The 225,689-nt window shown below is 66.8% G+C and carries 221 protein-coding genes, 5 pseudogenes and 1 CRISPR repeat array (1 of these 227 only partly in view); of the genes and pseudogenes, 139 read left to right on the top strand and 87 right to left on the bottom strand.

Going from position 1 to position 225,689, the window contains the following annotated elements; all coding sequences use genetic code 11:
* From HT579_16995 to HT579_16985, 3 genes are all read left to right on the top strand, one after another.
* Positions 1–920 carry the 3' portion of a LysR family transcriptional regulator gene (locus HT579_16995; GenBank protein QKS30462.1) on the top strand. The gene continues 127 nt to the left of window position 1, outside the view, so the window shows 920 of its 1,047 coding nt (coding positions 128–1,047); its start codon lies off the left edge, out of view; it ends in the stop codon at positions 918–920.
* A 100-nt stretch (positions 921–1,020) separates the two neighbouring features.
* Positions 1,021–1,443, top strand: coding sequence for a tripartite tricarboxylate transporter TctB family protein (locus tag HT579_16990; GenBank protein QKS30461.1), 423 nt, complete (start codon positions 1,021–1,023; stop codon positions 1,441–1,443).
* A 128-nt stretch (positions 1,444–1,571) separates the two neighbouring features.
* A complete protein-coding gene (locus HT579_16985; GenBank protein QKS30460.1) occupies positions 1,572–3,083 on the top strand; it encodes a tripartite tricarboxylate transporter permease in 1,512 nt (503 codons plus the stop codon).
* 40 nt (positions 3,084–3,123) lie between these two features.
* Here HT579_16985 and HT579_16980 read toward each other — a convergent pair whose 3' ends face one another.
* From HT579_16980 to HT579_16970, 3 genes are all read right to left on the bottom strand, one after another.
* Positions 3,124–5,286 carry a hypothetical protein gene (locus HT579_16980; GenBank protein QKS30459.1) on the bottom strand — a complete coding sequence of 721 codons (2,163 nt, stop codon included), beginning with the start codon at positions 5,284–5,286 and terminating at the stop codon, positions 3,124–3,126.
* Positions 5,283–6,299 carry a hypothetical protein gene (locus HT579_16975; protein ID QKS30458.1) on the bottom strand — a complete coding sequence of 339 codons (1,017 nt, stop codon included), beginning with the start codon at positions 6,297–6,299 and terminating at the stop codon, positions 5,283–5,285. Before HT579_16975 ends, HT579_16980 begins: the two co-directional genes overlap by 4 nt.
* 425 nt (positions 6,300–6,724) lie before the next feature.
* Positions 6,725–9,502, bottom strand: coding sequence for a hsp70 family protein (locus HT579_16970; protein QKS30457.1), 2,778 nt, complete (start codon positions 9,500–9,502; stop codon positions 6,725–6,727).
* 204 nt (positions 9,503–9,706) lie between these two features.
* Here HT579_16970 and fumC point away from each other — a divergent pair, with 204 nt between their 5' ends.
* Positions 9,707–11,110: a class II fumarate hydratase gene (gene fumC, locus HT579_16965; GenBank protein ID QKS30456.1), complete on the top strand. Its 1,404-nt coding sequence runs from the start codon at positions 9,707–9,709 to the stop codon at positions 11,108–11,110.
* A 97-nt stretch (positions 11,111–11,207) separates the two neighbouring features.
* Positions 11,208–12,524 (top strand): 30S ribosomal protein S12 methylthiotransferase RimO, encoded by a 1,317-nt coding sequence (gene rimO, locus HT579_16960; GenBank protein QKS30455.1) that lies wholly within the window; start codon positions 11,208–11,210, stop codon positions 12,522–12,524.
* 64 nt (positions 12,525–12,588) lie between these two features.
* Here rimO and HT579_16955 read toward each other — a convergent pair whose 3' ends face one another.
* Positions 12,589–15,711 carry an error-prone DNA polymerase gene (locus tag HT579_16955; GenBank protein QKS30454.1) on the bottom strand — a complete coding sequence of 1,041 codons (3,123 nt, stop codon included), beginning with the start codon at positions 15,709–15,711 and terminating at the stop codon, positions 12,589–12,591.
* Positions 15,712–16,578: 867 nt separating this feature from the next.
* Entirely contained in the window at positions 16,579–17,259 is a 681-nt protein-coding gene (locus tag HT579_16950; protein ID QKS30453.1) for a hypothetical protein, read from the bottom strand.
* Positions 17,260–18,013: 754 nt separating this feature from the next.
* Between HT579_16950 and HT579_16945 the strand changes: the two genes are divergently transcribed.
* Complete coding sequence (locus HT579_16945; protein ID QKS30452.1) at positions 18,014–18,739, top strand: hypothetical protein; 726 nt, start codon at positions 18,014–18,016, stop codon at positions 18,737–18,739.
* A gap of 173 nt (positions 18,740–18,912) precedes the next feature.
* Here the strand turns inward: HT579_16945 and HT579_16940 are convergent, their stop codons facing one another.
* The gene (locus tag HT579_16940) at positions 18,913–20,253 is read right to left on the bottom strand and encodes an IS110 family transposase (GenBank protein ID QKS31686.1); all 1,341 of its coding nucleotides are present in this window, start codon (positions 20,251–20,253) and stop codon (positions 18,913–18,915) included.
* A gap of 470 nt (positions 20,254–20,723) precedes the next feature.
* Here HT579_16940 and HT579_16935 point away from each other — a divergent pair, with 470 nt between their 5' ends.
* From HT579_16935 to HT579_16865, 15 genes and pseudogenes are all read left to right on the top strand, one after another.
* Positions 20,724–21,467 (top strand): hypothetical protein, encoded by a 744-nt coding sequence (locus tag HT579_16935; GenBank protein ID QKS30451.1) that lies wholly within the window; start codon positions 20,724–20,726, stop codon positions 21,465–21,467.
* A gap of 248 nt (positions 21,468–21,715) precedes the next feature.
* A complete protein-coding gene (locus HT579_16930; GenBank protein QKS30450.1) occupies positions 21,716–21,952 on the top strand; it encodes a DUF4160 domain-containing protein in 237 nt (78 codons plus the stop codon).
* Complete coding sequence (locus HT579_16925; GenBank protein ID QKS30449.1) at positions 21,933–22,247, top strand: DUF2442 domain-containing protein; 315 nt, start codon at positions 21,933–21,935, stop codon at positions 22,245–22,247. Before HT579_16930 ends, HT579_16925 begins: the two co-directional genes overlap by 20 nt.
* A gap of 674 nt (positions 22,248–22,921) precedes the next feature.
* Positions 22,922–23,305, top strand: a pseudogene (locus HT579_16920) (maturase).
* Between the two features lie 170 nt (positions 23,306–23,475).
* Entirely contained in the window at positions 23,476–24,183 is a 708-nt protein-coding gene (locus tag HT579_16915) for a hypothetical protein (GenBank protein QKS30448.1), read from the top strand.
* Positions 24,180–24,791, top strand: a complete 612-nt coding sequence (locus HT579_16910; GenBank protein ID QKS30447.1) for a DUF488 domain-containing protein — start codon at positions 24,180–24,182, stop codon at positions 24,789–24,791. Before HT579_16915 ends, HT579_16910 begins: the two co-directional genes overlap by 4 nt.
* Before the next feature lie 2 nt (positions 24,792–24,793).
* Positions 24,794–25,225, top strand: coding sequence for a DUF488 domain-containing protein (locus HT579_16905; GenBank protein ID QKS31685.1), 432 nt, complete (start codon positions 24,794–24,796; stop codon positions 25,223–25,225).
* A gap of 358 nt (positions 25,226–25,583) precedes the next feature.
* Positions 25,584–25,910 (top strand): maturase, encoded by a 327-nt coding sequence (locus HT579_16900; GenBank protein QKS31684.1) that lies wholly within the window; start codon positions 25,584–25,586, stop codon positions 25,908–25,910.
* 136 nt (positions 25,911–26,046) lie between these two features.
* Positions 26,047–26,664, top strand: a complete 618-nt coding sequence (locus HT579_16895; GenBank protein QKS30446.1) for a DUF1294 domain-containing protein — start codon at positions 26,047–26,049, stop codon at positions 26,662–26,664.
* A 182-nt stretch (positions 26,665–26,846) separates the two neighbouring features.
* Positions 26,847–27,053: an addiction module protein gene (locus HT579_16890; protein ID QKS31683.1), complete on the top strand. Its 207-nt coding sequence runs from the start codon at positions 26,847–26,849 to the stop codon at positions 27,051–27,053.
* Positions 27,050–27,343 carry a type II toxin-antitoxin system RelE/ParE family toxin gene (locus tag HT579_16885; protein QKS30445.1) on the top strand — a complete coding sequence of 98 codons (294 nt, stop codon included), beginning with the start codon at positions 27,050–27,052 and terminating at the stop codon, positions 27,341–27,343. The genes HT579_16890 and HT579_16885 overlap by 4 nt, the downstream gene beginning before the upstream one ends.
* 277 nt (positions 27,344–27,620) lie before the next feature.
* Positions 27,621–28,115, top strand: coding sequence for a hypothetical protein (locus HT579_16880; GenBank protein ID QKS30444.1), 495 nt, complete (start codon positions 27,621–27,623; stop codon positions 28,113–28,115).
* Positions 28,116–28,248: 133 nt separating this feature from the next.
* Complete coding sequence (locus HT579_16875; protein QKS30443.1) at positions 28,249–28,878, top strand: hypothetical protein; 630 nt, start codon at positions 28,249–28,251, stop codon at positions 28,876–28,878.
* On the top strand, positions 28,875–30,011 hold the full coding sequence (locus HT579_16870) for an META domain-containing protein (GenBank protein ID QKS30442.1): 1,137 nt from the start codon (positions 28,875–28,877) through the stop codon (positions 30,009–30,011). The genes HT579_16875 and HT579_16870 overlap by 4 nt, the downstream gene beginning before the upstream one ends.
* Positions 30,001–30,408, top strand: a complete 408-nt coding sequence (locus tag HT579_16865; GenBank protein ID QKS30441.1) for a hypothetical protein — start codon at positions 30,001–30,003, stop codon at positions 30,406–30,408. The genes HT579_16870 and HT579_16865 overlap by 11 nt, the downstream gene beginning before the upstream one ends.
* A gap of 150 nt (positions 30,409–30,558) precedes the next feature.
* On the opposite strand, the gene HT579_16860 is transcribed toward HT579_16865, so the two are convergent.
* The 4 genes from HT579_16860 to HT579_16845 form a co-directional block, all read right to left on the bottom strand.
* Complete coding sequence (locus HT579_16860; protein QKS30440.1) at positions 30,559–30,990, bottom strand: type II toxin-antitoxin system VapC family toxin; 432 nt, start codon at positions 30,988–30,990, stop codon at positions 30,559–30,561.
* On the bottom strand, positions 30,990–31,229 hold the full coding sequence (locus HT579_16855; protein QKS30439.1) for a type II toxin-antitoxin system prevent-host-death family antitoxin: 240 nt from the start codon (positions 31,227–31,229) through the stop codon (positions 30,990–30,992). Before HT579_16855 ends, HT579_16860 begins: the two co-directional genes overlap by 1 nt.
* 90 nt (positions 31,230–31,319) lie before the next feature.
* Complete coding sequence (locus tag HT579_16850; GenBank protein QKS30438.1) at positions 31,320–31,823, bottom strand: ankyrin repeat domain-containing protein; 504 nt, start codon at positions 31,821–31,823, stop codon at positions 31,320–31,322.
* Between the two features lie 66 nt (positions 31,824–31,889).
* Positions 31,890–32,771: a hypothetical protein gene (locus tag HT579_16845; GenBank protein QKS30437.1), complete on the bottom strand. Its 882-nt coding sequence runs from the start codon at positions 32,769–32,771 to the stop codon at positions 31,890–31,892.
* A gap of 230 nt (positions 32,772–33,001) precedes the next feature.
* Here HT579_16845 and HT579_16840 point away from each other — a divergent pair, with 230 nt between their 5' ends.
* Positions 33,002–33,907, top strand: a complete 906-nt coding sequence (locus HT579_16840) for a DUF3828 domain-containing protein (protein QKS30436.1) — start codon at positions 33,002–33,004, stop codon at positions 33,905–33,907.
* Between the two features lie 557 nt (positions 33,908–34,464).
* Positions 34,465–34,899, top strand: coding sequence for a hypothetical protein (locus tag HT579_16835; protein QKS30435.1), 435 nt, complete (start codon positions 34,465–34,467; stop codon positions 34,897–34,899).
* A 242-nt stretch (positions 34,900–35,141) separates the two neighbouring features.
* On the opposite strand, the gene HT579_16830 is transcribed toward HT579_16835, so the two are convergent.
* From HT579_16830 to map, 6 genes are all read right to left on the bottom strand, one after another.
* Positions 35,142–36,248, bottom strand: a complete 1,107-nt coding sequence (locus HT579_16830; protein ID QKS30434.1) for a nucleotidyltransferase family protein — start codon at positions 36,246–36,248, stop codon at positions 35,142–35,144.
* Positions 36,245–37,189 carry an HprK-related kinase A gene (locus HT579_16825; GenBank protein QKS30433.1) on the bottom strand — a complete coding sequence of 315 codons (945 nt, stop codon included), beginning with the start codon at positions 37,187–37,189 and terminating at the stop codon, positions 36,245–36,247. Before HT579_16825 ends, HT579_16830 begins: the two co-directional genes overlap by 4 nt.
* On the bottom strand, positions 37,186–37,437 hold the full coding sequence (locus HT579_16820; GenBank protein QKS30432.1) for an HPr-rel-A system PqqD family peptide chaperone: 252 nt from the start codon (positions 37,435–37,437) through the stop codon (positions 37,186–37,188). Before HT579_16820 ends, HT579_16825 begins: the two co-directional genes overlap by 4 nt.
* A gap of 45 nt (positions 37,438–37,482) precedes the next feature.
* The gene (locus tag HT579_16815) at positions 37,483–37,863 is read right to left on the bottom strand and encodes a hypothetical protein (protein QKS30431.1); all 381 of its coding nucleotides are present in this window, start codon (positions 37,861–37,863) and stop codon (positions 37,483–37,485) included.
* A 507-nt stretch (positions 37,864–38,370) separates the two neighbouring features.
* Positions 38,371–40,953 carry a [protein-PII] uridylyltransferase gene (locus tag HT579_16810; GenBank protein QKS30430.1) on the bottom strand — a complete coding sequence of 861 codons (2,583 nt, stop codon included), beginning with the start codon at positions 40,951–40,953 and terminating at the stop codon, positions 38,371–38,373.
* Positions 40,950–41,759: a type I methionyl aminopeptidase gene (gene map, locus HT579_16805; protein ID QKS30429.1), complete on the bottom strand. Its 810-nt coding sequence runs from the start codon at positions 41,757–41,759 to the stop codon at positions 40,950–40,952. The genes HT579_16810 and map overlap by 4 nt, the downstream gene beginning before the upstream one ends.
* A 348-nt stretch (positions 41,760–42,107) precedes the next feature.
* Between map and rpsB the strand changes: the two genes are divergently transcribed.
* From rpsB to HT579_16725, 16 genes are all read left to right on the top strand, one after another.
* Entirely contained in the window at positions 42,108–42,851 is a 744-nt protein-coding gene (gene rpsB / locus HT579_16800) for a 30S ribosomal protein S2 (protein ID QKS30428.1), read from the top strand.
* 145 nt (positions 42,852–42,996) lie between these two features.
* The gene (locus HT579_16795) at positions 42,997–43,893 is read left to right on the top strand and encodes an elongation factor Ts (GenBank protein ID QKS30427.1); all 897 of its coding nucleotides are present in this window, start codon (positions 42,997–42,999) and stop codon (positions 43,891–43,893) included.
* A gap of 27 nt (positions 43,894–43,920) precedes the next feature.
* Positions 43,921–44,643, top strand: a complete 723-nt coding sequence (locus HT579_16790; GenBank protein QKS30426.1) for a UMP kinase — start codon at positions 43,921–43,923, stop codon at positions 44,641–44,643.
* Positions 44,644–44,655: 12 nt separating this feature from the next.
* Positions 44,656–45,216 (top strand): ribosome recycling factor, encoded by a 561-nt coding sequence (frr, locus tag HT579_16785; GenBank protein QKS30425.1) that lies wholly within the window; start codon positions 44,656–44,658, stop codon positions 45,214–45,216.
* Between the two features lie 23 nt (positions 45,217–45,239).
* Entirely contained in the window at positions 45,240–46,034 is a 795-nt protein-coding gene (gene uppS, locus HT579_16780; protein ID QKS30424.1) for a di-trans,poly-cis-decaprenylcistransferase, read from the top strand.
* On the top strand, positions 46,027–46,863 hold the full coding sequence (locus HT579_16775; GenBank protein ID QKS30423.1) for a phosphatidate cytidylyltransferase: 837 nt from the start codon (positions 46,027–46,029) through the stop codon (positions 46,861–46,863). Before uppS ends, HT579_16775 begins: the two co-directional genes overlap by 8 nt.
* A gap of 14 nt (positions 46,864–46,877) precedes the next feature.
* On the top strand, positions 46,878–48,068 hold the full coding sequence (locus tag HT579_16770; protein ID QKS31682.1) for a 1-deoxy-D-xylulose-5-phosphate reductoisomerase: 1,191 nt from the start codon (positions 46,878–46,880) through the stop codon (positions 48,066–48,068).
* The gene (gene rseP, locus HT579_16765) at positions 48,065–49,432 is read left to right on the top strand and encodes an RIP metalloprotease RseP (GenBank protein ID QKS30422.1); all 1,368 of its coding nucleotides are present in this window, start codon (positions 48,065–48,067) and stop codon (positions 49,430–49,432) included. The genes HT579_16770 and rseP overlap by 4 nt, the downstream gene beginning before the upstream one ends.
* 4 nt (positions 49,433–49,436) lie before the next feature.
* On the top strand, positions 49,437–51,722 hold the full coding sequence (bamA, locus tag HT579_16760; protein QKS30421.1) for an outer membrane protein assembly factor BamA: 2,286 nt from the start codon (positions 49,437–49,439) through the stop codon (positions 51,720–51,722).
* 15 nt (positions 51,723–51,737) lie between these two features.
* Positions 51,738–52,256, top strand: a complete 519-nt coding sequence (locus HT579_16755) for an OmpH family outer membrane protein (protein ID QKS30420.1) — start codon at positions 51,738–51,740, stop codon at positions 52,254–52,256.
* Positions 52,257–52,274: 18 nt separating this feature from the next.
* Entirely contained in the window at positions 52,275–53,306 is a 1,032-nt protein-coding gene (gene lpxD / locus HT579_16750; protein QKS30419.1) for a UDP-3-O-(3-hydroxymyristoyl)glucosamine N-acyltransferase, read from the top strand.
* Positions 53,307–53,311: 5 nt separating this feature from the next.
* The gene (fabZ, locus tag HT579_16745) at positions 53,312–53,749 is read left to right on the top strand and encodes a 3-hydroxyacyl-ACP dehydratase FabZ (protein QKS31681.1); all 438 of its coding nucleotides are present in this window, start codon (positions 53,312–53,314) and stop codon (positions 53,747–53,749) included.
* A gap of 19 nt (positions 53,750–53,768) precedes the next feature.
* Positions 53,769–54,539, top strand: a complete 771-nt coding sequence (lpxA, locus tag HT579_16740; protein QKS30418.1) for an acyl-ACP--UDP-N-acetylglucosamine O-acyltransferase — start codon at positions 53,769–53,771, stop codon at positions 54,537–54,539.
* Positions 54,536–55,723, top strand: coding sequence for a lipid-A-disaccharide synthase (gene lpxB, locus HT579_16735; protein ID QKS30417.1), 1,188 nt, complete (start codon positions 54,536–54,538; stop codon positions 55,721–55,723). The genes lpxA and lpxB overlap by 4 nt, the downstream gene beginning before the upstream one ends.
* A complete protein-coding gene (gene rnhB, locus HT579_16730) occupies positions 55,701–56,300 on the top strand; it encodes a ribonuclease HII (protein ID QKS30416.1) in 600 nt (199 codons plus the stop codon). The genes lpxB and rnhB overlap by 23 nt, the downstream gene beginning before the upstream one ends.
* On the top strand, positions 56,297–57,097 hold the full coding sequence (locus tag HT579_16725) for an RNA methyltransferase (protein QKS30415.1): 801 nt from the start codon (positions 56,297–56,299) through the stop codon (positions 57,095–57,097). Before rnhB ends, HT579_16725 begins: the two co-directional genes overlap by 4 nt.
* Before the next feature lie 99 nt (positions 57,098–57,196).
* Here HT579_16725 and nifS read toward each other — a convergent pair whose 3' ends face one another.
* The 10 genes from nifS to nifE form a co-directional block, all read right to left on the bottom strand.
* A complete protein-coding gene (nifS, locus tag HT579_16720) occupies positions 57,197–58,405 on the bottom strand; it encodes a cysteine desulfurase NifS (protein QKS30414.1) in 1,209 nt (402 codons plus the stop codon).
* A gap of 24 nt (positions 58,406–58,429) precedes the next feature.
* Positions 58,430–59,314: a Fe-S cluster assembly protein NifU gene (gene nifU / locus HT579_16715; GenBank protein ID QKS30413.1), complete on the bottom strand. Its 885-nt coding sequence runs from the start codon at positions 59,312–59,314 to the stop codon at positions 58,430–58,432.
* Between the two features lie 10 nt (positions 59,315–59,324).
* On the bottom strand, positions 59,325–59,651 hold the full coding sequence (locus HT579_16710) for an iron-sulfur cluster assembly accessory protein (GenBank protein QKS30412.1): 327 nt from the start codon (positions 59,649–59,651) through the stop codon (positions 59,325–59,327).
* A gap of 195 nt (positions 59,652–59,846) precedes the next feature.
* A complete protein-coding gene (gene fdxB, locus HT579_16705; GenBank protein QKS30411.1) occupies positions 59,847–60,143 on the bottom strand; it encodes a ferredoxin III, nif-specific in 297 nt (98 codons plus the stop codon).
* Positions 60,144–60,147: 4 nt separating this feature from the next.
* Positions 60,148–60,357: a hypothetical protein gene (locus HT579_16700; protein ID QKS30410.1), complete on the bottom strand. Its 210-nt coding sequence runs from the start codon at positions 60,355–60,357 to the stop codon at positions 60,148–60,150.
* Positions 60,358–60,367: 10 nt separating this feature from the next.
* Complete coding sequence (locus HT579_16695; protein ID QKS30409.1) at positions 60,368–60,853, bottom strand: NifX-associated nitrogen fixation protein; 486 nt, start codon at positions 60,851–60,853, stop codon at positions 60,368–60,370.
* Positions 60,850–61,287, bottom strand: coding sequence for a SoxR reducing system RseC family protein (locus HT579_16690; protein QKS30408.1), 438 nt, complete (start codon positions 61,285–61,287; stop codon positions 60,850–60,852). Before HT579_16690 ends, HT579_16695 begins: the two co-directional genes overlap by 4 nt.
* A complete protein-coding gene (locus tag HT579_16685; GenBank protein QKS30407.1) occupies positions 61,284–61,703 on the bottom strand; it encodes a nitrogen fixation protein NifX in 420 nt (139 codons plus the stop codon). Before HT579_16685 ends, HT579_16690 begins: the two co-directional genes overlap by 4 nt.
* Before the next feature lie 13 nt (positions 61,704–61,716).
* Positions 61,717–63,120 carry a nitrogenase iron-molybdenum cofactor biosynthesis protein NifN gene (gene nifN / locus HT579_16680; protein ID QKS30406.1) on the bottom strand — a complete coding sequence of 468 codons (1,404 nt, stop codon included), beginning with the start codon at positions 63,118–63,120 and terminating at the stop codon, positions 61,717–61,719.
* A complete protein-coding gene (gene nifE / locus HT579_16675; protein ID QKS30405.1) occupies positions 63,113–64,537 on the bottom strand; it encodes a nitrogenase iron-molybdenum cofactor biosynthesis protein NifE in 1,425 nt (474 codons plus the stop codon). Before nifE ends, nifN begins: the two co-directional genes overlap by 8 nt.
* Positions 64,538–64,796: 259 nt before the next feature.
* On the opposite strand from nifE, the gene HT579_16670 reads away from it, so the two are divergent.
* From HT579_16670 to HT579_16595, 16 genes are all read left to right on the top strand, one after another.
* Positions 64,797–65,345: a nitrogen fixation protein NifQ gene (locus tag HT579_16670; GenBank protein QKS30404.1), complete on the top strand. Its 549-nt coding sequence runs from the start codon at positions 64,797–64,799 to the stop codon at positions 65,343–65,345.
* A gap of 77 nt (positions 65,346–65,422) precedes the next feature.
* On the top strand, positions 65,423–66,166 hold the full coding sequence (modA, locus tag HT579_16665; GenBank protein QKS30403.1) for a molybdate ABC transporter substrate-binding protein: 744 nt from the start codon (positions 65,423–65,425) through the stop codon (positions 66,164–66,166).
* 91 nt (positions 66,167–66,257) lie between these two features.
* Positions 66,258–66,929 carry a molybdate ABC transporter permease subunit gene (gene modB, locus HT579_16660; GenBank protein QKS30402.1) on the top strand — a complete coding sequence of 224 codons (672 nt, stop codon included), beginning with the start codon at positions 66,258–66,260 and terminating at the stop codon, positions 66,927–66,929.
* Entirely contained in the window at positions 66,926–67,996 is a 1,071-nt protein-coding gene (gene modC / locus HT579_16655; GenBank protein ID QKS30401.1) for a molybdenum ABC transporter ATP-binding protein, read from the top strand. Before modB ends, modC begins: the two co-directional genes overlap by 4 nt.
* 143 nt (positions 67,997–68,139) lie before the next feature.
* Positions 68,140–69,264: a homocitrate synthase gene (gene nifV / locus HT579_16650; protein QKS30400.1), complete on the top strand. Its 1,125-nt coding sequence runs from the start codon at positions 68,140–68,142 to the stop codon at positions 69,262–69,264.
* A gap of 23 nt (positions 69,265–69,287) precedes the next feature.
* Positions 69,288–69,815, top strand: coding sequence for a hypothetical protein (locus HT579_16645; GenBank protein ID QKS30399.1), 528 nt, complete (start codon positions 69,288–69,290; stop codon positions 69,813–69,815).
* A 15-nt stretch (positions 69,816–69,830) separates the two neighbouring features.
* Positions 69,831–70,145 carry a nitrogenase-stabilizing/protective protein NifW gene (locus HT579_16640; protein ID QKS30398.1) on the top strand — a complete coding sequence of 105 codons (315 nt, stop codon included), beginning with the start codon at positions 69,831–69,833 and terminating at the stop codon, positions 70,143–70,145.
* A 4-nt stretch (positions 70,146–70,149) separates the two neighbouring features.
* The gene (locus tag HT579_16635; protein ID QKS30397.1) at positions 70,150–70,611 is read left to right on the top strand and encodes a nitrogen fixation protein NifZ; all 462 of its coding nucleotides are present in this window, start codon (positions 70,150–70,152) and stop codon (positions 70,609–70,611) included.
* On the top strand, positions 70,604–71,473 hold the full coding sequence (gene nifM, locus HT579_16630) for a nitrogen fixation protein NifM (GenBank protein QKS30396.1): 870 nt from the start codon (positions 70,604–70,606) through the stop codon (positions 71,471–71,473). Before HT579_16635 ends, nifM begins: the two co-directional genes overlap by 8 nt.
* Positions 71,474–71,661: 188 nt before the next feature.
* On the top strand, positions 71,662–71,841 hold the full coding sequence (locus HT579_16625; protein ID QKS31680.1) for a hypothetical protein: 180 nt from the start codon (positions 71,662–71,664) through the stop codon (positions 71,839–71,841).
* Positions 71,842–73,420: 1,579 nt separating this feature from the next.
* Positions 73,421–74,788 carry a DUF4062 domain-containing protein gene (locus HT579_16620; protein QKS30395.1) on the top strand — a complete coding sequence of 456 codons (1,368 nt, stop codon included), beginning with the start codon at positions 73,421–73,423 and terminating at the stop codon, positions 74,786–74,788.
* Between the two features lie 104 nt (positions 74,789–74,892).
* Positions 74,893–75,957, top strand: a complete 1,065-nt coding sequence (locus tag HT579_16615; protein QKS30394.1) for a MoxR family ATPase — start codon at positions 74,893–74,895, stop codon at positions 75,955–75,957.
* A gap of 879 nt (positions 75,958–76,836) precedes the next feature.
* Positions 76,837–78,840 carry a formylglycine-generating enzyme family protein gene (locus tag HT579_16610; protein QKS31679.1) on the top strand — a complete coding sequence of 668 codons (2,004 nt, stop codon included), beginning with the start codon at positions 76,837–76,839 and terminating at the stop codon, positions 78,838–78,840.
* Positions 78,841–78,859: 19 nt separating this feature from the next.
* Positions 78,860–79,330, top strand: coding sequence for an HRDC domain-containing protein (locus HT579_16605; protein ID QKS30393.1), 471 nt, complete (start codon positions 78,860–78,862; stop codon positions 79,328–79,330).
* 9 nt (positions 79,331–79,339) lie between these two features.
* Positions 79,340–79,825: a hypothetical protein gene (locus HT579_16600; GenBank protein QKS30392.1), complete on the top strand. Its 486-nt coding sequence runs from the start codon at positions 79,340–79,342 to the stop codon at positions 79,823–79,825.
* Positions 79,826–80,167: 342 nt separating this feature from the next.
* Positions 80,168–81,085 carry a formylglycine-generating enzyme family protein gene (locus tag HT579_16595; protein ID QKS30391.1) on the top strand — a complete coding sequence of 306 codons (918 nt, stop codon included), beginning with the start codon at positions 80,168–80,170 and terminating at the stop codon, positions 81,083–81,085.
* 218 nt (positions 81,086–81,303) lie between these two features.
* On the opposite strand, the gene HT579_16590 is transcribed toward HT579_16595, so the two are convergent.
* The 4 genes from HT579_16590 to HT579_16575 form a co-directional block, all read right to left on the bottom strand.
* On the bottom strand, positions 81,304–81,528 hold the full coding sequence (locus HT579_16590) for a hypothetical protein (protein QKS30390.1): 225 nt from the start codon (positions 81,526–81,528) through the stop codon (positions 81,304–81,306).
* On the bottom strand, positions 81,525–81,731 hold the full coding sequence (locus HT579_16585; GenBank protein ID QKS30389.1) for a hypothetical protein: 207 nt from the start codon (positions 81,729–81,731) through the stop codon (positions 81,525–81,527). The genes HT579_16590 and HT579_16585 overlap by 4 nt, the downstream gene beginning before the upstream one ends.
* Positions 81,732–81,929: 198 nt before the next feature.
* Positions 81,930–82,073: a hypothetical protein gene (locus tag HT579_16580; GenBank protein QKS30388.1), complete on the bottom strand. Its 144-nt coding sequence runs from the start codon at positions 82,071–82,073 to the stop codon at positions 81,930–81,932.
* On the bottom strand, positions 82,066–82,677 hold the full coding sequence (locus HT579_16575; protein QKS30387.1) for a DUF2062 domain-containing protein: 612 nt from the start codon (positions 82,675–82,677) through the stop codon (positions 82,066–82,068). The genes HT579_16580 and HT579_16575 overlap by 8 nt, the downstream gene beginning before the upstream one ends.
* A gap of 204 nt (positions 82,678–82,881) precedes the next feature.
* Here HT579_16575 and HT579_16570 point away from each other — a divergent pair, with 204 nt between their 5' ends.
* On the top strand, positions 82,882–83,691 hold the full coding sequence (locus HT579_16570) for an SDR family NAD(P)-dependent oxidoreductase (protein ID QKS30386.1): 810 nt from the start codon (positions 82,882–82,884) through the stop codon (positions 83,689–83,691).
* Between the two features lie 1,708 nt (positions 83,692–85,399).
* Here HT579_16570 and HT579_16565 read toward each other — a convergent pair.
* From HT579_16565 to HT579_16545, 5 genes and pseudogenes are all read right to left on the bottom strand, one after another.
* Positions 85,400–85,984, bottom strand: a pseudogene (locus HT579_16565) (SAM-dependent DNA methyltransferase).
* Between the two features lie 130 nt (positions 85,985–86,114).
* Positions 86,115–86,759: a DUF4276 family protein gene (locus tag HT579_16560; GenBank protein ID QKS30385.1), complete on the bottom strand. Its 645-nt coding sequence runs from the start codon at positions 86,757–86,759 to the stop codon at positions 86,115–86,117.
* Positions 86,760–86,761: 2 nt separating this feature from the next.
* Positions 86,762–88,153: an AAA family ATPase gene (locus HT579_16555; protein ID QKS30384.1), complete on the bottom strand. Its 1,392-nt coding sequence runs from the start codon at positions 88,151–88,153 to the stop codon at positions 86,762–86,764.
* Positions 88,154–88,536: 383 nt separating this feature from the next.
* Positions 88,537–88,626 (bottom strand): annotated as a pseudogene (locus HT579_16550) (type III restriction endonuclease subunit R).
* A 285-nt stretch (positions 88,627–88,911) separates the two neighbouring features.
* Entirely contained in the window at positions 88,912–91,062 is a 2,151-nt protein-coding gene (locus HT579_16545; protein ID QKS30383.1) for an FAD-dependent oxidoreductase, read from the bottom strand.
* 266 nt (positions 91,063–91,328) lie between these two features.
* Between HT579_16545 and HT579_16540 the strand changes: the two genes are divergently transcribed.
* A complete protein-coding gene (locus HT579_16540; GenBank protein QKS30382.1) occupies positions 91,329–91,745 on the top strand; it encodes a hypothetical protein in 417 nt (138 codons plus the stop codon).
* 47 nt (positions 91,746–91,792) lie between these two features.
* Here HT579_16540 and HT579_16535 read toward each other — a convergent pair whose 3' ends face one another.
* Both HT579_16535 and HT579_16530 read right to left on the bottom strand, forming a co-directional pair.
* On the bottom strand, positions 91,793–92,485 hold the full coding sequence (locus HT579_16535; GenBank protein ID QKS30381.1) for an amino acid racemase: 693 nt from the start codon (positions 92,483–92,485) through the stop codon (positions 91,793–91,795).
* Positions 92,486–92,525: 40 nt separating this feature from the next.
* A complete protein-coding gene (locus HT579_16530) occupies positions 92,526–93,728 on the bottom strand; it encodes an FAD-dependent oxidoreductase (protein ID QKS30380.1) in 1,203 nt (400 codons plus the stop codon).
* Between the two features lie 214 nt (positions 93,729–93,942).
* Between HT579_16530 and msrB the strand changes: the two genes are divergently transcribed.
* Together msrB and HT579_16520 are read left to right on the top strand one after the other, a co-directional pair.
* A complete protein-coding gene (msrB, locus tag HT579_16525) occupies positions 93,943–94,446 on the top strand; it encodes a peptide-methionine (R)-S-oxide reductase MsrB (protein QKS30379.1) in 504 nt (167 codons plus the stop codon).
* 130 nt (positions 94,447–94,576) lie between these two features.
* Positions 94,577–95,170 carry a VTT domain-containing protein gene (locus tag HT579_16520; GenBank protein ID QKS30378.1) on the top strand — a complete coding sequence of 198 codons (594 nt, stop codon included), beginning with the start codon at positions 94,577–94,579 and terminating at the stop codon, positions 95,168–95,170.
* Positions 95,171–95,548: 378 nt separating this feature from the next.
* On the opposite strand, the gene HT579_16515 is transcribed toward HT579_16520, so the two are convergent.
* Together HT579_16515 and HT579_16510 are read right to left on the bottom strand one after the other, a co-directional pair.
* Complete coding sequence (locus HT579_16515; protein ID QKS30377.1) at positions 95,549–96,505, bottom strand: hypothetical protein; 957 nt, start codon at positions 96,503–96,505, stop codon at positions 95,549–95,551.
* A 47-nt stretch (positions 96,506–96,552) separates the two neighbouring features.
* Entirely contained in the window at positions 96,553–96,747 is a 195-nt protein-coding gene (locus HT579_16510) for a hypothetical protein (protein QKS30376.1), read from the bottom strand.
* 441 nt (positions 96,748–97,188) lie between these two features.
* On the opposite strand from HT579_16510, the gene HT579_16505 reads away from it, so the two are divergent.
* On the top strand, positions 97,189–97,869 hold the full coding sequence (locus HT579_16505) for a PEP-CTERM sorting domain-containing protein (GenBank protein QKS30375.1): 681 nt from the start codon (positions 97,189–97,191) through the stop codon (positions 97,867–97,869).
* 160 nt (positions 97,870–98,029) lie between these two features.
* Here the strand turns inward: HT579_16505 and HT579_16500 are convergent, their stop codons facing one another.
* From HT579_16500 to HT579_16490, 3 genes are read right to left on the bottom strand one after another with little or no spacing between them, the layout of a single operon-like run.
* A complete protein-coding gene (locus HT579_16500) occupies positions 98,030–98,863 on the bottom strand; it encodes an ATP-binding cassette domain-containing protein (GenBank protein QKS31678.1) in 834 nt (277 codons plus the stop codon).
* A 26-nt stretch (positions 98,864–98,889) separates the two neighbouring features.
* Complete coding sequence (gene phnE / locus HT579_16495) at positions 98,890–99,768, bottom strand: phosphonate ABC transporter, permease protein PhnE (protein ID QKS31677.1); 879 nt, start codon at positions 99,766–99,768, stop codon at positions 98,890–98,892.
* Between the two features lie 14 nt (positions 99,769–99,782).
* Complete coding sequence (locus HT579_16490) at positions 99,783–100,661, bottom strand: phosphate/phosphite/phosphonate ABC transporter substrate-binding protein (protein ID QKS30374.1); 879 nt, start codon at positions 100,659–100,661, stop codon at positions 99,783–99,785.
* A gap of 317 nt (positions 100,662–100,978) precedes the next feature.
* Here HT579_16490 and HT579_16485 point away from each other — a divergent pair, with 317 nt between their 5' ends.
* The 7 genes from HT579_16485 to HT579_16455 all read left to right on the top strand — a co-directional run bounded on the left by HT579_16485 (position 100,979) and on the right by HT579_16455 (position 108,228).
* Positions 100,979–101,722, top strand: coding sequence for a hypothetical protein (locus tag HT579_16485; protein ID QKS30373.1), 744 nt, complete (start codon positions 100,979–100,981; stop codon positions 101,720–101,722).
* A gap of 22 nt (positions 101,723–101,744) precedes the next feature.
* Entirely contained in the window at positions 101,745–102,443 is a 699-nt protein-coding gene (locus HT579_16480; GenBank protein QKS30372.1) for a paraquat-inducible protein A, read from the top strand.
* Positions 102,440–103,084 (top strand): paraquat-inducible protein A, encoded by a 645-nt coding sequence (locus tag HT579_16475; GenBank protein QKS30371.1) that lies wholly within the window; start codon positions 102,440–102,442, stop codon positions 103,082–103,084. Before HT579_16480 ends, HT579_16475 begins: the two co-directional genes overlap by 4 nt.
* Positions 103,077–104,762: an MCE family protein gene (locus HT579_16470; GenBank protein QKS30370.1), complete on the top strand. Its 1,686-nt coding sequence runs from the start codon at positions 103,077–103,079 to the stop codon at positions 104,760–104,762. The genes HT579_16475 and HT579_16470 overlap by 8 nt, the downstream gene beginning before the upstream one ends.
* Positions 104,759–105,367, top strand: coding sequence for a membrane integrity-associated transporter subunit PqiC (locus HT579_16465; GenBank protein QKS30369.1), 609 nt, complete (start codon positions 104,759–104,761; stop codon positions 105,365–105,367). The genes HT579_16470 and HT579_16465 overlap by 4 nt, the downstream gene beginning before the upstream one ends.
* 139 nt (positions 105,368–105,506) lie before the next feature.
* Positions 105,507–107,705, top strand: coding sequence for a YgiQ family radical SAM protein (locus HT579_16460; protein ID QKS30368.1), 2,199 nt, complete (start codon positions 105,507–105,509; stop codon positions 107,703–107,705).
* 199 nt (positions 107,706–107,904) lie between these two features.
* A complete protein-coding gene (locus HT579_16455; GenBank protein ID QKS30367.1) occupies positions 107,905–108,228 on the top strand; it encodes a hypothetical protein in 324 nt (107 codons plus the stop codon).
* A gap of 184 nt (positions 108,229–108,412) precedes the next feature.
* Here the strand turns inward: HT579_16455 and HT579_16450 are convergent, their stop codons facing one another.
* The 6 genes from HT579_16450 to HT579_16425 all read right to left on the bottom strand — a co-directional run bounded on the left by HT579_16450 (position 108,413) and on the right by HT579_16425 (position 114,354).
* The gene (locus tag HT579_16450) at positions 108,413–109,111 is read right to left on the bottom strand and encodes an NAD(P)H-binding protein (protein ID QKS30366.1); all 699 of its coding nucleotides are present in this window, start codon (positions 109,109–109,111) and stop codon (positions 108,413–108,415) included.
* Between the two features lie 141 nt (positions 109,112–109,252).
* Complete coding sequence (locus tag HT579_16445) at positions 109,253–110,851, bottom strand: HAMP domain-containing protein (GenBank protein QKS30365.1); 1,599 nt, start codon at positions 110,849–110,851, stop codon at positions 109,253–109,255.
* A 640-nt stretch (positions 110,852–111,491) separates the two neighbouring features.
* Positions 111,492–111,800, bottom strand: coding sequence for a DUF1330 domain-containing protein (locus tag HT579_16440; GenBank protein QKS30364.1), 309 nt, complete (start codon positions 111,798–111,800; stop codon positions 111,492–111,494).
* Positions 111,801–112,009: 209 nt separating this feature from the next.
* Positions 112,010–112,528: a dephospho-CoA kinase gene (locus HT579_16435; GenBank protein QKS30363.1), complete on the bottom strand. Its 519-nt coding sequence runs from the start codon at positions 112,526–112,528 to the stop codon at positions 112,010–112,012.
* A gap of 488 nt (positions 112,529–113,016) precedes the next feature.
* Positions 113,017–113,463 carry an SRPBCC family protein gene (locus HT579_16430; GenBank protein QKS30362.1) on the bottom strand — a complete coding sequence of 149 codons (447 nt, stop codon included), beginning with the start codon at positions 113,461–113,463 and terminating at the stop codon, positions 113,017–113,019.
* A 252-nt stretch (positions 113,464–113,715) separates the two neighbouring features.
* Positions 113,716–114,354 (bottom strand): LysE family translocator, encoded by a 639-nt coding sequence (locus HT579_16425; protein ID QKS30361.1) that lies wholly within the window; start codon positions 114,352–114,354, stop codon positions 113,716–113,718.
* Positions 114,355–114,368: 14 nt separating this feature from the next.
* On the opposite strand from HT579_16425, the pseudogene HT579_16420 reads away from it, so the two are divergent.
* A pseudogene (locus HT579_16420) lies at positions 114,369–115,288 on the top strand (integron integrase).
* 78 nt (positions 115,289–115,366) lie between these two features.
* Here HT579_16420 and HT579_16415 read toward each other — a convergent pair.
* From HT579_16415 to HT579_16395, 5 genes are all read right to left on the bottom strand, one after another.
* A complete protein-coding gene (locus HT579_16415; GenBank protein QKS30360.1) occupies positions 115,367–118,540 on the bottom strand; it encodes an efflux RND transporter permease subunit in 3,174 nt (1,057 codons plus the stop codon).
* Between the two features lie 38 nt (positions 118,541–118,578).
* Positions 118,579–120,213: an efflux RND transporter periplasmic adaptor subunit gene (locus tag HT579_16410; protein QKS30359.1), complete on the bottom strand. Its 1,635-nt coding sequence runs from the start codon at positions 120,211–120,213 to the stop codon at positions 118,579–118,581.
* Entirely contained in the window at positions 120,210–121,484 is a 1,275-nt protein-coding gene (locus HT579_16405) for a TolC family protein (protein QKS30358.1), read from the bottom strand. The genes HT579_16410 and HT579_16405 overlap by 4 nt, the downstream gene beginning before the upstream one ends.
* A gap of 208 nt (positions 121,485–121,692) precedes the next feature.
* Positions 121,693–122,457, bottom strand: coding sequence for an RES family NAD+ phosphorylase (locus HT579_16400; GenBank protein QKS30357.1), 765 nt, complete (start codon positions 122,455–122,457; stop codon positions 121,693–121,695).
* On the bottom strand, positions 122,417–122,797 hold the full coding sequence (locus HT579_16395; GenBank protein QKS30356.1) for a DUF2384 domain-containing protein: 381 nt from the start codon (positions 122,795–122,797) through the stop codon (positions 122,417–122,419). Before HT579_16395 ends, HT579_16400 begins: the two co-directional genes overlap by 41 nt.
* Before the next feature lie 309 nt (positions 122,798–123,106).
* Between HT579_16395 and gltA the strand changes: the two genes are divergently transcribed.
* The 3 genes from gltA to HT579_16380 all read left to right on the top strand — a co-directional run bounded on the left by gltA (position 123,107) and on the right by HT579_16380 (position 125,806).
* Positions 123,107–124,441 carry a citrate (Si)-synthase gene (gltA, locus tag HT579_16390; protein ID QKS30355.1) on the top strand — a complete coding sequence of 445 codons (1,335 nt, stop codon included), beginning with the start codon at positions 123,107–123,109 and terminating at the stop codon, positions 124,439–124,441.
* 206 nt (positions 124,442–124,647) lie between these two features.
* Complete coding sequence (locus tag HT579_16385; GenBank protein ID QKS30354.1) at positions 124,648–124,926, top strand: hypothetical protein; 279 nt, start codon at positions 124,648–124,650, stop codon at positions 124,924–124,926.
* Between the two features lie 64 nt (positions 124,927–124,990).
* Positions 124,991–125,806, top strand: a complete 816-nt coding sequence (locus HT579_16380) for a PEP-CTERM sorting domain-containing protein (protein QKS30353.1) — start codon at positions 124,991–124,993, stop codon at positions 125,804–125,806.
* Between the two features lie 247 nt (positions 125,807–126,053).
* Here the strand turns inward: HT579_16380 and HT579_16375 are convergent, their stop codons facing one another.
* Complete coding sequence (locus tag HT579_16375) at positions 126,054–127,103, bottom strand: nitronate monooxygenase (protein ID QKS30352.1); 1,050 nt, start codon at positions 127,101–127,103, stop codon at positions 126,054–126,056.
* Positions 127,104–127,436: 333 nt separating this feature from the next.
* Between HT579_16375 and HT579_16370 the strand changes: the two genes are divergently transcribed.
* The 4 genes from HT579_16370 (at position 127,437) to HT579_16355 (ending at position 130,159) form a co-directional block, all read left to right on the top strand.
* Positions 127,437–128,219, top strand: a complete 783-nt coding sequence (locus HT579_16370; GenBank protein QKS30351.1) for a hypothetical protein — start codon at positions 127,437–127,439, stop codon at positions 128,217–128,219.
* 102 nt (positions 128,220–128,321) lie between these two features.
* Positions 128,322–129,461: a glycosyl hydrolase gene (locus HT579_16365; GenBank protein ID QKS30350.1), complete on the top strand. Its 1,140-nt coding sequence runs from the start codon at positions 128,322–128,324 to the stop codon at positions 129,459–129,461.
* Between the two features lie 27 nt (positions 129,462–129,488).
* Positions 129,489–129,746 carry a MoaD/ThiS family protein gene (locus HT579_16360; GenBank protein ID QKS30349.1) on the top strand — a complete coding sequence of 86 codons (258 nt, stop codon included), beginning with the start codon at positions 129,489–129,491 and terminating at the stop codon, positions 129,744–129,746.
* 239 nt (positions 129,747–129,985) lie between these two features.
* Entirely contained in the window at positions 129,986–130,159 is a 174-nt protein-coding gene (locus tag HT579_16355) for a hypothetical protein (protein QKS30348.1), read from the top strand.
* A gap of 82 nt (positions 130,160–130,241) precedes the next feature.
* On the opposite strand, the gene HT579_16350 is transcribed toward HT579_16355, so the two are convergent.
* From HT579_16350 to HT579_16335, 4 genes are all read right to left on the bottom strand, one after another.
* The gene (locus HT579_16350; protein ID QKS30347.1) at positions 130,242–131,552 is read right to left on the bottom strand and encodes a DEAD/DEAH box helicase; all 1,311 of its coding nucleotides are present in this window, start codon (positions 131,550–131,552) and stop codon (positions 130,242–130,244) included.
* Between the two features lie 399 nt (positions 131,553–131,951).
* Positions 131,952–132,197 carry a hypothetical protein gene (locus HT579_16345; GenBank protein QKS30346.1) on the bottom strand — a complete coding sequence of 82 codons (246 nt, stop codon included), beginning with the start codon at positions 132,195–132,197 and terminating at the stop codon, positions 131,952–131,954.
* A gap of 29 nt (positions 132,198–132,226) precedes the next feature.
* Positions 132,227–132,397 (bottom strand): hypothetical protein, encoded by a 171-nt coding sequence (locus tag HT579_16340; protein QKS30345.1) that lies wholly within the window; start codon positions 132,395–132,397, stop codon positions 132,227–132,229.
* A 51-nt stretch (positions 132,398–132,448) separates the two neighbouring features.
* A complete protein-coding gene (locus tag HT579_16335; protein ID QKS30344.1) occupies positions 132,449–133,672 on the bottom strand; it encodes a hypothetical protein in 1,224 nt (407 codons plus the stop codon).
* A 204-nt stretch (positions 133,673–133,876) separates the two neighbouring features.
* Here HT579_16335 and HT579_16330 point away from each other — a divergent pair, with 204 nt between their 5' ends.
* On the top strand, positions 133,877–134,776 hold the full coding sequence (locus HT579_16330) for a DMT family transporter (protein QKS30343.1): 900 nt from the start codon (positions 133,877–133,879) through the stop codon (positions 134,774–134,776).
* On the opposite strand, the gene HT579_16325 is transcribed toward HT579_16330, so the two are convergent.
* Positions 134,773–135,033: a hypothetical protein gene (locus HT579_16325; protein ID QKS30342.1), complete on the bottom strand. Its 261-nt coding sequence runs from the start codon at positions 135,031–135,033 to the stop codon at positions 134,773–134,775. The genes HT579_16330 and HT579_16325 overlap by 4 nt on opposite strands.
* Before the next feature lie 330 nt (positions 135,034–135,363).
* Between HT579_16325 and HT579_16320 the strand changes: the two genes are divergently transcribed.
* Together HT579_16320 and HT579_16315 are read left to right on the top strand one after the other, a co-directional pair.
* A complete protein-coding gene (locus HT579_16320) occupies positions 135,364–136,728 on the top strand; it encodes a cbb3-type cytochrome c oxidase subunit I (GenBank protein QKS30341.1) in 1,365 nt (454 codons plus the stop codon).
* On the top strand, positions 136,725–137,306 hold the full coding sequence (locus HT579_16315) for a TlpA family protein disulfide reductase (GenBank protein ID QKS30340.1): 582 nt from the start codon (positions 136,725–136,727) through the stop codon (positions 137,304–137,306). The genes HT579_16320 and HT579_16315 overlap by 4 nt, the downstream gene beginning before the upstream one ends.
* Positions 137,307–137,381: 75 nt before the next feature.
* On the opposite strand, the gene HT579_16310 is transcribed toward HT579_16315, so the two are convergent.
* The 10 genes from HT579_16310 to HT579_16265 form a co-directional block, all read right to left on the bottom strand.
* Complete coding sequence (locus HT579_16310; protein QKS30339.1) at positions 137,382–137,735, bottom strand: cytochrome c5 family protein; 354 nt, start codon at positions 137,733–137,735, stop codon at positions 137,382–137,384.
* Between the two features lie 369 nt (positions 137,736–138,104).
* The gene (locus HT579_16305) at positions 138,105–140,018 is read right to left on the bottom strand and encodes a 2Fe-2S iron-sulfur cluster binding domain-containing protein (GenBank protein ID QKS30338.1); all 1,914 of its coding nucleotides are present in this window, start codon (positions 140,016–140,018) and stop codon (positions 138,105–138,107) included.
* Between the two features lie 62 nt (positions 140,019–140,080).
* Positions 140,081–140,578 (bottom strand): hypothetical protein, encoded by a 498-nt coding sequence (locus HT579_16300; GenBank protein ID QKS30337.1) that lies wholly within the window; start codon positions 140,576–140,578, stop codon positions 140,081–140,083.
* The gene (locus HT579_16295; protein ID QKS30336.1) at positions 140,571–142,142 is read right to left on the bottom strand and encodes a hydrogenase iron-sulfur subunit; all 1,572 of its coding nucleotides are present in this window, start codon (positions 142,140–142,142) and stop codon (positions 140,571–140,573) included. Before HT579_16295 ends, HT579_16300 begins: the two co-directional genes overlap by 8 nt.
* A gap of 100 nt (positions 142,143–142,242) precedes the next feature.
* Positions 142,243–142,725, bottom strand: coding sequence for a nickel-responsive transcriptional regulator NikR (gene nikR / locus HT579_16290; protein ID QKS30335.1), 483 nt, complete (start codon positions 142,723–142,725; stop codon positions 142,243–142,245).
* Positions 142,726–142,729: 4 nt separating this feature from the next.
* Positions 142,730–143,611 carry an SCO family protein gene (locus tag HT579_16285; protein QKS31676.1) on the bottom strand — a complete coding sequence of 294 codons (882 nt, stop codon included), beginning with the start codon at positions 143,609–143,611 and terminating at the stop codon, positions 142,730–142,732.
* Positions 143,612–143,688: 77 nt separating this feature from the next.
* Positions 143,689–144,585 (bottom strand): protoheme IX farnesyltransferase, encoded by an 897-nt coding sequence (gene cyoE, locus HT579_16280; protein ID QKS30334.1) that lies wholly within the window; start codon positions 144,583–144,585, stop codon positions 143,689–143,691.
* Between the two features lie 129 nt (positions 144,586–144,714).
* Entirely contained in the window at positions 144,715–146,409 is a 1,695-nt protein-coding gene (locus tag HT579_16275) for a cbb3-type cytochrome c oxidase subunit I (protein QKS30333.1), read from the bottom strand.
* A gap of 15 nt (positions 146,410–146,424) precedes the next feature.
* The gene (locus tag HT579_16270; protein ID QKS30332.1) at positions 146,425–146,964 is read right to left on the bottom strand and encodes a cytochrome C oxidase subunit II; all 540 of its coding nucleotides are present in this window, start codon (positions 146,962–146,964) and stop codon (positions 146,425–146,427) included.
* Between the two features lie 31 nt (positions 146,965–146,995).
* Positions 146,996–147,145: a hypothetical protein gene (locus tag HT579_16265; GenBank protein ID QKS30331.1), complete on the bottom strand. Its 150-nt coding sequence runs from the start codon at positions 147,143–147,145 to the stop codon at positions 146,996–146,998.
* A gap of 307 nt (positions 147,146–147,452) precedes the next feature.
* On the opposite strand from HT579_16265, the gene HT579_16260 reads away from it, so the two are divergent.
* On the top strand, positions 147,453–148,505 hold the full coding sequence (locus tag HT579_16260) for a COX15/CtaA family protein (GenBank protein ID QKS30330.1): 1,053 nt from the start codon (positions 147,453–147,455) through the stop codon (positions 148,503–148,505).
* Positions 148,502–149,437 carry a COX15/CtaA family protein gene (locus HT579_16255; protein QKS30329.1) on the top strand — a complete coding sequence of 312 codons (936 nt, stop codon included), beginning with the start codon at positions 148,502–148,504 and terminating at the stop codon, positions 149,435–149,437. The genes HT579_16260 and HT579_16255 overlap by 4 nt, the downstream gene beginning before the upstream one ends.
* A 121-nt stretch (positions 149,438–149,558) precedes the next feature.
* Here the strand turns inward: HT579_16255 and erpA are convergent, their stop codons facing one another.
* From erpA to rplM, 4 genes are all read right to left on the bottom strand, one after another.
* On the bottom strand, positions 149,559–149,909 hold the full coding sequence (gene erpA, locus HT579_16250) for an iron-sulfur cluster insertion protein ErpA (GenBank protein ID QKS30328.1): 351 nt from the start codon (positions 149,907–149,909) through the stop codon (positions 149,559–149,561).
* Between the two features lie 345 nt (positions 149,910–150,254).
* On the bottom strand, positions 150,255–151,283 hold the full coding sequence (locus HT579_16245; GenBank protein QKS30327.1) for an N-acetyl-gamma-glutamyl-phosphate reductase: 1,029 nt from the start codon (positions 151,281–151,283) through the stop codon (positions 150,255–150,257).
* A 94-nt stretch (positions 151,284–151,377) separates the two neighbouring features.
* Positions 151,378–151,770 (bottom strand): 30S ribosomal protein S9, encoded by a 393-nt coding sequence (rpsI, locus tag HT579_16240; protein QKS31675.1) that lies wholly within the window; start codon positions 151,768–151,770, stop codon positions 151,378–151,380.
* Between the two features lie 9 nt (positions 151,771–151,779).
* On the bottom strand, positions 151,780–152,208 hold the full coding sequence (gene rplM / locus HT579_16235) for a 50S ribosomal protein L13 (GenBank protein ID QKS30326.1): 429 nt from the start codon (positions 152,206–152,208) through the stop codon (positions 151,780–151,782).
* Positions 152,209–152,783: 575 nt separating this feature from the next.
* Between rplM and HT579_16230 the strand changes: the two genes are divergently transcribed.
* The gene (locus tag HT579_16230; protein ID QKS30325.1) at positions 152,784–153,203 is read left to right on the top strand and encodes an OsmC family protein; all 420 of its coding nucleotides are present in this window, start codon (positions 152,784–152,786) and stop codon (positions 153,201–153,203) included.
* On the opposite strand, the gene coq7 is transcribed toward HT579_16230, so the two are convergent.
* The 3 genes from coq7 to HT579_16215 all read right to left on the bottom strand — a co-directional run bounded on the left by coq7 (position 153,200) and on the right by HT579_16215 (position 155,103).
* Entirely contained in the window at positions 153,200–153,820 is a 621-nt protein-coding gene (coq7, locus tag HT579_16225; protein QKS31674.1) for a 2-polyprenyl-3-methyl-6-methoxy-1,4-benzoquinone monooxygenase, read from the bottom strand. The genes HT579_16230 and coq7 overlap by 4 nt on opposite strands.
* A gap of 162 nt (positions 153,821–153,982) precedes the next feature.
* Entirely contained in the window at positions 153,983–154,561 is a 579-nt protein-coding gene (locus HT579_16220) for a CNP1-like family protein (GenBank protein ID QKS30324.1), read from the bottom strand.
* The gene (locus HT579_16215; GenBank protein ID QKS30323.1) at positions 154,558–155,103 is read right to left on the bottom strand and encodes an RNA pyrophosphohydrolase; all 546 of its coding nucleotides are present in this window, start codon (positions 155,101–155,103) and stop codon (positions 154,558–154,560) included. The genes HT579_16220 and HT579_16215 overlap by 4 nt, the downstream gene beginning before the upstream one ends.
* A 224-nt stretch (positions 155,104–155,327) precedes the next feature.
* On the opposite strand from HT579_16215, the gene HT579_16210 reads away from it, so the two are divergent.
* Together HT579_16210 and HT579_16205 are read left to right on the top strand one after the other, a co-directional pair.
* On the top strand, positions 155,328–157,052 hold the full coding sequence (locus HT579_16210; protein ID QKS30322.1) for a proline--tRNA ligase: 1,725 nt from the start codon (positions 155,328–155,330) through the stop codon (positions 157,050–157,052).
* The gene (locus HT579_16205) at positions 157,040–157,642 is read left to right on the top strand and encodes a lytic transglycosylase domain-containing protein (protein ID QKS30321.1); all 603 of its coding nucleotides are present in this window, start codon (positions 157,040–157,042) and stop codon (positions 157,640–157,642) included. Before HT579_16210 ends, HT579_16205 begins: the two co-directional genes overlap by 13 nt.
* Before the next feature lie 27 nt (positions 157,643–157,669).
* On the opposite strand, the gene ffh is transcribed toward HT579_16205, so the two are convergent.
* Positions 157,670–159,025, bottom strand: a complete 1,356-nt coding sequence (ffh, locus tag HT579_16200; protein QKS30320.1) for a signal recognition particle protein — start codon at positions 159,023–159,025, stop codon at positions 157,670–157,672.
* Between the two features lie 30 nt (positions 159,026–159,055).
* On the opposite strand from ffh, the gene ccsA reads away from it, so the two are divergent.
* The 3 genes from ccsA to HT579_16185 are packed head-to-tail and all read left to right on the top strand — an operon-like array spanning position 159,056 to position 160,829.
* Entirely contained in the window at positions 159,056–159,895 is an 840-nt protein-coding gene (ccsA, locus tag HT579_16195) for a cytochrome c biogenesis protein CcsA (GenBank protein ID QKS30319.1), read from the top strand.
* The gene (locus HT579_16190; protein QKS30318.1) at positions 159,777–160,403 is read left to right on the top strand and encodes a LysR family transcriptional regulator; all 627 of its coding nucleotides are present in this window, start codon (positions 159,777–159,779) and stop codon (positions 160,401–160,403) included. Before ccsA ends, HT579_16190 begins: the two co-directional genes overlap by 119 nt.
* A 33-nt stretch (positions 160,404–160,436) precedes the next feature.
* The gene (locus tag HT579_16185; GenBank protein ID QKS30317.1) at positions 160,437–160,829 is read left to right on the top strand and encodes a hypothetical protein; all 393 of its coding nucleotides are present in this window, start codon (positions 160,437–160,439) and stop codon (positions 160,827–160,829) included.
* Between the two features lie 31 nt (positions 160,830–160,860).
* Here the strand turns inward: HT579_16185 and HT579_16180 are convergent, their stop codons facing one another.
* Both HT579_16180 and HT579_16175 read right to left on the bottom strand, forming a co-directional pair.
* Positions 160,861–161,340, bottom strand: a complete 480-nt coding sequence (locus HT579_16180) for an OsmC family protein (GenBank protein QKS30316.1) — start codon at positions 161,338–161,340, stop codon at positions 160,861–160,863.
* A 16-nt stretch (positions 161,341–161,356) separates the two neighbouring features.
* Entirely contained in the window at positions 161,357–162,004 is a 648-nt protein-coding gene (locus HT579_16175; protein QKS30315.1) for a hypothetical protein, read from the bottom strand.
* 385 nt (positions 162,005–162,389) lie between these two features.
* Here HT579_16175 and HT579_16170 point away from each other — a divergent pair, with 385 nt between their 5' ends.
* The 3 genes from HT579_16170 to HT579_16160 are packed head-to-tail and all read left to right on the top strand — an operon-like array spanning position 162,390 to position 165,486.
* Positions 162,390–162,773: a hypothetical protein gene (locus tag HT579_16170; GenBank protein QKS30314.1), complete on the top strand. Its 384-nt coding sequence runs from the start codon at positions 162,390–162,392 to the stop codon at positions 162,771–162,773.
* Between the two features lie 21 nt (positions 162,774–162,794).
* Positions 162,795–164,516 (top strand): NAD-binding protein, encoded by a 1,722-nt coding sequence (locus tag HT579_16165; GenBank protein QKS30313.1) that lies wholly within the window; start codon positions 162,795–162,797, stop codon positions 164,514–164,516.
* Complete coding sequence (locus HT579_16160) at positions 164,500–165,486, top strand: DMT family transporter (protein QKS30312.1); 987 nt, start codon at positions 164,500–164,502, stop codon at positions 165,484–165,486. Before HT579_16165 ends, HT579_16160 begins: the two co-directional genes overlap by 17 nt.
* Here HT579_16160 and HT579_16155 read toward each other — a convergent pair.
* The 4 genes from HT579_16155 to HT579_16140 are packed head-to-tail and all read right to left on the bottom strand — an operon-like array spanning position 165,434 to position 167,573.
* The gene (locus tag HT579_16155) at positions 165,434–166,303 is read right to left on the bottom strand and encodes an alpha/beta hydrolase (protein ID QKS30311.1); all 870 of its coding nucleotides are present in this window, start codon (positions 166,301–166,303) and stop codon (positions 165,434–165,436) included. The genes HT579_16160 and HT579_16155 overlap by 53 nt on opposite strands.
* Positions 166,304–166,346: 43 nt before the next feature.
* On the bottom strand, positions 166,347–166,556 hold the full coding sequence (locus tag HT579_16150) for a DUF465 domain-containing protein (GenBank protein ID QKS30310.1): 210 nt from the start codon (positions 166,554–166,556) through the stop codon (positions 166,347–166,349).
* A gap of 31 nt (positions 166,557–166,587) precedes the next feature.
* On the bottom strand, positions 166,588–166,905 hold the full coding sequence (locus HT579_16145; GenBank protein ID QKS31673.1) for an AzlD domain-containing protein: 318 nt from the start codon (positions 166,903–166,905) through the stop codon (positions 166,588–166,590).
* A 29-nt stretch (positions 166,906–166,934) separates the two neighbouring features.
* Entirely contained in the window at positions 166,935–167,573 is a 639-nt protein-coding gene (locus tag HT579_16140) for an AzlC family ABC transporter permease (GenBank protein ID QKS31672.1), read from the bottom strand.
* A 126-nt stretch (positions 167,574–167,699) separates the two neighbouring features.
* Here HT579_16140 and HT579_16135 point away from each other — a divergent pair, with 126 nt between their 5' ends.
* The 4 genes from HT579_16135 to HT579_16120 all read left to right on the top strand — a co-directional run bounded on the left by HT579_16135 (position 167,700) and on the right by HT579_16120 (position 171,408).
* On the top strand, positions 167,700–168,020 hold the full coding sequence (locus tag HT579_16135; GenBank protein ID QKS30309.1) for a hypothetical protein: 321 nt from the start codon (positions 167,700–167,702) through the stop codon (positions 168,018–168,020).
* 147 nt (positions 168,021–168,167) lie between these two features.
* A complete protein-coding gene (gene greB, locus HT579_16130) occupies positions 168,168–168,734 on the top strand; it encodes a transcription elongation factor GreB (GenBank protein QKS30308.1) in 567 nt (188 codons plus the stop codon).
* 245 nt (positions 168,735–168,979) lie between these two features.
* Positions 168,980–170,899 carry a molecular chaperone HtpG gene (gene htpG / locus HT579_16125; protein ID QKS30307.1) on the top strand — a complete coding sequence of 640 codons (1,920 nt, stop codon included), beginning with the start codon at positions 168,980–168,982 and terminating at the stop codon, positions 170,897–170,899.
* A 20-nt stretch (positions 170,900–170,919) separates the two neighbouring features.
* Positions 170,920–171,408, top strand: coding sequence for a DNA-deoxyinosine glycosylase (locus HT579_16120; GenBank protein QKS31671.1), 489 nt, complete (start codon positions 170,920–170,922; stop codon positions 171,406–171,408).
* A gap of 39 nt (positions 171,409–171,447) precedes the next feature.
* Here HT579_16120 and HT579_16115 read toward each other — a convergent pair whose 3' ends face one another.
* On the bottom strand, positions 171,448–171,957 hold the full coding sequence (locus tag HT579_16115; GenBank protein QKS30306.1) for a hypothetical protein: 510 nt from the start codon (positions 171,955–171,957) through the stop codon (positions 171,448–171,450).
* A gap of 164 nt (positions 171,958–172,121) precedes the next feature.
* Here HT579_16115 and HT579_16110 point away from each other — a divergent pair, with 164 nt between their 5' ends.
* The 7 genes and pseudogenes from HT579_16110 (at position 172,122) to HT579_16080 (ending at position 182,371) form a co-directional block, all read left to right on the top strand.
* Positions 172,122–173,915 carry a type II/IV secretion system protein gene (locus HT579_16110; GenBank protein QKS30305.1) on the top strand — a complete coding sequence of 598 codons (1,794 nt, stop codon included), beginning with the start codon at positions 172,122–172,124 and terminating at the stop codon, positions 173,913–173,915.
* A 254-nt stretch (positions 173,916–174,169) separates the two neighbouring features.
* Complete coding sequence (locus tag HT579_16105; protein ID QKS30304.1) at positions 174,170–175,813, top strand: PAS domain-containing protein; 1,644 nt, start codon at positions 174,170–174,172, stop codon at positions 175,811–175,813.
* Entirely contained in the window at positions 175,813–177,462 is a 1,650-nt protein-coding gene (locus HT579_16100) for a CHASE domain-containing protein (protein QKS30303.1), read from the top strand. The genes HT579_16105 and HT579_16100 overlap by 1 nt, the downstream gene beginning before the upstream one ends.
* A complete protein-coding gene (locus tag HT579_16095; GenBank protein QKS30302.1) occupies positions 177,459–177,989 on the top strand; it encodes a response regulator in 531 nt (176 codons plus the stop codon). Before HT579_16100 ends, HT579_16095 begins: the two co-directional genes overlap by 4 nt.
* Complete coding sequence (locus HT579_16090; protein QKS30301.1) at positions 177,986–179,302, top strand: diguanylate cyclase; 1,317 nt, start codon at positions 177,986–177,988, stop codon at positions 179,300–179,302. Before HT579_16095 ends, HT579_16090 begins: the two co-directional genes overlap by 4 nt.
* Positions 179,303–179,338: 36 nt before the next feature.
* Positions 179,339–180,325 (top strand): annotated as a pseudogene (locus HT579_16085) (PAS domain-containing protein).
* On the top strand, positions 180,215–182,371 hold the full coding sequence (locus HT579_16080) for an EAL domain-containing protein (GenBank protein ID QKS31670.1): 2,157 nt from the start codon (positions 180,215–180,217) through the stop codon (positions 182,369–182,371). The pseudogene HT579_16085 and the gene HT579_16080 overlap by 111 nt, the downstream one beginning before the upstream one ends.
* A 28-nt stretch (positions 182,372–182,399) precedes the next feature.
* Here the strand turns inward: HT579_16080 and HT579_16075 are convergent, their stop codons facing one another.
* Positions 182,400–182,579, bottom strand: coding sequence for a hypothetical protein (locus HT579_16075; GenBank protein ID QKS30300.1), 180 nt, complete (start codon positions 182,577–182,579; stop codon positions 182,400–182,402).
* A gap of 250 nt (positions 182,580–182,829) precedes the next feature.
* Between HT579_16075 and hfq the strand changes: the two genes are divergently transcribed.
* The 9 genes from hfq to HT579_16030 all read left to right on the top strand — a co-directional run bounded on the left by hfq (position 182,830) and on the right by HT579_16030 (position 190,871).
* A complete protein-coding gene (hfq, locus tag HT579_16070; protein ID QKS30299.1) occupies positions 182,830–183,069 on the top strand; it encodes an RNA chaperone Hfq in 240 nt (79 codons plus the stop codon).
* A gap of 110 nt (positions 183,070–183,179) precedes the next feature.
* On the top strand, positions 183,180–184,358 hold the full coding sequence (hflX, locus tag HT579_16065; GenBank protein ID QKS31669.1) for a GTPase HflX: 1,179 nt from the start codon (positions 183,180–183,182) through the stop codon (positions 184,356–184,358).
* Between the two features lie 20 nt (positions 184,359–184,378).
* A complete protein-coding gene (gene hflK / locus HT579_16060; protein QKS31668.1) occupies positions 184,379–185,638 on the top strand; it encodes an FtsH protease activity modulator HflK in 1,260 nt (419 codons plus the stop codon).
* Entirely contained in the window at positions 185,638–186,528 is an 891-nt protein-coding gene (gene hflC, locus HT579_16055) for a protease modulator HflC (protein ID QKS30298.1), read from the top strand. The genes hflK and hflC overlap by 1 nt, the downstream gene beginning before the upstream one ends.
* Positions 186,525–186,710: a DUF2065 domain-containing protein gene (locus tag HT579_16050; protein QKS30297.1), complete on the top strand. Its 186-nt coding sequence runs from the start codon at positions 186,525–186,527 to the stop codon at positions 186,708–186,710. The genes hflC and HT579_16050 overlap by 4 nt, the downstream gene beginning before the upstream one ends.
* Positions 186,707–187,870, top strand: a complete 1,164-nt coding sequence (locus HT579_16045; protein ID QKS30296.1) for an ATP phosphoribosyltransferase regulatory subunit — start codon at positions 186,707–186,709, stop codon at positions 187,868–187,870. The genes HT579_16050 and HT579_16045 overlap by 4 nt, the downstream gene beginning before the upstream one ends.
* Entirely contained in the window at positions 187,870–189,177 is a 1,308-nt protein-coding gene (locus HT579_16040; GenBank protein QKS30295.1) for an adenylosuccinate synthase, read from the top strand. Before HT579_16045 ends, HT579_16040 begins: the two co-directional genes overlap by 1 nt.
* A gap of 98 nt (positions 189,178–189,275) precedes the next feature.
* Positions 189,276–190,307 carry a hypothetical protein gene (locus HT579_16035; protein ID QKS30294.1) on the top strand — a complete coding sequence of 344 codons (1,032 nt, stop codon included), beginning with the start codon at positions 189,276–189,278 and terminating at the stop codon, positions 190,305–190,307.
* Positions 190,308–190,379: 72 nt separating this feature from the next.
* Entirely contained in the window at positions 190,380–190,871 is a 492-nt protein-coding gene (locus HT579_16030; GenBank protein ID QKS30293.1) for a hypothetical protein, read from the top strand.
* A 128-nt stretch (positions 190,872–190,999) separates the two neighbouring features.
* Here HT579_16030 and HT579_16025 read toward each other — a convergent pair whose 3' ends face one another.
* Entirely contained in the window at positions 191,000–191,539 is a 540-nt protein-coding gene (locus tag HT579_16025; protein ID QKS30292.1) for an OmpA family protein, read from the bottom strand.
* A complete protein-coding gene (locus tag HT579_16020; protein ID QKS30291.1) occupies positions 191,536–192,039 on the bottom strand; it encodes a winged helix-turn-helix transcriptional regulator in 504 nt (167 codons plus the stop codon). Before HT579_16020 ends, HT579_16025 begins: the two co-directional genes overlap by 4 nt.
* Positions 192,040–192,201: 162 nt before the next feature.
* On the opposite strand from HT579_16020, the gene HT579_16015 reads away from it, so the two are divergent.
* From HT579_16015 to HT579_15870, 30 genes are all read left to right on the top strand, one after another.
* The gene (locus HT579_16015; protein ID QKS30290.1) at positions 192,202–193,431 is read left to right on the top strand and encodes a cation:proton antiporter; all 1,230 of its coding nucleotides are present in this window, start codon (positions 192,202–192,204) and stop codon (positions 193,429–193,431) included.
* Complete coding sequence (locus tag HT579_16010; GenBank protein QKS30289.1) at positions 193,428–194,210, top strand: type 1 glutamine amidotransferase; 783 nt, start codon at positions 193,428–193,430, stop codon at positions 194,208–194,210. Before HT579_16015 ends, HT579_16010 begins: the two co-directional genes overlap by 4 nt.
* A gap of 13 nt (positions 194,211–194,223) precedes the next feature.
* Entirely contained in the window at positions 194,224–195,501 is a 1,278-nt protein-coding gene (locus HT579_16005) for a cation:proton antiporter (protein QKS30288.1), read from the top strand.
* Positions 195,498–196,652, top strand: coding sequence for a glutamate--cysteine ligase (locus HT579_16000; GenBank protein ID QKS30287.1), 1,155 nt, complete (start codon positions 195,498–195,500; stop codon positions 196,650–196,652). Before HT579_16005 ends, HT579_16000 begins: the two co-directional genes overlap by 4 nt.
* Positions 196,649–197,911, top strand: a complete 1,263-nt coding sequence (locus HT579_15995) for a hypothetical protein (GenBank protein ID QKS30286.1) — start codon at positions 196,649–196,651, stop codon at positions 197,909–197,911. Before HT579_16000 ends, HT579_15995 begins: the two co-directional genes overlap by 4 nt.
* 202 nt (positions 197,912–198,113) lie before the next feature.
* On the top strand, positions 198,114–200,282 hold the full coding sequence (locus HT579_15990) for a GNAT family N-acetyltransferase (GenBank protein ID QKS30285.1): 2,169 nt from the start codon (positions 198,114–198,116) through the stop codon (positions 200,280–200,282).
* A 288-nt stretch (positions 200,283–200,570) separates the two neighbouring features.
* Complete coding sequence (cas7u, locus tag HT579_15985; protein ID QKS30284.1) at positions 200,571–201,668, top strand: type I-U CRISPR-associated protein Cas7; 1,098 nt, start codon at positions 200,571–200,573, stop codon at positions 201,666–201,668.
* Positions 201,668–202,972 carry a type I-U CRISPR-associated protein Cas5/Cas6 gene (gene cas5u6u, locus HT579_15980; protein QKS30283.1) on the top strand — a complete coding sequence of 435 codons (1,305 nt, stop codon included), beginning with the start codon at positions 201,668–201,670 and terminating at the stop codon, positions 202,970–202,972. The genes cas7u and cas5u6u overlap by 1 nt, the downstream gene beginning before the upstream one ends.
* A complete protein-coding gene (cas3u, locus tag HT579_15975) occupies positions 202,969–205,353 on the top strand; it encodes a type I-U CRISPR-associated helicase/endonuclease Cas3 (protein QKS30282.1) in 2,385 nt (794 codons plus the stop codon). Before cas5u6u ends, cas3u begins: the two co-directional genes overlap by 4 nt.
* Positions 205,344–206,207, top strand: a complete 864-nt coding sequence (locus HT579_15970; protein QKS30281.1) for a hypothetical protein — start codon at positions 205,344–205,346, stop codon at positions 206,205–206,207. Before cas3u ends, HT579_15970 begins: the two co-directional genes overlap by 10 nt.
* Positions 206,208–206,310: 103 nt before the next feature.
* A CRISPR array of direct repeats spans positions 206,311–206,707; the repeat unit is 36 nt; unit sequence GCCGCATCCTGCCCTTCGGGGCAGGCTTCGTTGAAG.
* A 10-nt stretch (positions 206,708–206,717) separates the two neighbouring features.
* The gene (locus HT579_15965) at positions 206,718–206,858 is read left to right on the top strand and encodes a hypothetical protein (protein ID QKS30280.1); all 141 of its coding nucleotides are present in this window, start codon (positions 206,718–206,720) and stop codon (positions 206,856–206,858) included.
* Positions 206,855–207,133, top strand: coding sequence for a hypothetical protein (locus HT579_15960; protein ID QKS30279.1), 279 nt, complete (start codon positions 206,855–206,857; stop codon positions 207,131–207,133). The genes HT579_15965 and HT579_15960 overlap by 4 nt, the downstream gene beginning before the upstream one ends.
* Positions 207,130–207,378: a hypothetical protein gene (locus HT579_15955; protein QKS30278.1), complete on the top strand. Its 249-nt coding sequence runs from the start codon at positions 207,130–207,132 to the stop codon at positions 207,376–207,378. The genes HT579_15960 and HT579_15955 overlap by 4 nt, the downstream gene beginning before the upstream one ends.
* Positions 207,379–207,747: 369 nt before the next feature.
* On the top strand, positions 207,748–208,143 hold the full coding sequence (locus HT579_15950) for a hypothetical protein (protein QKS30277.1): 396 nt from the start codon (positions 207,748–207,750) through the stop codon (positions 208,141–208,143).
* The gene (locus HT579_15945; GenBank protein ID QKS30276.1) at positions 208,140–208,532 is read left to right on the top strand and encodes a type II toxin-antitoxin system RelE/ParE family toxin; all 393 of its coding nucleotides are present in this window, start codon (positions 208,140–208,142) and stop codon (positions 208,530–208,532) included. Before HT579_15950 ends, HT579_15945 begins: the two co-directional genes overlap by 4 nt.
* Positions 208,513–208,836 (top strand): helix-turn-helix transcriptional regulator, encoded by a 324-nt coding sequence (locus tag HT579_15940; protein QKS30275.1) that lies wholly within the window; start codon positions 208,513–208,515, stop codon positions 208,834–208,836. The genes HT579_15945 and HT579_15940 overlap by 20 nt, the downstream gene beginning before the upstream one ends.
* A gap of 284 nt (positions 208,837–209,120) precedes the next feature.
* Positions 209,121–211,733 carry a DNA gyrase subunit A gene (gene gyrA, locus HT579_15935; protein ID QKS30274.1) on the top strand — a complete coding sequence of 871 codons (2,613 nt, stop codon included), beginning with the start codon at positions 209,121–209,123 and terminating at the stop codon, positions 211,731–211,733.
* A 46-nt stretch (positions 211,734–211,779) separates the two neighbouring features.
* Positions 211,780–212,871 (top strand): prephenate dehydratase, encoded by a 1,092-nt coding sequence (gene pheA, locus HT579_15930; protein QKS30273.1) that lies wholly within the window; start codon positions 211,780–211,782, stop codon positions 212,869–212,871.
* Between the two features lie 72 nt (positions 212,872–212,943).
* Positions 212,944–214,032, top strand: coding sequence for a histidinol-phosphate transaminase (locus HT579_15925; GenBank protein ID QKS30272.1), 1,089 nt, complete (start codon positions 212,944–212,946; stop codon positions 214,030–214,032).
* Between the two features lie 22 nt (positions 214,033–214,054).
* A complete protein-coding gene (locus tag HT579_15920; GenBank protein QKS30271.1) occupies positions 214,055–214,942 on the top strand; it encodes a prephenate dehydrogenase/arogenate dehydrogenase family protein in 888 nt (295 codons plus the stop codon).
* Positions 214,939–216,909, top strand: coding sequence for a bifunctional 3-phosphoshikimate 1-carboxyvinyltransferase/cytidylate kinase (locus tag HT579_15915; GenBank protein ID QKS30270.1), 1,971 nt, complete (start codon positions 214,939–214,941; stop codon positions 216,907–216,909). Before HT579_15920 ends, HT579_15915 begins: the two co-directional genes overlap by 4 nt.
* A gap of 195 nt (positions 216,910–217,104) precedes the next feature.
* On the top strand, positions 217,105–218,802 hold the full coding sequence (gene rpsA, locus HT579_15910; GenBank protein QKS30269.1) for a 30S ribosomal protein S1: 1,698 nt from the start codon (positions 217,105–217,107) through the stop codon (positions 218,800–218,802).
* Between the two features lie 9 nt (positions 218,803–218,811).
* Entirely contained in the window at positions 218,812–219,099 is a 288-nt protein-coding gene (locus HT579_15905) for an integration host factor subunit beta (GenBank protein ID QKS30268.1), read from the top strand.
* Between the two features lie 162 nt (positions 219,100–219,261).
* Entirely contained in the window at positions 219,262–220,431 is a 1,170-nt protein-coding gene (gene lapB, locus HT579_15900) for a lipopolysaccharide assembly protein LapB (protein ID QKS30267.1), read from the top strand.
* A gap of 82 nt (positions 220,432–220,513) precedes the next feature.
* Entirely contained in the window at positions 220,514–221,446 is a 933-nt protein-coding gene (gene rfaE1 / locus HT579_15895) for a D-glycero-beta-D-manno-heptose-7-phosphate kinase (GenBank protein ID QKS30266.1), read from the top strand.
* Between the two features lie 9 nt (positions 221,447–221,455).
* Positions 221,456–222,460 (top strand): ADP-glyceromanno-heptose 6-epimerase, encoded by a 1,005-nt coding sequence (rfaD, locus tag HT579_15890; GenBank protein ID QKS30265.1) that lies wholly within the window; start codon positions 221,456–221,458, stop codon positions 222,458–222,460.
* Positions 222,447–223,352: a cysteine synthase CysM gene (cysM, locus tag HT579_15885; protein QKS30264.1), complete on the top strand. Its 906-nt coding sequence runs from the start codon at positions 222,447–222,449 to the stop codon at positions 223,350–223,352. Before rfaD ends, cysM begins: the two co-directional genes overlap by 14 nt.
* Positions 223,353–223,361: 9 nt before the next feature.
* A complete protein-coding gene (locus HT579_15880) occupies positions 223,362–224,147 on the top strand; it encodes a 3'-5' exonuclease (protein ID QKS30263.1) in 786 nt (261 codons plus the stop codon).
* Between the two features lie 191 nt (positions 224,148–224,338).
* Positions 224,339–225,199: an amino acid ABC transporter substrate-binding protein gene (locus tag HT579_15875; protein QKS30262.1), complete on the top strand. Its 861-nt coding sequence runs from the start codon at positions 224,339–224,341 to the stop codon at positions 225,197–225,199.
* A 191-nt stretch (positions 225,200–225,390) separates the two neighbouring features.
* Complete coding sequence (locus HT579_15870) at positions 225,391–225,621, top strand: hypothetical protein (protein ID QKS30261.1); 231 nt, start codon at positions 225,391–225,393, stop codon at positions 225,619–225,621.
* The last annotated feature ends 68 nt before the right edge of the window (positions 225,622–225,689 follow it).

The following is a 225,689-nucleotide window of genomic DNA, read 5'->3' as shown; positions in this document are numbered from 1 at the left end:
TTCGGCACGCACGAACTTTCGTCACCGTTGCAGAACTGGGCACCGTCTCCAGGGCGGCGGTGCGTCTGCACATTGCCCAGCCTGCCCTGTCGCGGCAGATCCGCGATCTCGAGGAGGAACTCGATCTCAAACTCTTCGATCGTGTAGGACGCCGCCTTGTGCTGACTGGTGAAGGCGAGCAGTTGCTGGGCGACTGCCGTGCTTTGTTGAACTGCGCCAGCGCAATCGGCGAGCGCGCGCAACAACTTCGGCGCGGCGACGCGGGCATACTGAAGGTGGCGGCCTCCCCGCAGTTCATCGAAGGCACCCTTTCCGGGTTCCTGGACCGACACACGCAGCGTTACCCCAACGTGCGTGTCAAGGTGATCGAGGCCATTGCGTGGTCCGACACCCTCGGAATGCTCGAGCGCGGCGAGATTCACCTTGGCCAGAATCTCCTTGGCGTGGTTCAGCCCGACGATGCGCGCTTTGCGAACCGCCCGCTCGAGGTGGTAGACCTGCTTGCCGCTTGCCATACACCGCTGCTGCTCGGAAAGAGCGGAGCGATCGAGATTGCCCACCTCGCCACCCAGCCGCTCCTGGTGCTGGATACCAGCTTCTTGTCCCGCCGCACCTTCGACGCCGCCTGCCGTCTGGCAGGCATTGAGGCCAATGTCGTTTTCGAGAGCCGGACACCGCATACGCTGCTGGCGATGGCCGAGAGTGGGCACGGTGTTGCCATCGTTCCCTCTGCAGTACGCATCGATCGCTATCCGCTGCACATCGTCCGGGTCACCGACGGGGGCAAACCGTTGCGCGAGCACCTGGCCGTCTTCTGGGACAAGCGGCGCTCCCTGCCGTCCTACGCAACGGCATTCTGCGATATGCTGGCGGAGTACGTGCGCGAAGTGTTCCCGATTTCCCGACCGTCCGAACCATAGACTGAGCACGAAGACGTCCGAACAGCCTTGCCAGACGCGCAGCGACCGCGAGGAGACGAAACTGAGAATCCGAAACGAAACCGACTTCTGGTCGGGCGTGATGTTCATCGCGTTCGGGCTGTTTTTCGCGGCGTTCGCGACCCGCTACGACTTTGGTACCGCACAGCTCATGGGGCCGGCGTATTTCCCGGCCGTGCTGGGCGGGCTGCTCACGCTTGTCGGCGTGCTGGTGGCCTTGGACGGACTGGGGCGCGAGGGGGAGGGCGGCAAGCTCGAGAGCTTCCATTTCGCCGAGCTGGCATGGGTGCTCGGTGCGGTGCTCGTCTATGCAGCGATGCTGCGCTGGGCGGGCCTGCTGGCGTCCATGCTCGCGCTGATCGTGATCTCCAGCTTCGCGAGCCACGAGTTCTGCTGGAAGGAAGCGATCATCCTGTCGATCGTGATGGCCGTCATGACGTACCTCGTCTTCATCATGGGGCTGAGGCTCACGATTCCGGTACTGCCAGCGTTCCTCAGGAGCTAGTGTAGTGTTGCACGCAGTATGGAACTTACGAATTCCAGCCACCACAAGGGTTTGATGCCGCTTGCACACCTGAGGAAAGGCTCGTCAAGAATGTAGCACTACACTAGACGGACTCAGCGGAGGCGACCATGGAACTGTTGGACAACCTTGCGATCGGCTTCGGCACTGCGCTGACGCTGCAGAACCTCTTTTATGCCTTTGCCGGCTGCCTGATCGGCACCTTGATCGGCGTGCTGCCCGGCGTCGGACCGGTCGCCACCCTGGCGATACTGCTGCCGACCACCTACGCGCTGGAACCGACCTCGGCGCTGATCATGCTGGCCGGCATCTACTACGGTGCGCAGTACGGTGGCTCGACGACGGCAATTCTGGTCAATCTGCCGGGTGAGTCGTCTTCCGTCGTGACCTGTCTCGACGGCTACCAGATGGCGCGCCAAGGTCGCGCGGGGGCGGCGCTCGGCACGGCGGCAATCGGCTCATTCATTGCCGGGACCTTCGCAACGGTTCTGGTCGCGGCGTTTGCCCCGCCGCTGACCGAACTCGCGTTCCAGTTCGGTCCCGCCGAATACGTCTCGCTGATGCTGCTGGGCCTGATCGGCGCCGTCGTACTCGCGTCGGGTTCGCTGCTCAAGGCGATCGGGATGATCGTGCTCGGGTTGCTGCTCGGATTGGTCGGCACCGACGTGAACTCGGGCGTGTCACGCTTCAGCTTCGGCATTCCGGAACTGAGTGACGGCATCGGCTTCGTCGCGGTGGCGATGGGCGTGTTCGGCTTTGCCGAGATCATCGCCAATGTGGAGAAGAAGGGCCAGCGCGAGGTGTTGACCGGCAACGTCGGCTCGGTCATGCCGAACGTCAAGGAGATGAAGGAGGCCGCGCCGGCGGTCGCGCGCGGCACGCTCCTCGGTTCGATTCTTGGCATACTGCCTGGTGGCGGCGCGCTGCTCGCGTCCTTTGCGGCGTACGCGGTCGAAAAGAAACTCGCGGGTCCGAATGCCGATCCGCCATTCGGCAAGGGCAACATCCGCGGCGTCGCCGGCCCTGAGTCGGCCAATAACGCGGGCGCGCAGACCTCGTTCATCCCGATGCTGACGCTCGGCATACCGCCCAACGCAGTGATGGCGTTGATGATCGGCGCGATGATGATCCACAACATCCAGCCCGGCCCGCAGGTGATGACGAGCAATCCGACGCTCTTCTGGGGCCTGATTGCATCGATGTGGATCGGCAACCTGATGCTGGTGATCCTCAACCTACCGCTGATCGGGCTGTGGATCCAGTTGCTGAAGGTGCCGTACCGGCTGCTGTATCCGGCAATCCTGGCGTTCTGCTGTATCGGCGTGTACTCGATCAATAACACGACCTTCGACGTGTTAGTGACCGTCTTCTTCGGCGCGCTGGGTTATCTGTTCTACAAGCTGCGCTGCGAGCCCGCACCGCTGATCCTGGGCTTCATCCTCGGCCCGATGATGGAGGAGAACCTGCGGCGGGCGATGCTGCTGTCGCGCGGTGACCCGACCACCTTCGTCACAAGCCCGCTCTCGCTCGGCCTGCTGCTTGCGGCCCTGGCGTTGGTGGGCATCGCGGCGTTGCCGGCGATCAAGTCCAAGCGCCAGCAGACGTTCCAACAAGCGGACTGAGCCGACGAGGTCAGGCTCGAGAAAGCACAATCCAAACGCGTCAGGTCAACAAAGGTGCGGGCAGGGGCTGGTAGCGATCCAGCAAGTCCTTCAGCCATTCTGCGCCGTCAGTCAGCGCGGCAGCCGTAGACGCATTCATGGCCTCCCAATGCTTGTGCAAGTATGGCAACCACGATGGGTTGTCTTGACCGGGGTCGCGCTCTTCGGCTTCCAGCCAGGCCTGCACGGTCTGCCTGGCACGCGCATGCGCGGCACGCTCGGCCTCGCTCGACGAGGCGGACTGCAAGGTCTGCAAATAACGCCACAGCCGGGTCTCCAGCGGGAATTCCCGCTCGGTGGCCGCGTCGTAATGATCGAGCACGTCGGCATCCCACTGGCACAGGGCGACGGCTTGGCGCAGAGCCTGCGGCAGGGGTAACACCCGATCCGCATCGGCGGAAGGGGCGGCCAAACAAGCGGCGTCGGAAGAGGCTGCCCAGGATCGAACCGAGTCGGCAAAGGCGCGCCAGGCGGGGTCGGTTTCAGGCTGAGCGGCGGCGACCTCGCCGACCGTGTCTTCGTCTTTTTCGTTTGCAAGCGGTTGGCCCTGCGCCTGCTGACGCTGCAACAGACGGCGCAGATAGCCTTCAGCGCGCGGATTTCCGCGGTACCGGGTCACGAAGCGCTGCAAATCCTCGATGGCCGTCTGCAAATCACCCGGCCCGTTGCGTCGGGCATGGGCGGTGGCCAACAGCAGGGCGCTAGCTTCATCGCTGGGATCGATCCGCAAACCCAGCCGGGCGTGGTCCAGCGCCTGATCCCAGTCCCGGCGACGAATCGCCAATTGGGCCACGGTGGAATGGGCGTGCAGGTGGTCGGGGTCCAGCATCAACACTTGCCGCAGCAGGCGCTCGGACTGGGCCTGGTCGTCGGGGTCGTGGGAGTCGGCCAGGAGACGGGCCAACTCCACCCTGCAAGGCAGTTGTTCGGGAAAGCGTCGGGTCATCTCCCACAGCACCCACCGGGCGCGCTGCGCCTGGTCGGCTTGGCGCAAGGCCAGTTGCCAGAGCATCCACAGCCTGGGATCTTCCGCGTCCATGCGCAGGGCCAGGTGTATCCACTGGAACAGGCGCGCCTGGATTTCCGGTTCGCGGAGGGAGTACTTCTTGCACAGGGCACGGGTGCATTTGTCGAGGCTACGCACGAAGTAGTAGGCGTCGCCGGTCTGATGCAAATAGGCCTCGTGGGCACTGAGCAGGCGATGGATCGCCTGCCAGGCTTGCGCCAGGCTGTGTGATCGGCGTACGGCCTGGACGGCTTCGTCGGTCGTGTCCGACAAGCCTGGCGGCTTGAGCTTGTAGACGGAACTGGATGTGGGGGCGCCATACCGGCGCGTGGTCTGGGCCAGGCCAAGCAAGCTCAGCACCGACGCGGTCGTGTCGTCGCCCAGCGGGGAAAGCAAGTCGGTGAGAAAGGCCCGGTAGTTGTCGGCGCTCAGACTGGGGTTGCGCGCCATGACGCCGCGCAAGCTGTCCGCCAGTTCTTCCTGGGCCGGCGTGCCCCAGCCCTTGCGGCGCTGGTAGCGGTTGACGAGGGCCTGCACTTGCAGACGCAGGTTGCGCAGGCTGTCTTCGTCCGAGAGGGGCAGCCGGGCCAGGGCGAGCAGACCGAGGTTGATGTAACGCCGGGAGCGCAGGCGCCCCGCCTCCATGACGAAGGACTGCCAGAAGAACTGCAATCCGTCGTCGTCCTGGTGCGCGGCCAGCACCTGCCAGTAGTCGTACTCCGGGTCGCGGTAAGCCGAAAGGGTGAGCGAGCCGAGCCATTGGAGCCAGTGCGCGCGCTCGGCCTGCAAGGCGGCGCAGGTTTGCGGCAAGGCAAAATACATCGGCCATTGCAGGGCTTCGCAGACCTGAGCGCTGTAGGCGCCAAGCTTTCTCGCGGGCGGTGGCGCGGCCTGGCGCTTGGCGAGCAGCCACGCTGACAAACCGGCATCCACCAGGGCCGGCAGGTCGGCGTCGGGGTCGAGCCCAGGCGAAGGTGAGGCCGGCTCGCCCAGTAGGGCGCGCGATACGAGGCGGCTGGTCCTCGGCAAGACGGCGAGCAGGAACTCGTACGGTTCCAGGCGCTCGAAAGGCGCGACATCCGCCGCGCCACGCAGCAAGTCCGTCACGGCCTGTTCGGGGGCATGGCGCAGTTGGTCGGCCCAACGTTGCCAACTCATGGCAGAATCTCGCCGAAGCCGCCGCAACCCGGCAGACCCTGCAATTCCTGTACGTGGCGGTTGCGCGCATCAAGCACGGCCGCGTCCGTCTGGAGCGGATGTGCGCGGGAGATGAAGCCCAGGGCCTTGATGTGCTTGGGCTGGTACTCGATGGGGAAAGTCAGCAGCTCCGGGGTGAAGGCGGAGGGAAGCCCGGTGTTCGCCAAATCCAGGGTGTAGCCGTAGCTTTCACCTCCGACCAACAACGGCGCCGGGACGAAGGCGGCGGACATTTCCGTGTCCAGCACGGTGGGGCGGGAAAAGCTGGCAACGGCCCCTTTCTTGGTGGCGGCCAAACGTGCCTCACGCACTTCGTCCAGCGTGTAGCAGATCAAGGCGACCGGGAGAGGCTTACCCGGTGTGCTGGGCCAATGGGTCAGGCCCAGGCGGTCACGCAGCAAGTGGGGCCAGTCGGCCTTGACGAAAGCAGGCAGGTCGCCGCCGAAGTCGTTGAGGAAGGCGGCGAACATGGGTCGGGCTTGCACGCGCCGCACGTTCCATTGATCCACGAACTCGCCGCGCAATTTCTCGTCCGCATCGGACAGCCTGTCCTTGCGCAGATCCTTTTGTGAATTGAAAAAGCGCAGCCAGAAGGCTTCGCCGATTGCCGGGCCGAGCAGTGCGCTATCGACCATGGAATCCAGGGATTCCAGTCGCAACAGATAGGTGTTGTCCAAGTCTTCCTTCAAATGCGCCAGACTGTTGACGGTCATGAAGGATTCCGAAACCCTTGGGTGGTCCTTGGCAACCTGGACGAAGGAACGAAGGTATCCTTTGTGCTCTCCCTGCCACTCGTTGTGGGTGGCTACGACGTCGACATAAGCGTTATATTCGTCCGTGCGCCCATCGGAAACCGCCTGCTCCCAGCGGAAATTGGCCGCTGCACAACGAACTGTCACGCCCTCTGGCGCCGCGACAGGATCTGCAGCAAGATGGTGTAGGGGTGGGCTGAGCTTCATGAGCGCGTGAATCATACCTCAAACGATTCCCGTATTGCGCCTGTGAGGTCCAATACGCAGGACGCTGCGCGTGTTGCACGCATGGCTGTCAGGCCGGTTTCAACGTGAACCCGCAGACTGATGACGGCTATGCCGGATCGTTGGCCGGCAGCTTCTGGCCGACTGCCGCCAGACGCCATTCTGCACGCTGCAAGTATGTGCATCGACCAATGAGCCATCTCCAGGTTGCACCGCGACGACTGCGCGTTCATGGCCGGCCCCCTCGACCTCATCGAGTCACGACAAAGGGTCCGTGCGCTCCGGTGCGCGCCACGCATCGCCACCAGTCACCCGGGGCAGTTCAACGATCAAGACGCGCTCCAGAGGCCAACAGGCGGCCTGATCCACCGTCGCACTTCCGATTGCACCCCTGCAGCAGCGATCCGTTTCCTCTCCGCCCCTCAGCTCAGCGGCCGGTCGTTGCGGAGCAGTCGCAGGCCAACCGGCAGCGACTCGCCGAAGGCACGCCGTTCGTCGGCCTTGTCGAGTTCGGCGACGGTCGTCAGCTGCTCGCTCCAGCTGGCACTGGCGTTGATCGCCGCGAGGCGCGCCAGCACCGTCTGGCGCAGTTCGGGTTCGAGGTCACGCGCCCGGTCACCGGTCAGACGGGCGATCTGCGTGGCGGCGAAGGCGGCGGGTTCGACCTTCTTCCAGTCGGTTGCCAGCAGCGCCTCGAGCCAGCGGCTGGCAACCTCCGGTGGTACCACCTGGTGCGCGCTGCCGTACAGCGCCTGGCGCGCGCCGAGGCGTCCCAGCGCCCACCAGCCGAGGGGTTTCTCGACCGCACGGCGCAGCCGCCCGAGCAGCCAGTCGCCGGTCTCGATCTTGCGCTCGACCGGCAGTCGCTCGAGCGACGCGATCAGGCGCAGCATGTCGTCGTGGCTGCCGGCGATCGCCGCTGCCCGGCCGCGGCCCTTCGCCGGCTCGCTGCGCAGGGCCGGCGCCAGCTCGCCGAGCAGGCTCTGCTGGGCGGCGGCAGGCAGGCCGCCGGCCGCCCGCCGCCAGAGCGTCCACCACTCCGACCAGTTCTGGCTCTCGTTGGCATACTGGATTCCCTGCGGCAGCAGCTCGCACAGTTGCTCGATGCGCCAGTCGTCGAGCGCGTCGCCGAGGCCCGGACGCAGGCAGAAGCCGGCGAGGTTGCACCACAGCCGCTCGTGCTCGGGCGAGCGTCGCCGCCGCCGGGCGCGTTGCAGCAGGGCGTCGAACAGCGCGCGCAGCAGCGGCATGTCCCAATCCTCGCGCTTGCCGAGAAGGTGCTCGAGCTGGCCGCGCAGCCGCCTGATCTCCTTGCTGTCGACCGGTTGCGAGCTGGCGCCGAAGAGGCGCTCGAGCGCCTGCACGGCGTCGGCGAAACGCGCCGGCAGGCCGGCTGCGGCGGCTGCCTCGACGGCGCCGTCAGCGCGCATCTGGAACTCGAGCAGCCAGCGCCGTGCGGGGTCCTCGCTGCTGACGCAGTGGATTTCCAACGTACCGACTTCACTCATGGCGGTCGTCAGCTGCACGCGCACCTCGCGCTGCCGGCTGCCGGCGGGTGCCTCGACGACGGTGGCGATCGGCGGCAGCCGGATGAACTCCTCGTCGACCAGGGCGGTGATCTCGCCGGGCCGGTAAGCGGTATCGGCGACCGACGACGCGAGATGAAAGCGCACCGGCTGGCCGAGACGCAGGCTGAAGCTGCGATCGGGCAGCGGGATCTCGTGCGCCTCCTCGCTGCCGCGTGGCAACAGACAGATGCCGTTTGCCGGCTGGCCGCGATCGTCGAGAACGAGGAAGTAGCTGCGCGCCGATCCGCCACCGATTCGCCGGCCGTGTCCGCGACCGACGAGCGCACAGGCGACGGCGCCGCGGGCGACGGCGACGTCGGGATCGGCGTTGTGCAGGACGCGCAACGGCGCTCCGCGCCACGCGCCGAGGATGGACTGCAGGCGCTCGGCGAGCGCGGCGGCACGGAAGACGCCGCCATTCAGCAGCAGCGTGTCGGGAACCGGGACCGCCGGCGCTTGTTCGCTGTCGCCGAGTGCCTGCCGCGCCGCTGCGGCATGCCGCCGGAGGAAGGCGGCGAGATGGCGGCTGATCGCCGGGTCGGCGGGGTAGGGCAGGCCGAACTCGACGATCGCCGCGCGCCGCTGCTGCAGCACCTCGTCGACCGCCACCTGCGGCAGGAAGCCGTCGACCAGCAGTTGGCGCGCTTCATCGCGGCGCAGCTCGACGGTGCGCGCGCCGCCGAGCAGGCGTGAGCCGCTGCCGAGCAGCGTCAGGAGAACGGCTTCCGGCGCGTCGGCGGCGAGCAACTGCTCCTTCGCCACGCGGCAGCGCGCGGCAAGCTGCGAGAAGCGTGCCGCCGACAGCCGCGCCTCGCCGGCCGGCAGGCGCGACTCGACGAGGTGGGCGAGGGCGAGGTCCATGTTGTCGCCGCCGAGCATCAGGTGATCGCCGACGCCGATGCGCGTCAGCACCGGCTCGCCGTCGCGCAGCGCGACCTGGATCAGCGTCAGGTCGGTGGTGCCGCCGCCGACGTCGCAGACGAGCAGCAGGCGCGTCTCTGCGAGTTCTTCGGCGAGCCGCTGCTGGTGCCGGAAGAGCCAGTCGTAGAAGGCCGCCTGCGGTTCCTCGAGCAGGCGCAGGTTCGCCAGCCCGGCCTGGCGCGCAGCCGCCAGCGTCAGGGCGCGCGCGCCTTCGTCGAAGGAGGCGGGAACGGTCAGCACCAGCTGCTGCCGTTCCAGCGGCGCCTGCGGAAACCGGTGCAGCCAGGCGGCACGGACATGCGCGAGATAGCTGGCGCTGGCGGCGACCGGCGACACCCTGCTCACCGTGTCGTCGGCGCCCCAGGGCAGGATCGGCGCCAGACGATCGACCGCCGCGTGCGACAGCCAGCTCTTGGCGCTCGCCACCAGCCGACCGGGAACCTGGGCACCGAGATCGAGCGCCAGGCGGCCGGCGACCGCTGGCGCCGCGCTCTCCTCCACCGGCCAGGGCAGTTGCAGCTCGCCGGCATCGATCTCGCCGGCGGCCGGATGGTAGCGCACCGAAGGCAGCAGCGGTCGCGCCGCGACCTGGCCGGGTCCGACGAGTTGTTCGATCTCGAACAGTTCGACCTGCTGCCGGCCCGGCGCGGCGTAGGCGACGACGGTATTGCTGGTGCCCAGATCGATGCCGACAATGTACTTCTTGTTCATGTGTCTCGGAGTGTGGAGTGTACCGGCAGGGTGGCGGCGCCGGGCAGCCCTGCCCGGAGCGTGCAGGCGACGCGGCGCAGGAGCCTGGCGCTGCGGCTGCAGCCATTGTTCTTCTACAGGTGAATCATCGTTCCAGCAAGCTGTCCTGTATCCATAGACTACTGCACTTTTGACCCGCACAGCAGTTTCCGGAGAGCACAGGGGATGGGCGACAGTCGCCGCGAGACCGACAGCATGGGCGTCGTCGAAGTGCCGGCCGACAGGCTCTGGGGTGCGCAGACGCAGCGCTCGCTCGAACATTTCTGCATCGGCCGGGAGCTGATGCCGCGGGAAATGATCGCTGCCTATGCGACGCTGAAGAAGGCCGCCGCGCGTGCCAATCACGCCAGCGGACGGCTGGGCGACGAGGCGCAGCGGCTGATCGTCGAGGTTTGCGACGAAATCCTGGCCGGCAGGCATCAGGACATGTTCCCGCTGCATGTCTGGATGAGCGGCAGCGGCACGCAATTCAACATGAACGTTAACGAGGTCATCGCCAACCGCTGTTCGCAGCTTGCCGGCGAGGCGCTCGGCAGCAAGACGCCGGTGCATCCGAACGATCACGTGAACATGTCGCAGTCGTCGAACGACTCGTTTCCTTCGGCGATGCACATCGCCGTCGCGGTCGCGGTGACGGCGCGGCTGCTGCCCGCCGTCAGCCACCTGCGCGACGCGATCGCCGCCAGGGCGGATGCCTGGCGGGACATCGTCAAGATTGGCCGCACCCACATGCAGGATGCGACGCCGCTCACCCTGGGGCAGGAATGGTCCGGCTACGCCGGCATGCTGGGCGACGACATCGAGCGCATCGAGGAGGCGCTGCGCGGCGTCTATCGCCTGGCGCTCGGCGGCACCGCGGTCGGCACCGGCATCAACGCGGCAGCGGGTTTTGCCGCGGCGGTCGCGGCGGAGATCGCCGCCCTCACCGGGCTGCCCTTCGTCAGCGCAGCCAACAAGTTCGCCGTGCAGGGGGCGCACGACGCGCTGGTGCATCTGTCGGGTGTCCTGCGCACGCTCGCGGTGTCGCTGTACAAGATCGCCAACGACCTGCGCCTGCTGTCCTGCGGCCCGCGCGCAGGCTTCGCGGAACTCGAGATCCCGGAGAACGAACCAGGCTCGTCGATCATGCCGGGCAAGGTCAATCCGACGCAGGCCGAGGCACTCGCCATGCTGGCGCTGCAGGTGATGGCCAACGATGTGGCCGTCGGCTTCGGCGGTGCGAGCGGCTACCTCGAGATGAATGTCTACAAACCGCTGATCATCCATAACCTCAGCCAGTCGATCAGCCTGCTCAGCGACGGCTGCACCAGTTTCCGCCGCTTCCTGGTCGAGGGTACGCAGCCCAACCGGCAGAGGATCGGCGAGTACGTCGACCGTTCCCTGATGCTGGTCACGGCTCTCGTGCCGCTGATCGGTTACGACCGGGCGGCGCAGATCGCCCATCACGCCCACGAGCATGACCTGACGCTGAAGGAGGCGGCGCTGGCGCTCGGCTTCGTCGGCGAGGCCGAGTTCGACCGCATCGTCGATCCCGCGCGCATGGTTCGCCCGCAGGGTGCCGGCGACTAGGCGACCGCTGGCGCGACGCGGGCGCCGTTGCCGACCGCCCGGCGCGGCGAAGCCGGGCTGGCTGTATACTCGCGGTCTTTCATTCGAGCCGCACGCCATGTCCACGCCGAAGAACATCGGTTTCGTTTCGCTGGGTTGCCCGAAGGCGCTGGTCGACTCCGAGCAGATTCTCACCCGGCTGCGCGCCGAGGGCTACCTGATCTCCCCGTCGTACGAGGGCGCCGACCTGGTGGTGGTCAACACCTGCGGCTTCATCGACGCCGCGGTGGCCGAGTCGCTCGACGCGATCGGCGAGGCGCTGAACGAGAACGGCAAGGTGATCGTCACCGGCTGTCTCGGCGCGCGCGCCGATGTGATTCGCCACGCGCACCCGCAGGTGCTGGCGGTGACCGGTCCGCATGCGACCGACGAGGTGCTGCAGCATGTGCACGCCCACCTGCCGCAGCCGCACGATCCATTCACCAGCCTGCTGCCACCGCAGGGGGTGAAGCTGACGCCGCAGCATTTCGCCTACCTCAAGATCTCCGAGGGCTGCAACCACAGTTGCACCTTCTGCATCATCCCGTCGCTGCGCGGTCCGCTGGTGAGCCGGCCGATCGGCGATGTGCTGCAGGAGGCGCGCACGCTCGCCGAAGCGGGCGTGCGCGAGCTGCTGGTGATCTCGCAGGACACCAGCGCCTACGGCGTCGACCTGAAGTACCGCACCGGCTTCGTCGGCGGGCGGCCGCTGCGCACCCGGCTGCGCGAACTGTGCGAGGCGCTGGCCGAACTCGGCATCTGGGTGCGGCTGCATTACGTCTATCCCTACCCGAGCGTCGACGCGCTGTTGCCGCTGATGGCCGAGGGCCGCATCCTGCCGTACCTCGACGTCCCTTTTCAGCATGCCAGCGCAGGCATCCTGGCGGCGATGAAGCGACCGGCGAGCGCCGAGAACAATCTCGAGCGCCTGCGGACCTGGCGCGCCATCTGCCCGGAGTTGACGGTGCGCAGCACCTTCATCACCGGTTTTCCCGGCGAGAGCGAAGCCGATTTTGCCGAACTGCTGGCGTTCATCGCCGAGGCACGGCTCGATCGCGTCGGCTGCTTCGCGTATTCGCCGGTCGACGGCGCGACCGCCAATGCGCTGCCGGGCGCCGTGCCGGAAGAGGTGCGCGAGGAACGCCGGCAGCGGCTGATGGAGTTGCAGGAGGACATCTCGGCCGAGCTGCTGGCGGCGAAGATCGGCCGCGAGATCGAGGTGCTCGTCGACGAGGTCGATGACGAGGGGACGATTGCCCGCTCGGCGGCCGACGCACCGGAGATCGACGGCCTGGTCTTCATCAACGACCATTTCGCTGCCGCGCCCGGCGACTTCCTGCGCGTGCGGGTGGTCGACGCCGACGAGCACGACCTCTACGCCGAGTTGGTGGCGTAGGCAGCCGCTGTCCGCGCTGCCGGTTTCCGGCCGGGCAGGCGCGCGCTGCGCTGTGCACCAGCCGTCAATGGAAGTTGCGGCTCGTCGTCGGCAGCCGGCCGAGCAGGACGCTCAGGTCGACAAGCCGCCTGGCGACCAGGTGCACGACCGTTCCCTCGCGCTGCACCTGCCCGAGGACACCGAGCAGGCGGGCGCCGAGGAGTTCGCGGCGTTGCCGCTCGGCCAGCCGCGAATGGACGACGATGTTGGCCAGGCCGGTCTCGTCCTCGAGGGTGACGAAGACGATGCCGCTGGCGGTGCCCGGCCGCTGCCGGCAGGTGACGATGCCGGCGGCGCGCAGCAACTGGCGGTCGGCTGCCGCCTGCAACTGGCAGGCGGTGACGAAGCGCTGCGCCGTCAGGCGGTCGCGCAGCAGACAGAGCGGATGGCGACCGAGGCTGAGGCCGGTGCTGGCGTAGTCGGCGACCAGGTTCTCGCCTTCCGACGCTGCGGCGAGGTCGACAGCACTTTCCGGCGACGGCGTGTCGTGCAGCAGGTCGAGCTGCAGGCTGACACCGGCGGCAGCCCAGGCGGCCTGCCGGCGATGGCCGGCGAGGTCGGCGAGGGCGCCGGCGGCCGCCAGCAGGTCGAGGTCGCGGCGTTGCAGCCGGGCGCGGCCGGCGAGGTCGGCGACGCTGGCGAATGGTCGCTGCGCGCGTGCCGCCTGCAGGCGCTTCGCCGCTGCCTCGGGCAGGCCGGCGATGCTGGCGAGCCCGAGGCGAACGGCCGGTCCGGCGGCCGTCGCGCCGCACCGGGGATGGTCTTCGAGCCGCGCCTGCCAGTCGCTGGCGCCGACCGTCGCCGGGCGCACCTCGACGCCGTGCCGGCGTGCGTCCTGCACCAGTTGTGACGGCGAGTAGAAACCCATCGGCTGGCTGTTGAGCAGCGCGCAGAGGAAGGCCGCCGGATGGTGGCGCTTGAGCCAGGCCGAGACATAGACCAGCAGGGCGAACGAGGCGGCGTGCGACTCCGGGAAGCCGTATTCGCCGAAGCCGCGGATCTGCGCACAGATGCGCTGCGCGAAGGCTTCGTCGTGGCCGCGCTGGCGCATGCCGGCGGTCAGCTTCTGCTCGAAGGGCTCGAGCCCGCCCTTGCGCCGCCAGGCCGCCATCGCCCGGCGCAACTGGTCGGCCTCGCCGGGAGTGAAGCCGGCGGCGACGACGGCGAGCTGCATCACCTGTTCCTGGAAGATCGGCACGCCGCAGGTGCGGCCGAGAACGGCGGCGATCTCCGGCGGCATGGCGTCGATGGCCTCCTGGCCGTGGCGGCGGCGCAGGTAGGGATGGACCATGTCGCCCTGGATCGGGCCCGGGCGGACGAGCGCCACCTCGATCACCAGGTCGTAGAAGTTGCGTGGCCGCAGACGTGGCAGCATCGCCATCTGCGCCCGCGACTCGACCTGGAAGACGCCGACCGTGTCGGCGGCGCAGAGCATCTCGTAGACCGCCGGATCCTCGGGCGGGATATCCGCCAGGCGGCGGCCGGTCAGGTCGAGCGCGCGATGGATCGCCGACAGCATGCCGAGCGCCAGGATGTCGATCTTCAGCAGCCCGAGCGTGTCGAGATCGTCCTTGTCCCACTGGATCACGGTCCGTTCCGGCATCGCCGCGTTCTCCACCGGCACCAGGCGGGCGAGCGGGCCGCGGGCGATGACGAAGCCGCCGACATGCTGCGACAGGTGGCGCGGGAAGCCGCGCAGCGTGTCGGCGAGCAGCAGCCAGCGGGCGACGCGCGGTGCCGCCGGATCGAGGCCGACGGCCTGCAGGCGGGCGGGCAGTTGCTCGCGCCGGTCCCACCAGGCGAGCGAGCCGGTCAGGGCATTGATCTGCGCCAGGCCGAAACCGAGGGCGCGGCCGACGTCGCGCAGCGCGCCGCGCGTCCGGTAGGTGCTCACCGCCGCCGTCAGGGCGGCGCGTTCGCGGCCGTAGCGGCCGTAGAGGTACTGGATGACCTCCTCGCGCCGTTCATGCTCGAAATCGACGTCGATGTCCGGCGGCTCGCCGCGCTCGCGCGAAATGAAACGCTCGAAAAGCAGGTTCGATCGTGCCGGGTCCACCTCGGTGATGCCGAGGCAGTAGCAGACCGCCGAGTTGGCCGCCGAGCCGCGTCCCTGGCAGAGGATGCCGCGGCTGCGGGCGAAGTTGACGATGTCGTAGACGGTCAGGAAGTAGGGCTCGTAGGCCAGCTCGCCGATCAGTGCGAGTTCGTGTTCGACGCGCGCGCCGACGCCGGCCGGGATGCTGCCGCCGTAACGCCGCTGCAGGCCGCGGCGGACCTCGTCGCGCAGGAAGGAGGACGGCGTCTGGCCGGGCGGAACGACTTCGTCCGGATACTCGTAACGCAGCTCGTCGAGCGAGAAGTTGCAGCGCCCGGCGATGCGCAGCGTTTCCGCCAGCAGCTCCGGCGGGTAGAGACGCGCCAGCCGCAGGCGGCTCCGCAGGTGCCGCTCGCCGTTGGCGAAGAGCGCAAGTCCCGCGGCAGACAGCGTGCTGCGCAGGCGGATCGCCGTCAGCGTGTCCTGCACGGCGCGGCGCCCGCGCCGGTGCATGTGGACATCGCCGGCGGCGACCGCCGGCAGGCCGCTGGCGCTCGCCAGCGCCAGCAGGTCGGCCAGCCGCTGCGCGTCATCGGCGCCGCAATGCAGCCCGACCGCCAGCCAGGCGCGCGCCGGGAAGCACTGCGCCAGCCAGCGACCATCGTCGGCGCTGTCGCCCGGCGCGGCGACCCAGAGCGCCAGGCAGTCCGGTACGGCGCCGCTGCTGCCGGGAAGCAGGGCGGGTGTCTCGAGGTCGCTGCGCAGCAGGCGGTACTCGCCCTTGCGCGAGCGCCGGCGGGCGAGCGTGATCAACGCCGACAGGTTGCCGTAACCGGCGCGGTTCTGCGCCAGCAGGAGCAGCCGCAAGTCATCCTGCTGCCGGTCGGCGAGGCGGAACTCGGCGCCGATGATCAGCTTCAGCCCGCAGCCGCGGGCGGCCTTGTGCGCCCGCACGACGCCGGCCAGCGAGGCCTCGTCGGTGATCGCCAGCGCGCTGTAGCCGAGCGCCTGCGCCGCTTCGACCAGTTCCTCCGGATGCGAGGCGCCGCGCAGGAAGGAGAAGTTCGAACAGCAGTGCAGTTCGGCGTAGTCGGGCGGCAGGTCGTTGGGCATCCGGTGCGGCAGCGAAGGAAGGAATGTCCGCCCGGTTGCGGCAGGGCAGGCGGCGCGAAAGGCTGTATGAAAATACAGTTGCGATCTTAGCTCTTTTGCCCGTGCGTGGGCGTTCTTCGCATCCGGTCGGCGTGGCGCAGCATGCTGCTTCGCCCGGCTGCCGGTCGGTCGCCATGTGTACTGGCAGCCGACCGGCAGGGATGCGCGATGGGGCGGCAGCCTGTCCGGTCGAGCCGCGGTGGTGCGTGATCGTCACCGCAACCGCAGCGCAATCGATGCCAGGAGCGTGCGAGTTGGCGCGAGGAGCGTGCGAGTTGAGGCGAGAGGCGTGCGAGTTGAAGCGAGGAGCGTGCGAGCTGAGGCGAGGGGCGTGCGAGTTGAAGCGAGGAGCGTGCGAGTTGAGGCGAGAGGCGTGCGAGTTGGAGCGAGGGGCGTGCGAGCTGAGGCGAGGGGCGTGCGAGTTGAAGCGAGGGCCGTGCGAGTTGAGGCGAGGGGCGTGCGAGTTGGAGCGAGGGGCGTGTGACTCGTGGTCAAGGCCGTGCTAGTCGAAGCCAGGGGCGTGCGAATCCAGGCCGGCAGCGCGCAGGTTTCAGTCAGGGTACGCCCGCGGGGTCCTCGACTGTTGGCGTGAGACCGGCGGCCATGGGCGAAACCCGTTCGTTGCCGCCAGCTCGCGGCAGGGTCGATCAGCCACGCATGGCGACGTCCCGACGCCAGGACCCTGCACAGCACCGCCGGACGTCGGTTCGTCGCCTTGCCTCGCTACAACGGCGTCCCTCGCCGCCAACCTGCAGCCGGCCGACCGGGGCGAATTGCCGTGGCGAGTGGCAAAGGGGCGCCGGGTAACCGCACCGGCGCGCGCAGCGGTTACCCGGCTGCCTTCGTCGAAGCGGGCGGCGTCCCGCCGGCGGGCTTCGTGGCGCGTCGCGGGGCGCGGTCGATGTGGCTCGCGCTGTCCCAGGCGCGCATCCTGTCGGGGTTGCGGGCGTACTTGTTGTTCATGATCGCGTCGAGCTGCATCACCTCGGCCATTCCTTCGCGGATCAGGCGGCCGACGGCGGCGGTACTGGCGACACCGGTCTGGTCGTCCGACTGCATGTCGGCGTCGGCCGAGCGGATCGCCGCGATGTCGTCGGCGAGGTCGGCGACGAAATCCGCCGGCAATTCGTAAGCGAGGAACTTTGCCGCGACCGCCGGGTCGGCGAGTTCGCGCGCAAAGGCATCGGCGGCGGTGAGCAGCGCCTTCTGGTTCACGCCGGCTGGGCTGCGGAAGCGATCGGCGAAGCCCGGTTCGCCGGCATCGATGGCGCGCGCCGTGCGGGCGATTCCCTGCAGATCGAGGCGCAGCGAATCGACCAGAACCTCCTTCGCCGTCGCCGAGCCGCCATCCTGCCGCGCCTTCTCGACGTCGAGATCGCGGACGATCTGCGCCAGGCTCGCAAAATGCCCGGCAGCCTTGCTGCCGGCGGCAAAGTCCGCGGCATTCGCGTTGCCGAAAGTCTGCACACGGCCAAACATGTCGTGACGGCGAGCTTCCCGGTCATTCATGGTTGAATCTCCTGTAAAGGGTCATTGGCAGGATTGCCGAATGGAAATTAGCGCGCCGCGGGTTTTCTGGCAAGACTGAAGAGGCAAAAAATGGGCGGGCTTGGGTCGATGCGGTACTGAACACGGTGCCGTCGCTGACGCATACGCTGAACGACTCCGACCGGTTGCTTCGGGTGGAAGGGCGGGCTCCGTTAGCAATGGTTGTTCGATCAAGGTGGCGGCTCGGCCGTCGGACAATTCGCCCGGTGTCTCTATGCGGTGGCGCAGTTTGAAGAGATACCGGCCAAAACGCGCCGCCGGGAAACATTCGCGCAGGGTGCGGATCACTGAGGCAACGGCTTGGACGAAGCCAGACTGCCATGCAATGCGCTCTTCGGGCACGCTTGGATGTCGCCGCCGTCACCTGCTGGTGGCGAGGCCAGCCAGTGGGACGATCCGTGGACTGCCGGAATCAATCGGACGATACCTGTCGTGAGCGTGCCCACAGCTGCTCTGGTTGCAATTCGTGGCGGCGCTGAGCTATATTTTGCCCATTGATGCTCGCCGGGCTGAAAGCCCAGCGAGATGAGTTGCGGAGCGGGGAGGGCGCTGACGCAATTGCCGGAATTTTTGGTGGACGGGCGCATGGCTTACCGCATTGTTCTGTCGAGGAAACTTTCTGTTCTTGTGCATGCCCTCAGGATATTGACGCAAAGCTTTGCGTCAAGTAGGCCTGCGACATCACGTTAGCGCTCTTTCTCCCGGATAATTTCCTATGCCGAAGAACCCGCTGTTTGATCTATATGAGAAGCTCTATTTTCACGAAATCGAGGTTCGCGAGAAACTTGGTGGCCGACTGCAAACGCCGATGGCAATCATCGTCTCACTGATTGGCGTTCTTACGTATCTGCTTCAAAACTTCGACAAAGACCACGCCGGCACGGCTACTGTGACATTTCTAATCTTGTTTGGCCTAAGTAGCGTGACGCTCGTTACTGCCATCTACTTTTTTGTCCGTTCTTGGTATGGCAACACCTACGCGTTCCTTCCGTCAGCAGAGGCAACTGAGGAGTATCGGCAGCTTCTTCAAAAGACATATGAACAGTACAAGGACGGCGACTCTCTGGCCGAAACTTATCTCAATGATTACCTTTGTACTAAGTACATCGCATGCGCTACTCAGAACACCCAATGTAACGACCTACGCTCGCTAAACCTCCACAAGACCAACGGCACTCTTATTATCTCAACTGTACTGGTTGCTGTTACGTTTCTAGTCTTCTTCATGGGTGACCTAGACAAAACAAAGACCAGAAAGCCCACCGAGGTAGTCGTTGTTAAACCAGTAGATGTCAAAGGAATCATCATGAACGAAAGGAAGCCCGAGCCACCGAAGGAAGTAAGCCCACCACCTCCACCGCCTCCACCTCCGCCCACAAGGCTAATCAAGGAAGGTGTTGAAATCGTGAAACCTCAGCAGGAGAAAGAAAATGGCAAATGAAAAAGCTCCACCACCACCGCCCCCTCCACCTCCCACTCGTATGGTCAAGGGAAGTGTAGAGGTTCCTCGGAAGGCACCACCACCGCCACCACAAAAGCCGCCCGTCCCTCCGCGTGGAAAGAAATAGCCCTCTCAAGAAACACACCCCAAGTGATTGATTCGTAATGGTTCGTTCACGCGGTTTGTGGAGTGGTGATGAGTTTCAGGCCGAGTTTTTCGGCACGCTGGGAGAGTTGTCGGACGACTCGTTCGCGGTAGCGTTCCTCGAAGTAGTCCTGGCCTTGGTCGGTGTATTCCTCGCCCTTGGTCAGCAGGGTGTAGATCAGGCGAGCGAGCTTATCGGCGGCGGCGGTGACGGCCTTGGGCTTGCCCATGTGCGCGCACATGCGGCGGAAGCAGGCGCCCAGAGCCGACTGGCTGGTGCGCAGGGCGGCAGCGGCGAGACGCAGGGCCTGGGCGGCTCGGTTGGCGACCCGCCTGGTCTTGGCGCTGATCACTTTGCTGCCGGTGATCCTGGTCCCTGGGCACAAGCCCAGCCAGGCGGCGAAATGCTTGACCGTCGGAAAGCGTGACATGTCCGGCCCGACTTCGGAGATCACCGTCAGCGCCGTTGTGATGTCGATGCCATCGATGCGGGTGAGATCGACGCCGCACATCTTGAACATCAACTGGCGCAGATTGAACTTCGGCGCGTTGCGGGCGCAGCCGCGACGCCTGGCCTTGTCCGGCCCGGCGTCGTGAACCTGCAGTCGCTTCATCTGGGCTTCGATCTCGGCATCGCACCCGGTCAGCTGGGTGCCGATGAAGTCGAACAGGGCCAGCGCCTGCTTGAGCGCGAACAGGTGTTCGGCGCGCCAGTTGCCTTGCAGGCTCTTGGCGATCTCCTCCCGGCTGGCCCGGATGCGCGCATTCTTCATCGCCGCCAGCACTTGGCCGTCGCGCTCGCCGCCAACGATGGCGCGCAGGATCTTCTGACCCGTTTCGCCAACGACATCCGAGATCACGTTGGCGAGTTGGATGTTCATCTGTGTCAGCGCCTTCTGCATGTGCTGAACATGGCGGCCCTGGCTTCGCAGCAACATCTCACGCTGGCGCGACAGCGAACGCAGCGCGCAGATGCCGTCGGCCGGGCGGAAGGCACCCCGCAGCAAACCATGGGTCATCAGCTGTTGCAGCCATTGGCAATCCAGCACGTCGGACTTGCGCCCGGAGACATTCTTCACATGCCGGGCATTGACCAGCAACACCGTGAAACCGCGGGCGTCCAGAAGCTCGAACAGCGGGATCCAGTAGACACCGGTCGATTCCATGGCCACGGTGTCCACGCCACAGTCCTTGAGCCAGTCGGCCAGGCGTTCGAGGTCCGCCGTGAAGCTCTTGAATTCGCGCACCGGCTCATCATCCCGGTCGGGCGGCACAGCGACGCAATGCGAGGCGCTGCCGATGTCGACACCGGCCGCATTGGGGTGGGCGAGGGTCAGTGCGGCGCGGCGTTTGCCGAGCTTGGCACTCATGCTGCGATTGCGTTGCGCCATGGCTTGCTCCATCATTCGTTGCGGAATGTGGCGCTACCTCGGGTGCGTCGTCTTGCTCACTCTCTCAAACGGGATATCGATCCGGTGGCTGCAAACCGCCGGGTCCATTCACCAATGTCGATGACGTCACCCAGAACCACGCCAACCTGCGGGCAATTCACACCATTGCTGCATCGGTCTTCCGTAGCGCCGCATTCCACCTTGCCACACACCGCTCACCTCGTGTTTCTTCGGGACGATTTGCGGCCGCGGCCCGATTACTTCGCTAACCCTTCCGTCGAGAGGGACCGCCTGCAAGCTGCGCTTGCAGTTTCCCTTCGCGGCTTCGCCGCTGCGGCGGCCCCTCACGTCAAACGTTAGACCGCATGTGGATCTCCTGCCGAATTAAGAGCCACTCGCATACGCTCAGCAATGAGGCGTTCCGACTGTTCCAAAGTGAGGCTACCAATATGCGCGTTCATAAGGTTAGCGAGCGGGAGTTCACACTGTCTGTTCGGCCCCGGCATCCGGAAAATCCGGAATTTGAGCAACTCGCAGAAGCACACCAAGTCATCCTCTGCTTCTTGATTGCGCTGAACGTCGGATCACTTGGCGCATTCGCTTGGGCTGAAGAACCTTGGGTGCGCCCTGTCTTTGCCGTCACCGAGGACATGGAAGGTACAAGGGGCTATCGTGCTGCAATAGTCGCACAGAGTCCCATGCAGCACGGTGAGCTCACGGAGCTAAAGGAAGCAGACGTTTACAGCGTTGTACTCGTCTTTGGCATCGTGGCGCGTGAGCGAACGTCCGTGCTTACGGGGGAGTACGCGCGTGGCCTGCTACTCTTGCGGATGAATTTCGCCGAACTCAATTTTCGGCGCGAAGCTTTTATGTGTTTTTATCGTGCCTTCGAACACTTTATAGCCTCTCGGATACTCAAAGTGTCGAAGCTGGGTAACGAGCTGAAGGACCTACAAAGGGGACTGCGCAGGATCACTCAAAGCCAAGAAATCATCGATGAATTTCGCTCGATCTACACCATTCGATCGAGCCAAGCTGCACATTCCCAGGTAAAACAGAGAGAGATCACGCTGGAGGAGGTGCTGAAGGTGAAGGTCTTCCTTGACATAGTCATGCATACAGAATTCAAGCACGAAGCAAATGCCGAGATGCTAGCAAGGAGGTTACGTGAGCAAGCTGGCGGTGAGGTCTAACATCCCGCTCCAGCCGACCGTCAAAAAGCTGCGCTTTTTGCCGTCGGCTGAGCTTGCACGTGTGCGCCGGGGATGGCGCGTTACTTCACGGTAATAGGGGACCACGGTAATAGGGGACAGACCACGTGTTTCAGACGCAAGGAGAGCCTCTGTTGATTCTGATTCCACTAGCGGAAGCATACGTCCGACGCGCTGCGCGCGAGGTTGGTCTTGGTCGTTAGGCGCATGGCGTCCCGAGGATAGTCCGAATGCCCACTGTCTTGCGTGTCGGAGCGTTTCGGCTTTTCTTCTACGCCAGTGATCGAGATGAGCCCGAGCATATCCACGTGGAGCGTGAAGATTGCATCGCCAAATTCTGGCTCGACCCGGTTCGTCTTCAAAGCAGTGGAGGCTTGTCACGAGGCGAAATCAGCCGCATTGAGAAGCTCGTCGAGAAGCATCAGTCTGAATTGATGGAGGCCTGGAATGAGTATTTCCGTGATTGAAATCGAGATTCCCCTCGCCCAAGCCGTGCGGGTCACTGAGGATTCTTTGCACGTCGATCTTGCTGACGGGCGGACGATCTCTGTTCCGCTCGCATGGTATCCGCGCCTGGTGCATGCCACGGCTGATGAACGAAAGAGGTGGCGGTTGATTGGAATGGGTCGAGGCATCCATTGGGAGGCTATTGACGAAGACATTAGTGTGGAAGCTCTGTTGGCGGGAAGAGCCTCTGGAGAGAGTCAGACCTCGTTGAAGAAATGGTTGAACACACGATCATCGGGCCTGACCGGCGCTTAGAGCGGACCGGCTGCAAGCCGCCTGAAGAGGCCTCGCCGCTTGCGGCCGGTCCGTTCAAGCTTGACGTTGGGTCCTCGCGAAGGAAAGCGCGGGAGTTCTCGTTGTGGTCGCGGCAGTCGGCTTCGGCTTCGCGGGAAGCGGCGGTCTTCGATAGCGCTTCCGGTAGCAGCGTTACGGGGGCTGACGCGGCGGCCTGGTTGCCGGTCGTTCGTGTCCTGTGGTCTCCTCGGCGGGCGCGCTTGCGGCTGGGATCCGTCGGTAGGGCTCTTGCCGGGTAGGGTTATTGCCTTTCCGGTCAGCAGTGGCTACGCTCTTGGCCTTTCGCCCAACCCGGCGCTCCAGGCGACCGGCCGCATAAAGCCGCGGCCTTTCGCCTGAGCTTTCACGGTTGGGGGCTTTGGGAGATTACTATGCAGAAGTCCTGTCTTTGCTGCGAGAAGAAGCTCAAGACTGAACCACCGCGCGTCTGCCCACATTGCGGTCAAGTCTTCCAGGACAACGGGCGGGGACGGTATCGACGCACATTGGCGAGCCAAACAGGAACAGGGCATGCCATATGAGGAGTTCTGGGCGGGATTGTGTTCGGCGCACGGAGGCCGAAAAGCGCGCTCGATCGGCCCATCAACCGCAAGTTCCTGGGCTTCACGGTCAGCCGCAACGGTGCCAAGCTCAAGCTGGCCGACAAGGCCCTCGACAAGCTCAAGGACCGCGTGCGCGAACCGACCCGTCGGACAAGAGGCACCACCTTCGCCGCCGTCGTCGCAGAGCCTGGAGAAGCCCCATTGGTTGGAAAGCGTACGTCGGAATCACCGAGGTGCTGAGCCCTTTGCGCGCCCTCGACAAGTGGGTACGACGCAGGTTTCGCTGCCATCTCTGGAAAGCAATGCGGGCGAGCGGGCTATCGGGAACTGCGCAAACGTGGCGTGTCTGTGCGTGCAGCGTGGCATGCCAGCAAGTCCGCACACGGTCCATGGCGGGTGTCGCAGACGCCGGCCCTGTCGATCGTGCTACCCTTGCGCTTCTTCGAACAAATGGGACTGCCGAGCCTTGCGCCGCGACAGGAATTTGCTTCATCGAACCGCCGGATACGTGACCCGTTCGTCCGGTGGTGTGGGGGAGGCCGGGAGGCTTTCTCCTATCCCGATTGGGCTTCCAGAGGGTCGTGTCAATGAGAACGCTCTGCACCAGTCTAATATGTAGCCCGTTCGATCGAGAGCAGGAGCCCTAAATGGCCATCGTGAAGCGCATTCTGTGCCTCGCCAACTCCAAGAAGTTGTCCGGCCGCTGCGTGGCTGGGCGGGAAGTACTCGACGCCGGTCCCGGTTCGTGGATCAGGCCCATAAGCGCCAGGCCGAACGAGGAAGTCTCCGAAGACGAGCGCCAGTACCAGGACGGAAACGAGCCGAGAGTGCTCGACATCATCGATGTCCCCCTGATCCGGAATCAACCGCACGCCTGCCAGACGGAGAACTGGTTGCTCGATCCTGAATACTACTGGACGAAGGTTCGCCAAGCCGGCTGGCCAGAGCTTCAGCGCTACGTCGAGAACCCCGCAACCCTTTGGACGAACACCCGCAGCACGTTCAACGGTGCGAATGACGAGATTCTCCAAGCCGATGCCGATGCATTGCCGAACTCCCTCGTCCTGATTCGCGTTTCAGCTCTTGAACTGAAAGTGCTCGCGCCGGGTGCGGCTTTTGGGAATCCGAAGCGCCGAGTGCAGGCTGCTTTTCAGCACCGTGGCGTCCGGTATGCGCTTTGGGTCACCGATCCGCTCTTCGAACGTGACTACAAGGCGCGGGCTGACGGAATGTATACACTGGGCGAGTGCTGCCTTTGTGTGAGCCTCGGGGAGCCCATGCAAAAGCAGAACGGAGAGTCGTGCCGCTACAAGCTCGTGGCGGCAGTGATCCAACGTGAAGGCATGCGGCCATGACCAGTCCAATCACCATATACACCGTCGGACATTCGACCCACACCATCGAGAAATTTCTCGATCTACTCGAACTGAACCGCGTGACCGCCATTGCGGACGTTCGCTCCAGCCCCTTCAGCCGCCACAATCCGCAGTTCAACAAGGACACGCTGTCCGGCGAGTTAAAGAAGCACGGCATCGCCTATGTCTTCGTCGGCAAGGAGTTGGGCGCCCGTTCAGAGGATCCCGCCTGCTACGCGGGCGGCAAAGTGCGGTATGACCGTCTGGCTCAGACATCGATCTTCAAATCGGGCATCGACAGAGTGCTGAACGGAGCGCAGAAGTACCGCATCGCGCTGATGTGCGCCGAGAAAGAGCCGCTGGATTGCCACCGTACCCTTCTGGTCAGCCGTGCCCTGGAACTACTCGGGGTGTCCATCGTTCACATCCTTTTGGACGGGAGTACCGAGGCCCATCCGCATACGATGGCCCGGCTGCTTGATCTGGTCGGACTGCCGCAGGTGGACATGTTCCACAGCCACGACGAGCTGGTGGCGACGGCCTGTGAGCTGCGGGAACAGAAGATTGCGTACGTGGATGAAGCCCTCATTGAGCAGGAACGAGCGTGAAACTGTTCACCATCGGATTCACCAAGAAGTCGGCGGAAGCCTTCTTCGGCAAGCTGACGCGTTCTGGTGCGAAACGTGTGGTGGATGTGCGTCTCAACAACGTCTCGCAACTGGCCGGATTTGCCAAGCGCAATGACCTGCAGTTCTTCCTGCGCGAGATTTGCCACATGGACTACGTCCATGTGCCGGAGCTGACCCCGACGCAGGACATCCTCGACGAGTACAAGAAGAATAAGGGCGACTGGGGCGTGTACGAGCAGAAGTTTCTGGAGTTGATGCGCAAGCGCGAGATCGAGAAGAAGATTGACCCGGCCGTGATCGCGGACGGCTGCCTGCTCTGCAGCGAGGACAAGCCGCATTACTGTCACCGGCGGCTGGTCGCCGAGTACCTCAAGTCGCATTGGGGCGACGTTGAGGTTTCGCACATCGTGTGACTGAGGCCCAAAAAGGGTTACAGCCGACGTTGCTACGCTACGCTGCGCTCCGCAACGCGGCTGAACTCGAGCGTTGGGGGCTTTGGGAGATCACTATGCAGAGGCCCTGTCTTTGCTGCGAGAAAGAGCTCAAGACTGAACCACCGCGCGTCTGCCCACAGTGCGGTCATGTCTTCCAGGGCAACGGGTGGGACGGTATCGACGCACATTGGCGAGCGAGACATGAACAGGTCATGCCATATGAGGAGTTCTGTCCGGGATTGTGTTCGGCGCACGGAGGACGAAAGGCGCGCTCGATCGGCCCATCAACCGCAAGTTGCTGGGCTTCACGGTCAGCCGCAACGCTGCCAAGCTCAAGGTGGCCGGCAAGGCCATCGACAAGCTCAACGACCGCGTGCGGGAACCGACCCGTTGGACGCGAGGCAGTACCTTCGCCGCCGTCGTCGCAGAGCTTGGAGAAACCCTGCCTGGTTGGAAAGCGTACTTCGGAATCGCCGAAGTGCTGAGCCCTTTGCGCGACCTCGACAAGTGGGTACGACGCAAGTTACGCTGCCATCTCTGGAAGCAATGGGGTCGAGCGGGCTATCGGGAACTGCGCAAACGCGGCGTGTCTGTGCGTGAAGCGTGGCATACCAGCAAGTCCGCACACGGTCCATTTGCGGCCGCGGCCCGATTACTTCGCTAACCCTTCGCTCGAGCCAACTCGCTCCGGCATGGCGCTTGGCCGGCTTCCCGGAGTGGTTCATCATCCGTACAGCCGGCCAAGCGCCATGCCTGCGCGCGCGGCTCAGCGCAAACGTTGAACTCACCAATTTCTCGCCATGCGAATCGAAGGCGTCATCAAATCCTGGAACGACGAACGCGGCTTCGGCTTCATCGAGCCAACGCAGGGCGGACAGGAGATCTTTGTTCACGTCAAAGCCTTCCGTACCCGCGCTGAGCGCCCAAAGATTGGTCAGCTCGTTTCATTCGAGGTTGAGCTTGGCACAGAGGGCAAGAAGCGCGCCAAGAACGTCGAACCAATCCGAGTCGTTCGCAGCCGCCGAAGTGTCGAACGTGATTCCCCTGCGCAGTGGGGTACTGCCACGCTATTCGCCATCCCCGCGTTTCTCATTCTCTTCGCCATCGTTGCCGTGCTATGGAGACCGCCGCGCCTGGTCGCAGGCATCTACGTGGGGGTGAGTATGATCACCTTCATTGCTTACTTCTTTGATAAGTCGGCCGCCACGCGTGGCGCCTGGCGGACGTCAGAGACCACCCTTCACAGCCTCTCACTCATCGGTGGCTGGCCAGGTGCTTTGCTTGCGCAGCAGTTCCTTCGCCACAAGACCGTCAAGGCCGAGTTCCGGGCAGTGTTTTGGGGCACAGTTGCAGTCAATGTCATCGCCTTTGTTGTACTGTGTTCCCCAGTGGGCCGGTCGCTATGGGCAGCACAATGAGGCCTGACACAGCGCCCGATCCGACCGCCACAAGCGGGCTTCGCGCGCTTGTGGTTCCCTCGTCGCTTCGCTCCTCGGCGGCGGATCAGCCCGAACGCTGGGCGTCACCATCACCTGGCACTGGGCTCCCCGTACAATGACTTCTCTCCAAGAAGGTACTCGGCATGGGAAATAAACTCGAAATGCTGCAAGCCGAAGCCCTGCAGCTGACACCCGGCGAGCGCGCAGCTTTGGCCCAGCCATTGCTTGCCAGTCTCGACGAAGATGCTGACATTGAGGAAGCGTGGGCGGTGGAAACTGCGCTGAGGATTTCTGATATCGAGAGCGGAGTGGTGCAGGTCATTCCAATTGCTGACGCGCTTGCACAGGTACGTGCATCGCTGAAATGAAGCTCGTCGTTGCGCCGCTGGCGCTCGCCGAACTACACGATGCGGCCACGTTCTATGCGCTGCAAGCGACTGCTGAGCTTGGTCCCGCGTTTGTGGCGGAGTTTGAGCGAACGGCCAATCTCGTCTTGGCCAATCCTCTGCTTGGCGCGGTATTCCGTGACACTCGTCGTCGATATACTCTCCGTCGGTTCCCATACAGCATCATCCATCAGGTTGGCGCAGAGGAGATTTGGATTCTTGCCGTCGCGCATCACCGGCGGCGCCCAGGCTACTGGGGGCATCGGAAGTAGTACTCCGTTGTCACTTCGACCAGCTTACTCACGTTGTATGCGAAAGCGACGACCGGCAACTGGAGTTGCCCCTACGCTCCTCGCGCAGGTGCTGCCTGCGGCGGGGGTGTGTTGCAGTCGCGGCTTTCCGGCAACAGAGCGCAGTCGCTGCAGCCAGGGGCGGCCAGCGAAGGCCGGCGAGGCCGGATAAGGCGCGGCGTGAGCGCTCCCGTGCATCATGCTACGATGCCGACTTGGGTCACCGCATCCGGGTGACCGCGTCTCCTTGGAGGAACAGATGATGAATGGACGAGGCGAAAACCGTCGATGCGCGGTCGCGGTGGTTGCAGTCACCATCGGCTCGCTGCTCGTGACAGGGTGTTACGTGGTACCCGCCACGGCGCCTGACGGAACCACCTATTATGGCTACTACCCGGTGGCGCCACCGCCCGGTTCGGTCCCAGCTGCTGCGGCGGGCAAGCCCGGTGCCCCGGCAACCTTGTCGGTACGTCTCTATCCGGCCAATGAAATGGCCACCAGGACGGGCGTCGTCAGTGGCAGCGTGACGAACATGATGACCGGCAAGGGCCGCTTCGTGGTGGACTACGAAGGCGAAGTCCTGAATGGCGAGGCGACGCGTGTCTCGGACGACGACCGGCGCGGTGTTGCCAGCGCCTACTCGCCGCGCGGCATGTACATGTCGTGCGAGTACCAGATGAGCACACCGTACAAAGGTGCCGGCACCTGTTCCTTCGCCAATGGGGCGAAGTACCAGATGCACATCGGCAACTGACGCCGGGCGTTGGTCCGGCAGCGCCTGCACCAGGAGTTCACGCTCGCCTGCGGCCCGTCGATGGCCGGACGGGTGCCCGGCAACTTGGTCGACGGCAACTGCACCGGCACCCCAACCCATCAGGAGGACATCCATGATCCGTCAACTGCTCGTCATCGCCGCCGCCTCGGCGGCCGGTTCCGCCCTTGCCGCGATGCCGGTGTTCGTCGCCACCTGCCCGACCGACATCAACGTCGATGCCGGTCGCAGCGGCGTCGTCTACATCAACGGCCAGAACGCCAGGGTCAAGAAGTACGACGACAATGCCTACGACTTCAAGGCCGGCTACATCACCATCTCGGTGACCAACAACCCCGGTCGGGCGCCCGATGTCCTCTATACCGGCAAGGGGAGGGCCAACGGCGTGTGCACGGTGACCGGTTTCGAGAACGCCAGCGGCGCTGGCGCCGCTGGCGGGCAGCCAGCCCACGCCGGCGGCACCGCCACCGGGAGCATTCCTTGTGCCCAGACGAAGGGGCAGCCGATGGGGCAGTGTCCGTTCTCGGTCGAGCGCGCAGGGCAGGGAACGGCGACCCTCACGGTCAGCCTGCCCGATGGACGCAAGCGCAGCATCTTCTTCGAGAAAGGCAAGGCGATCGCTGCCGACCTGAGCCAGGCCGATGGCGACATGACTTTCAAGGCGAGCAAGGAAGCCGACCTGTTCAGGATCCGCGCCGGCCACGAGCGCTACGAGGTTCCCGAAGCGGCGATCTTCGGCGGATGAGCGGCCGCGCTGCGCTGCTCGGCGGGCTGCTTCTCGCCGGCCTGTCGGCCATGGCGCCGGCGGCCAGCCACGAACTGGCGGGAACGTCCTGGCAGTTGCTCGCCGTCCAGTCGATGGATGACGCGCAGGGCACCACGCGCGTGCACGAGCCGGGCCGATTCACGCTCGAGTTCGGGCGCGACGGGCGCGCCGCGCTGCGCCTCGACTGCAACCGCGGCAGTGGTACTTACCACGTGCAAGCGGCCGCCGACGGGTCGTCCGGCACGCTGAGCTTCGGCCCGATCGCCGCGACGCGCGCGATGTGCCCGCCGCCGCATCTCGACGAACGTATCGCGCGCGACCTCGCGCATGTCCGTTCGTACCTGCTCAAGGATGGCAGGCTCTACCTCTCGCTGCTGGCCGACGGCGGCATCTACGAGTGGGCGCCGCTGGCACCACTGTCCGGCGCCGCTGCCAGGCAGGACAACGAGCGCATCGTCAGGCCCGTGCAGTTTGGCAAGGGCAGCAACTCGACGGTGATTGGCGCGCGCATCGTCGGCCGTCAGTACATCGATTACGAGCTGCGCGCCGGTGCCGGCCAGCGCATGACGGTGAGCCTCGAGGGAAGCAACGGCGCGACCTACTTCAACCTGCTGCCGCCCGCTGCGCACGATGCCGCGATGGCGATCGGCGAGCAGATCGGCAACCGCTTCGACGGACTGTTGCCGGATGACGGGGTCTACACGGTCCGCGTGTTCCTGTACCGCGCAGCCGCACGTCGCAACGAGGTGAGCGACTTCACGCTGGCGATCGGCGTCACCGGAACACCGCTCAGGCCGGTGCCGGCGGCGACCGATGCCGTGCTGCCCGGTACCCGCCATCACGCCAGGACGACGACGCCATGCGAACCGCTGTACTCGCAGGCGCGCAGCTGCGAGGCTCTGGTCGTGCGGCGCGGCTTCGAAGGCACGGCGACCGTCGTGCTGCGCTGGGATGGCGACCGCCAGCGACGCATCCTCTTCGTCCGGGGCGAGCCGAAGGCGGCGGACGCACCGCAGGCGATGAGCTTCACACGCAACGAGCGCGGCTGGCGGGTGAGCTTCAACGGCGAGGAGCACTTCGAGATTCCCGAGCCGCTGGTGTATGGCGGCTGATGCCGCGGCGCCGGCGCCAGGCGGGCCGCTGCGGCTGACCCTGCTGGTGCTTCTGGGAGGAGTCGGCGTCTCGCTTTTCTTCGTCGTCAGGCTGCAGCCGAGCAGCGCCGGCGCGTTTGCGTTCCTGGCGCTCTGGCTGACGGTGCCGCATGCGGCGCTGGCGGGGCTGCTGCTCGCCCTGCAGCGCCGCGGACAACCCGTGCTGCCGTGGTGTGTTGCGGTCGTGCTGGTGGTCGGCGGCGGCCTCTACCTGTTGCTGGATGCCATCTACTGGCACCCCGACGCGCAGAGCGCCATCGGCGTCGTGCTGACGCCGGTCCTGCAGGGAGTCGCCTTTCTCCTCGCCGCGCCGCTGGCCTGGTGGGCCGCGCGACGGCGGCGCGCCGCCGGGGCTTGAGCGGCATCCCGGGCGGCCGCATGGGTGTCCTGGCAGGAGGATCGGCCGGCACCGCAGGATCTCCGGACAGCTCCAGCGATCGGTGCTGGCAAATGCCAACGGGACATGTGGTCAGCGGGGTGGCAAACGCCCGAGCCATGGGCTCACCGATCAACCACGGCCAAGCGGGTTGAGCGCCTTGATCCCCAGAGCGCTGGCCGCGGCGAGCAGCAGGGTGTCGTAGGCAAGCAGCGTAGCGCCGGCATGTCGGCACATCGCCAGATGCAGCGCATCGCCCGCACGCAGGTTGAGGTCGAAGCGACCCAGCATCGCCTGCGCCTCAGCCTGATGTTGTGCGGCGCAGACGATCCGCTCACAGGATTGACGGGCAAAGGCGGCGATCGCCGCAAAGGCTCGCGCCGCCGTTTCCGCGTCCAGCTCCCTGCGGCGGCACTTGATACCAAGCGCCGACGCGCATTCAGTCAGACCCCAATCGCTGAAGGCAAGCAGCTGTGGCCGCTGCGCCAGCCACGATTCCACCGCACCCGACGTGCGCTCGCCGACGAACAGCGTCAGAACTACAGCGGTATCGAGGTACAGCATCAGAAGCGCGATTCGCGCGATGCCCGCACCAACTCGGTCGCCGTACTGCCGCCTGTCGGGAGCGACTCGCGGAAGGCGCGGATTGCCGTCCAGTCGGGGCCGCGCGGCGCAGGGCGGATCGGCGCCAGGCTCGCCACCGGCTTGCCGCGGCGCGTGATGACGAGTTCCTCACCCTTCTCGACGCGGTCGAGCAGCTCGGAGAGATGGGCCTTGGCGTGGGCAACGGTACAGGTGGTCATGTGTGCTTCTGGTCATCTGCGTGACCAGAAGCGTAGCAGGGCCCGGTATCCCGTGCAAGCCTCTGTCGCCACGTCGCGCACGCACGCGCTTCATTGCACGGCGCCCTTGCCGATCAGGTATTCGGGCAGTTCCGCGTAGCGGTTGCCGCTCACCCACCGGTTCTTCCGGTGCAGCTGACGCGCCGGCGAGACCGGTGTCGCGCCGGCGGGGACGTCGCTTTCCATGCCCTGCACGTCCCAGCCGACGAAGGACGGCTTGTAGGAGTACTTGGCGACCGTCCGCGCGTTGACGTCGACCCCCAGCGCGACGAGTTCTTCGGCGACCTGCGTCCTGCCCGCCAGTACGGCGATATGCAGGGGAGTGAGGCCGGACGCGTTGCGGGCGTTCACCGGCATGCCGGCCTGTACCAGCAGCCGGCACGTTCCCCGACTGTCTTCCGCTGCGACATGCAGCGCGGTGTTGCCTTGGCGGTCGGTGAGACGTGTGTCCGCCTGGTGGCGCAGGAGAATCGCTGCCGATGTCTGGTTGGCGAGATGAAGCGGGGTTCGCCCATCGCCGTCGCGCGCGTCCGGGTTGGCGCCCTGCGCCAGCATCCATTCCCTGCTGCCCTCATCGCATCGCCCTCCATCCGTCGCCCGCTCACCCGCCTGCATGATCGCCTACGGAAAGAGCCCTGCCGGCAGTTGCCAGCGCAGCCGCAACTCGGCGAGCCGGCGCTCGAATTGCCGCAGCGGCAGGCGTTCGTTGCCGGGCAGGCTCCACAGGGCGCGCACCCGCCAGCGGCCGTCCTCCTCGCGCAGCAGCGCTTTCACCGTCAGATCGGTCTCCTGCCACTCGCGACCCTCGACGGGGACGATCTCGTTGCCTTCGAAGTAGGCCCAGGCGCCGGCGGTTTTCAGGTGGAAGACCTTGAACCGGCTGCCGCCGTCGCGGGCCAGTCGCAGTTCGCTCCGCACCGCGTCGAGGATCGCGGTGCGCGCGGGGCTGCCCACGGCCGGCACCGAGACGCCGGCCATTGCCGGCTGGGCGAAGGCCGACAGGGCCGAGAAGACGAGGCCGGCGAGCAAAGCGGCCGCGGCGGTCACGACCGACAGCACGCTCAGGAACAGCGGCGTGCCGCCGGGCCTGGCGAGCACCAGGCGGTTGTTGGCGGTGAGCGGTTCCGGGTCGCAGCCCGAGGCCTGCAGCCGATGGCGGCCCGGCGCGCGAATCGCGAAGCGGCGCACGGCAACTGTGGTTTCGCCGTCCAGGCCGTAGCGCAGCAGACGGATCGCGATCGCGCTCGACGGCACTGCCGCGCCAGCGGCGTCGTGCAAGGCAAGGGACGCACCGGCGAAGGCCGTGCTGCCGCGCTTGCCACACAGCGAAAGGAGCACTTCTCCCGCTTCGCGGACGTCCGCCGACCCCCCGCTGGCGAGCGGCAGCTTCGCCAGCTCGCCGCCCGGCAATGCCGCGATCAGCCGCGCGATGCCCTTCAGCAGCGCCAGCCCCGAAACGAGCAGGAGGGGGAGGGTGGCGAACGACAGGCTCTGGTCCAGCATGGCGTCTCCCGCGACCCGGGAAGACCGCCCCGGGTTCCGTTGAATGTTGTCCCTCAGGCCGGCTGCCGTTCCGTGCCGCAACACCGCTGGGCGTTGGTGCGGGGCCGGGGGGCCGGGGCATTGGGCGCTGTACCGCCAGTGCGCTCTTCAGCGGCGCCGGAAGCCCGAACCATCCGGGTTATTATCCGCCCTTCGATGGCGATGGCGATGGCGATGGCGACAGGACTGCGATGATGACGAACGGCGGAGGCGATGTGCTGCCGTGTGCCTTGCGGTGGCGCCGGCGCGGCGTCCGGCGCACGCTCGTGGCGTCGTTCCTCTGCCTCGCGCCGCTGGGCGTCGGCGCTTTCGATACCTGGCCGCCGCAGACCGAGTGGCGCATCGGGCGCGGCGTGGTCGCGCCCTGGGCGCCGGCGAAGACCCGCCCGCCGCCGGATCGCTGGTTGGCGGGCAAGTCGCTGCGCTTCGCCGCCACCCGGGTCGAAGCGCCCGAGCCGCTGGCCTGTGCGGCGGCCCGCTACGAATTCGTCCTGACGCCGGCGCCGGGCTTGTTCCAGGGCAGTCTGCCGTCGCCCGCCGGGCAGGCTGCGCGCGCGCTCGGCATCGCGCAGCTGCCGCTGCTGAGCCTGCGGGTGACGTGCGACGGCGGAATCTTCGACTACCATCTGCTCACATCCGGCAGGGCGCTGCTCGGTCTCGACAACGTGGTGTGGACGCTGACGCGCACCGCGGCAGCGGACTCGCCCGAGGCGACGACGGTGGAACTGCTGCGTCTGCACATGACCGGCGACATGGCTTTCAATCCCGCCTCGGTCGCGCGCAAGCGCGCCTGCCTGACGACCGGCCTGCGCGGCGCCATCGCTGACTACTTCAAACGGCCACGGCCGCAGGACGAGGTGCCACCGATCAACGGCGACCCCTTCAGCGACTCGCAGGAATATCCCGAGCGCTTCGTTCCGGGACGCGCGCGCATCGACGGCGCGCGCGCAAGCGTGCCCATCCGGTTCGGCGACGGCTCGCGGGACTGGCAGGTGGAGGTGCTGCTGTTGCGCGAGGGTTCCCGCTGGCGGGTCGATGACCTGCGTTACCCGGGCGGCGCCACGCTGCGCGGGTTGCTGCAGGCGCAATCGGGCTGAGGCGGCGTGGCGGTCTGTCGTCGAGGGGGCCGGGTTGGCTGCTGCCTTGCAGGTGGCTGCGACAGCCCGGGGGCAAACCGTCGCAGCTTGTGGCATGCGCCAGCGCAAAGGGTCGCGGCGGCTCGCCCGGGCACGGTCGTGGTGCCTCGGCGCACGGCAGCCGTTGGGGCGGCAGTTCGGGACATGCGCGTGGCGGCGGCAACGAGCATGCCGGCGCCTACGGTGGCAGTACGGCCCGCGTTGGGGGGCGCCCGGGCACGGTCGTGGTGCCTCGGCGCACGGCAGCCGTTGGGGCGGCAGTTCGGGACATGCGCGTGGCGGCGGCAACGAGCATGCCGGCGCCTACGGTGGCAGTACGGCCCGCGTTGGGGGGCGCCCGGGCACGGTCGTGGTGCCTCGGCGCACGGCAGCCGTTGGGGCGGCAGTTCGGGACATGCGCGTGGCGGCGGCAACGAGCATGCCGGCGCCTACGGTGGCAGTACGGCCCGCGTTGGGGGGCGCCCGCGACGTTCCCTGGCGTCCGGTGTCGGATCAGTGGCAATATCCGGTTCAAGCGGATGCATGGTGCCAAGCGCGTCCATCGCTGCGTCGTGCAAACTTCCTGCGAGGGAGATCGATTCCGCTTCGCGGAGCGGGTGCAGTGCAGCAACCTGAAAGTCCATTTTCTGGAGGAAAGAACCATGAACGTTTCAGCAATCAATCTGCCGGCTGCCGTCCTGGCGATGGCCTTTGGGTCCGGTGCTTACGCGGTGACCTGTGTAGATGGCGTTCGTCGCGCCGAGTGTGAAACGGCGGCAGGCGTCGTCGAGGTCCGCAAGCCTGTCGAGCCCGTTCCGGTGCGCGGCGTTGAGGTCGCGCCCGCCCGGGCGGTTGAAGTGGCTCCCGCCCGGGCCGTTGAAGTGGCTCCTGCGCGGGAGGCCGAGGTGCGCGACGCCGAGGTGCGTACGGCAGCGGACTGTCGGATCGTTGACGGTCGGCGCGTCTGCCGCTGAGCAGCTTCGGGCTGGCCAACACCCGGCCGTTTCGTGGGGCCCCGTGCGGGCCCTTTCCTTGCTCCGATCGCAGCAAAGCGAGCGTGCGCAGCGTCCGGTGACCGGCTCGCGTGGCCTCGGTCGTCCGCCAGGGGGACTGGAGCCCCCGGGCCGCCCGGGTCCGTCGCGCGCCGTGCCAGGGCGGCGGTCATCCCGTCGGCGCAAGGCGCATCCGGCGTCATCCGCGCGTCGGCAAGCCCCTCTCAGTCGGCCCCGCGTTGCGCCGCCGGGCGCCAGCGCACTGCCTGCACGCTCTTGTGGCCGAGATGGCGCAGCAGCAGTCCGGGTGGCATGCGCAGCCACTGGTAGCGGGCCAGGCCGAGGCGGACGGCGACCCGGCGCCCGATCGTCGGCGGCCGATCTGGCAGTCGGGGCAGGGTGCAGCGCGGATAGAGCCAGTCCATCAGCCGCATCATGGCGATCGGCGGCGGGCGCAGCGGCAGTCCGTCGGGTACCGGCGTCGCCAGCCAGCGATGGCAGTAGCGCAGGGCATACCACAACGGACGCTCGACGCCGTGTCGGCCGGCACGCGCTGCCAGTGCCAGCCAGTCTTCTGTCGACTGCAGGTGGGTCCGCAGGAGGCTGTCGATGTCGACCAGGTCGCGCAGGTTGTCGACCAGCTCGGAATCCTGGAAGAGATGGATGACGGCGTGCAGAATCTGGTCGAGCGGATGCAGTACCAGGAAGCGCTGTCCGGCAACTTCCTGCAGGCCGGCGAAGAGCAGCGCGCGGTCGGGCCGCAGGCGACCGGTGACCGGGCTGATCGTGTGATGGAGGTCCACTTCCATCGGGTGCTCCGGAAAGCGCAGCGGCGGCAGTTCATGACTCCATTCCCGGTAGTAGCGGTCGGCGTAGTCGTCTACCGCCTGCGCCTCCCAGCCTGCGGCCAGCAGGGCCGCTTCGCTGCGTCGCAGGTCGTCGCGGCCGACCAGCAGGTCAACGTCGTTCGGCAGACGACCACGCGCCGTCGCGAGGTCCTGTAGGATATAGGCGCCGCCCTTGAGGACGGCGACGCGTACGTCGGCTGGCAGCACGCGGTCCAGCGCGGCCAGCTCCATGCGCAGCAGGTGGACGCGGTACGCTGAATACACGATCGCCGAATCGAGATGGCCGCGGACGCAGTCCGGAACGACAGCCAGATGCTCGGCGCGTGACTGGATGCGGTGGGCGAGCACCCCCAGCAGTCTTGCCCGGCGCGCCAGACGGATCAAGGCATCCCAGTCGCTCAACTGCAGGTCGCGCACCCGTCCGGGCTCGCGCAGGAGCTGCAGCAGGTGGAACGGATTGGCGGCGGCGCGGTGATCGCTCATGCGCCGTTCCTCGCTGCGGTCGAGTCGGCAAGCAACGATCGGACCGCTTCGATCGCGTCATCCAGGCGGCTGTACTCGAGCGCGAAAGCCGGGCAGTTCTCGATGACGTCGGCCACGGCGTTGAATGAGGTGGCGCCGAGCAACTCGTAATTGAAGCTGTTGAAGGCGAGGTTGGCGAACGCCTGCTCAGCCGGCAGCCGGCGGAGGCTCAAGGTCGCCCCTTCGCGAAAGCTGGGAAAGATGACCAGTTGCGGGCGTGCTGGCAGCCGGCGGGCGTCGACACTTCCCTCGCCGGGAGCGAGGTGCGCCACGTCACCCTTGCGGGTGCCCCGGTAGACCGGGCCGAGGATGACTTCTTCGGCATAGTCGCGGATGATGTCGATCGAGCGGTTCTTCAGCGCCAGCGGCTTGAGCATCGGCCACAACTGGCCGCTGCGCGGACAGAGGACGCCGAATTCGTCGGACAGCAGGCGGAATCCGCGCAGCATCATCGCCGCCGTCAGCGTGCTCTTGCCGGAGCCGGGCGGTGCCGCCATGATGATGCCGCGGTCGGCAAGCGCGAGGGCGCCGGCATGCAGCAGGACGTGCTGGTTGAAGCGCTGCGCAAAGCACCAGTTGACCCCCCACTCGAAGTGTGCCAGCGCCTGCTCCTGGGGAAAGGGATCGAAGGGCTGGACACCGTCGATCAGGAAACGGGACTGCGGACGCAGGTAGGCGCGTACTCCCCTGCCGCGGCGGACCTGGGTATGGAAGTCGGCGAAGGCGGCGTCGACCAGCGCAAAGGCGCCATAGACGCGCTGCAGGTCGGTGACGAAGCCACCGAGGTCGGATCCGACGCGCACCACCGCTGCGCCATAGTCGAGCGCGAGCGAAGCACTGGCAAGACGCTGGCGGAGGATGACGGGAGATAGGTTGCGCAGGCGGAGCGGCTCGGCAGTCATCCGCCAAGCATGCCCATCTCCTGCAGAGAACGCAACACCTGGCGGATTTCCGGGGTGTCGGTGTCGACTTCGAGTTCGTCGCGCAGAAAGGGCAGGGCCCGGTTCAGGGGCAGCGGCTGTTCGCCGTCGCCGATCTCGCTCAGCGCCTCGAAGATGACCGCGGCAGCCGGGGTGAGAATGTGCGTCTGCCAGTTCCTCTGGTCGAAAGCGACTGCACCTTCGCCGAGCCGGCGAAACAGTGGCTGCATCAGGCTGCGGACGTAGGCGGTCCGGGGTTCGCCTGGCGTGGAAGGTTACGGGATCAGGTTGGTATTCGGATCCGCCTGCGGCCCGGTGGGATTGATCGAGTTCCAGCACGACGCGTGCGCCACCGGCCTTGGTACGTTACCGGTGGTGTAGTCGTACTGCAGGACATTGCCTTCGATCTTCGTGTCGGCTCCCTGGTCGATTCCTGCCTGGTACTGGCGAACCCACTGGTCCGTCTGGTCCTTGGGCAGGATCGGCGGAATCGGCCTGTTGTTGTTCGCTATCAGACCCTTCTCGACGCAGGCGTGCAGACTGCTGCTTGCCACGGCCCTGCCGGTGGACGGCAGAACGAAGATCGCCGGCACGGCCGCCGCCTTCTTGAGCAACTGGCGCCGCTGCTCGGTTCTCTCGTTTGAGGTCTCTGACATGTGTTTTCCTTGGTATCTATTTCGGCCTGAGCAAAATCATTCTAGACGTTCCGGTTCGCCGATGCTTGCCCACTACATCACGCTTCGCCGAGAAAGCCTGCAATGATGGTCACTGTGGCACCGCGGCCGGTGACCCCCTGCCTTTCTTGACCTATTCAAGCAAGTTATGTGCCATCACTTTCCGGGTGCGACAATGTTTCAGTAAATCATTGTCGTAGAATATCACTCTCCGACTGTGGCCAGTCTTGCTGGCGGAAGGTGTAAAAAAAACCGACACCTGTCGTCGCGTCGTTCCTTGGCTGCGACGCACTGCCGGCAGTTGCTTGGCGCCTGGCGCGGCGCCCGCCCGCTTGCAGAGCCGGTGAACGGACCGGCGCGCGCAGTCCCGGATGGACGCCACGCGCGGCGGCGAATCGCGAACGGGCAGACCGGCGGGCAACGGGCAGGTCGTGGACGGGCCGCGCCGCGGATGCACCGACGGTTCGCCGGCCGGCGCCGCTCGCTGCCTCAGAGCTTCAGGCGTTCGATCAGCTCGGTTTCCAGCCTGATGCGGCTGGCGGTATCGCGGAGGTCGCCGCCGCTGATCAGGAATGTGTCCTCGACGCGTTCACCGAGGGTGGAGATCTTTGCCGTGTGCAGGTTGGCCCGATGTGCTGCCAGGGTCAGGGCGATGGTGTACAGCAGTCCGGGACGATCGGTCGCGCTGACCGAAAGGACGTAGTGGGTGCCTTTCTCGTCTTCCTCGATGGTCACCATCGGCTGCACCGGGAAGTGCCTCACCTGACGGGACAGCCGCCCGTTGCCCGGGCCCTCCGGCGGCCCTCGCCGGCGCAGCCGGTCGCTGAGTTCGTGCTCGACATAGCTGATCATGTCGCGATCGCTGCCGCGGTCGCCGAGGTCGAGCAGCATGAAGGTGTCCAGCGCGTAGCCATGTCGCGTGGTATGGATCTTGGCGTCGACGATGGTGTATCCGGAGCGGCTGAAGAAGCCGACCAGGCGAGCGAACAGGTCGCGCTGGTCGCGGGTGAAGACCAGCACCTCGAGACCTTCGCCCTGCGGATTGAGCCGTGCCTTGACCAGGGGCTCCTCGCGACCGATCCGGTAGTACAGGGAGCGGGTGTGCCAGGCGATCTCTTCCGCCGAATGGCGCATGAAGTACACGGTATCGAGCTGCTTCCACAGCCGCTGGTGAACGGAATCGGGCAGCGCGAAGTAGCGCAGCAGCCGCACAGCCTGTTGCTGGCGCTCTTCGATCATCCCTTGCCGGACCGGTGCCTCGTCGCCGTCGAGCAGGGTACGGCAGGCACTCCTGAACAGTTGTTCGAGCAGTTGGCCCTTCCAGGTGTTCCACACTTTCGGGCTGGTGCCGCGGATGTCGGCGACGGTGAACAGATAAAGGGCAACCAGTCGCCTCTCCCCGCCGACCGTCGCGGCAAAGGCGCCAACCACCTCCGGGTCGGCGATATCCTGCTTCTGGGCGACGCTGGACATCAGCAGGTGATGCCGTACCAGCCAGACGATCAGCTCTTTGTCCTCGGGGTCGACGCCGTGCGCAGCGCAGAACTCGGCGGCGTCGACCGCACCGAGTTCAGAGTGGTCGCCACCGCGCCCCTTGGCGATGTCGTGGAACAGGGCCGCGACGTAGAGCACCCACTGCCGGGGGAAATCGCTCATCAGCTCGCTGCACAGCGGATACTCGTGGGTGAACTCGTCGGCGAGGAAGCGGCGCAGGTTGCGCAGCACATGCAGGGTATGCTGGTCGACGGTGTAGACGTGGAACAGGTCGTGCTGCATCTGGCCGACGATCTTGCCGAAGTTCGGCAGATAGCGACCGAGCAGGCCGAACTGGTTCATCCGCCGGAGTTCGTGCAGCACGCCGCGCGACTGCTGCAGGATGCTGAGGAAGCAGCGGCGGTTGTCCGGGTTGTGGCGGAATTCGTCGTCGATCAGCGTCCGCGCATGCCACAGGGCGCGCAGTGTGCGTGCGGTCATTCCCTGCAGGTCTGCATGCTGCTGCATCAGCAGGAAGGCCTCGAGCAGCGCCGCCGGTCTTTTCTGGAAGACGTCGTCGGCGACCACATCGAGCAGTTCGTGCGTCTTCCGGAAACGTTCATTGATCGGCGATGGTTCCTGTTCCGCCGGTGGCGAGATCGCGGCGCCAATGTTCTGCAGCAGGATGGTGTTGAGCTGCGTCACCATCTTCGCCGTGCGGTAGTACTGCTGCATCAGCCGCTCGCTGGCCAGGCGGGTCGCGGTCGGCACGAAACCCATGCGGCCGGCGAGCGCCGTCTGATGGTCGAAGAGCAGGCGGTCCTCGCGCCTGCCGACATGCAGGTGCAGGTGGCAGCGCAGACGCTGCAGGAATGTGAGGCTGCGCAGCAGTTGCTCTTCCTCGTCGCGGGTAATGAAGCCGTGCCGTGCGAGATCCTCCCAGGAGTCGCCGAAGCCGGCAGCGCGCGTGATCCAGAGGATCGTTTGCAGATCGCGCAAGCCGCCCGGGGCTTCCTTGCAATTGGGTTCCAGGCTGTACGGCGAGTCCTGGTAGCGGCGGTGGCGCTCCTCCTGCTCCATCCGCTTGGCGTCGAAGAAGCTCTGCGCATCGAGCCCCTCGCGAAGCTCCCGGCAGACTTCCGTGAACAGCCGGCGATCGCCGGTCAGCAGGCGGGCTTCAAGCAGGGCGGTGCAGATCGTCAGGTCGCCGGCAGCGGCCTGCGCGCACTCGGCAACCGTGCGCACGCTGGGTGCGATCTCGAGACCGATGTCGTAGAACAGCGCGACGGCGAACTCGACCCGGCTCGTCAGCTCCGGCTCCGGGGTTGCCGGCAGCAGCAGCAGGATATCGACGTCGGAAACGGGGTAGAGCTCACCGCGGCCATAACCGCCGACCGCCAGCAGTGTCAGCTCCGGCGGCAGGGCCAGCGCCTGCCAGAGGTCGCCGAGCACTGCGTCGACCAGCGCACAGCGCGCCTGCAGCAGCTGTGGCGCGTCTTCGTTGTCGAGAAAGCGCTGCCGCAGTTCGGACTGGCCTTCACGCAGTCGAGAGCGGCACTGCTCGACCAGAGACTGGCGACCGGTCGCGGCAGTGATCATCCGGATTGGCCGATCCAGTCCGGTTGCGGTGGCGTGGCCGATGAAACGGTGAGGACCTCGTAACCGCTCTCGGTGACCAGGACGGTATGCTCCCACTGAGCGGAGAGGCTGTGATCCTTGGTGACGATCGTCCAGCCATCGGCCATCGTCTTGACGGCGGCCTTGCCGGCATTGATCATCGGCTCGATGGTGAAGATCATTCCGGCTTCAAGGGTGATGCCGGTGTGCGGACGGCCATAGTGCAGGACCTGCGGCTCCTCGTGAAACCTGGCGCCGATGCCGTGGCCGCAGAACTCGCGTACCACCGAGTAGCCGCTGTGCTCCGCATGCTTCTGGATCGCGTGACCGATGTCGCCGAGCTGTGCGCCGGCGCGGACCTGGACGATGCCGAGCCACAGGCACTCGAAGCTCACCGCGCACAGTCGTCTGGCTTGCAGCGAGGTTTCGCCGATCTGGAACATGCGGCTGCTGTCGCCGTGGTAACCGTCGCTGATCACCGTGATGTCGAGATTGACGATGTCGCCGTTGCGCAGCGGTCGCTCGCCCGGCACTCCGTGGCAGACCTGATGGTTGATCGACGCACAGATCGAATTGGGATAGGGCCGGTAGCCGGGTGGCGCGTAGTTGAGGGGCGCGGGAATGCAACCCTGCACGCCGACGATGTAGTCGTGGCAGAGGCGGTCCAGTTCGGCGGTGGTGATGCCCGCCCGCACGTGTGGCGTGACGTAGTCGAGCACTTCGGCCGTGAGCCGGCCGGCGACGCGCATCTTGGCTATTTCCTGCGGGGTCTTGCGGATGACGCTCATACTGGTCGCTCGGCGGCGGAATCGGGAGGAGGGAAGGATAAAGGAAGCGGCCGGCTTAGGCAATTTGCCCGATCAACGGGGAATCGTCTCCGGAGATGGAGAAAAACCCGCTTTCGCTGCGCTCGCCGAATTGAAATCATCCTCGTCTTGGTGGTACCATCCGCGGTCTTTGCTGGCCCGTGCCGGCAAGCAAGGAAGTGTGTGCCGTTCGCGGTACGCCCGGGTGGCCGAGGTGGCCAGCCCCAATACGCACATCCGCCTGTTCAAGGGTGTCTGCCGTGCAGCTGATGAGGGCAGGCTGTAGCTGGGCGGATGGTGGTCCAACCCTGATAGAGAAGGCCAAGATCCATGTCCACAACGATGCGCCAGATGCTGGAGGCCGGTGTTCATTTCGGTCATCAGACACGCTTCTGGAACCCCAAGATGGCGCCGTACATTTTCGGCGCGCGCAACAAGATCCACATCGTCAACCTCGAGCAGACGCTGGCCAAGTACAACGAAGCGATGAGCTTCGTGCGCAAGCTGTCGGCCAACAAGGGAACGATCCTCTTCGTCGGCACCAAGCGCCAGGCTCGCGAAATCATGGCCGAAGAGGCGACTCGCTGCGCTTCCCCGTATGTCGACCAGCGCTGGCTGGGCGGCATGCTGACCAACTTCAAGACGATCAAGCAGTCGCTCAAGCGCCTGAAGGAGCTGGAGCTGATGTGCGAGGACGGATCTCTCGACCGGCTCGGCAAGAAAGAGGCGCTGATGCTGACGCGCGAGCTGGACAAGATGCACAAGTCGATCGGCGGCATCAAGGAGATGGCGTCGCTGCCCGATGCGCTGTTCGTCATTGACGTCGGTTACCACAAGATCGCCATCACCGAGGCGGTCAAGCTGGGTATCCCGGTGGTCGCGGTGGTCGACACCAACCACTCGCCCGATGGCGTGGACTACGTCATTCCCGGCAACGACGATTCTTCGCGCGCGATCCGCCTCTACGCCCGCGGTGTTGCCGATGCCGTGCTCGAAGGCCGCAGCCAGTTCGTCGAGGAACTGGTCGATGTCGTCGCCGGGGACGAGTTCTTCGAGGAAGAGGCGGGCGACTGATCCTGCCCGCAGGCCCTGCCGGCGGCAGTCCATGCCGGGTGGCAGGTGGGCTCGCGGCGGCACAGCCGCGAGCGCTGTTACTGGTTACCGTACTGAATGACGGGTGCTGCGGCCAGCCGGCCGGCACCTGCAAGTGGAGAAAGAAATGGCGGAAATTACCGCAAGCATGGTCAAGGAATTGCGCGAGAGAACCGACGCGCCGATGATGGAGTGCAAGAGGGCGTTGACAGAAGCCGGCGGCGACATCGGGAAGGCGGAAGAGATCCTGCGCGTCAAGCTCGGATCGAAGGCGAGCAAGGCTGCCAGCCGCATCACTGCCGAGGGCGTCGTGGCGATCCAGCGGACGCCCGATGGCAAGCTCGGTGCCATCGTCGAAATCAACTGCGAGACCGACTTCGTCGCCAAGAACGACGAGTTCCTGCGCCTGGCGAGCGACTGTGCCGGCCTCGTGCTGCGCGAGAGCCCGCCTGACGTCGCTGCTCTCGCGTCGCTGCCCATGGGCGACGGCACGGTCGAATCGACGCGTACGGCGCTGGTCGGCAAGATCGGCGAGAACATGTCGATTCGTCGCTTCGTCCGCGTCCCCGCCACCGGCAAGCTCGCTTCCTATGTGCATGGCGGTGCGAAGATCGGCGTCCTCGTCGATTACAGCGGCGGCGACGATCAGCTCGGCAAGGATCTGGCGATGCACATCGCGGCGGCGAAGCCGAAGGCACTCGATGCCTCGGGCATCGACGCCGAGTTGATCGACAGCGAACGCCGGATCGCGGCGGAGAAGGCGCGTGAAGCGAACAAGCCCGAAGCGATGATCGAAAAGATCGTGGACGGCTCGGTACAGAAGTTCCTGAACGAGGTGACCCTGCTCGGGCAGGTGTTCGTCAAGGCCGAGGACGGCAAGCAGACGATCGCCCAGTTGCTGAAGAGCAAGGGGGCGTCGGTCGCCGGCTTCACTCTGTTCGTCGTTGGCGAGGGTCTCGCCAAACGTTCGAACGATTTTGCCGCCGAAGTGGCGGCGCAGGCTGCCGCTGCCGCCCAGAGGTAGCCCCTGACCGAAGGAGCCAAGAAGCCGATGTCAGCCCAGTCACCGAGGTACCGTCGCATTCTCCTCAAACTCTCCGGCGAAGCGCTCATGGGTGGCGATGCCTACGGTATCAATCGGCAGACCATCGCCGGCATCGTGTCCGAGATCAAGGCGATCGTCGACCTCGGCGTGCAGGTCGGTGTGGTCATCGGTGGTGGCAACATCTTTCGCGGTGTGGCGCCGGCGGCGCGCGGCATGGACCGCGCGCAGGCCGACTACATGGGCATGCTGGCAACGGTGATGAACGGTCTCGCACTGCACGATGCGATGCGTTCCGCGGGGATGGCGTCGCGCGTGCAGTCGGCTTTGAACATCGAGCAGGTGGTCGAGCCGTACATTCGGGCGAAAGCCATCCGCTATCTGGAGCAGGGGCGGACGGTGATCTTTTCCGGCGGCACGGGCAATCCGTTCTTCACTACCGATACCGCGGCGGCACTGCGCGGGGCAGAGATCGGGGCCGAAATCGTTCTCAAGGCAACCAAGGTGGACGGCATCTACTCGGCCGACCCGCTGAAGGATCCGCACGCCGTCCGTTATGACCGGATCAGTTTCGACGACGCGATCGCGCGCAATCTGGCGGTGATGGATGCAACGGCATTCGCTCTCTGTCGTGACCAGAAGCTGCCGATCAATGTCTTCTCGATATTCAACCCGGGGGCGCTGCAGCGGGTCACGATGGGCGACAATGAAGGCACCCTGGTCTATTGCTGATGGGAGTGGCAAATGGCGATAGCAGAAGTCAAGAAAACGGCTGAGCACAAGATGCAGCGATCGGTCGAGGCACTCAAGACGGACCTGGCCAAGGTACGTACCGGGCGCGCCCACATCGGCCTGCTCGATCATGTGCATGTCGAGTATTACGGCTCCTCGGTGCCGATCAACACGGTGGCCAACGTCACTCTGATCGATTCCCGGACTCTTGGCGTCCAGCCATGGGAGAAGAACATGCTGGCCAAGCTCGAGAAGGCGGTGCGGGACTGCGACCTCGGTCTCAATCCTTCTGCACAGGGAGACCTGATCCGCGTGCCGATGCCGCCGTTGACCGAGGAGCGTCGTCGTGACCTGATCAAGGTGGTGAAGGGTGAGGGAGAGGCTGCCAAGGTGGCGGTGCGCAACCTTCGCCGTGACGCGATTGCGACGCTGAAGGAAATGCTCAAGAACAAGGAGTGTTCCGAGGACGACGAGCACCGTGCTCAGGACGAGATCCAGAAGCTGACCGACCGTTACGTGGCGGAGATCGACAAGCAGCTCAGCCACAAGGAAACCGAGCTGATGGCGATCTGACCGTTGCCGACGAGGTAATCAGAATGCAGCGCTTTGCCAGCTCGACGCGCGATGTTCCGCCAGCACTGGCCGTCCCCAGGCATGTGGCGATCATCATGGATGGCAATGGGCGCTGGGCGAAGAAGCACATGTTGCCGCGCTTCGCCGGTCATCGGCGCGGGGTCCAGACGGTGCGCACGATGGTCCGCTGCTGCCTCGAACGTGGCATCGAGTACCTGACCCTTTTTGCCTTCAGCTCGGAGAACTGGCGCCGACCGCAGGACGAGGTGTCGCTGCTGATGCAACTGTTCGTCCGCGTTCTCAAGGAAGAGGTCAGGAAGCTCGATCGCAACGGCGTGCGCCTGCGCGTGATTGGCGATCTGGCGCGTTTCGAGCCCGACCTGCAGGCGCTGATCGACGCCTCCGAGCAACGGACGGCGGCCAACACTCGCCTCGTCCTGTCGATCGCTGCCAACTATGGCGGCCGCTGGGACATCCTGCAGGCGACCAGACGCATGCTGCTGGAAAACCCGGAGCGCAGGGGCGACTGGGATGAGGCCGACCTGACACCGCACTTGGCGATGAGCTATGCGCCGGAACCCGATCTCTTCATTCGTACCGGCGGTGAGCAGCGGATCAGCAATTTCCTCCTCTGGCAACTGGCCTATTCCGAGCTCTACTTCACCGAGGTGCTGTGGCCGGAGTTCGACGCGCTCGCTTTCGACGCCGCACTGGCCTGGTATCGGCAGCGCGAACGCCGCTTCGGGCGCACCAGCGAGCAGTTGCTGGGTGCACTGCCGGCATCGGCGCAGGCGACGGGTCCGCGAGTCGATGCTTAGGACGCGGGTAGTCACCGCGGTCGTCCTGCTTGCGGCTTTCCTGTTGGCGCTGTTCCATCTGCCGCCGCTCGGCTGGCTGCTTTTCGTCACCGCGGTCGCCGCGCTGGCGGCTTGGGAGTGGGGGGCGTTGATGCAGCTCGCGGGCGCGCCAAGGATCGCGCTCGGCTTCGCGCTGACGGTGATCTGTCTGCTGGTGGCCATCGCCGAGCCGGCGGCGGTCGGCCTGTCGGCGGGGGGCACCGACTCGGCGTGGCGGCTGGGCGCTGCCTTCTACCTGCCGGCGGTGGTCTTCTGGTTGCTGCTGGCACCGGTCTGGCTGCAGCGGCGCTGGCCTCTTGCCCGGACGATCCCGGCGCTGGCGACCGGAGCCGTCCTGCTGCTGCCCCTCTGGCTGGCGCTGGTCCAGTTGCGGCAGGCCGGTCCGCTGACGCTGCTGGGGATCATGGCCGTGGTCTGGCTGGCGGACATCGGCGCCTATTTCAGCGGTCGTCGCTTCGGCAGGCACAAGCTGGCGCCGGCAATCAGTCCCGGGAAGACCTGGGAAGGAGCGGTCGGCGGTGGCCTGCTGGTGCTGGCCTATGGTCTGCTGCTGTCGTCGAGCCTGCCGGCGGCGCTGGCCGGCAACCTGCTGCTGCTGGTCCCCGTTCTGCTGCTGTTGACGGCGATCAGCATCGTCGGCGACCTGTTCGAGTCCCTGCTCAAGCGGCAGGCGGGCCTCAAGGACAGCAGCAACCTGTTGCCCGGGCACGGCGGGGTGCTCGACCGCATCGACAGCCTCACCTCGACCATGCCGCTGGTCGCACTCGTCTGGCTGGTGACAAGGGCTTGAGCGCCGGCGGCAACCTGATGCAGAGGCTGACGATTCTTGGCTCGACCGGTTCGATCGGCGTCAGCACGCTGGATGTGGTGCGGCGCCATCCCGATCTGTACCGGGTCGTCGCGCTCTGTGCGCATCGGCAGAGTGACCGCCTCTACGAGCAATGCCTGGAGTTCCGGCCGCAGTACGCGGTCGTCGGCGACGAGGCGCTGGCAGCCGGACTGGCTGGGCGCCTTCGCGATGCCGGCTGCACCACTGCCGTCAGCCATGGTCCGGCGGCCCTGTTGCGCATGGCACAACTGCCCGAGGTCGATGCCGTCATGGCGGCGATCGTCGGCGCTGCGGGACTGCCGCCGACCCTCGCGGCGGCAGTTGCCGGCAAGAAGATCCTGCTGGCGAACAAGGAGGCGCTGGTGATGGCCGGCGCAGTCTTCATGCGTGCCGTGCGCGACAACGGCGCCACGCTGCTGCCGATCGACAGCGAGCACAACGCGATTTTCCAGTCGCTGCCCGCCGACTATGCAGGTGATCCGCAGGCGAGCGGTGTGCTCGGTCTGTGCCTGACGGCCTCGGGCGGGCCGTTCCGTGACCGTCCGCTGGCGGATCTCGGCGCGGTCGGTCCGGACGAAGCCTGTTCGCACCCGAACTGGGTGATGGGCCGGAAGATTTCGGTCGATTCGGCGACGATGATGAACAAGGGGTTGGAGGTGATCGAGGCCCGCTGGCTGTTCAATCTCCCGGCGGAGCGGATCCAGGTCATCATCCATCCGCAGAGCATCATCCATTCGCTGGTCCAGTATGCCGACGGCTCGGTGATCGCCGAGCTCGGCAATCCGGACATGCGGACGCCGATCGCGCATGCGCTCGCCTATCCACGGCGCATTGCCGCCGGCGTGGCGCCGCTCGATCTGTGTGCCATCGCGGGTCTGCACTTCGAGTGCCCGGATTTGGCGCGCTTCCCTTGTCTGGCACTGGCCTATCGCGCGCTGCGCGCAGGCGGTACGGCGTCGGCGACCCTCAATGCGGCGAACGAGGTGGCGGTAGAGGCCTTCCTCGCGGGTCGCATCGGCTTCACCGTGATCCCGCGGCTGATCGAGGAAGTCATGGACCAGTTGCCGGCCGGCCGTGAGCCCGCTTCGCTCGCCGAGGTGCTGGCAGCCGACCGGGCGGCGCGCCAGGCTACCGAGCAGTGCATGGCCGCTGGCGTCTGCGCATGAGCGGCTTTCTCTACTATCTCGTCGCTTTTGCCGTCGTGCTCGGCATCCTCGTCATCGTGCACGAGTTCGGCCACTATCTCGCGGCCCGCTGGGCGGGGGTCAGGGTAGTGCGTTTTTCGGTCGGCTTCGGGCGACCGCTGTTCGTGCGACGCTGGGGTCGCGATGACACCGAATGGGCCATCGCCGCCTTTCCGCTCGGCGGCTATGTCAAGATGCTCGACGAGCGCGAAGGCGAAGTGGCGCCTGCCGAACTGCACCGCAGCTTCAATCGGCAGCCGGTCGCGCGCCGGATGGTGATCGTCGCCGCTGGGCCGGCGGCGAACTTCATTCTGGCTGTGCTGCTCTACTGGGGCCTGTTCTGGTACGGCAGCGAGGAGTTCAGGCCGATCCTCGGTCCGCCGGCGTTGTCGAGTCCGGCCGCAGCCGCCGGACTCGACGACGGCGAGCAGGTGCTGCGGGTCGGTGGCGAGCCGGTGCAGACCTGGCAGGAGATGCGCTGGCTGCTGCTGCGAAGGGCGGTCGATCACGATCAGGTCGACCTCGAGTTGCTCAACCCGCGGCAGGAGATAATCGTTCGCCGCCTCGATCTGGCGGTCGTGCGGCAATCCGGTTGGGAGGGGGATGCGCTCGAGAGGCTGGGCTTGCGACTCTACCGGCCGCGCCTGCCGCCGATCGTCGGCAGCGTCAGCGCCGGGAGCGCAGCCGAGGCCGCCGGGCTGCAGGCGGGTGACGAGATCCTGGATATCGATGGTGAGCCGATCGACAGTTGGGCGGAACTGGTCAGTGTCGTTCGCCGTTCGCCGGGACAGACGCTGCAGGTGGAGATTCTCCGCCACGGGTTGCCGCAGCGGCTGGCGGTGAGGCCGTCGACGGTCGAGGAACAGGGGCGGAAGATCGGTCGCATCGGTGCCGCGGTACGCGACGGCGGGCAGACGCGCGAGCAGATGATGGTCACCGTTCGCTACGGACCGGTGTCGGCGCTGGGCAAGGCATTCGCCGAGACCTGGGACAAGTCGGCATTCACCCTGGTGATGATCGGTCGCATGATCACGGGCGAAGTTTCGTGGCGCAACCTGAGTGGGCCGGTGACCATCGCCGACTATGCCGGCCAGTCGGCGAAGCTCGGCGTCGACTACTATCTAAAGTTCCTGGCACTGGTGAGCATCAGCCTCGGCGTCCTCAACCTGCTGCCGATCCCGATTCTGGATGGCGGGCATTTGCTGTATTATCTGGTGGAAATAATCAAGCGCGGGCCCCTTTCCGAGCGCGCGATGGAGATCGGCCAACAGATCGGGCTGACCTTGCTGCTCATGCTCATGGCGTTCGCCTTCTACAACGACATCAACCGCTTGTTCTCCGGCTGAGCTTATGAAGAAAAACCTGCTCGCAGGTCTGTTGGCCTCTCTCCTTGCCTCCGCAGCGGTGGCGATCGAGCCGTTCACCGTGCGCGACATCCGCGTCGAGGGAATTCAGCGCGTCGAGGCCGGCACGGTCTTCAGCTATCTGCCGGTCAAGGTCGGCGAGACGATGACCGACGAGAAGGCTGCGCAGGCGATCAAGGCGCTGTTTGCCACCGGCTTCTTCAAGGATGTCCGCATCGAGATGGATGGCGGGGTGGTGATCGTCGTCGTCGAGGAGCGCCCGGCGATCGCGCAGATCGATTTTGTCGGCCTGAAGGAGTTCGACAAGGACCAGTTGATCAAGGGACTGAAGGAAGTGGGCGTCGCCGTCGCGCGGACCTTCGACCGGGCAACGCTGGAGAAGGCCGAGCAGGAGCTGAAGAGGCAGTATCTGACGCGCGGCAGGTACGCGGTGACGATCACGACGACCGTCACACCACTCGAGCGCAACCGGGTGGCGATCAACTTCACCATCGACGAGGGTGAGCCGGCGAGCATCCGGCAGATCAACATCGTCGGCGCCAATGCCATTCGCGAGAAGGACCTGCTGGCCGTCATGCAGCAGAAGACGGGTGGCTGGATCAGCTGGTACACCAAGGACAACCAGTACTCGCGGCAGAAGTTGTCCGCGGACCTCGAGACGCTGCGCTCGTACTACCTGGATCGCGGCTATCTCGAATTCAGCGTCGAGTCGACGCAGGTGTCGATCACGCCCGACAAGAAAGAGATCTACATCACGATCAGCATCAACGAAGGGGAGCGTTATCTCGTCTCCTCGGTGAAGCTGGCCGGCGACCTGACGTTGCCCGAAGAGGAGTTCAGGAAGCTGGTGAAGATCCGGGCGGGCGAGGTCTTCTCGCGCGAGCGGTTGAACGAGAGCACCAAGGCGATCACCGACAAGCTTGGCCATCAGGGTTACGCCTTCGCCAACGTCAATGCGGCACCGGAACTCGACAAGGAGAAGCGGCAGGTGGCTTTCACCATCTTCGTCGATCCCGGCAAGCGCACCTACGTCCGCCGCGTCAATATCACCGGCAACAGCAAGACGCGTGATGAAGTGATCCGGCAGGAGATGCGTCAGATGGAGGGCGCCTGGTACGATGCCGACCGGGTCGCCAAGTCACGCGAGCGGATCGATCGCACCGGCTACTTCAACGAAGTCAACGTCGAGACGCCGCCGGTGCCGGGAAGCATCGACCAGGTCGACGTCAACGTCAACGTTGCCGAGAAGTCGACCGGCAACATCTCGATCGGTGCCGGCTATTCGACGGCCGAGAAAGTCATTCTCTCGGGATCGATCTCGCAGTCCAACATCTTCGGCAGCGGCAAGCACCTCGGTCTGCAGATCAATACCGGCAAGCTGAACCGCACGCTGGGCATCAATTACACCAACCCCTATTTCACCGTCGATGGCATCAGCCAGGGCTTCGATGCCTACTACCGCACGCTCAACCCGACCTCGCTTGGCTATGCCTTCCAGTCCACGTCGTGGGGTGGCGGCATCCGCTTCGGTTTTCCGCTGGACGAGAAGGACATGCTCAACGTCGGGCTGGCGATCGACCAGACGACGATCGACATCACGCCGATCACCATCGCGACGCCGATCCAGTACATCCAGTTCCAGAGGGAGCACGGCGACTCGAACATCACGCTGCCGGCGACCGTGTCGTGGACCCGCGACACGCGCAACAGTGCGATCTACACCACCAGTGGTGGCGTCCAGAAGGCGGGAGTCGAGGTCGCGATACCGGGTGTCGATCTTTCCTTCTACCGCCTGACCTATTCCAACCAGCAGTATTTCTCGCTGACCAAGGACCTGATCCTGATGCTCTACGGCGAGCTGGGTTACGCGGACGGGCTCGAGGGGCAGACACTGCCGTTCTACAAGAACTTCTACGCCGGCGGCGTCGGCTCGGTCCGTGGCTTCGAGACGGCGAGTCTGGGGCCGGTGGACCCGCTCTATCCCGATACGCGCCTCGGCGGTACGCGCAAGGTGGTCCTCAACGCCGAACTGCTGATGCCTTTCCCGGGCTTCGACAAGGCACTGCGCCTCGGGCCATTCGTCGATGCGGGCAATGTCTTCAATGAAACCGGCTATACCATCTCGGAAGGCGGTCTGCGTTGGTCGGTGGGCCTGACGGCGGCCTGGATTTCGCCGCTTGGCCCACTGAAATTCAGTTACGGGCAGCCTATCGGCATCGAGAAGAATGATAAGATCCAGAAGTTTCAGTTTCAGATGGGTACGACCTTTTGATCCGGGAGAACTAGCTTGAAGAGAACGATTGCCACGCTGCTCGGAGTCCTGCTTGCCGCGCTGCCCTTTGCCGGTACCTCGGCGGCCGAGCTGAAGGTGGGATACGTGAATACGCAGCGGCTGTTCCGCGATGCGCCGGCAGCGGTCAAGGCGGCGAAGAAGATCGAACAGGAGTTCTCCAAGCGTGACCAGGATCTGCAGCGGTTGGCGAAGCAGGTCCAGGGTCTGCAGGAGTCGCTCGAGAAGGGCGGGCCGACCATGGCCGAGTCGGAGAGACGCGCCAAGGAGAAGGACCTGGCCGAGTTGTCGCGCGAATTCCAACGCAAGCAGCGCGAGTTCCGAGAGGATCTCAACCTGCGCCAGAACGAGGAAAACGCAGCGATCATCGAGAAGGCCAACAAGGCGATCAAGCAGCTCGCCGACAGCGAGCGGTATGACCTGATCGTCCAGGACGTCGTCTGGGTCAGTCCGCGGCTCGACATCACGGACAAGGTCATCAAGGCACTGTCGGAATCCAGGGACGCGGCGAAGTAGTCCACACCAGCGCCACCGATGGCGGCCGGTTTGCGACTGGACGAGATCGTCGCCCGTCTTGGCGGTGTGCTGCAGGGCGACGGGTCGCTCGTCGTGTCGCAGGTCGGCACGCTGCAGTCGGCGCGGGCGGGCGAGATTGCCTTCCTAGCCAATCCGAAGTACCGCGCGCAGCTGCAGACGACGCTGGCATCGGCGGTCATCGTGCCGCCGCAGTTTGCCGCCGAGACCGAACTGCCGCGGATCGTGCACCAGAATTCGTACGCCTACTACGCGCGCGTCGTTGGCCTGCTGAATCCGCCGGCAGCCCGCCGGCCGGGTGTCCATCGCGGTGCCGTGGTGCACTCGCCGGTGCCGGCATCGGCCTGCATCGGCGAGAATGTCGTCGTCGGCAGGGGGGTGCAACTCGGCGACAACGTGACGCTGCAGCCCGGTTGCGTGATTGGCGACGGGGTGGCGATCGGCGACGATTCGCTGCTGCATCCGAACGTCGTCGTCTACGATCACTGCGTGATCGGCAGGCGGGCGATCATCCATTCGGGGGCGGTGATCGGCTCCGACGGCTTCGGTTTTGCCAAGGAGGGCGAGCGCTGGATCAAGATCCCGCAGATCGGCCGGGTGGTGATCGGCGATGATGTCGAGATCGGAGCCAACACCTCGATCGACCGTGGCGCGCTCGACGACACGCTGATTGCCGACGGAGTCAAGCTCGACAACCAGATTCAGGTCGGCCACAACTGCAGCATCGGCGAGAACGCCGCGATGGCCGGCTGCGTCGGCATCGCCGGCAGCACGCGTATCGGTCGGCGGTGCACCATTGGCGGCGCCGGCATGATCAGCGGCCACCTGGAACTCGGCGACGACGTGCACATTTCCGGCGGCACCCTGGTCGCCCGCAGTCTGAGCCGACCGGGGCAGTACACGGGGGTCTTCCCGCTCGATGAACATGCCGACTGGTTGCACAATGCGGCGCAGCTCAGACGCCTGGCCAGGCTCGTCGAACGGGTCGCCGAACTTGAAAAGAAGGTCAAACTGATGGAGATGAAATCTTGAACGCAATGGATATCAAGGCAATCCTCGAGCACCTGCCGCATCGCTATCCGTTCCTGCTGGTCGATCGTGTCCTCGATTGCCAGCCCGGCCGGTCGATCCATGCGTACAAGAACGTGACGATCAACGAACCGTTCTTTCCCGGGCACTTCCCGCATCATCCGGTGATGCCGGGCGTGCTGATCACCGAGGCGCTGGCACAGGCCGCCGGCATCCTGTCATTCCGCAGTCTCGGCGAGAAGCCCGACCTGCACTCGCTCTTCTTCTTCGTCGGCATCGACAAGGCGCGCTTCAAGAAGACGGTGACCGCGGGCGACCAACTCCATCTGCACGTCAGCATCCAGCGCCAGTTTCGCAACATCTGGAAGTTCGAGGCGCGGGCGGTGGTCGATGGCGAGACGGTCGCCGAAGCCGAGCTGATGTGCGCCAAGAGCAACATCGCCTGAGATTCCGGAAGCGGCCGCCATGATCCACCAGACAGCCATCATCCATGCCGGCGCGCGACTCGGGGCGAACGTGACGGTCGGCGCCTATTCGATCATCGGTGAGCACGTCGAGATTGGCGACAACACGACCATCGGGCCGCACGTCGTCGTCACCGGGCGCACGCGTATCGGTTGCGACAACCGGATCTACCAGTTCGCGTCACTCGGTGAGGTGCCGCAGGACAAGAAGTACGGCGGCGAGCCGACGTGCCTCGAGATCGGTGACCGCAACACGATCCGCGAGTTCTGCACCTTCAACATCGGTACGGCGCAGGATGTCGGCATCACCCGTGTCGGTGACGACAACTGGATCATGGCCTACGTGCATATCGCGCATGACTGCCAGGTCGGCAACCGCACGATCTTTGCCAACAATGCGCAACTCGCGGGTCACGTCCATATCGGGGACTGGGCGATCCTTGGCGGTTTCGCCGGCGTGCACCAGTTCTGCCGCGTTGGCGCGCACAGCATGATCGCTGCCGGATCGGTCGTCATCCAGGACGTTCCACCCTATGTCATGGCTGCCGGCAACAGCGCCGGCCCCTACGGCATCAACGCCGAGGGCCTGAAACGGCGAGGCTTCTCGCCGGAGGCACTGCTGACGCTGAAACGTGCCTACCGCACCATCTACAAGTCGGGCCTGATGCTCGAGGAAGCGCGCGCCAAGCTGCAGGATGAGGTCAAGGCTCATCCCGAGATCCAGCCGTTGCTCGACTTCCTCGCCGTTTCGAGGCGCGGCATCATCCGATGACCGCTGGCGTGGTCCGGATCGCGCTGGTGGCCGGTGAGGCATCGGGCGACCTCCTGGCCAGCCAGCTCATCGAGGCCATCCGTAGCCGGCTGCCGCAGGCGGTGTTCTTCGGCATCGGCGGTCCGCGGATGCTGGGCAAGGGCTTCGACTCCTGGTACCCGCTCGAGAAGCTGGCGGTGCGCGGCTACGCCGAGGTGCTGCGCCACTTTCGCGAGATCGTTGCCATCCGTCGCGGTCTGCGACGGCGCCTGCTGGCCGACCCGCCGGACGTTTTCATCGGCGTCGATGCGCCCGATTTCAACCTTGGTCTGGAGCGGGCACTGAAGCGGCGCGGCGTGACGACCGTCCATTACGTCAGTCCGTCGATCTGGGCCTGGCGTGGTGAGCGCATCCACAGGATCGGCGCCGCCGTCTCGCGTGTCCTCGCACTGTTTCCCTTCGAACCGGCGATCTACGAGCGACAGGGGATTCCCGTCAGCTATGTCGGTCATCCGCTCGCCGACATGCTGCCGCTCGACGATGCGCGTGACGCGACGCGTGAACTCCTGGGCTTTCCCGAACAGCAGGCCGTCTTTGCGCTGTTGCCGGGCAGCCGGCAGTCGGAGTTGCAGTACATGGCCGATACCTTCATCGAGACCGCGCGCCGGATTCACCGGGCGATCCCCGATGCGGCCTTCGTCGTGCCGCTGGCGACGCGCGAGACGCGCGGCATGTTCGAGGCGGCGCGGCAGCGATGCGCCGCCGACGACCTGCCACTGCGTCTTCTGTTCGGCCACGCGCATCAGGCGATGATGGCTGCCGACGTCGTTCTCGTCGCCAGCGGGACGGCCACTCTCGAAGCGGCGCTGCTCAAGCGGCCGATGGTCATCGTCTACAAGATGGCGCCGTTCTCCGCCTGGCTGATGCGCCGCATCGGTGGCTACCTGCCCTATGTTGGCCTGCCGAACGTCCTCGCCGGCCGGTTCGTCGTTCCCGAGTTCATCCAGGAAGACGCGACGCCGGCGAACCTCGCCCAGGCCGCCCTCAACCTGTACGCGGACCGGGGCGTGCGCGCCGGTCTGCAGAGGCTCTTCCATTCACTGCACCTGCAGTTGCGGCAGAATGCCGCCGAGAAGGCCGCCCAGGCCGTCATCGGCTGCCTGCCGGCTGCGATCCGCGAGCATGCCGGCGCTGCTGCAGGCTGAGGGGCTCGCCTGCGGCGTCGATGAGGCAGGGCGCGGCCCATTGGCCGGCCCGGTTGTGGCCGCGGCGGTGATCCTCGATCCGCGGCGGCCGATTGCCGGCCTCGACGACTCGAAAAAGCTCAGCTCCGAGCGGCGCCTGCAACTGTCCGCCAGGATCCGTCTGCAGGCGCTTGCCTGGGCCGTCGCCGAGGCATCGGCCAGCGAGATCGACCGCCTCAACATCCTGCAGGCGACCCTGCTCGCCATGCAGCGGGCGGTCTGCGGCTTGGTCGAACGGCACGGCGTGCTGCCGGCGCAGATTCTGGTCGATGGCCAGCATTGCCCGTCATTTGCCTACCCGGCGCAGGCCGTCATCGGCGGCGACGGCCGCATCTGCCAGATCGCCGCGGCGTCGATCCTGGCGAAGACCGTCCGCGACGCCGGCATGCAGGAACTCCACGCCACCCATCCGCAGTATGGCTTCGATCGCCACAAGGGCTACCCGACGGCGGCGCATCTGCGGGCCCTGCAGGAGAACGGCCCGTGCCCGCAGCATCGGCGCAGCTTTGCCCCGGTCGCCCGCCTGCTGCGGGCATGAAGCGCATCAGCTCGCGCGACAATGCGCATTTCCGCGAACTGAAGCGGCTGCAAGCGAGCGCTCGCGAGAGGCGCCGCAGCGGCCGCCTGTTGCTCGACGGCATGCACCTCATCAGCGCCTACCAGCAGCGTTGCGGCAGCCCGGCCGAGATCGTCCTCAGCGACAGCGGCGCCGCGCGGGCGGAGATCGTCGACTATCTGGCGAGTTGCCCGGCAGCCGTGCCGATCATCCAGTTGCCCGATTCCCTGTGGGCCGAGCTGGCACTGGTCGACACGCCGAGCGGCATCATGGCCGTCGCAGCCTGGCCGCAGCCGGCAACGGCGATCGATCTGGCGGCCGATGCGGTCGCGCTCGACGGTGTTCAGGACCCCGGCAACGTCGGCTCGATCCTGCGCAGCGCGGCGGCGGCCGGCTTTCGCCAGATCCTGTTGTCGGCAGACTGCGCCCAGGCGTGGTCGCCGAAGACGCTGCGCGCCGGCATGGGCGCCCATTTCCAGCTCGACATCCACGAAGACGGCGACCTGCCCGCGTTTCTCGCCGCCTATCATGGGCAGAGCATCGCGACCGCCGTCGGCGCGACCGCAGACCTCTACTCAGCCGGACTGGCACGAGCCGTCGCCTGGGTCTTCGGCAGCGAAGGGCGGGGCTTGAGCGCTGCGGTGCTGGCGGCGACGAGTCTGCAGGTACGCATTCCGATGCCCGGCGTCTGCGAATCGCTCAACGTCGCCGCTGCCGCCGCAGTCTGTCTTTTCGAGACGGTCAGGCGACGGCATCGGGCCGCTGACGGCGACCGCTGACGGCGATGTCGTTTGCGGGCCGCCATCGGTCCGGCACGACATCCGCGGTCGCCGGCCGGACCTTGCCGGCGTTGGTGGCTGTGCCATCGTTCGGCGCGGTCAGGCGTACGCCGGCTGGAAGGCTTCTTCGGGGTGGGCCAGCGGTGCCTCTCCGCTCCAGTACGGAGAGAGCTTCCGCAACCTCGCGATCACTGGCGGGACGGCGGCGATGACGCGGTCCACTTCCTGGGCTGTGTTGTAGCGTGAGAGCGAAAGGCGTATCGTCCCGTGCGCGGCTGTATAGGGGATTGCCATCGCCCGCATGACGTGCGACGGCTCGAGGGAGCCCGAGGTGCAGGCCGATCCCGAGGAAGCTGCAATGCCCTCCTGGTTCAGGAGCAGCAGGATGGCTTCGCCTTCCACATACTCAAAGGCGATGCTCGTGGTGTTCGGCAGACGGTAGAGCGTGTCGCCATTGACGAAGGCGTTCCTGACGCTGCCGAGAATGCCCCGTTCGAGGCGGTCACGCAGGCGCTTGACGGTCGTGTTCTCTTCCGTCATGTACTGCTGGGCGAGTCCGCAAGCAACCCCCAGGCCGACGATCGAAGCCGAGTTCTCGGTACCAGCGCGTCGCCCGCGCTCCTGGTGACCGCCGCGCAGGAGTGGGCGGAAACGGGTATTGCGGCGCACATAAAGCACGCCGATACCCTTCGGTGCATGCAGCTTGTGGCCGGAGAGCGAGAGCATGTCGATCTTCGTCTTCTTCAGGTCGATGGCAACCTTGCCGACGGCCTGTACGGCGTCCGTGTGAAAGAGAATGCCTTGCGCGTGCGCCATCTCCGCCATCTCCTCGACGGGAAAGAGCGTACCCGTTTCATTGTTTGCCCACATCACGGAAACGATCGCCACGCGGTCGTCGAGCAGCGAAGCATACTCGTCGAGGTCGAGCCGTCCCTTGCGGTCGACGCGCAGGCGATGCACGACGCAGCCTTCCTTCTCGAGTGCGTTGCACAGGTTCAGGACCGCCGGGTGCTCGACCGTCGTGGTGATCACCGTCCGTCGTTCCGGATTGGCTTTCAACGCCGAGAGGATGGCGGTCGCGTCGGCCTCGGTGCCACAGGAATTGAACACGATTTCGCTGTCGTGCGCCGCGCCGAGCAGCGACTGGACCTGCGCGCGCGCCTGCGTGATCGCCTTGCCGACGTGGGATCCAAAGCTGTGGATCGACGAAGCATTGCCGAACTGCTCGGTAAAGAAGGGCAGCATCGCTGCCACGACGGCTGGATCACAGGCGGTCGTGGCATTGTTGTCCATGTAGATCGGTTGCATGGCTTCTCCCATCGAATGATGCCGCTACGCGCGGACCAGTGCGGCGACCGGCAGCACCTGCACCAGCTCGCCCAGCGTTTCACAGAGCTTCTGCTGCACGCCGCCGAGAGTGGCAGCCTGCATCGCACACCCCTGGCAGGCACCGCTGAGCTCGACGTAGATGTTCCTGCCATCGACCTCGACCAGGGTGACGTCGCCGTGGTCACGTTGCAGCAGGGGGCGGATCGCGTCCAGGGTCTCCTCGATCCTGCGGATCCGCTGGTAGTTGGTCAGTTTCGGCCTGCCGGGCGCGTCGCTGGTCGCCGGAGGCGCCTGGGTCGGCTTCACCGCTGCGGCGTAAAGCCGGCCATTGGCGGCGATCAGGATGTCCTCGATCTTCTCGTGACACGCCGAGCAGCCACCCCCGGCCTTGGTGTAGTTGGCCACTTCCTCGATCGTCCGCAAGCGGTTGGCGCGGACCGTGTCCTCGATCATCACGGTGTCGATGGCGAAGCACTTGCAGACCAGTTCACTCTCCTGGTGATCATCCTTCCAGCTCTCACCGCGATAGTCGGCAACCGCGGCCTGCAGCGCCTCACGCCCCATCACCGAACAGTGCATCTTTTCCGGCGGCAGTCCGTCGAGATAGTCGGCGATGTCCTGGTTGCTGACCTGCAGCGCTTCGTCCAGCGTCTTTCCCTTGATGATCTCGGTCAGCGCGGACGACGAGGCGATCGCCGAGCCGCAGCCGAAAGTCTGGAAGCGTGCATCGTCGATCACCTCGGTTTGCGGATTGACCCTGAGCATCAGTCGGAGCGCGTCACCGCACTTGATCGAACCGAAATCACCGATGGCGTTGGCGTCGTCGAGCGGCCCCGAGTTTCTCGGGTTGAAGAAATGCTCGCGCACCTTGTCGGAGTAGTCCCACATGGCGGTCTCCTCAGGCGGCGAACGACTGGCCGCAGGCGCAGGCGCCGACAACATTCGGGTTGTTGAACTGGAAGCCGGTGCGGGTGAGGCTATCGACGAAATCGATGCGCAGGCCGTCGAGCAGCGAGTGACTCAGCGGATCAACCAGCAGCGGGGCCGCGGCACCAATGTCGAGTGCCAGGTCGTCATCGGTCTTGTCCTGCTCGAGGCGAAGCCGGTATTGCAGGCCGGCGCAACCGCCGCCGCAGACAAAAATGCGCAGGCCGGCAATCGGCGCCTCGGTGGCCTTGATGAAGCGGCCGATCGCCTTCAGCGCGGCCGGGGTCAGGTGGATCATGAGGTGCTCTCCTTGAGACGGGGCGGGTTCCCTGGAGTGATCAAGGCAAGCTTCGTACCAGCTTGGTCGAGAACGCGCAACACCATGAAATTGAACGACTCATTGGCTTCCCTTCGCGGTCTGGCGGATGTCGCAAACCCGACACGCCGGACTGCGACGCGATTGCCGGCGGCCACGCCGACCGGCGCGTCGAGCTCATCCACTGGCAGCCTCGTAGGTGTAGCAGTCCTTCGGGCAGACGCGGCCGCAGGCACCGCAGCCGATGCAGTCGCCGCCGTTGACGATGGTCATCACCATCATTTCGTCGTCGTCATCGGCGTCATCGTCCGCCTCGGCCAGCAGTTGCTCGCTGCGCTCGACCAGATCGAGAACATTGCGTGGACAGACCTTGTAGCAGCGGCCGCAGCCGATGCACTTTTTCGGATCGAGAAAACTCACGAATTGCGGGATCCACTCGTCCCCGCCGCGGGTGCGTCCGGTGATGATGCCCATGTGCCTATCCTTTCAGGGCCGCCTGCAGCCGGGCATTGGCTTCCGCCCAAGCCTGGCACGCGAGGATCGTTGCCTGTGAGGTTTCCGGGAGCTCCTGCCAGGCCGCAGGCAAACCGTCCTCGACCAGATCGTGAAGCCTCGCCGCCTGCTCTGCGGCGAGGCGCTTGAGCTTCTTCACCTGCCGATCGAGTTCCCTGATTTCGTCTTCGCTCATCTTCCCACCCTCACAGACCGGCCACTTCGGGGAATCGGCCAATGACGCCGAGCGCCGCGGCGACATGCTTGTCGGCCTCACTCTTCATTTGCCGCAGCGACTCGAAGCCGAAGCGATGCACGTCGCGCAGCGTCCGATCCACGGCCACCAGCTTGCCGACCGTGATCAGCGCGCGTCCGAAGCCTTCATGGGTGACCTGCAGGAATGGCACCGCCATCTGTCCACATTCCTTTTCGATCAACACGGCGAGCGCGTTGTGGAAGGCCCTGACGCGGGCCAGCGTCGGCTCGTCGGGGTCGCCGACGGTCGGCAGCGCGCGTTTCTGCGCCTTGCTCACGACGTAGCCGGCGAGGATCGACGACGCCGGCTTGCCGTCCCACCGGCCATAGCTGTCGAGCGCCCGGGTCTGGCGCAGCATTTCCCGGATGAATTCGGTGGCATAGATTGGCGAATCAGCGGGCTCGATGCCGGATACGAGGGCAACACCGGTGCTCATGGGCATTCTCCGGGAAAAGGCTGGCTTGGACAGGTGACGGAAGCGGTTGGCTGCAGGCGATCGGCAAGCAGCCGGCGGTGCAGCAGTCGGACCAGCAACAGGCCGGTGACCAGGCCGATGGCGGCACCGAGCGCGGCGGCGGCGTCGCCGGCGAAGGACGACACGGCTGCGCCGAGCAGCAGCAGCAGGGCCGGGAGGAGATAGCCGATCGCCACCCCGAGCGCGAAATTCGCTTGATCCAGTTCGAGGAGCACCGGGTCGCCGACCGAGGCGTTCGGCGGTGCGACGATGCGGATGATTCGCCCGCCACCGTCAGCGCAGACGGGGCGTGCCCGGCAGCCCTGACAGCTCGAAGCAACGGCCATGCGTACGTCGGCTGAGTCGCCGTGCAGCGCGACCAGCCGGCCGCGGGCTTCCAGAAGGTCCGCCATCATTCCTCCCAGCCTTCGTCGAGCATGCGATCGAAGCGGGTGTCGTCGCCGTCGCGGCGGCGCCTCGCCCTGTCGACCCAGTCGATGCCGCCGGCGCGGATCGCCCGGCTGAGTTGCCGCAAGAGGAGGTCGATTCCCGTCTCGTCGTCGAGCCGTACTGGTTGCACGCCAGCGGCGAGCAGCTGCTTCACCGCCGAAGCGCCGGCGGCCAGGCAGTAGACGGCGCCGCAACCTGCCAGGGCAGCAACCCGTGCCGGCAGTCTGGCTTCGTTGGCATCCAGGGCAGCCGGCGGAAACTCGACAATCTCGACCAGTCGCGCCCGCTCACCGTCCACCGCATAGACGGCAAAGCCCTCGGCGGCGCCGAAGTGCTGGTTCACCGTGCTGCGATCGCTGCTGGCGAAGGCTACCCTGAGCATGTCCGGCGTCTCGCTAGTGGTGGACGAGGCCAGCGCCAGACGGCGCCCGCGCCAGCGCGTCGACGTCGCCGACACGGTAGATCGATCGGTGGACCGGAAGCTCATGGTGGTTCTCGCGGACGAGGTTGGCGATATCGAACAGGGCCTGCCGGGCGCCGCGATAGCCGACCCACGCCCGTGCATGGCCACCGACCCAGTCATACTGGGGGAAGCCGGCGCGCAACAGAGGTACCTGCAGGCGTTGCGCGCCGGGCGCGGCGTGCGAGTTGGCGACGACGAGCTGGGCGCGCTGCGCCCGTGCGGCATGTTCCAGGTCCTCGAGATCGCCGATGCGCACGCAGGCTGCCGGCAGATCGGCGAGTACGTCGGCATGCGTGGACGCGACAGCGGCGACGATCTCACCGCCGACGCCAGCGAGAAACTGCGCCAGCGCCAGCAGCAGATCGGGGTCAGCGGCGATGCCGATGCGCAGGAAGCCGGTCATGAAATGGGTGTCGACCATCGCGTCCTGCAGTTGCGCGCGTTGGCGCTCGATCACCGGAGGGACCGGCTGGCCCGAGATTTCAGAAAGTGCCAGGGTGAAGGCATCGCAGGCGTCGAGCCCGAGCAGATGATCGAAACGGCAATCCGGTACGCCACTGCGGGCGCGCAGCAGGTCGGCCGCCTTGTGCAGCGAACGACCAATGACGACGGTGGCGGCAGCTCCACCGAGCGTCGCGATGGCGGCTTTCGGCGTCCCGCCCAGCGTCAGCGGCGTACTGTCCTGATCGATCAGATGACCGTCGAGTGAATCGCCGAGGTCGGGCAGGAACACCGGCTGCAGACCGAAGGCCTCGATCCATTCCTTGATCGCTTCGACGTCGCCCGGCGTCAGCATCGACGACGCGAGGACGTTGACCTGCCTGCTGTCGCCCGCAGCCAGTGCTGGCCCGGGGCCGGCGGGAAGCAGCGTGTCGATGATCGCCTCGACGGCGAGGGCAAAGCCGGACTCGAGGCAGCCACGGTAGTCCGGCGTGTTCACCGGTACCACGGCGGTGCTCGCAAACTCCGGATGCCGGCGGCGGAACTCGCGCACCAGGCGTGCCACGTCGCAGCCCTGCGTCTCCGAGAGACCGGTCGTCGGCAGGCCGATGATCTCCGGCCGACTCTTCTCGCAGAGCACGCGCAGGCCCTCGATGACGTTCTCGTCGGCGCTCATGATGGTCGACACCTGATCCATCGCCGTCGTCTGCAACGGGATCGGTTCGCGGAAATGGCGTACCAGGAACACCTTGCCGAAAGCCGTACAGCCCTGCGAGCCGTGCAGCATCGGAATCGCCCGCCGCAGCCCGAGGAAGGCCAGGGCGGCGCCGATCGGCTGCCCGGCCTTGAGCGGATTCACCGCCAGTGGCTTGGCGCGCTTGAGGATTTCAGGCATCGGGCGCTCCGGCATCCGCCAGCGCGTCGCTCGCGGCCGCCGTGGCGTGCCACGGCGCCGGCGCCCGTACCTTTCGCCACACCGGCGACTCCAGCGTCAGCGCGAGCTGGCGCACCAGTTCCAGCATTCCGCCATAGCCAGCGTAGCCGAATTCCCTTTCCTGATTGATGTCGAGGAAGGGGATGCGGGCCTTCAGGGCGGTGTACAGGTTGCGCCCGCCGGCGATCAGGATGTCCGCCTGATGGTCCTTGTAGGCCTGCAGCAGTGCCTTCGGGCTGCCGTCGGTGATCATCTGCGTCGCCTCGCCCATGATCTCGCGGATGCGCGCCTTGTCCTCCTCGGTCGATTTGTTGGTGCCGGTGGCAACCACGGTCATGCCGAGGTCCTGCAACGCCGACACCACCGACCAGCTCTTGACGCCGCCGGTGTAGAGCAGTACTCGCTTGCCGGCGAGCCGCGCTTGCCAGGGTTCGAGGGCGGCGCGAGCGGAGCGCTCCTCGCGGGCGATCATCGCCTCGGTGCGCGCCGTCAGATCGCCGTCGCCGAGCACGCGGGCGAAGTCGCGGAAGGCCTGCGAGGTATCGCTGATGCCGTAGAAGCTGCCCTCGAAGAAGGGCACGCCGAAGTCGCTTTCGAGTTTGCGCGCGACATTGAGCAGCGCCTTGGCGCAGACCACCATCGACGCCTCTGCACGATGCATGGTCTGCACCTCATAGAAGCGTGCGTCGCCCGAGAGCGTGCACAGAATGCGCAGGCCCAGTTCGTCGAACAGCGGCGCGACGTGCCAGAACTCGCCGGCGATGTTGTATTCGCCGATGAGGTTCACATCGTGCACCCGAATGCCGGGCCGCTGCGCCGACGCCGCGACCGGTGCCGGCTCGCGAGTGCCGATCACGTACTTGAACATGGCTTCGCCGGCAATGCGATTGCCGAGATTCTTGGTGCCGTAGAAGCCGGCGCAGTCGACCGGTACCACCGGCACACCCCAGCGCGCGCTGGCCGCCCTGGCGACTGCCTCGAGATCGTCACCGATCAGCGCCGGAACGCAGGTGGAGTAGACGAAGACGGCCTGTGGCGCGTAGTCGTCGATCGCCTGCTTGATGGCCAGGAACAGGCGCTTCTCGCCACGGCCCATGATGACGTCCTGTTCGGTGAGGTCGGTGGTCATGCCGATACGGTAGAGCGTCGGGCCGGACGAGCGCGCGCCGCGGTTGTCCCAGGAGGCGCCAGAGCAGCCGATCGGCCCGTGCACGATGTGGGCGACGTCGGCAATCGGCAGCAGCGCGATCTGCGCGCCGTCGAACGAGCAGCCGCCTGCGGTCGCGCCCGGCTTGGTGCGCGCGCAGCCCGATTTTTGGTTCCTGTTGTGCGCACAGGCCGGCTCGCTCAGCAGTTGGGCAATTTCGGCTGTCTTCATGGCGTCATTCCTCTGTCCCCGCTCATGACGCAAGTGCCGTGCCACCGCTAAACGCCTGATTCCGCATCCTTGTCCCTTGGCCGGGTATTGTCGGGTTCGCGACATTGTCGCGTCGATCGACGCGGCTGAGCCCCTGCGGCCGGTCAAGGAACGAGCGCGGCAGGCCAGCGCCCGTGAGTGCCCGGGATCCGCTGCGACTGTCCCGCAGCTTGGCGTGAATCCTGCTTCAACTCGCTGGTCCGCCACCTGGGAGCCCTGCATGCTCAACCCGACCGACAAGCTGCCATGCCTGTGTCGCGGCGAGGAACTGCGCGCACTCGCCTTGCGTGGCGTCGTCGGTCAATCGCTGAAGGCGGACCGCCAGCCGTTGATCCGCGGCTTCCCGGACGATCGTCTGCAAGCGGTCCTGGCGGACCTTTTCCCCGGCAAGCGGTTCGCGGCGGCACCCGGGGTGAGTGCTCCCGACGCTGGCGGCGACGAGTTTGCCGATCTCCTCGACCTGTTGCTCGAACACCTGGCGCTGCCCGACGAGTCGGGCATCTGCCTGTGTCATGCCGTCGCGATGGCGGCAATGGGCGAGAACCATCTCTGGCAGGACATGGGCCTGCCCGACCGCCGGGCGCTTTCGCAACTGCTGCGCGACAACTTCCCCGTCCTGGCGGCGAAGAACATTGGCGACATGAAGTGGAAGAAGTTCTTCTACCGGCAGCTCTGCGAGCGAGCTGGCGTGCCGATCTGCAAGGCGCCGCATTGTGCCGAGTGCTGCGACCGCGTGCTCTGCTTCGGGCCCGAGGAAGGCTCAGGGTGATGCTGGCTTCCTTCTTGCTTGCATTCGGTACCGAGCACGGCATCCTGCCCGCTTCGGTCTTGGCACGAGGACTTCGCATGCTCCGTCAGCTTTCTCTCGCCGTCGTCCTATTGACCGCGGCATCGGTCCGTTCGGACGAGGTCAGCGTCGCCGTCGCGGCAAACTTCGCCGCGCCGATGCGGAAGATCGCGGCCGAATTCGAAAAGGACAGCGGTCACGCCATCGTTGCGTCGTTCGGCTCCACCGGCAAGTTCTACGCCCAGATCAAGGCCGGCGCACCCTTCGAAGTGCTGCTCGCGGCTGATGACGAAACCCCGGCGCGTCTGGAGAAGGAAGGCGACGGCGTTGCCGGCAGTCGCTTCACCTACGCCGTCGGCAAACTCGTGCTGTGGAGCCGGAAGGAGGGCTTCGTCGACGACCAGGGTGCAGTGCTGGGAAGGAACGGTTTCCAGCACCTGGCCCTGCCCAATCCCAGGCTCGCGCCCTACGGTGCCGCCGGCATCCAGGCGCTGCAGGCACTCGGCCTGCTCGACAGGCTGCAGTCGAAACTCGTCACGGCCGAGAACCTTGCCCAAACCTACCAGTTCGTTGCCTCCGGCAACGCCGAACTCGGTTTCGTCGCCCTCTCGCAGGTATACCGGGAGGGCCGCATCGCTGCAGGGTCGGGCTGGATCATACCGTCAAAGCTTCATGAGCCGATCCGCCAGGATGCGCTATTGCTAACCAGGGGGAAAGGCAGCCCGGGTCCGGCAGAGCTACTGAACTACCTGCGCAGCGACAAGGCCCGGTCGATCATCAGGTCGCACGGTTACGAACTGTGAGCATCACCGGAGCCGCGGCCGCAGCCCGTCTCGTGGTGACCACCGCGCCGCTGTTCCTGTCGCGGCGCGACGCCGCGGCGCTTCGAGGACCATGCTGAACCCCGCCGAACTCGCTGCGGTCTGGCTGACGCTCAAGCTGGCCGGGACGGCCACCGCCGTGCTGCTCCTGCTCGGCACGCCGCTGGCCTGGTGGCTGGCGCGCACGCGGCACTGGGCGAAAGGCCTGATCGGTGCCCTGGTCACGCTGCCACTGGTGCTGCCGCCAACGGTTCTCGGCTTCTACCTGCTGGTGCTGATGGGGCCGGATGGAATGCTCGGCCGCCTGCTGGCGGCGGGCGGGCTGCAACCGCTGCCCTTCACCTTCGCTGGCCTCGTCGTCGCCTCGGTAATCTACTCGCTGCCGTTCGTCGTGCAGCCGCTGCTGCAGGCCTTCGAGGCCATCGGCGAGCAGCCGCTGGAGGCGGCGGCGACGCTGCGTGCCAATCCCTGGGATAGCTTCTTCGCGGTGGTGTTGCCGCTCGCCCGGCCGGGTTTCATGACCGCGGCAATCCTCGGCTTCGCGCACACGGTGGGCGAGTTCGGCGTGGTCCTGATGATCGGCGGCAACATCCCGGGCAAGACGCAGGTGCTGTCGATGGCCATCTACAATCATGTCGAGGCGCTTGAGTACGAGGCCGCGCATCGGCTGGCTGCCGGCATGCTGGCTTTCTCGTTCACCGTCCTGCTGCTGCTCAACGCGCTGAAACCGGAGCGGATCCGTTGAGCATCCGGGCGCGCTTCCACCTGCCTTACCCGGCTTTCACCCTGGACGTCGATCTCGACCTGCCGGGACAGGGCATCACCGCCTTCTTCGGACGTTCCGGATCGGGCAAGACCACGCTGTTGCGCTGCATCGCTGGACTCGAAAAGGCCGCCGCCGGCTTCTTGGCGGTCAATGGCGAAACCTGGCAGGACGGCACGCGCCGGCTGCCCGTGCATCGCCGCCCGCTTGGCTACGTCTTCCAGGAGGCGCGATTGTTCCCGCATCTCGACGTCGCCGCCAATCTCGACTTCGGGCGCCGCCGGATCGCCGAGCAGCAGCGCCGCGTGTCGCTCGAACGGGCCGTCGAGTTGCTCGGCATCGGCCACCTGCTCGCAAGGCGGTGTGATCGCCTGTCGGGTGGCGAGCGCCAGCGCGTGGCGATTGCACGGGCGCTCGCCACCAGTCCACGCCTGCTGCTGATGGACGAGCCGCTGGCGGCGCTCGACCATGCGCGCAAGCAGGAGATCCTGCCGTACCTCGAGCAATTGCGCGACGAAATGGAGATTCCCGTCCTCTACGTGAGTCACGCCCCCGACGAGGTGGCGCGACTCGCCGACCATATCGTCGTCGTCGACGACGGCCGCGCCGTCACGCAGGGCCCGGTGGCCGAGGTCCTGGCACGCGTCGACCCACCGTTGCGCCTCGGCGACGATGCCGGTGTCGTCTTCTCCGGCACGGTGGTCGAACGGGACGCCGAGTGGCATCTCGCCCGGATTGTCTTCGCTGGCGGCGAAGTCTGGGTGCGCGACGGCGGTGCCGCTGTCGGGCGACGCGTGCGCCTGCGCATCCTGGCGCGCGACGTGAGCATCGCGCGCAGCCGTCACGACGACACCAGCATCATGAACCTGCTGCCGGCGACGGTGGTCAGCCATGTTGCTGAAGACCACCCAGCGGTCGCGCTGCTGCAGTTGCGCGTCGGCGAGACGCCGATGCTGGCACGCCTGACCCGGCACTCGGCCTCGCGCCTCGAACTCGCACCGGGGCAGCAGGTATGGGCTCAGGTCAAGGCGGTGGCGCTGGTCGGCTGAGTGCGCGGCAGGCGCCGTGCGCACCGCCGTGCAGCAGGCCGACAATTGCGTCGCAAACCCGACAATTCTCCGATCACAATCTGTAACACACTGATTTGCAATGGCTTGATTGCTGGCACTGGAATTGCAGGTTGATGCTTGCCATGAACCACCAACCCGCGATCGCTATCGTCATCAACGACACCACCCTGCGTGACGGGGAGCAGTCGGCAGGTGTCGCCTTCAGTCCCGACGAAAAGATCGACATCGCGCGCCGCCTGGACGCTGTCGGCGTTCCCGAGCTGGAAATCGGCATTCCGGCGATGGGCGAGGCCGAACGCGAGAGCATCCGGGCGGTCGCCGCACTGCGACTGAAGGCGCGCCTGATGGTGTGGTCGCGGATGGATCGTGCCGACATCGTGCTGGCGGCGAATCTCGGTGCGCACTCGATCGACATCTCCGTCCCCGCCTCGGATCAGCATCTGCAGGCAAAATTGCGTCGTCATCGCCAGTGGCTGCTGACGCAGATCGGTGTGCACGTGCAACTGGCGCGTGACCTCGGTTTCGCCGTCGGCATCGGCGCCGAGGACGCCTCGCGGGGCGATCCGGATCTGCTGGTGGCGATCGCCGAGGCGGCGCAAGCCGCCGGTGCGCAGCGCATCCGCTTTGCCGACACGCTGGGCGTGCTCGATCCGTTCGCCACCTTCGAGCGCATTCGCCACCTGCGCTCGCGATGCGACCTCGAAATCGAGATGCACGCCCACGACGACCTCGGGATGGCCACGGCCAACACGCTGGCAGCCGCCCGTGCCGGCGCAACACACCTCAACACGACCGTCAACGGGCTTGGCGAACGCTGCGGCAACGCGCCGCTGGAGGAGGTCGTACTGGGGCTGCATCTGTGCCAGGGAATCGACGCCGGGATCGATCTCGCCGGCCTGCCCGCGATCTCGCAGCGGGTCGCCGTCGCCTCCGGGCGCCCCCTGTGCTGGCACAAGAGCGTCGTCGGCGAAGGCGCCTTCACCCACGAGGCCGGAATCCATGTCGACGGCTTGCTGAAGGATCCGGCCAATTATCAGGGTTTCGATCCGCGTCTCGTCGGTCGGCGTCATCGCGTGGTTCTCGGCAAGCATTCCGGAGCGCGCGCCGTGCAGCAGGTCATGGCGGGCCTCGGTCATGAGCTGTCGGATGCCTCCGCACGGGCGTTCCTGCAGCGGCTGCGCGGCTTCGTCGCCGAAAGGAAGCAGGCGCCGTCGACGGCCGATCTCCTGGCCCTGCTGCGCTCGTGAACCGATGATCAAGGAAGATGGCAATGGCTGCCCGACTCGAACTCCTCGAACCTGGTGACGACGTCCTCTATTTCGACGAGCCCTGTCCGCCGCGCGTCGCGGCCCAGATCGACGCCGCGGCGCGTGACTACGGCCAGCCGGTGGCCGAGCACCGGCTGCTCTTTGCCTATTTTCTGGCGCCGGAGCAGCTCTCGGTGTTGGTCGCGCTGTACCGTTACTATTTCTATCAGCATCGCCTCGACGATGCCCTGCTCGTCGCCGAGCGGGCGCTGGAAGTCAGCGGCCGCCGCCTGCAACTGGCCGGGGGCTGGCGCAACCTTGGGCCACGCACGCTCGGCGAGGCGGCAATGCGCTCGATGGGCATGCTGCGTTTCCATCTGCTGGCGCTCAAGGGATCGGCGGTGATCCTCTTGCGCCTCGGGCAAATCGGCGAGGCTTGCTGCCGCCTGCGGACGATTGCCTGCGTTGACCAGCGCGATGCCCTCGGCGCCCGGCCGCTGCTCGAGATCATTGATCGCCAGTACGCACCGCTCACCGAACCCTTGGACTGAAAAGAGGAGAAAGCCATGACCTGCGCCAGCGACACCTTTGCGGACGAACTCGCCGAGCTGAGTTCGGCGGAGGAATTCCTTGAGTACTTCGGCATCGACTTCTCCGTGCCGGTGGTGCAGGTCAATCGCCTGCACATCCTGCAACGCTTTCACGACTATCTGGCCAGGCAGGAAGCCGGCAGGACGCCCGACTACCTCGCCTACCGTCACTGGTTGGCGCGCGCCTACGCCGACTTCGTCGCCTCCAGCGCGCAGGCCGAAAAGGTCTTCGCCGTCTTCCAGAGGGCCGAGGGGTCGTCCTTCGTTCCCCTCTCCTCGCTGACGGACTGAACCCGTGTTGCCGCGCTGGGATCATGGCGATGCGGTACGACTGACGCGCAACGTGCGCAACGACGGAACCTTTCCCGGTGTGCCGACTGGCGGGCTGCTGGTGCGACGCGGGCGCATCGGTCATGTACGCGGGGTCGGCACCTTTCTCCAGAACCAGATCATCTACGCCGTGCATTTCCTCGACGAGGGGCGCCTGGTTGGCTGTCGCGAGGACGAACTGCTCGGCGTCAACGAGGCATGGATCGAGAGTCGTTTCGAGGTTCGCCAGCGGGTGCGCGCGCTGCGCCCCCTGGCCGTTGACGGGAAGGTTCGCGTCCCGGGTGGCAGTCGCGGCGAGATCCTGAATCTCGAAAGATCCGCGACCCAGGGCGTCGTCTACCGGACGCACTTCGACTGCTTCGCGGGTGTCGCCCTGTGGGTGCCCGAGGCGGCGCTCGGTGCATGGCGGCGGTCAGACGATGACTGAGGCGGGTGGCATCTACCATGCGATCAAACTTGCCGCGCAGTTGTTCGGCAGGCCGCTGGAGTCTCTCACCGCGGCCGAACGGCGCCGGGTCAGCCATGTCGCCGCCCGGCTGCAGGAGATCGAGACGCTGATCCTGGGGACCCCGGAAGCGGCCAGCGTGCTGCTGCCGGCGGCCTCGATCGACGCCAGCCTGCTGGCGATCCGTCGTCGCTACGCCGACGATGACGAGTTTCAAGCCGAACTCGGGCGCCTCGGCCTCGATGTGCCGTCGTTGCGCCAGGCGGTGGCGTGCGACCTGGTGGTCGAGGCGGTGCTGGAGGAAGTCGCGGCGAGGTCGGAACCGATCAGCGATACCGACGTCGAGATCTACTGGCACCTCAACCAGCATCGCTTCCGCCAGGGCGAAACACGCCTGCTGCGACACTTGCTGGTAACCATCAACGAGGACCTGGCGGGCAGCGGGCGGCACGACGCGCGCGCCCGCATCGATGCCATTCGCACGCGGCTCGTCAGCGAGCCGCAGCGCTTCGCCGAGCAGGCACTGAAGCATTCCGAATGCCCCAGTGCGGTGCGTGGTGGCCTGCTCGGCAGCGTGCCGCGTGGGCAACTCTATCCAGAACTCGATGCGGTGGCCTTTGCGCTCGCTGAGGGGGGGCTCTCCGAGGTGATCGAAAGCGAACTCGGCTACCATCTGGTCCGCTGCGATGCCATCCACAAGGAACGACGGCTGACCTTCGCGGACGCCCGCCAGACGATCCGCGAACATCTCGAAAGCCGACAGCAGGCCTGCTGCCAGAAGGCGTGGATCAAGGCGCTGCGCCGGCAGGCTGGGGCAGGATCCCCTGTTGCGCACCAGCGGTGAACATCGACGCAGGCGTCACGGACGCCTGGCAACAGATGCCGGCATCGGTTGGCCGTCGACTGCCAAGCAACGGAACGGGTCTGAGCGGGCCTTCCTCTGCTCTTCCTGATCTTCTCCCAACCGGATCGCAGCTTGACCGCCATGCATCGCGGCCCATATACTTCTCTGCCGTCGTCGGATTTCCTGCCTTGGTGAAACCAAACTATCAGTTCGAAAAGCGCCAGCGAGAGCTGGAGAAGAAGCGGAAGCAGGAGGAGAAGCGGCTGCGCGACCTCTCTGCCAAGGCTGTGCCGGAGGGCGCTTCCGGGCTCGACACAGCCGCTCTGCCCGTATCGACCGCGGGTGACGACACAGGCAAAGCCGGCTGAGGGGCGCCACCGGGCCGGCTGGTCCTGCCCCTTGGGGCTGACCAGCCAGTGATTCTGGTGCTTTCCCGGAAGCGGGCGGAGCGCGGGCGCAGCATACCGGTCATGGCGCCCTCCAACCGGCGCCAGCAGTGGTGCCAGGGGCTGACCGAAAGATTCCTCCTGCCCTGCCGGATTCCTGAAGCCAAGCCGTATCACGCCGCGAGCCGGCAAGGCCGGTGCCGCCCCTTCGAGGTGCCCGAAATCGTCATCTGTTCCCAGCAGTTCGCCAGGAGCAGGGCCGGCGCGTGCAGGCCGTGCCGCGGGACCTGATGGCGATCGATGAGCGCACCGCCTGCGCAATGGCCATGAGCCGTCGAATGTCATCGCCGGCGCACCCAGACTGGCGTTGGCCGGCAAGCACAGGCTGCTGCTGACGGCGACGCCGCTGCCGAATTCCTTGCGGGAGTTCATTTGATGATGCCGAAGACGGGCTCGCCCGACTGCGTGCGCAAGGTACCGCGGGTTCGTCCCGATTTGGTCTTCAAGCGATGCGACAGGGCCTGCACGGAGTAGCATTCGCCGCCGGCGGCGCCGGCTCGCTGTGCCGTTGCCGCCAGTCAGGATGGTGCGCGTCGCGCGCGCGGCTCGCGGCACGGTCGGGGTCTCGCCGCCGCCGACCACGGGCGTGGCGATCGGCGATGCGCGATGCGTGGCAGAGAGCGTTCGCGCCGCTGGCCACCGTGCAGGCGTAACCGATAAACAGCCGGCGTTCTTCCCCGCGCTCGTCGTCGTGACGAGAATCCCTTCCTTGGATCACGGAATGAGGTCAGGCATGGAGAAGACGACCAGGAGGTTGCGGGTGAAGCGTGGCGCGGAGCAGTGGCGGGTCTTGCTGTCGCGCTTTGACGGCAGCGGTTTGAGCGTCGCTGAATTCTGCGCGCGAAGGAATCAGCGATACCAGCTTCCATCGCTGGCGGAGCCGCCTGCAGGCCGGCGGCAGCAGCAAACCCGCCCGGGCGGCGCCGGCAGCCTTCCTCGATGTCGGCGTGCTGCGCCGCGAGCACCCGTCGGCTGCGCGTCTTGAACTGACCCTCGACCTCGGCGGAGGTCTGCAGCTGTTCCTCGTTCGCGGCTGATGTTCTTCCCGGAAGCGCGAATTCGCGTGCAGGTCTATGGTTGCCCGGTCGACATGCGTCAATCCTTCGACGGGCTGATTGCGCTGACGCGCCACGCGCTGCGCGAGGACCCCGTGAGCGGACAACTCTTCGTCTCTTTAACCGGCGCTCGACACTGGTCAAGGTGCGCTACTGGGACCGCCCGGACAACGCAAAGTCCGCTCCTTCGATGTCTTTCACTCCACCTCCACGGTATGATTGGACATGGTTGTCGCGACCGGATCCGCTGCCGGCCGATCCGCGCAGCGAGTGCTTTTCGGGGTGGCGAAGCGGGTCGCTGGTCTGCCCGGACTCACGTGTCGGGTGCGCGAGCCAGCGGCGGCATCGCTCCCGCATCGACGAGTTGTGACCTCGAAGGAAGCCAGCCTGATCGTGCGCACCCCGGGGGTGGGTGCGCGGGACGCTTGCAACCGGAGCAGCAAGGCATGCGACTCTATCTGTCTTCGACCCTGTCCGACCTGGAGGAGGAGCGGCGGGCGGTCAAGGAGGTCCTCAGTGGCCAGTACACGGTCGTCGAGAGCTACGAGGCCGATCCGCGACCACTCTGGCAAAGCTGCGTCGCCGACGTCGCCACGTGCGCGATCTACATCGGCATCGTCGGCCTGCGCTATGGATTCGTTCCGCCGGGGCAGGGCAGGTCGATCACCGAACTCGAATTCGACGCCGCGCTGGCGGCGGGTCTGTCTTGCTTCGTCTTCGTCAGGGAAGTCGATGCCATCCCGGCCTCCCGGACCGATCTGTACACGAACGAGAATGATCCGGCGCTGATCAAAGCCTTTCGCGCACGCCTGTCGTCCGGGGCGAGCGCCATCCCGCGGGCTGCGCTGTTCAGCAGCGCCGACGATCTGAAGGTGAAGGTTCTCAGGGCGCTGCAGCGGCAGCCTGGTCAGGGGGCCGCCGGACCTGGCGTCGATGGATCATCGCCGCAGGCACCGCAGTCCGACGCCGCTCCACCGGCGACCGAGTTGCAGAAGCTGCTCTGGAACTACCTGCAGCAGAACTGGCCGACGTTGCGCACGCAGCAGAGCTTCACGCGTGCGAGACTGCTGGCGGGAATTGCCGCTTCGCCGAGTCCGGAGGCGGTCTTCGATCTCGCGCGAACGGCGCCCGTCGAGCGGTTGCTGGTGGCGACGCGCCGCTTCTTTCTCGACCGCGGATTGCGTGCCTGGGCGAACAGCTCGCCGGCCGACGGAATCGTCTGCAGCGCCATCGTCCGCATCGCGCTGGTAGCTGCCGAACGCCACTTCGAAGCGCCGTGCAAGGCCGAGGCGCAGGCGCGCAGCGATCACGATCCGATGCTCAGCCGGGATCGGCTGGTTGCGACAATCGAGGCAGCGACACGCCTGGGGTTCGGACTGTGCTTTTCTCCCGGCAGAGACGAACCGGACAACGTCTTTCCCCTCGTCCATCCGGTTCCGGAACCCGGAGTGCGCGATGAAGAAGGCCTGGCGCTTTCGCGCAGCGAATTGTGGGCGACGATACAGCGTCGTTCGGTCGACGTCGACCGGAAGCTCAGCCCCGGCTATCTGCGCGAGCTGATCCGCGAACTCGAGGAGGATCTGGGAACCGCGCTCGTCGTCAGCAGCAACGCCACCGGACGCCTCGCGAGCGGCGAACGGCGCGCCGAACTGCAGGCGTATCTGCGTGGCGATTTCGGCGTCCGGAGTTTCTTCAGGCAGCCGCCCAACGGCGCGCTCCCAGACTGGCTGAAGACGATCGAGTCGGATCTGCGCGAGACCTTCGAGCCGATCCTGCAGCCGCAGTCGCCGCCAGATCGGGCGCCGGGGACTTGACCGATGACCAGGGCAGCGTCGACCGGCTCGCCCCCGTCTGGGCCGGTCTCAAGCAGTCCTGGCCCGCTTTTCTCGCGCTCTTCAACTGACAGACAGGCAAACCGATGACCGCACCCGCCACCCCCAATTCTCCCTTCGCCGCCCTGCAGCCGGGCGCGGTCCAGGAACTCGGCGAATCCCCCGGCCAGGCGCGCGCCTGGCACCAGTGGTCGGCGGCCGAGATCGACGCGCTGACGCTGGCCTACGCGGCGCGCCGGCCGCTGCTCGTGCGCGGCGAGCCCGGCACCGGCAAGACGCAGCTCGCGCGCGCCGCGGCCGACGCGCTTGGCTGGCGCCTGCACGCCGAAACGATCCATCCGCGCTTCGAGCCGCCCGAGCTGCTGGCGCGTTTCGACGCCGTCCGCCGGCTCGCCGACGCGCAGGCCGGCGCGGCCGCCGAGGAGAAGCTGAAGGACCTGAAGCGCTACTGGCGGCCCGGCGTGCTGTGGAAGGCCTTCGGCTGGGAGTCGGCACAGGACTTCCTGGCCGACGGCGAGCGCGGCATCGATCCGGCGGCGCCGGCCGGGCACGTCGTCCTGATCGACGAGATCGACAAGGCCGACAGCGACCTGCCGAACAGCCTGCTCGAAGTCCTCGCGCAGCGCAGCTTCCGCGTCGAGCCGCTGCCACAGCCGATCGGTGGGCCGAATGCGCAACCGCCGTTGATCGTCATCACTACCAACGAGGAACGCGAACTGCCGGCAGCCTTCCTGCGCCGCTGCATCGTCCTGACGCAGCAGCCGGACCCTGGAATGAGCTACCGCGACTGGCTCGTCAGGCGCGGCGCGGCGCATTTCGCGGAATTGCCCGCGGACCCGTCCACCCCCAGCCCGCCGCGCGCCGAGCTGATCGCGGCGGTGATCCTCGAGCAGGCCGCCGACCAACTGGTCAGCGACCGGCAGCAGGTGAGCAACCTCAACCTGCCGCCGCCCGGCCTCGCCGAATACCTCGACCTGCTCTACGCCTTGCACGAACTCTTTCCGGGCCAGACGGGCGCGCAGCGGCAGTGGCTTGGTCGCCTCTCGGCGTACGGCTATCTGAAGCAGGGCGTCGTTGCCGGCCAATCCGGCGTGTCGCAGACGCGGGCGCCGATCGACGGCCTTGCCGAGGCGCCGGCGGAGAATGGCTGAATGAGCAGTCGCGGTTTCGCCGGCCGCGCCGACCTGCTGCGCGCGGCGGTTGCCGTCCGCGGCGCGCAAGCCGTCGGCAGCGACGAGGCGATCGCCGCCGCCCTCGCGCCGCTCGCCCGCCTGCTCGACCTGCATCGGCAGCCGAAGCCAGCGGATCGCAGCGGTCCGTCGGTCGACGAGCGGCAGCAACCCGGCGACGCCAGCGGCCGCAGCCAAGCCGGGGCGCCGGCCAGCGCCGCCGGCCGCCGGCCACCCCTCTCGGCGGCGCATTTCGCGCTCGTCGAGTACAGCGTCGAGGCCGCGGCGACGCCGCCGCACAGCCAGCCGTTGCCGCCGCTGACGCGCCTCGACTGCCAGCCGCGGCGATCCGGCAACGCGCCGCACTCGCCGCTGGTCGGCCGCACGCGGCTGTGGCCGGCGTTGCAGCGCGCGCTGGCGTCGCCGCGACGCGGCCCGCTCGACGTGCCGGCGCTGGTCGGCGAACTGTCGCGCGCGCGTTCGCCGCAGCGCCTGCCGCGGCGGCTGCTGCGCCGCTGGGGCGGCGAGATGGACGTCGTCGTCGATGTCGCGCACCGGCTCGTTCCCTACGACGCCGACTACCGCGAGCTGCTCGGCGAAGTGCGCCGGCGGCATGGCCAGGGCGGTCTGCGGCTTTGGGTCGTCGATGACTCGCCGTTCGCCGCGCGCGCGGTCGCTGCGGCGGGTCGCGCGTCGCCGCCCGCCGCAGCCGGGCCGATTCCCTTGCCGCCGCCGGCGACGCGGGTGCTGATCCTCGGTGACCTCGGGCTGCTCGCCGGCGATCCCGCGCGCGCCGCGGCGTGGCAGGAGTTCACGCGCCGCCTCGCCGAGCACGGCGCGCTGCCGGTCGCCTGGCTGCCGATGTCACCGGCGCTGGTGCCGGCGGAGGCGCTGCGTCACGCCGAGCTGCACTGCCTCGATGGCGCGCACGGCCTGCGCGCGCTGCGCGCGCGCAACGCCGGCACGGCGACGGCGCCTGTCTCGCCACCCGTCGCTCCGGCTGGCGACGCGCCGATCGGCGCGGCGGCGCGGCACCCGCTGCTGCCGGCGCTGCTGACGCGGCTGGCCTGCTGCGTCCGCGTCGAACCCGGATTGCTGCGCGCCTTGCGCCGAATCGACACCGACGCCGCCGCCGAACCCGGCGTCGAGGCGATCGCCTGGTCGTACGCGCCGGCGGTCGCTGCCGGCAGCCGCTTCTGTGAACTCACCCCGGCCGGCGTCGCCGAATACCGCGATCGCTTCAACGAGCTCGCCGCCGCCGAGCAGCAGGAAATCCTGCGCCGGATCCTCGCTGCGCACGCCTGGCGCGGTCGCGCGACCGAAAGCGCCGAACTGCTGATCTGGCACGCGCATGCGAAGCTCGAAGCGGCCGGCGACGAATTCGTCGGCCGGCTCGCCGAAGCGCGCGACTGGTTCGCGCGTTTCGGCGCCGTCGCCGAGGAGACGGTGGGCGACGCCGCCGGCTATGCCAACGATCTGTTCGATCGCCACGGTGGCGACCGCGCGTGGATCGAGGCGAACTCGTCGCTGCTGGCGCCGATCTGGGCGCTGGCCGGCGTCGACGACATTCCCGTCGGCCTGCGGCCGGCCGACGTCGCCGCCGCCCGTCGGCGCGCCGGTGCGGACGCGGTGAGGCGCACGTGGTGGCTGCGGCAACAGGACGATCGCTTCGTCCTGCTGCCGGATCGCGGCGAAGCGGCTCCCGGCCGCTGGCCGGCGCTGACCCTCGAGGGCGGTGTCGTCTGTGGCCTGCGCAGCGATGCCGGCTGGCGGCAGCGATGGATCGAGCCACGCACGGCGCCGGTGACGCTGCCGGTGGCACAAGCAGCCAAGCTCTCCGCGATTGCCATCGACAGCGGTCGCCGCCATTATCGCCTGGCGCGTCTGCACCGCCCGCGGTGGGCGAACGAGCTGGGACGCGACGGCCACGGCCTGTATCTCGACGTCGACCTCAATGGCGTCGTGCAGCGTTTTCGCTGGATCGACCCGGGAGAGTTCATGATGGGGTCGCCGGACGATGAACCCGAGCGCCATGACGACGAAGGACCGCGCCACCGCGTCCGGCTGACCAAGGGCTTCTGGCTCGCCGACACCGCGTGCACGCAGGCGCTGTGGCGGGCGGTGATGGGCGGTGAGAATCCGAGTCGTTTTCAGGACGATGCGCGCAACCCGGTCGAGAACGTGTCGTGGGATGACGCGAGTGCCTTCCTGCAGCGTGTGGCTTCGCTGGTTCCCGGCCTCATTGCTGAATTGCCGACCGAGGCCGAGTGGGAATACGCGTGCCGGGCGGGAAGCGATACGCCGTTCAATTTCGGTCTGACGATCACTCCCGATCAGGCGAACTGCGGTGGGAATTCCCCCTATGCAGGCGGCGAGAAAGGCGTTTACCGGCGGAAGACGGTGCCGGTGAAGTCGTTTGCGCCGAACCGCTGGGGTCTGTACGAGATGCACGGCAACGTCTGGGAATGGTGTGTTGACGGGAAGCGCGCTTACGACGGCAGCGACCAGGAGAATCCGCGCGGCGCCGAGGGCGCGGGCGAGTGCGTCGTGCGCGGCGGCTCTTGGCTCTTCGAGGCCGGGTGGCTTCGCTCCGCCTTCCGCATCGAGTGGCCCCGCGACTTCCGCGTCGTCACCCAGGGGTTTCGCTTTGCCCTGAGGTCCACCAGCCAGGAGCAGGTTGCGGGCGCGGAGCGCCTGCAGCAGGACTTCAACCCGGCGGGGCCGGAGGCCCCGCCGGGTTTGGCTGCCTTCCCGGGACGGGAAGGCAGCGTGGCTGCTTCGGCGGATGCCGAAGCAGCCACGGGTGGGCGCGGCAAGCTGGGCAAGGCGATTCCGAAGCGATCACGAAAGCAGACAAAGCGGTGAAAGAGGAGAGCGATCAGCGATGACCCTGCGTTTCTTCGCCATCCCGGCCTGCGACCCCGTGGCGGCCGAGGCCGAACTCAACCAGCTGCTCGCCGCAAGCCGGGTGCTGACGATCGATCGGCATTTCGTCGCCTGCGGCGAGTCGTCGTTCTGGGCGGTCTGCGTGCGGATCGCCAGCGGCCCGGGTCCGCTGCCGGAAGCGCTGAAGTTCGATCAGGGCAGCGCCCGCCGCGTCGATTATCGTGAAGTGCTCAGCGAAGCCGATTTTGCCGTCTTCGCCAAGCTGCGCGAACTGCGCAAGAGCATCGCCGAGGCCGATGGAATCCCGCCATACGCGGTGTTCACCAACGAGCACCTGGCGAGCATGGTGCGTGGCAAGCTGAAGACGCTCGACGCGCTCGGCCGGATCGAGGGGGTGGGGCCGGGGCGAGTCGATCGCTATGGCGCGCGCTTTCTCGCGCTGCTCGAGCAGGCGCTGGCGCCGGCGTGAGCAGCCCGCATGCAGCGACAGGCGATCACCCTCGCAGCACTTGCCGAGCGCAGGAATCTCGAACTCGCGACCTGGAAGGCGGCGCGCGGCAAGAGCAGCCGGCCGGCGGTTGCGCGTTTCCTCAACCAGCTCGCAGGCGACATCGTCTGGGGCTGCGTCAGCCGGCAGGCGGCCGCGGAGAGCGTCGCGCTGCTTGCGGCGCACCTGGCGGACGAGCGCGCGCTGAGCCTCAAGCCGCGGCTGCGCATCGCCCGCTCGGCAGAGGGGACGCAGTTCTGCGGCTTTCGCATCCGGCAGGGCGTCATCCTCGCCAGCCGGCGCAAGCTGGCGCGCTTTCGCGCCGCGCTGCAGCGGATCGAGCGGGTCGCGGCGACCGGCACGGTGTCGGAAGCCGACCTGCAGCGCGCCAGCGAACTCGCGCTGGCGACGCTCGACGGCTGCCAGAGCCTCGGCTTCCGGCAGCGGCTGTTGGCGGCGTATGAATTTCAGGTATAGTGGGGCAGGGATGTCGGTCACTGTAAAGGAAAGCCACCCGCGTCGTGCGCGGCGGCTCTTGGAACAACGAGGCCAGGAGGCTTCGCTCCGCCTACCGCAACGAGAGGCACCGCGACAACCGCAACGAGAACCTCAACGACCAGGGGTTTCGCTTTGCCCTGAGCTCGATGGAGCCAACGGCATGGACTTGCCGAGAACCATGGAGCAGACGCGACGTCCTGCCGGCACGGCTTGCCGTGCCGGCGAACCGCAAGGCGCCCGGGGCGCCGGTAGGCGAGAACGGTGGATGCCGGCGCCGACAGCCCCCCGGGTCGCCGCCTCCGCCTGCCACCGCCCCGCCCGATGAGCCGCGCAGCGCTCGTGGCAGGCGGACCCTTTCCGTCCGAAGACGCGCGACGGCCGCCCGTACTGCCGCCTGCCTGCGCGAGCGCCTGGGGTGACGATGCCTACGGGCTGTGGATCGACGTCGACCTGGCTGGCGTCGTGCAGCGCTTTCGCTGGATCGAACCCGGCGAGTTCATGATGGGGTCGCCTGCCGACGAGCCGGAGCGAGGGGAACGGGAAGGGCCACGGCACCGCGTGCGCCTGACGACCGGCTTCTGGCTTGCCGACACCGCCTGCACACAGGCGCTGTGGCTGGTGGTGATGGGCGGGGAGAACCCGAGCGCTTTCCGGGAAGACGCGCGCAACCCGGTCGAGAGGGTGTCGTGGGATGAGGTCAGTGGCGCCGCTGGTTTCGTGCAACGCGTGGCTTCGCTGGCGCCGGGTGTCGTCGCGGAACTGCCGACCGAGTCCGAGTGGGAGTACGCGTGCCGGGCGGGCAGCGAAACGCCGTTCAATGTCGGCGCGACGATCGGTCCGGAGCAGGCGAATTACAACGGCAATATTCCCTATGCGGGGGGCAGGAAAGGCGAGTTCCGGCAGAAGACGGTGCCGGTGAAGTCCTTTGCGCCGAACGACTGGGGTCTCCACGAGATGCACGGCAACGTCTGGGAGTGGTGTGCCGACGGGCTCCGCGACTACGCTGACGAGACCGTCGAGAATCCGCGTGGCTCGGGGGACCCTACCACCGACGTTGTGCGCGGCGGCTCGTGGAGCGTCGGGGCTGGGGCGCTTCGCTCCGCCTTCCGCGGCGGGTGGCCCCGCGGCAGCCGCAATGAGTTCGTGGGGTTTCGCTTTGCCCTGAGGTCCACCAATCAGGAGCAGGAGGCAGGCGCGGAGCGCCTGCCTGCGGCAAGCGGGGTCACGCGGGACGCGTGACCCCGGCGGCGACCTGTCCCGGTTGTTTCCGGCACTGCTGAACCACGTACCACCGTTGCATGATCGGCTGCGGTTGGCTCGTATCCATTCGGCGGGGATCGTGATCCTCGTCTGCAAGACGACACGTGCCGGAAGCCGCCGCCCGCGTCCCCCCGTCGTCTGCAGCCGCGAGAAAAATCAGTCCTGCAGGGTGCAGTCTCGCAAGAGGCTCTCTTGCATCACGCTGCCAACAGTTCGTGCAGCCGGGTGGCTGTTTGCTCCGGCACCTCCACAGCCTCGAAAAGAGAAGCCGGGTAGAGAAAGTCCTCGCCGGAATCGTCAATGATCCGCAGCATGCTGTGGCTGTCCGCCGGGGCAAGCACTTCATAGAGCCGGCCGAGCGTCAGGTCATCCGTCGAGAACTCGCCAAATCCTTCGCGAGACAGGCAAACCACAAACCTCATAGCCATTCCCTTATCTTGAGTTTCACCTTGCCGATGCCATGCGCCCCATGCCAGTGCAGTTCTGCCCTGGCGGTCGTTCGATCAAAGAGGCGCACCGTGGCGATCCCCTTCCTCTTCCGCCAATGGCCAACCCCGTATCGCTGCCGCAGCAGGGCAAGCTCCCGAATGTCGCTGCCTTCGGCGATGGTCTGGGCATCCGCCATCTTGCCGACGATACGGAATTCCCTTGCTCAATGCTACTCCGATTCCCGGACTTGCCAATGCCTTGACGCACACATCGGTAGTCAACCACAAGGGAAGGATGGATGCGATCACCACCTCCTCGACTCCCAACAACCCCACGGTGGAAAATCGCGCTCGACGCAGGGGAAGCGGGTATCGGGGAGGTGTCTGGCGCAATGTTACACGCCATGCCGAAGCAGGCCGTTCCACAAAGCACACGGCGCATTGCCGGTGCCGGACATCGAGACAGCGGTGCCGCTGACCAGCAGGCGGTCGCCGCTGGCGAGCGGCTGCTGCAGGTCTGCTGGCAGTCCTTCAGGCATGCCGTTGCCGCTCTGCCGCCGTCGTCATCGGTTCGCCGCTCGCTGCGTGTGGACTGGCCGCTGCGCCGGTGCCTGGCTCGTCACCCGGCGCGTCGGGTCGTCGCCGGCGGCGCTCGAGCCAGCGCCAGGCGAGGTGGATCGTCAGGTGGCAGCAGAGCGCGGCGGCGGTGGCGGTGATCGTCAGCCCGACGAAGAGCGGCCAGCCGATGTCGCCGAGACTCTGCCACAGCCCTGGCTCCGCCGCGCTCGCGCCGGCGGCGGGCTGCTCCGCCGCTGCCGCCGGGTCGGCGGTGATCCACAACCCGAGGCGGTAGGCGGCGTAGTAAACCGGTGCGAAGGTGACGGGGTTGGTGACGAAGGTGCTCGTCACGGCTGCCGGTACACAGGCGCGCAGGGCGATCGCCGTTACGACCGCCAGCGGTATCTGCGCCACCGGAACCAGGAAACCGAAGAAGACACCGATACTGACGCCACGGGCGACACCCGCGCGCGACCAGCGCCAGAGCTGCGGATCGAGCAGCAGCGGACCCAGCCAGCGCAACCAGCGGTTTCTGGCGAGTCGTTCGCGCGTCGGCACGAGTCGGGTCAGGCGATCGAGGAGCATCGGTTCTCCGCCGTCGCGCCGCCGGAGGATGATCGGGAGGGCCAGGCAGGCGCTTCATCGGAAAGGATAGACCGGCAGGGGGTAGAATGCCAGCCCGCCGCCGATCGGGCGCTGCGACTGGTCGGGGCCGATCCGCGCAAACCCCGCCGTTGCGCACAACGCGGGGATCGCCCGATACTATGGACTCGTCCGCGGAAGCAGGCCATGAACCCGACAGAGGACCCCTCGACCGTACTCATCACCGGCGCATCGTCGGGAATCGGCGCCGCGCTGGCGCACTGCTTCGCGCGTGCCGGCCACCGGCTGGTGCTGGTCGCGCGTCGTGCCGACCGGCTGCAGGAGCTGGCGCGGGCGCTGGCCGGCGAGCATGGCGTCCGCGTCGTCGTGCTCGCCGCCGACCTCGCGCAGGCGGGCGCCGCGGCGGCGCTGGCGGCCAGACTGCGGCGGCGGCGACTGGCGATCGACATCCTGGTGAACAACGCCGGCGTGCTCGAGCACGGCGCCTTCGCGCGCATGGACGCAGGGCGGCAGCAGCGGCTCATCGATCTCAACGTCTCGGGACTGACGGCGATGCTGGCGCAGTTCGTGCCGGAGATGGTCGAACGCGGGCGTGGACGGGTGCTGAACATCGCCTCGATCGCCGCCTTCCAGCCGGTTCCCTCACTTGCCACCTACGCGGCGAGCAAGGCCTTCGTGCTGTCGCTGAGCGAGTCGCTGGCCGAGGAACTGCGCGCGAGCGGCGTCACCGTGACGGCGCTGTGTCCGGGAATCACCGCGACGCCGATGTTGCGTGGTGCCGTCGAGGCGAGCGCAGCACTCTCGCGGCTGCCGGGTTTCCTGGTTGCCGACGTCGACGCGGTCGCTGCCGAGGGCTACGAGGCGTGCATGCTGGGCGAGGTGATCCGCGTTCCCGGCCTGCTCAATCAGGCGGCGACGATCGCCGGGCGGGCAGTACCGAAGTGGCTCCTGCGGCGCATCGCCGGCAGCATCGGCCGCAGCACCCTGGATGGCTGAGAACGCTGGCGGGCGCCTCGGTGCTCCTGTCGCGGCTGCGCGCCGCTCACTGCGGGTTCGTCGCGCATGGCCCGTGCTGCTCGCACTGCTCGGCGGCTGCGCCGGCTTCGTCCCACAGCCGGGTCCCGATCCGGAGCCGCCGACGGCGCGCCATGCGCCGCTGACCCTGCCGTTCATCGCCGTCGGCGACACGCAGGAGCATCTCGCCAGCGGCTTCCCGGTGCACGACAACGATGGCGCCATCGATGCCTTCGTCGAGGTGGCGCAGCGGCCACCCGAGCAGCTTCTGTTCGGCCGTCGCCTGCTCGAATGGGCGTTGCGCAGCAATCCCGACATGCCCTTCCTGCACCTGGGCGACGTCATGGATCTGTCCTGCCGCAGCGAGGCCGAGCGGATGGCGCGGATCTTTCGCACCGCGCCTGCCGAGGGCGCGATCCTGCCCGGCAACCATGACGGCCTGATGTTCGGCATCTATGCCTACAGCCTGCTGCAGGCGATGCTCGATGCCGATGGCCGCAAGTGGAACCATGCCTGCCGGCGCGGCGCAGCGGCCGACGACGATCGTCACCGGACCGACAACGAGGCGTTCTCCAAACGTGACTTCATCAGCCTCTATCTCGCCGAACAGAGCCAGCGTAGCCCGGCGAAGGCGGGGCTGGCGGCGCTGCCGGGGCAGGGCAGGCAGACACTGAGCTGGCGCAATCCCGACGGGGGTGCCTTCCTGTCGGCCATCGAGGCACAGGTGCTCGACGGCTTCGACTACGCCGATTCCTTCGTCGCGCAGCGGTTGCGCCTGCCGCGTGCGCCGGCTGCGACACGCGACACGATCATCATCGGCCTGGACACGAACCAGGCGGGCCGCCTGGTGGGCATCTGGGACACGATCATGGGGCGCAGCCCGGGCAGCATGGGGCACATCGACCCCGACCAGATCGGGGCGGTGACGCAGTGGGTGGACGAGGCCGTCGCCCGTGGCGACATCGTCATCTTCGCCGGCCACCACAACTGGCGTTCGCTGGGGCTGCCGTCGCGCGTTCTCCTGCGCGTCCTGATGCAAAGGCTCGAGCATCCCCTGGTCTACCTTTCGGCGCACACGCACCGCGGTTTCTGGGCGCTGCATCGCGCGCTCGACCGGCGCCCGCTGCTCGAGCTCAACGTCAGTTCGCTCTCGGACTGGCCGATCGCCTACCGGCGCATCAGTTTCGCCTACGACGAGGAGGCGAGGAGCCTGCTGGTGCGCGGCGAGCTGATGCCGCGCGGCGACCGGCCGACGCGCAGCGATGCCGACCTCCTCGCGGCATGGGAAAAGGAGGCATGTGCTGCCGCCGCCGTGCCGCTAGACCGCATGCGCGCCGAGGATGCGGCGCTGGTGAAGCTGCAGCGGGAGTCGCGCGGCAGCCTGCTCGAATGGCTGGTCGAGTTCCTCGCGCCGGTCTGCGAGGCCTGCGAGGAGCCGCTGTACCGGCATGCCCAGGCTTACCAGGACGCACTGCTGCAGACCATTCTGCAAGTGGATGCCGACCTGGGCCGCGAGGCGCATCGGCTGCACACGCTGACGCTGCCGAGCTGGTGCCGGCAGCAGGATTTCACGATCTGCGTGCGGGCGTTGCTCGACGAGCGCGCCGAGACCTTCACCGGGCAGGTCGAACTGTTCCGTCGCAAGGCTGCGCTGGTCGCTCTCTTCAACGACCACCTGGACGACCTGGATTCACAGCGGGCACGTGCCTACATGAGCTGCCGCGCCGTGCTGGCGGCGCGGGCAGACTTCGAAGCGACGCCCGCGGATCGCAACAACGATCGCGGCGAGGACAAGCGCCGGGCAGAGCAGTTCTTCCGCACCGAGGCCAGCGTCGGCATGGAGTGAGGCGCGGCGCTGCTGCACCGACGTCCGCCGCGGCGCCCGGTCTCTAAGCCTCCCTTGGTGTGGGTGGATCTGGCCGTCTTTGAGCCTGGCGCCGAAGAACACTACAGCCTGCACGCCTTGCCCTCAAGAGATGCCCGTCGGCAGTCGCAGAATGGTATGCACATCGCAGCTCGCCAGCAGCTCAAGGCGAATCTTCTCGTCGGCGCTACCTTCAAGCAGGACGTTGTCCGGCAAGACCACCGCCGCTTCTCCGTCCATGTTCGACATGCTGGCGATGGGCTGCAGGAAGTTGAGGTGCTTGTTTGACGTCGTTTCCCAGAAGTCCTGCAGCTCGCAGGTCAACGCCTGTCTGTTTTCCTTGCCCTCTTCGTTGGTGATGGTCATGCTGCTCTTCTTGCCGAAGGGCGGGTTGGCCAGCACGTAGTCCACCTTGCGTCAGGAACAGCAGGTAGGTGCTCCAGGTAGTCGCCGTAAACCACGCCGGGGTCGCGCAGCGTGTGGCAGAAGTTCCAGGGTTTCTGGACCAGGGCAGAGGCATTCATTTCACGATTGACAGTCGTCAAAGTGCTTGGCGCAGTTCATACTCAAGCATGGAAAAAGCCGCAAGCTCTCGCAAGCGCGGCAGCGATACCTGTTCTCCCAAGGCATTCAACATCGGCGAGACTCCTCTTCTTCGACGTACCCCTGAGGGATGCGTCGCGTTGAAGGTCGCATTCAGCAACGCCTTTGGATCGGATGTGGCTTCCGCGACTCCAGCCGATGAAGGCAGGCCGAGTGCCTCGTCGGTCAGTGTGGTACCAAACACCCTGCGCAGGGCATCGCCATCGACGATGGCCCATGCTTCGGTCTCGCGCACCGGAATTACGGCGACACCGAGACGCGCCTCAGCGTGCTCCTGATGCAGTCCATCGATTGCCGGTTGAGCCTGTTCTCTGCGTTTGCGTTCAGGGTCGCCCGCACCGTCGGCATGGATGAAGAGTATGCGCCATGCATCCCGTGCCTCACGCGCCGCCAGCACAATCCGCTGCGCTCGGGACGCTTCATCTGCCGCGCGCGGATGGTCCAGGCGCAGCACTTCGCTCACCTCTACAGCATGCGCAGCGTCGCGCGTGCATACGTCTTCGCAGAGTCTCGCCAACAGCGGACACAGGAAGCTGTAGTCGGTGGGGCCCTCCGCATACAACGCGAGACCGAGGTAATCCATGCTCAGCCCTCCGCGCTCACCGTTTCGAGCATGTTCCTGACCTCCCAGTCCGATACGAAGCCTTGCGGAACATCGTCGTTGCCGAAAAGGGTCGTTTGCGGCCTTGCACTAACCGGGCGCAAGCGTGTCTTCCGGCGCTGCTCATTCTTTTCCGGATCGCTTACGGTAGCAGTATCGGCGAAGAGGATCCCAGTCCGCAGACTGAACTCCTTGTCGATCAAGGCCGACAACACGACCGGCGAATGGCTGTTGAGCAGCAGCTGGCTCAACGGCGCCGGTTCATCTCCCGCCAGGAATTCCTGTGGATAGCTCACCATGTCCCGCAAACGCCAGATCAGTTGTTTGATCCTTGCCGGGTGCACGCCGTTTTCCGGCTCTTCAAAGCAGGTCACTCCCCTGTGGCGCGGATCGTGCAGGAGCGTCAGCAGGGCCAGCACACGCAGCGTACCATCGGAAATCACGCGTGACGAAAACGGGACTCCGTCGCGCATCGTGAGCTGGATGCGGTATTCGCGACTTGCCTCGTGCAGATCGGCGTCGAGCGCCGTAATGCCAGGAATGAGGCCATTGAGTTCGGCGACGATATCGCTGAGAACTCCGCCGGGGCGCTCCTTCGTTGCCGTCTCGGCCTTCACTTGCGCGAGAACGGCAGCCAGGTTTGAACCGTCCGCAGCCAATACATCGCTTGCGGTCGCCGGCACTGGTTTGCGCAACAGGGCTGGATCGAGTTGCAGCAGTCGCCAGTGGCGCATTTCTTCCCGCAAAGCGAACAGGTGTGGAAACTCTGCATTTGTGATGCTGTAGAGTACGGTCGCTTCGGCCGCACTGGCCGGCCGATTCCGGCCTTGCTTGCCGTCCTGATGGACGCTGAAGGTGAGTCCCTCCGTCCGCTCTTCGGTCGTCAACCAGGCTTTGCTGCGATTGTACTTGAGGTACCGTGCCCGGAATTCCTTGGTGGGCGGCATCCACCTTGTCCACCGGTCATCCTTGCGCATGATCGGAAGCAATTGCTCGTGAGCCACCTGGATGCGCTCTATTCCCGGCTTGATCGTTCTCCGTTCCAAGGCGACTTCATAGCGCATGCGGGTATGGCTGAGCCGCACTTCGCTTCCCCATGGATCGCGGACGATCGGATCGACCAGTACTTCGGCGGCCAAGCGAATCTGATGGCCTCGTCCCGCAGCGGTCTGGCGGAAAAGCTCCAGTGGCTCGCCGCGCATCTCCTTGAACGCTTCGGCGACATCGCGGGTTGCAAGGTTGGCCAGCAACTGAATGACGTCGAACAGGTTGCTCTTGCCTGCTGCGTTGCTGCCGACGATCACCGTGAAGGGGGCAAGATCGATAACGAGGTTCTCGAAGGTCTTGAAGCCGTCGACTTCCAGGCGAGTCAGCATTTTGGTTTCCTCCCCGTGCGGGCGGCTGAGTTCTTGTGGTTACGCGACACCGTACGAACCAAGCGCGCAGCGCGGATACGCTCCAGCAGAATGTACGCAGGTTCGTCGTTCGGGTCTTGCGGCACCAGTGGGCCGGCGAAGGCGGCGCGCAGGATGTCCTGGCGTTGGGCGGCCGATTGTTTGAGGGCGTGCGCGGCAGTTGCCGGTCGCTCTACAGCATCGCGGTCGACTTCATTGACCATCCGCACAATCAGTGCTTGCCCGTCAGCCGGCGGAGCGGGGATGGCAAGGAGACTGAATCGGCCAAGGCTGACCTTCTTCTGCGCAACACCCTTTGTCATTGGTTCAATTCTCGTGCGCACGGCCGCGCCGGTGCCTACCGCCAGATTGAGCTGCTTGATGTCCTGAATGATCCAGCCGGCCTGTTCCAGCTTCTGGTCAATCTGCTGCCGTGCCTTGGCTTCTGGCCTCATGCGTGCTCCTCCCGCGCCGCCTATCGTTCACCTTCTGGACGTCTGCAATGCCCAGGAGCAGTCGGCCGCCCGTTGCATGGGCAAAGGCGATGCAACCCTTGGCGATGTCGTTCCAGTCTGCGGTCTTGCCGGTCACGGTCCGCAAGGACCCAGATTTCGGCCTTCAGGGCATGGGGACACCGAACGTACCCCAGAGGGTCATCTCAAAACGTCATCAGTCTAACAGGAGGCTCGTCCGGCATCCATCGGTGCCGGGCTTCATCGGCTCACAAGCCGCCCGGCCGCTCAGCCGCCGCCGCGCCGCCAGCCGTGCCAGCGTTCGACCCAGCGCAGCAGTCCTGCCGGCGCGTGCGCCTTCTTCCAGACGCCGGCGACGTACTTGTTCGCCTCAGCGAGCGTCGGGTAGATGTGGATGGTGCCGAGGATGCGGTTCAGCCCGATGCCCTGTTTCATCGCCAGCACGTATTCGGCGATGAGGTCGCCGGCGTGCTCGCCGACGATCGTCACGCCGAGGATGCGGTCCTTGCCGGGAACGGTCAGCACCTTGATGAAGCCATGCGCCTCGCCGTCGGCGATCGCGCGGTCGAGGTCGTCGATGTCGTAGCGCGACACCTCGCAGGCGATGCCGCGCTCCTTCGCCTCCTGTTCGTTGAGGCCGACGCGGGCGACCTCGGGCTCGACGAAGGTGGACCACGGGATCACCGAGTAGTCGGCGCGAAACTTGCGAAACGGCGCGAAGAGGGCGTTGACCGCGGCGTACCATGCCTGGTGCGCGGCGGTGTGGGTGAACTGGAAGGGCCCGGCGACATCGCCGGCGGCATAGATGTTCGGGTAGCGCGTCTGCAGGAATTCGTTGATCGCGACCGTGCGCTCACCGCCGATGCCGAGTTCGTCGAGGCCGTAGCCGCTGAGGTTGCCGATGCGGCCGAGGGCCACCAGCAAGCCGTCGAAGGGGATGCGGACCGCGTTGCCGGCATGTTCGGCGACCAGGATCTTCTCGCCCTGCTCGATGACGAACTCCTTCGCCTGGTGCTCGAGCAGCAGCCGCACGCCCTCGGCGCGAAAACGCTCGGCGACCATCGCCGACACCTCGGGATCCTCGCGCGGCATGATGCGCGGACCACGCTCGACCTGCGTCACCTGCGCGCCGAGGCGGGCGAAGGCCTGCGTCAGCTCGCAGCCGATCGGACCGCCGCCGAGAACGAGCAGGCGGCGCGGCAACTGGCGCAGGTTCCAGACGGTATCCGATGTCAGGTAGCCGACCTCATCGATTCCCGGCAGCTGTGGCACGAAGGGCCGCGCACCGGTGGCGATGACGATGCTGCGCGTGCTGAGCGTCTGCGTCGTGCCGTCGTGGCGGCTGACCTCGACCTGCCAGGGCGAGACGATCCGCGCCGAGCCCTCGATCACATCGACGCCGAGCTGGCTGTAGCGCTCGACCGAGTCGTGCGGCTCGACGGTGCGGATGATCCGCTGCACGCGCTCCATCACCTCGGCGAAGTCGAAGCGTGCCTCGGCCTCGGCAATGCCGAATTCCCGCGCGCGGGCGATGTGTGACAGCAGCCTGGCCGAACGGATCAGTGCCTTCGACGGCACGCAGCCGGTATTCAGGCAGTCGCCGCCCATGCGGTGCTTCTCGACCAGGGTCACCCTGGCCTTGACGGCGGCGGCGATGTAGGAAGTGACGAGGCCGGCGCTGCCGGCGCCGATGACCACCAGGTTGCGGTCGAAGCGCTGCGGCTTCCGCCAGCCGGCGTAGACCTTGCGCGCCTGCACGGCGTCGACGATCCTGCGCGCCAGCAGGGGAAACAGCCCGAGCAGCGCGAACGAGGCGAGCAGGCCGGGCGAGACGATGCCGGCGAGTGAGTCGATGCGCGCCAGTTGCGTGCCGGCATTGACGTAGACGACGGTGCCGGCGAGCATGCCGACCTGGCTGACCCAGTAGAAGGTGCGCGCCTTCATCGCCGTCAGTCCGAGCAGCAGATTGACCAGGAAGAAGGGAAAGACCGGGATCAGGCGCAGCGTGAACAGATAGAACGGACCGTCGCGCCGGATGCCTTCGTCCACCGCCTTGAGGCGTTCGCCGAAGCGCCCGCCAACCCAGTCGCGGAGCAGGAAGCGCGCGGCCAGGAAAGCCAGCGTGGCACCGATCGACGAGGCAAAGGAGACGATCACGGTGCCCCAGAGCAGGCCGAAGATGGCGCCACCGGCGAGGGTCATCAGCGCGGCGCCGGGTAGCGACAGTGCGGTGACCGCGACGTAGGCGAGGAAGTAGAGGCCGGCAAGCTGCCACGGGTGCTGCCGATGGTAATCTCCGAGCGCCACCTGCTGCGCCTTCAGCGCATCGAGGTTGAGATACTGGCCGAGTCCGAGCTGGAAGTAGGCGACGACGGCGACGACGATGACGGCGAGGATGGCGATCTTCTTGCTGTTCATGCTCATTCCTGGGCTGGGGTTCGGGGCGTTGGGCCTGTGTCGATGTGCCGCCTCGCCCGGGGGTTGCGGTTGCTGATGGCACTGCTTCGTCGCCGTCGCCAGTGAAAACTTACGCGCTTCACCGCGGCGGATCAGTCGGCCCCGGGACGCTGCAGCGGCGGTTCCCCAGCCGCTGCGGCAAGAATACCTGCGATTGACCCTGTCTGACACGCACCCCTATACTCGCTCTGCACCGCCGGGTTCCCCATCCATTGCTGGAGACCGTGATGAAACAGATGCTACGGATGTTCGCAGTTCTGGTCGTCTTCGTCCTGACCATTCCTTTTGGCCAGGCACAGACCCTCCGCGGCGCGCAGGCGCAGAAATCGCCGCCGGCCGACGCGTTCCTCGCCTACGAGAAGGCGCTGCTCGCCGGCGGGCTCGACGGCGCCCGGCCATACATGACGCCCGCCAAGTTCGACGAGCTGGAGGGCATGCGAGCGAGCTTCGGCGAGGACGGCTTCCGGCAGTTCCTCGACCGCATGCGTGGCGGCGCCCAAGGCGCCGCGCGCCGCAAGCAGATCGAGAAGGTCGAACTGCAGGGTGAGCACGCGATGCTCGAGGCGCGCGACGGTCCCAACGTCCTGACCGTCCAGTTTCTCGCCAGGACCAGCGACGGCTGGAAGGTCGACATCCGCCGCTGATCGCGCGCCGCCGCCGCGGCGTCGCGGCCGCATCGACCGCTGCCGCTTCAGGCCAGCGCCAGGTCGACCGCCGCCAGCGCGTGCAGGGTGGCGGTGTCGAACAGGGGCAACGGCGAGTCGCGGGCGCCGACGAGCAGCGCGATTTCTGTGCAGCCAAGGATGATCGCCTGCGCCCCCTGCACTGCCAGCTCGTCGATCGCCTGCCGGTAGAGTTCGCGCGACTCGCGGCGGATGATGCCGCGGCAGAGTTCGTCGTAGATGATGCGATGGACGGCGGCACGCGCGGCGGCGGCGGGAACGACGACGCGCAGGCCGTGGACCTCTTGCAGGCGGTCGCGGTAGAAGGCTTCCTCCATCGTGAAGCGTGTGCCGAGCAGACCGACGGTGTGGTACCCCGAATCGGCGACCGCCGTCGCCGTCGCGTCGGCGATGTGCAGCAGGGGGATCGTCACCGCCGCTTCGATTTCGCCGGCGACACGGTGCATGGTGTTGGTACACAGCAGCAGGAAGTCGGCTCCGGCCGCCTGCAGCGCGACCGCAGCCCGCGCCAGCAGGGCGCCGGCGGCATCCCAGTCGCCCGCCTCCTGCAGCCGCTCGACGTCGTGGAAGTCGACGCTGTAGAGGATCAGCCTAGCCGAATGCAGGCCGCCGAGACGGGCGCGGACCTCTTCGTTGATCCGCCGGTAGTAGGGCAGCGTCGATTCCCAGCTCATGCCGCCGATGAGGCCGATCGTCTTCATCGCGCGCACCGGATCTGCCCGGCTGCACCGGCCGGCGGCTTCACGCGCTTCCTCCGGGCAGATCGGCAAAGAGACGCATGAAACGGCGGTCGATCCAGTCCTTCCAGTGCCAGACCCAGCGGCCGGCGGCAAGGAAGGCGCCGCGCGAGGCTACGGCACAGCGGTCGCCGGTGCTGATCAGCGCCAGCCAGCGGCGCTGCGGGCGAAAGTGGATGAGCTTGCCGCCGGCGACGGCGCGGCGCAGGTTGCCGGCCAGCGGCCGGCCCATGCGGACGGCAAAGACGCCCGCCTTCTCGCGCGGGTGGTCGATCATCGACGCGCAGTCACCGGCGGCGAAGATGTGCGCTTCGTCCGCCACCTGCAGCGTCTCGCCGACGCACAGGAAGCCGTCGTCATCGACCGCCAGGCCGCTGTCGCGCAGCCACGGCGCGCCGCCCGCGCGGGTCACCCAGACGACCTCGTCGGCGGCCAGCCGCCCGGCGCCGTTCGTCCCCTGCCACTGCAGCCAGCCGGCACCGGCGTCATCGACGGCAGCCGCGAGGTGCAGTTGCACGCCACGCGCCGCCAGCACGCGGCGAAATTGTTGCCGGACGGTGCGCGAGTGCGTCGGCAGGATGTCCGCGTCGCGCGTCAGCAGGTGCCAGCGCAGCCGCTCGGGGTCGGCGCGCAGGGTGGCGAACTCCTGTTGCAGGCGGTACTGCATGGCCAGCAGCAGTTCGACACCGGCGGCGCCGCCGCCGACGACGGCGATCGTCAGCGGTTGCGCAGCCGCGCTGCCGGCAGCGGCGAGCAGCCGCGCACGTTGCAGCAGCGCCAGCCAGCGCTGGTTGAAGCCGCTGATCGGCTTCACCGGCACGACGTGCGCGGCGCCGGTGACGCCGAGGTCGATGCGCGGCGTCGAGCCGACGTTGATCGAAAGCAGATCCCATGGCAGGCTGCGGCCACTGCGGCAGTGCGCCAGGCGGGCGCCGCGATCGATGCCGATCACCTCGTCGGCGACGAAGCGGGCGCCGGCGAAGGCCGCCAGCCGCGGCAGGTCGATGTGCACCTGGTCGAAGTCGTAATGCCCGGCGACGTAGCCCGGCAGCATGCCGGAGTAGGGGGTGCGGGCAGCGATCGAGACGATCGTCAGGCGGGCGCCGGCAAGCGGTCGCAACCCGAGTTCGCGCAGGACGATGACGTGGCTGTGGCCGCCGCCGACGAGCAGGATCTCGCCTGGCCGGCCGGAGTCGTGGGAGGGCATGGGTGGTTGGCCTGGCAGTTCTCCGGATCGAGGTCGACGAGTGTAGCGAAAGCGTGGCAATGTGCGCGGCGCGCTGTAAGGAAAGAGCCGGCGCGGGCGACGAAACGGCAGCAAATGGCACCAGAATCGCAGCAGGTGGCACCACTGGCGCTGCAGCGTGGTCGAAGAGACCTGGGTTGCCGAGCCTGTCGTGCCCAACCGGAGAAGAGAGACGATGAACCGCAGACAACTGATCACCGCCGCCGGCGCCCTGTTCGGCCTGGGCATGCTGCCCTTCGCCGTTGCCGGCGGTGGCGGGCGCAGCTTCCCGCTGCAGAAGAGTCGCGCCGAATGGAAGCAGCTGGTGTCGCCGGCGGCGTACCAGGTGCTGTTCGAGGAGGGCACCGAGCGCGCCGGCAGCAGTCCGCTGAACGACGAGAAGCGTGCGGGCACCTACGTCTGCGCCGCCTGTTCCAACCCGCTGTTCGACAGCGCCAGCAAGTACGACAGCGGTACCGGCTGGCCGAGCTTCTGGCAGGCGCTGCCGGGTGCTCTCGGCACATCGACCGACTACAAACTGATCTACCCGCGCACCGAGTACCACTGCGCGCGCTGCGGTGGCCACCAGGGCCACGTCTTCAACGACGGCCCGCCACCGACCGGCAAGCGCTACTGCAACAACGGCGTCGCGCTCGCCTTCGTGCCGAAAGGCACGCCGCTGCCGGCGCTGCGCACGTGAGCGCGCGCAGCCGCCGGCAGCGGGAAGCGTGCCGCGCGGCCGGCGGTGGTTGCGCGGCCCGCCCGGCGCTGCTGCCGGCCGCTGCCGTCGTCGACCGCCGCCAACTCACCCGGCTGCCGGCGAGGCGGCGGTGACTGCCGGCGCGCGCGGCCGCGCCTTGCTCGTGCGGCACGGCCGCCTGCTCGCCGTCTTCGCGTTCCTGACGCTGCTCGCCGCCGGCTGCGCGTTGCTCGGGGCCGACGAGCATTTCAGCGCCGAGGCGATCCGGCAGCGCCTGCTGCTGCACCCGGTGTGGGGATTCCTGATCTACGTCGGCCTGTTCGCACTCGGCAACCTGCTGCAGGTTCCGGGCTGGCTCTTCCTGGCGGCGGCGGTGGTGGCGCTCGGGCCGGCGCACGGCGGCGTGCTCACCTATCTCGCCGCCGCCACCGCCTGCGCCGCAACCTTCCTCGTCGTCCGCCGGATCGGCGGCAACGCGCTGCGCGAGTTCCGCCAGCCGTGGGCGCGGTGGCTCTTCGCGCAGCTCGATTCGTCGCCGGAGCTGGCGGTCGCCGGCCTGCGCCTGATGTTCCAGACGATGCCGGCGCTCAACGTCGCCCTCGGCCTGTCGGGAATCCCTTTCCGCGCCTACCTCGCCGGCACGCTGCTCGGCCTGCCGTTGCCGATCGCCGTCTATTGCCTGTTCTTCGACCAGGTCGCCCGCATCCTCGGTAGCGGCGGCTGAGGCCGTTGCCGCTGCGGTGCGCCACGGCAGCGGCTGGCTGACAGGCGTCGCCTGCTGGCGGTTGTACTGTGCATCGACTTCGCGGCTTGCCGATCCATGTCGGCCTGTTTGCCCTCGGCAACCCGCTGCAGGTTGCTTGTTGGCTCTGCCTGATGGTGGTGGGGCGTGCATCTCGGGCGTGAACGTCCGCAGGCTGGGTGCGGGCGCGTGGAGTCGGGCTGAGGAACGAAGCCCGACAACCGGAGCGAATCCCGCGAATCGGGAAGCCGCAGAGCTGCCGGTGTCGCTGATGGTGTCGGTTAGCGGCTGACCATGACGCGATGACACTCGCCAGGACCATTTGTGGGGATCACCTGAGGCCGTTGCCGCCCGCTCCGGCTACGCCAGGGGCTCGCTGGCAGGCGGCATCGCTTGCTGCCGGCTGTACGGCGGCCCGTTCCGGATGCGTTCGTAGTACGACAACCAGGCGGCCGATCCAGGTGGCCAGTTGGCGAGAAACTGCTCCTGCCAGCGCCCGGCGTCGAAGACGATCGGCAGCGCGTCCACATGCAGTCCGGCTGCACGCAGGCCGTAGAGCATCGGGTGTGGCGACGGCGAGAGGGCAATCCGGGTGAGCAGCCCGTCCGGCTGGCCGGCGAAATTGGGCATCCCCGCGGCACCGTTGTTGATGACGACGCGCGGCCGATGGCCTTCGCCGAACGAGCGCAGCGCCGGCAGGCAGGTGTGCGTACTGGCGAAGATATCGACCGCGGCGGCGGCAAACACCTCGTCGATCCACTGCCGATTGCCGACGTCGTCGAGCGCGGCGGCCGCGAAGCGCCAGCCGGCCAGCGAATCGGCGTCGCCGTGCACGACGCCGACCGTCACCTCGCCGACACGGTAGCGGGCGAACATCGGCAGCTTCGCCAGGCGCCCGATGATCGCCGGATGGCGTGTGGCGGTCGCCTGCAGGCGGGCGTGGATGCGGTTCGAGCGCTCGACCACCGCGTCGTCCACCGATTCGGGATAGCCGCAGCCGCAGCCGGCGCCAGCCTGCGGTGCAACGAGTTCGGCCTCGACGTTGCCGATGATCGCCTCGTTGGCGAGCACCCCTTCATTGATCGCGACGAAGCTGGCATCGTCTACGTCGAACCAGTTGAAGTCGCCGTTGAAACAGAGCGCCGCGCTGCCACCCTCGGCGGCGAACAGGGCGCTGACGCGCGCGAGCGCTGGCAGGTTGCCGTACAGGCCGCCGACGACATAGAGGGTGTCGACCACCCGCTCGGGCGCACGCGCCAGGGCGGCGGCGCCGTAGCGGTAGGCGAGGGGGCAGACGCGGCCGGCAGTCCGCGTCATTGCGGGCGGCGCGAGGCGCCGGTCGCTGAACCCTTTCCGGCAAGCGCTCATGTCGCCGCGTGCGCCAGTCGCGGTTCGCGGGCAAGCCGGGCCAGCGAGATCGCCCGCACGCGCGTGGCGACCCGGTCGCCGTCTTCGTGCGCGCATCGATCGCCAACTTCCAGCACGTGGAAGGGCGTCGGCTCGAGGTCGAAGTCGATCGCATTGCCGTTCCCGGAAGCTACTGGCGCGAGCGTCGTCATGCCTGCCTCGTGCCGCCCGAGCAGCGTCAGGGCGGGCGTGTGTGCCGGAGCACCGCCAAGTGCCGACGTGGGAGCATGCTCGATCATGGTTGGAGGTGTGGAGTAATACTCCGTGATTTGCAGTGATGTTGATTCGACATCCGTGCTCACCCGCCGAGCATCGTCGCCAGAACAGCCAACGCTGCGGATCGGGTGCCTCGCCCGCCGTCGCCGCAGCCGATTGACGGCGTGCGCTGGGGCGTTGTCGCCGCCAACGAAGGTTGCCAAGTGTCGGCGCATTTTACACGCCGCCAGCGGCAAACCCTTGACACATTCGCAATCAGTTGATGATTAAACAACTTTATTTCATGGCGGATTCTGGCACGCTGTTTGCTCTGGTTCGAATACATTCCGTGTATAGCCAGCACGGGCGAACCGACCACACCTTCTCCGGAGACCACGATGCCCAGACTTCTTTCCAACTTGACCCTCGCCCTTCTCGCCGCGCTGGCGGTGCCCGCCCAGGCCGCAGTGTTCTACTCCAACGACTTTGAAGCCTCGGCTGCCGGCATGTCGGGGGCAGGTTTCCTGGCCGGGTCGCAGGGTTTTTCTGCCTACGGTTTCGGCAGCCAGTATTTCCGCAATTCGAGCTTGGGAAATCCGGCCGCCTCGTCGGTGCTCGGGCTTTCTCTGGGCAGCGCCGCGACCGCGGTGACGCTCAATTTCGACCTCGCCGCGATCGACTCCTGGGATGGATTCAATTGTTGTGGGCCCGACTTTTTCAATGTCAAGCTTGACGGCACGACGATCTACTCGAAGAACTTCGACATCTTCGGCTCCCCCAGTACGGGCCCGGAACTGAGCAACCTCGTCTATGGGCCAAATGTCGCGGTCGCGGGTTGGGGTGACCAGGGGTATAAGGTGGCGTTATCGCTCGGTAACCTGTCGGCTGGCGCGCACACGATCGAGTTCTTCGCTTCCGGCGCTGGTTGGCAGGGCGGCGACGATGAGAGCTTCGCGATCGACAATGTCGTCGTCGAAGGCGATTCCGCTGGTGGCGGTCAGCTACCCGAGCCCGCCAGTCTGGCCTTGTTCAGCCTGGCGCTGCTCGGCGCGGGGGCTGTACGCCGGTCGCGCGCATAGCTTCCAGGCGCCGCCAGGCGTGCTTGGCGAAGCTCCGGCGGCTACACTGCAGAGCCGCCGTGAGATCGACCAGACCAGTCAACATCAGCAGCAACGATCCGGGGTTGTGGCGCCGGAGCGGCAAGCGGGTGGCTGAAAGCGCCCGATCGCTCGCAGCCCATCATGAACCGGACGCCACCCCGGCAGCCACTCCGGCCGGCACGGCTGCCGTCGTGCCGGGCCCGGGCAGTGGCAGTGGCCGGGTCGGCGGGCGGTAGAGGCTGGCGAGGGCACCGTCGCCGACTGCTGCCAGCGGCAGGTCGAAAACGATGCGGCCCTTGGCGAGGCCGATGACTCGCTCGCAGAGCAGCGGCAGCAGGGCAGGGCTGTGCACGACGCTGAGCAGGGTCACGCCGGCATCCGCGCCGGCCGCGTTCGCCAGCAGCGCGCAGACTTCGCCGGCAGCCGCCGGATCGAGCGCCGCCGTCGGCTCGTCGGCGAGGATCAGCCGTGGCCGTTGCAGCAGCAGGCGGGCGATCGCCACCTTCTGCCGCTCGCCACCCGAGAGGCGATCGGCGCGCGTCGCACAGCGATCGCCGATGCCGACTGCGTGCAGCGCCTGGCGGGCAGCGGCGACCTCGTCCGCGGGAAAGAAGCGCGTCCAGCTCCGCCAGCCGTCGACCCTGCCGAGGCAGCCGATGAGGACGTTTTCGAGCGCCGACAGGCGGGCGACGAGGTGCAGCCCCTGCATCACCTGCCCGACGTCGCGGCGCAGCGCGCGCAGCGCGGCGGCCGACGGCTGTGGCAGCCGCTGCCCGAGGACAGTGACGATCCCTTCGCCCGGGGTGACGAAGCCGCTGACCAGTTTCAGCAGCGTCGACTTGCCGGCGCCATTGTGGCCGACGATGGCGACCCGCTCGCCGGCGGTGATCGCGAGCGAATCGACCGCCAGCAGCGTCCGCCCGCCGGCGGTGCAGCGGACGCCGCGCAACTCGACCAGCGGCGCGCCCCGCATGCCGCTGGCGGCATCGACGGCGGCATTCATTGCAGCGCCTGCCTGATCCGCCGGCTGAGCGCGTCGAAGGAGGCGACCAGCAGGACGACGACGAGCAGGATGGTCGACAACCGGCCCCACTGGAAGAGCGCACTCGCCTCGCTGATCAGCAGGCCGAGACCACCGGCGCCGACGATGCCGAGGATCGTCGAGTCGCGGATGTTGAACTCCCAGACGTAGAGGTGGCTGGAGACGAACTGTGGCAGCACCGGCGGCCAGACGGCGTTGAAGAAGACCTGCAGCGGGCCGGCGCCGACGCCGCGGACGGCATCGATCGCTGCCATGTCGAGGCTCTCGATCGACTCGGCGAAGAGCTTGCCGTAGGTGCCCGAGGAATGCAGCGCGATGGCGAGGATGCCGGCGGTCGGTCCGAGGCCGACGATGCCGACGAGGACGAGGCCGAAGACCAGCGTATGGATCGAGCGCATGCAGTCGAGGGTGGCCTTGGCAAGCCAGGCGGCGGCGCGCGGCGCGCCGAGGTTGCGTGCCGTCAGCAGCGCCAGCGGCAGGCCGAGCAGGGCGCCGAGCAGCGAGCCGAGGGTGGCGATGCGGAAGGTGGTCCAACTCGCCTGCGCGAGTTCGCCGAGGAAAGCCGCCTCGACGCTGCGCCGGTCCTCGACGCGCAGCAGGCTGCCGTCGTCGCTGCGGTACTCGAGTCGCGGGTTGCCGAACCAGAGATCGAGGAAGCTCGGCGAGGCGAACTCGGCGAAGGTCTTCTGCAGGTTGGCGAGCGGGTTGCGGCCGCCGCCGAGGTCGCCGCTGGCGGCGAAGCTCCACAGGCAGACGGCGATCAGCAGCAGGTAGCCCAGTCCGAGCGCGAGAAAACCCAGCCGGCCGCCGTCCGTGCGGCCGATCGTCGGCGCCATGCCGGCCACCCGGCTCATCTGGCGCGCAGCTTGCCGGTCGCCAGTCCGGCGTCGCGGATCGGCTTGTAGAAGCCGTTGTCGGTGGCGACAAAGCCGGTGTAGTGCGCCGGCAGCAGCTTCGGCTGCGTCTTCAGCGCCGGCCCGACGTCGGCCAGCGCGTCGCGCAGCCGGCGGACGAAGGCCGCGTCGCTGGCCAGGCTGCTGTTGACGGCGATGGCGTCGTTCGGCAGCGGCGGCGAGGTCCAGATGATCTTCGAATCCTCGCCGCGGATCAGTCCCTGCTCGATCATTGCGTTGCGGTTGCGGTTGTAGTCGGCGCCCGCATCGAGCACGCGCTCGCTGACCTGCTTCTCGATCGCCTGGTGCGAGGTGTGCAGGACGCGGCCGAAGTGGCGCGCCGGATCGATCCCCTGCTGCATGAAATGGTGCAGCGGGATCAGGTAGCCGGAGGTCGAACCCTTGTCACCGAAGGCGAAGGTCCGGCCCTTGAGGTCCGCCGGCGAGGCGATTCCCGACGCCGGATGGGTGATCATGATCGCGAAGTACTCCGGCTTGCCGTCGTAGAGGATGGTGGCGACGGCCTGCGCGCCGGCCTCATGGTTGGCGAGGACGTAGCCCCAGGGTCCGAGCAGCGCGATGTCGGTCTCGCCGTTGGCGAGCGATTTGGCTAGCCCTTCCCAGCTATCGACGGTGCGCAGCTCGACCGACCGCGCCAGCCGTTGCGCGAGGAAGTCGGCGAGCGGCCGGTAGGTGGCGTCGTTCTTCTCGCGGTCCGGCTGGAAGAGGCCGACGCCGAAACGCAGCGGCGCTTCGGCGGCAGGCAGCGGCGCAACCAGGCCGGCGAGCAGGAGGATGGTGACGGACAAGCGTTGCAGCAGGGTATGGCGGTGCATTGGACGCGCTCCAGGCGCAGGTTGTTGGGAATGGTAGCCGATTGGTCGCGGGCCGGGGCGAAAGCTTACGGGCGCTTGGCAACTGCGGCGGCGCCTTGTGGCAGCCGCCGCGAAGTGGAGCCCGGTCGGTATGGCGGCAGCCAGTGCAGTGCGGCAACGGAGTAGAATCGACATTGGCCGCCGACTGCCGGGCAGGCGCCGGCCGGCGGCAGCCACTGCCGGTGCGCCGGGCGGCGAGGAGGAGAGCGCGTGACCAGCAATGACCAGACGATGATCCACCGCAGGCTGCGGGGTGTCCGCCCGCGGCGCCGCGGCAGATGAACCCCTTCGTCATCGCTCCCCTCGTTGCCCTGGCGGTGCTCGGCGGCGCGCTCGCCGGCACCGTCCTGCGCGACCGGTTGCCCGGCCGGCATCTCGACGAGGACACCAAATGGATGGTGCGCATCGGTATCGGCTTCCTGTCAACGCTGGCGGCGCTGCTGATGAGCCTGATCATCTCCTCGAAGATGCAGTCTTTCGACGCCGTGTCACGCGAGATCGAAGTGGCCGCGGCACAGATCATGCAGCTCGACGCCAACCTGCGCGAACTCGGTCCGGCAGGCGAACCGGCGCGTGCCCGCTTGCGTGCGCTGGTGTCGGCCGAGATCGCCCGTCTGTGGGAGCATCGCGCGTTGCCCGAGAGCGGTGGCCGCGGCTGTCACGAGTTGGAGAAGATGCTGCGCACGCTGTCGCCGACCGGCACGGCAGAGCAGGCGGCACTGGCGCGCGCGCTGCAGCTCACCGGCAATCTGGCGCAGGCAGGCGGTGTCGTGAGCAGCCAGAGCAGCAGCACGACGACGATCCCGCTGCTCACCGTGCTGCTCCTCTGGCTGGTGATCATCTGCTTCGGCATCAACCTCTTCGCAGCGGTCAGCCGGACGATCATGGCGGTCAACCTGCTGGTGGCGCTGTCGATCGCGGCAGCGATCTTCCTGATCCTCGAGATGGATCAGCCCTATCACGGGGTGATCGGTGTTTCCGATGCGCCGCTGCGCGCCGTCCTGCAGCAACTGGCGCCATGACGAGCGGCGGGAGAGCGGGCTGATGGCGCACGCGGGCCGACCGGCGGCGACGGTGGCAGCCGTCTCTGACGCCACGGTCGCCGACCGCGGCCTGGTGGCCTGTCCGGATTGCGACCTGCTGCAGCGGCTGCCGGCGGTGCCGCCGCGCCACACTGCGCGCTGCGCGCGCTGCCGGGCGCCGCTCTGGCGACACAAGCCGGACTCGCTCGAGCGGACGCTGGCGCTGGCGCTGGCCGCCGCCATCCTGCTGCTGATCGCCAACGTCGTGCCGATGCTCGGCCTCTCGGTTGCCGGACGCGAGGCGTTCACCACCGTCGTCGGCGGCGTCGTCGCGATGTGGCACGAGGGCAGCAAGGTGGTGGCGATGCTCGTCCTCTTCGCCGCCGTCATCGCACCGGCAATCGAAATTGCCTGCCTGCTGCTGGTGGTGCTCGCCGTTCGCCGGCCGCCGGCGCCGCACTGGGTGGCGACGTTGTTGCATGGCTACGAGTTCGTTCGCGAATGGAGCATGATCGAGATCATGCTGCTCGGCGTGCTCGTCGCGCTGATCAAGATCGCCGAGCTGGCGACGGTGATTCCCGGGCTGGCGCTGTTCGTCCTCGGTTCGCTGGTCTTCCTGCTGGCGGCGATGGCCGCGACCTTCGATCCGCGTCTCGCCTGGGAGCGGATCGAATGGGCCGCCGGCAGCGACGAGGGCGGCGTCGCCCGGGCGCGGCGATGAGCACCGCCGAACCCGCCAGCGCTCGCTCGCTCGGGCTCGCCGGCTGCGAGGCCTGCGGTCTCGTCGTCCGGCTGCCGGCGGCCGACGGCATGGACCACTGCCCGCGCTGCGGCGAGCGGCTGCACAGCCGCCGGCCCGCGAGCATCGAGCGCAGCTGGGCGCTGGCGATCACCGCGCTGGTGCTCTACATTCCTGCCAACCTGCTGCCGGTGATGACCACCAACACGCCGCTCGGCGCCGTCAGCGACACGATCATGCAGGGCGTCGTCGAACTCTGGTCGCCGACGTCGTGGCCATTGGCGATTGTCGTCTTTGTCGCCAGTGTCACCATCCCGCTCGGCAAACTGATCGCGCTCGCATACCTCCTGCTGACGGTACAGCGCGGTTCGGTGCAGTCGAACGGGCAGCGCGTTCGCCTGTATCGCCTGCTGAAGTTCATCGGCCGCTGGTCGATGCTCGACGTCTTCGTCGACACCTTCGTCGTCGCGCTGATCCAGTTGCGGCCGTTGATGTGGGTCGAACCGGGCGCTGGCGTCATCTTCTTCGCCGGCGTCGTCGTCGTGACGATGCTGGCGGTGAACAGTTTCGACCCGCGGCTGATCTGGGATCTGCCGCACCAGGAGAGGCACGGACATGACTGAACGAGAGGCGGAGCCGCAGGCCCCCGAACTGCCGCTGGCGGAGGTGACGGCGCGCAAGCGCAGCCGTCTGTCGGCGGTGTGGATCATCCCGATCATCGCGGCCGTGCTCGGCGGCTGGATCGCCGTGCAGAAGCTGCTCGCCGAGGGACCGACGATCGAGATCAGCTTCGCGTCGGCCGACGGGCTCGAGGCCGGCAAGACGACGGTGAAGTACAACGGTGTCGACGTCGGCCGCATCGAATCGCTGCGCGTCGCGCCGGATCGGCAGCGGATTCTCGCCAGCGTGCAGATGGCACCGGCGGCACGCGACTGGCTCGTCGACGGCACGGCCTTCTGGGTCGTCAGTGCGCGCATCGCGGCTGGTGGCGTCAGCGGCCTCGGAACCCTGCTTTCGGGCTCATACATCGGCATGCAGATCGGTACGGGCAGCGAGCGGGTACGCTCGTTCACGGCGCTGGCGGTGCCGCCAGTCGTCGCCGCCAATGCGCCAGGGCGCTATTTCCGGCTGACCGCGGCCAACCTCGGCTCGCTCGACTTCGGCACACCGATCTACTTCCGGCGGCTGCAGGTCGGCCAGGTGGCGTCGTACAGGCTCGATGACGATGGTCGCGGGTTGACGATCCGGGTTTTCGTCAATGCTCCCTACGATCGCTACGTCAAGAACGAGACGCGCTTCTGGCAGGCAAGCGGACTCGACGTCTCGCTCAACGCCGACGGCCTCGACGTGCGGACCGAGTCGCTGACCTCGATCCTGATTGGCGGCCTGGCCTTCGATACGCCGGCGGACAACGCCGATGCCGAGCCGGCAGCGGCCGACACCACCTTCGAACTGTTCGACGACCAGGTGTCGGCCATGAAGGCGCCGGAGCGCGGATCGATCCGCTACGTCCTGCACTTCGACGACTCGGTGCGCGGGTTGGCGGTCGGTGCGCCGATGACCTTTCTCGGCATGCCGGTCGGCGAGGTCGTCTCGGTCCGGCTGGACGCGGATCGGCGGAAGAAGGACGTCTCGGTGCGCGCGCGCGTGCTGGTGGCGGCCTATCCACAGCGCTTCCTCGACGTACTTGCCGATCCGCAGGTGCTCACTGGCGGCAGCAAGGCGATCACACCGGCGATGCGGCACGCATTGCTGGACGGGCTGGTGGCGCGCGGCCTGCGGGCGCAGTTGCAGCCGGGCAGCCTGCTCACCGGCCAGCTCTACGTCGCGCTGACCTACGTGCCGCAGGCACCGAAGGCGACGATCGACTGGCACAGCGATCCACCGGTCTTCCCGTCGGTCAAGGGCAGTTTCACCGACATCGAGGCACGCCTGACGAGCATCCTGGCGAAGGTCGAGGCGCTGCCCTTCGAGGCGATCGGCAGGGACCTGCAGCAGTCGCTGGCGACGCTGGCGAAGACGCTGCAGGATGTCGATGCGCTGGTCAAGCGCTGGGACGGCGAGCTGACGCCGGAGCTGGCGAGCACCGTCGCCGAGACGCGGCGCACGCTGGCGGCGGCCGAGCGCACGTTCGCCGGTGCCGGCAAGGCGGTCGCTCCCGATTCGCCACTGCTGGCCGAACTGCAGGCCACTGTCGTCGAGGTCAGGCGCGCGGCGCAGTCGATCCGTGTCCTGGCCGACTATCTCGAGCGCCATCCGGAGGCGCTGCTGCGGGGCAAGAGCGAGGAGACACAGGAATGATCGGAGTGCGTGCGGCAGGAGTCGTCGGCCTGGTTCTGGCCCTGTTGCTGGCGCTGGCGGGCTGCGCATCGCCGCCGGCCCGCTTCTACGCGCTGGCAGTGACGGCCGTTCCCGACCCGGCGAGCGCGTCGTTGAGCGACGTCGTGGCGGTCGACAGCGTCGCCGTGCCGGCGGCGGTGGACCGACCGCAGTTCGTCGTCCACAAGGGCGCCAACCGGGTGTCCGTCGACGAGTTCAACCGCTGGGCGGCGCCGCTTTCCAGCAGCATTGCACGCACGCTGGCGGACGACCTGGCGATCCTGCTCGGCACGCCGCGAGTCGTCAGCGGGCCGCTGGCCGGGAGCTTCGACCCGGCGTACCGGGTCAGCGTCGACATCCGGCGCTTCGACTCGGTACGTGGCCAGGGCAGCATCCTCGACGCCGTCTGGGTGGTCCGCAGCACGGCGGCCGACGGCACCGCGACGAGCGGCCGCAGCACGCTGAGCGAAGCGGCGCCGGCAGGCGAGGACGGCGACTACGACGCGCTGGCGGCAGCGCACAGTCGGGCGATTGCCGCGCTCGCGCGCGACATCGCAGCGGCGATCCGCGCCCTGGGCGGGCGTTGAGCGGCGGCTGCGAGGCGCTGTCGGCCGTCTGCACGGCAGCGCCGGCAGTCACTGCAGTCGCCGCCGGCCACCGCCGCTGCTTCCCGGCGCGGCTGGCTCGGCCGGCGCGCGCCGGCGCTTGCTGTAGAATCGCCGCCCCATGAACCCTCAGCCCGCAGCAGTAACCGCCGCTGCCCCGCGCAGCCTCTTCTCCTGGCGCAAGAACTGGGCCAGCCGTTTCGGCACCGCACCGTTCCTGCCGATGTCGCGCGGCGAGATGGATGCGCTCGGCTGGGATTCGTGCGACATCATCGTCGTCACCGGCGACGCCTACATCGACCATCCGAGCTTCGGCATGGCGTTGATCGGCCGCCTGCTCGAGGCGCAGGGATTCCGCGTCGGCATCATCAGCCAGCCCGACTGGCTGTCGGCGGCTGCCTTTCGCGCCCTGGGGCGGCCGAATCTGTTCTTCGGCGTCACTGCCGGCAACATGGATTCGATGGTCAATCGCTACACTGCCGACCGCAAGCCACGTTCAGACGATGCCTACACGCCGCATGGCGAAGCCAACCGGCGGCCGGACCGGGCGCTGGTCGTCTATGCGCAGCGTTGTCGCGAGGCCTTTCCCGGCAGCAACGTCGTCATCGGTTCGATCGAGGCCAGCCTGCGGCGAATCGCGCACTACGATTACTGGTCGGACAAGGTACGGCGCTCGGTGCTCCCCGATTCGAAGGCCGACCTGCTGCTCTATGGCAACGCCGAGCGGGCGGTCGTCGAACTTGCGCACCGTCTCGCCGCCGGCGAGAGGATCGGCGACATCCGCGACCTGCGCGGCAGCGCCTTCATGGCGCCAAGCGGCTGGTTGCCGGCAGCCGGCTGGAGCGAGATCGACTCGACGACGGTCGATACGCCCGGGGTGCTGATCCGCCACGCCGATCCATACGCCATGACCGCCACAGCTGCCGATGGTGCGGCTTGTGCCGAAGGCCCCGGCAAGGGGGCAGCACGAGCGGCACCGGCAGGCGGCCAGGTCGTCCAGTTCCACCGGCAGGGCTACGCGCGAATGCCGAAGCTCGCGCGCGCGCAGACGGTGATCCGCCTGCCGTCGTACGAGCAGGTGGCGGCCGACGCGGTGCTCTATGCGCATGCCTCGCGCGTCTTCCATCTCGAATCGAACCCGGGCAACGCACGGGCTCTGGTGCAGGCGCACGGCGAGCGCGACGTCTGGCTCAACCCGCCGCCGATCCCGCTCACGACTGCCGAAATGGACGGCGTCTTCGCCGCGCCCTTCCAGCGCCGACCGCATCCCGCGTATGGCGAGGCGAAGATTCCCGCCTTCGAGATGATCCGCTTCTCGGTCAACATCATGCGTGGCTGTTTCGGCGGCTGCACCTTCTGCTCGATCACCGAGCACGAGGGGCGGATCATCCAGAGCCGCTCCGAGCAGTCGATCCTGCGCGAGATCGAGGAGATCCGCGACCGCACGCCGGGCTTCACCGGCATCATCTCCGATCTCGGCGGGCCGACGGCGAACATGTACCGCCTGGCATGCAAGGACCGACGGATCGAGTCGGCCTGCCGCCGCCTGTCGTGCGTCTTCCCCGGCATCTGCGACAACCTCGACACCGACCACACGCCGCTGCTGCAGCTCTACCGCAGGGCGCGCGCGCTGCCCGGCGTGAAGAAGGTGCTGATCAGTTCCGGACTGCGTTACGACCTCGCCGTGCGCGACCCCGAGTACGTGCGCGAACTCGTGCGGCACCACGTCGGCGGCTACCTGAAGATCGCCCCCGAACACACCGAGGAGGGACCGCTGGCGCACATGATGAAGCCGGGGATGAGTTCCTACGAGCAGTTCCGGCAGATGTTCGAGAAGTTCTCGAAGGAAGCCGGCAAGGAGCAGTACCTGATTCCCTACTTCATCGCCGCGCATCCGGGAACCACCGACGCGGACATGCTCAATCTCGCCCTCTGGCTGAAGCGCAACAACTTCCGCCTCGATCAGGTGCAGACCTTCCTGCCGACGCCGATGGCGCTCGCCACCGCCATGTATCACAGTCGCCGCAACCCGCTGCACAAGGTGGGGCACGCCTCCGGCAGCGTCGAGACCGCCCGCGGCGCCCGTCAGCGCCGCCTGCACAAGGCCTTCCTGCGCTACCACGACCCCGACAACTGGCCGCTGCTGCGCGAGGCGCTGCGGCAGATGGGGCGTGCCGACCTGATCGGCAACGGCCGGAAGCAACTCGTACCCTACGCCCAGCCGCCGGGCAGCGGCTTGCGTCGGGTGCCGCCGCTTGCGGCGCCGGCGGCGGGGCGGGCGCGTGGCGGGCGGCCGACTGGCCGCGCATCGGCAAAATGAAGTCTACGGTCATTATCGGGCAATGCACCCGGCGGCGTGCCCGCGCCTTGCCTCTACTAATCCCGAGACGCTGTGAGGCGTGTCGCCGTTGGTGCTCCGCTGACTGCGGAGTTCGGCGGCGGCGGACTGCAGCGACCCGTTCGCATACCCGCACAGACGTTGACCCGTTGCGGAGCACGCACCGAGGAGGAAGAAAGCCATGAACGCTACTACTCTCTGGATCGGCCCGGCTGTTGGTGCCTTGCCTTCGGTCTCGGCTGCCGTCCCTGCTTACCCTGGAGGGGCACATGTGGATGGACCATACGATCCTTTCGACGTCACCAACCCATCGGGCAACGGCAACGGTCGGGGTCACGCATACGGCAAGCCAGCTGCCGGAACGGTCGGCAACGCCGACGTGAAGAACCCGCCCGGCCAGCTTCCCGGTCCCGTTGATGGCAACAGCGGCTACGAATGCGATGACAACAGCGGCATTGCCAGGGGCAATCCCGCACACAGCTTCTGCGTACCGCCCGACGAGTAGCATCGCTCGGGTCATTGCGGGGACACGGCAGTCAATTGCCGGACCTTCGCCGTTCCCTGGCAGCGGTTCGCGGCGTGCGGCGTCGCCAACTTGCCAGCGTCGGTTCCCGGCAGTCCCGGACGGTAGCGCTGGAGTTCGGGTTCGCGGACGGCCCTGGCGAGCATTCCCGGACAGCGAACCGAAGTCAGGCAGCGGCGCGGATTCCCGGTACTTCGACGATCTCGATGGCGGACGCTGGTGGATTTTCGACAGCACGAACCAGCGCCTGCGTCATCTGTTCCAGGCTGACCAGGCCGAGGCGCTCGGCTGCCGGGCGCCAGCGCGGGACACACGCGGCGAGGGCGTAGAGTGGAGTCAGGATGAGTGGCCAGCGGTGCCCCGGCCCGACGACGTACCAGGGACGCAGGATGGTCGCGCGCACGCCGCTCGCGGCGACCGCCGCCTCGCCGGTGGCGCGGGCGGCGACGTAGGCGCGCATCACCGGCGCCGGCTGCGCGACGCTGACGTAAACGAGGTGGGCGATCGCCGTCCGCGATGCTGCGCTTGCCGCTGCACGGATCGACGCGAGATCGACCGCCTCGAATTCGGCTGCCTTGGACGGATTGGGGTGCGCCGTACCGACCAGGTGAACCAGGGTGTCACCGGGCTGCAGGGCGGTGGCGATCGATTCGCTGTCGAGTGCATTGCCGATGATGGCCTCGGCGCCTGCGGCGGATCGCCCGGCCGCCGAACTGCGCACGAGGAGCCGGACGCGGTGTCCGCGCGCCAGAAGTCGCTCCGCCAGGCGCGTACCGAGATAGCCAGTGCCGCCGGTCAGCACCACGGCGCCAGTCCGCGCAGCCGCTACGGCGGGAACCGCAGGTGCAGCCTGTGCGCGAGTCATCTGCCGATTCTCCATCGGTGAGTGGCTTCGGGGCTCGGGTTCATCCTCGGAACGTCTTCCGCCCATCCACTTGATCGGTCTCGGCATCCGCTCTCTCGCCTTGCCTCCCGGCGCGGTCGCGACGCTCTCTTCGCGATCCCTTCAGGCGAGCTTGAAGCGGTAGGCGGTAGCCATCAGTGTGCTGGCGAGCTGTTCCAGTTGCGCTGCCGCAGTGGCGGTTTCGGTGACCGATGCGGCGTTCTCCTCGCTCATTTGCGCGGTGTCTTCGATCTTGCGCGCTATTTCTTCGCTGGCCGTCCGCTGTTGAAGCAGTGCGGTGCGGATATTCTCGACGGCATCGATGATGGTTTTCGATTGATCGCTGAGCGCGTTGACCGCTGCTTCGGCATCGCGAGACTGCTCGTCGACCTGGCCCATCTGGCGGACTGCCGCATCGATGCTGTTGGCCACGTCGTGGGTGACCCTCTGGATGCGCTCGATCATGTCGCCTATTTCACGGGTTGATTGCCCGGTCCGCTCTGCCAGTTTGCGCACTTCATCGGCGACGACGGCGAATCCGCGGCCCAGTTCGCCGGCCCGGGCGGCTTCGATCGCGGCGTTCAGCGCGAGCAGGTTGGTCTGATCGGCGACCTCGCGGATGACGTTGACCACCGTCGAAATCTGGTTCGACAGTTCGTTGAGCTGGGTGATCTCACCAGCCGTCCGATTCACTGCGTCGATGGTCACCCGACCGCTGTCGACCATGCGCCGGATGATTGCGCTTCCGGAGTCGCCTGAACTGCTGGCCGAGGCCCGAACCGATCCGGCCAGATCCTCGATGGCGGCAACGCTGGTCGCCATTTCCTCAACGGTTGCCGCGATGGCCATCGATGCTTCGCTCTGGCGCTCGGTCGAGACCGAGAGCTGGGTGGTGGTTGCGGCCATCTGGCTGCTCATCGACGACAGGTTGCCGCTGCTGCCCTGCAACTGAGCGGCGATGTCGCGCAGACCATCCTGCATTTCCTTGCAGCTTCTAAGCAGCATGGCGAATTCGTCGCTGCCGCGTGGCTCGATATCGGTACTGAGATCGCCGGCGGCGACGCGGCGCGCGATCCTGATCACCTGGTCCAATGGTCCCAGGATCGAGCGAGCAATCAACGTTGCGGCGACGATGAGGCCCGCAGCGGCGAGCACGGAGATCACCATCGCAGCAATCATCATCGTCCGCGCAGTGGCCAGAAAGTCCTCGTTGGCGTGCCTGGCCTCCTGGTCCATCGATTCGGCAAGACGCGCCAAATTCTCGCGCACGTCGCGGACCGTCGTGTCGGCCTTGCCATCAATCTCGCGGATCGTGTCCGAAACAGGGCTCTGGCCAGACAAAGCGGGCAGCAGTTCGTTGTGGAAGAGATTGCGCAATGCCTGAATGCCCTCCTGCGCCCTTCGAACATCTGCCTTTTCCTGGGCCGTGTCGGCATCGCGCGCGAGCGCCTCAAGGTCGTGGGCGGCTTCCCTGTCGAGCGCCTGCAGCGAATTCCTGGCGGCGGCAAGGTCGCGGTTGATCACGGCGTCCGCGATGATCTGGTAGTACTGCACGCCGAGCCAGGAGGCTTCGCCGGCAATCGCTTGCGCCCGGTTGCGCTCGCTGCTTTCCCGTTGCGATGTCTTGAGCAGCGAAATGCCGACCATGGCGACCGCGCTCACGGATGCCAGTGCGATGATCGCTGCGAGAATCAGGACCATGAGGCGATGTCTGACACTCATTTCTTCTCCCTATCACTGAAGAGATCGCGTACCACGCAAAGCCATGGCACGCGAATCGTCATTGCCGTTGCGGCCACCCCGGATGATCCAGAGGACGCGGACTGGGCACGGAACGGTACCGGTCGTGCGACGTGCCTGGCGGTCCGACGCCACAAGCGAACGTGACCCGTTGAATCGACTCGTGCCCCGGCCTGCTGCCATCGGGCGCGCACATCACGAGGGCCGCCGGCGACCTGTCGCCTGCAAGCCAGTTCGGTTGTGGCACCCGAATCCTCCCGACTTGAAGTCTATTGCGAAAGGGGACGGGATGGAACTGTTTCCGATCTCCCGAATTCCGCGATCGGGGCTCGGCAGGACCGGTTGCGGCGCATCGCGAGGCTCAGGAGAAGTCCGAACAAGCGCGCAGGAAGGCGCGACGCCACAGCGGCAGCGAATCCGGTGCAACAGGCCGGACCTCCTGCTGGCGACCGGGTGGCGCTGCCAACGGTCGCCCCGCAACTGGCCGCCACCGCCGCTGGCTTTGACGCATCCCGGCGCAGCCACCCGCGCAGCGCCCGCATTGCAGACGACCGGTGGTCGCGAGGTGCAACGAGGTTCTGGCTACCGAGCGTCCTCCTTGACCCATCGGGACAGGGGCGCATCAGGCTGGAGCGACGGGGTTTGCCCCTTCGAAGATGCGAACCTCTCGTTCAGCTGTTTGACCGAGCACGGCCAGTGCGGCTTGGTACTCGGGGCTTTCGTAGGTGGCGACTGCCTGGCTGAGACTCTGAAACTCGACAACCACGGCTCGCCCGTTCACAGTTCCCTCCGGCGCTGCCGCCGACATACCCCGGACGAGGAACCTTCCCCCGCCGGCCTGTATTGCAGGCCCTGCCAAGGCGGCGTACTTCGCATGCGCCGCTTGGTCCCTGATGGCTCGATACCACGTAACCCAGTACGCACTTGGCATAGGTGCTCCGCGGGTGGTTCTGTGAGGCCAACGAGTGGCGTCTGTGTCGCGCGTCGCAAGTGCTGGGCCTTGCCGCTGGTACGTCTCCGCGGCAGATGAACCTCGATGGACTGCAGCGCCTCGACGGCGGTACTCATGGGGATTGTAAGCGTCCCGTGCAGCAGGTCCAATCCTCTCGGCGCGGATCGGTTTGAGCGAAGGTTTGGGCCTCAGCGCAACCATGCCAACACCTCGGCTACGGGTGGATTCAGCTGGGGCACACGCTGAAGTTCTACCTTGCGACCCGGGTACCTGTCGAAGACCGCCCGATGAGCGGCCAAGGACATTGGCCCGTCTCGCGTGTAGTACTCGGCTACCCATGACAGGAGTAACTGCAGGTTGGCGTCCTGCTCCTGCTTGGACGGGTACTTGTGGGGCTCCCAGGGCCGGTTCAGGCAGTGGGCTGTACAACTCTCCCGCCCCGGGTTCAGGAAGATGAGAAACGGCTGGAAGTGGAACGCGGATTCGATCAGGTTGCCGTAGCAGCCTTCCAGCACCCAACGTGGGTGAGTGGTGCAAAACGTAGCGACGTCGGCTTCGGCCAGCGCGCTTGATCGTGCCACGGCGGGCTGATCCGGCTCCCATGCGATCGAGTCGAGATCCAGGACGGCGAGGTTGGCCGACTGAGCCAGCCAGTTGGCCAAGGTGGACTTGCCGGAGCCGGAGTTGCCGAGGATCGCGACGCGCATCGCCTCCGAGGCCTAATGTTCGAGCTGAGCCGTCCGCCGAGGCAGTCAGCGGATCGCCTCGAGCGAAGGGTTAGCGAAGCGATCGGGTCGCGGCCGCAAGTCGTCCCGAAGAAACGCGAGGTGGGCGGTGTGTGGCCAGGTGGAATGCGGCGCTACGGAAGACCGATGCAGCAATGGTGTGAATTGCCCGCAGGTTGGCGTGGTCCTGGGTGACGTCATCGACATGGGCGACTGGGCCCGGCGGTTCGCAGCCATCGGATAGATATCCCGTTTGAGAGAGTGAGGAAGACGACGTACCCGAGGTAGCGCCACATTCCGCAACGAATGATGGAGCAAGCCATGGCGCAACGCAATCGCAGCATGAGTGCCAAGCTCGGCAAAGGCCGCGCCGCACTGACCCACAAACCCCGTGACCGAACCATTGCCAATCAATCACTTCGGGTGCGCTTCTTGAGAGGCGTCGTCTCGCGTGCCGACCTGCCGGTCGGTTACTCGGGAATTTCGGGTTCCACCAGCTTGGCCAACTGCGCGAGAGACTCTTGCCATCCCAGGTAGCACATCTCTACCGGGATAACCTCCGGCAACCCCTCCTGCAAGATGTTGAGCTCGGTGCCGCAGGCCACTTGGCGCAGCGAGACGGTGACCCGAATCTCGCCTGGAAGGTTCGGATCATCGAACCTGTCCGTGTAGCGGATCCTCTCGAAGGGGACCAGTTCGATGTACTCGCCGCCGAACGAGTGGCCGTTGCCCGTGGTGAAGTTGCGAAACGACATCCTATGCTTGCCACCCACGCGCGCCTCGAGTTCGTGGACCTGGCAGGTGAATCCGTAGGGTGGGAGCCACTTAGCCATGGCATCGGGTTCGATGAAGGCGCGGTAGACGCGCTCGGGCGTTGCCTTGAGAACGCGATGAAGTCGGACGGTGCCGGTAGCCATGGTCGGAAGCCTTTCTATACAGTGAGGATGACCTGCACGACGAACGAGCTCTGCGCTCAAATCGACGTAGTTTCGAGACACGCGCCAAATGGCGCCGTGCAGGGACAACGCGGGAGCTTGGTGACGCCTGACGTTCAAGTTCAGGGGCGGGCGCAGGCGAGGCGCCTGGCCCGCGAGGCGGATGATGGGCCACAATGCCGCGCGCGCCAGGCGCCTTGCCGGAACGCGTCCCCTCAAGCGACGGGCTAGGCGTCATCGACGCTGCTCTGATAGTGCCAAACGAATGCCCAGACCTATAAGCACGCCACCGAGAACCCGGTCCAGCCAAACTGACGCCTTGGGATTGGCTCGGAAGAAGTTGGTTGCCCTGGCAGCAGCAAGAACGAAGCAGGATTCAACGACGATTGCTACGCAGATTACCAGCGTCCCCAGCATGACAAGCTGCAGCGGCTCGCTACCGTGCCCCGGCCTCACAAACTGCGGCAGAAACGCCATGAAGAACATGGCAACCTTTGGATTCAGGACGTCAATGAAGACGCCTTGGCGGAAGGCTTTCCAAGTTGATACGTCCATTTCCTTGTCCTTGGTCGGGCTGAACGCTGCACCTGCTGAGCGAAGTGATTTGACGCCCAGATAGATTAGATATGTCGCACCGACGTACTTCACTACGGTGAAGGCGGTCGCGGAGGTTGCAAGGATTGCAGAAAGGCCAACGGACGCAGCCAGAACGTGTACAAATGCTCCGGTGCAGACTCCGGCGGCCGACGCTAGACCCACCCGTCGGCCATGTGCAATGGACCGCGAGAGTATGTAGATCAGGTCTGGGCCAGGCGAGAGGTTAAGAGCCAGTGCCGCAGAGAAGAAGACGAGCCAGTAGGTGAGATCGACCACAGTGTTCCCCGGTGATGCCAACGAATGGCGTTCATCTGCCGCGCCGCGAGGGTCCGGCCTTGCCGCTGGCGCATCCACGGCAGATCAACCTCGTTGGACTGGGCGCCTCGACGGCGGTACTCATGAGGATTGTAAGCGTCCCGTGCCGCCGGTCAAGCCACGGGCAAGACCCCGACGGCTGGGCCAGAGGCAGACGGGGCCGTACCACTGCTCGCCAGGAGGCGCTCGGCAGCGAGCTTCCCTCGCTCGACGAGGTCGAGTCGGCGAAAGTTCCCGACGCTTGCCGGTCGTCCTCACGCCGGAGGAAGTGCAGTGCTTGCTGGTGCTGAGCGAGGGCACGACGAGCCTGATCCTGCGGCTGCTCTACTGCACCGGCATGCGCATCATGGAATGTCTGCGCTTGCGCGTGAAGGACATCGACTTCGCGCGTGGCGAGATCGTGGTTCGCGAGGGCAAGGGCGCCAAGGACCGCGTCACGATGCTGCCGAGGACGCTGGCCGATCCGCTGCGGGCCCACCTCGGGCGCGTCAAGGCGTTGCACGAGGCCGAACTTGCCGAGGGCTTCGGAGAACTCATTCTGCCTCTTGCTCTGGCACGCAAGTCTCCGCATGCGGCCCGCGAATGGGCCTGGGAGTATGTCTTCGTTGCCGCCAGGCGATTGCTCGACCCACGCTCGGGAGCGATTCGTCGGCACCACGTCGAAGCGCAGAGCCTCCAGTGCGCGATGAGTGCGGCTCTGCGCGAGGCGGGGATCAGCCAGTCGGCCACACCGCACACCCTGCGCCATTCGTTCGCGACCTCGCTCCTGGAAAGCGGTCGCGACATCGGTACGGCGCAGGAGCTGTTGGGGCATGCGGATGTGTCGACGACGATGATCTACACGCATGTGCTCAATCGCGGCGGGCTGGGCGTGCGCGGCCCGCTCGACGACCTGATCGAGGCAACCGCGACGCCCGGGTGGGCGCGAGGGCGCTTCGTGATCAACTGCTGGCAACGGCCGGCGACGTTCGCCTCAGCCCGCCCTGGCGCGCCCGTCAGCCGTCGATGCCGCCATCGCCGCCGCCTCGCGGCGCAGCGACCATTGCTGGACCAGCGCGTAGAGCGCGGGAATCACGGCGAGCGTGAGGATCGTCGAGGAGATCATGCCGCCGACCATCGGCGCCGCGATGCGGCGCATCACCTCCGATCCGGTTCCCGTTCCCCACATGATCGGCAGCAGGCCAGCCATGATGGCGACGACGGTCATCATTTTCGGCCGCACGCGCTCGACCGCGCCTTCCATGACCGCCCGGTAGAGATCAGCGACGTCCGGTGCGCGCCCGGCGGCGCGGCGTTCCTGCCGGATCGCCTGCCAGGCATGATCGAGGTAGATGAGCATGACGACGCCGGTCTCGGCGGCGACACCGGCGAGCGCGATGAAGCCGACGGCGACCGCCACCGAGAGGTTGTAGTCGAGGAGCCAGATCAGCCAGATGCCGCCGACGAGCGCGAAGGGGACCGAGAGCATGACGATCAGCGTTTCGCCGATCCGCCGGAAATTGAGATAGAGCAGCACGAAGATCGACAGCAGGGTGACCGGGATGACGATCTTCATGCGCTCGATCGCCCGCTGCATGTACTCGAACTGGCCGCTCCAGGTGACGTAGTAGCCGGGCGGGAAGTTGATCCGCCCGGCGACCGCCCGCTTGGCGTCGGCGACATAGCCGCCGATGTCGCGATCGCGGATGTCGACGTAGATGTAGGCGGAGAGCAGGGCGTTCTCGGTGCGCACGACGGGCGCGCCCTTGCTGATGACGACGCGCGCCACCTGTCCCAGCGGGACCATCGTGCCGCCCATCGTCGGCACCAGCACCTCGCGGGCGATCTGCTGCGGGTCGCCGCGCAGCTCGCGCGGATAGCGGACGGTGACGCCGAAACGTTCCCGGCCTTCGACCGTGGTGGTGACGATTTCCCCGCCGAGGGCGACGCCGATGACGTCCTGCAGGTCGCCGACCGCCAGGCCGTAGCGCGCCAGTTGCCCGTGGTCGGGTTCGATGTCGAGATAGAAGCCGCCGGTGATGCGCTCGGCGAAGGCGCTGCTGGTGCCGGGGACGGTCCTGACGACGGCTTCGACTTCCTTCGCCAGATCTTCCATCGCGCCGAGTTCGCGGCCGAAGACCTTGATGCCGATCGGCGTGCGGATGCCGGTGGACAGCATGTCGATGCGCGCCTTGATCGGCATCGTCCACGAGTTGGCGACGCCGGGGATCTGCAGTGCCTGGTCGAGTTCGCCGATCAGCCGGTCGATGTTCAGCCCGGGGCGCCATTCGGACTCGGGCTTCAGGTTGATGACTGTCTCGAACATCTCGGTCGGCGCCGGATCGGTCGCCGTGTTGGCGCGCCCGGCCTTGCCCCAGACCGAAGCGACTTCGGGAAAACTCATGATGATCCGGTTCTGCGTCTGGATCAGCTCGGCCGCCTTGGTGATCGACATGCCGGGCAGCGAGGTCGGCATGTAGAGCAGCGAACCTTCATTGAGCGTCGGCATGAACTCGGAGCCGAGGCGCGAGGCCGGGTAGACGGTGGCGCCGACCGTCAGCACGGCGACGACGATGGTCAGCTTCTTCCAGCGCATGACGGCGGCGATGAGCGGGCGGTAGGCGCGGATCAGGAAGCGGTTCACCGGGTTTCTCGCTTCCGGCATGATCGCGCCGCGGATGAACAGGAGCATCAGCACCGGCACCAGTGTCACCGAGAGCAACGCCGCGCCGGCCATGGCGAAGGTCTTGGTGTAGGCGAGTGGCGAGAACAGCCGCCCTTCCTGTCCCTGCAGCGCGAACACCGGCAGGAACGAGACGGTGATGATCAGCAGCGAGAAGAACAGCGCCGGGCCGACCTCGCGGCAGGCGGCGAGGATCGCGCCGTCGCGCTCGGCGGGCGAGTGCTCGGCCGGCAGACGTTCGAGATGCTTGTGGGCGTTCTCGATCATGACGATTGCCGCGTCGATCATCGCGCCGATGGCGATGGCGATGCCGCCGAGGCTCATCAGGTTGGAGTTCAGGCCGAGCGCGCGCATGGCGATGAAGGCGATGAGGATGCCGACCGGAAGCATCAGGATGGCGACCAACGCGCTGCGCAGGTGCAGCAGGAAGACGACACAGACCAGCGCGACGATGAGCGACTCCTCGAGCAGCGTTCGCTTGAGCGTTTCGATGGCGCGGTGGATCAGTTCGGAACGGTCATAGACGGTCTCCACCGTCACCCCTGCCGGCAGCCCAGGGGCGATTTCCCCGATGCGGGTCTTCAGGTTGTGGATCACCTCGAGCGCGTTCTGGCCATGGCGCGCCATCGCGATGCCGGACACCACCTCGCCTTCGCCGTTCAGTTCGGTCAGCCCGCGTCGCTCGTCGGGCGCGATTTCGACGCGGGCGATGTCGCGGATCAGCACCGGGGTGCCGCGCTCGCTCTTGACGACCAGCGTCTCGATGTCGCTGCCGCCGCGCAGATAACCCCTGCCGCGCACCATGTACTCGGTCTCGGCCATCTCGACGACGCGGCCACCGACGTCGCGGTTGGAGTCGCGGATCACCTGTGCGACCTTCATCAGCGGGATGCCGTAGGCGCGCAGCTTCACCGGGTCGACCGTCACCTGGTAGGTCTGCACGAAGCCGCCGATCGACGCGACTTCGGCGACGCCGTGCGCCTTGCTCAGTTGGTAGCGGACGTACCAGTCCTGGATCGTCCGCAGCTCGGCCAGCGTCCGGTCGCGGGCGAGCAGGACGTACTGGTAGACCCAGCCGACGCCGCTGGCGTCAGGCCCGAGCGAGGGGCTGACGCCGCGCGGCAGGCGGCCGGCGGCGGAACTCAGGTACTCGAGAACGCGCGAGCGCGCCCAGTAGATGTCGGTGTCGTCGTCGAAGATGATGTAGACGAAGGAGGCGCCGAAGAAGGAGAAACCGCGCACCACTTTCGATTTCGGCACCGCCAGCATGGCGGTGGTCAGCGGGTAGGTCACCTGGTCCTCGACGACCTGTGGCGCCTGGCCGGGATACTCCGTGTAGACGATGACCTGTACGTCGGAGAGGTCGGGCAGGGCGTCGATCGGCGTCCGCAGCAGCGCGTGCATGCCGGCGAGGGTGATGAAGAGGGTGGCGAGCACGACCAGGAAGCGGTTCCTTCCCGACCAGTCGATGATCCTGGCCAGCATTCTCGGGCTCCTCGCGGTCGTCGTTCGGTGGTGGTCGGTCAGTGACCGGCGTGCGGGTTGCCCGTGGCGGCGGCTGCGCCGGCGTCCTGGCCTGCCGGCAGCGGCCGGTGCGCCGTGATCACCCATTCGCCGGGCTGCCGTTCGACGAAGTCGAAGGCGACCCTGCCGCCCGGCCGCAGCCCCTGCAGCAGCGACTGGTTGGCCAGCGTGAACGGCATCGTCATCGCCGGCCACTTGAGGCTGTCGATCGGGCCGTGCCGCAGTGTGACCGTGGCCGCCGCAGCATCGACGCTGTCGACCGTTCCTTCGCCGTGGTGGCCCGCTCCCCTGCTTGCCGGCCGCCCGCCGTCGCTGCGCTCGCCGGCCTTGCCGGTGGCGCCGTCGGCGGGTGGGCCGAGGCCGGCCACCGCCGCCCTGAGGTTGCTCTCGGCGTCGATCAGGAAGTTGGCGGCGACGACCACCTGCTCGCCTTCGCTGACGCCGCCGAGGACCTCGACGTAGTCGTCGCTGCGCACGCCGAGGCGGACCACGCGCGGCTCGAAGCGGCCTTCGGCCTGCCGGATCAGCACGATCTGGCGGGTGCCGCTGTCGATCACGGCGGAGACCGGGACGCTCGGCACCGTGGCGCGGGTGGCCAGTGGCAGTTCCACCTGGGCAAACATCGACGGCTTGAGCAGCAGGCCCGGATTGGCGAGTTCGATGCGCACCGGCACCGTGCGCGTCTCGGCGTTCAGCGTCGGATAGACGTAGGCGACGACGCCTTCGAAGTGCTGGCCGGGATGGGCGTTGATTGTCACCCTGGCCTTGCCGCCGGTGCGGACGAGGCCGATGTCCTGCTCGAAGACGTCGGCGATGACCCACACCGACGACAGGTCGGTGACCTGATAGAGCGTTTCGCCGGGCATGAAGCGCATGCCCTGGACGGCTCTCTTTTCGGTGACGATGCCCGCCACCGGCGAGCGGAAGCTGATCGTCCGGCGCGCGTCGCCGGAGCGCGCGAGCGCTGCCAGCTGGTCTTCGGCGACGCCCCAGTTGCGCAGTCGGCTGAGGCTCGCTGCGGCGAGTTCCTGCATTCCCGATCGAGCGGAGTCGCTGCCGTCGTGCAGGGACTCGACGCCCTGCGCGGCGATCGCATACTCGCGCTGCGCGGCGACCAGCTCCGGGCTGTACACCTCGAACAGCGGCTGGCCCCTGGCGACCGGCTGGCCGCTGACATTGACGTACAGACGTTCGACATAGCCTTCGAAACGTGGCGCGATGGCATGGACGCGGCGCTCGTCGGGCTCGATGCGGCCGGCCGCACGCAGCGTCCGGTCGAGGGCACGGAGCTGGACTGCTTCGCTGCGCACGCCGAGCTTCTGCACCTTCTCGGTGCTGATCCGCAGCTGCCTCGCGGCGGCCGGATCGGCGTCGTCCTCGCCCTCGTAGACGGGGATGTAGTCCATCCCCATCGAGTCCTTCTTCGGTACCGGCGAGGTGTCGGGCAGGCCCATCGGGTTGCGGTAGTAGAGGATGCGCGGCTTCTTCCTGCCGGCGTCGGCGGTTTCGCCTGTCGTTCCGGCGACGCTGTCCGCTGCCGGCGACGCGGCGCCCCGGCTGCCGAACCAGTAGCCACCGGCGGCTGCCAGCGCGGCAACGGCGAGGCCCGTGACGATTGCGGCGAGCGGCCTCACAGATCCTCCCCCAGCAGCCTTTCGATCTCGGCCAGCCGTACCTGCGCCTCGCTCTGCGCCTTGATCTGCCGCTGTCGCGCCTGCCGCATCTGCCGTTGTGCCTCGAGCAGCGTCACGAAGTCGACCTTGCCGGTCTCGTAGCCGGCCAGTGCCGAGCGGAAACTCAGCTCGGCCTGCGGCAGGAGGGTGCCCGTCGTCAGCGTCTCGATCCGGCGCGCCGCCTCGATGCCGGCGAGATTCTCGGTGAGTTCGGCAAGCACCTGATTGGCGGCGGCCTCCTGGCGTGAACGGGCGGCGGACAGCATCGCCTCCGATTCGCGTTCCTGCGCGCGCCGCGCCGATTGCTGCAGCGGGATGTTCAGTTCGATCATCACTTCCCACTCCTTGACCGAGTTCTGGTACTGGATCGGTCCGAAGCCGACGGTGAAGTCCGGGTAGCGGTTGCGGTACGCCAGCGCACGGCTCTTCTCGGCGGCCTGGACGCGCGTCTCCTCGCTGAAGAGGAGGGGGTTGCGTGCGCGCACGCGCTCTGCCAGCGTCGCCGGATCGAGTCTGGCGGCCGCCGGCAGCGGCGGCAGTTCCGCCGGCGCGGCGAGCTCTGCCGTGGCCGGGCGCGCCAGCAGGGCATTCAGGCGTGCGTTGAGCTGGCGGCTCTCGTTTTCCAGTTGCAGCAGCTCGCTGTGCAGGTCGGTCTGCTCGACCTGCGCGCGGATGACGTCCTGCTGCGCGGCGAGTCCGCCGGCGTAGCGCGCCTGCGCCACCCTCTCCAGCCGCAGGCTGAGGTCGAGAAGCTCGCGCGTCAGCCGTTCATTGCGGTAGAGGTAATGGCGCTGGGCGTGCGCCACCTTGATCCGCGCGGCGATGTCGGACCAGCTTCCCCTGGCCTTGCCGGTGGCGCCTTCGGCCTCGAGTTCGGCGATCTCCCGCTGCAGGTCGCGTTTGCCGAACCACGGCAGATCCTGCGACAGCAGGTAGCGCGTGCTGCCGACCCCGCTCGGCGAGAGGGTGGCGTTCTGTTCGCCGGACCTGGTGATGTCGCGCAGTTCCATCCGGAACTTCGGGTCGGCCAGCGAGCCGGCAGCCATCGCGCGTTCGCGGGCGGCGTCGGCTTCGGAGCGCATCGCGGCATACTCGGGATTCCTCTCCCTGGCGAAGGCGAGCAGGCTGGCGGCCGTCCTGCCGATCGCGCCCTCGTCGGCAGACGCGCACGGCGCCACGGCGGGCGTCAGGCCGAGAATGGACAGCAGAGCAAGAACAAGAGTTGACCGCATGCAATCTCCCGCAGTGATCCGGACTGGCGAAGCCCGGTGACCGCCACCTGGCTTCGCCGGCAGGCAAGGCGCCACCGACGGCGGCGCTCCGCTGCCGGTGAGGCGGCGGACGGTCGGCCGGCGGCACGCGAGCGGACGCCGGCCATTGCCGCAACGATCACAGTCCGGAGTCTGCGCGGGACAGCCCGACAGCAAGCTGACCCGTAGATTACATTTGTGTCATCTGGCGTCGGCCTGGCGGCAGCGGCCCAGGTGTCGTCGCCGGGCGGGGCATCGCCAGGGCGATCAGCTCGTGATCGCGTCGCCAGATGACCTCGACGCGATTGACCACCAGCCACCAGCTTTGCATGGCCGGGTGCGGCTTCCTGCCGGCGAATGCCGCCGGTGTCAGGACGGCGAGACACCAGCTCGGCTCGGCTGCCCGCACCGAGCCGTAGATGACGGCGCCGACACCGGCACCGCGGGCGACGTGGGCGAAGGACTGCGTCGCGGCGTAGTCGCTCGGGTGCGTCCAGGCAGCGGCGTCTTTCCTCAAGGGGTCGTCGCGCAGGTCGACGGCCGTCGCGTGCAGCTCGGCGCGGAAAGCGGTGTGGGCGACCGGGCCGATGCGCTCGAGGTCTTCGGCATCCTGCAGGAAGCGCCAGCGCCAGTAGCCGAGTTCGGCACAGGCGGTGCGCACCGTTGCGGCACCGTAAAAAACGCCGGGATCGGTGACGGCACGAAAGCGCGAGCCGTTTGCCGCCGGTGGATAGCGAAAGGGGGTCGCCAGCAGGTAGTCGAGTCCGCTGGCCGCAGCGGGTAGCGCCGGCTTGCTGGCTTCAAGCAGCGACTCAAGGACTTCCTGCTCGGCGGCGTCGTCGACGAGCTTCATCGTCGCCGCCACGTGCTGCGCCTCGACGATCCGCCAGACCCAGCCGCGCCAGTCGCGCGCCTCAGACGAGACTTCGGGAGGCGTCCAGGTAATGGACGACACGGACCAGTCCTTCCGTGTTGGCGATGAGGTCCGCGGGGCGACCGTTGAGCCCGCGGTTGTTGCTGGTGAGCCATCTGCACGCGGTTTCCTGCTCACCGACGATGGAGTCGAGCGAGCGGAAAGCGCGGACGAACAATACCGCCAGCTCCCACTCCTTGCGCTTCTCGTCGAGCTGGTAGGCGCCCGAGTACAGTCGGCTGACCGTGGCCGCGCTGATGCCGAGCACTCTGGCCAGTAGCGAGCGCGGGATGTGCAGATGATCGGCGGCGCGCGTCACCGCCTTGCTCAGGACGGCAGCCGGCTCGGCCCTGCTGGCCGCCTGCATGCTGCTTCGGGGCATCTCGTTCTCCTTTCCATGGAAATTATAGCAAACATGCGTTTCCCGGGAAATAGCAGGCCGCAGTCTCGCGAAAAGGCGCTCCGTGGCCGTCGAGGCGCCTTGGCGGTCTCTGGTCGTCGCTCGCGGCATTGACGCCGCTCGCCGCGGCTGCCTATACTGGCCGCGGAGCCACCGGATCGGCCAACCCCGGGACGATTCGCGAGCGGACCGAACGATGCGGGGGCGGACGCCGGACCACAGAATCGATTCTTCGGGCGGGCGCCGCACCAGCGAGTGACCAAGAGCTGCAGGCAGCAAGGAGGCCCGGACATGCAACGAGAACTTCCCGATCTGAAAGTCACGCCGCCGGTGGAAGGCGAGAAGGTGAGCATCGTCTTCCAAGCCGACGGGAAGCAGTACGAGCTGCCCGTTCTCGGCGGCACCCACGGCCCGAAGCTGATCGACGTCCGGCGCCTCTATGCCGAGACGGGCTACCTGACTTACGACCCCGGCTTCATATCGACCGCCAGCTGCGATTCGGCGATCACGTACATCGATGGCGAGGCAGGCATCCTGCTGCACCGCGGCTACCCGATCGAGGAGCTGGCGGCGCACGCCGATTTCCTCGAGGTGTGCTATCTCCTGCTCTACAGCAAGCTGCCGTCCGCCGGGGAACTGGCCGGTTTCAAGGAACTGATCGTGCATCACAGCATGGTGCACGAGCAGTTCAAGCGCTTCTTCGAGGGCTTCCGCCGCGATGCCCACCCGATGGCGGTGATGGTCGGCACGGTCGGGGCGCTCAGCGCCTTCTATCACGACCGCATCGACATCACCGACCCGGAAGCGCGGATGGTGGCGACGCACCGTCTGATCGCCAAGATGCCGACGATCTGCGCCATGGCGTTCAAGTACTCGCTCGGACGCCCGTTTCTCTATCCGCGCAACGATCTCGGCTACGCGGAGAACTTCCTGCGCATGTCGTTCGGCGTCCCCGCCGAGGAATACGTGGTCAGCCCGGTGCTGGCGCGCGCCATCAACCGTTTCCTCGTCCTGCATGCCGATCACGAACAGAACGCTTCTACGGCGACGGTGCGCATCGCCGGTTCGAGCCGTGCCAATCCCTATGCCTGCGTCGCCGCAGGCATCACCGCGCTGTGGGGGCCGGACCACGGCGGAGCGAACGAGGCGGTGGTGAACATGCTCGAGGAGATCGGCAGCAAGGACCGCATCCCGCTCTACATCAATCGCGCCAAGGACCGCAACGATCCCTTCCGGCTGACCGGCTTCGGTCACCGCGTCTACAAGAACTACGATCCGCGGGCGGCGGTGCTGCGCGAATCCTGTCACGAGGTGCTGGCCGAACTGGGCAAGGAGGACGAGCCGCTGTTCGCACTGGCGCTCGAGCTCGAACGGATCGCCCTCGATGACGAGTACTTCATCGAGCGCAAGCTGTTTCCGAATGTGGACTTCTACTCGGGAATCATGCTGCGGGCGATCGGCTTCCCGACCTCGATGTTCCCTTCGCTCTTCGCGCTCGGCCGCTCGATCGGCTGGATTGCCCAGTGGAAGGAGATGATCGAGGGAGCCGACCAGCACATCGCGCGGCCGCGCCAGCGCTACACCGGTGAGCCGGTGCGCGCCTACGTGCCGCTTGCCGATCGCTGATCCGCCGGCCGCCGGGCCTTGGCGCTACGTCCGGCGGGTCGTCATCGAGGCACATGGCGCTCCGGTTCGTCAGCACGCTCGCCTGATCCTGCGACCTGCGCAGCCCAGCGCCCGCTCGCCACGCTGCCCGTCCCTACTGGCGAGCGTCATCGGCATGCCGAGATCGCATCTGTTGTCGTTGTTGCGCATCTGGCGGGAACGCGTGATTGCCCGCTGCCAAGTCGCTCTGTCGCTTGCGCATGCGTCCATCCGGACTTGGTGACGCTTTCTCGCAGGGCAGCCATGAGCTGCGCGCGCATGGTCCATCGGGCGGCGTTTTCGCGGGAGAACCAAGGTCGTCCATTGTGTTGCCGCTCGCCTGGGGAAGCGCTTCCTTGGTCATGAGCCTGGCGAAGCAGCTGTTTGGCCACTTCGGCGATCTGCTGGTGTCGAACAAATTTACAGGTTCCGCCTGGGCGAACGACAGCAAAGCTCCAACTCATTGAATAATATGACGTGGCACGTTTGTTGCTTTCGTTGGTATGATTTCAATCAACAGGAGCAGCCCCCATGTTTCGCATTTCCGCATTGGCCCTCGCCATGAGCCTCGCCGCCCCGGTCGCTTCCGCGACGACGATCCTTTTCAACGACTTTTCCTCGGTTGCCGGGCTGCAGTTGAACAACGCCGCGGCCGCTGCCACGGACGGAAGCAGTCGCAGCGTTCTGCGGGTGACTCCCTCACAGTTCAATCAGGCCGGCTCTGCCTTCAGCACCACGGCGGTCACGCTCGGGGCCAATGTGTCATTCAGCACCAAGTTTGCCTTCAACTTCAATGGCCAGCGGGCTGGCGGCGCCGACGGCCTGGTTTTCGTCGTACAGACCGTCTCGAATACCGCCGGCGGTATTGGTGGCGGCATTGGTTACCTTGGATTGCCGAACAGCGTCGGCATTGAATTCGACAACTGGAACAATGGTGGCGGCGACGGCAACAGCGACAACCATGTCGGTATCGACATCAACGGCAGCGTCAGCTCGGTGGCGCTCAACACCGCCCTGCCCGTGACGCTGGATTCGGGGACCGACCTGTTCGCCTGGATCGATTACGACGGCAACACCGATCAACTGGAGGTACGCTTGAGCGGGACGAACTCCCGTCCGGCCGCGTCGCTGCTCGCGTACAACGTCGATCTGGCCGCCGTTCTGGGGACTCCCAACGCCTTTGTCGGTTTCACCTCAGGTACCGGCGCGGCCGCTGCCAACCATGACGTGATCTCCTGGGAGTTCCGCGACACCTTCGCTCCGGTCGATCTTCCCGAACCGATGAGCCTGACCCTGCTGGGTGTGGCGCTGGCATCGATGGGGCTGGCGCGTCGCCATCGCGCCTGATTCGTTGCGTCGCGGACGCTTGACTCGCAAATCCCGCTGCGGCGGGATTTTCGCGTCATCTGCGGCGCGCCAACCCGAGCGCCCGTTCGCCGTAGTGACGGTGGCCGTTTCGGGGGCTCATTGAGTCGACCGGCGCCGCCGGCCGGGCTCGTAGAGTGTGGCCATCCGTTGATGCAACGTCGCCCTGCGGGGCCGCCTTGCCATGTGGACGTTCGTTCAGTCCGACCCGTTGCCCGATTCGCTTACGCTACGCCGCGCGCGGCTTGCATCCTGCCAGTCGTCGCGTCAGCACCGTCGCCGATTCCTCCGTGATGGCGGCAACGTTCTCCCCCGCCCACAAGGGAGAGAAATCCCCCAGCCCCAGCCCCTCGGCCTTTGCACGCAACGGTCCCAGCGCGGCGGTGGCGAGCGGGAATTCCGGCGGCAGGTCGCTGAGCGCTCCCAGTTCGCGCATCAGGCGGTTCTCGATGCCGCGCGCCGGGCGGCCGGTGAAGAGGTTGGTGAGCCGCGTGTCGCCGCCGCTGGCAGCCTTCAGCGCGGCGCGGTGCACCGGGCTGGTGGTGGCCTCCGGGCAGAGCAGGTAGGCGGTGCCCACCTGCACGCCGGCGGCGCCTTGCTGCAGGGCGGTGGCGACGGCCCCAGGGGTGGCGATGCCGCCGGTGGCGATGACCGGCAACCTCGTCGCGGCTACGATGCGCGGCAGCAGTTCGAAGGTCTGCATCTGCCTGTTCAGGTCCCGATCCAGGAAGTGACCGCGGTGGCCCCCGGCTTCGAGGCCTTGCGCGATGATGCCGTCGGCGCCGTGGTCTTCGAGCCACCGCGCTTCGTCCACGGTGGTGGCGCTGCAGAGGATCCTGGCGCCCCAGGCATGGACGCGGTCCACGAGTTGCCGCGCCGGCAGCCCGAAATGAAAACTGACGATGGGCGGCGCGAAGGGAGTGATGACGTCGGCAACCTCGTCGCTGAACGGCAGACGGCCCGGGCCGGCCGGGATGCCGGCGGGGTCGATGCCGAGTTCGGCGTAGTAGGGCGCCAGCGCGGCGCGCCAGCGCGCTTCGCGGGCCGGGTCGGGCGCCGGCGGGGTGTGGCAGAAGAAGTTGAGGTTGTACGGCCGGTCGGTGGCGGCGCGGATGGCCGCCACTTCCAGGCGGATCGCCTCGGGCGCCAGCATGGCGCAGGGCAGCGAGCCCAGGCCGCCGGCCCGGCAGACGGCGATGGCGAGCTCGCTACCCTGCACGCCAGCCAGCGGCGCCTGGATGATCGGCAGGTCGATGCCGAAGAGTTCGGTGATGCGCATGGTCGTTTCTTGGCCTGGTGGGGTGGGTCTGCCTTGCCGGTGTCGCACGCGCCGGGCGCGCCTCGCGTTGTGGGCGTCGGCAGCTCGGCGGTCGGTCGGAACGGATGGCTTGCTTGGCGGCTGGCGGGCCCGGTCGTCACGATCGGCGCTGAACGGCCCCGGCCAGGCGGCCGCCAAGAGCGCGTATGATAGCTTGGCGCCGGCGACCGCGGCGGCGACGCGATTCGTTTCCGCGCCGGGCGTGAGAGTCAGCCGCTTGCGTACGCTGCCGTGCGGCCTCCGGCAGGCACGGCTGCGAGGCTGGATGACCGACCGACGCGCCAAGGCCGGCGCGTGCAGCACCGGGGTCAGGAGCGCAGCGTCGGTGACGGCCCCTTGGTCGAGACCGGGGAACTGATCGCCGGGTTGGCGATCATTCAATTGCGTTCTCGCGCAGACGCTGTGGATTGGTCGATGCGCCTTCCTGGTCGGCTCGGCGCGAGCTGCGCCGTCGGGACTGGGGCGCCTCCGTTGCCAACTCGTTGGGTTTGCCGCCGAGCGAGGGGATGGACCGCTTCCGGACGCTCGCCACCGTATACCGGGACTGAGTGGAGAAATCGACATGACGAATACGGGGCGCGAAACGAACGATGCGGAGGAGTGTCCGCGGGAGGGCAGACCATGAGCACGAAACTCGAATTCTCGGTGCGCATCCAGGCGACGCGGCCACACGTCTGGCGCGCGATGCTCGACGACCCCACCTACCGCGTGTGGACACGGCCTTTCTGCGAGGGCTCGTACTACGAGGGATCCTGGGACGAGGGCGCGCGCATCCGCTTCCTGTCGCCGGACGGTGGCGGCATGGTGGCGCAGATCGTGGCGAACCGGTTGCACGAGTTCATTTCGATCCGCCATCTGGGTATCATCCGGGACGGTGTCGAAGATACCGACGGCGCTGCCGTCAAGGCCTGGGGTGCGGCGTTCGAGAACTACCGTTTCCGCGACGTCGACGGTGCGACCGAGGTATCGGTCGAGTGCGACACGGCGCCGGAGTTCGAGGACTACCTGCGCGATGCCTGGCCGAAAGCCCTGGCCGTGCTCAGGGAACTGTGCGAGGCCGGGCCGGACGCGGTGTGAACAGGTCGATGACGGGCAGCGCGCGATGAGAGTCCGGTGCCTTTGCTGCGACATGGCGGCAGCGTCGGTGGCAGGTTTGGCGTTGGTGGAAAGGAATGCGGGATGACGAACACGAGCGTGAATCCGGTCTTGCTGGTGGCGACGCGCAAGGGCGCCTGGCTTTTTCACGGTGATGCGGCGCGCCGGTCCTGGCGCGCCGACGGCCCGCATTTCCTCGGCCACGTCATCAACCACCTCGTGCTCGATGCGCGCGACGGTCGCACCCTGTTGGCGGCGGCGAAGACTGGACACCTGGGGCCGACGATCTTCCACTCGACCGACCTTGGCCAGACCTGGCAGGAAGCGACGAAGCCGCCGGCCTTCGGCCCGGCCACGGACGGGCTCGCCGCGCGCAGCGTCGACCATACGTTCTGGCTGGCGCCGGCGCACGCCAGCGAGCCCGGCGTCTGGTACGCCGGCACCTCGCCGCAGGGCCTGTTCCGCTCCGCCGATTGCGGCGACACCTGGGCGCCGTTCTCGTGCATCAACGACGACCCGCGCTACCGCGAATGGTTCGGCACGGAGCAGGACGGCACGCCCGACGGGCCGAAGCTGCATTCGATCATCGTCGATCCGCGGGACCCGCGGCACCTCTACTTCGCGATGTCGGGCGGCGGCGTGCACGAGTCGACCGACGGTGGGCAGAGCTTCGCGCCACTGGTCGATGGCATGGCGGTGGTCGAGGGTTTCGATCCGGGCGACATCCGCTTCCACGACCCGCACTGCGTGCGCCTGTGCCCAAGCAATCCCGACCGGCTCTACCAGCAGAACCATTGCGGCATCTACCGGCTCGACCGTCCCGACACCCGCTGGCGGCGTATCGGCGCAACGATGCCGCAGGATGTCGGCGACATCGGCTTCCCGCTGGTAGTGCATCCGCGCGACGACCGGGTGGCCTGGGTGCTGCCGATGGACGCCTCGGACGTCTGGCCGCGCACCAGCCCGGGCGGCCGGCCGGCGGTCCATGTCACGCGCGACGGTGGCGACTCGTGGGAGCGTCAGGACCAGGGCATGCCGCGCGAGCAGGCGTGGTGGACGGTGAAACGGCAGGCGATGTGCGCCGACCGTGCCGATGCCGTCGGCCTGTACTTCGGCACGACGAGCGGCGAGTTGTGGTTCAGCCGCGACGAGGGCGCGCACTGGGAGGTGCTGGCGCGCCACTTGCCCGAGATCTATGCGGTCGAGATCGCTTACCCACGGTAACGCCACCGATCGGGCGAGAAGGTGGCGATGCGCGTGCTGATTCCCAGCGCCCTGCAGTCCTACACCGGCGGGGCGTGGGTCGAGGCGGAAGGGGCGACGGTGGGCGCGGTGCTCGACGACCTCGACCGGCGGTATCCGGGAATCCGCTTCCGGATGGTCGACGAGCAGGGTGCGATCCGCCGCCACATGCGGATCTTCTGGCGGCGCGCGATGGTCTTCGATCTGTCGACGCCGCTCGCGGCGGACGGCGAGCTGATGATCGTCCAGGCGCTGAGCGGCGGCTGAGCACGCGAGACGGCAAGTCACGGCCAACCTGACCCTTGCCGACATCCTCAAGCACGTCCGCCGTCCCGGTGATTTCTGTGCCACGGGCCGCCGCGAGATCTTCGCGCCGCGGCTGGAAGTGGCCGGCGTCGGCCTGATTGCCCTGCCGCTGCCGCCGGCACAGACGGAAGCGCTCGTCGCGACAGCCGAACAGGCGACGTGCGGCTGCGGCAATGCCGACAGCAGGCTGGAGGCAGTCCTTGCCGGTGACGCCGGCTATCGTCGTCGACGCGCTCATTGGCTGGAGCGATCGTCGCGGCAATCCGCATGCGCTGGTCTGCACCAGGAATCAGGCGAGATTCGGGCGGCGCGTGGCGAAACGGCAGAAGGATCTGGGGCAGCAGATGCGCTTGCGTCAGTCATCCGGGCAATGAGGCTGGCGAGCAGCTCTGCAACCTTGCCAGGTTTGCCGATCCGCCTCGACGTTCGGCCTCATATTCCTGCGGTTTTCCGAGATCAGCGGTGGCGATTGCCGCTATGGTGCGCGGCGGCGCTCGATTTGGCGACGCCACCGGGGTGTGCGCTCGGTGCTCGCGCTGTATTGCCGCGTGGCGCTCGCGGACGAGCGCCCGGCGGACGCTGGCCGCCACCTGCGCCCGCCGAGCGCACCAGGATAGGTTCGGCGCGAATCGACGGGTCGGGCTCGAAACCGGGATGGGCGAGTACGGCGATCTGCTTCTTGAGCAGACGCTCGATGTCGCCGAGCAGGTTCTTCTCGTCGATGCAGACCAGCGACACGGCCTGGCCTTCGGTTCCCGCGCGGCCGGTGCGGCCGATGCGGTGGACGTAGTCCTCGGCGACGTTGGGCAACTCGAAATTGACCACGTGCGGCAGTTCATCGATGTCGATGCCGCGGGCCGCTATATCGGTGGCGACGAGCACGTGCAGCTTGCCGCTCTTGAAATTGGCGAGGGCGCGCGTGCGGGCGTTCTGGCTCTTGTTGCCGTGAATCGCCTCGGCCTCGATGCCAGCCTTGAGCAGCTTTTCGGCCAGTCCGTTGGCACCCCATTTCGTGCGTGTGAACACCAGCACCTGATGCCAGCCCTTGTCGCGGATCAGCTCGACCAGCAGGTCGCGCTTGCGTTCGCGATCGACCTTGTAGACATACTGCGTCACGAGTTCGGGCGCGGTGTTGCGGCGTTCGGATTCGACGTATTTGGGAGCGGTGAGGAAGTTGCTCGCGAGTTCGCGGATCTCATCCGAGAAGGTCGCCGAGAAGAGCAGTGTCTGGCGCTTCTTCGGCAGCAGCGCGAGGACACGCCTGATGTCGTGGATGAACCCCATGTCGAGCATGCGGTCGGCCTCGTCGAGCACCAGCACTTCGACACCGGAAAGATCGACGTGGCGTTGCTGCGCGTGGTCGAGCAGTCGGCCGGGTGTGGCGACGAGAATGTCGACGCCCTTCCTGAGTGCTGAAATCTGTGGATTGATGCTGACGCCGCCGAAGATCACGAGCGACTTGAACGGCAGGTGCGCGCCGTAGGTGGCGACGCTGTCTTCGACCTGTGCCGCGAGCTCGCGCGTCGGCGTCAGGATCAGTACGCGAATCCTGCTCGGCCCGGCGGTCTTGGTTTGGGCCAGACGATGGAGGATCGGCAGGGTGAAACCGGCGGTCTTGCCGGTGCCGGTCTGTGCGCAGGCCATCAGGTCGTTTCCTGCAAGGACGACGGGGATGGCCTGGGCCTGGATCGGGGTGGGTGTTTCGTAGCCTTGGTCGGCAACGGCGCGAAGGATCTCGGGTACGAGACCCAGTTCAGTGAATTTCAAGCGTCAAGACTCCATGCGTTCACCCTGCGTGCGTGACGAATCGCCAATGCACGAACCAGTCTGGGCAAACAATCAGGTATTTGTGGGCAAGGCAAGGCAGAAATGCCCGGCCAGATCGGACAAGCGCCAAGACTGACGGGTGGCGCTTCAAGGAGGGCGGATGCTAGCACGTCTCGGACCGAACGTGTTCAGTATCGCGCTCGGGCCTGATTCGGGAGTCTCGCTGAACGGCGGAACGTCCCGGTTGTGGGGTCGCAGAGAGTTCGACCACTGCTGACCGTCGCTGCCTGCCGGACCCGTCGGGAAGGCGGCGGCGAGAGCGCAGCAATGATCACCCGCCCGGTTGCAAGGTCGGGGGCGGCACAGCAGGAGTACGGAGGCTGCTCGATGATCGGCGATTCACCTTGCTGTCACCGAAATTGGCAACTGTGAACATTCTTGCGGCGCCCTGCTCGACGAAAAATCATTGTTGTTGAAGTCTTTCTTCGACTGCGGGCGGCAGAAGTCTCGCTGCCGCAGTCGGCGCACCGGAAAGCCGACGTGGCCAGCGTACTGACGGGCCGCGTGCCGGCCGCTGTCGCCGCTGACCTCGACGACCTGAAACTGCTCGAAGGGATCCAGATCATCGATACGCCAATGATTCATCGTCGCGCCGCGGAGCTGGCCATCCCGTGTCACACCACCTGGTCGACACGCTGTACCACCCGACCGCGTTCGAAAGCGAAGCGGTCATGATCACTGCCGACCGCCGGTACCATGCCAAGGTGGCCCATCTCGGCCGCACCATCCTGCTCGAACAGCTCGCCGCATGCATGCCGCTGGAAGGAGTCCGGAAGTTCCGGCAAAGCAGCCCCTGCACGATCGCTTGGCGCGCTCATCGGGCGGTGGTCACCGGCTCACTGCTCCCGCTCCGTATCGTCTTCCTCATCGATGTCTTCGTCCTCATCCGGGCTTTCGTCTTCGTGCAGGTCTTCGATGTCGAGACCCGGCGCTGCCGGCAGGAGGATTTCCTGCGGCCGGGGCGCGAGTTCGACCGGCTGCGGCCGCGCTGGCGTGAGGTCGTCGTCGATCCGTGTCGCCAGGTAATGAACCGCTGCCATGACGCTGCTGGCGGGGTTCTCGACCAGGCTGAACCACATCTCCGCCAGCGAGGCGTCGAGGTTGGCGCGCAACTGGGCCTCGATTTCCGGCCGCTGCTTCTCGTGCGCGGCCAGTCCGGCGCCGAACGCGCCGAGTGTGATGACCGCCCCCGGCACGCCGCCGATGATCGCCGCGGCGGCGCTGGCGGCGCCGCTGGTGGTGAGACGCGTCAGCGCCTGCTCGCTGGCACGACGGGCCGCCGGTGACAGCCGCGAATCGTCCGTGCCGCCACTGTCGGCAGCAGCGGCGCGAATCCTGTCGAGCAGGGCGCCGTAGGCCGGCAGCGCGGCCAGCGGGTCGGCCCGCATGAACTGCAGGAGCGACGCGTCATGTGCCGGCGGCGGCGCCAGCGAGATCGCCGGAATCCGCTGCAGGCGGCGGTCGAACTGGTCGGCGGGAACGGCGTGGCGTTGCCGGATGCCGGTCAGCGCGGCGCCGAGGGTGCGCTGGTAGATGCGCGTCGCCGTCTTCCGCACCTCCGCCGGATCGACCTCGCGAACGACCGGGTCGAGGACGCGCTCCTGGTACTGCTCCTGCAGGTAGGCTGCGAGTCTGCCGGCTGCCGGATCGCTCGTTCCCTCGTTGCCCAGCCGGTACCACGCAACCTTGATCGCCAGCCATTGCTGGGTTCCGTAGCTGGTGAACCACGGGATGAAGTCGGTTTCGCAGTAGTGCTGCACGCGCTGGCGCCACTTCGCCATCGCCGCGCCGGCATGCTCGCCGGCTGGTACGGTCGCTGCGCGTGCGGCAGCGGCGATATCGCGATCGACCTGCCACCAGGTGCTCTCGGCGACCAGCACCGGCGACGGTGGGGGCGGTGGCGGGCCAGGGCTGGCGCATGCGGTCAGCAGGAGCAGCAGGAGCAGCGTGACGGGAGCCAGCCAGTCGGGCGCGCCGCCGGGCCCGGCAGCGGCCGGCACGCCGTTGTGCTGCCGATTGCTGGCTGCGGGTAGGCGCAGCGGGCGATCCATGCCGTTCATGCTGTTCCGTCCGGATGACGCAACAGCATGCTAGCACCGGCCGCCGGCCAGTGGTGAGTGGCAGCGCAGCCGCGCGTGGGCAACGGGCAGATCGGCCGGGCTGTTCGTCGGCACGGCGGCGGTCGGTACGTCACTCTGGGCTGCGGGTTGTCGCTGGCGGACGGAGGCGGCATGATTCGTCTTTGCCCGCTCCGACTGCCCCGCATGCCCTGGAATAATTGGTCCGCCGAACGCGTCGGCGTCGTCCTCGCGATGCTGGCGGCGCTCGGCTTCTCACTGAAGGCGATCTTCGTCAAGCTGGCCTACGCGGCAGCACCGGTCGATGCAGTGACGCTGCTCTCGCTGCGCATGATCTTCTCGCTGCCGGCCTTCCTCTGGGTGGGCTTCGTCGCCAGCCGGTCGGCGCCGCCGCTGCGGCGGCAGGACTGGCTGGCGGTGTTGCTGCTCGGTCTGCTCGGCTACTACGGTGCGAGCATGCTCGACTTCCTCGGCCTGCAGTACATCTCGGCCGGCCTCGAGCGGCTGATCCTGTTCACCTATCCGACGTTGACCCTGATCATCGCCGTGCTGTGGCTGGGCAAGCGGCTTGGCCGGCGCGAGATCGCCTCGCTGCTGCTGTCCTATGCCGGGATTGCGCTGGCCTTCGCGCACGACCTGCACGTTGCCGGCGAGACCGATGCCGTCCTCGTCGGTGGTGCCTTCGTCCTCGCCTCGTCGCTGTGTTATGCGATCTACGTCGCCGGCAGCGGTCCGGCGATCGCCCGTCTCGGCGCCGCGCGGTTCACCGCGCTGGCGATGCTGGTGTCGACGCTGGCGACGCAACTGCACTTTCTCGCGACGCGGCCGTTGTCGACGCTGCTGCAGCCGCTGCCGGTGCTGCTCTACGGCGTCGCGATGGCGATCGTGTCGACCGTCGTTCCGGCCTTCATGCAGTCGGCTGCCGTGCGCCGCATCGGTCCTGAGCGGATGGTGCTGATCGGCACGCTGGGGCCGATGCTGACCATCTTCTTCGGCTGGCTCGTCCTTGACGAGCCGCTTTCGGCGGCGCAGCTAGCCGGTGCGGCCCTCGTTCTCGCCGGCGTCGTTCTGGCGGGACGCGGCTAGGCGCGCGACGGGAGAGCGACGCCCTCGCCGGCAACGGTGCGCCGGGCATGGCCTGCTGGCGCCCATGAGGCGCGCGAGCGGAAGGTTTCGAGCAGGCCGATGCGGCTCCAGGCGAGGAGCGCCGGTACGCCGGCAACGATTGCCGACCTGGCGGCAACCAGCGAAGAGTTGACCTCGTCGAGGACCGGCAGACGACCGGCGACGATGGCCGAGACCGCGACCAAGGCGGCGATGAAATGGCTGCTCAGGCTTTTCATGATCGGACTCTCGGTTGCGGGGGCGGTCATTCGGAAAGCCGGAGAACGCTGGCAGTGCGGCGTTCGCGGCCGCCGACGGGACATCCGCGCGACGGATCGGTGGTCGCGATCGCCCTGGCGCAGGCGAGGAAATGGTTCTCGAGGCGGTGTCAACAGCCGCCCGGCGGCTGTCCCGTCATCCCTTGACGGCAGTGTCTGCAGCCGGGTGCGACAGTCTTGCGGCAAGGAGCAGCGCCCGCAGTGCCGTGGCCTTTCGGGGTTGCCGGCTGCGGCTTGGCGACGGTGGCCTGCGCACCGTATACTCTGCCGCTTTTCCCGGCCGAGGCAGTCATGGATGAAAAAGGGGTAGCATTTCCCGCCGCAAGGGTGGCCGTGCCGCTGCCCGTCGCCGGCACACCGGTGGCACTCGCGCGCGCCTGGCTGTGGCTCGGGGTGATGGCGCTGATCGGCTCCGGTCTGCTGGCAGTGCTGCTGGTGCTGTCGCGGACGCCAGGGATCCAGGACGTCTTCCCGCTCAAGGACCTCTTTCGCGCCGCGCTGGTGGTCCACGTCGACCTGTCGGTGGCCGTCTGGTTCATGGCTTTCGCCGTCGTCGTCTGGTCGGCGCTCGGTGGGCCAGGTTTCGCCTGGCTCGGCTGGAGCGGTTTCGGTCTGGCGGCGCTGGGTACCGCGCTGATGACGGTGTCGCCGTTCTTTCCCGGCGCCCAGCCGGTGCTCAACAACTACATCCCGGTTCTCGAGCAGCCGCTGTTCTTTGCCTCGCTGTGGATCTTCGGCGCCGGCTCGCTGCTGGCGGTCGTGCGTGCGCTGCTCACCTCCTGGCCGCGGCCGTTCGCCGCTGACCCGTTGCGCCTCGGCTCCTTCCTGGGGGCGCTGGCGGCGCTGCTCTCGCTGGCGGCGTTCTTCGTCTCGTGGCTGTTGGTGCCGTGGGTCGAGGGGCAGATCTACTACGAGGTGATCTTTTGGGGCGGCGGGCACGCGCTGCAGTTCCAGCATTCGCTACTGATGGTCGTCGCCTGGCTGTGGATCGCCGCTGCGCTCGGCAGACCGGCGCCGGCCTCGCCTCGCGCGCAGTCGCTGATGTTCATCGTCGCGGCGCTGCCCCTGCTGGCCGTGATCGCCATCTACCTGCTGGTGCCGGTCGGCTCGCTGCCGCATGTCGAACTGTTCGCGAAGCTGATGATCTGGGGCCATCCCTACATGCTGCCGCTGCTGCTGGCCGGAGCGTTGGCGCTGTGGCGCGCGCGCGGCGCGGCGGCCGATCCGGCGAGGTCGGCCTTCATCGCCTCCTTCGTCCTGTTCGTCCTTGGCGGCGCGCTTGGCTACCTGATCCACGGCGTCAATGTCGTCATCCCGGCGCATTATCACGGGTCGACGGTCGGTGTGACGCTGGCGTTCATGGGGCTCGCCTACGTCCTGCTGCCGGTGCTCGGCTTCGCACGCGCCGAGGGAGCGATGGCCGTCTGGCAACCGTACGTCTATGGCGCCGGACAGTTGATCCATGTCCTCGGTCTCGCCTGGTCCGGCGGCTACGGCGTGCAGCGCAAGGTTGCCGGCGCCGACCAGTTCCTGACGACGCTGCCGCAGAAGATCGGCATGGGAATGATGGGACTCGGTGGACTGATCGCCGTCATCGGCGGGCTGATGTTCGTCCTGGTCTGCCTCAGGGCGATGTCCGCCGGGCGCCGGCAATGAGGCGACAGACTGCGCTGCTGCTGGCTGTGGCGGCCGGGATCGCAACGCTGGTGACGATCGGCTGGCTCGGTCATCGCCTGCTGCAGCCGGCACGGCTGCCGGGCGCGGTGCCGCCGGGCCTGATTTCGGGTGCGAACATGCCGCCGGAGCAGGGGCAGGCGATGGCCGACGCGATCATGGCACTGACGCTGCCCGATCTCGCCGGTAAGCCGCAGGCGATCGCGCAGTGGCGCGGCAAGGTGCTGGTGGTCAATTACTGGGCCAGTTGGTGCGCGCCGTGCGTCGAGGAAATGCCGGCGTTCTCGCGCCTGCAGGAGAAGTACTCGGCACGCGGCGTGCAGTTCGTCGGCATCGGCATCGACGACGTGGAGAAGATGCAGGCCTTCGTTCGCCGGACGCCGGTGGCCTACCCGCTGCTGGTCGGCGACGCGGCTGGCAGCCAGACGCCCGCCCTGCAGGTGCGCGGACTGCCCACCACAATAGTCATCGACCGCGACGGGGGGCTCGCAGGCAGCCGCCTCGGGAGGCTCGACGAGGCGACGCTGGAGCCGATGCTGTTGCGGCTGGTCGGGGACTGAGAGCACTGCACGCGGCAGGGGGGATCGGTCCTCGCTGCCGCTCCTGAGCAGCCCGTCCGCTCCATCCTTCTCCGCTCAGTGCTGCTTGACTGCAGCGCCCGCGGTCTGCCCGACCATGCAATTGACGGCAGCACGGATTTCGGCGTCGCTGAGGCTCGCCATGCCGCCGCGTGCCGGCATGCCCTTGTGGCCACCAATGGCGGAGTTCACCAGCGGGGCGACGCCGTTCTGCAGGCGAGGCTTCCAGGCGTCGATGTCACCGATCTTCGGAGCGCCGTCCTTGCCCGGTCCGTGGCAGGCGATGCAGACTGTATCGACCACTTCCTTGCCGCTCCGGTCGGCCGCGTGGCTCACCAGGGGAAACAGACCGAGGAGCAATGCGGCAAGTGGCAGGCGACTGCGGTGCCGGGCAAGATTCGCTTTTTTCATGGGTGGCCTCCCTGTCGTTGGAGACTTTCCGCACATTGTGAGACGCGGTGACCGCATCTGGCAGAAAATGGCCTCGGCCCGCTTCCTCGAAGCGCACTGCCTGTCCGTGGAGGAAGATGATACCAGCAGTGCGGGTGCGCACCGGAAGACTCGCAAGGTCATGAGCAGCCGTCGCGTTGGCAGCGTGCCGGCGTGCTGGGAACTCGCCTCGTCTGGTGTCGTGGCCGGCATCGGAACAGCGGCGAGCTGCCGTACCGTCCGCGTTGGCCCAAACGCCCCTGACTGCTTGTCGCGAGCCTCTCTGTCCACCAGGGGCGGCAGGATCCCCGCCCAGCCTGCGCGAGGGCGGCCGTGTTGCCAATCGTCTCGCTACCTCCGTGGCTGAAACGCCATCGATCGTGCCGAGACGCTGAAGGCGTCGGAGAAGCAGGCACCGTCCTCGGCGCCGTGCTGCTTCAGGAACGGGAAGATCGCCTCGACCATCCTGACCGAGCCGCAGGCGTAGATCTCGTGCTGTTGCAGTTCCGGGAAGTCGGCGAGAATCGCCTCGTGCACCAGGCCCGTACGGCCGCTCCACCGGTCTTCCGGAGCCGGCTCGGAGAGCACCGGGATGAAGTGGAAGTTGCTGTGCTCGCGTGCCCAGCGGGCCGGCAACTCGGGCAGGTAGAGGTCCTTGAGGGCCTTCACTCCCCAGTAGAGATGGATCTCGCGTTTCAGGCCACGCTTGAAGGCATCCTCGACCATGCTCTTGACCGGCGCGAAACCGGTGGCGCCAGCGACGAAGACGATCGGCCGTTCCGACTCGCGCAGGGTGAAATCGCCGATCGGTCCCTCGAAGCGCACCTCGTCGCCTTCCCTCATCGTCTCGAAGACGTGCGTCGTAAAGCGGCCGCCGGGCATCAGGCGGATCTGCAGTTCGACGAAGTCCGGCTGGTGCGGCGGGTTGGCGAAGGAGAAGGCACGCCGCTGGCCATCCTCGAGAATGATGTTGACGTACTGGCCGGCCTTGAAGCTGATCTGCTCGCCGTCGGGCAATCGCAGCAGCACCTGCATGACGTCGTGCGTCAGCCGGTGCATGTGGACGACCTTCGCGGTGTATTCGCGGAAGGCTTTCGGTGCCGCGCTCGCCTGATACTCGATCTCGGCGTCCTCGAGCGCGGTGGCGCAGCACATCAGGACCTTGCCCTGTGCCAGCTCGGCGGCCGACAGCGCGCTCGGCTGGTAGAGGCCGGGATCGACCCTGCCATGCAGGACCGTGCATTTGCAGACGCCGCAGCCGCCGTTGCGGCACTCGTAGGGCAGGTCGATGTCCTGGCGCAGGCCGGCGTCGAGCAGCGTTTCGTCGAAGCGGGCGCTGACCGCCCGCCGGTCGGGATGGAAGGTGACCGCGGTCAGCGCCTGCGCCGAGCCGTGCTTCTTCGGCGGCAACCATGGCACCAGGAGGAGGAGGGCAGTCAGTCCGAGAACCCAGTACCAGAGATGCAGCGGGTTGATTACGTAGACCAGCGCCAGCACCGGCAACTCGAACCAGTCGAAGTCGATGTTCGTCGGCACCACCGACATGTCGGCCTCGCCGCCCTGGCTGACGATCGGCTTCAGCAGCGCCAGCACGAGGAACATCAGCGTCACGGCGATGGCGATCGGTCGCGGCGGATTGATGTGCGCACGCGGCACGCGCTGCACATGCACCCACATGATGAAGGCGACGATCAGCGGCGCACCGATGTGGATGAAGGCGAGCAGCGTGAACAGGCGGCTGTTGACGCTCTCGAGGTAGAGGAAATTGCGGATCAGCGTACCGTTGAACATCGGCAGGACGTCGAACCACTCGGCGGTGGCGATGACGACGAACTGTGCCAGCCTGTCCCAGACGAGCATGAAGCCATTGACGCCGGCGATGTAGATCAGCCACAGCAGGGCGACCCCGGTCAGCCAGGAGAACGAGCGAAAGCCGCGATAGCGATCGTAGGCGAAGTGCCGCAGCATGTGCAGCAGCATCGTCAGGATCATGCCGTCGGTGGCGTAGCGGTGGATGCTGCGCAGGATGCCACCGGCCCACCACTGGTCGTGGGTGATGCTCTCGACCGACTCGAAGGCGTCATGGACGCCGGTGTCGGCGAAGATGTAGAGGTACAGACCGGAGACGAGCAGCAGCCAGAACTGCCAGAAGCTGATCGTGCCCAGATGGTAGAAGGGGTTCATCTTGTCGCCGAAAGCGACGTTGAAGATGTTCTCGATGCGCATGAACAGCCAGCGCAGGATTTGTTGCAGGACCTTGACCATGTCGATGTCAGCTCGGGAAATTGGGGAAGCGTCTGTGGACTGCCGTTCGCCGCGAAGGGCGATCACCTGAAGAACAGGCCGCCCTGGTCGGGGTTGAAGTCGATCACCATCACCTGATGCGGCTTGAGGCTGATCCGTTCTTCCTTGACGAAGTTGAATCCCGGTTTGACGAGGTTGTCATTCATGCGGACCGCGAGCTGGTGACTGCCGGCCTTCACCTCGAAACGCCTGTAGATTGTCGACACGCCATCCTTGTAGAGGCCGGTCGGGCGCATCACCGTCTGCAGGATGGGCTGACCGTCGAGATCCACTTCCAGCCTGATGTCCGAGCGCTCGCGCGGGCAGTCCAGCGGCGCGCGCATGTTGGGCGGCATCTTCGCCAGTTCATCGGGACTTCGCTTGCGGCATTCACGCTCGCCGAGGTGGCTGATCGACAACTTGATCAGCGCCACGTCGTCGGCAACCTCGTGGTACTTTGGCGAGGTGGCGAAGTAGCCGATGAAGGCGGCAAAGGCACCGTAGAGGATCACCTGACCGATGATGGCGACGGGTTTAGGCATGGTTTGACGCTCTCCGCAGATAGGGTTGAAGTCGCTCGCCCGCCAGAGCCTCGTTGTCGAGGCGGGCCCTGAATTCGTCCAGGGCAGCACTGAGGGTGCCTTCGTCGCCGGCGGCGGCGGCGCAGAGCTGCAGCCGCGCCGCGGGTACCGTTCGCCGCAGGTGCGGTTCGCGCGCACCCGCTAGGCGCTCGCGCGTCCAGCGATCGCCAAGCCGGAAGTCACAGCCCCCCGGGCGGCAGGTATTCAGCAGCACGCCGTCGGCGCCGCCGCGCAGTGCGTATTCGACGAAGGATGGCGGTAACATGCCGGCGCACAGCAGCGGTAGTACCGCCGTGTCGGCGGCTGCCAGTGCGCTCGCTTCGGCACCGCGGGCGCAGGCGAAGACGACGACCCGGTGCGCGCCAGCCAGTCCCGCGAGCGCCTCTTCGAGCTGCTCGCGCAGCGCATGGATGGGTTGTTGCGGCATGTCGATGCCGGTGACCAGCGTCTCGCGGCGGCGGAAGGGCGTCGAGGAAGGGCACGAGCCGGCACAGATGCCGCAGGCTGCGCAGAGCTCGCTGTCGACCATGGCCAGCCTGAAGCCCGGGCGCAACGGGTGCGGCTGCATGGCGATTGCCGCGTAGGGGCAGTCGGCAAGGCAGCGATCGCAGCCGGTGCAGTTGGCCGGATCGACGACCGCCACCGGTTCCGGCGCCGGGTGTGGCAGCAGCGGCAGGGCGATCAGCAGGGCGGTGAGGGCGAAGAGCAGCAGCCACACGACCCCTGGCGAAGTGAAGTCGGTCAGCGGATGGATGAAGAGGATGAACCAGTCGAAGTCGAGTGCGCCGGGAATCACCGCCAGATTGGCCGGTGGGTTGCTCAGCGCCGGCTGCAGCAGCGAGAGGACGATCAGCGCCAGCAGCGTCGCCAGCATCACCCGGCGCGTCGGCAGGTAGTCCACGTGACTGATGCGATGCACGTGCGCCCAGAGGCCGAGGATCAGCAGCAGCGGTACGCCGAGATGAATGAAGACCAGCACGGTGAAGAAGCGATCGCTGATCGAGTCGGGGGTGAGGAAGTTGCGGGCCGAAGGTTCGCTGAAGATCGGCAACCAGTCGAGCAACTCGGCCGTGGCGGTGGCCGAGAGTTGCGCGAGCTGGTCCCAGACGATCCAGTAGCCGCCGATGCCGCTGATGTACGCCAGCCAGAGCAGCGGAACACCGGTGATCCACGAATAGAGGCGAAAGCCGTAGTAGCGTCCGTAGCCCCATTCACGGATCAGGTGCAGCGCCATCACCAGCATGAAGCCGTCGGACGCGTAGCGATGCAGGCTGCGCAGAACGCCACCGAGATACCACTGCTCGACTGACAGGTAGCCGATCGACTTGTATACGGCGTCGATGCCGGTGTCGAGCACGGTGTACAGATAGAGGCCGCTGCCGACAATGATCCACAGCAGGTAGAGGCCGAGGGCGCCAAGGTGGCGCAGCGGGTTGTCGGCGCCGCCAAACGGACCGTCGAGAGCTTCTTCGATGCGCAGGAAGACGCTGCTCGCGCCCTTGCGCAAAGTGGTGTGGAAACTCACGGAAGGACCAGGAGGTGTGCCGCCGGTAATTATTAGCCGTTGATTATATTGGTCGCTCTTGCGCGGCGAATTGACACGGGTCAAATCGACGATCCCGCTGTCAGGTCTTCGGAGTGCTATGGACGTGCGGCAGGAGGGTGCCCGCGCCGGCCGCGGACCGGTGCTGATGCGGCTCGTGCCCGATGTCCGCTGGTACCAGGTTGAGCTGGCCATGGCGAACGCCGCGCTCGGCGAGCAGCGCGTCGGCAAACTCGCGCACGGCTGTCGTCGGCCCACGCAGAAACACCGCTTCGATGCAGTTGTCGTGGTCGAGGTGGGCATGCATGGCCGACAGCGTCAGGTCGTGGTGCTGGTGTTGCAGCGCCGTCAGGCGCTCCGCCAGCTCGCGCTGGTGGTGGTTGTAGATGTAGGAGACGGTAGCGATGCAGTAGGACGCTTCGTCACTCTGCAGCTGATGCGCACCGAGTTGCTGCCGCAGCAGGTCGCGGATCGCCTCCGAGCGCGAGCGGTAGCCCTTGCTGCGGATCAGTTCGTCGAAGGCCTCGGCGAGCGGAACCTCGAGCGAGATGGTGAAGCGCTGCATCGGTCTACTGCGCCTTGCCTTCGCTGCGGCGCCGGTTCTTCCAGAAGTTGATCGACAGATAGATCATGAAGCCGACGAAGGTGATGAAACCGGCAAACTGGAAGTACAGCGAGTAGTTGGTCCGGTAGCGGCCAGTGACCGGATCGTAGATCGAGCAGAGGATGCGCACACGTTCCATGATCTCCTGCAGCGTGCCGGCCTCGGGCGGGATCGCCGAGCCGGTGATCAGCAGCTTGAGCGGTTCGGCGAGGTCTTCGGCGGTGAACTTCTCGCCGTAGACCTGGCGGACGATCCGCCCGTCGGCGTCCACCAGCGTCACCTGGTTGATGTGGTCGAAGCCGGCCGGAGTGGCGACGTAGCTGAAACCGAAATTCGCCGTCAGGTCGCCGACGACTGCCGGGGCAGGGCTGAGGAACTCCCAGTTCGGCAGGCGGATGCCATACTGCCGGGAGAAGTCCGCCAGTGCGGCCGGCGAGTCGAAGGGTTGGTTGAAACCGATGCTGATGACGTTGAAGCGATCGGCGCCCATGACGCTGACCGTGGTGTCGACAGCTTTCTGCAGGTTGCGCGTGATCGTCGGGCAGACCTGGAAGCAGGCGGTGTAGATGAAGGTGACGACGAGCGGCTTGCCGCGATAGCGCGACAGCTCGACCGGCCTTCCCTGGCGGTCGAGGAGGACGAAATCGCCGACTTCCTTGCCGATCGCAGCCTGCGAGACCGCGAAGGCCGCCTTCTCGTCGAGAGTGGTCAGCGCCAACCCGCTCTTGGCGCCCTGCGGTCGCGCGGTGAGTCTGGGCTTGTCGCCCGCCGCTTCGTCGGCGCGCAGCGGGTTTGCCGGCAGCAGAAACAGCAGGAAGAGGAAGCCGAGCAGCACTCCCGGGACCATCGCCAGTCGAGCAGTCGGCAGAGCCTTGCGGCGGACGCACAAGTTTCGTCGAATCACCGCAGGTCGCCAGTCACGAGTCAGAAGCGCAGTTGCGTGTCGACGATGGCGGCGCAAAGGACCAGGGTCAACTGCATCAGCGACGCGTGGAAGCAGACCATCGCCGTCTTGCGGTTCGGCTGCCGGGTCAGCAGCCATGCCTTCTGGATGAACAGGAAGCCTCCGATCGCCGCGCCGGCGAAGTAGATCGGACCGAGGCCGAAGGCCAGTGGCAACAGACTGGCGGCAACCAGGGCCAGCGTGCTGGCGAAGATCGTGTTTGCGGCTCGCTGATCGCCGACGACCACCGGCAGCATCGGCACTCCCGCGGCGGCGTAGTCGTCACGGAAAGCGATCGCCAGGCTCCAGAAATGCGGCGGCGTCCACAGGAAGAGGACCAGTGCCAATGCCAGCGGTACGGCGCCGAGTTGCGGATCGGCAGCGGTCGCGCCGGCAAGCACTGCCCAACTGCCGGCCAGTCCGCCGAAGACGATGTTCAGCCAAGTGCGGCGCTTGAGCCAGACGGTATAGACGATGGCGTAGAAGAAGGCGCCGAGGAAGACGAACAACGCCGACCAGGCATTGAGCGCGACCCATGCGGCACCGACCGAGAGCATCATCAGGGCGGCGATCAGCAGCAGCCAGACCGGGCCGTGACGAAGCTGGCCGGTGACGAAGGGGCGCTTGCTGGTGCGCGCCATCAGGTGATCGCTATCGTACTCGTAATACTGGTTGAAGGCGCCGGCGCTGGCCGACGAGACCAGCACAGAAAGGGCCAGGACCAGGATCTGCAGCGGCGTCAGTGAAGGCCCGGTGCTGACCGCCAGGCCGGCAAGGGCGGTGAAGGTGATGACGACGCCGATGCGCAGCTTGAAGACGCCCAGAATGGCACGGATGGGAAGACCTGGAGTGCTGTTCGATGGGAGTGTCGATTGCATTGGCGTCGATAGCGTGGCGATCAGGTGAATGAGCGGGTAGTGGGATGGAGCCCCTGCTTGAATCGGGCCTGTTGGCCAAGCCCGATTGAGGCAGGTCCCCGCGCTGGCGGCGCGGGGACGGTTGCCGGATCAGCTCAACAGCCAGACTTCCGACAGGTACTTCCAGTTCACGAAATAGTACAACACGAAGGAGACGAAGAGCAGCAGGGCGAGGACGACGGTGCCGGGGACGCCGACGTGCTCGCTGCCGTGCGCCACGGCCGAAGCCGCCGGGGTCGCTGCCGGGATCGGCGTCGGCTTGTCGGAGACCCTGCCTCCGTCGAGCTTCTTGCCGAAGAGCAGCGAACCGACCACGAGCAGGATCCACAGGCCGCCACCGATCACGGCGATGACACCGAAAATCCCGGTCAGCCCCATCATCAGATAGGCAGCACCCGGCCACTCATACTGGAACGGTGCGCCCGAGAAGGCCATGTCCCAGTGGCGGCGCGAGACGCCGAGCGTACCGGCGCCCATCATCACCAGGCCGAGGACCGACATGCTGATGCCGAACAGGTAGGGCTGGATCTGGCAGAGCTTCGGCAGGATCATCTCACGCCGGAACAGGACCGGTACGAGCAGGTAGGTGATCGCCATGAAGGCCAGTGTCGTACCGGTGACGACCGTGGTGTGGAAGTGGCCCGGCACGTAGAAGGTGTTGTGCATCAGCATGTTGATCTGCTCGGTACCGAGGACGACACCGGAGATGCCACCCAGGAAGCCGAAGCTGACGAGCGAGATGAACATGCCGGAGAACACCGGGTTGCCCCATGGCGCCTTGCGCAGCCATTCGAACAGGCCGTTGGTGTAGCCCTTGCGCCGCTGGGCCGCTTCGATTGCGCCGGGAACCGTGAAACCGTGGATCATCGACGCCATCACCGCGAAGTACATGAAATAGGAGGTGTTGAGCACCTTCCACTCGGCGCTCATGCCGGGGTCGGAGAGCAGGTGGTGCGCACTGGCGAGCTGCAGGAAGAGGATGTAGAGCAGGAAGGCGAAGCGCGACACTTTCTCGGACAGCGGCTTGGCGCCGAAGATCACGGCGGCGGTCAGGTACCAGACAGAGACGTGTGCCGCGACGTTGATCTGCTGCGACGAGTGCCCGAGACCCCACCACACCATGCGGTACAACTGGGCGTCGATTTCCTTGATCAGGCCGATCGACCAGAAGAAGGTCGGTACGAGGATGCCGGCACCTGCCAGGATGGTGAAGGTGGCGATGATCGCCGCCGTCAGCGCGCCGAAGGTGACCAGTGGCAGCGAGCCCTGGTAGGTCCTGTCGCGCTTGGCGACGACCAGCGTACCGAAGAACACGGCGGTGCCGAGCAGCGCGCCGACGGCGACTAGGATGATGCCGAGGTAGAAGTGCCAAGCCGCCTGCATCGGGACGTAGGAGGTGAACATGACGCTCGACTCGCCCTGGAAGATCGCGACGTTGGCCATGATGCCACCGACGACCATCAGCCAGAAACCCAGCCAGGCGATCTTTGGCGTTGCCAGCCGGCACCTGAGCAGTGTCGATGAGGCGAAGTAGAGCACTGCCATCTCGAAGAACAGGATCCACAGGATCAGCATGTCGATGCCGTGCGCGGTCAGGATCAGGTAGAACTGGTCGGCCGGCAGCAGCTTGATCGCTGGCCAGCGGGTGAGGATCACCAGCAGCGCCGTGATGCCGCCGACCAGCAGCCAGAGGACGCCGGCGACGGCGTTCCAGCGCATCAGCTTCTCGGCCTGGTCCTCGAACTGCAGCCCGGAGACGGGACAGGTACGGTAAGTCGTTGCCATCTGTTTGTTCCCCCCTTATTTCACGTAGATACGGCCGAGCATCGAGTGGTGGCCGATGCCGCAGTATTCGTTGCAGACGATGGCGTAGGTGCCTTCCTTCGTCGGGGTCATCTTGACGACGTGCTCGTAGCCCGGGATCACCTGGATGTTGATGTTCACCGGTTGCAGCGAGAAGCCGTGGTTGTAGTCGAGGGACGACAGATGGATCTTGTAGGTCTGGCCCTTCTCCAACTCGAGAATCGGGTACCAGTCCCACAGGCGGGCAATCAGGTAGCCGTCGCCACCGGCCGGAACCTTGACCACCGGGATGTTTCGCTCGGTCTCGGTGCGGATGGTGTTCTCGGCAATGAACTTCTCGGCCTTGGCGGCGAACAACTCGGGTGTGGTCTTGTAGGCCTCGTTCGACAGGTTCTGCTTGCCGTAGATGTGCCAGTAAATCATCATCGCGAACATGATCATGCCCCAGACGAAGGCGATCGCGATCCACGCCCATTCGACCTTGTCGATGGGCTGCTTCCACCAGAGCCGCTCGGATGGCGGCAGAATTGCACTCATGTTTGGAATCTCCCTGATGTGGCTGAACGACTTATCTGGCGAGCGGCGTGTTCATGATGTCGATGATGCCCCACAGGATGTAGAGCAGTCCGGGTGACGCAACTCCGAGGAAGAGAAGCAGGAAATGGTTGTCCAGCAGCCTCTGCATGAACGGAATGTCGCCATCGTTGTTGTCGGCCATAGTTGTACCCTCCATCGCTGAGATGCGCTCGCGGCGCGGCCAGATTGCAGATAACGTCGAAAATCTTGGCCCTGCCGGGCACAATTGCCCGAAGAATACCCGTAGGCGCCGGTCGATTGATTTGATGCACGTCAAGAACCCCGGCCACCTGCAATGCCCGTCCAGGCCAGCAATCATCGGCATTTCGCTGCTGTGGCTGCGGCCGATCGTCGCATCCGGGTGGGCCTGCAGGCGGCTGCCCACTGCTCATTCCGATGCGCATATAATTCGCGCCTCCTCCCCCTTTCCGGAAGTCGGTAACCCTGTCATGGATACAGTCGCTCGTCGACACGTCGCGGCCTGGCTGCTGGTCTGCAGTGCGATGGTCTTTGCCATCCTTGTGGTCGGCGGCGTCACCCGCCTGACTCATTCCGGACTGTCGATCGTCGAATGGCAGCCGATCGTCGGTGTCATTCCGCCCCTCGACCAGGCGCAGTGGGAAGAGACTTTCGAGAAGTACAGGCAGACGCCGGAATACCTACAGGTCAACCACAGGATGACGCTCGACGAGTTCAAGGGCATTTTCTTCTGGGAGTACGTGCACCGCGTCCTGGGACGACTGATCGGCGTCGTCTTCCTGCTGCCCTTGCTGTACTTCTGGTGGCGCGGCAAGCTCGAGCCGGCACTGGTGCCGAAGCTCGTCGGCATTTTCCTTCTTGGTGGGCTGCAGGGGGCGATGGGCTGGTACATGGTGAAGAGCGGACTGGTCGATGATCCGCGGGTCAGCCACTATCGGCTGACGGCGCATCTGTCGCTGGCCTTCCTGATCTTCATCGCCATGTTCTGGGTGGCGCTGGATCTCCTCTCCCCGCCACGCGGGGCGACGCACGATGCGGCGGTGAGAAGCCTGCAGCGCACCGGCTTCTGGCTGACGGTCCTCGTCGGTTACATGGTGGTCAGCGGCGGTTTCGTCGCCGGCATTCGCGCCGGCAAGGCCTACAACAGCTTCCCGCTGATGAACGGGCATGTGTTGCCACCGGAGAGCTTCATCATCGATCCCTGGTACCTCAACTTCTTCAACAATATGGCGCTGGTGCAGTTCGACCATCGCCTGGGCGCCTGGCTGCTGGTCTTTTTCGTCCCGTGGTTATGGTGGAAGACGCGCCGGGCGGCGGTCTCGAACAGGGCACGCCTGGCGGTGGCCCTGTTGCTGCTCGGGGTGTTCGCGCAGATCGGCCTCGGCATCGCGACGCTGTTGCTGGCGGTACCGGTGGCTCTGGGGGCGGCGCATCAGGGGGGGGCGATGGTCGTTCTTGCCCTGCTGCTCTGGCTGAACCACGAACTCCGCCTGCCACAGTACGCTTCCGGTCACGCCAGATGAACTTCAGTCAGGGCCTTCGTCGGCGGCGAATCAGTGTGCTGGCGCGTCTGCTGACCGCGTTGTCCCTGCTGGTCGTTGTCGTCAGCGCCTATCTGCGGCTCGACGGCGCCGGCCTCGGTTGTGCCGACTGGCCTGCCTGCTACGCGCGGCTGCTGGCGCTGCCGCCGGCAGGACCCGAGTACGGGCTGGCACGTCTGCTGCACCGCGGCGTTGCTTCACTGTCGCTGTTGCTCGCCTGTGTTCTCGTCTGGAAGTGCTGGCGGCCACCGCCAATGGGCCCGGTGGCGTTGCCGGCAACATTGCTCCTGTTCCTCATGCTGGCGCTGTCGGCACTCGGCATCTGGAGCTCGGACCCGCGGTTGACTCTGGTGAACCTGTTGAACATCCTCGGCGGCCTTGGGCTGGTCAGCTTCTCCTGGCGGGTGGCACTGGCCAGCGAGCCGCCGCCGATGATCCTGCAGCGAGGGGGAGCGCCAACCGTGCTGCTGCGTCTTGGAGCGGCGTGCCTGACGCTGACGGTCATCCTCGGCGCGCTGATCGGCGCCAGTTACATGGCGCCAGCGTGTACCAGCTTTCCCGACTGTGACGGCAGGTGGTGGCCCGAGGCGGCAGGCTGGCCGGCTCTGCAGACGCTTGCCGTGCTGCAGGCGGCCCCGCTGCCAGGCGATCCGGCCGGTGTCAACCTGCACCTGCTGCATCGCTACGCAGCCCTGGCGACGCTGCTGCTTCTTGGCACGGCGGGACTGCAGGCGTTGTCCGGTGCCGAGCATCGGCGGCGGGCCGCGGCGCTGCTGCTGTTTATGCTCGCTGCGACGGCTTCCCTCGGCATCCTGACGGTACTTGCGGGCTTCAGCCTCGGGCTGGCGGTTGCTCACGGGGCATGCGCTGCGGTACTGCTGGCGACGCTGGCAAGTCTGCTGCACGAGGGGTGAAGAAAAACAGGCGAGCGCGCCGCAGCGCGACGTCGTGACATCGTTGCGGGCGGCGCCAAAAGGGCGCGCCCGGGTGCCGCCAGCGCGGCGGGGCGTCTGTCTCCCGCCGCCGTCGGCTGGCCTAGACCGAGAACGAAGAGCCGCAGCCGCAGGTCGATGAAGCGTTCGGGTTCTTGATCACGAACTGCGAACCCTCCAGTCCCTCGGTGTAATCGATTTCGGCACCGACCAGGTACTGATAACTCATCGGATCGACCAGCAGCGTGACGCCGTTCTTCTGCAGTGCCGTGTCGTCGTCGTTCGCCACCTCGTCAAAGGTGAAGCCATACTGGAAGCCCGAGCAGCCGCCGCCGGTGACGAAGACGCGCAACTTGAGGTCCGGGTTGCCCTCTTCTTCGATCAGTTCCCTTACCTTGCCGGCCGCGCTGTCGGTGAAAACGAAAGGCATGGGCATTTCCGTCGCTACATTCATCAATATTTCTCCGAAATGTGTTCACTTGTTGTCCGCCAGTGGACAGCGGTCACCGCGGCGAGTTCATGACCGAGCACAATCGCCCCGGCGCCGTTGCCGGGAAAGGCTCGGCGGGCAGTGGGTGCCGCCTGTGGTCGGCAGGGCCGCGGACCGGGGACGGACCGTCCTGTTCGTCTGTCGTGGCGCAGCGTCCGCCGCAGCGAGCGGGCAACGCGGCGCGCCGTCCAGCGCTGGCGGCGAATCATAGCACCTTTGACCGCCGGCGGTCCTGCCGGGAGAGCGCACGCTGACCGACCGCTTCGGGCCGGCGGCGGGCTTTGCGCTGCCGCGCCACGAAGCGCGCGTTCAGGGGAGCACGGCGATCTGCTGCAGACCGACCGTTTCGGGGAGGCCGAACATGATGTTCAGATTCTGGACGGCCTGTCCGGCAGCACCCTTGACGAGATTGTCGATCACCGCAAGAACGACGACGATCGCCCCGCCTTGCGGCCGGTGGACGGCGATCCGGCAGGTGTTGGCGGCGCGCACCGAGCGCGTGTCGGGGTGCGAGCCCGCTGGCAGGACGTCGACAAAAGGCTCGTCGCGGTAGCGCTCCGCGAACAGCGCCTGGAAGTCGGCTTCGGTCCCGATGCGGGCGTAGAGCGTGGCATGGATGCCACGAATCATCGGAGTCAGGTGCGGCACGAAAGTCAGCCCGACCGGTTTGCCGGCCATCGCCGAGAGGCCTTGGCGGATCTCGGGCAGGTGCCGGTGTCCGGGAACGGCATAGGCCTTGAAGTTGTCCGAAGCTTCGGCGAAAAGGGTTGCCACCTCGGCCTTGCGGCCGGCGCCCGAAACGCCGGACTTGGCATCGGCGATGAGATGGTCGGGTTCGACCAGCCCTCGCTCGAGGAGTGGCATGAAGCCGAGTTGGACGGCGGTCGGATAGCAGCCGGGGTTGGCCACCAGGCGCGCATTGCGGATCGCTGCGCGGTTCATTTCCGGTAGTCCGTACACGGCCTTGCCGACCCATTCCGGGCTCGCATGCTGCATCCCGTACCAGCGGCTCCAGTCGGCGACATCGCTGATGCGGTAGTCGGCAGCAAGATCGATGACGCGCACACCGGCATCGAGCAGCGCCGGCGCCTGCGCCATCGCCACGCCGTTCGGTGTGGCGAAGAAGACGACGTCGCAGCTCTTGAGGTTGGCCGTGGCCGGATCCTCGAAACGAAGCCGCAATCGTCCGCGCAGGTTGGGAAACATCTGCGTGACATCGGTACCGGCATCGCCGCGCGAGGTGATGCTGGCAATCTGAACTTCCGGGTGCCGCGCCAGCAGGCGCAACAGCTCGACACCGGTGTAACCGGTGCCGCCGACGATGCCGACTCTGATCATCCTGGCCTCCGCAATTGCGTTGAGTGGTGGCTTGACAGCTTCCGAACACACGAAAGCCGCCCTTGGGCGGCTTTCGTTGCGTTGCCGAAACGGCTCAGCGCTTCGAGAACTGCTTGCGGCGACGTGCCTTGTGGAAACCGACCTTCTTGCGCTCGACTTCACGCGCGTCGCGAGCGACAAAGCCTGCCTTGGACAGCACGGGCTTGAGCGCGAGATCGTAGGCGATCAGGGCGCGCGTGATGCCATGACGCACGGCTCCGGCCTGCCCCGATTCGCCGCCACCCGAGACATTGACCAGGATGTCGAAATCGTTCGGCTGCTCGATCAGGTGCAGTGGCTGCCGGACGATCATGCGGCCAGTGACGCGCGAGAAGAAATCGTCCACCGGCTTGCCGTTGACCACGAACTTGCCGCTTCCGCGCTTCATGAAGACGCGCGCTACCGCGCTCTTCCGCCGCCCGGTGCCATAGAAATAATTGTCTGCCATCATGAGCCCTTAGAGTTCGACAACCTTTGGCTGCTGCGCAGCATGTGGATGTGTTGCGCCCGCGTAGCACTTCATCTTCTTGAGCATCGCGTAACCGAGCGGGCCCTTCGGCAGCATGCCCTTCACGGCCTGTTGCAGGATACGTTCCGGGAAGCGTTGCTGCATCTTGGTGAAGTTCGTTTCGTAAAGGCCGCCGGGGTAGCCCGAGTGCCGGTAGTACTTCTTGTCCTCGGCCTTGTTGCCCGTGACGCGCAACTTCTCGACGTTGGTGACGACGATGTAGTCGCCGGTATCGACGTGCGGGGTGAATATGGGCTTGTGCTTGCCGCGCAAGCGGCGCGCGATCTCGGTGGCCAGTCGACCGAGCACCTTGTCGGTAGCATCAACCAGGAGCCACTCTCGCGTTACTTCATGCGGCTTGGCGGAGAAAGTCTTCATCAAAAACGCCGTCCTTTTGCCTGATAACGGAAAGCCCAGCATGTTATTGCAAGTCCGGGATCGGTGTCAATTGCTCATTCGCCTCATCGAGCCGACTGCCTGCATCCCGTGCAAGGCGCGGTAGTTGGGCCCGGCGGCTGCCGGAGGTTGCCGTGGCGAGCGGATGCGAAGAGCACAAAAAAAAGCGCGACTCCTGGGAGCCGCGCTAAATCCACACCAAACGAGGAGGGTGGAGGAGACAAGGTGAGTAGGAGGGAGGTCCCCGCTGCAAGTGATTACGTTGAAGAGATTATGGCCGCTCCGAGAGCAAAGGTCAACTATTTTTTGTGCGTTGCGCCATGGTTTTTTTCGGGCTAGCGGTGTGATCCATTGAAATTGCGGAAGCCTTTTAATATCCATTAGTTTGGATAATTTTCCTGAGAAGCTTTTCACTATGTGCAACGCCTGCCGTTCCGCCTGGGCGTTCTTCTCTCGTTCGGCATGTTGCGGTGCAGCATGTACCGGTGGGCCGTGGTGGCGGACTTGCGGCTACAATCGGGCCGGCAGGTCAAGGGTTCCGAAGACAAGGAGGAAAAATGGAGTGTACGGTGAAGTGGACTGGCAGCGGGATGTCGTTTCTGGCAGAGACGGGCAGCAATCATGCGCTGGTGATGGACGGTGCTCCCGAGGCAGGCGGGCGCAACCTGGCACCGCGGCCGATGGAACTGCTGCTCGCCGGCACCGGCGGTTGCACCGCCTACGACGTCGTGCTGATCCTGAAGAAGGGGCGCCAAGCCGTCACCGGCTGCGAGGTGAGCTTGCACGCGGAGCGGGCGGAGAGCGAACCACGGGTGTTCACCAGCATCCATTTCCACTTCCGCGTCAGCGGCAGGCAGCTGAAGCCGGATGCTGTGGCGCGGGCGATCGAACTGTCGAAGGATAAGTACTGCTCGGCTTCGATCATGCTTGGCAAGACGGCTGCCATCACCCACGATTTCGAGATCATCGAAACCTAGACGTAGTAGGCGGTTCGCGTCATCGTCCGCGCCGCAAGCTGCATTGCCTTCACCGCCGCCGCCGGGAGCTCGCGCGCGCCCAGCCGCACCGCCGTCGCGGCGTGCGCGATCTCGTCACGCCGCATCTGGGCGACGATCGCCCGCGACCGCGCGTCCTCATCGGGCAGTTCGCTGAGGTGACTGTCGAGGTGAGCCTCGACCTGGCGCTCGGTTTCGGCGAGGAAGCCGAGGCTCCAGTCGTCTCCCAGCTTGCCGGCAACGACGCCGATGGCCAGTGCGCCGACGTACCAGACCGGGTTGAGCAGGCTGCTGCGGCCGCCCAGTTCAGCCAGCCGACGTTCGGTCCACGCCAGATGTTCGGTTTCTTCGCGCGCTGCCTGCTCGAGCGCCTGACTGACGTCAGCCTGGCGCGACGTCAGCGATTGGCCCTGATACAGCGCCTGCGCACAGATCTCGCCAACGTGGTTGACGCGCATCAGGGCCGCCGCATGCGCCTTCTCGGCCGCCGACATGGCAGCTTCCGGCTCGCTGCTGCCCGGCACTTCGCGCACCGTCGAAGCCGGTGCGCACAGCGTGCGCAAGGCCTTGTCGAACTCGATGATGAATCGATCGCTGATCATTCCTCCTCCAGGCGTTCCGTTGCCGCTGCGGGTCGCGCTGCCGGCTGAATACGCATGCCAATGCCTTGCCGCCTGTCGGCAGAGCAAAGGGTTAGACGGGGTACGGCATGCTTCGCCTTCCGCTTCGCCGGCCACGCCTGTCGCTGTGCCGGCGGCCAGCTAAGGTCTGACGCGCAGCGCGGGGTGACCGCCGTGCCGCAACGTGTCGAGCAGCTGTTCGGGCGTCTGCTGCACGACCATGATCGGACAGAAATAGTCCGAGAAGAGAGCAGCATGATGCCGGTTGAGCGTGCTGTTCGTGATCCGTACCCAGCGGTCGTTGCGTGCCCGGGCCCAAGTCCCGTCGGCACGGCCGAGCGCGTAGAGCCGACGTTCGCCGGTCGTGCATTTCATCCCCTCGTAGCTGACGTTGCGTGCCCCGGAGGAGCTGACGATCACCAGCGTGTAGCGGGTGACGCCGTCGCTGCCGACGCTGAGCGAACTGCCGTCGATCAGGAACTGGTTGTTGGTCGTCGCGCTGACGGTGAACGGCAGCAGGTTCTCCGTTTGCGGAAAGGCGGGCAACTCGACTTCCGGCTCTGCGGCAGGCCGCTGTTCACCATCGGCGTCGTAGTCTTCCGTCCGGCCCGTCAACGGCAAGGCGAGAAGCGCAGCCAGCAGCCAGTGCGCATGGCGAGCGCCGGGGAACCACCGGGCGGAAGCAGCACTGCGCGGGAGAACGGCTGTGGGCAACGTCATTCCTTCCCGGGCAGGCCGGTGGGCGGCGCCGAGCGGAATGTGGCGGCTGTACGCTGGGCGCGGCGACCATCTGCATTTAGGAAACGGGCCAGCTCGTTCAACGCCTGCTCGTAGACCCGGCGCTTGAACTCGATCACCGCGTCGAGTGAGACCCAGTAGCTGTTCCAGCGCCAGGCGTCGAACTCGGGATGATCGCAGGCACGCAGTGATACGTCGCAGTCGCGACCGATCAGGCGCAGCAGGAACCAGATCTGTTTCTGTCCACGATAGCTGCCACGCCACTCCCTTCTTACCCAGTGGGTTGGCACGTCGTAGCGCAACCAGTCCTTGGTCCGGCCGAGAACGAGCACGTGCTCGGGCAGCAGGCCGATCTCTTCATGCAGTTCCCGGTACATTGCCTGCTCGGGCGTCTCGCCCCGCTTGATGCCGCCCTGCGGGAACTGCCATGAATGTTCTCGTATCCGCTTGCCCCAGAAGACCTCGTTTCTGGCGTTGCAAAGAATGATGCCGACGTTCGGGCGGTAGCCTTCACGGTCAAGCATTTCCGACACCTGCAAATCAAATCGTTGAGTGCATTCTTCCACATTTCCGGAGGCTTGCAAAGCGCCGCGACGAATGAGGTGGGGTGGTCTCGGGTGGTCTCACGGCCTTCGTCGTGCGCGAGTTCCGGCCTGCCGTACGGCGTCGTGGGCGGTTGCTGCCGCCGGGGTGCCCCATTCGGGCGTCTGTCCAGTAGAATCGAGCTTTTAATCCACAGCCGATCCCGATGCGCACTTCCCGGTTCTTTCTGTCAACGCTCAAGGAGGCGCCCGCCGACGCCGAGGTGGTCAGCCACAGGCTCATGCTGCGCGCCGGCATGATCAAGCGACTGGCGGGTGGCATCTACACCTGGATGCCGATCGGTTTGCGCGTCGTGCGCAAGGTCGAGGCGATCGTTCGCGAGGAGATGAATCGCGCCGGTGCCATCGAGCTGTCGATGCCGGCCGTGCAGCCGGGCGAGCTGTGGCAGGAATCCGGGCGCTGGGAGAAGTACGGTCCCGAGCTCCTGCGCTGCAAGGATCGGCACCAGCGGGATTTCGTCATCGGTCCGACGCATGAGGAGGTCATCACCGACGTCGTTCGTCGCGAGGTCAGGAGCTACCGTCAACTGCCCCTCCACTTCTACCAGATCCAGGTCAAGTTCCGCGACGAGATCAGGCCCCGCTTCGGCGTCATGCGCGGGCGCGAGTTCCTGATGAAGGACGGCTATTCGTTTCACGCCAGCTTCGACGACCTGCAGCGCGAGTATCGCAACATGTTCGCGACCTACACGCGCATCTTCGATCGGCTCGGACTCAAGTTCCGTGCCGTCGCCGCCGACACCGGCTCGATTGGCGGCACCGGCTCGCACGAGTTCCACGTTCTTGCCGACTCGGGCGAGGACGCGCTGGCGTACTGTCCGACGTCCGATTACGCAGCCAACGTCGAGTTGGCGGAAGCGCTGGCGCCGGCTGGTGGTCGCCTGCCTTCCCGCAGCACCATGCAAAAGGTGGCGACGCCCGGTCGCACGCGCTGCGAAGACGTGGCCGAGTTGCTGGGGGTTGCACTGAGCACGACGGTGAAGGCGATCGCGATCGTGCTGGCCGGCAGTGAGGGTGGCAGCGGCGGTTTCGCGCTGATCCTGCTGCGCGGCGATCACAGCCTGAACGAGCTGAAGGCACAGAAGCTTCTCGGCGAATTCCGCTTCGCGCGCGACGACGAGATTCTGGCTGCGCTCGGCTGTCAGCCGGGGTACATCGGTCCGGTCGGCAGCAGCGGCATCGCGGTCCATGCCGACCGCAGCGTGGCAGTGATGAGCGACTTCGTCTGCGGTGCCAACGAGGCAGGGTTTCACCTCACCGGGGTGAATTTCGCTCGCGATCTGCCGGAGCCGGCGCTGGTCGGCGACCTGCGCAACGTCGTCGCCGGCGATCCGTCGCCCGATGGTCAGGGCCGCCTGGAGCTCTGTCGCGGCATCGAGGTCGGCCACATCTTCCAGCTGCGGACGAAGTACGCCGAGGCGCTGAAATGCGGCTTCCTAGATGAAGCGGGGCAGAGCCGGATCATGGAGATGGGCTGCTACGGCATCGGCGTCACCCGCATCGTCGGTGCCGCCATCGAACAGGGTCACGACGAGCGCGGCATCGTCTTCCCGGCGGCGATCGCGCCTTTCGCCGTGTGCATCGTCCCGATGGGATATGGCAAGAGCGCTGCCGTCAAGACGGCTGCCGATGCGCTCTACGCCGAACTGGTCGACGCCGGCGTCGACGTCCTGCTCGATGACCGCAACGAAAGGCCGGGTGTGATGTTCGCCGAAATGGAGCTGATCGGCGTGCCGCACCGGGTGGTGGTCGGCGAGCGCGGTCTTGCCGAAGGCCGCTTCGAGTACAAGGGACGCCTCGACGCAGAGCCGCAGATGGTCGCCAGGGCCGAGATCGTTCGCTTCATCAAGGACCGACTGTGCGTTGCCTGATCGCTCTCGCTGCCCTGCTCTTGCCGCTGGCGGTGCAGGCCGGAGCGCAGAGGTACGAGCCGCTCTCGGCGAGCGTGCAGGCCGCACTCTCGCGCACGGTGTCCGATCGGGCGCCGCAACGCAGCTCATTCACGGATTCGGCGGAGGCCATCGGCTGGCTGAGCGAGATGTCGCAGCGGCTCGAGAAACGCATTCCGGACCGCGACACGCGCCTGGACTTCCTGCGCGCCGTGCATTACGAGGCGACGCGCGCCGGGCTCGATCCGCAACTCATCCTCGGCCTGATCCAGGTCGAGAGCGGCTTCAAGAAGTATGCCGTGTCGACGGCCGGTGCTCGTGGCTTCATGCAGGTGATGCCGTTCTGGGTCAAGCTCGTCGGCGGCAGCGAGGACAATCTCTTCCACCTGCGCACCAACCTGCGTTACGGCTGCACCATCCTGCGCCACTATCTCGACATCGAACGGGGTGATCTCTACCGGGCGCTTGGCCGCTACAATGGCAGCCTCGGCCAGCCGCAGTACCCGAACATGGTTCGCGCCGCCTGGCAGAACCACTGGTCCTACAGCAAGCGCAACCTGGCCATGCGCTGACACGGCATCCCGCCGGCTCCGGCGCCGTCAGCGCATCCCCGGCAACATGCCCTTGAGGCCGCGCATGAGTTGCCCCATGCCGCCGCGCGAGAACTGCTTCATCATCTTCTGCGTCTGTTCGAACTGCTTCAGCAGGCGGTTGACCTCCTGCACCTGCACGCCGGCACCCTGCGCCACGCGCCGCTTGCGGGCAGCCTTGAGCAGTTCGGGGTGGCTGCGCTCGGCGGGCGTCATCGAGTTGATGATTCCCTCGATGCGTGCCACCGCCTTCTCCTCACCACCGGCAGGCAACTGACCAGCCGCCTGCGAGAACTGCGCCGGCAGTTTCTCGAGCATCGACGACAGCCCGCCCATCTTGCGCATCTGGCTGATCTGGTCCTTGAAGTCATTGAGATCGAAGGTCTTGCCCGACTTCAGCTTGCGCGCGAACTCGATCGCCTTCTCTTCGTCGATTCCCTTCCTGGCTTCCTCGATCAGCGACAGGACGTCGCCCATACCGAGAATGCGCGAGGCCATTCGTTCTGGATGGAAGGGCTCGATGCCGGTCAGCTTCTCGCCGACGCCGGCGTACTTGATCGGCCGCCCGGTGACATGGCGCACCGACAGCGCGGCACCGCCGCGCGCATCGCCGTCGAGCTTGGTCAGGATGACACCGGTCAGCGGCAAGGCCTCGTTGAAGGCGCGGGCGGTATTGATCGCGTCCTGTCCCTGCATCGCATCGACGACGAAGAGCGTCTCGATCGGCCGGATCGCCGCATGCAGCTCGGCGATCTCCTTCATCATCGCCTCGTCGATCGACAGGCGGCCGGCGGTGTCGACCAGCAGCACGTCGTGGTAGTGGCGTCTTGCCCAGTCGACCGCGTTGCGCGCGATATCGATCGGCTTCTCGTTGCCGGCCGACGGAAAGAAATCGACGCCGGCCTGGGCGGCGACGGTCCGCAACTGCTCGATGGCGGCTGGCCGATAGACGTCGCAGGAGACGACCAGGACCTTCTTCTTCTGCGTCTCGCGCAGCAACTTGGCCAGCTTGGCGACGGTGGTCGTCTTGCCCGATCCCTGCAGGCCGGCCATGAGGACGATCGCCGGCGGCTGCGTCGCCAGGTTGAGGCCCGCGTGCGCCTCGCCCATCAGTTGCGTCAACTCGCGGTGCACGACGCCCACCAGTGCCTGCCCCGGGCTCAGCGAGCCGATGACTTCCTCGCCGACCGCCTTCTCCTTTACTGCGGCGATCAGGTGCTTGACTGCGGGCAGGGCGACATCGGCCTCAAGCAGGGCGAGGCGGACCTCGCGCAAGGCATCCGCGATGTTGGACTCGGTCAGGCGTGCTTCACCGCGCAGCGTCTTCATGACGCGGGAAAGGCGTTGGGTCAGGTTGTCGAGCATCTGGATTCCGGCTTGGTGTAAACTCAAAAAATGCCCGACATTCTACTGCACCTGCTGCCGCACGTCGTTTCGTCACTGCTCTACGCGGCCCTCGGGATCCACTTCTGGCACACGCGCTGGCGTGAGAAGGAGCGCTCGCTGGTGACCTTGCCGATGCAGCCTTGGGAACGGGCTGCGATCGTCGTCGCGATGCTGATCCAGGGCTTCGGCCTTTACCAGGGTGTCTTCGGTGGCAGCGGCATGCGCTTTTCGTTCAGCTACGCGCTGTCGCTGATGCTCTGGCTGGCGGTACTGATCTACTGGCTGGAGAGCTTCCGCTCGCGCATGGACGGCCTGCAGCCGATGGTCCTGCCGCTGGCCGCAGCTGGCGCGGCGGCGCCTGCCATCTTCCCGCAGTTGCGCGTCATCGGACATGCCGGCGGCTGGGGCTTCCTGGTCCATTTCCTTGCGGCGATGCTCGCCTACAGCCTGTTCACCCTGTCGGCGCTGCACGCGGTCTTCATGGGTTTTGCCGAACGCAAGCTGCACCAGCGGTCGATGACCCGCAGTCTCAGCAGCCTGCCGCCGATCCTGACCATGGAGGCGCTGCTGTTCCGCATGATCACGGTCGCCTTCTGTCTGCTGACCGTCGCCCTGGTCAGCGGTGTCTGGTTCTCGGAGGAGATCTTCGGCAAGGCGGCGGTGCTCGACCACAAGACGCTCTTTGCCTTCGCCTCGTGGGGAATCTTCGCCGCGTTGCTGGTCGGTCGTCGTGTCTATGGCTGGCGCGGGCGCATCGCGCTGCGCTGGACCCTCGCCGGCTTCATGGTCCTGCTGCTGGCCTACATCGGCAGTCGTTTCGTCGCCGAGGTCGTGCTCGGTCGCCTCTGAGCGCGATGGCCTTCCGTCTGCCGCCGATGCCTCTCGCGAGGCCTTCGCGGCGGCGGCGCGGCAGCAGTCGTTCCTCAAGGCAGCCGACGAGCTGTGTGTCACCCAGTCGGCGATCAGTCATCGCATCAAACAGCTCGAGGACGATCTTGGCGTCCGCCCCTTCCTGTGCCTCAACCGCAACATCGTCCTGACGCCGCCGGGCGAGGCATACCTGGCGGGCATCCGCGCCGCGCTTGCCGACATCGAACGGGCGCCGCCCGCCATCGCGCGCGGCGCGCGGCGCGCGGCACGAACTGCGTGTCAGCGTCGCGCCGGCGATCGGCAGCAGGTGGCTGGCCAGCCGCCTTGCCGACTCCCAGCACCAGTACCCGGCGGTCGCCCCCGATTCTGTCCACATCGACCCAGCTCGGCACCATCCGCTCGGGCGAGGTCGACGCCGGCGTCCGCCCTGGCGACGGCCCGTGGCCTGGCCTGCCAGGCTTCAAGATGTCGGACGAAGTGCTGGTGACGGTGTGCAGTCCCGACTACCCGGCCCGCGTCGGTGGACTTGACGAGCCCGGGCATCTCGTCCGCGCTACCCTGCTGCACCACCCGCTCCTCCCCTGGATGCAAGCCGCTGGCATCGACTGGCCCGAGCCCGCGGGCAGCGTACGCTGTCGTCACCCGCTGCAGCGTCATCGACATTGCCGGCGGCATGGGCCTGCCGCTGGTGGCGCGGCGCAGCACGCGCGACGAACCGTACTGCGCCGACGAAGTCCTCCCCACCGGTACCGCCGCCGATCTCACGCCGGTGGTGGAGATCGACCGGTGGCGCATCGGCGACGGACTCCCCGGCCTGATGACACGCCAACTGCAGCAGCGCCACTTCGACTGTTTTCCTGGCCGCGACGAGGCACGCGTCGGCTGGCTGTCCCCGGTTGCCGATCGCGGGTAGTTGCCTGCCGGTCGCCGCCCGGTCGCGGGCGTCAGTCGCGCGGCGGTTGGAGGACCGGCTCGCAGCGGACTTCCGAGCGTACAGAACTGGCGATGAAGCACTCCTCGTGCGCCGCGTGATGCATCCGCCGGATTTCGTCGTCCGTCGGCAGGCGATCACCCGAGAAGCACACCTCGGGCCGCAGGGTGACCAGCGTCATCGCCAGTTTCCCCTCGCCGTTGCGGCCCATGACTCCGGTCGGCCGGTCGCGGTAGCGGTCGACCCGATAGCCGCAGCCGGCGGCGATCGCCAGGAACCAGAGCAGGTGGCAACTCGCGAGCGAGGCGACGAAGGCCTCTTCCGGATCTACCGCCGCCGCATCGGAGAAGGGCAGCGGCACGACATGCGGCGATGACGATGCCGGCACCTCGATGCCACCGTCGAAGCGCAACAGGTGGCGGCGGCTGTAGCGGCTGTCGAGGAACGGCTGCTCGCCGCGCAACCAGAGGACTTCGGCGGAATGTTCGGCCATGGCTGGTTCCCGGTGCTCAGGCGAAGAGGTCGATGGTCGCTGCCGGCGTTTCGGCAGCCGCCGCCGCGACGTCCGCATAGGCCGCCGCCGTCGCGCCGTTGGCTGCCCGGCTGTCGGCCGTCTCCGTGGAACCGGCCGTGTCGCCGCGCCGCAGCGCCAGTTCCATGCTCGCCTGCATCGCCATGCGTGTCGCCAGTGCCGCGACGTGCCGATCCTGCGGCGAGGGGTCCGCCGGGGCCATTGCCGCAGCCCGGATCCGCGCCGCCTTGTCGAGCGTCTCCTCGGGATTGCGTCCGGGCGAGGTGTCGATCGCGACCTCGCCGCCGATCGCATAGCGCTGGCCATCGGGACCGATGGCGTAGCTGAAGCTGGCGCCGCTGCGCACCAGGCTGCCGCCGGCGGCGACGTGCGCCATCTCGTGTGCCCGGACCTGGCGGTCGCTCCGCTGCAGGCTCTGCAGACGCTGACGATCGGCTTCGGAGATCTGACCATTCTCCTGCGCGCTGGCGGCAGCAACCGGCGGGCGGTCGGTAGCCGATTCGCCTGCCGGCGCGGCATCGGTCGTTCCATCGGCCACAGCCACGCCGGCACCGGTGCGGTGCTGCACCGGGCGGTTCGGGAACGACGGCGCGGTCGAGGCCGCCGATGACAGGGAAGCGACCATGCGGGCTTCACATCTGGCCGGACGAGAAGCGAAGTATAAGTCCTCCCTGCTGCCCGTGCGCGACGACAGCCGGGGGATCGATGCCAGACCGGCGCGGCCGAGCCGCCGGCCGGCTGCCGTCGTGTCGCCGGCCCGCGCATGGCTGGGTCGTGCAGCATGGCGCTGTCGCCGCAGGGCAAGCGGTCTTCTCCGGCTTGCCGCCTGTGCAGGCGTCCACTTGCCCTCGCCAGCGGCCCGTGCGCCCCGGTTGGCCGAGGTCCTTCGCCCCTGAGCGAAGGTCCGCGCGCCCGAGTCAGTGTTTTCATCACCCCTGTGGGCGAGTATCCTTCACCCTCATGCGGCTGCGGTCGGCGCGGCCGCTTGTTGCGACGGCGAAAGGTGGTCCATGAACCTCGAGAAGGTGGTTTTCGGTTTCTTCATCGTGCTGGCGGCGACGCTGAACTTCGGCTTCTTCATCGGCGACATCGACGAGCCGCGGCATCACCACATCTACGAGCTGTTCGCGGCGATCGTCGTCAACCTGATCGCGACGGTGCTGAAGTTCGGTGACCGGACACAGATCGGCGCGGTGCACCTGTCGACCAGCCTGGTGGCCGACCTGCAACTGGTGGCGGCGGCCGTCGTCTGGGCGATTGCCGTGCATGTGACCGGCGAGGGGATGTCCGCCGACGTCACCACCAGCGTCGTCTCGCTGAGCGGCGGCGCGCTGTTTGCCAACGTCGTCTCGGTCATCCTGCTGATCGTCGAAACGGTGATGTTGCGGCGCTGACGCGCGCGTGACGCAGACCAGATGAACGCCAGCGTCTTCTTCCTCGCCCTGCGGCGGATGCGCGCGCCGCTGATCGTGCTGATTGTCATCTATGCCGTGTCGACGCTCGGTCTGACGCTGATTCCCGGGGTCGATGCCGAAGGCCGGCCGGCACCGCCGATGAGCTTCTTCCACGCTTTCTACTTCGTCAGCTACACCGCGAGCACGATCGGTTTCGGCGAACTGCCGGGGGCCTTTTCCGAGGCGCAGCGGATGTGGGTGACGGCCGTCATCTTCCTCTCGGTGATCGGCTGGTCGTACTCGATCATCAGCCTGTTGACGCTGGTGCAGGACAGGGGATTCCAGCAGGTCCTGCTGAGCGGCCGTTTCGTGCGCCGCGTGCGACATCTCGGCGAGCCGTTCTACATCCTCTGCGGCTGTGGCGAGACCGGCCTGCTGATCGCGCGCGCGCTCGATCGAGACGGTGTTCGCGTCGTCGCCATCGAGCGCAGCGAGGCGCGCATCCAGGAACTCGAACTCGAGGACTTCGCCGCCGACATTCTCGTCCTCGGCGCCGACGCGGCGCTGCCGCAGAACCTGCTGCTCGCCGGCCTGCAGCACCGTAGCTGCCGCGGCGTGCTGGCGATGACCGACGACGACGGCGTCAACCTGGCGGTGGCGATCGCCAGCCGGCTCATCAACCCGCGGCTGATGGTCGTTGCCCGCGTCGCCAGTCCGTCGGTCGAGCGCAACATGATGTCCTTCGGCACGCACTACGTGGTCAATCACTTCGAGAAGTTCGCCGACCATCTGGCAGAAGCGATCCATTCGCCGAACTGGTACCGTCTGGTCGACATCCTGACCGGTCTGGCGGGGCAGCAACTGCCGGCGCGGCACGATCCGCCGGCCGGTGACTGGGTGGTCTGCGGTTACGGCCGCTTCGGGCAGGCGGTGGTGCGCAACCTGGAGCGGCAGGGAGTCAGCCTGACGGTCATCTCGCTCGAGGCCGATCTGCCGAATGCCGTCAGGCACGTCGTCGGCCTGGGTACCGAAGCGGAGCCACTGCGCGCGGCGGGAATCGAAAGCGCGGTCGGCATCGTCGCCGCCGGCGACAACGACACCAACAACCTGTCGATCGCCATCACGGCCAAGGAGCTCAACCCGGACCTGTTCGTCGTCGCACGCCAGAACCGGGTTGCGAATCAGGTGCTGTTCGACGCCTACGATGCCGATTTCACGATGGTTCCTTCGCGCATCGTCGCCCGGGAGTGTCTCGCGCTGATCACTTCGCCGCTGCTGAGCCGCTTTCTGCGCCTCGTTCGGGCCTGGCCGGAGGAGCGCGCGGCGATCGTCAGTGGACGGCTCGAACGGCTTTGCGGCGGCAACGTGCCGCTGATCTGGGGCGTTCGCCTGAACGCTGCCGAGGCTCCCGCTGCGCACCGTCTGCTGATGATCGAGCAGGGAGCGATCGCGCTCGGAACCCTGCAGCGCGATCCGGCAGCGCACCAGGAAGCGCTGCCGTTGCTGCCGCTGCTGCTCGTTCGCGACGGGCGTGACTACGAGCTGCCGGCCGACGACCTGCTGCTGCAGCCGGGCGATGATCTCCTCTTTGCCGGCACGCGGGCCGCCAAGCTGGCGCAGAACCTCGCTCTCGACAACCGCAACGTGCTCGACTATGTGCTCACCGGCCGCGATTCTCCGGGCTGGTTGTGGCGGGTGCTGGGGCTGGCGCGCCAGTCGCTGCCCGATGGTGGCCGTGGCTGACCCGGGCGCGGCAGCGCCGGCAGGTACCCGCGCGCGCCGTGTGGAAGGCGTTGCCGCGGCGGTGCCGGCGTCCGGCACGCCGCTCGCGCCGGCGGCTGCCGCGGCGCACACGCGCCTCGTCGGCTGTGCCTGCATCGTCGCCTCGGCGGCCGGCTTCGGTGCCATGCCGATTCTCGCCAAGCTGGCCTACGCCGAGGGCGTCGACCTGCCGAGCATGCTGTTCCTGCGCTTTGCCCTCGCCGGCGTCCTGATGGCCGTGCTGATGCGCCTGCGTGGCATGCGCTGGCCACATGGCCGCACGCTGCTGTTGCTGGTGGCGATGGGCGGCCTCGGTTACGTCGGGCAGTCGTTCTGCTATTTTGCTGCCCTGCAGCACGCGACGGCGGGGCTGACAGCCCTTCTGCTCTACCTCTATCCGGCGATCGTCACCGTCCTCGCCGCTGTCATCGCCCGCCGCCGGCTGTCGCTGCCGCGCCTGCTCGCCGTGGCGGCGGCGCTGGTCGGCACCGCGATGGCGATTGGCGGCAGCCTCGCCGGCAGCCCACTCGGCATCCTGCTTGGTGTCGCCGCGGCGATGATCTACTCGATCTACATCCTGGTTGGCGAACGGGTGACGCCGCTCGCCGGAGCGATGCCTTCGTCGACGGTGATCATGCTTGCCGCGGCAGCCGTCTTCGGCCTGATCGTCTGCTGGCAGGGCCCCGCCTTTCCGGTTTCGCCGGCCGCCTGGGCGGCGATCGGCGGCATCGCCCTGTTGTCGACGGTGGTCGCGATGATCACCTTCTTTGCCGGCATGGCGCGTCTCGGTGCCGCCGATGCCGCGACGCTGTCAACCCTCGAACCGCTGGTCACCGTCATTCTGGCGGCGTTCTTCCTCGGTGAGCAGGTCGGCGGCTGGCAACTCGCCGGCGGTACGATCATCCTGGCGGCGGTGATCGTTCTGGCGCGCTCGCAGCCGGCGACACCGTAGTCGCGGCGGCGACGACCAGCGGCAGGAAGCGCAGGAGTTCGTCGATGACTGCCTGCGGTTTCTCGGTCATCATCGCATGTCCGCAATCGGCGATCTCGACGTACCGCGCCTGGCGCAGGGCGGCCAGCAGCGGCGGCAGGTTGCGCCGCGGCGTCATGCGGTCGCGGCGGGCAGCCAGCAGCAGCGTCGGGCAGTTCACCCGTGCCGCCGCTGCCAGGCCGTGCAGATGTTCGTTGCAGTTGGCGAGGTCGATGGCGAGGACGCCGCGTGGGCTGCGGCGCATGATCGCCAGGTTCGCCCCGGGGCCCCAGATGCCGTGCCCGCCGCCGCCATGGAGCTGGAAACGCGGCGTCAGCGAATACTCGTTCATCATTCGGTAGGCGCTGTCGGGGGCGCTCGCCGCCCGACCGAGCAGCGCGTCGGCAACCGGCATCGGCGCCGAGGTGCCGAGCAGCGCCAGGCCGCTGCAACGCCGTGGATGGCGGGCGGCGCCCTCGAGGGCGACGAGCGAGCCCATCGAGTGCCCAACCAGCAGGGCGCGGTCGATGCCGGCCGCGTCGAGCAGCGCCGGCAGCCAGTCGGCGAGCGCCTCGATGCTCGCCAGTGGCGGGCCGCCCGAGAGCCCGTGACCAGGCAGATCGGGGGCCAGCACGCAGCAGCCGGCGGCGGCGAGGCCGGCGGCCACCCGCAGCCAGGCGTCACCGTCGTTGGCGGCGCCGTGGATCAGCAGCAGCGGCGGCGACGGTGAGTTGCCGGGTCGCCAGGGCCGGCCACCGGTGGCCACGCGGCAGCGGCTGCCGGCGACGCTGAGTTCCATGTCGTGCCTGAGGGCGGTCGCGGAGGGTGCCCGGCGCAGAGGCTCAGGCGAGCGCGTCCGGCTGCAGCAGGTGCTCGAGGGCGACGATGCGGTCCTTGAGCAGCAACTTGCGTTTCTTTAGTCGGCGGACCAGCAGGTCATCCGCTGGCGGGTTTAGCATCAGGTGGTCGATGACCTGATCCAGATCGTGATGCTCGACCTGGAGTTCGCGCAGGCTGGCGCGGGTTTCGGCGATCTGTTCTTCGGTCAGCATGGTCGGCGATATCCCTCGGATGGTTTGGTGGCTAGCCGAGCAGGGCCTGCAGCGCCCACAGGGCGAGCATGCCGAGAACGACGGTTGACAGGGTGTTGCGGGTCCGCCAGGCAATGAGTGCCGCCAGAGCGGCGGCCGCCATGCGCGGCAGGTCGGGGACAATGTTAGGCGCGCCAACGGCAAAAAACAACGGCGGCGCGATGATCGCCGCCATCACCGCCGCCGGCACATAGCGCAAGGCCTGCCGCAGCCAGCCGGCAAGTTCCAGGCGCGCGAGCAGGGCGAGCGGCGCAAAGCGCAGGAGGAAGGTGATGACGCCGATGCCGATGATCATCGACCAGGCGAGCAGTTCGCTGCCCGGGGCGAAAGCGGTTGCACTCAGCGGCCGCCCCCGATCTTCTCCGCTGCGATGCCGGCGGCGACACCGAGCAGCGCTGCGGCGATCAGGTTGAGTCGCAGCGGCAGCACCAGCAGGACCGCGGCGCTGCCACCGGTGGCTGCGGCCAGCAGCATGGCGCGCGTGCTGAGCAGGGGCACGAGCATGGCGATGAAGGTCAGCGGGACGATGAAGTCGAGCGACCAACTCGGCGGCATCAGGCTGCCGAGCAGGATGCCGGCGATCGTCGCCAGTTGCCAGCAGACCCAGGTCGCTCCGGCCAGCCCGAGGTAGAACCAGTGGAGATGCGGCTCTTCGGGGCGGGCGTTGCGCCGGAGGACCGTCAGGGCAAAGGCCTGATCGGTCAGCAGGTAGGCAATCGCTGCCTGCCAGCGTCGGCCGAGGCCGCCGAAGTGTTGCGACAGGGAGGCGCCGTACATCAGGAAGCGCAGGTTGATGATCGTCGCGGTGGCGAGAATGACCGGCAGCGGCGCACCGCCGGCGAAGAGCTGTGTGCTCGCGATCTGTGCCGAGCCGGCGAAGATGACCCAGCTCATGGCCAGCGACTGCCCGGCCGTCAGGCCCGCATTGCTGGCGGCGGCGCCGCAGACGAGGCCAAAGGGGAGGATGCTCATGCTCATCGGAACGAAGGCGCGCAGACCGTCAATAAACGCTGCGCGCTCGCCTGGGACTTGCGGCACGGGACGCTTTTGCGAATAGAATAGAGGCTGAAATTGTAACCCTGAGACAGAGCCGGAAGGAGGCAGATGGTCTATCACATTATCGTTTCGTTTGGGCGGGAGCGAGAGTACGAGTACAGGTTCTCTCACACCGAACTTGCGGCAGGCTCTCCGGAAGAGGCGCGTCGCTGGTTCGACAAGGAGTTCGCCGATCTCGAATGCGAGCCCAGCAACCCGATGGGCAAGGTGCTGATCATCGACAAGATCCTCAATGTTGCCCGTTATGGTGGCGAAACGCGTTTCATCGAAGGCAAGGACTGGGCGACCCGCTTTGCCCGCTACACTGCGCTGGCGCTCGGTCGCGACACCATCCGCATCGATGTCGGGGCGTTCAACATCGGCTACTGAGCAGCCCACAGGCTGGCAGTGCGGCGCAGGTTGCGGAGCCTGCGCCGTTTCTTTTTCTTCTGCTGACGGACAGGGTTGCCCGCTTGCCAGGCCCGGCGACGGGTGTGGCGCAGCGTCGGCAGACGGCAGGTGCATGGGCGACAGGCGATGAACAAGGCTTTCGTCAGGGAAGCGGCAGACGACGAGGACGAGGAGGAGGCGCTCGATCCGGCTCTCCGGTTGCCGCAGGGTACACGCAACTACATCACGCCCGCCGGGCACGCGCGCATCCGCGCTGAACTCGAGCACCTTCTGCGCGTCGAGCGGCCACAGGTGGTCGGCGTCGTGCAGTGGGCCGCCGCCAACGGAGACCGCTCGGAGAACGCCGACTATATCTATGGCAAGCGGCGGCTGCGCGAGATCGACCGGCGCATACGCTTCCTGACCCGGCGTCTCGACCTGGCGGAGATCGTTGACCCGGCGCGGCGCGAGAACACCGAACAGGTCTTTTTCGGTGCGACGGTCAGCATCTGCGACGGCCAGGGAACGGAGAGCACCTACCAGATCGTCGGCGTGGACGAGGCCGATCTGGCGCACGGACGAATCAGCTGGGTGTCGCCGCTTGCGCGTGCGCTGCTCAAGTCGCGTGCCGGCGACATCGTCCGCTTCCAGAGTCCGGCGGGCTGGCGCGAGGTCGAGGTCCTGGCGGTCGTTTACCCGAGCGCCGAGTCCTGAGCGGCGGTGAGGAAGCCGCCGCGCGCGGGCCGTGTGGCGCGGCGACAGCGAGCGCAGACCGAAACCGGCAGACAGCCCGGCGAGGAGTGAGCGCGCCCCCGGGGTGACGATGGCAGCCGTTGCTTGCCGGGCCGCGCCGACAGGGCTTGAAATGGTACCGATCGTCCCCACCTGCTGCTCCATCGTCCGCGGCGCAAGGCTTGCGCCTCTTCGTTTTTCACAAACGCCATTCACGGAGTCCTCGCATGGGTGCACAGAAGGAAACACTGGGCTTTCAGGCCGAAGTCAGGCAGCTTCTCAACCTGATGATCCACTCGCTGTACAGCAACAAGGAGATCTTCCTGCGCGAGCTGATCTCGAATGCTTCCGACGCTTGCGATCGGCTGCGCTTCGAAGCCCTGAACAATGCCGCGCTCTACGGGGACGATGGCGACCTGAAGATCCGTGTCTCCTTCGACAAGGAGGCGCGCACGCTGAGCATTGCCGACAACGGCATCGGCCTCTCGCGTGAGGAGGCGATCGAGCACCTGGGAACGATCGCCAAATCGGGGACGCGCGAGTTCTTCTCGGCGCTGACCGGCGACCAGGCGAAGGACGCGCACCTCATCGGCCAGTTCGGTGTCGGCTTCTACTCCTCTTACATTGTTGCCGACAGGGTCACCGTTGTTTCGCGTCGAGCCGGTCTCGAAGCCAGTCAGGGGGTGCGCTGGGAGTCATCGGGTGAGGGCGACTTCACGGTCGAAGTGATCGACCGGGCGCAACGCGGCACCGAGGTGACCCTGCATCTGCGCGAGGGCGAGGATGAGTTCCTCTCGAACTGGAAACTGCGCGAGATCATCCGAAAATACTCGGATCACATCACGCTGCCGATCCTGATGAAGAAGGAGCGCTGGGACGAGGAGCAGAAAGCGCAGGTGGTGACTGACGAGGACGAGACGGTGAACCAGGCGTCAGCGCTCTGGAGCCGCCCGAAATCGGAAATCACCGACGAGCAGTACAACGAGTTCTACAAGCACGTCGCGCATGACTTCGAGGATCCCCTGGCGCATGTCCATGCGCGCGTCGAAGGCAAGCAGGAATACACGCAACTGCTGTACATCCCGTCGCGGGCGCCGTTCGACCTCTTCGAGCGGACCTCCCGCCACGGCATCAAGCTCTATGTCCGGCGCGTCTTCATCATGGATGACGCCGAGCAGTTGATGCCGCTGTACCTGCGCTTCGTGCGCGGCGTTGTCGACTCGAACGACCTGCCGCTGAACGTGTCGCGCGAGATCCTGCAGCAGTCACGCGACATCGAGACGATTCGCGGCGGCTGCGTCAAGCGCGTTCTCGGTCTTCTCGAAAGCCTTGCCGATGGCGAGGAGGAGGCGGCGAAGGAGAAGTACGTCAGGTTCTGGAAGGAGTTCGGCCGCGTCCTCAAGGAGGGGGTCGGCGAGGACTTCGCGAACAAGGAGCGGATCGCCAGGCTTCTGCGTTTCGCCTCGACGCAGTCCGATACCCCCGAGGAGAGCGTCTCGCTGGCCGATTACGTGGCGCGGATGAAGGATGGCCAGGAGAAGATCTACTACGTCACGGCGGAAACCTTCACTGCCGCGAAAAACAGCCCGCATCTCGAGATCTTCCGCAAGAAGGGGATCGAGGTGCTGCTGCTGTCGGATCGCGTCGACGAGTGGGTGACCGGTCACCTCACCGAGTTCGATGGCAAGCCGTTGCAATCGGTTGCCAAGGGCGGGCTCGACCTCGGCAAGCTCGAGGACGTGGCGGAAAAGGAGGAGGCGGAAAAGGCTGCCGACGAGTACAAGGAACTCATCGAGAAGGTGAAGGCAACGCTCGGGGAGAAGGTGAAGGACGTGCGCGTCACGCATCGCCTGACCGATTCGCCGTCCTGCCTGGTTGCCGACCAGCATGATCTCGGTGGCAACCTGCAGCGCATCCTCAAGGCTGCCGGACAGCAGACCCCTGCGAGCAAGCCGATCCTCGAGATCAATCCGAAGCACCCGGCGGTGCAGCGGCTGAAATATGAGGAAACACGCTTCGACGACTGGGCCAACCTGCTGCTCGAGCAGGCGACGCTGGCGGAGGGCGGTTCACTCGACGATCCGGCTGGTTTCGTCAGGCGCATCAATGACCTGATGCTGGCGCTGTCGCTCGCCGGCGGTCGCTGATGGCGGCCGGCAGGCCCGAGCTGCTGCTCGGCTTGCCGCCGATCATCGATGCCGGTGTCAGGACGCTGGTCCTGGGGAGCTTTCCTTCACCGGCATCGCTCGCCGCCGCGCACTACTATGCGCACCGGCAGAACCAGTTCTGGCGCCTGCTCGAAGTGCTGCTCGACGAGCCGCTCTCCGCCCTCGACTATGCCGGCAAGCAGCGATGCCTGCTGCAGCACCGGATCGGGCTCTGGGACGTCTATCGAGAGTGCCGGCGCCGCGGCGCTCTCGATGCCGCCATCGAGTCGGCGGTCGCCAACGACTTCGCGAGTCTGCGCGACGCGGCCCCGCAATTGCGCTGCATCTGCTTCAATGGCCAGACCGCAGGGCGTTTCGCCGACTGGTTCCGGCAGCAGGGCTATGCGACGCACGTCCTGCCGTCGACCAGTCCGGCGTATACGCTGGCTTTCGCGGACAAGCTGGCCGCCTGGCGGGCGGCGATTGCCGCCAGCGCGACTGCCGCCTGAGCAGCCGCGCCGCGGGTCACCGGGCGGCGGCCCGTTGCGCTATCTGGCGGCTGGTGCCAGTGCCTCGCGCAGGCACTGCCGATGCTCGGGACCGATCTTGTCGCGGCACTGTTCGCGCGCCTTCTGGTGGCGCTGGCAGCGGGCCGGGTCGGCCGCCTGGCCGCAGTCGACGGCCGGCATCCTCTCCTGGACGCAGCGCTTGAAGTCGGGACCGCTGCGCTCCTGGCAGGCGGCGTAGGCCTGCTTGCGGGCCTCGCACTGCTGCGGGTTGCGCGCGCGCGAGCAGTCGGTCTGCTGCGCCTGCTGCTGCATGCACTGGCGGCGCTCGCTGCCGCTCCTGTCGCGGCAGGCGGCGAGGACGCGCTCGTGCGCGGCGCGGCGGGCGGCGCACTGCTCGGGGTCGGCTGCCTTCTTGCAGTCCGCCGGGCGACCCATGCCACCGCCGCCGGGCGTTCCCGGGCCGATGCCGCCGGGGGCCGTCTGGGCGACTGCCGGCAGGGCAAACAGGGTGCTGGCGAGGGCGGTGATGATCAGCGATCTGGCTTGCATGGGTTCCTCCACGGGGCTGGTTGACGGTGGCCGGCAGGCGGCCCGGCAGACCGCTTGCGTCTGCGGTCGCGGCGAGGGTGCATGATACCCCGTCGCGGCGCCACCATTGAGTCGCGACGCTGCTCTCCGGTATAGTGACCGTACCCCTCCCCGGAAAACCACACATGCTGCAGGCAACGGCCCACACCGTTCATGAACATCGCCTGGCGCTGGCCGAGGTTCTCGGCTGGCTGGTCGCCGATGGCCTGGTCGGCGCCGCAGACGCCGACACATTGCTCAAGGAAAGCCGCCTCAAGCGCGTGGTCGCGCACCCGCTGGTGATCATCGCCGACCAGAAGTGGAAATCGCAGCAGGAACCGCACCGTCCGCTGAGCCTCGACGACCTGGGCGAGTGGCTGGCACAGCGGGTGGGTCTCGAGTATTACCACATCGATCCGCTGAAGGTCGATTTCACCGCCGTGACCGAGGTCATGTCGAGTGCCTATGCGACGCGTTTCGGAGTCCTGCCGGTTGCCGTGACGACGCGCGAAGTGCTGGTGGCGACGACCGAGCCCTTTCTGCGCGACTGGGAGAAGGAGATCCGCTCGATCAGCAAGAAGGAGGTCCGTCGCGTCCTCGCCAGTCCGGTCGATGTCGCGCGCTATCTGGTCGAGTTCTACAATCTGGCCCGGTCGGTCAAGAAGGCGGCACAGTTGGGCGGCCCGGCCGGCAACCTGTCGTCGTTCGAGCAACTGGTCGAGCTTGGCCGCACCAATCGACAGTTCGACGCCAACGACCAGCACATCGTCAACATCGTCGACTGGTTGTGGCAGTACGCTTTCGAGCAGCGTGCCAGTGACATTCACATCGAGCCGCGGCGGGAAGTGGGCATCGTCCGCTTCCGCATCGATGGTGTGCTGCACCAGGTGTACCAGATCCCGATGAGCGTCCTGGCAGCGATGATCAATCGCGTCAAGATCCTCGGCCGCATGGATGTCGTCGAGAAGCGTCGCCCGCAGGACGGTCGCATCAAGACGCGCACGGCCGACGGCCAGGAAGCCGAACTGCGCCTGTCCACCCTGCCGACGGCCTTTGGCGAGAAGCTGGTGATGCGCATCTTCGATCCCGAAGTGCTGGTGCGTGGTTTTTCCGAACTGGGCTTCTCCGACGACGACCAGGGACGCTGGAAGGCAATGGCCGAGAGGCCGAACGGCATCATCCTGGTCACCGGGCCAACCGGGTCGGGAAAGACGACGACGCTCTATTCGACGCTGAAGCAGCTGGCGACGCCGGCAGTCAACGTGTGCACCATCGAGGATCCGATCGAGATGGTCGAGCCGGCTTTCAACCAGATGCAGGTGCAGAACGTCATCGACCTCGGTTTCGCGCAGGGTGTGCGCGCACTGATGCGGCAGGATCCGGACATCATCATGATCGGCGAGATCCGTGACCTGGAGACTGCCGAGGTGGCGATCCAGGCGGCCCTGACCGGCCACCTGGTGCTGTCGACGCTGCACACCAACGATGCTCCGTCGGCGATCACGCGCCTTCTCGACCTCGGCGTCGCGTCCTACCTGCTCGGCGCGACGGTGCTCGGAGTGATGGCGCAGCGTCTGGTGCGCATCCTCTGTCCGCACTGCAAGCAGGTGCATCCGGCCAGTCCCGTCGAGGAGGCGATGTGGGATCAACTGGTGGCACCGTGGAAGTCGAACCGGCCGTCGCGCTTCTACCGGCCCGTGGGTTGCCTCGATTGCCGCATGACGGGCTACCTCGGCCGCGTCGGCCTGTACGAGATCCTCATGCTGTCGCCCGAGGTAAAGCAGGCGATCAGCGAGAACAGGGATATCGCCAGGATTCGCGACCTGGCGTTTCGTGAAGGGATGAAGCCCTTGCGCATCTCGGGAGCGATGAAGGTGGCAGCCGGGGTGACGACGCTGGCCGAAGTCTTCAAGGTAGCGCCACCGATCGAACAGAACTGAGCTGTGGGCCGGTGCCTGCCCGGCACCGGCATCGCTGGTGCAGACGGGGCTAAAGTTGCAGTGCTGCCGTGTCGTTAGCGAGGACATGGATCGGCAGCGGGGGAAGACCGCCTGTCGGGTCGTCGCCGTCAAATGAGTCCTCGAGGCCGTTGCCTGAATGGAGAACGCTGAGTGTTCCGATGGCTTGCCGGCGACCGCTCGCACGAGCGGAGCCTGGGCGCGTGCGCGACGGTGCGGCCCGTGGAGATGAGCCAATGAGCAGCCCGGTGAGCGAGGATCCGGACCTCTTTTCCTCAATGCTGGCGGCCGATGCCGGCGACCCGGCGCCTGTTGGCGGCCAGCCGTGGAAGGTTCTGGTGGTGGACGACGAAGCGGACGTACACGCCGTGCTTCGCCTCGCCTTGCAGGAGGTGGCCATCGAAGGCCGCGGGCTGCAGTTGCTGGACGCCTTCTCGGCTGAGCAGGCGAAGGAAGTGCTCGCGGCCAACCCGGACATCGCCCTGATCCTGCTGGATGTGGTGATGGAGTCGGAGCGTGCGGGTCTCGACCTCGTCCGCCATGTCCGCGACCGCGAGCAACTGGCCAACCGTACCGTGCAGATCGTCCTGATCACCGGCCAGCCGGGCTATGCACCACAGCGCGAGGTCATCAGCCAGTACGAGATCGATGGCTATCGATTGAAGTCGGAACTGCACGGCAACCAGATCTTTGCGCAGGTCCATTCGGCGCTGCGGACCTATCGCCTGATGCGGGAACAGGAGCAACTGCAACACGACCTCGAGCTGAAGGTCCGGCAGCTCGACGCGGCCGTGTCGGCGCTGCGCGAGAGTCAGGCCAACTTCATCAGGGCACAGTCGGTGGCACACGTGGGCAGCTGGAACTACGAACTGGCCAGCGACGAGATGCACCTGTCGCCGGAAACGTGTCGCCTCTTCGGCCTCCCGGAAGGCACCGTCGGCAGCTACCAGTCGTACCTGGGGCGCGTCTGCAGCGACGATCGTGCCGCGCTCGAGGCAGCGTGGCAGCGTTTCCTGCAGCTCGGCGGCTCGTTCGAGCACGAACATCGCATCCTGATCGGCAACGCCGTCCGCTACGTCCGCCACCGCGCCGATCTCACCTTCGACGCTGATGGCAAGCCCCTGCGCAGCCTCGGAACGACCCAGGACATCACCGAGCGCAAGCAGGCCGAGGCCGAATTGAGACGTTCGAACGCCGAACTCGAACAGTACAGCTACGCGATCTCGCACGACCTGCGGCAGCCCCTGCGAATGATCGCCAGCTATCTGCAACTGCTCGGCACCAGTCTCGCCGACCAGTTGAACGAGGAGCAGAGCGCCTACTTCGGCTTCGCCATCGATGGCGCCAAGCGTCTGGACCGGATGCTGGTGGCGCTGCTCGAATACTCGCGGGTGGGTCGCCTCGGCGAACCACCCGCGTGGATCGAAAGCCGCGTCGTACTCGATGAAGCACTGCTGTTCCTGCAGCCGGCGATTGCCGAGGCCGGGGCGACGATCAACATCTGCGGCGAGTGGCCGCGGGTCTTCGTGCGCCCGGACGAAATGCTGCGGCTGTTGCAGAACCTGATCGCGAACGCGGTCAAGTTTCGCGTCCCGGGACGGCAGCCGCAGGTCACGGTGATCAGCCGGATCGTAGCTGCGGAGTGGTGTCTGGTGGTTGCCGACAACGGCGTCGGCATCGCGCCGGCACAACTGGGCCGCCTGTTTCAGGTCTTTCAGCGGCTGCAGAGCCGTGCCGCGTTCGAGGGCAGTGGCGTCGGTCTGGCTCTGTGTCGCAAGATTGCCGAGCACCACGGTGGACGCATCTGGGTGGAGTCTGGTGGTGAGGGCCGTGGCAGCCGATTCTGCGTTGCGGTGCCGATGCCGGGGAAGACTCCGTGATGTCGGCCGCTGCGTCCTCGGCGGGCGAGCGCAAGCGCGCAACGGCACGCGCCGGCAGCAGCCTGGGGTGTCGACCGCGGCTCGTCGGCTTGCTGGCCTTCCTGGTCGCCAGTGCCCTGGTCGGCGGGCTGATCTGGCGACAGGAGCAGCAGCGCCTGCGCGAGGCACGGGGCCAGGCGGCCAGCGTCGCTGCCGAGCGCGCGCACGACGTCCAGAGCAGCGTCGAGCGTGCGCTTGCGCCAACCTATGCCCTGGCAGCCATGCTGCGGCCGGGAAAGCAAGGTATCCCGGCTTTCGCAGCAACCTGCGACCGGTTGCTGCGCCACTTTCCCGAGGTGTCCGCGCTGCAACTGGCGCCGGCCGGGGTGGTGCGGCAGGTCGCTCCGCTGGCCGGCAACGAGGCCCTGGTCGGCGTCGATCTCTTGCGCGACCCGGATCTCGGCAGCCCGGCGCGGCACAGCCGCAGCAGTGGCGTGCCGCTGCTGGCCGGGCCACTCAGGCTGGCGAATGGCGGGCTGGACGTTGTCGGGCTATTGCCGATCTTCGCCGACGACCTGACCCATGGCCGCCCATTCTGGGGTTTCGCGGTTGCCCGGATGCCGTTGCGGGAGGTGCTGCGACAGAGTCGCCTCGACGACCTGGAAGAGCAGGGCTACGCCTATCAGCTGTTCAGTCGCGATCCGGAGACGCGTGAGAAGGAACTGTTGGCCGCTTCGTCGTGGGCGACCCCGGTCGATCCGGTGGAGAAGGAGCTGTTGGTGGCCAATGCACCCTGGAGCCTGAGCGTGGCGCCGGTCGCTGGCTGGGCGGATGTGCGCGGACTGTTGCTGGAGGTGGCTGCCGGCCTGCTCTTCTGCCTTGTGCTGGCATGGCAGGCGGCTTGGCAGGCGAGGCTGATGGCGGCTTCGCGGGCACACGAACGGACCCTGGAGTTGCGCGTCGCGCAACGGACCGCCGATCTGCAGCGCTTTGCCGAAGTCACGGCGCATCACCTGCAGGAACCCGCACGCCGCGTTGCCACCTATGCCGGTCGCCTGCGCAGCCAGCTCGCCGGGCGCGTCGACGACCCCGAGGCGCTGTTGTCGCTCGAGTTCATCGGCCAGCAGGCGGGGCGATTGCAGGAACTGTTGCGGGACGCCGAACTCTACCTGTCGGCCGACCAGCCGCGCGGACCGATCGAGTGCTGTGCCGTCGAACCGGTCCTGCAGTCCTTGCTGGCGAAGCTAGCCGGGCCGCTTGCCGAGGCAGGCGCACGGATCAGTATCGGCCCGTTGCCGCCGGCGCTGATCGACCTGCCGCGGCTGGGTGACCTTTTTCGCGTCGCCATCGAGAACGCCCTGCAACACGGCCGCGGCACGCAGGCGCTGCACATCGACGTGTCGGGCGAGCGCACAGGCGAGTGGGTCGTCTATCACGTCAGCGACGATGGCCCTGGCGTCGAGGAGGAGTATCGTGGGCGAGTGTTCCGCGTCTTCGAGCGACTGTCATCGAGTGGCGACGGAACGGGAGTGGGTCTGGCGATCGTCCGTCGCGTCACCGAGAGCTGCGGCGGGCAGGCCTGGATCGAGGAGGCACCGGGCGGCGGCTGCCGACTGGTGCTGCAGCTGCCGGCCGCCGAGCAGTCGGCAGGCGCCGGCCGAGCGCCATGAGCGGCGCCGTGCCGACGGCGGTAGCCGCGCCGGGCGGGAGCGGCGGCAGCGCTGGTCGCCTGCTGATCCTGCTCGTCGAGGACGAACCGGCCGACGCCCATCTGTTGCGCGTGGCGTTGAGTGAGAGCCGGGTCGAGGCGGAGGTCGAGCACGTCGTCGACGGGCGCGAAGCGCTCGAGTACCTGCGCTGCCAGGGCGCACGTTTCCTGTTGGCGAGCCGTCCCGACCTGATCCTGCTCGACCTCAACATGCCGCGCATGGATGGCCGAGAGTTCCTCGCCGAAATCAGGGACGACCGGGCGCTGTGCAGTATTCCGGTGGTCGTTCTGAGCACCTCGGCAGTCGAGCGCGACGTTCTTGCGGCCCGTCGTCTCGGCGCCGCGGACTACATCGTCAAGACGGCCGATGTCGGCGTGTTCATCGAAGAAATTCGGCGGCTGGGCGAGCACTGGTCGCGAGTGGCATTCCTGGCGCACAATGGCAGGCGGAACGCCGAGGCGGTCGATGGTAGGGAGACACGGAAATGAACGAGCCGACGCCGCAGGTCTCGATCCTGGTGATCGAGGATGACGCAGGCGATTTTGGCCTGATCCAGGCGAGCATCCGCCGCGCCGGTTTGCGCCGCCTGGGTGATGGAGAGCCACTGAGATGGGCGTCGACCCTGGTCGATGGCTTGCGAATGGCGACGGCAGCCAGGCCCGATGTCGTTCTGCTCGACCTGTCGCTGCCCGATTCGACGGGGATCGCGACGGTGCAGATGGTGCGTTCGATGGTGCCCGACGTGCCGATCATCGTCCTCACCGGGGCCGATGACCATCAGTTGGCGGCGGCGGCGCTGGAGGCCGGCGCGCAGGATTACCTGGTGAAGGGACAGTTCGACCATGACGCGCTCGGGCGGGCGATCCGGCATGCGGTCGTCCGCCAGAAGCTCGAGTCGCGCCTGCGCCTGTTCGAGGCGGCGCTGAATTCGGCTGCCAACGGCATCGTCATCACCGACGTGACTGCGACGGTGGTGTGGGCCAACCCGGCGTTCACCCGGATGACCGGCATCAGCCTGGCGGAGGCGGTGGGAGACAAGCCGAGCGAGATGCTCAACACTGGTCATCAGGAAGCGGAGTTCTATCACCGCATGTGGGAAACGATCCTCGACGGGCGGGTCTGGAGCGGCGAAGTGGTCAACCGCCGCAAGGACGGCAGCCTCTATGACGAGGCGCTGACCATCTCGCCGGTGACCGACATCAACGGCCGCATCCAGCACTTCGTCGCCATCAAGCAGGACATTTCGGAGCGCAAGGCAACCGAGGAACGCGTCCAGCACCTCGCCCACCATGATCAGCTCACCGATCTGCCGAATCGTGCACTGCTCAGCGATCGCCTGTCGCAGGCCCTGGCGCAGGTGCGCCGGGACCGGGCGACGCTCGCCCTGATGTTCCTGGATCTCGATCAGTTCAAGCCGGTCAACGACACGCTCGGGCACGATGTCGGTGACCTGTTGCTGAAGGAGGTGGCGCTGCGCCTGAAGGCCTGCGTGCCGCGCGAGACGGATACCGTGGCGCGCCTCGGCGGGGACGAGTTCGTCATCCTGCTGGCACAGATCGAACGCGCGATGGATGCCGTTCTCGTCGCCGGCAAGGTGCTGGCGGCCCTCAAGCGACCCTTCCTGATCGGTCCGCACGCGCTCGACATCTCGGGCAGCATCGGTATCGCCGTATACCCACAGCATGGCGAGGAGGTCGGCCAGTTGCTCAAGAACGCCGACACGGCGATGTACTACGCGAAGAAGGCCGGCCGCAACTGCTACCGGTTCTTCCGCGCGGTCACCGAAGCCGCCGGCGCTTAGCATGCGGCCGGGAGTTGCTCGTTGAGGGCTGAAGAAATGGATCGCGCGCGCGTGTCGGCGAGCACTGGTGCAGCCGACGATGATCAGCCGCTGTACTGGGCGCCGTCGCTCGCCTTCCTGAAATATGCCGGCTGGGCGATCCTCGTCACCGCCTGCGGCGTGCTGCCGACGATCCTGCTGCTGATTCCGGAACAGCCACTGCGGGCGCTCGGTCCGGCGGCGATGATCGTCGTCGCGGCGACGACGCTGCGGCTTCTGGCGGTCGGGCGGTTGCGGGCGTCGCTCGCCGTTCTCGTCTGGGGCACGTGGCTCGCCGTCGTCGGCATCACCCTGTTCTACGGTGGCTTGCGTGGCTCGCTGGTGATCCTCTACCCGCTGCTGATCATGACCGGCGGCTGGCTGCTCGGCGCGCGGGCAGCGCTCGCTCTGGCCGTCCTGACCGCTGTCCTGATCGGCACTCTTCTGCTTGCCGACTGGTGGCACTGGTTAGCGGCACCGCCGCCGACGCCGGCGCTGATGTATGGCCTGATCCAGCTTTCGGCGGTGATCGTTGCGCTGCTGCTGATCAACTTCCTCCGCCGCTCGTACCAGCGGCGCATCGCCGAAGTGCGTCGTCTCGGCCAGGATCTCGAGCAACGCAGCGCCGAGCTGCTGGCGAATGAAGCCGAGTTGCGGCGGGCGCAGCAGGTCGCGCATGTCGGCAGCTGGGTCTATGAGCTGGCCAGCGACACGATTCGTCCGTCGGCCGAGGCCTGCCGCATCTTCGGCGTGCCGGAAGGCGCGACGGGTACCCTGGCGGGGTTCATGCAGCGGGTACACCCGGATGACCAGCCCATTCTGCAGCAGGACATCGAGGCAGCACTGCGCGGCGAGCCGTTCGACAGCGAACTGCGCATCGTCACCGACGGCGGCGTGCGCTGGGTAGCGCAGCGGGCTGAAGTCGAGTTCGCCACCGACGGCCGGCCACTGCGCACCCTGGGAACGAGCCAGGACATCACCGACAGGAAGGAACTCGAGGCGTCGCTGCGCGAGCAGAAGGAGTTTTTCCGGCTGATTTCCGAAAGCATCGGCGAGCACATCGCCGTCCTCGACCTGCAGGGACGCCGGCTGTACAACAGCCCATCATATCGGCAGTTTTTTGGCGACACCAGCGAGCTGCCGGGTACCGACTCGTTTGCCGACATCCATCCGGACGACCGGGCGAGGGTGCAGGAGGTCTTTCGCCAGACCGTGCGCAGCGGTGTCGGCCAGGAGATCGAGTATCGGCTGCTGCGGCGGGATGGCGGCGTCAGGCACATGCATTCGGTGGGCCGGGTGATCCGCGACCAGTTGGGGCAGCCGCAACGCATCGTCGTCGTGTCGCACGATCGCACCGACCGCCGCCAGGCCGAGCAGTGGGAACGGATCGCCGCCACCGCATTCGAGTCGGAGCAGGGAATGTTCATCACCGACGCCGACGGCATCATCCTGCGCGTCAACCAAGCCTTTACCGCCATCACCGGCTACAGCGCCGCGGAGGCAGTCGGGCAGACGCCCAGACTGCTGCGTTCGGGTCGCCACGACGCCCTCTTCTACGCCGCGATGCGCGAGAGCCTGGCGCGCACCGGCGCCTGGCAGGGCGAGATCTGGAACCGGCGGAAGAACGACGAGATCTATCCCGAGTGGCTGACCATCTCGGCGGTGAGCGACAATCAGGGCCGCGTCACCCACTACGTCTCGATGCTCACCGACATCACGCTGCGCAAGGCGACGCAGGAGGAGATCAAGCAACTGGCGTTCTACGATGTGCTGACCGGCTTGCCGAACCGGCGGCTGTTGCAGGACCGCCTGCGCATCGCCATGGCGGCAAGCGCCCGTCGCGAGCGGCAGGGCGCCCTGCTGTTCATCGACCTCGACAACTTCAAGACGCTCAACGACACGCTCGGCCACGAGAAGGGGGACCTCCTCCTGCAGCAGGTGGCCAGCCGGCTCAGCGACTGTGTTCGCGAACGCGACACCGTCGCCCGTCTGGGGGGCGACGAGTTTGTCGTCATGCTCGAGGATCTCGGGACGCGGAAAGAGGATGCGGCAGGCCAGAGCCGCATCGTCGGCGAAAAGATCCTCGGTATTCTCAACCGGCCGTACGATCTCGGCGGGCACGAGTACCACAATACGCCAAGTATCGGCATCACTCTCTTCGAGGGGCAGCAGGACGACATCGACGAACTGATGAAGCGGGCCGATCTGGCGATGTACGAGGCCAAGGCGACCGGACGCAACACCCTGCGCTTCTTCGATCCCCGGATGCAGGCGGTGGTCAGCGCACGTGCCGCGCTCGAGCGGGACTTGCGGCAGGCGCTGCAGGCCGGCGAGTTCTTCCTCTGTTACCAGCCGCAGGTCGACCACGCTGGCCGGCTGCTCGGCGCGGAAGCGCTGCTGCGCTGGCAACACGCGCAACGGGGTCTGGTCTCGCCGGGCGAGTTCATCCCGCTCGCCGAGGAAGCCGGGCTCATCCTTCCCATCGGCCAGTGGGTCCTGCAGACCGCCTGCACGCAGGTCGCACTGTGGTCGGCAAGGGCGGGGCGGGCGGACTTCTCGCTTTCGGTGAACGTCAGCGCGCGTCAGTTGCGGCAGCCGAACTTCGTCGATCAGGTGCTGGCAGCGCTTGACGCCGCCGGTGCCAGCCCGCGCAACCTCAAGCTCGAACTCACCGAGAGCATGCTGCTCGACAACGTGCAGGAGATCATCGCCAAGATGACGGCACTGAAGGCCCGGGGTGTCGGCTTCTCGCTCGACGATTTCGGCACCGGCTATTCGTCGCTGTCATACCTGAAGCGGCTGCCACTGGACCAGCTGAAGATCGACCAATCCTTCGTCCGGGACCTGCTCAACGACGCCAACGACGAGGCGATCGCACGCACGATCGTCGCGCTGGCGCACAGCCTCGGTCTGGAAGTGATTGCCGAGGGGGTCGAGACGGTCGCCCAGCGCAATGCCCTGGCGGGACACGGCTGCCACGCCTATCAGGGCTACCTGTTCAGCCGGCCGCTGCCGCTGGCCGAATTCGAGGCCTTCCTCGATCGCCAGTGAGGCGGTGTCGCCGCGCCGGGCGGCGGCGCTATGGCTGACCGGCTGGCGGGCCGTCTCCAGTGTCGTCGCTGTCGGCGCGCAGCGTCTGCTCGAGGCTGTCGAGATCCTGCCGGTTCTGTCGCAGGAAGAAGACCAGTGCCCAGACCAGTCCGGCGGCGACACAGAGGCCCAGCGCAATGGCGCCCCAGTCGATTGCTGCAGTGTCCATGATCATCGTCCTGCTGGTGATGGAGCCGGGATTATGCCACCAGCTGCGTCCCTGCGACTGCAGCGGCGGTCGGGCCGGGCCGTCGCCGGCGCTGCCCCTGAGCGTGCTGGCGGGGCCGCGCGCCGCTCGCGGCTACCGGCCAGCGAGGAGGTGGCGGCAGTGATTGTCTCGCCCGTGCTGGCACGCGAGGGGAAAATCAATTATTCTCGAGCCTCAACAACGCAAACCCCATCAGGATGGAGCTTCAAGGATGACGAACAAAGGGCAACTCTTACAAGACCCGTTTCTCAATACGCTGCGGCGAGAGCGTGTGCCGGTTTCGATTTACCTCGTGAACGGAATCAAGTTGCAGGGACAGATCGACTCCTTCGACCAGTATGTCGTGCTGCTGAAGAACTCCGTCACGCAGATGGTGTACAAGCACGCGATCTCGACGGTCGTACCGTCGCGGCCGATCACCCTGCAGCACGAGAACGACGGCGAGGGGTGAGCGGTCTGCGGTGGGCCTGGCGCGTGGCCGGCCGGCCGCGTGTCGCGGCGCGTGTGCGCCCTGGCGGGCAAGGCTTCACGGTGGCCGCCTTTTGACGAATGCCCCACATGATGTCTGGCGCTGAGCGGCGTGCCGCCGCCGAGCGTGCGGTCATCGTTCAGCTCGACTTCGGCAGCGACGATCTCGCCGAGCAGATCGACGAGATCCGCCTGCTGGTGCGCTCGGCCGGTGCCGAAGTGTGCTCCGTCGTGCAGGGGCGCAGGCATGCTCCCGATGCCGCGACCTACGCCGGCAAGGGCAAGGTGGAGGAGATCGCGGCCGAGCTGGCGGCACACGCCGCGGATCTGGTGATCTTCAACCATGAACTGAGTGCCGGCCAGGAACGCAATCTGGAACGGGCGCTGCAGTGCCGCGTCATCGACCGGACCAGCCTGATCCTCGACATCTTCGCGCAGCGCGCGAAGAGCTCGGAGGGCAAGCTGCAGGTCGAGCTGGCCCAGCTCGAGCACCTGGCGACCCGGCTGGTACGTGGCTGGACCCACCTCGAGCGACAGACGGGCGGTATCGGACTGCGCGGTCCGGGCGAGACGCAGCTCGAGACCGACCGTCGGCTGCTCGGCATCCGCGTACGCACGCTCAAGGGGCGACTGGCCCGGCTCGAGCGCCAGCGCGGGGTGCAGCGCAAGGCGCGGGCGCGCGGCGAAGTGCTCAGCGTCTCGCTCGTCGGTTATACCAACGCCGGCAAGTCGACCCTGTTCAACGCCCTGACGCACGCCGGCGTCTATGCCGCCGACCAGTTGTTCGCCACCCTCGACACGACGACGCGCAAACTCTGGCTGCCGGAGGCAGGGCATATCGTCGTTTCGGATACGGTCGGCTTCATCCGCAAGCTGCCGCATTCGCTGGTGGCGGCCTTCCATGCCACCCTCGAAGCGACGGCGGAGGCGGACCTGCTGTTGCACGTGGTCGATTCGGCCAGCCCGGCGCGCGACGATCAGGTGGCCGACGTCAACCAGGTGCTGGCCGAGATCGGCGCCGATGGCGTGCCGCAACTGCTGGTGCTCAACAAGCTCGATCTCACCGGCCTGCCGCCGGCGGTCGAGCGCGACGAGTATGGTAGAATCTCGCGCGTTCGCGTCAGCGCCATCGGTGGTCAGGGTCTGCCCCTGCTGCGCGAAGCGCTGGCCGAGATCGCTCTGTTGAAGACGGGCGGGATGCGCCGGGGCTCCTCGGGTGCCGCGGTCCTGCTGGCTGTAGATCGGCATCTTGATTCGGATGGTTCCCCATGATTTCTAGCCTTGGCATGCTGATGTCGCTGAATGACCCGCAGTGGGGCAACCGCGGCGGTGATGATGGCGGCGGTCGTCGCCCCAACCAGGGGCCGCCGGACCTCGAGCAGTTGTGGCGCGATCTCAATCGCCGCCTGTCGGGGATTTTCGACCGCAAGCGCAGCAGCGGTGGTGGCGATCGCGGCGGTGACCGGCCGCCGGTGCAGTTCAATCCGCGCTTTCTCGGCGGCGGCATCGGTCTGTTGCTGGCGCTTGTCGTCGTCGTCTGGCTGGCGAGCGGCTTCTACATCGTCGACGCCTCGCAGCGCGGGCTGGTGCTGCAGTTCGGCCGCTACAAGGAGAGCACCGACCCCGGCCTGCGTTGGCGGCTGCCGTATCCGATCCAGTCGCACGAGTTGGTCAACGTCTCCGGCGTGCGCACGATCGAGATCGGCTATCGCGGCAGCGAGAAGAACAAGGTGCTCAAGGAAGCGCTGATGCTGACCGACGACGAGAACATCATCAACATCCAGTTTGCCGTGCAGTGGTTCCTCAATGATCCGGTGGAATACGTCTTCAACAACCGCAATCCCGACGAGGCCGTGATGCAGGTGGCGGAAACCGCCATCCGCGAGATCGTCGGCAAGAACAAGATGGACTTCGTGCTCTACGAGGGGCGCGAACAGATCGCGGCGGTGGCGGCGAAGCTGATGCAGGACATTCTCGACCGCTACCAGACGGGCATCCTGATTTCCAAGGTGACGATGCAGAACGCGCAACCGCCGGAACAGGTACAGGCGGCGTTCGATGATGCCGTCAAGGCATCGCAGGACCGCGAGCGGCAGAAGAACGAGGGCCAAGCCTACGCCAATGACGTGATTCCGAAGGCGCGCGGAACGGCAGCGAGGCTGCTCGAGGAAGCCGAGGGCTACCAGAAGCGCGTCACCCTCAGCGCCGAGGGTGACGCCAGCCGCTTCCGCCAGATCGTCAGCGAGTATGCCAAGGCACCGGAGGTGACGCGCAGCCGGATGTATCTCGAGACCATGCAGCAGGTCTACTCGAACACCAGCAAGGTGCTGGTCGATACCAAGGGGCAGTCCAATCTGCTCTACCTGCCGCTGGACAAGCTGCTGCAGGCGGCCGGCGCGGTGGCGGCGGCGCCCGCTGCCGGCGCTCCCGACGCGCCGCCGGCGCCGCGGCCGTCGCCGGCGGTGTCCAACGAGGTGCCGCCGCAGGTCGTCGAAAAGGGCGACACCCGGTCGCGCGAGACGCTGCGCCAGCGTGATCGGGAGGCCCGCTGATGAAAGCCGGAATGAATTTCGTCGCCGCCACCTTCGTCGCGGTGCTCGTTCTGCTCGGCGCGACGATCTTCACGGTCGACCAGCGGCAGAGCGCGATCGTCTTCCAGCTCGGCGAGATTCGCGAAGTGATCGAGGAGCCCGGCCTGTACTTCAAGTGGCCGCTGATCCAGAACGTGCGCTATTTCGACAAGCGCATCCTCACTCTCGACAATCCCGAACCGGAGCGTTTCATCACCTCGGAGAAGAAGAACGTCCTCGTCGACTCGTTCACCAAGTGGCGCATCGTCGATCCCAAGCTCTATTACATCTCGGTCGCCGGCGACGAGGGGCGTGCCAAGACGCGCCTGTCGCAGACCGTCAACGCCGGCCTGCGCGAGGAGTTCGGCAAGCGTACCGTGCACGATGTCGTTTCCGGAGAGCGCAACAAGGTGATGGAGCAGATGCGCGAGAAGGCCGACCTCGATGCGCGCAAGATCGGCGTCCAGATCGTCGATGTGCGCGTCAAGCGGGTCGAACTGCCGAGCGACGTCAGCGATTCGGTTTACCGCCGGATGGACGCCGAGCGCAAGCGAGTGGCCAACGAACTGCGTTCGCAGGGTTTTGCGGAAGCGGAGAAGATTCGCGCCGATGCCGACAAGCAGCGCGAGGTGATCGTCGCCGAAGCCTATCGCGACGCGCAGAAGATGAAGGGTGAAGGCGATGCGAGGGCGACCGCGATCTACGCCCAGGCGTTCGAGAATCATGCCGAGTTCTACGCCTTTTACCGCAGCCTCGAAGCCTACCGCAACAGCTTCCGGGGCAAGAGCGACGTGCTCGTCGTCGAACCGGGTTCGGACTTCTTCAAGTACATGAAGAGCATGGGCCGCGGCGGCGACAAAGCCGGCAAGTGATCGACAACCTGTTGCTGGCGCTGGCGCTGATGCTGGTGATCGAGGGGCTGCTGCCCTTCGTCGCACCGGCGACCTGGCGCGAGACCTTCCGCCGCCTGATCCGCTTCAGCGACGGGCAGATCCGCTTCGTCGGACTGACCTCGATGCTCGTCGGGCTGGTATTGCTGATGATCTTCCGATGAACTGGCTGCTGCCCGAGCACATTGCCGACGCGCTGCCGGCCGAGGCGGCGCGCATCGAAAGCCTGCGCCGCCGGCTGCTGGACCTGTTCCGCGTCCATGGCTACGAGCTGGTGCTGCCACCGCTGCTCGAGCACCTCGATTCGCTGCTCACCGGCTCCGGGCAGGATCTGCGGCTGCGCACCTTCAAGCTCATCGACCAGCTCTCCGGACGCACCCTCGGCGTGCGCGCCGATATCACACCGCAGGTGGCGCGGATCGATGCGCATCTGCTCAACCGGCAGGGCGTCACCCGCCTGTGCTATTGCGACAGCGTCCTGCACACGCTGCCAGCGGCGCTCGGTGCCAGCCGCGAGCCGATCCAGCTCGGCGCCGAACTCTACGGTCATGCCGGGGTCGCCGCCGATCGCGAGGTGATCCGCCTGATGGCGGCCACCCTGGCCGCGGCCGAGGTCAGCGCGGCGCGCATCGACCTCGGGCACGTCGCCGTCTTCCGCGCGCTGGCCGCCGCTGCCGGCGTCGACGGCGAACTCGAGGCGACGCTGCTGCTGCTGCTGCAGGGCAAGGACCTGCCCGGCCTTGCCGACACCTGCCGCCGCCTCGACGAGCCCTGGCGCAGCGCCCTGCTGGCGCTGCCTGAACTCTACGGCGGCGCCGACATCCTGGCGCGGGCGGGGAGCGAGCTGCCGGCCCTGCCGGAGATCGTCACTGCGCTGGCGACGCTGCAGGAATTGCAGGCCTCGCTGCCGGATCTGCCGCTGTCCTATGATCTCGCCGACCTGCGCGGCTACCACTATCACAACGGCGTCGTCTTCGCCGCCTATTGTCCCGGCCACTCGACGGCGATCGCCCGTGGCGGCCGTTATGACGGCGTCGGCAGCGTCTTCGGCCGGGCGCGGCCGGCAACCGGCTTCTCGCTCGACCTGCGCGAGCTGGCGCGGCTGACGGCGAGCGTGCCGCAGCCGGGCGCCATCCTCGCTCCGTGCGCGGCGGCAGGCAGCAGTCTGGCGCAGACGATCGCCGCGCTGCGCGCCGAGGGTGCTGTCGTCGTCGAGTTGCTGCCGGGCGAGAGCGGCAGTGAGGGACCAGCGTGCGATCGACGGCTGGTGGAGCAGGACGGGCAGTGGTTGCTCGCGAACATCGACAGGGACGGATCAGGCTGATGGCCAGGAATGTGGTGGTGGTCGGAACGCAATGGGGCGACGAGGGCAAGGGCAAGATCGTCGACTGGCTCACGGATCACGCCGGCGGCGTCGTCCGTTTTCAGGGTGGCCACAACGCCGGTCACACGCTGGTCGTCGGCGACGACGTCTACAAGCTCAACCTGGTGCCGTCGGGGATCGTCCGGCAGGGGGTCGAGTGCTTCATCGGCAACGGCGTCGTACTCGACATCCATCACCTGCTGCGCGAGATCCGGCTGCTCGAGGCGGGCGGCATCGACGTCCGCGCCCGCCTGCGGATCAGCCCCGGCTGCCCGCTCATCCTCAGCTATCACGGGGCGCTCGACAATGCGCGCGAAGCCGCCCGCTGCGCCGAACTGCGCATCGGCACCACCGGCAAGGGGATCGGTCCCGCCTACGAGGACAAGGTGGCGCGGCGGGCGGTGCGCGTCTATGACCTCTTCTTCCCCGACCGCCTGGCCGAGAAGTTGCGCGAGAACCTCGACTACCACAACTTCGTTCTCACCCGCTACCTGAACGCCGCCGCCGTCGACTTCGACAGCGTTCTCGAGCAGGTGCTGGCCGACGCCGAAGAGATCAGGCCGCTGGTCACCGACGTTTCGGCGGCGCTGCATGCGCTCAACGAGGCCGGCAGCAACCTGCTGTTCGAGGGCGCGCAGGGGGCGCTGCTCGACATCGACCACGGTACCTACCCATTCGTCACCTCGTCCAACTGCGTCGCCGGGCAGGCGGCGGCCGGCTCGGGAATCGGCCCGGGAATGCTGCACTACGTCCTCGGCATCACCAAGGCCTATTGCACACGCGTCGGCAGCGGCCCCTTCCCGAGCGAACTCGACATCGAATGCGCGGGACAGCCCGGTCACCAGATGTCGCAGAAGGGCCGCGAGGTCGGCACGGTCACCGGGCGCAAACGGCGCTGCGGCTGGATCGACCTGGCGGCGCTGCGGCGCTCGATCCAGATCAACGGCGTCAGCGGCCTGTGCATCACCAAGCTCGACGTCCTCGACGGCCTCGAGGAACTGCGCATCTGCACCGCCTACGCGCTCGGCGGCAAGCGGGTCGAACTGCTGCCGATGGGCGCCGACGAAGTCGCCAACTGCCAGCCGATTCTCGAGAGCATGCCTGGCTGGAGCGCGTCGACGGTCGGCGTGGCGACGATGGATGCGCTGCCGGTGGCCGCGCGCGCCTATCTCGAGCGGATCGAGGAACTCTGCGGCGTACCGATCGACATCGTGTCGACCGGTCCCGAACGCCGCGAGACCATCGTCCGCCGCCACCCCCTGGGCTGAGCGCGCCGTCGCCGCCGGCGGCCCGGGGCGGGTGACTGCCGCCCGCCTGCGGGTGGCCAGGATGCGCCGCCGCCCGCTGTTGACGGAGGAGAATGGAAATGGGAATTCTCGACTGGTTCAAGAACCGGCCGGCACAGTTCGACGCCGATCGCGTTTCCGAGGAACTGATCCGCAGCGCCGTCGACAAGGCGATCACCCTTACCAATCCCCGCCTTGCCGTCCTTCCCGGGTGCCACCGGCGCTTGGCGCCCGCGGCGGAGAAGGCGATCGAGTTCCTGCGCGCGCTCGTCAGCGAGATGCCGGCATCGCGACCGCTGTCGGCCGCGAACTGGTCGGCCGATCCGGCGCTGCGCGCCTTCTTCGTGGCACCGGCCGACATCGCCGCGGTGCTGGCGCGATCGGACAACCTGCGCACGTTGTTCGACAAGTACATCGACCTCGACGAAGCCTGCGTCGTCCTCGGCATGAGCTTCACCGAGCAGCGTGTCTTCGGCATGGCGTTGCAGGGCGACCTGGTACAGCGTGACGTCGCGCAGACCAGCGTCAGCTTCTCCGACCACCGGGCGCACATCTGTGGCCGCGACGAGTCGCGGCTGCGCCGCGCCGTCGGTGCGCAGGCCTTCGAATACCTGTTGGCGCAGGCGCTGGCGGAGATCGGCGAGGAGCGCGTCGAACGGCAGGAACTCGAGGCCAACCGCTCGTTGCTGCGTGCCCGCCTGCGCCTGCTGCGGCAGCAGGGGCCGGGGCTCGGCTCGCTGTACGGCAACTCGCCGCCGGCGGCGAGCAGCGAACAGGCGCGGCTCGAGGCCGAACTGCTCGACAACGAGAAGCAGCTGGCGGCGATCGGCGGCAACGAGTCGCTCCTCGAAATGGAGCTGGACAGCCTGCGCGAGGTGCTGGAAAATCCGCAGCGCTACCTGCGCACTGAAACACGGCACCTGCGGCTAAACCCGATGAACATCGTCGTCGAAGGCGAGAGCAGCGAAGCGGTCGTCGACCTCGACGTGCATGTGGCCGAACTCAGCGGCGCGGCGCCGGTCCGCCGTGCCGTCATCGTTGCCCGCGTCGGTCGCGAGCAGATGACGCAGGCGCCGACGATGAACCTGGCCGATGCCGCCCGCTACCTGTGAGGCATCGGCCGCCGCCCGGCAACCCGCCGGCGCGTCCGCAACGCAGCAGCACCAACCAAGGAGAAAGCGGCAATGAAACGAGAAGAAGTGCGTGACGAGTTGCTGGCGCCGGTCCTGCAGTGGATCCGCGTCGGGCGCCAGAGCAGCCGGCTGCTGGTCGGCTCGATGGAAGTCGTCGGCGAGCGCAGCCAGCAACTGCTGCGCGGCGCGACGCTGCGGCAACGGCACGACTGGACGGAGATGGGCGTCATGACGCGCGAGAAGGTGGCGGTGCCGCTCGAAGCGGCGGTGGCGATGGCCTCGGCAATGCAGAGCGAGACGCAGGCCTTCGTCGCCGACGCCGGCGAAAAGGCGATCGCGCTGGCCGGCAGCGTCGCCGCGCTCGCCGGCAGCCGCAGCGGTGAGGACTTCAGCGCCCGCCAGGCAGCTTTCGGCGACGCACTGCTCGCCAGCGCGCTGTGCTGGTACCAGCTCTGGGGCCGTGCTGCCGAAGTCGTCGAGCAGGGAATGCGGCCGATCGTGCGTCAGGTCGAGGACAACGCCAGCCGGCTGGGATCGCGCTAGGCGGCTTGCTCCTCGAGGCGAGCGGGATCGACGCCCTTCCCGCCAGCAGCGACGAACTGCCCAGACGGGCTGGCGAGCGTCGAAGGCACCCTGCTCGTGGGCTTCCGACGGCGACCCGTTGAGCGGCGTTACCGGGGGCCGTAGCTCAAGACCACGCGGCCCTTCCTGTCGCGACAATCCGTTGTCGCGCACGCGGGCGCTGGTCGCCCTCGCGCGACGCCGTAGCGACGCAGCGGATGCACTTGCCGTCTGGCCACGCCGTAGTTGCGAAGGAGCTTGGTCACGGCTTCGATACGCTGGTTCGCTATGGCCAGTTCGTAGGAGGCACTGCCGAGATCCTCGGCGTAAGCGGCGAGGTAGACCACCTGCCCCGGATGCTCCTTCAACCGCGCCGCATGCAGCCGCAGCTTGTCTTGCCCGGCGGGATCGATGTGCGTGACGCGCCGGGCGAAGTAGATGTTATCGGCTGGGTCGGACTCGACAGAGTCCAAGCTCCGGGCTGGCGGTGGCTCGTCGGCCGGCGAGTCGGTGGTCAAGGAGGATCCGGGTGCCGGTGGCGGCACCGTGTCCGTCGGCGACTGGCCGAACGTGGTACATCCGGCGAGCATGCAGCAGAGGGGCAACAGGGTGAGACCGAAGCGCCGGATCCTGATCGTTCCGCTACTCATTTCTCGTTCCGTACGATTTCGGCCAGCGGCACGCTGGCGAAGGCATCGTCTCGTCCCGGGAGGTGCCGTATCAGCTCAGATAGATTGATCTGCAATGTTTTCAGCGCCACTTCGGGCATCGCGGCGAGTGCTGCGGGCAGGGCGCCTTCTGCCGACCCCGGTAGCGCCGCGATTGCCTTCTCGCCGCCAGGCGCGAGATGCAGGCCGAGCCGGCGCTGGTCCGGCAGATTGCGCGTCTTGACGAGGCATCCGCGAACGGCCAGTCGGTCGACGAGCTGACTACAGGTGGACTGATGTATGGCCAGCCGTGCCGCGAGTTCGGTCACGCCAATCCCCGGGCAGCGCTGCACCTCCTGCAGAATCCACATCTGCGCGCCAGGGATCCCGCAGCGCTCTTCCAAATCGCGGAAGTACTGGCGCATCGTGCCGTAGATCACGCGGAACTGTTGCAGCACCGCCAGGTGGGTCTGTGGCGTGGCAGCCGGCAAGGGAAGCGTCATCGGGCGTCACCTATTGCTCTCGTCGAGAAAGCCAATTATATTGCTGTACAATGCGTTTGCGAGGGGTATTTTCGTGCGCGCACTCGTGGAGATGACTTGGAGCGGGGCGACTGCTCGCGTTCTCCGAACACCCTGAGCGAAGCGGCAAGGATGCACGACTCGATGTTCAATTCGATCCAGATCTTCGGCATGGCGCTACTTGGTGGTCTCGGAGCAGGCGAGCTTGCGCGTCGAGCGTTGTCCTTGCCACGAACGACGGGCTACGTCGTCTTTGGACTGCTGGTCGGACAGAGCGGACTGGGCTGGATCGCGCCCTACGACGTCGAGTCCAACCAGCTTTTCGTTGATCTGGCACTGGGCCTGATCCTGTTCGAGCTGGGCTATCAGGTTCCGCCCTTGCCCATCAGCGAAGGACGCAGCCGCCTGCGCGCCGGCATACAGATCTCGCTGAGCACAGGATCAGCGATCGCTTTGGCTATCCTGGTCCTGGACTTTTCCGTCACTTCGGCAGTCTTTGCTGCAGCCCTCTGTCTCGCCACCTCACCAGCGGTCACGGTCGCGACCTGCAGCGACGTCGGCGCCAAGGGCGACAAGACCGGTCTGCTTTTCACGATGGTGGCGATCAATGGGTGCGTGGCCTTCGTCGCTGTCGTCTGTTCAATACCTCTTCTGGATGTGGACGAACCAGTCCGCAGCCTTGCGGGCGCCTCGACGGCAATCAGGGAACTCGGTACAGCCGTTCTGCTCGGTTGCGCGTGCACTGCGCTGGTGCTGCTCGGCGCTCGACTCCTGGAGCGGCGGCCGGAACATCAGCACCTGCTGATTCTGGGGGTCATCGTCATCGGTGTCGGCAATGCCATCTACCTCGATATCTCGGTCCTGCTGCCAATGCTGATCTTTGGCTGTCTGACGCGGGTTCTCGACCGGGGAAGTCAGGTCGTCGCCATCCGCATTGCCAGTGATGCCAGGATCTTTCTCGTCGTCACGTTCGTTCTTGCCGGTGCCGTCATGGATGTTGGCGTGCTCATGGCCCACTGGCTGGAGGCCCTCGTGCTGGTGATCGCCCGCGCCGCAGGACAGGTCGCTGGCGTGTTGTGGAATCGGCACCGCCTGCGCTTGAACACGGAATCGGCAGTCTACCTGTCGCTCGGGTTGCAGCCGATGTCGAGCGTCGCCCTGGTTCTCCTTGCCAACGTGCAGACGCTCCACGCCGGTCTCGAGCCACGACTGAGCGGCGCCTTGCTGGCGACGATCCTCCTGATGCAGCTGTTCGGCCCCTTGGCGACGCAGACGGCGATCAGCGGCTTCGGTGAGGCAACACGGCTGCAATCGCTCGACCCGGCGGTCGTCCAGCCTGCCGCCAACCGTGTTTCCCGTGAGGGCGATCGATGAGCAGACGGCCCCTGCGTATTGGTCTTTCCGCACGCATCTACCATCCGGTAGCCGGCGCGACGGGTCTGCAGTCGAAGTCCCTGCAGTATCTCGAACAATCGGTGGCGCACTGGGTGATGTCGCGTGACGTGATGGTCTTCATGATCCCGGCGGTCAGTGGCGATGCCATCGTTCATCGCAGCAGCATCCGCCTTTCGGACTACCCTGAATATCTCGATGGCCTGATCCTGCAAGGGGGTGCAGATGTCAGCCCGCAAAGCTATGGCGAGGAGCCGCTGCACCCGGATTGGGCTGGCGATCGGGTTCGCGACGCCTACGAAATGGAGCTTCTCCACGAATTCATGGAAGAGGGAAAGGCGGTCCTCGGCATTTGTCGCGGCGCCCAACTGATCAATGTTGCGCTTGGCGGGACACTCTACCAGGACATCGCGACACAGGTCGAAACGGCGGCCGAGCATGTGCATGGGGACTACGACCGGCACAGCCATGCCGTCGAGTGGGCCACCAGCTCCGGCTTGGCGAAGCTCTATCCGGGCCAGACCGGCGGGCAGGTGGTGTCGATACATCATCAGGCGATCAGGGCTTTGGGTCGGGATCTGCGGGTCGAAGCGCGCAGCAGCGGTGACGGCCTGATCGAGGCCATCCGTCTGCAGGGCAGGCCGTACGTTCTGGGTCTGCAGTGGCACCCGGAGTTCCATCCACCTGGTAGCGAGAATCTGCTGGACTGCACACCGATACTGGACGAATTTCTCGCTGCCGCCCGCGGCCGATTCTGGTGAGTCGAGCGGACCGATGATCGACGATATCGTGTCGCCGGCAAGGGCTGCCTGGGAGGATCTGCAGGAGCGTCTGTTCTTTCTGCCACCATTCCCGGATGCAGTCGATTCCCTGGCCTTGTTCAGCTTGCTGCTGGTGATCGGTCTGCTGGTCGGCGAGTGGCTGCGCGCCCGATGGGGCTGGCCGAAGGTCATCGGCTACGTGCTGGCTGGGACGGTATTCGGGCCATCGGTGCTCGGCTGGATAAGCATCGAAGCGCTGGCACAGACACGACCGATTGCCGATGCCGCGCTCGGACTCCTGATGCTCGAGATCGGGCGACAGCTCGATCTGCGCTGGCTCGGTCAGAACCGCGAGCTGCTCAGGGCGGCGCTTGCCGAGATCAGCCTGTCCTTCACGGCCATCTTCCTCTTCGCTTGGGGAGTCGTCGGGCTGATACCGGCATGGGCGGCCGCAGCGGCGGCCGTCACCATGGCCTCCGCTCCGGCAGTAGTCTTGCTGATCGTCGAGGAATCCAGCGCGCAGGGGCAGGTCACCGAACGAATCGTCATCCACACTGCCCTGAGCGCTGCGGCGTCGTTCGTCGTCTTTGCCGTCGTCGTCGGCGTGGTCCATGCAGAATACAGCAACGACTGGCTCAATGCCGTGCTGCATCCCTTTTGGGTCGTGGTGGGTGCGTTGATCATCGCCTGGGCGATGGCCCTTCTCGCGCTGTTGGTCGCCTCCCGGTTGCCCAAGCGCTCGCTGGCACAGGTCTTCATCCTCGTGGCCACGGCCTTGCTCGCCGTCGGCACTGCCCGCATGCTGGCGGTACCGGTCTTTCTGACGCTTTTCGTGATGGGGGCGATCCTGTCGTTCAGCGATCAAGAGCGAACGCTCAGCTACACCAACCTGCCGGAAGGGCACTGGTTGCTGGCCATCATCCTGTTCGTCGTCGTCGGCGCATCGCTGCCCTGGCAGGACTTCACCTGGCTGATCGGACTCCAGGCGGTTGGTCTGTTGCTGGTTCGGGCAGTAGCGAAGGTGGCCGCAGTCGCCTGGGCGGGCGACGGCCTTGGCGTGGCCGGAAGGCGGGTTCTGGTGGGAATCGGCATCCAGCCACTGTCTGCAACAGCCGTCTTCATGGCCTACGAAATCGCCGGACTCTATCCGGAAATTGGCCGTTCCTCGCTGTCCTTGCCGTTGTTCGCGGCCGCGATCATGGAACTTGCCGGCCCTGCGCTTTGCCGTTTCGCCTTGGTGCGAGCCGGCGAGAGCGCGCCAGCGGACAACAGCAGGGAAGGAGTGGCATGAGCCAGCCAATCGCCGATTTCAAGCAGAGCCAACCGCTGAACCTGGGGGTCGAGCTTGAGTTGCAGTTGGTTTCCGGGCGCGATTTCGACCTGACGCGCGGCGCGACCGATCTGCTTGCCAGCATGGACTACGATGGCCGCTTCGGTGAGATCAAGCTCGAAATCACCGAAAGCATGATCGAGATCAGCACTTTGCCGCAGACGCTCGTCGATGGCATCGCTGCGGATTTGGTCGGCCTGCGACAAGCGCTCGTCAATCAGTGCGCGCGCAACCATATCGCCGTCTGTGGTGGCGGCACGCATCCATTCCATCGCTGGGCGGAGCGCCGGATCTGTCCGGGTGACCGCTTCGACGAGATCTACCATCGCTACGGCTACCTCGCGAAGCAGTTCACCGTCTTTGGTCAGCACATCCATGTCGGCTGCTCGTCGGGTGACGACGCGATCTGGTTGACGCAAGCCCTGGGACCCTATGTACCCGTTTTCATCGCACTATCGGCCTCGTCGCCCTTCGTCGATGGCGAAGACACGTTCTTCCAGTCCGCTCGCCTGAACGCGGTCTCGGCCTTCCCGTTGAGCGGGCAATGCCCGGAGTTGCGCGACTGGGAAGACTTCATGGAGCACTTTTCCTTTCTGCAGGCCTGCGGTATCGCTCGCAGTATCAAGGACCTCTACTGGGATATCCGTCCCAAGCCGGAATTTGGCACCGTGGAAATCCGCGTCTGTGACACGCCACTGACCGTCGAGCGAGCTGCGGCACTGGCCGCCCTGGCACAAGCCTTGGTGCGTCACCTCCTGCGGACCCGTCCGGTGCTCGACACGCCACGGCATCTGCACGTCGCCCGCTACAACAAGTTTCAGGCTTGCCGCTATGGTTACGAAGCCCAGCTCTCTGATCCGATCGGCCGGCGGCAGGTGCCGCTGCGGCAGGTTGCCAGTGAACTGCTCGCCGCGCTGGCCGAGGATGCGCGTGCGCTTGGCTGTTCCGGATGGCTCGAGCTTCTCGACGCTTCGCTGGCCAGCGACCTTTCCGACGCCAAGTGGCTGCGCAGGCGTCAGGCCATCCGCAGAAACCTGAACGACGTCGTTCGTGAGACGGCCATGCGCTTTGGCAAGAGTGGGAGCATGAATCTCGCCGAGGATCCAGGATGAAATATTGGCTGACGGTGCTCTCTCTGATGGTGCCTCTGGCGTTGCCACTACATGCGGCAGAGGAGTGCGTCATCGAGTCGGTTGCGCGGAATACAACGAGTCTTGGCCCATGGATCGATCAGGACAACTGGCTGGCACCCGAGAATCTCCGCGTCGGCCTGCAGTCAGCCGGCAGCTTCATGCCTTTGCTGAGAATCAAGCCGACGACCGCAGCACAGATACTCCACCCAGCGTCTCGACCGCTGGACCTCGACAAGATCAAGGCACGTGACCCGCTGGATCAGCAACAACGCGATGTCGGATTCTTGCTGGCTACGCGGCTGTATGCTGATGGTGTTGTGGTGCTGAGCAACGGGAGGATCTCGGGCGAGCGCTACTGGAACGGACTGGCAGCGAGAGACCAGCGATTGCTGCTCGCTGGAACTCGCCCGCTACTCTCCCTGATGGGCGCAATGGCTGTCGCACAGGGCAGGCTGGCACCGGACCGGTCGATCATCCGCCACATACCAGCCCTTGGTGCGCAGACGGGGCTACGCAAGCTGTCGATCCGGCGTCTGCTCGAAGGCGAGAGTCACTTTGATTGGTCGTCCCAGGACATCCGTGACTGGCTGGCCGCCGGTGGCTGGCACTCAGGCGCGATCGCCGGAGGGGTTCGGGCGTGGCTCAATCAGCCAGGCCGTTGGGAAAGGGACCTTTCCCCCGCACCCGTGCTCGGCGGAGTCGGGCCCGAAGGCGACCTCCTGGTCTGGGCGATCGCCGAAAGCTACCGCATGCCGCTGGCGCAGGTCTTTTGCGAGGAAGTGCTGCGAAGACTCCGGCCCGAGACCTCGGCACTCTGGCTGACAGACACCCAGGGAACGGAACTGTCCTCCGGTTTGGCACTCTCGCTGCGCGATCTTGCCCGTTTGGGACAGTGGCTGATCGACGCCAGGAACAACAGCCGAGGCAGCCGGATCCCATCCTGGTTCATCGAAACCCTGACCGCCTCGGCAGGGCTGCGAACAGCGAAGAGTTCCGAACTTGCGGGCCTGCGGAAGGGCAGCGAACTGCGCTACGGTTTTGTCCACCTTGGCGGAGCCCAGAACCGGGTCGCCATCATCGGTCCTTACGGCAACAGCCTGTACGTCGATTTCGATCGTCGACTGGTGATCGCCGTCTATGCCGCCTATCCGAAGGATCACACTGCCGCGATGCGGGCGACGCTCGAGCAGGTTTGGGATGCCCTGGGTTCGGCAGCGCAGCCGATGGGCAAACGTTGAGCTTTCTCCTTCGGAGCCATCGTGGCGTTCCGGGCGGGCCTTGGGACAGCCGGGGGGCCGCCGCTTGCGAGAGCGCGATCGATCATCAGCTGCGGCTTCTTCAGTTATTGGACTGCCAGCAGGCGTCATGGTCCGCACAGCGCGAATCGATCATCGAGGCCGTGCGTCCGGTGATGGCTTCCAACCGCCGGCAGAATTCCACATGACCTGGGAGATACACCTCGCCGGCAAGGCCTTTCCGCAGTTTGCCGAAGACTGGAACCGCCTCAACGACGACCTGCATGGCGGCCACCCCGCGTTCGACAGCCGCTTCGTCGGCGCACTGCTCGCCCACTTCGGCAGCGGCAGTGAATCGTTGTGCATCCACCGCAGCGGCGACGGCGTCGATGGTGCGCTGATCCTCAGCCGTCGCGGCTTCGGGCGCTGGGCCCTCTTCCTGCCCGCGCAGGCGCCGGTCGGCGCACTGCTCGTCCAGGACGCACGCTGCCTCGAGACCTTGATGCCGGCGCTGCCCGGCCAGGCGTGGATGATCGATCTGCTCGCCATCGACCCCGCGTTCGAGCCTGACTGGAGTCGTCTCCTCCTGCCGCGCACCATGGTCCGCCACCAGTTGACGATGGCGGTCGCCACCGGAGGCGACTTCATCGACTACTGGCAGGCTCGCCCGAGCAAGCTGCGCGGCAACCTGCGCCGCTACCAGCGCAGGAGCGGCGATCATTCGCTCAGCGTGCGGGTCATCCGCGAACCGCGAGAGATCGGTGCCGCGGTCAGCCGCTGCGCCGAAGTCGAAAGCGTCGGCTGGAAGGCCGCCACCGGCACGGCGATCGGCACGGACAACCCGCAGGGACGCTTCTACGAGCAACTGCTCTACGACTTCGCCGCCTCGGGCCAGGCTCTGGTCGTCGAACTCTGGTTCGACGACAGGCTCGCCGCTTCGCGGCTCGTGGTTTGCCACGAGCGCATGTGGATCATGCTGAAGACCACCTACGACGAGTCGCTCGCCGCCATGGCGCCGGGGCGGCAACTCCTCTACGAAGCCCTGCAGATCGCCTTTGCCGACATGCCGGCCGGCGCGGTCGAGTTCTACACCAACGCGACGCGCGACCAGACCGAGTGGGCGACGCATCTGCGCCATGTCTGCCACCACCAACTCTACCGCAATACGACCGTCGCCAACGTCCACGGCATCGCGCGCGCGCTCCGCTGCCGGTTCGCCGGTGGCGACGCGGCACAGCCTTCTGCCGCCTTCGACGTGACCAGCGTCGCCGCCTACCGCAACCCGGCCGAGATGCCGCCGGCGATGCGCTCGCTGTTCGACGGCGCCGCGCGTGGCGAGGTGGAGCTGTCGCTGGAATGGTTCGCGAACCTGCAGGCCGCGGTCTTCGGCGACGACGACACCGTCCGTTACTACGCCGCCGAGCTGAATGGTTCGCCGACCGCGATCCTGCCCGTGCACGCCGCTCGAGGAGATGGGCGCAGGGTGCCGGAGATCGAATCGCTCGCCAACTTCTACACCTCGCTGTACTCGCCACTCGTCGGGCCAGGCGCCGACCCGACCGACCTCGCCCGGCTGCTGCAGGCAGCCCGTGCCGACTGCACACGCGCGCGCGTGTTGAACTTCCATCCGATGGCCGTCGATTCGCGCGCGTACGAGGCAATGGTCGTCGCCCTGCGCAGCATCGGCTGCATCCCGTTCCGCTATTACTGCTTCGGCAACTGGTATCTGAAGGTCGACCGGTCCTGGAGCGCCTATCTGGAACAGCGCGACGGCGTCCTGCGCAATACCATCCGGCGCAAGCGCCGGCGTTTTCTAGCCGCCGGCGGCAGCTTCGAGATCGTCACCGGCATGGCGGAAGTCGAATCGGCCACTGCCGAGTTCAACGCCCTGTACCGCCAGCGCTGGAAGAGAGCCGAACCCTACGCCGCATTCATTCCCGGCTTGCTGCGTTGGCTCGCCGGCAGCGGCAAGTTGCGTCTCGGCATCGCGCGCATCGGCGGCAGGGCGATCGCCGCCCAGTTGTGGATCGTCAGCGGCGGCAAGGCCAGCATCTACAAGATGGCCTACGACGAGGCGCAGGCCATACACGCGCCGGGCACGCTGCTGACCGCCCACCTGATGGAGCAGGTCATCGACGTGGATCGCGTGGCCGAGGTGGACTACCTGATCGGCGACGACCCGTACAAGCAGGCGTGGATGAGCCACCGCCGCGAACGCTGGGGCATCGTCGCCTACGATGCCGCGAGCCTTCCCGGCATCGCCCGGTTGCTGTGCGAAATCCTCGGCCGGACGATCCGCAGGACGCCGGCCCGGATCGACCGGACGCAGGGCATGTTCTCGATCAGGCCGAGCCGACCCCGGCGGACCCCTTGACGCCGCCCGGCGCGCCGCGCTCGAACGCTACGCGCCGGCCAGGGTTTTCGGCAAGGGCGCTGGTCTCTACGCGCTGCAGGATGTCGTCAGTGTCCGTTTCAGCCGCCGGCGCAGGGCGGAGGAAGGCAGCGGCGGCTGACGGTCGGCCGCGCGTCGCCTGCGGCCGCCACGGGCGGCAGGCAGTCGGCTGCGGCGCCTGCGCAGGATGCCGGTTCGGCCTGGCGCGCGCTGCGACGATCCGGGTATGGCACTGGTGCCTCCGAGCTTGCCCACGGCGCCCGTCGAGCGATGTGCGCCGCGGCTGCCGATCGACGCTCGGTGGCGGCGGCAGCCAGCCCGGGCCATTGCCGTTCGCGACTCGCTACCGGCAGCTTGCCGCTGGCCCTGCCGGGCGCGGCGCTGCGCCACCGCAGGAGGGCAGCGGCGCTACTGCGGCTGCGTGCTCGATCGCTCGCGCAGGACGCCTGGGCTGCCTTTTTCGCAGCCCGACTGCTCGCCGCTCTATCCCTGCCGCCGCCGCGGCGGCCGCCAATCCTGGAGTACCATGCCGCATCCGCTCCGCTGCGCGTGCAGGTGGCCGGCAGGAGCCTGTCCACGCTGCAGCTGCCGCACCGCGCTTACGACGCGATCCTGCGCGACTCGTCGCTGGCCGGGCAATCGTTTCGCAAGACGGACGTCGGGCGGGCGATCATCGCCGCCTCGCCGGCGGATGCATCGGCGCTGTTGCGTCATGACCCGGCGGTCCTGCTGTTCGGCGGTTGGGACTCGACCGGGCTGCACGGCAGCAGCGGCAACGAGCGACGCTGGCCGGCGGCGGTCAGCGTCGAGATCTACGGCAGCAATGCGCTGCCGATCCAGCGCGCTGGCGGCCGCATCGATCCGCTGGGCATCACCCTCGATGCCGGTCCCGTCATTTCCGATGGCGATTCGTACCGTCTGGTCGGCGAGGGAGAGAAGCCACCGAAGGGTGCGCTGCGGCCGTCGGAAATCAATCACGGCAACATTGCCCCGTCGCTCGCGACGAAAGGCGTCCTGGTCGAGGATATCCGGCTTGCCGGCGCCCTCAGTCTGTCGCGCCTGCGGCGCTACCATTTCGGTGGCGACGCCGGGCATGATGTCGCCGCGCGCACGGCGCTGGCGCTGATGGGTCTCTACGGCATTGCCGCGGTGATCGACGATGGCCTCGACCTGCGGCGTGACTGCGAACTGGTGGCCGAGACCATCCCCTGGGCGATCCGTGGCAGTGGCCGTGCCGAGCCGCTGCAGGTCAGCCTGGCGGACGCCCGCGACGCGCTGCGCCGGGCGCTCGCCGACATCCCGCTGGCCGAGCCCTTGCTGTTCAAGGCCGACGACAATCTGGAGCAACTCGTCGCGCGGAGCCACTGATGCTCGTTCTGCGCATCGACTTCCTCAATGGCGTATACCACGCGGCCGACCCGACGGCACATCGCCAATCGGAGTGGCCGCCGCACCCCGATCGGCTGTTCCAGGCGCTGGTTGCTGCCGCCTACGGTTCCGGCATCAGTCCGGAGCCGCTGCGGGCGCTCGAGGGGGCGGCGCCGGAACTGGTCTTTGCCGCTGCCGAAGCGGCCGTCTCGGGTTCGGTCTACCCGCCGGCGACATGGCTGGAGCGACCGACCGGCCAGCCGTGGAAGCGCACCAACGTTCTCAAGCACGATCCGGTGCGAGTCGGCATCAGCGATCCGGTCTACCTGATCTGGCGCGACGTGCCGGACACGCTGCAGCCCGCTGTGGCGGCCATCGCTGCCGGAGTCAGCCATCTCGGGCGGGCGAAGACTCCTGTCGTTGTCTCACTGGCAGAGCAGGTTCCCGAGCTGCCGCATCGTTTCCTGCCGTCGCCGGCCGGCGAGTCGCTGCTGCGCGTGCCGCAGGCAGGTCGGCTGGCCGAGCTCGATGCCGCCTTCGCCGCCGGACGGCGCGCCGGCATCGCCGACATGGTGGGCTATACCGACGTGGTCGACCGGGTGGCGCCGTCACCGTGGGGTGAATTGCTCGCCCTGCGCCCGCAGCGGCTGCTCGACAGCCGGCGCGCGGCGCAGTGGGCAGCCGCCTTGCGCGCCGCCGTCCTCAGCCGCGCGGGGGACGCGGCTTCGCCCCTGCTGCACGGCCACGGCGGCGATCACGCCGCCTGGGCCGTCATCCCCGACGTCGGCCACGCGCACGCCCGCGGTCACGTGCTCGGCCTCGGCCTGTGGCTGCCGCGCGCGATCGACGCCGATGCGCGCGCCGATTGTCTGTTGCCGCTGCTGCAGGTGCAGCAAGTGCGCGTCGGGCACCTGGCTATCGACCTGTCCGTCGTCGCGGCGCGGCAGCAGCTGCCGCAGGGACTGGCGCGCGCGACCTGGTCGCGGCCGGCACGCACCTGGGGGTCGGTGACGCCGGTCGTTCTCGACCGGCATCCGAAGCGCGGCGAGAGCGTCGAAGACCTCGTCGCCGACTCGCTCGAACTCGCCGGTTACCCGCGTCCGCTGGACGTCGCCGTCGGACAGCGGTCGATCTTCCGCGGCGTCGCGGCGGCGCACGAATTCAGTCCTCGCGGCCGCGGGCGCTGGACGCACGTCGCGCTGAAATTCGCGCGGCGGGTCGCCGGGCCGATGCTCGTCGGCAAGGAGCGCCACTTCGGCATGGGCTTGCTGCGCCCGGCCGACGACCGGGGTGTGCCGGCGTGATGCCGCCCGATTTCTCCGCCTGGTATGCAGAACGGCACGGCTACTCGCCGTTTCCGTGGCGGGCGGCGCTGGCCGCGCGCATCGCCGCCCGCGACTGGCCCGATGCGCTCGATCCGCCGACCGGCAGCGGCAAGACGGCGGTGATCGACGTCTGGTTGTGGGCGCGCCTGCATGGACTGGCGGTCCCCAGGCGGCTGGTCTATGTCATCGACCGCCGTCTGGTGGTCGACGGCGTCAGCGACTACGCCCGTGCGCTCGCCGATAGTCTCGCCATCGAGCAGCGGCCGGCGGTCATCACCATGCGCGGCGGCCTGAGCATCGACGAAAGCTGGCTCGCGGATCCGCTGCGACCGGCCATCATCGTCTCCACCGTCGATCAGGCAGGCTCGAGACTGCTCTTCAGCGGTTACGGCATCAGCCCGCGGGCGGCGCCGATGCACGCCGGGTTGCTCGGCAACGATGCGCTCTTCGTCGTCGATGAGGTTCATATCGTGCAGCCGTTGCTGCAGACGCTGGCCAGCGTCGCCGGCCAGCGCGGTAGCGCCGTAGCGCTGCCGTGGCGTGTGCTGCCGATGTCGGCCACGTGGAGCGGAGCGCGAGTCCACGGCCTGAGCGACGCCGACTGGCAGCATCCGTTGCTGGCACGCCGGCTCAGCGCCGCCAAACCGGCCGTGCTGCGCCATCTGCCGTCCGAGACCGACCTCGCGCACGCACTGGCCGCCGAAGCCCGGCGCCTGCGGCGAGAGGGCGCGGCGGTGGTGGCCGTCGTCTGCAACCAGGTCGACCATGCGCGGGCGGTGTTCGCTCATCTCTCCGGCGATGGCGAAGCGGTTCTCCTGACCGGCCGCATCCGGCCATACGACCGGGCGCGACTGAGCGCCGCGTACCTGCCGCGGATGGCGGTCGGCAGCCGCAGTCGGCGGGCGCCGCTGTTCGTCGTCGCGACGCAGACGATCGAGGTCGGCGCCGACCTCGACATGGATGCCCTCGTCAGCGAGTGTGCATCGCTGTCGGCGCTGCGACAGCGCTGCGGGCGCCTCAACCGCCTTGGCGAACTGGCGAGTGCGCCCGCGGTGGTCGTCCATCGGGAGCCGCCGGGCAAGTCCGATCCGGTCTACGGCGAGGAAATCGAGCGGGCGTGGAAATGGTTGAATCGGGTCGCCAGCGGCAAACCGGCGACGGTCGATTTCGGCATTGGCGCCATGGACCGCACGCTGGCGGAACGGCCGCCACCGGCAGAGGACCGGCCGGTGGCGCCGTTGCTGTTGCCGGCGCACGTGAACCTGCTGGCGCAAACCTCGGTCCGCCACGGGATCGACGTCGCTCCCTGGCTGCACGGCTGGCGCAGCGGGCCGGCCGACGTCCATCTGTGCTGGCGGGCCGACTGGTCGCCGGATGCGGTGCTTGCCGCTCCGCCGGCAGAGCACGAACTGTTGGCGGTGGCGCTGCATGCCTTCCGGCGCTGGAGCGCGGCGGTCGCCGATGTCGAAGGCGGCGAGCCGGTCGGACGCGAGCACCTGCACCGGCAGCAATGCATGCGCTGGGACGGCGAGGAAGCGGCGCTGATCGCCAGCGATGAGGCGCGGGCCGGCGATACCCTGGTGCTGCCGGCGGACGCCGGTGGCTGCGACGCCTATGGCTGGGCGCCGACCTCGCAGGCGATGGTCAGCGATGTCGGCGATACGGTGCGGCGCGTCCGCCTGCATCCGCAGGTGCATCCCGAACTGGCCGGCGAGATCGGCGCGCTGCTCGCGGACGACGACGCGACCGATGCCGACTGGCGGGAGCTGGCACGCCGCAGCGGCGTCCTCGATGGCGAACCGGGTCGCGTCCTGGCCTACCCGGGCGGCTGCGTCGTCCTGCGCGCGTCCGAATGGAGCAGTGAGAGCGGCATGCGCGCGGTCCCGCTGGCGCAACACCAGCAGGCGGTGAGCACGCGCGCCGCCGCGCTCGCCGCCGGCAGCGGGCTCGCCGATGAGCTGGTCGACGCCCTGCGCCGCGCCGGCGCGGGCCACGACACCGGCAAGCAGGATCGCCGCTGGCAGGCGATGGTGGGTGGCGACGGTTCGCTGCTGCTGGCCAAGGGCCCCGGCAGCGACAGCCGCTGGCTGACGCTGCCGCGCGGCTGGCGGCACGAGATGGCATCGGCCGTGCACCAGAAGGACCCGCTGGTGCGTCACTTGGTCGGCACGCACCACGGCCATGGGCGGCCGTTGCTGCCGGCGGCGCCGGACATCGGCCTCTGGCGGCGACTCGGCGACTGGGCCGAGGAAACCGGCGAGCTGCAGCGCAGCTACGGCGCCTGGGGACTCGCCTATCTCGAAGCGCTGCTGCGGCTTGCCGACTGGGCGGTGAGCGCCGAGGAGCAGGCATGGAACTGAGCGCCCTGCGCGCCAACAACCCGGTCGCGGTGATGGCTGCCTATGGCGCCCTGCGGCTGCTGCCTGGCGCCAGGCTGCGCTGGACAGGACCACATCCCGAGCTGGAGTGGCACGCAGACGTCATCGACTCGCTCGCCGCGCGCCTGCCCGATCGCCCGCAGTCGCCGGAACTCGGTCTCATCGACGACCCGCGGCAGATCGACGGCGCCGAACACTACCGGCAGTTGGCGAAGCGGATGCCGGGCGAGTGGCTGCTGGCCTACGCTGCCGAGACGGCGGCAGGACTGCGGCCGACCGGTCTGCGGCTGCTCGGTGGAAAGCATCTGTTCATCAGCAATGCGCGCGAAGTCATCGCCGCGCTGCAGCGGCACGACGTTCGCGGCAAGCTGGCGGAGGCCCTGCTCGGCCCCTGGCGCTACGAGGACAAGGGGCTGCAGGCCTGGGGCTGGGATGCGGCGGCGCGGATCGATGCCGCTGCATCGGCGAAGGCGGTGACTGCGGCGCCCAAGTTTGGTGTCCTCGGCGCCTATTGGCTGGCCTGGGAGTCACTGCCGTTCTGGCCGCTGGTCAACGGTCGAACGGTCGGCATGGACCGCCGCCACTGGGTCTACCCGACGTGCGCCGAATGGCTCGGCGCCGACGGCCTGCGCGCGCTGATCCTCGGCGCGGGCGAACTCGACGTGCGCGAGGCGAGGGCGCTGGGGGTTCGCCAATGGCGCTGCGAGCGAATCGGCAGCAGCGACTACGGCGGTGTGCTCGGCTGGGCGGCACCGCTGGTTGCGCGAACCGCCGGCGACCGGCGAGATCCCGCCAGGTCCGCGCGCGGCGCAACCCGTGGAATATTGATCGTTTGAGGCGGAGAATGAGTGCCGGCAGGCACGGTGGACTGCGTGGCTCGGCCAGGTTCGCGCACGCTGCGGGGAATGGGTTGCAGAATCAAACGGCTGCCGCAGAGGAGCCGCATCCTGCCCTTCGGGGCAGGCTTCGTTGAAGCGTCAAGGTTCTCGCCAACGATCCAGAAAACGCGCAGCCGCATCCTGCCCTTCGGGGCAGGCTTCGTTGAAGCGTCGCGATCAGCGCGATGACCAACACCGCGCCGATGCCGCATCCTGCCCTTCGGGGCAGGCTTCGTTGAAGGTTGCGATGTCGCCCAACGTCGCAACGGAGGAATTGCCGCCGCATCCTGCCCTTCGGGGCAGGCTTCGTTGAAGGTGCCTGAAGATAATGGACTTGCGGTGGCATGTGAGCCGCATCCCGCCCTTCGGGGCAGGCTTCGTTGAAGGGTCGCGGTCGAGATGGACACCAGGCCGCTCGACATGCCGCATCCTGCCCTTCGGGGCAGGCTTCGTTGAAGGCGCATCGACTTGCGCAGGCACAACGCCGCGCTGGCCGCTGGCCGCATTGCCCCGGACCAGGCCGTTGTGCTGATCGAGCACCTGATCTGGACCGGGATCGATGAGCGCGTTACCATCGGCTACTCGCGCAGCGCACGGAGAGACCGATGACCAGCGCGCCCATCCCAGACCGTCTCGACGGCACCGAGAGCACCGAATCCACCTCGGCCACCTGCCGCCACTGCCGCCATGTGCAGCCGCCTGGCCGGCGCTGCGCTGCCTTCCCGGAAGGCATCCCGGACGCCATCTGGTGGGCCACCCGCGGCCACCGCGAACCCTACCCCGGCGATCAGGGCATCCAGTTCGAAGAACGCCCGCGCGTCGACCACCCGGCCGCGCACTACGACATTCCCGAGTTCCTGCGCAAGAAGGCGTCGCCGCCGTGATCCAGATCACCACCATGGACACCGGCCTCGAAGCCGAGATCGCCCGCCTCATCCGCCACTTCGCAGCCCGCAGCCCGCGCTGCGCACCATTGGCGGCCGCGGGGCCGCATCCTGCCCTTCGGGGAAGGCTTGGTGGCAGGGAGATCGACCTGCAGGTGCTCGCAGACCGCAGGCGCTGCCGATTCGCTGATGGAGAGGTGGCCGGCAGTCCCACCATCCCCGTGTGGCTTGCGCCCTACGGTTGAACGGACGCCGCATTTCCGTTCGTCCTCCATCGCGTCGCATTACAGGTGGCGCGCCACCGCCGGATACGGCCGTTCGCGGCACGCTTCGTAGAAAATCTTGCGGCTGGCGGAGCGGCGGCGGGACCTTCGACACAGTTCCGCCCGTCGTGCTGCGCCTGGTCCATGATCGACGGGCTGGATCGGGGGAACGGTCGGGCCCACGGCGCCGAGCCAGAGGAGGATCGCCATGGAACATCTGAAGAATGTGTTGGCGGGGGCGCGTCACGTTCTGCTCCTCAACCAGATGGACGCCGACATCCGGCCGCGGAGCGCGTTTGTGGAGGACGCCGCCGCGCTTCGCCGCTGATTTGAACCGGGTGACGAAAACCCATGAGCAGCCGGTCGACGAGCGCAAGGCTTGGCCGTCGCCATGGCGGCCAGGTGACGGTTGCTCAGCACGAGACGGATAGCCCGATCATCCCGGTCGCGCGGCTTGAACGCCGACACCAGTTCCAGCCGGAGGCCGTCGATTGGGTGATCCAGCAAACGCAGATCCAAGCCGAGCATCGGCGCCGTGAGGATCGGCGAATCAACTCGTTCATCCTTGTCGAGCGCTTCGTGGGGCAGTTCTTTGCCTTCGTGATCGGCATCGGTGGCGTCGGAGCGGGATCCTGCGTGGCGCTCCACGAACCGCCCTGGGCTGAGGCCGGCATTGCCGGCGTGGCGCTCACGGGGCTGGGCAGGCTCTTGACGACATATGGATCGCAGAACATAATCCGTTCATGACTTGGCCAGTTCTCCTGCACGATGACTTCGAAGCCGAGTTCATGGCCCTGGACGAATCATGGCAGGACGAACTGCTGGCGCACGCCAAGCTGTTGGCGGAGTTCGGGCCTAACTTGGGCCGTCCGACGGTGGATGCGCTGAAAGGCTCGCGCTACGCGAACATGAAGGAACTGCGATTTGCCTGGCAGGGTGCGGTCTGGCGCGTGGCGTTCGCCTTCGATCCCCGCCGCCAGGCGATCCTGCTGGTCGGGGGCGACAAGGGCGGCGCCGACCAGCGGCGCTTTTACCGGCACCTGATTGCGGTGGCCGATGATCGGTACGGCGATCATCTTGCCTCGCTCACCACTACCAAAGCGAAGGACTCCAGACATGGCAAGAAGACTCGATGACGTGATGGTCGCACTGCCTGCAGAACGGCGGGCGCGTGTCGAGAAGCGCGCGCTGGAACTGCGTACGCTCAAGGATCTGCGCATCGCGGCCGAACAGACCCAGGCGGAGCTGGCGGCGGCACTTGGCGTTGGCCAGGACACGATCTCCCGGCTGGAAAAGCGCAGTGACATGCTGCTGTCCACCCTGCGGCACTACGTTGAGGGTATGGGCGGCAGGCTGGATCTCGTGGCGCAGTTCCCCGACCGTCCGCCGGTAGTGATCGAACATCTCGGTGTCGAAAAGACACCTCGTCGGCGGAATTGATCGATGATCATCGCCCTGCCAGCGATACCGGTTCGATAGAGCCGTCGGCGAGTCGGTTCGCCCGCCGACCGGCGGCTCGGGCTGGCATTGGCCGCCGTGGCGCTTTCGTCTCACTGCCGGCCATGAAACCCCCTCAGCGTTCGTCCTGACACCCGCCGATCGCCACCGCCGAACCCCCGTCAGCCGCAGCGCGCGCGGCGCGCGCGACCGTCGGCGTGATAGAATCCCGGGCTCGAACAAGACGACGACATGGGCCCTGCAGTCGCGTCGCCAGCGGAAAGAAGATGGAAGCCTTCGCCAAGGAAACCCTGCCGATCAGTCTCGAAGACGAGATGCGCCGCTCGTATCTCGACTACGCCATGAGCGTCATCGTCGGGCGGGCGCTGCCCGACGCGCGCGATGGCCTGAAGCCGGTGCACCGGCGCGTGCTGTTCGCCATGCACGAGCTGTCGAACGACTGGAACAAGCCGTACAAGAAGTCGGCGCGCGTCGTCGGCGACGTCATCGGCAAGTACCATCCGCACGGCGACACGGCGGTGTACAACACCATCGTGCGCATGGCGCAGGACTTCTCGCTGCGCTACATGCTGGTCGACGGGCAGGGCAACTTCGGCTCGGTCGACGGCGACAACGCGGCGGCGATGCGCTACACCGAGGTGCGCATGGCGCGCATCGGCCACGAACTGCTGGCCGACATCGACAAGGAGACGGTCGATTTCGGGCCGAACTACGACGGCGCCGAGGAGGAACCGCTGGTCCTGCCGGCGCGCATCCCGAACCTGCTGATCAACGGTTCGTCGGGCATTGCCGTCGGCATGGCGACGAACATCCCGCCGCACAACCTCGGCGAGGTGGTCGATGCCTGCCTGGCGGTGCTCGACAACGCGGCGGTGACGATTGACGAGCTGATCGACCTGCTGCCGGCGCCCGATTTTCCGACCGCCGGCATCATCTACGGCGTCGCCGGCGTGCGCGAGGGCTACCGCACCGGTCGCGGCCGCGTCGTCATGCGCGCCAAGGTGCATTTCGAGGACATCGACCGCGGCAACCGGCAGGCGATCATCGTCGACGAGCTGCCGTACCAGGTGAACAAGCGCACCCTGCTCGAGAAAATCGGCGAGCTGGTCAACGAGAAGCGCATCGAGGGCATCTCCGACCTGCGCGACGAGTCCGACAAGTCCGGCATGCGCGTGGTGATCGAGCTCAAGCGCGGCGAGGTGGCGGAGGTGGTGCTCAACTGCCTGTACAAGCAGACGCAGTTGCAGGACACCTTCGGCATGAACATGGTGGCGCTGGTCGATGGCCAGCCGCGCCTGCTGAACCTGAAGCAGATGCTCGAGTGCTTCCTCTGGCACCGGCGCGAGGTGCTGACGCGGCGCAGCGTCTTCGAGCTGCGCAAGGCGCGCGAGCGGGCGCACATCCAGGAAGGGCTGGCGGTGGCGCTCGACAACGTGGACGAGATCATCGCGCTGATCAAGGCCTCGCCGACCCCGGCCGACGCGCGCCGCGGGCTGATGGGCCGCCTCTGGCACTCGCCGACGGTGGCCGAGATGCTCGCGCGGGCGGCACTCGACGCGACGCGGCCGGAGGGACTCGGGATCGAGTACGGCCTGTCGCAGAGCGGCTACCTGCTGTCGGAGGCGCAGGCACAGGCGATCCTCGAACTGCGGCTGCAGCGGCTGACCGGCCTCGAGCGCGACAGGATCGTCGGCGACTACGCCGAGCTGCTCGAACGGATCGCCGACCTGATGGACATCCTGGCGCGGCCGGAACGGATCACCGAGATGATCCGCGACGAGCTGACGGCGATCCGCGCCCAGTTCGGCGACAAGCGGCGGTCGGAGATCGTCATCAGCACGCAGGACCTGGGGATCGAGGACTTCATCACGCCGGTCGACATGGTCGTGACGCTGTCGCACACTGGCTACATCAAGTCGCAGCCGCTCGCCGATTACCGCGCACAGCGCCGCGGTGGCCGCGGCAAGCAGGCGGCGGCGATGAAGACCGACGATTTCATCGATCACCTGTTCGTCGCCAATACGCACGATTTCATCCTCTGCTTCACCAACCGTGGCCGCGTCTACTGGCTGAAGGTCTACGAGGTGCCACAGGGGACGCGCACCAGCCGCGGCAAGCCGATCGTCAACCTCTTTCCCTTCGAGGAGGGCGAGAAGATCAGTGCCATCCTGCCGGTCAAGGAGTTCACCGACGACCGCTTCATCTTCATGTGCACGGCGCAGGGGACGGTGAAGAAGACGCCGCTGTCGGACTTCTCGAACCCGCGCCGCAGCGGCATCATCGCCGTCGCGCTCGATGCCGACGATTTCCTGATCGGCGCCGAGATCACCAACGGCAGGCAGGACGTCGTGCTGGTGTCCGACGTCGGCAAGGCGGTGTGGTTCGACGAGGAGGACGTGCGGCCGATGGGACGCACGGCGCGCGGCGTCCGCGGCATGAAGCTTGGCGAGCAGCAGCAGGTGCTGTCGCTGCTGGTCGCCGACAACGAGCAGCAGACGGTGCTGGTGGCGACCGAGAACGGTTACGGCAAGCGCACGGCGCTCGCCGATTTCCGCCATTCGGGCCGCGGCACGCAGGGGGTGATCGCGATCGCCGCCAGCGAGCGCAATGGCCGTGTCGTCGCCGCCCGTCTCGTTCGCGACGACGACGAGATCATGCTGATCACCACCGGCGGCGTGCTGATCCGCACGCGCGTGCGCGAGATCCGCGAACTCGGGCGGGCGACGCAGGGGGTGACCTTGATCGCGCTCGACGCCGGCGAGAAGCTCGCCGGGCTCGAGAAGGTAGTCGAGAGCGAGGACGAGGGCGTGGCGAACGAGCCGGCAGCCGAGCCGACGGCGCCCGACGCCCCGGCGGCGGACGCGGCGGCGGCCGAATGATGACCCCGCCGGCGACGTCGTGGCGGTGGCTTCCGCTGGCGACGTCATGAGCGACGATCTGCAACGCGAGCTGGCGATCGTCCGGCGGCAGATCGACGAGGTCGACAACGACCTGCTGGCGTTGCTCAACCAGCGCGCGCGGCTGGCGCAGCAGGTCGGCGAGATCAAGGCGCGGCATGGCGAGGCGGGGTTCATCTACCGCCCGGAACGTGAGGCGCAGGTGCTGCAGCGGATCCAGGGGATGAACCCGGGGCCGCTGTCGAACGAGAGCCTGACCTGGTTCTTCCGCGAGGTGATGTCGGCCTGCCTGTCGCTCGAGCAGCCGCTCGGCATTGCTTTCCTCGGGCCGCTCGGCACCTTCTCGGAGAGCGCGGCGGTGAAGCATTTCGGCCATGCGGCGCGCCTGCTGCCGCAGGCTTCGATCGACGACGTCTTCCGCGAGGTCGAGGCGCTGCACGCCGATTACGCTGTGGTGCCGATCGAGAACTCGACCGAGGGTGCGGTCGGGCGGACGCTCGACCTGCTGCTGACGACGCCGCTGAAGATCTGCGGCGAGGTCGTCCTGCGCATCCACCAGCACCTGCTGTCGAACGAGACGGCGCTCGCCGGCGTGCACCGGGTGTACTCGCACGCGCAGTCGCTGGCGCAGTGCCACGAGTGGCTCAACCGCTCGCTGCCGCTGGCGCAGCGGGTGCCGGTCGGCAGCAACGCGCAGGCGGCACAACTGGCGGCGGCGGAAGCCGGTGCGGCGGCGATCGCCGGCCAGGCGGCGGCCGAGCGCTACCACTTGCCCGAGCTGGCGAGCAACATCGAGGACGAGCCGAACAACACCACCCGCTTTGCCGTCCTCGGGCGGCACGATGCCGGCCCTTCTGGACGCGACAAGACCTCGCTGATCATGTCGGCGCAGAACCAGACCGGCGCCCTCAGCCGCCTGCTGGCGCCGTTTTCGGATGCCGGCGTGTCGATGACGCGGCTGGAATCGCGCCCGGCGCGGCACACGCTGTGGGAGTACGTCTTCTTCGTCGATGTCGATGGTCACCGCGACGACGAGCCGCTGCGCCGCGCGCTCGCCGAGCTGGCGCGGCGGGCGCCATACCTGAAGCTTCTGGGTTCGTACCCGATGGCCGCCTACTGACCGGCGGCCTGATCCGCGCCCGTACCGCCGTCGCTGGCCGGCGGTGCCGGCGACTTTACGTGAGGACCGACAATGGCACTCAGCGAGCAGTCTCTACCCTACGTGCGGGCGATCTCGCCCTACCAGCCGGGCAAGCCGATCACCGAGCTGGCGCGCGAGATGGGGTTGGCAGTGACGCAGATCGTCAAGCTGGCATCGAACGAGAATCCGCTCGGCATGAGCCCGAAGGCGCGCGCGGCGATGCTGGCGGCGGTCGACGACCTGGCGCGCTATCCGGACCAGTTCGCGCTGCTGCAGGCGCTGTCGGCGCGCAGCGGGCTCGGCGTCGAGCAGATCGTCCTCGGCAACGGTTCCAACGACGTCCTCGACCTCGTCGCGAGGGTCTTTCTCGCGCCGGGACGGTCGGCGGTCTTCGCACAGTACGCCTTCGCCGTCTATCCGCTGGCGACGCTGGCCGCCGGGGCGGAACCGATCGCCGTCGCGGCGCGCGACTACGGGCATGATCCGGCAGCGATGCGGGCGGCGGTGCGGCCGGACACGCGGGTGCTGTGGATCGCCAACCCGAACAACCCGACCGGCACCTTCCTGCCGGCGCCAGCGCTGCGGGATTTCCTCGTTTCGCTGCCGCGCGAAGTGGTGGTGGTGCTCGACGAGGCGTACAACGAGTACCTGCCACCGGCCGAACGGGTCGATACGACGGCCTGGCTGGCCGACCTGCCGAACCTGGTGATCACCCGCACCTTCTCGAAAATCCATGGCCTTGCCGGGTTGCGCATCGGCTACGCGCTGACCTCGGCGGAAATCGCCGACCTGATGAATCGCGTGCGGCAGCCGTTCAACTGCAACAACCTGGCGCTGGCGGCGGCGGTGGCGGCGCTCGACGATCACCGCTTCGTCGCGGAGAGCTACGCGCTCAACCGGGCGGGCATGGAACAGATCGTCGCCGGCCTGAAACGGCTCGGCCTGACGCACATCCCGTCGCACGGCAACTTCGTCACCTTCCGCCTCGCCGACGCGGTGCGGACGAACCAGAAACTGCTGCGGCAGGGGGTGATCGTGCGGCCGATCGCCGCCTACGGCCTGCCCGACTGGCTGCGCGTGACGATCGGCAGCGAGAGCGAGAACGCGCGCTTCCTGGCCGCGCTCGAGGCAGCGCTGTGAAGCCCGGTCGCGGGGAACGGCGATGAGCGGAGCGGTGCTGCTCGAGCGGGTGGTGGTCTTCGGCGTCGGGCTGATCGGCGGTTCGTTCGCGCTGGCGCTGAAGGCAGCCGGGCAGGTCGGCGAGGTGGTCGGCTTCGGGCGCACGCTCGGCTCCCTGAACCAGGCGTTGCGACTCGGTATTCTCGATCGCGTCGGCTTCAACATCGGGCAGGAAGTCTACGCCGCTGATCTGGTGCTGATCGCCGCGCCGGTCGGCATGAGCGGCGAGATCATGGCGCGCATCGCTCCCTGTCTCGGTCCGCGCACGGTCGTCAGCGACGCCGGCAGTACCAAGGAGGACGTGGTGGTGGCGGCGCGCGAGCATTTCGGCGAGCGCATCGGCCAGTTCGTGCCGGCGCATCCGATCGCCGGCGCCGAGAACAGTGGCGCGGCGGCGGCGCGCGCCGACCTCTACCGCAACCGCCAGGTCGTACTGACGCCGCTGCCGGAGAACGATGCCATCAGCGTCGCCTGCGTCCGCAGCGCCTGGGAGGCCTGCGGCGCGATCATCCGCGAACTGGGTGCCGCCGAGCACGACCGCATCTTCGCTGCCGTCAGCCACCTGCCGCACCTGCTGTCGTTCGCGCTGGTACATGAACTGGCAGGGCGCGACAACCACGAGTTGCTGTTCGATTTCGCTGCCAGCGGTTTTCGCGACTTCACGCGGATTGCCGCCAGCCATCCCGAGATGTGGCGCGACATCTGTCTCGCCAACCGGCTGGCGCTGCTCGAGGAACTCGACCGCTACCGGGAGCAGCTCGACGCCCTGCGCGATTCGCTGCAGGCGGCCGACGGGGCGCGGCTGGAGGAAGTCTTCGACATCGCCCGGCGTGCCCGGCGCGACTGGGGCGAGCGCCGGGGCGGCCGATGAGCGCGGCTTTCCTCGACCTGCCGCAGTTCGGATCGGCCGCCGGCACGCTGCGCCTGCCGGGGTCGAAGAGCATCTCCAACCGCGTCCTGCTGCTGGCGGCACTGGCCAGTGGGCGCACCGAGATTCGCGATCTGCTGGCCTCGGACGACACCGCGCACATGTTGGCTGCGCTGCGCACGCTGGGCGTCGGCATCGAGCCGGCCGGTGATGCTGCGCTCGCCGTCAGCGGCGTCGCCGGTGAGCTGCCGGTGCGCGCGGCCGAACTGTTCCTCGGCAATGCCGGCACCGCCTTCCGGCCGCTGACGGCGGTGCTGGCTCTGGCCGGCGGCACCTACCGGCTGGCCGGCGTGCCGCGGATGCACGAGCGGCCGATCGGCGATCTCGTCGCTGGCCTGCGGCAGGTCGGCGCCGAGATCGACTACCTGGAGGGCGAGGGCTTTCCGCCGCTGCTGATCCGGCCGCCGCGGCGCTCGACCGCTGCCGTCGTCCGCCTGCGCGGCGATGTCTCGAGCCAGTTCCTCAGCGGCCTGCTGATGGCGCTGCCGCTGCGTGGCGTCGAGACGACGGTCGAGATCGTCGGCGAGCTGATCTCGCGGCCCTACGTCGAGATGACGCTGGCGACGATGGCGCGTTTCGGCGTCGCCGTGCAGCGCGACGGCTGGCAACGCTTCACCGTCGCCGCCGGCAGCGTCTACGGCTCGCCCGGGGTGCTGCACGTCGAGGGCGACGCGTCGTCGGCGTCGTACTTCCTGGCGCTCGGCGCCATCGGTGGCGGACCGGTGCGCGTCGAGGGGGTGGGGAACGATTCGATCCAGGGCGACGTCCGCTTCGCCGATGCGCTGGCGGCGATGGGCGCACAGGTCAGCCTTGGCGACAACTGGATCGAGGCTGCGGCGCCGCTCGCGGGCGCTGCCGATGGCCGGCTGCACGGCATCGAGATCGACTGCAACCACATTCCCGACGCCGCGATGACGCTGGCGACGGTGGCGCTGTTCGCCAGTGGGCCGACGACGCTCGGCAACATCGCCAGTTGGCGGGTGAAGGAGACCGACCGCATCGCGGCGATGGCGAACGAGCTCGGCAAGCTCGGCGTCCGCGTCGACAGCGGCGAGGACTTCATTCGCATCCATCCGCCAGCCGCTGATCAGCTTCTGCAGCCGGCGGTGATCGATACCTACGACGATCACCGCATCGCCATGTGCCTGTCGCTCGCCGCCCGCGGCGCACCGCTGCGGATCAACGATCCGCAGACCGTCGGCAAGACCTTCCCCGAGTATTTCGAGCGTTTCGCGGCGATGACGCGGCCGGTGCCGGTGGTCGCCATCGACGGCACCTCCGCGTCCGGAAAGGGGACCGTCGCCGCGCGCGTGGCGCGGGCGCTGGGCTGGCACTATCTAGATTCGGGCGCTCTCTATCGCCTGACGGCCTTCGCCGCACTGCGCGCCGGTGCCGGCTGCGACGATGAGGCGGCGGTGGCGGCGATCGCCGCGACGCTCGCCGTCGAGTTTTCCGGGACGTCGATCCACCTTGCCGGCGAGGAGGTCGGCGACGCCATCCGCAGCGAGGAGATCTCGCGCGCGGCGTCGCTGGTGGCGGCACTGCCGGCCGTGCGCAGCGCGCTCCTGTTCCGGCAGCGGGCCTTCCGGCGGCCGCCCGGACTGGTTGCCGACGGGCGCGACATGGGCACGGTGGTCTTCCCGGATGCGACGACCAAGGTGTTTCTCACCGCCAGCCTCGCGATGCGTGCGGAGAGGCGTCTTAAGCAGTTGATCGGCAAAGGAATCGCTGCTAATATCCGCGATCTCGTGCAGGATCTCGCGGAGCGCGACGCCAGGGATGGCGAGCGCAGCGTGGCACCGATGCTGCCGAGTACGGATGCTGAATTGCTCGACACGACGGATCTGACCATCGAAACAGCGGTGGCGCAGGTGCTGGACTGGGTCAACAAGGTTCCGGGAAAAGGGTGAAACGGCGGCCGCCGTTCGCCAGCAGGTGTCACCAGCCAGATGCGTCGCAGCAGCGGCCTTCGGTACGGGCTTGTCCCGCCGAGCCGGTCGGCATGCCGTCCCGCCAGCCGTCGCCGGGGGGCGTGCCGCAACGCGCAGGGCGGGTGATCGTCATCAACTCACCCCGCAGTATTGCGGTCAGGTCACTCAACACATATGTCAGCCAATCCCACCATGCAAGAAAGCTTTGCCGAACTTTTCGAAGAGAGCCTTGGTCGCCAGGAAATGCGGCCTGGCGAGGTCATCACCGCGGAAGTCGTGCGCATCGACCAGAACTTTGTCGTCGTCAATGCCGGCCTCAAGTCCGAGAGCTATATCGATCTTGAAGAATTCCTCAACGACCAGGGCGTCCTCGAAGTCAAGGTCGGCGATTTCGTCCAGGTTGCGATCGAGCAACTCGAGAACGGTTTCGGCGAGACCCGGCTGTCGCGCGACCGCGCGAAGCGGGTCGCCGCCTGGAACGCCCTCGAGCAGGCACTGAACGATGGCAGCCTGGTCACCGGCACGATCACCGGCAAGGTCAAGGGCGGGCTGACGGTGATGACCAACAGCGTTCGTGCCTTCCTGCCTGGTTCGCTGGTCGACATGCGCCCGGTCAAGGACACGACACCGTACGAAGGCAAGACCTACGAGTTCAAGGTCATCAAGCTCGACCGCAAGCGCAACAACGTGGTGGTTTCGCGGCGCGCCGTCCTCGAGGCGAGCGTCGGCGAGGAGCGCGAAGCGCTGCTGGCCGCGCTGCGCGAAGGCAGCGTCGTCAAGGGCGTCGTCAAGAACATCACCGATTATGGTGCCTTCGTCGACCTCGGCGGCATCGACGGCCTGCTGCACATCACCGATCTGGCGTGGCGTCGTGTCCGCCATCCGTCCGAGGTGCTGGCGGTCGGTGATGAAGTGCAGGCGAAGATCCTCAAGTTCGACCAGGAGAAGAACCGGGTGTCGCTTGGCCTGAAGCAGCTTGGCGAGGACCCGTGGGTCGGCATCTCCCGCCGTTACCCGCCGACGACCCGCCTTTTCGGCAAGGTGACCAACCTCACCGACTACGGTGCCTTCGTCGAGATCGAACAGGGAATCGAGGGCCTGGTGCACGTCTCCGAGATGGACTGGACGAACAAGAACGTCCACCCGTCGAAGGTCGTCCAGCTCGGCGACGAGGTCGAGGTGATGATCCTCGAGATCGACGAGGATCGCCGCCGCATCTCGCTCGGCATGAAGCAGTGCGCCGCCAATCCGTGGGACGAGTTCTCGATGAATTACAAGAAGGGCGACCGGGTGCGCGGGGCGATCAAGTCGATCACCGACTTCGGCGTCTTCATCGGCCTGCCGGGTGGCATCGACGGCCTCGTTCATCTGTCGGATCTGTCGTGGTCGGTTGCTGGCGAAGAGGCGATCCGCAACTTCCGCAAGGGGGACGAGGTCGACGCGGTGGTGCTGGCGATCGATACCGACAAGGAGCGCATCTCGCTCGGCATCAAGCAGCTCGACGGCGATCCCTACACCAGCTACATCGCGACGCACGACAAGAACAGCATCGCCCGCGGCGTTGTCAAGTCGGTCGATGCACGCGGTGCAGTGGTCATGCTCGAAGGCGACATCGAAGCCTACCTGCGTGCATCCGAGGCCTCGCGCGAGCGCGTCGACGACCTTTCCAAGCTGTACAAGGAAGGCGACCGGATCGAGGCGATGATCATCAACGTCGACCGCAAGACCCGCTCGATCAGTCTCTCGATCAGGGCGCGCGAGCAGGCCGAACAGCACGAGGCGATGCAGAAGTTCTCGGCCGACAGCAGCGCCAGTTCGGGTACCACGAACCTTGGGGCGCTGCTCAAGGCCAAGCTGAACAATCCGCAGTAAGGCTGGAGGATGACCAAGTCGGATCTGATCGCCGAACTGGCCCGGCGCTTCCCGCAACTCGTTGCCAAGGATGCGGACATGTCGGTGAAGATGATTCTCGAGGCGATGGCAGAGGCCCTGGCCAGGGGCGATCGCATCGAGATTCGTGGTTTCGGCAGCTTCGCCTTGAACTACCGGCCGCCGCGGGTCGGCCGCAACCCGAAGTCCGGCGAGAAGGTCGAGGTGCCCGAGAAATGGGTGCCTCATTTCAAGGCCGGCAAGGAACTGCGCGAGCGCGTGGACGCCGCGCCGGAGTGACGCGTTGCCCCGGCTCGCCGGGCCGCGGCAGATGACGGGCGGCGACGAGAGTCGCCGCCCGTTTCTGTGGGAGCTGATCGATGAGTTCGTCGCCCTGGATGTGGAGGTTCGCGCTGTTCCTCAGCCTGCTGGCGATTCGCGTTCTGCCTGGAAGCCTGATCAATGATTGAATTCGACTACTGGCAGTTGTTGCTGTTTCCGCTGTTCTTCGGCCTCGGCTGGCTGGCGGCACGGATCGACATCCGTCATCTGGTGCGCGAGTCGCGCGCGCTGCCGCGTTCGTATTTCCAGGGGCTGAACTTTCTTCTCAACGCGCAGCCCGACCGTGCCATCGAGGCTTTCGTCGAGGCGGTCAAGGTGGATCCGCAGACGATCGAGCTGCACTTCGCCCTCGGCAGCCTGTTTCGCCGGCGTGGCGAAACCGATCGCGCGATCCGCATGCACCAGAATCTCATCGAGCGCGAGGACCTGAAGCAGGAGCTGAAGTTGCAGGCTCTGGCCGAACTCGGGCAGGACTATCTCAAGGCAGGGCTGCTCGATCGCGCCGAGGCCGTTTTCGACAAGCTGCGCGACTCGGATCTGGGCGAGGACGCGAAGCGCAACCTGCTCGAGATCTACCAGCTCGAGAAGCACTGGGAGAAGGCGATCGCGATCGCCTCCGAACTGCCGGATTTCGCGTCGCACAAGGAGATCGCAGAGTATTACTGCGAGCTGGCGGCGGCGGAGATGATCCGTTCGCGCCGCGATCTTGCCGCCGGCTATCTGCAGACGGCGCTCGAACGCAACCGCAAGTGCGTTCGCGCCAGCCTGCTGCGCGGCGACATGCAGTTGCAGGAGGAGCAGTGGGAGGCGGCGATCGAGTCCTGGCAGCGGATCGAGCAGCAGGATCCGGCGTATCTGGCGCTCGTGGCGCAGCGCCTGCTCGGCGCCTTCCGCAAGCTCGACCGGCGCGATGCCGGCCTGCGCCTGCTGCGCGGCTACCTCGAGCACTATCCGTCGCTCGATCTGCTGGACGTCGTCTTCCAGCTCGTTCTCGAGGGCGACGGCGCTGAGGCCGCCTACGAACTGGTGCGTGACGAGTTGAAGCGGAACCCGACCCTGCTCGGCTTCGACAAGCTGCTCGAGGCGAGACTGCTGCTCGCCAGCGCCGAAAGCCGCCCCGACCTGGAACTGGCGAAAGGCATCGTGCAGACGTACACGCGTCGTCTGGCGCGTTATCGGTGCGATAATTGCGGCTTCAAGGCACGCCAGTTCTATTGGCGCTGTCCGGCCTGCGGCGGCTGGGAGACCTATTCTCCGAAGCGCAGCGAAGAGTTCGATCTGACACCTTAGGAGTCTCCCTTGCGATTTTCAGTGCCTGCCGCGCGCGGCGCCGGGCTGGCGTGCCGACAGCCTCTGGTTGACCGGGACGTGCATGCGGCTGCCTGACCTGTCGGGGGCGCGCCTGCTGATCGTCGGCGACGTCATGCTCGACCGCTACTGGTTCGGCGATGTCGCGCGCATCTCGCCCGAGGCGCCGGTGCCGGTGGTGCGCATCGGCCGCAGCGAGGAGCGGCCGGGTGGCGCGGCGAACGTCGCCCGCAACGTCGCGGCGCTGGGCGCGCGTGCCTCGCTGCTGTCGGTCGTCGGCGACGACGAGGCCGGGCAGAGCCTGCAGCACCTGCTGGCGACCAGCGGCATCGACGTCAGCCTGCATGTCGATCCGGCGATCAGCACCACCGTCAAGCTGCGCGTCATCGGCCGGCAGCAGCAGCTGCTGCGCATCGACTTCGAAACCTGGCCGTCGCACGAGGTCCTGCGCGCGAAACTGGTCGAGTTTTCCGCCCGCGTCGCCGACTGTGACGCGGTGATCCTCTCGGACTATGGCAAGGGGGGCCTGACGCACATCGGCGAGATGATCCGGCTGGCGAACGCGGCCGGCAAGCAGGTGCTCGTCGATCCGAAGGGTGACGATTTCTCGAAGTATGCCGGTGCAACGGTGGTGACGCCGAACCGCGCCGAGCTGCGCGCCGTCGTTGGTCGCTGGCACGATGAGGACGAACTGGCGCGCAAGGCGGCGGCGTTGCGCGAGCAGTTGCAGCTGGCGGCGTTGCTGGTGACGCGCAGTGAAGAGGGAATGTCGCTCTTTCACGAGTCCGGGCTGATCCACGAGAAGGCGGTGGCGCGCGAAGTCTTCGACGTCTCGGGTGCCGGTGACACGGTGATCGCCACCCTGGCGGTGACGCTCGCCTGCGGCGCGGGCTGGCCGGAAGCGGTGCATGCGGCCAATGTTGCCGCCGGTCTGGTCGTCGGCAAGCTGGGGACTGCGGTGGTCGGTGGCGATGAACTGGCGGCCGCGCTGAAATGAGGTGAACCCATGTACACCATCGTCACTGGCGCCGCTGGCTTCATCGGCGCGAATCTCGTCAAGGCGCTGAACGAGCGCGGTGTGCGCCGCGTCATCGCCGTCGACAACCTGACACGGGCCGACAAGTTCCGCAACCTGGTCGATTGCGAGATCGCCGATTATCTGGACAAGCAGGAGTTCCTCGAACGCCTGCTGGCCGGCCATTTCGACGGCGACGTCGATGCCATCCTGCACCAGGGCGCATGCTCCGATACCATGGAGAGCGACGGTCGCTACATGATGGAGAACAACTATCGCTACTCGCTTGGCATCCTCGACTGGTGCCTCGACCAGGAGGTGCCGTTGCTCTATGCCTCGAGCGCGGCGACCTACGGTGGTGGCCGGGTCTTCTGCGAGGAGCGGGTGCACGAGGCGCCGCTGAACGTCTACGGCTATTCGAAATTCCTCTTCGATCAGATCGTTCGCCAGAGGCTGACGGTGAATGGTTCGTTGAGCTCGCAGGTGGTCGGTTTCCGCTATTTCAACGTCTATGGACCGCGCGAGTCGCACAAGGGGCGAATGGCGTCGGTAGCCTTCCACCACTACCACCAGTTTCGCAGCGAAGGCAAGGTCAGGCTCTTCGCCGGTTGTGACGGGCATGCCGATGGCGAGCAGCGGCGCGACTTCGTGTTCGTTGACGACGTCGTCCGGGTCAATCTCTTCTTTCTCGATCACCCGGAGAAGTCAGGGATTTTCAACGTCGGCACCGGTCGCGCACAGACCTTCAACGAGCTGGCGGTCGCGAACGTCAATGCCTGCCGGGCGCTTGCCGGTGCGGATCCGCTGCCGCTGGCGGAACTGGTCGGGCGGGGATTGATCGAATACATCCCGTTTCCGGCGGATCTCAGGGGCCGCTATCAGAGTTTCACCGAGGCCGATCTGACGAAGCTGCGCCGGGTTGGCTACCAGGCGCCCTTCGCCGACGTCGGTGAGGCCGTCCCACGCTACGTCGACTGGCTGAATGCACATGGCTGAAACCCTCGAGGACCAGGTTGGCAACACGCCGCTGGTGCTGCTGAAACGTTTGCCGGGCGCGCTCGGCGAGGAGCGGGGCAACCGTATCCTGGCGAAACTCGAGGGCAACAATCCGGCCGGATCGGTCAAGGATCGCCCGGCGCTGTCGATGATCGCCCGTGCCGAACGACGCGGCGACATCCGGCCCGGCGACACGCTGATCGAGGCGACCTCCGGCAACACCGGCATCGCGCTGGCAATGGTGGCCGCCGCTCGCGGCTACCGGATGCTGCTGGTGATGCCCGAGAACCAGAGCGTCGAGCGGCGGCAGACGATGCGTGCCTTTGGCGCCGAGCTGGTGCTGACGCCGCGCGATGGTGGCATGGAACTGGCTCGCGACATCGCCGAGGGCATGCAGAGGGAGGGGCGAGGCATCATTCTCGATCAGTTTGCCAATCCCGACAATCCACTGGCGCACTATGAGGGAACCGGCCCGGAACTCTGGCGACAGACGGCCGGCGGCATCACCCATTTCGTCAGCAGCATGGGAACCACCGGCACGATCATGGGGGTCTCGCGCTACCTCAAGGAGCAGAACCAGGCGGTCTGCATCGTTGGCTGCCAGCCGGAGGACGGTTCGCAGATACCGGGGATACGCAAGTGGCCGGAAGCCTACCTGCCGAAAATCTTCGACCGCACGCGCGTGGATCGCGTCGAGTCGGTGTCACAGGGTGCGGCGGAAGAGATGACGCGTCGCCTGGCGCGCGAGGAAGGCATCTTTGCCGGCATCTCTTCGGGCGGCGCGCTGACCGTCGCGCTGCGGCTGGCGGCTGAAGTAGAGAATGCAACCATCGTCAGCATCGTCTGCGACCGCGGCGACCGCTACCTGTCGACCGGCGTCTTCCCGGCCTGAACGCGGTCGATGAAGCCGGTCCTCGCCTTTGACATCGAGACGGTCCCCGACGTCGAGGGTCTGCGGCGCCTGCACCTGCTCGACCGGACTCTGTCCGACGAGGAGGTCGCCGAACTCGCCTTCCAGCGACGGCGGGCGGCGACCGGCAACGACTTCCTGCCGTTGCACCTGCAGCGGGTGGTGGTGATCTCCTGCGCGCTGCGCCTGGGCAGGGATTTCCGGGTCTGGTCGCTGGCGGCACCCGAGTTGGGCGAGGCGGAGATCATTCAGCGCTTCTTCGACGGAGTGGAGAAGTTCACGCCGCAACTGTTGTCCTGGAACGGCGGCGGCTTCGACCTGCCGGTGCTGCATTACCGGGGACTGATCCACGGGCTGGTCGCGCCGCGCTACTGGGATCTCGGCGACGGTGATCATGCCGACAGTCGCGACTTCAAGTGGAACAACTACATCAGCCGCTATCACACGCGTCACCTCGATCTGATGGACCTGTTGGCACTCTATCAGCCGCGGGCCGCCGTCCCGCTCGACGAGCTGGCACGGCTGATCGGTTTTCCGGGCAAGCTCGGCATGGATGGCGGCAAGGTCTGGCAGGCGTGGCAGGAGGGGCGCAGCGCCGAGATCCGCGATTACTGCGAGACCGACGCCGTCAACACCTATCTCGTGGCTCTGCGCTTCCGGCTGATGCGCGGCGAGATCGCGGCGAGCGGATACGAGCAGGAGCAGGCCAGCGTTCGTGCTGCCCTGCAACGGCTCGACAAGGCGCACTGGCATGAGTTCCTCGCTGCCTGGCAGTAGCGGGCGGGGGGGAGGCCGCCGGCTGAGAGGTTGTGGAAATGGTCGCGAGCAGGCCGAGAGGCAAGGCACGGTGGAGCGAACCACGACACATGGCATGTGGCTGGACGAGGGCGATTTCCAGGCCACGGCCGCCATGTGAGAATCAGCACCCGTCGGGTGCCGGTCTTTTTTCTTCATTCAGGAGGAGTCCGATGCGGCTGCATCGCTCGTGTTGCTGGCTGGTGGCTGGCCTGCTGTTGTCGCTGGCGCCGATGGTGCAGGCGGCAGGGACGCTCGACAAGATCAGGGCGAGCCGGACGATCGCGCTCGGCTACCGCGATTCGTCGATTCCCTTCTCCTATACCGGCAATGACAACCAGCCCTGGGGCTACTCGGTGGACCTGTGCATACGCGTGGTCGCCGGCGTCGCCAGGCAACTGGGTCTCGAGGAACTGCAGTTGCTCTGGGTCGCGGTGACTCCGGAGAATCGGATCGCGAAGCTGAAGTCGGGCGAGATCGACCTCGAATGCGGTTCCACGACGGCATCGTTGTCACGCATGCAGGAGGTGGACTTCAGCCTGCCGACCTTCATCGATGGCGCTTCCTACTTGTCGCGGCGCGCTGCCGGAATCAGGCGCATCGAGGATCTGGGCGGCAGGAAGATCGCCGTCGCTGGCGGCACGACCAGCGAGCGGACACTCGTCGCGGCGCTGGCACAGCACCGGGTCAGTGCCGAAGTGGTCACGGTCGGCGACCATCAGCACGGGCTGGCCGCACTGCTGCAGGGCAAGGCCGACGCCTACACCTCGGATCGCTCGCTGCTGATCGGACTGGCGCTCGATTCCGGCAGCCAGACCGACTGGGCGATCGGCCCCGAGACCTTTTCCTATGAGCCGTATGCGCTGATGCTGCGGCGCAACGACGCCGATTTCCGCCTGGCGGTGAACTCGGTTCTGGCGCGACTGTCGCGCAGCCGTGAGATTTACGAGATATACGATCGCTGGTTCGGTCATCTTGCCAAACCGGGCGCGCGGCTGGACAGCCTGTATTATCTGAACGGGCTTCCGGAATAGGCCGGCACGGGCCGGCGCGCTGCGCGCGAGCCGGTCGGCGTGCACGCAGCCCGGTTCCCGGCCTCGCCGCATCGGCGTCGCTGCCGGCGCGCGGCTTCCCGTGGCGACATGGATGCCCCGCATCCGTGGTCGGATGGCGGTCCGCCCGGTGCTGACCGGCTGCTGCATTCATTGATGAAAGGGGGTTGCACATGGAAGCTCTTCTGCTCTTGGTTGGACGTGCCATCGGTGGCAGCGGCCTGTTGCTCTGCATCGTTGTCGTGGCAACGCGTCTGGCAGGCAAGCACTATCTCGCAGGCTTCGAACTGCTGACGGTGCTGCAGGGGGGAATCGCAGCGCTTGTCGCCGGCTGCTTCCTGCTGCTGCTGGCGCTTGACGGACGCGGCAGGGCCGGTGGGAAAGCCTCCTCCCGCGACCGGTAGTTGGCTCCGTCAGGGCGATTGCTGGCGATGATGGCCCTGCGCTCACGGATGATGCTGCTGGGCGCCAG

The sequence above is a fragment of the Candidatus Accumulibacter similis genome, assembly GCA_013347225.1.
GTDB lineage: Bacteria > Pseudomonadota > Gammaproteobacteria > Burkholderiales > Rhodocyclaceae > Accumulibacter > Accumulibacter similis.
This window is presented reverse-complemented; position numbering and strand designations above follow the sequence as displayed.

Excerpts from the sequence above, each read along its gene's own strand:
- HT579_16990 (QKS30461.1), top strand. The coding sequence starts at position 1,021 with ATGTTCATCGCGTTCGGGCTGTTTTTCGCGGCGTTCGCGACCCGCTAC.
- HT579_16985 (QKS30460.1), top strand. The coding sequence starts at position 1,572 with ATGGAACTGTTGGACAACCTTGCGATCGGCTTCGGCACTGCGCTGACG.
- HT579_16980 (QKS30459.1), bottom strand. The coding sequence starts at position 5,286 with ATGAGTTGGCAACGTTGGGCCGACCAACTGCGCCATGCCCCCGAACAG.
- HT579_16975 (QKS30458.1), bottom strand. The coding sequence starts at position 6,299 with ATGATTCACGCGCTCATGAAGCTCAGCCCACCCCTACACCATCTTGCT.
- HT579_16970 (QKS30457.1), bottom strand. The coding sequence starts at position 9,502 with ATGAACAAGAAGTACATTGTCGGCATCGATCTGGGCACCAGCAATACC.
- fumC (QKS30456.1), top strand. The coding sequence starts at position 9,707 with ATGGGCGACAGTCGCCGCGAGACCGACAGCATGGGCGTCGTCGAAGTG.
- rimO (QKS30455.1), top strand. The coding sequence starts at position 11,208 with ATGTCCACGCCGAAGAACATCGGTTTCGTTTCGCTGGGTTGCCCGAAG.
- HT579_16955 (QKS30454.1), bottom strand. The coding sequence starts at position 15,711 with ATGCCCAACGACCTGCCGCCCGACTACGCCGAACTGCACTGCTGTTCG.
- HT579_16950 (QKS30453.1), bottom strand. The coding sequence starts at position 17,259 with ATGAATGACCGGGAAGCTCGCCGTCACGACATGTTTGGCCGTGTGCAG.
- HT579_16945 (QKS30452.1), top strand. The coding sequence starts at position 18,014 with ATGCCGAAGAACCCGCTGTTTGATCTATATGAGAAGCTCTATTTTCAC.
- HT579_16940 (QKS31686.1), bottom strand. The coding sequence starts at position 20,253 with ATGAGTGCCAAGCTCGGCAAACGCCGCGCCGCACTGACCCTCGCCCAC.
- HT579_16935 (QKS30451.1), top strand. The coding sequence starts at position 20,724 with ATGCGCGTTCATAAGGTTAGCGAGCGGGAGTTCACACTGTCTGTTCGG.
- HT579_16930 (QKS30450.1), top strand. The coding sequence starts at position 21,716 with ATGCCCACTGTCTTGCGTGTCGGAGCGTTTCGGCTTTTCTTCTACGCC.
- HT579_16925 (QKS30449.1), top strand. The coding sequence starts at position 21,933 with ATGAGTATTTCCGTGATTGAAATCGAGATTCCCCTCGCCCAAGCCGTG.
- HT579_16915 (QKS30448.1), top strand. The coding sequence starts at position 23,476 with ATGGCCATCGTGAAGCGCATTCTGTGCCTCGCCAACTCCAAGAAGTTG.
- HT579_16910 (QKS30447.1), top strand. The coding sequence starts at position 24,180 with ATGACCAGTCCAATCACCATATACACCGTCGGACATTCGACCCACACC.
- HT579_16895 (QKS30446.1), top strand. The coding sequence starts at position 26,047 with ATGCGAATCGAAGGCGTCATCAAATCCTGGAACGACGAACGCGGCTTC.
- HT579_16890 (QKS31683.1), top strand. The coding sequence starts at position 26,847 with ATGCTGCAAGCCGAAGCCCTGCAGCTGACACCCGGCGAGCGCGCAGCT.
- HT579_16885 (QKS30445.1), top strand. The coding sequence starts at position 27,050 with ATGAAGCTCGTCGTTGCGCCGCTGGCGCTCGCCGAACTACACGATGCG.
- HT579_16880 (QKS30444.1), top strand. The coding sequence starts at position 27,621 with ATGATGAATGGACGAGGCGAAAACCGTCGATGCGCGGTCGCGGTGGTT.
- HT579_16875 (QKS30443.1), top strand. The coding sequence starts at position 28,249 with ATGATCCGTCAACTGCTCGTCATCGCCGCCGCCTCGGCGGCCGGTTCC.
- HT579_16870 (QKS30442.1), top strand. The coding sequence starts at position 28,875 with ATGAGCGGCCGCGCTGCGCTGCTCGGCGGGCTGCTTCTCGCCGGCCTG.
- HT579_16865 (QKS30441.1), top strand. The coding sequence starts at position 30,001 with ATGGCGGCTGATGCCGCGGCGCCGGCGCCAGGCGGGCCGCTGCGGCTG.
- HT579_16860 (QKS30440.1), bottom strand. The coding sequence starts at position 30,990 with ATGCTGTACCTCGATACCGCTGTAGTTCTGACGCTGTTCGTCGGCGAG.
- HT579_16855 (QKS30439.1), bottom strand. The coding sequence starts at position 31,229 with ATGACCACCTGTACCGTTGCCCACGCCAAGGCCCATCTCTCCGAGCTG.
- HT579_16850 (QKS30438.1), bottom strand. The coding sequence starts at position 31,823 with ATGCTGGCGCAGGGCGCCAACCCGGACGCGCGCGACGGCGATGGGCGA.
- HT579_16845 (QKS30437.1), bottom strand. The coding sequence starts at position 32,771 with ATGCTGGACCAGAGCCTGTCGTTCGCCACCCTCCCCCTCCTGCTCGTT.
- HT579_16840 (QKS30436.1), top strand. The coding sequence starts at position 33,002 with ATGATGACGAACGGCGGAGGCGATGTGCTGCCGTGTGCCTTGCGGTGG.
- HT579_16835 (QKS30435.1), top strand. The coding sequence starts at position 34,465 with ATGCATGGTGCCAAGCGCGTCCATCGCTGCGTCGTGCAAACTTCCTGC.
- HT579_16830 (QKS30434.1), bottom strand. The coding sequence starts at position 36,248 with ATGAGCGATCACCGCGCCGCCGCCAATCCGTTCCACCTGCTGCAGCTC.
- HT579_16825 (QKS30433.1), bottom strand. The coding sequence starts at position 37,189 with ATGACTGCCGAGCCGCTCCGCCTGCGCAACCTATCTCCCGTCATCCTC.
- HT579_16820 (QKS30432.1), bottom strand. The coding sequence starts at position 37,437 with ATGCAGCCACTGTTTCGCCGGCTCGGCGAAGGTGCAGTCGCTTTCGAC.
- HT579_16815 (QKS30431.1), bottom strand. The coding sequence starts at position 37,863 with ATGTCAGAGACCTCAAACGAGAGAACCGAGCAGCGGCGCCAGTTGCTC.
- HT579_16810 (QKS30430.1), bottom strand. The coding sequence starts at position 40,953 with ATGATCACTGCCGCGACCGGTCGCCAGTCTCTGGTCGAGCAGTGCCGC.
- map (QKS30429.1), bottom strand. The coding sequence starts at position 41,759 with ATGAGCGTCATCCGCAAGACCCCGCAGGAAATAGCCAAGATGCGCGTC.
- rpsB (QKS30428.1), top strand. The coding sequence starts at position 42,108 with ATGTCCACAACGATGCGCCAGATGCTGGAGGCCGGTGTTCATTTCGGT.
- HT579_16795 (QKS30427.1), top strand. The coding sequence starts at position 42,997 with ATGGCGGAAATTACCGCAAGCATGGTCAAGGAATTGCGCGAGAGAACC.
- HT579_16790 (QKS30426.1), top strand. The coding sequence starts at position 43,921 with ATGTCAGCCCAGTCACCGAGGTACCGTCGCATTCTCCTCAAACTCTCC.
- frr (QKS30425.1), top strand. The coding sequence starts at position 44,656 with ATGGCGATAGCAGAAGTCAAGAAAACGGCTGAGCACAAGATGCAGCGA.
- uppS (QKS30424.1), top strand. The coding sequence starts at position 45,240 with ATGCAGCGCTTTGCCAGCTCGACGCGCGATGTTCCGCCAGCACTGGCC.
- HT579_16775 (QKS30423.1), top strand. The coding sequence starts at position 46,027 with ATGCTTAGGACGCGGGTAGTCACCGCGGTCGTCCTGCTTGCGGCTTTC.
- rseP (QKS30422.1), top strand. The coding sequence starts at position 48,065 with ATGAGCGGCTTTCTCTACTATCTCGTCGCTTTTGCCGTCGTGCTCGGC.
- bamA (QKS30421.1), top strand. The coding sequence starts at position 49,437 with ATGAAGAAAAACCTGCTCGCAGGTCTGTTGGCCTCTCTCCTTGCCTCC.
- lpxD (QKS30419.1), top strand. The coding sequence starts at position 52,275 with ATGGCGGCCGGTTTGCGACTGGACGAGATCGTCGCCCGTCTTGGCGGT.
- fabZ (QKS31681.1), top strand. The coding sequence starts at position 53,312 with ATGGATATCAAGGCAATCCTCGAGCACCTGCCGCATCGCTATCCGTTC.
- lpxA (QKS30418.1), top strand. The coding sequence starts at position 53,769 with ATGATCCACCAGACAGCCATCATCCATGCCGGCGCGCGACTCGGGGCG.
- lpxB (QKS30417.1), top strand. The coding sequence starts at position 54,536 with ATGACCGCTGGCGTGGTCCGGATCGCGCTGGTGGCCGGTGAGGCATCG.
- rnhB (QKS30416.1), top strand. The coding sequence starts at position 55,701 with ATGCCGGCGCTGCTGCAGGCTGAGGGGCTCGCCTGCGGCGTCGATGAG.
- HT579_16725 (QKS30415.1), top strand. The coding sequence starts at position 56,297 with ATGAAGCGCATCAGCTCGCGCGACAATGCGCATTTCCGCGAACTGAAG.
- nifS (QKS30414.1), bottom strand. The coding sequence starts at position 58,405 with ATGCAACCGATCTACATGGACAACAATGCCACGACCGCCTGTGATCCA.
- nifU (QKS30413.1), bottom strand. The coding sequence starts at position 59,314 with ATGTGGGACTACTCCGACAAGGTGCGCGAGCATTTCTTCAACCCGAGA.
- HT579_16710 (QKS30412.1), bottom strand. The coding sequence starts at position 59,651 with ATGATCCACCTGACCCCGGCCGCGCTGAAGGCGATCGGCCGCTTCATC.
- fdxB (QKS30411.1), bottom strand. The coding sequence starts at position 60,143 with ATGGGCATCATCACCGGACGCACCCGCGGCGGGGACGAGTGGATCCCG.
- HT579_16700 (QKS30410.1), bottom strand. The coding sequence starts at position 60,357 with ATGAGCGAAGACGAAATCAGGGAACTCGATCGGCAGGTGAAGAAGCTC.
- HT579_16695 (QKS30409.1), bottom strand. The coding sequence starts at position 60,853 with ATGAGCACCGGTGTTGCCCTCGTATCCGGCATCGAGCCCGCTGATTCG.
- HT579_16690 (QKS30408.1), bottom strand. The coding sequence starts at position 61,287 with ATGATGGCGGACCTTCTGGAAGCCCGCGGCCGGCTGGTCGCGCTGCAC.
- HT579_16685 (QKS30407.1), bottom strand. The coding sequence starts at position 61,703 with ATGCTCAGGGTAGCCTTCGCCAGCAGCGATCGCAGCACGGTGAACCAG.
- nifN (QKS30406.1), bottom strand. The coding sequence starts at position 63,120 with ATGCCTGAAATCCTCAAGCGCGCCAAGCCACTGGCGGTGAATCCGCTC.
- nifE (QKS30405.1), bottom strand. The coding sequence starts at position 64,537 with ATGAAGACAGCCGAAATTGCCCAACTGCTGAGCGAGCCGGCCTGTGCG.
- HT579_16670 (QKS30404.1), top strand. The coding sequence starts at position 64,797 with ATGCTCAACCCGACCGACAAGCTGCCATGCCTGTGTCGCGGCGAGGAA.
- modA (QKS30403.1), top strand. The coding sequence starts at position 65,423 with ATGCTCCGTCAGCTTTCTCTCGCCGTCGTCCTATTGACCGCGGCATCG.
- modB (QKS30402.1), top strand. The coding sequence starts at position 66,258 with ATGCTGAACCCCGCCGAACTCGCTGCGGTCTGGCTGACGCTCAAGCTG.
- nifV (QKS30400.1), top strand. The coding sequence starts at position 68,140 with ATGAACCACCAACCCGCGATCGCTATCGTCATCAACGACACCACCCTG.
- HT579_16645 (QKS30399.1), top strand. The coding sequence starts at position 69,288 with ATGGCTGCCCGACTCGAACTCCTCGAACCTGGTGACGACGTCCTCTAT.
- HT579_16640 (QKS30398.1), top strand. The coding sequence starts at position 69,831 with ATGACCTGCGCCAGCGACACCTTTGCGGACGAACTCGCCGAGCTGAGT.
- nifM (QKS30396.1), top strand. The coding sequence starts at position 70,604 with ATGACTGAGGCGGGTGGCATCTACCATGCGATCAAACTTGCCGCGCAG.
- HT579_16620 (QKS30395.1), top strand. The coding sequence starts at position 73,421 with ATGCGACTCTATCTGTCTTCGACCCTGTCCGACCTGGAGGAGGAGCGG.
- HT579_16615 (QKS30394.1), top strand. The coding sequence starts at position 74,893 with ATGACCGCACCCGCCACCCCCAATTCTCCCTTCGCCGCCCTGCAGCCG.
- HT579_16610 (QKS31679.1), top strand. The coding sequence starts at position 76,837 with ATGTCACCGGCGCTGGTGCCGGCGGAGGCGCTGCGTCACGCCGAGCTG.
- HT579_16605 (QKS30393.1), top strand. The coding sequence starts at position 78,860 with ATGACCCTGCGTTTCTTCGCCATCCCGGCCTGCGACCCCGTGGCGGCC.
- HT579_16600 (QKS30392.1), top strand. The coding sequence starts at position 79,340 with ATGCAGCGACAGGCGATCACCCTCGCAGCACTTGCCGAGCGCAGGAAT.
- HT579_16595 (QKS30391.1), top strand. The coding sequence starts at position 80,168 with ATGAGCCGCGCAGCGCTCGTGGCAGGCGGACCCTTTCCGTCCGAAGAC.
- HT579_16590 (QKS30390.1), bottom strand. The coding sequence starts at position 81,528 with ATGAGGTTTGTGGTTTGCCTGTCTCGCGAAGGATTTGGCGAGTTCTCG.
- HT579_16585 (QKS30389.1), bottom strand. The coding sequence starts at position 81,731 with ATGGCGGATGCCCAGACCATCGCCGAAGGCAGCGACATTCGGGAGCTT.
- HT579_16580 (QKS30388.1), bottom strand. The coding sequence starts at position 82,073 with ATGCCTGAAGGACTGCCAGCAGACCTGCAGCAGCCGCTCGCCAGCGGC.
- HT579_16575 (QKS30387.1), bottom strand. The coding sequence starts at position 82,677 with ATGCTCCTCGATCGCCTGACCCGACTCGTGCCGACGCGCGAACGACTC.
- HT579_16570 (QKS30386.1), top strand. The coding sequence starts at position 82,882 with ATGAACCCGACAGAGGACCCCTCGACCGTACTCATCACCGGCGCATCG.
- HT579_16560 (QKS30385.1), bottom strand. The coding sequence starts at position 86,759 with ATGGATTACCTCGGTCTCGCGTTGTATGCGGAGGGCCCCACCGACTAC.
- HT579_16555 (QKS30384.1), bottom strand. The coding sequence starts at position 88,153 with ATGCTGACTCGCCTGGAAGTCGACGGCTTCAAGACCTTCGAGAACCTC.
- HT579_16545 (QKS30383.1), bottom strand. The coding sequence starts at position 91,062 with ATGAACAGCAAGAAGATCGCCATCCTCGCCGTCATCGTCGTCGCCGTC.
- HT579_16540 (QKS30382.1), top strand. The coding sequence starts at position 91,329 with ATGAAACAGATGCTACGGATGTTCGCAGTTCTGGTCGTCTTCGTCCTG.
- HT579_16535 (QKS30381.1), bottom strand. The coding sequence starts at position 92,485 with ATGAAGACGATCGGCCTCATCGGCGGCATGAGCTGGGAATCGACGCTG.
- HT579_16530 (QKS30380.1), bottom strand. The coding sequence starts at position 93,728 with ATGCCCTCCCACGACTCCGGCCGGCCAGGCGAGATCCTGCTCGTCGGC.
- msrB (QKS30379.1), top strand. The coding sequence starts at position 93,943 with ATGAACCGCAGACAACTGATCACCGCCGCCGGCGCCCTGTTCGGCCTG.
- HT579_16515 (QKS30377.1), bottom strand. The coding sequence starts at position 96,505 with ATGACGCGGACTGCCGGCCGCGTCTGCCCCCTCGCCTACCGCTACGGC.
- HT579_16510 (QKS30376.1), bottom strand. The coding sequence starts at position 96,747 with ATGACGACGCTCGCGCCAGTAGCTTCCGGGAACGGCAATGCGATCGAC.
- HT579_16505 (QKS30375.1), top strand. The coding sequence starts at position 97,189 with ATGCCCAGACTTCTTTCCAACTTGACCCTCGCCCTTCTCGCCGCGCTG.
- HT579_16500 (QKS31678.1), bottom strand. The coding sequence starts at position 98,863 with ATGCGGGGCGCGCCGCTGGTCGAGTTGCGCGGCGTCCGCTGCACCGCC.
- phnE (QKS31677.1), bottom strand. The coding sequence starts at position 99,768 with ATGGCGCCGACGATCGGCCGCACGGACGGCGGCCGGCTGGGTTTTCTC.
- HT579_16490 (QKS30374.1), bottom strand. The coding sequence starts at position 100,661 with ATGCACCGCCATACCCTGCTGCAACGCTTGTCCGTCACCATCCTCCTG.
- HT579_16485 (QKS30373.1), top strand. The coding sequence starts at position 100,979 with ATGAACCCCTTCGTCATCGCTCCCCTCGTTGCCCTGGCGGTGCTCGGC.
- HT579_16480 (QKS30372.1), top strand. The coding sequence starts at position 101,745 with ATGGCGCACGCGGGCCGACCGGCGGCGACGGTGGCAGCCGTCTCTGAC.
- HT579_16475 (QKS30371.1), top strand. The coding sequence starts at position 102,440 with ATGAGCACCGCCGAACCCGCCAGCGCTCGCTCGCTCGGGCTCGCCGGC.
- HT579_16470 (QKS30370.1), top strand. The coding sequence starts at position 103,077 with ATGACTGAACGAGAGGCGGAGCCGCAGGCCCCCGAACTGCCGCTGGCG.
- HT579_16465 (QKS30369.1), top strand. The coding sequence starts at position 104,759 with ATGATCGGAGTGCGTGCGGCAGGAGTCGTCGGCCTGGTTCTGGCCCTG.
- HT579_16460 (QKS30368.1), top strand. The coding sequence starts at position 105,507 with ATGAACCCTCAGCCCGCAGCAGTAACCGCCGCTGCCCCGCGCAGCCTC.
- HT579_16455 (QKS30367.1), top strand. The coding sequence starts at position 107,905 with ATGAACGCTACTACTCTCTGGATCGGCCCGGCTGTTGGTGCCTTGCCT.
- HT579_16450 (QKS30366.1), bottom strand. The coding sequence starts at position 109,111 with ATGACTCGCGCACAGGCTGCACCTGCGGTTCCCGCCGTAGCGGCTGCG.
- HT579_16445 (QKS30365.1), bottom strand. The coding sequence starts at position 110,851 with ATGAGTGTCAGACATCGCCTCATGGTCCTGATTCTCGCAGCGATCATC.
- HT579_16440 (QKS30364.1), bottom strand. The coding sequence starts at position 111,800 with ATGCCAAGTGCGTACTGGGTTACGTGGTATCGAGCCATCAGGGACCAA.
- HT579_16435 (QKS30363.1), bottom strand. The coding sequence starts at position 112,528 with ATGCGCGTCGCGATCCTCGGCAACTCCGGCTCCGGCAAGTCCACCTTG.
- HT579_16430 (QKS30362.1), bottom strand. The coding sequence starts at position 113,463 with ATGGCTACCGGCACCGTCCGACTTCATCGCGTTCTCAAGGCAACGCCC.
- HT579_16415 (QKS30360.1), bottom strand. The coding sequence starts at position 118,540 with ATGCTGGCCAGGATCATCGACTGGTCGGGAAGGAACCGCTTCCTGGTC.
- HT579_16405 (QKS30358.1), bottom strand. The coding sequence starts at position 121,484 with ATGCGGTCAACTCTTGTTCTTGCTCTGCTGTCCATTCTCGGCCTGACG.
- HT579_16395 (QKS30356.1), bottom strand. The coding sequence starts at position 122,797 with ATGCCCCGAAGCAGCATGCAGGCGGCCAGCAGGGCCGAGCCGGCTGCC.
- gltA (QKS30355.1), top strand. The coding sequence starts at position 123,107 with ATGCAACGAGAACTTCCCGATCTGAAAGTCACGCCGCCGGTGGAAGGC.
- HT579_16380 (QKS30353.1), top strand. The coding sequence starts at position 124,991 with ATGTTTCGCATTTCCGCATTGGCCCTCGCCATGAGCCTCGCCGCCCCG.
- HT579_16375 (QKS30352.1), bottom strand. The coding sequence starts at position 127,103 with ATGCGCATCACCGAACTCTTCGGCATCGACCTGCCGATCATCCAGGCG.
- HT579_16365 (QKS30350.1), top strand. The coding sequence starts at position 128,322 with ATGACGAACACGAGCGTGAATCCGGTCTTGCTGGTGGCGACGCGCAAG.
- HT579_16360 (QKS30349.1), top strand. The coding sequence starts at position 129,489 with ATGCGCGTGCTGATTCCCAGCGCCCTGCAGTCCTACACCGGCGGGGCG.
- HT579_16345 (QKS30346.1), bottom strand. The coding sequence starts at position 132,197 with ATGAATCATTGGCGTATCGATGATCTGGATCCCTTCGAGCAGTTTCAG.
- HT579_16335 (QKS30344.1), bottom strand. The coding sequence starts at position 133,672 with ATGAACGGCATGGATCGCCCGCTGCGCCTACCCGCAGCCAGCAATCGG.
- HT579_16330 (QKS30343.1), top strand. The coding sequence starts at position 133,877 with ATGCCCTGGAATAATTGGTCCGCCGAACGCGTCGGCGTCGTCCTCGCG.
- HT579_16325 (QKS30342.1), bottom strand. The coding sequence starts at position 135,033 with ATGAAAAGCCTGAGCAGCCATTTCATCGCCGCCTTGGTCGCGGTCTCG.
- HT579_16320 (QKS30341.1), top strand. The coding sequence starts at position 135,364 with ATGGATGAAAAAGGGGTAGCATTTCCCGCCGCAAGGGTGGCCGTGCCG.
- HT579_16315 (QKS30340.1), top strand. The coding sequence starts at position 136,725 with ATGAGGCGACAGACTGCGCTGCTGCTGGCTGTGGCGGCCGGGATCGCA.
- HT579_16310 (QKS30339.1), bottom strand. The coding sequence starts at position 137,735 with ATGAAAAAAGCGAATCTTGCCCGGCACCGCAGTCGCCTGCCACTTGCC.
- HT579_16305 (QKS30338.1), bottom strand. The coding sequence starts at position 140,018 with ATGGTCAAGGTCCTGCAACAAATCCTGCGCTGGCTGTTCATGCGCATC.
- HT579_16300 (QKS30337.1), bottom strand. The coding sequence starts at position 140,578 with ATGCCTAAACCCGTCGCCATCATCGGTCAGGTGATCCTCTACGGTGCC.
- nikR (QKS30335.1), bottom strand. The coding sequence starts at position 142,725 with ATGCAGCGCTTCACCATCTCGCTCGAGGTTCCGCTCGCCGAGGCCTTC.
- HT579_16285 (QKS31676.1), bottom strand. The coding sequence starts at position 143,611 with ATGGTCCCGGGAGTGCTGCTCGGCTTCCTCTTCCTGCTGTTTCTGCTG.
- cyoE (QKS30334.1), bottom strand. The coding sequence starts at position 144,585 with ATGCAATCGACACTCCCATCGAACAGCACTCCAGGTCTTCCCATCCGT.
- HT579_16275 (QKS30333.1), bottom strand. The coding sequence starts at position 146,409 with ATGGCAACGACTTACCGTACCTGTCCCGTCTCCGGGCTGCAGTTCGAG.
- HT579_16270 (QKS30332.1), bottom strand. The coding sequence starts at position 146,964 with ATGAGTGCAATTCTGCCGCCATCCGAGCGGCTCTGGTGGAAGCAGCCC.
- HT579_16265 (QKS30331.1), bottom strand. The coding sequence starts at position 147,145 with ATGGCCGACAACAACGATGGCGACATTCCGTTCATGCAGAGGCTGCTG.
- HT579_16260 (QKS30330.1), top strand. The coding sequence starts at position 147,453 with ATGGATACAGTCGCTCGTCGACACGTCGCGGCCTGGCTGCTGGTCTGC.
- HT579_16255 (QKS30329.1), top strand. The coding sequence starts at position 148,502 with ATGAACTTCAGTCAGGGCCTTCGTCGGCGGCGAATCAGTGTGCTGGCG.
- erpA (QKS30328.1), bottom strand. The coding sequence starts at position 149,909 with ATGAATGTAGCGACGGAAATGCCCATGCCTTTCGTTTTCACCGACAGC.
- HT579_16245 (QKS30327.1), bottom strand. The coding sequence starts at position 151,283 with ATGATCAGAGTCGGCATCGTCGGCGGCACCGGTTACACCGGTGTCGAG.
- rpsI (QKS31675.1), bottom strand. The coding sequence starts at position 151,770 with ATGGCAGACAATTATTTCTATGGCACCGGGCGGCGGAAGAGCGCGGTA.
- rplM (QKS30326.1), bottom strand. The coding sequence starts at position 152,208 with ATGAAGACTTTCTCCGCCAAGCCGCATGAAGTAACGCGAGAGTGGCTC.
- HT579_16230 (QKS30325.1), top strand. The coding sequence starts at position 152,784 with ATGGAGTGTACGGTGAAGTGGACTGGCAGCGGGATGTCGTTTCTGGCA.
- HT579_16220 (QKS30324.1), bottom strand. The coding sequence starts at position 154,561 with ATGACGTTGCCCACAGCCGTTCTCCCGCGCAGTGCTGCTTCCGCCCGG.
- HT579_16215 (QKS30323.1), bottom strand. The coding sequence starts at position 155,103 with ATGCTTGACCGTGAAGGCTACCGCCCGAACGTCGGCATCATTCTTTGC.
- HT579_16210 (QKS30322.1), top strand. The coding sequence starts at position 155,328 with ATGCGCACTTCCCGGTTCTTTCTGTCAACGCTCAAGGAGGCGCCCGCC.
- ffh (QKS30320.1), bottom strand. The coding sequence starts at position 159,025 with ATGCTCGACAACCTGACCCAACGCCTTTCCCGCGTCATGAAGACGCTG.
- ccsA (QKS30319.1), top strand. The coding sequence starts at position 159,056 with ATGCCCGACATTCTACTGCACCTGCTGCCGCACGTCGTTTCGTCACTG.
- HT579_16180 (QKS30316.1), bottom strand. The coding sequence starts at position 161,340 with ATGGCCGAACATTCCGCCGAAGTCCTCTGGTTGCGCGGCGAGCAGCCG.
- HT579_16175 (QKS30315.1), bottom strand. The coding sequence starts at position 162,004 with ATGGTCGCTTCCCTGTCATCGGCGGCCTCGACCGCGCCGTCGTTCCCG.
- HT579_16170 (QKS30314.1), top strand. The coding sequence starts at position 162,390 with ATGAACCTCGAGAAGGTGGTTTTCGGTTTCTTCATCGTGCTGGCGGCG.
- HT579_16165 (QKS30313.1), top strand. The coding sequence starts at position 162,795 with ATGAACGCCAGCGTCTTCTTCCTCGCCCTGCGGCGGATGCGCGCGCCG.
- HT579_16160 (QKS30312.1), top strand. The coding sequence starts at position 164,500 with ATGGTGGCCGTGGCTGACCCGGGCGCGGCAGCGCCGGCAGGTACCCGC.
- HT579_16155 (QKS30311.1), bottom strand. The coding sequence starts at position 166,303 with ATGGAACTCAGCGTCGCCGGCAGCCGCTGCCGCGTGGCCACCGGTGGC.
- HT579_16150 (QKS30310.1), bottom strand. The coding sequence starts at position 166,556 with ATGCTGACCGAAGAACAGATCGCCGAAACCCGCGCCAGCCTGCGCGAA.
- HT579_16140 (QKS31672.1), bottom strand. The coding sequence starts at position 167,573 with ATGAGCATGAGCATCCTCCCCTTTGGCCTCGTCTGCGGCGCCGCCGCC.
- HT579_16135 (QKS30309.1), top strand. The coding sequence starts at position 167,700 with ATGGTCTATCACATTATCGTTTCGTTTGGGCGGGAGCGAGAGTACGAG.
- greB (QKS30308.1), top strand. The coding sequence starts at position 168,168 with ATGAACAAGGCTTTCGTCAGGGAAGCGGCAGACGACGAGGACGAGGAG.
- htpG (QKS30307.1), top strand. The coding sequence starts at position 168,980 with ATGGGTGCACAGAAGGAAACACTGGGCTTTCAGGCCGAAGTCAGGCAG.
- HT579_16115 (QKS30306.1), bottom strand. The coding sequence starts at position 171,957 with ATGCAAGCCAGATCGCTGATCATCACCGCCCTCGCCAGCACCCTGTTT.
- HT579_16110 (QKS30305.1), top strand. The coding sequence starts at position 172,122 with ATGCTGCAGGCAACGGCCCACACCGTTCATGAACATCGCCTGGCGCTG.
- HT579_16105 (QKS30304.1), top strand. The coding sequence starts at position 174,170 with ATGAGCAGCCCGGTGAGCGAGGATCCGGACCTCTTTTCCTCAATGCTG.
- HT579_16100 (QKS30303.1), top strand. The coding sequence starts at position 175,813 with ATGTCGGCCGCTGCGTCCTCGGCGGGCGAGCGCAAGCGCGCAACGGCA.
- HT579_16095 (QKS30302.1), top strand. The coding sequence starts at position 177,459 with ATGAGCGGCGCCGTGCCGACGGCGGTAGCCGCGCCGGGCGGGAGCGGC.
- HT579_16090 (QKS30301.1), top strand. The coding sequence starts at position 177,986 with ATGAACGAGCCGACGCCGCAGGTCTCGATCCTGGTGATCGAGGATGAC.
- HT579_16075 (QKS30300.1), bottom strand. The coding sequence starts at position 182,579 with ATGGACACTGCAGCAATCGACTGGGGCGCCATTGCGCTGGGCCTCTGT.
- hfq (QKS30299.1), top strand. The coding sequence starts at position 182,830 with ATGACGAACAAAGGGCAACTCTTACAAGACCCGTTTCTCAATACGCTG.
- hflX (QKS31669.1), top strand. The coding sequence starts at position 183,180 with ATGTCTGGCGCTGAGCGGCGTGCCGCCGCCGAGCGTGCGGTCATCGTT.
- hflK (QKS31668.1), top strand. The coding sequence starts at position 184,379 with ATGTCGCTGAATGACCCGCAGTGGGGCAACCGCGGCGGTGATGATGGC.
- hflC (QKS30298.1), top strand. The coding sequence starts at position 185,638 with ATGAAAGCCGGAATGAATTTCGTCGCCGCCACCTTCGTCGCGGTGCTC.
- HT579_16045 (QKS30296.1), top strand. The coding sequence starts at position 186,707 with ATGAACTGGCTGCTGCCCGAGCACATTGCCGACGCGCTGCCGGCCGAG.
- HT579_16040 (QKS30295.1), top strand. The coding sequence starts at position 187,870 with ATGGCCAGGAATGTGGTGGTGGTCGGAACGCAATGGGGCGACGAGGGC.
- HT579_16035 (QKS30294.1), top strand. The coding sequence starts at position 189,276 with ATGGGAATTCTCGACTGGTTCAAGAACCGGCCGGCACAGTTCGACGCC.
- HT579_16030 (QKS30293.1), top strand. The coding sequence starts at position 190,380 with ATGAAACGAGAAGAAGTGCGTGACGAGTTGCTGGCGCCGGTCCTGCAG.
- HT579_16025 (QKS30292.1), bottom strand. The coding sequence starts at position 191,539 with ATGAGTAGCGGAACGATCAGGATCCGGCGCTTCGGTCTCACCCTGTTG.
- HT579_16020 (QKS30291.1), bottom strand. The coding sequence starts at position 192,039 with ATGACGCTTCCCTTGCCGGCTGCCACGCCACAGACCCACCTGGCGGTG.
- HT579_16015 (QKS30290.1), top strand. The coding sequence starts at position 192,202 with ATGTTCAATTCGATCCAGATCTTCGGCATGGCGCTACTTGGTGGTCTC.
- HT579_16010 (QKS30289.1), top strand. The coding sequence starts at position 193,428 with ATGAGCAGACGGCCCCTGCGTATTGGTCTTTCCGCACGCATCTACCAT.
- HT579_16005 (QKS30288.1), top strand. The coding sequence starts at position 194,224 with ATGATCGACGATATCGTGTCGCCGGCAAGGGCTGCCTGGGAGGATCTG.
- HT579_16000 (QKS30287.1), top strand. The coding sequence starts at position 195,498 with ATGAGCCAGCCAATCGCCGATTTCAAGCAGAGCCAACCGCTGAACCTG.
- HT579_15995 (QKS30286.1), top strand. The coding sequence starts at position 196,649 with ATGAAATATTGGCTGACGGTGCTCTCTCTGATGGTGCCTCTGGCGTTG.
- HT579_15990 (QKS30285.1), top strand. The coding sequence starts at position 198,114 with ATGACCTGGGAGATACACCTCGCCGGCAAGGCCTTTCCGCAGTTTGCC.
- cas7u (QKS30284.1), top strand. The coding sequence starts at position 200,571 with ATGTGCGCCGCGGCTGCCGATCGACGCTCGGTGGCGGCGGCAGCCAGC.
- cas5u6u (QKS30283.1), top strand. The coding sequence starts at position 201,668 with ATGCTCGTTCTGCGCATCGACTTCCTCAATGGCGTATACCACGCGGCC.
- HT579_15970 (QKS30281.1), top strand. The coding sequence starts at position 205,344 with ATGGAACTGAGCGCCCTGCGCGCCAACAACCCGGTCGCGGTGATGGCT.
- HT579_15960 (QKS30279.1), top strand. The coding sequence starts at position 206,855 with ATGACCAGCGCGCCCATCCCAGACCGTCTCGACGGCACCGAGAGCACC.
- HT579_15950 (QKS30277.1), top strand. The coding sequence starts at position 207,748 with ATGAGCAGCCGGTCGACGAGCGCAAGGCTTGGCCGTCGCCATGGCGGC.
- HT579_15945 (QKS30276.1), top strand. The coding sequence starts at position 208,140 with ATGACTTGGCCAGTTCTCCTGCACGATGACTTCGAAGCCGAGTTCATG.
- HT579_15940 (QKS30275.1), top strand. The coding sequence starts at position 208,513 with ATGGCAAGAAGACTCGATGACGTGATGGTCGCACTGCCTGCAGAACGG.
- gyrA (QKS30274.1), top strand. The coding sequence starts at position 209,121 with ATGGAAGCCTTCGCCAAGGAAACCCTGCCGATCAGTCTCGAAGACGAG.
- pheA (QKS30273.1), top strand. The coding sequence starts at position 211,780 with ATGAGCGACGATCTGCAACGCGAGCTGGCGATCGTCCGGCGGCAGATC.
- HT579_15925 (QKS30272.1), top strand. The coding sequence starts at position 212,944 with ATGGCACTCAGCGAGCAGTCTCTACCCTACGTGCGGGCGATCTCGCCC.
- HT579_15920 (QKS30271.1), top strand. The coding sequence starts at position 214,055 with ATGAGCGGAGCGGTGCTGCTCGAGCGGGTGGTGGTCTTCGGCGTCGGG.
- HT579_15915 (QKS30270.1), top strand. The coding sequence starts at position 214,939 with ATGAGCGCGGCTTTCCTCGACCTGCCGCAGTTCGGATCGGCCGCCGGC.
- rpsA (QKS30269.1), top strand. The coding sequence starts at position 217,105 with ATGTCAGCCAATCCCACCATGCAAGAAAGCTTTGCCGAACTTTTCGAA.
- HT579_15905 (QKS30268.1), top strand. The coding sequence starts at position 218,812 with ATGACCAAGTCGGATCTGATCGCCGAACTGGCCCGGCGCTTCCCGCAA.
- lapB (QKS30267.1), top strand. The coding sequence starts at position 219,262 with ATGATTGAATTCGACTACTGGCAGTTGTTGCTGTTTCCGCTGTTCTTC.
- rfaE1 (QKS30266.1), top strand. The coding sequence starts at position 220,514 with ATGCGGCTGCCTGACCTGTCGGGGGCGCGCCTGCTGATCGTCGGCGAC.
- rfaD (QKS30265.1), top strand. The coding sequence starts at position 221,456 with ATGTACACCATCGTCACTGGCGCCGCTGGCTTCATCGGCGCGAATCTC.
- cysM (QKS30264.1), top strand. The coding sequence starts at position 222,447 with ATGCACATGGCTGAAACCCTCGAGGACCAGGTTGGCAACACGCCGCTG.
- HT579_15880 (QKS30263.1), top strand. The coding sequence starts at position 223,362 with ATGAAGCCGGTCCTCGCCTTTGACATCGAGACGGTCCCCGACGTCGAG.
- HT579_15875 (QKS30262.1), top strand. The coding sequence starts at position 224,339 with ATGCGGCTGCATCGCTCGTGTTGCTGGCTGGTGGCTGGCCTGCTGTTG.
- HT579_15870 (QKS30261.1), top strand. The coding sequence starts at position 225,391 with ATGGAAGCTCTTCTGCTCTTGGTTGGACGTGCCATCGGTGGCAGCGGC.